Here is a 228,337-nt window from a genome sequence, read left to right as displayed (position 1 = left end):
GCGCACGGCTGGCCGCTACAAGGTACAGACGTTCTACAACGGCGCCCTGGGTGGCGAGCGCGAATCGATTGAAGCCGTGCAGCTGGGCACGCAAGAGCTGGCGTTCAGCTCCACAGGGCCCATCCCCAACTTTGTGCCTGAAACCAAAATTCTGGACGTGCCTTTCCTGTTCCGCGACAAGGCGCATGCCCGTGCGGTGCTGGACGGCCCCATCGGCCAGGAGATGCTGACCAAGTTCGACAGCAAGGGCTTCAAAGCCCTGGCCTGGGCCGAAAACGGCTTCCGCCACATGACCAACAGCAAGCGTTCGGTGAACACGCCCGAGGATCTCAAGGGCCTGAAGATGCGCACCATGGAGAACCCCGTGCACATCGCCGCGTACAAGGGCTTTGGCATCATCACCACGCCCATGGCCTTCCCCGAAGTGTTCACGGCCCTGCAACAAGGCACCGTGGACGGCCAAGAGAACCCACTGCCCGTGATCATCTCGGCCAAGTTTGACCAGGTGCAAAAGCACCTGACACTGACCGGCCACGTGTATTCGCCCGCCATCTTCGTGATGAACAAGGGCGCTTTCGAGAAGCTGTCGGCCGCGGACAAACAGGCCTTCATCGACGCCGCCAAGGAAGGCACCAAGGCCAACCGGGCCCGCGTGGATGAAGACGATGCCAAGGGTGTGGCCGACCTGCGCGCCAAGGGCATGACGGTGGTGGACAACCCCGACAAATCCAAGTTTGTGGCGGCGCTTGCCCCCGTAAATGCCGAGTTCGAAAAGCAGTTCGGCAAGGCCACGCTCGACAAGATCCGCGACTTCAAGTGATGCCCGCGCTACTATCGATGTAGTAGCAACCAACGCCCGTAGCGCAAGCGCTATCGGGCGTTTTTGCTCCCGCCCCGGGTTTCTTGCCTGATTGCTTACCGTGTTGTCCCCCCTGTTGTTTCAACTGCCCATGGCTGGCACTGCCCCATGAAAAATGCTTTTCTCACCTTTGAGCGATGGACCACGTTCATCGCCATGCTGGGGGCCTGCGCCATGCTGGCCCTGTCTGCCTCGCTGGGCATGTTCCAGATCCTCATGCGCTTTGTGCTGGAGCAGCCCGCCGAATGGACGGAAGTGCTGATCCGCTTCAGCCTGATCTGGATGGTGTTCCTGGCCATCCCCAGCGCGTTCCGCCAGGGCGCGATGGTCAGCGTGGATGTGCTTTACCGCTGGAGCCCTCCCGCCCTGCGGCGGGTGCTGGACTGGGTGGTCGCGTTGGCAGCCCTGGCGCTGATCGGCATCGTCATCTGGTACGGCTGGGACTACGCTCAACGTGGTGGCGTGCAGAGCATGGCGGGGCTGGAATCCGTCTCGATGTTCTGGGCCTACCTGGCCATGCCCGTCGGCGGCCTGTTCTGCACTGTCGGCATCATCGGCAATCTCATCGACCCCCTGCGCATGGAACTGGAGACCGCCCAATGAGCATGGTCATGATTTCAACGATGGTGATTTGCTTTGCACTCACCATTTCGGTGGCCGTGTCCATCGGCCTCGCTTCCATCCTGGGCATCCAGGCATCCAACGCCAACATGCTGATCTCGGTGAAGGAGATGTTCGCCTCGATCAACAAGTTTCCGCTGGCGGCCATCCCCTTCTTCATCCTCGCGGGCAACCTCATGGAGACCGGTGGCATCTCGCGCCGCCTGGTGGAGTTTGCCAAGAGCATCGTGGGCGGCGTGCAGGGCGGCCTGCCCATGACCTGCGTGCTCACCTGCATGATCTTCGCGGCCGTGTCGGGCTCGTCGGTGGCCACCACGTTTGCGATTGGTGCCATCCTAATCCCCGCGCTCATCAAGCATGGCTACCCCACCAGCTATGCGGCTGCGCTGCAGGCCACAAGTGCCGAGCTGGGCGTGATCATTCCGCCCTCCATCCCGATGATCCTGTACGGCGTGAGCGCCGAAGTGTCCATTGGCGAGCTGTTCATCGCGGGCTTTGGCCCAGGCCTGCTGATCAGCGGTGCGCTGATGCTCTTCGTATGGGCGTATTGCAAGTACAAGGGCTGGGGCAAGAACGACGGCGATGGCCGCATGCCGTTTGGCAAGGCCACGCTGCAGGCGGGCTGGGCGCTGCTGATGCCGGTGATCATCCTGGGCGGCATCTACGGCGGCGTGTTCACCCCCACCGAGGCATCGGCCGTGGCCGTGTTCTACGCGCTTATCGTGGGGGTGGTGATCTACCGCGAGATCCGCATCAAGGACCTGTTCGCCATCCTGCGCAAGTCGGCCATCTCGTCGGCGGTGATCATGTTCATCATCGCCAATGCCGGGCTGTTTGCGTTCCTCATCACACGTGCCGGGGTGCCCGATGCCATCGGCCGCTGGCTCGAAGCCGTGCTGCAGTCCCCTGCCCTGTTCCTGCTGGGGGTGAATGCGGCGCTGTTCGTGATCGGCATGTTCATCGAGACCAGCGCCGCCATCATCGTGCTGGCGCCCATCCTCGCGCCCGTGGCCATGCACTTTGGCATCGACCCGGTGCATTTCGGGCTGATCATGGTGGTGAACCTGGCGCTGGGCATGATCACCCCGCCTTTTGGAGTGAATCTGTTTGCGGCCTGCACGGTGGCCAGAATCTCGCTGGACCGCATCATCAAGCACTTACTGCCTTTTGTTTGTGTGATCCTGGTTTGCCTGATGATCATCACGTACATACCCTCGATCTCACTCGCTCTCCGAGATCTGGTCTACGCAAAGTAGTTAGAATCGTCAGGTCAGGAGAGAGTGCCAAGCCCCACAGGCCACCGCACCGCCGAAGGCGCAGGCAGCAGCCGAACGCTCAGGCAAAAGGACTGACAACCGCCCGCAGTGATGTGGGCGTTCCCTTGCTGGAGAGAGATGGCCCACCGCACCGCGTGTTGAGGCCATCCACCGAAGGAGCAAACCGCACGGCCAGCCAGGGCGCTGCGGTGAATCTCTCAGGTAAAGCGGACAGCAGGGCAAATCCCGTGGCCACCTTGTGGCTGCGGCCCTCATTTGCCCCGGAGTTCCGCCATGTCAGCCACCGCCCCCCTGCTTACCACGCCCCTGAACGCCCTGCACATCGAGCTGGGCGCCCGCATGGTGCCGTTCGCCGGCTACTCCATGCCCGTGCAATACCCCGCTGGCCTGATGGCCGAACACCAGCACACGCGCAGCGCGGCGGGCTTATTTGACGTCTCGCACATGGGCCAGCTCAAGCTGGTCGGCCCTGACGCCGCAGCGGCGTTTGAAACCCTGATGCCGGTGGACGTGATCGACCTGCCCGTGGGCAAACAGCGCTACGGGCTGCTGCTCACCGACGAAGGCACGGTCATCGACGACCTGATGTTTTTCAACCAAGGCGTGGTGGATGGCAAGCCCACGCTGTTCGTGATCGTGAACGGTGCCTGCAAGGTGGGCGACATTGCCCATATCCAGGCGCGCATCGGCCAGCGTTGCAATGTGATCCCCATGCCCAAACACGCGCTGCTGGCGCTGCAGGGCCCGCAGGCCGTCACAGCACTTGCGCGCCTGGCGCCCGGCGTGGAAAAGCTGGTTTTCATGACGGGCGGCGATTTTTCCATTGCAGGCTGCGACTGTTTTGTGACCCGCAGCGGCTACACCGGTGAAGACGGTTTTGAAATCTCGGTGCCCGCTGCGCAGGCCGACAGCCTGGCCCGCGCCCTGCTTGCTCAGCCCGAGGTCAAACCCATCGGCCTGGGCGCCCGCAACTCGCTGCGGCTCGAAGCGGGCCTGTGCCTGTATGGCAACGACATCGACACCACCACCACGCCGCCTGAAGCCGCGCTGAACTGGGCCATCCAGAAGGTGCGTCGCATGGGAGGCGCCCGCGCAGGGGGTTTCCCCGGATCAGACAAGGTGCTCGCGCAGATCGACAACCCCGCCAGCCTGCAGCGCAAGCGCGTTGGCCTCGTCGCGCTGGAGCGTGTGCCCGTGCGCGAACACACCGAATTGCAGAGCGAAGACGGCCAGAAGATTGGCGAAGTGACCAGCGGCCTGCTGGGCCCCACGGTGAACGAACCCGTGGCCATGGGCTATGTCACACCCGCCTTCGCCGCCATCGGCACGCGGGTGAACGCCATCGTGCGCGGCAAGGCCGTGCCCATGGAAGTGCGTGCCATGCCCTTTACCCCCGCGCGCTACTACCGCGGCTGACCGTCTGAAACTGCGCCAGCCCGGCTACAGTCTTGGCTGGCATCGGCACTTTTGTTTGTTTCCCCCCTTTTTTTCTGGAGCCCCCATGACCGTCAAGTTTTCCAAGGATCACGAGTGGATCGACATCTCCGACCACGAAGCCGCCACCGTGGGCATCACGGTACACGCCCAGGACGCGCTGGGCGATGTGGTGTTTGTGGACCTGCCCGAAGTCGGCAAGACCTTCACCCAGGGTGAAGTCGCCGGCGTGGTGGAGTCCGTCAAAGCCGCCGCCGACGTGTACATGCCCGTCAGCGGCGAAATCGTCGAGGTGAACGAAGCCCTGCGCGCCGACCCCTCGCTGGCCAACACCGACCCGCTGGGCGCTGGCTGGTTCTTCAAGGTCCACGTGACCGACATGATGCAATTCGACGCGCTCATGGACGAACCTGCGTACGCAGAGTTCGCCAAGAACGCCTGATCTCCGGATCTTTTGTTCCCCGAGGCCCGGCGCCCTGCCGGGCCAATGTGCCTCCTTGTTGTCCCACGCCGCCGCCGATGACCACCCTCGCCCCCCTGCCCACGCTCGCAGCGCTTGAAAACGCCACCGAATTCCTGCCACGCCACATCGGCATCGATGCGGCCGATGAAGCGCACATGCTGTCGGTGATTGGCGAGGCCTCGCGCCGCGCCCTCATCGACTCCATCGTCCCGCGCTCCATCGCACGCAGCAGCGCGATGGACCTGCCCCTGCCGATCACGGAAGCGGCGGCGCTGGCCGAACTCAAGGCGATGGCATCGAAGAACCAGGTCCTGAAGAGCTTCATCGGCCAGGGCTACTACGGCACGCACACACCGGGCGTCATCCTGCGCAACATCCTGGAGAACCCCGCCTGGTACACGGCCTACACGCCGTACCAGGCCGAAATCTCGCAAGGCCGCATGGAGGCGCTGGTCAATTTTCAGACCATGGTCTGCGATCTGACCGGCATGCCGATTGCCAATGCGTCGATGCTGGACGAAGCCACGGCCGCCGCTGAGGCGATGACGCTGGCCAAGCGCTCCGTCAAGAGCAAGAGCAATGTGTTTGTGGTGGCCGGTGATGCCCACCCGCAAACCATCGAAGTGATCCAGACCCGTGCCAAGCCCCTCAATATCGAAGTGGTGCTGGCCAACTCCGCCGCCGAATGGGATGCAGCGCTGAATGGCGAGTATTTCGCCGTGCTGGCCCAGTACCCTGCCACCAGCGGCCGCATTGACGACCTGCGCGCTGATGTGGAGAAGGCGCATGCCAAACAGGCGGCCTTCATCGCAGCGGCCGACCTCCTGGCCCTCACGCTGATCACCCCGCCCGGTGAATGGGGTGCCGACATCGTCGTGGGCACCACGCAGCGCTTCGGCATGCCCATGGGCGCGGGTGGCCCGCACGCTGCCTACATGGCCTGCCGCGACGAGTTCAAGCGCAGCCTGCCCGGCCGCCTGGTGGGCGTGAGCGTGGATACACATGGCAAGCCCGCCTACCGCCTGGCCCTGCAAACGCGCGAGCAGCACATCCGCCGCGAAAAGGCCACGTCCAACATCTGCACCGCGCAGGTGTTGCCCGCCGTGATCGCCAGCATGTACGCCGTGTACCATGGCCCCGATGGGCTCAAGCGCATTGCACAGCGTGTGGCCAGCTACACCGCCATTCTGGCCAAGGGGCTCACACAACTGGGCGCGCCGGTGCGCCCGCAGGCGTGTTTTGACACGCTGACGCTCAAAACCGATGGCGCTACTAAATCCATAGCTGCTCGCGCAGTACAGATGGGCGCCAACCTGCGAATTTATTTCGAAAACTACCTGTGCATCTCGTTGGACGAGACCACCACGCGCGCCGACATCGAGCTGCTGTGGAAAGTCTTTGCCCAGGACGGCCAGGCGTTGCCCACGTTCGATGCTTTTGAGAAAGGCGTGGAGTTGCTGATTCCGGCCGAGCTGCGCCGCACCAGCAGCTACCTCACGCACCCGGTGTTCAACACCCACCACTCCGAAACCGGCATGCTGCGCTACATCCGTCAGCTGTCTGACAAGGACCTGGCGTTGGACCGCAGCATGATCCCGCTGGGCAGCTGCACCATGAAGCTCAATGCCACGAGCGAGATGATCCCCATCACCTGGCCCGAATTCGCCAACGTGCACCCCTTCGCACCCGCTGACCAGTTGCAAGGCTACAAGGAGCTGGACGAACAACTGCGCGCCTGGCTGTGCCAGGCCACGGGCTACGCAGGCATCAGCCTGCAGCCCAACGCCGGATCGCAAGGCGAATACGCGGGCCTGCTGGCCATCAAGGCCTACCACGAGGCCCAGGGCGATAGCCACCGCAACATCTGCCTGATCCCCAGCAGCGCACACGGCACCAACCCCGCCAGCGCCCAGATGGTGGGCATGCAGGTGGTAGTGACCGCCTGCGATGCCAACGGCAACGTGGACATGGCCGACCTGCAGGCCAAGTGCGAACAGCACAGTGCCAACCTGGCCTGCATCATGATCACCTACCCCAGCACGCACGGCGTGTTCGAAACGCAGGTGAAGGAGCTGTGCGCCCTGGTGCACAGCCACGGCGGCCGGGTGTATGTGGACGGCGCCAACATGAACGCCCTGGTCGGCGTGGCCGCCCCTGGCGAGTTCGGCGGCGACGTGAGCCACCTGAATCTGCACAAGACCTTCTGCATTCCGCACGGCGGTGGCGGCCCCGGCGTGGGTCCCGTGTGTGTGGTGGCCGATCTGGTGCCCTACCTGCCTGGTCATGCCACGGCCGGTGTGGCCGGCGGCGTGGGTGCCGTGTCGGCAGCGCCTCTGGGCAATGCCGCCGTGCTGCCCATCAGCTGGATGTACTGCCGCATGATGGGCGCCGAAGGCCTGCAGGCCGCGACCGAAACCGCCATCCTCTCGGCCAACTACATCAGTGCACGCCTCAAGGATCACTACCCCACGCTGTACGCGAGTGCCAATGGCCACGTGGCGCACGAGTGCATCCTGGACCTGCGCGGCCTCAAGGACACCAGCGGCGTGATGGCTGAGGATGTCGCCAAGCGCCTGATCGACTACGGCTTCCACGCGCCCACGCTGAGCTTCCCCGTGCCCAACACGCTGATGGTGGAGCCCACCGAGAGCGAAACGCTTTTCGAGATCGACCGCTTCATCGACGCGATGATTGCCATCCGCGAAGAGATCCGCCAGATCGAATCCGGCGCCTGGCCGCAGGACAACAACCCGCTGAAGAACGCGCCGCACACGGCCGAGAGTCTGCTGGGCAGCGAATGGGCTCGCCCTTACGCCCGCGAAGCCGCCGCTTACCCGGTGGCCGCCCTGCGCCAAGCCAAGTACTGGTCGCCTGTTGGCCGCGTGGACAACGTATGGGGTGACCGCAATCTGAGCTGCAGCTGCATCCCGGTGTCTGACTACGCCTGAGACACCTGAATTGCCTGAACGCAGTGACCTCGACCACCAGCGCCTGCACTGTCTGCCAGCCGCCTGCGCTGGACGCGCTGGTCCGGTCTGAACCTGCCCTGGCCGCTCTGTGGCAGGCCCTGCCTCGCCGTCAGTTCGGCGCAGGCACGCTGCTGCAGCCCGCGGGCGAGACCAGCACGCGCTGCTGGCAGGTGCGCAGCGGTGTGGTTCGGCTGTTCTACCTGAACGAACAAGGTACCGAACGCAACCGGTCGTTTCACGGCACCGGCAGCTGGGTGGCTGGCAACCTGCCGCCTCTGGCGCTGCCCAGCCCTTATGCCATCGAGGCCCTGGCACCGGTAGAGGCTGTGGAGCTGACCTATGCCACCTTGCAGCAGTGGCAACGCAGCTTTGCCCACATCGGCCCCTTGCTGGAAGAGGCCCTGGGCTATGTGTTTCAGCAGCACGCACAGCGCGAAGCCGAGTTGTTGAGCCACCCTCCCGAGGTGCGCTACCAATCTTTTCTCGCTACACACGGTGATTTGACGCCCCACCTGCCGCAGCACCATGTGGCCAGCTACCTGGGCATCTCGCCGGTATCGCTATCACGCATCCGGGCACGGCTGGGCTTGGTGGAAGCGTCACGCGGCGTTTGAGAATTTTCAGCGTTCCTGTGGCCACGCACTGACCGTGCGATCCCGCCCTGGCATCACCACCTGGGGCAATTTTTCCTTGTCCATGAGGGCGTCACCTGCCACCAGCCCGTTCAGATGCAGCAGGTGCGCGGTGATGCCGTACACCTCGTCATCGGTCAGGCTCTTGGGCGCGTGCATCGGCATGCCCCGACGCACATAGTCGAACACCGTCGTGGCATAAGGCCACATCGCGCCCACCGACAACACCTGCAGCGGGTACTTGCGCACGCGCAGGGGGCGCAGCGGGTCGCTCCAGCCGATAAAACCATCTGTGCCCACCAGCCGGGCGGCAGGCCCTTCGATGCCCTGTGCGCCGTGGCAGGCGGCGCAGTGCATGGCATACAGCCGCGCGCCCTGCTCCACGCTGCCCCGGCCGGGTGGCAGATTGCGGCCGTTGGGGAAGACGGTGATGGCATAGCGATCGATGTCGGCAGGCGAGAGCGGCTGGCCTAAGCCGATGACAAGTGGCGGCGCAGCTGGTGCAGGAGCCGCAGCGGACGGCGCCTGGACCTCGCTGGCTCTGCCTGCACTCAGCAGTCCCACCACCATCGCCACGGCCACGCCCCGCCGCAGGGTGGCGCGTCCTGCGGGCAGCAACTGGCTGCACAGATCTTCACGCATAGACGTTCTCCACGCGGCCATCGGCCTGCACGCGCCAGGCCTGCACCGCGTTGTAGTGGTTGAACGAGTGCATGGCATAGCGCCGCTTCCATTCACTGCGCAGTGGCTGTGTACGACCATGCTCGTCCGTGGCGCGGCTCATCAGGTCGGCCTTGCGGCCGTTCCACTGCCAGGGCAGCGTGAAGCGCGTAAAGGCCCGGTCCAGTACCGGGCCGTGGAGCTGCGCCGCAGCCCAGGTGCGACCTCCGTCCACGGACATATCCACACGCGCTATGCGCCCCCGGCCCGACCAGGCCAGACCAGTGATTTCGCAAAACCCATGGGGCTCAGGCAAACGCTGCTGGCCGGAGGGGTGCGTGATCACCGACTTCACTTCCATGTGGAACGCGAAGCGCTCGATCCGTCCATCGGCCAGCACTTGCGTGTACAGACCCGACTCGTCCTTGGTGTAGGCGGGCGCGTCGGTCACTTCGAGCCGGTGCAGCCATTTCACGTTGACGTTGCCCTCCCAGCCCGGCATGAACAGGCGCATGGGGTAGCCCTGTGAAGGCCGCAGCCGCTCTCCGTTCTGGTACAGCGCCACCATGCCGTGCTCCAGCAAGGCCTTCAGGGGCAGGCTCCGGCTGTGCGATCCACCGTCAGCGCCTTCGGCCACCACCCATTGGGCACTGTCCTTCACCCCCGCTTCGTTCAGCAGATAGGCCAGCGGCACGCCCGTCCACTCCGAACACGACACCTCGCCCGCAATCTCGCCCAGCGTCTGGTCCAGAGCCGTGGGCGATAGCGCGTTGGCGGCTGAGTTGCCCGCGCATTCCAGAAAATGCACGCGGTTGACCATGGGGTAGCGCAGCAGGCGTTCCAAGTCAAAGCGCAGCGGTTTGTGCACCAGCCCATGCACCTTCAGTGTGTGGCGCTCCGGCGCAATGTCGGGCACGCCGTTGTGGTGCACGGCAAAGTGCAGGCCGCTGGAGGTGATGATGCCGCGCTGGTGCTGCAACGGCGTGCGCCACACCGGAAAGCCTGCCGCAGTGGACAAGGTCCGCTCCACCTGCGCCTCCTGTGCTGCGGGCAGGCCGTACGGCAGATCGGCCCCACCGGGGCGGGTCATCGCATCGGGCAAGCGGGCGGCCAGTGGCTGTGGCGGCGCTGCCTGCGCCGCCGCCATACCCACGCCCCCCGTCGCAAGCCCCCCCAAAAAAGTCCTCCGAGCCAGTCCGCTGTGGCCGTTGAATGAACGCATCCGTCATCTCCGCAAAAAACAAGCACTCGGCACCCATTGGCCGCAGCTGCAGTGTTGCCATCCGCATGCCGCTGCGCATTAACGTTGGTTAACGCGCCCACAGTGGATTGGCACCAGCCAAGGCGCCAAGCCCTTTACACTGGCGCGCCGCTCGCAGCCCAACCGTTGCTGACGAGCAAAATGGCGTTCTGACTTTTCCCCCTTTCTTTTTGTTTCAAGGACTCCCCGTGCGCATTTCTTCCGCCCTTGTGCTCATTGGCCTTCTGGCTGCCCCCTTTGCCTCTGCCCAGGCTGCAGGCCCCGTCACCACGGCCAGTGGCCTGGTTTATGAATCGCTCAAGGACGGCACCGGCGATTTGCCCAAGGCCACCGACACCGTCAAGGTGCACTACAAAGGCATGTTTCTGGACGGCAAGGAGTTCGACAGCTCCTACAAGCGCGGCGAGCCGACGTCGTTCCCGCTCAACGGCGTGATCCCGTGCTGGACCGAAGGCGTGCAACGCATGAAGCCGGGTGGCAAGGCCAAGCTGACCTGCCCACCCTCCATCGCTTACGGCGCCCGGGGAGCCGGTGGCGTGATCCCACCCAATGCCACGCTCAACTTCGAGATCGAACTCATCTCCATCGGCCGCTGACCCCATGCTGCTAAAGGTCGGTGATCTCGCGCGGCGCACCGGCCTGACGGTGCGCACGCTGCACCACTATGACGAGATCGGGCTGCTCAAGCCTTCAGGCCGGTCCGAGGCGGGCTACCGCCTCTACAGCCAGGCCGATGTGCAGCGACTGCACGGCATCCAGACCATGCGCCAGATGGGCCTGGCGCTCAGCGACATCGGGGCGCTGCTGGCGGGAGACGGCATGGCCCCCGAACGCATCATCGGGCAGCAGATCCGCTCGCTGGACCAGCAAATCGCGCAGGCCACCGAACTGCGCGGACGCCTGACCATGCTGAGGGACGGCCTGATGGCCGGTGCCGAGCCAGACATGGGCAACTGGCTGGAGGCCCTGGCGCTGATGACGACCTATGGCAAGTATTTCAGCTCGGCCGAACTCAAGCACATCTTTCAGAACTGGAACCTCATTGAGGCTGACTGGCTGATCGTCAAAGACCTGGTGCGCAGCGCCATGGACCGCCAACTGGCACCCGACACACCCGAGGTGCAGGCGCTGGCCTACCGCTGGATGGCGCTCATGCTGCACTGGATGAAGGGCGATCTGGACCTGCTGGAGCGCTGGGGCCATATGTTCCGCACCGAACCCAGCACCCAGGGGCGCAACCATGCACCGCCGGGTGAAATGATCGAGTACATCGAAACGGCCATCAAGCTGCGCATGGCGCTGCTGGAAAAGTACCTGACCCGCAACGATCTGCGCACACTGGGCCATGTGCCCCATACCGACTGGGCAGCGCTGGAGCAGGACGTTCAACAGCTTCTGGCCCGCGCCCTTCCTCCCCACCACCCCGATGCGGTGGCTGCCGCTTTGCGCTGGAACGCACTGTTCGACACACTCACGCGGCGCAGCCCCGAGTTGCGCCAAAAGCTGCTCATGGCCTCCGCCAATGAACCGCTGCTGCAGGCAGGCTCGCCCCTGAGTGCTCCCGTGCGCACCTATCTGCAGGCAGCACTGGCCCACGCCATGCCACCACCTGCGGCCGCTGTGGTATCCCCACACCGCTGACAACAGCACCGCCCCAAAAAGTCAGAAAAGTGCTTGACCCTCACGCAACGTGAGGCTTCACAGTCGGTCCCTATGAATGGACCGACTCACACCCCAGAATCCGCCGCCCCGGGCCGAAAGCTGCATGCCCTGGACAATCTGCGCGCCGCCATGATGTGGCTGGGCATCGTGCTGCATGTTTCGGTCATTTACATGAGCCGGCCGTCTCCCCTGCCCTGGCACGACGATTTGTCCACGTCGGTGGCCGACTTGCTGGTGGCGGTGATCCATGCGTTCCGCATGCCCCTGTTTTTTATCCTGGCCGGTTTTTTTGTGTCGGCACTGGTGCAGCACCGAGGGCTGGCGGGCATGGTGCGCAACCGGCTGCGCCGCCTGGGCCTGCCTTTTGTGGTGTTCTGGCCGCCCTTGTTGGTGGTTAGCGCCCTGCTGGGCCTGTTGTTCCTGCACCGCATGGCCCATGGCACCTGGGGCGTGGACCGCAGCCTGCTGCCCCACGGCCCCAACGTACCCAAAGGCCCGCCGACCATGCACCTGTGGTTTCTGTGGATGCTGCTGTGGCTGGCCGTGTTCACGCCTGTGGTGTGGGCTGCAGCACGTGCGCTGCCCGGTGGCGTGCAGAAAGCCCTGGGGCGCTTCACCGCCTGGCTGGGCGGTTCGGCCCTGGGCGTTGTGGCGCTCACCCTTCCACTCGCCTGGATCGGCGCCCACTACGACCACGGAATCGTCACGCCCAGCGGTTCCTTTCTGCCTCCCTTGGCGGAATGGCTCCACAACGGGCTTTTCTACGGATTCGGGCTGTGCCTGTACACGCAGCGCAGGGACTTGATGGTGCGCTACGCAAGGCACTGGCCCGTGCTGGCGGGCCTGGGGCTCGTGTGCTTCCTGATCACTGCATTCTTGTCGGAAGTGCTGGCCCAGCCTGAGGCTTCGGCCTTTGCTCTGGTCCTGGTCACCGGTGCCTTCACCGAGATCCTGGCCGAGCCCGTCTCTGCCACCCGGCACCTGCAGTTCTGGATGGCACTGGCTTACAACGCCGCGTCCTGGTTGTGGAGCTTTGCGCTGATCGGGCTCTTTCTGCGCCACGTCGGACAGCCCCGTGTCTGGCTCGCCTACCTGGCCGACAGCTCGTACTGGGTGTACCTCGTGCACCTGCCGCTGACGATTGGTTTTGGCGCGCTGCTGTATGGGGTGCCGATTCCCGTCCTGGCCAAGATGGCTCTCAACGTGCTGGCCACCACGGCCCTGTGCCTGGCCAGCTACCACCTGTGCGTGCGATTCACTGCCGTGAGCCAGTGGCTCAACGGGCGCCGGCACACCCGCAAATCTTTTGGAGACTCTGTTCATGCGATCTGAAATGCCCCATCACCCTTCGCCCCCCCACCCAAAGAGCGCCCCCCAGGACCCGCGCGCCGCGCTGTTCAAGGACCCCAACTTTCGCTGGATGACGAGCGGCTCCTTCCTGTCCATGCTGGGCGACCAGTTCACGCTGATTGCACTGCCCTGGCTGGTGCTGCAGATGACGGGCGACACCCTGGTGCTGGGCACCGTGCTGGCCCTCATCAGCGTGCCGCGCGCACTGTTCATCCTGATCGGCGGAGCACTGGTAGACCGCCACTCGCCCAAACAGGTGCTGATGATCACCAAATACATCAACCTGGTGCTGCTGGCCGTGCTGGCGGGGCTGGTGCTTGCAGGCACCCTGACGCTGTGGATGGTGTATGCGCTGTCGCTGGGCATTGGCCTGGCCACGGCCTTCAGCATTCCTGCTGGCACGGCCATGATGCCGCACGTGGTGGCGCGCTCGCAGTTGCAGGCCGCCAACGGCATCAGCCTGGGCCTGCGCCAGCTGACCATGTTCCTTGGGCCCCTGCTGGCAGGGCTGCTCATTGCGCTGTTTGGTGCGGGCGACGCAGTCAAAGAAGTCGCCAGTGCACCGGCCCAGGCCAACGCCACCGGCATCGGCCTGGCCTTCGCGCTGGATGCCCTGAGCTTTGCGGTGTCCGCCTGGACGCTGTCCAAGGTGCAGACCCATGCTGGCAACTCGGCCCCGGCTGCGGCACCCCAGGCGGTGCTGGCGTCGGTGGCGCAGGGCCTGGTTCACTTCTGGCGCGATGGAGAGCTGCGCACCTGCTTTCTCTACTGGAGCGCCATCGCCCTGTTCATCATGGGCCCCATCCACATCGCCATCCCCGTGCTGGCCAGCAGCACGCCAGCGCTGGGCGCGGCCGCGTTCGGCACCATGGTGGGCGCCCATGGCGCGGGCACGCTCCTGGGCATGGTGGTGTCGGGCATGTTGCCGAGACTGCGTTTTGGCAGCCTGGGCATGACCATCCTGGCGTTCGACGCCATCATCGGTGTACTGTTCATGCCTCTGGGGCTGATCACGGCCGTGTGGCAGGGCGCAACGCTGATGCTGGTCATCGGCCTGCTCGGCGGCTTCATGCAGGTGAGCGTGTTCACCTGGATCCAGCAACGTGTGCCACCGGCCCTGATTGGCCGGGCGATGAGCCTGTTCATGTTCATCTTCATGGGCCTGGCCCCCATCTCCGCAGCCGTCACGGGCTGGGTGATGAAAAGCATCACGCTGACCCAGCTGTTTGCGGCCAGCGGAGGTACGCTGGTGCTGCTGGCCGCGCTGGCTTTTGTACTGACGCCCATGCGCCGCGTGACGGATGCAGCACCCGCCACACGCTGAGACTCCCCACGCAAAAAAGGCTGGACCACCGTCCAGCCTTTTTTGTGCCTTAGGAGGAGATCCTCAGACTTCAGTCACGAACTGCTCGCGGGGGCGGCGCACCTTCTTCAGGTTCACCAGCCAGTCGCCTTCATCGGCGCGGTAACCCAGCGGCAGGATCGACACGCTGCGCAGGCCACGTGCCCGAAGGCCCAGGATCTCATCGAGCGCGTTGGGGTCAAAGCCTTCCATGGGGGTGGAGTCCACCTCTTCAAACGCAGCGGCGATCAGTGCGGCACTCATGCCAATGTAGGCTTGGCGGGCTGCGTGCTGGAAGTTCACCTCGGCATCGCGCTGGGGGTAGCTGTTCAGCAGCATCTGGCGGTAGTTTTCCCAGCCTTCGTTCTTGAAGCCACGCTGGTCATTGGTCAGATCGAACATCATGTTGATGCGGTCGGCCGTGTAGTTGTCCCATGCAGCAAACACCAGCAGGTGCGAGCCGTCGGTGATCTGGGCCTGGTTCCAGGCGATGGGCTGGATCTTGGCGCGCACAGCGGGATCGGTCACCACGATGATTTCAAAGGGCTGCAGGCCACTGGAGGTGGGCGCCAGGCGCGCGGCTTCGAGAATGCGCTCCACCTTCTCCTGCGGAACCGCCTTGGTGGGGTTCATCTTCTTGGCGGCATAGCGCCATTGCAGTTTGTTCAGCAGGGGTTGGGCAAGGGAGGTGTCGTCGATGGGGTTCATGGCAAAAATTCCTGACAGGCAGTAGCGATCGGGTTGGATCTAAAAATGCGGGATGGTGGAACTGTAGGGATCCGAATCTCCTTCGGTAAGCCCCGTGAGAGAAAAGGATTGTTCGCAATTGATCAACAATCGCCCCTTGAAAGACGCGCTGAAGCCGTTCACCCCGGTCTCTGCGTGTACGAGCCCCCGGGGCCTGCAGGATCCGCAGGCTTGCGGGCGTACACTCGTGGCCATGCTTTCTGGCCCACAGCATTGCGCAGCGCGCGCACTTTCCTCGCGCCAAAACCCCTGGCCGCGCCCCTCCCATGAGTGAACCCGACCTGTCGTTTCTGGACCCTGCGGGGCGGCAGCCCGCTCCCACAGGTCACGCGCCCGGGACACCCACCCCGCGTGCCACGCCCCCCAGCACAGGAGCCGAGGGCCTGGTGGCTGAGCTGCGCGCCTACCAGGCAGAGCTGGAGAGCCAGAACAAGGTCCTGCGCTACAGCCAGACCGTGGCGGAAAGCGCCTACGAACGCTTCGAGACCCTGTTTGCCAGTGTGCCGCTGGCCCTCATGGTGGTGGACGAACACGACATGGTGGTGCAGGCCAACTCGATGGCGCACCGCTCATTCCAGCCCACTGAACGCGACCGCCCGCTCACGGCACTGATGCCCTTTGTGCGCCCGCAGGACGCCCGGCGCGTGCGCGAGGCCTTCGCGCTGGCGCAGGACCTGGGCCGCAGCGAGGTCAAGGAGGTCGTTTTTTCCATCAATGCAGATACGCCCATCACGGGCGACCTGCACATCGCGCACATTGAGGCCCCGCAAAGCAGTGGTCCCCCCCTGTCGCAGTTTCTGTGTGCAGTGATCGACCAAGGCCCACTGCTGGCCGAGCGCCAGGCGCTGCAGCACAGCGCCATTACTCTGCAGCAGCGCAACGAACAGATCCGCGCCAGTGAGAAGCGGCTGGAGGCCATCATCAACTCCGCGCTGGACGCCATCATTTGCGTGGACCAGCACCAGCGCATCACCGTGTTCAACCCTACGGCGGCAGCGCTGTTCCAGTGCAGTGCCAGCGACGCGCTGGGCAGCACCCTTGACCGCTTTTTGCCCGATGCGGCGCAGGCGCTGGCGTTTGCCCAGCTCACCACCCAGGCCCTGCTGGGCGAGATGACGGCGTTGACCGCCAGCGGCAAGGAACTGGCCGTGGAAGTGAGCGTGTCGTTCGAGCGCCATGCCGAGGGCGAAACCACCACCGTGTTCGCCCGCGACCTGACCGGGCGCAAAAAGGCCGAGGCGCACCGCAGCGAGCTGGAAGCCCAGCTGCGCGAGTCGCACAAGATGCAGGCCGTGGGCACCATGGCGGGCGGCATTGCTCACGACTTCAACAACATCCTGGGCGCGATCCTGGGCAATGTCGAACTGGCCAAGGCCGACTGTGCAGCAGGTTCGCCCGTGCTGGAAAGCCTGATGGAGATCGACAAGGCCGGTCGGCGTGCGCGCGACCTGGTGCGCCAGATCCTCACCTTCAGCCGCAACGAGCCACCGCAGCGCTCCGCAGTGTCGTTGGCCGAAGTGGTGCACGACACCGAACGCCTGCTGCGCGTCACCCTGCCCCCCGCCATCGAGCTGCACATGCAGTTGCAAGCAGGCCTGCCCCCCGTGCTGGCCGATGCCACGCAGGTCGAGCAGGCCCTGCTCAACCTGTGCACCAATGCGGTCCATGCCATCCAGAGCCAAGGCACCGAGCGCGGCAGCATCCATGTGGAAGCCGCTGCCGTGCAGCCCGACCAGCGCCTGAGCGAACGGCTGGGCCTGGCCCCCGTGGACTATGTCGCACTGACCGTGCGCGACAGTGGCCCCGGCATGGACGCTGCCACGCTGGAACGCATCTTCGAGCCCTTCTTCACCACCAAGCCCGTGGGCCAGGGCACGGGCCTCGGCCTGGCGGTGGTGCACGGCGTGATGCGCACACATGAAGGCGGCGTGGACGTGCACAGTGCCCCCGGCCAGGGCAGCCGGTTCACGTTGTACTTTCCGGTCGCCCACAGCGCGGCGCAAAGCACCCTGGATGCGCAGCCCACTCAAGCGGTGCAGGCCGCACCAGCATCCTCCGCACCCTCGACGCCTCCCGCCACCGATACCCCCGGCAGCGCACCGCGCAAGAAGCACCACGTGATGTACGTGGACGATGACCAGGCCCTGGTGTTTCTGGTTCAGCGCCTGCTGCGCCGCCGGGGCTATGAGGTCAGCGGCTACACCGACCCGCACGAGGCCACTGCCGCGCTTCGCGCTGCCCCGCAGGCCTTTGACCTGCTGGTCACCGACTACAACATGCCCGGCTTCTGTGGAGTGGACCTCGTGCGCGAAGCCCGCCTGATCCGCCCCGACCTGCCCGTGGCCCTGGCCTCGGGCTACGTCACGGCCGAAATCGAACAGGCTGCGCTGGCCGAAGGCGCACAGGCATTGATTCACAAGCCCAACGACGTGGAAGAGCTTTGCGCCACCGTGCAGCGCCTGGTGGGCGGGGACAGCCATGCCGCAGGCTGAAACCAGCGCGCTTGCTGCGGACACTGCTGGCCTACCCGCCCCGGTGGCACTGCATGAGGATGCCGATCTGCTCGTGCTCTGCAAGCCCTCAGGCCTGCTGTGCGTACCAGGGCGCGGCCCCGACAAGCAAGACTGCCTGAGTGCCCGCGCTCAGCAGCACTGGCCCGGCGCACTCATCGTGCACCGGCTGGACCAGGCCACCTCAGGCCTGGTGCTCATGGCCCGGCATGCCGATGCACAACGGCGCCTGAGCCTGGCGTTCGAACAGCGGCAGATTCACAAGCGCTACGTCGCAATCGTGCAAGGCCTGGTGGCAGAACCGCCCGGCTCCTGGGCAGACATCCATCTGCCCATCGCTGCCGACTGGGAGCGACGCCCCCTGCGCGTGATTGATGCAGAGCACGGCAAGCCCAGCCACACCCGCTGGCGCCCCCTGGACCACAACACGGCGGCAGGAACCACGCGGGTCGAGCTCGAACCCGTCACTGGCCGCACGCACCAACTGCGCGTGCATCTGGCCGCCCTGGGCCACCCGATCCTGGGAGACGCGCTGTACGCCAATGCCGCCACCCAGGCCCAGGCGCCACGCCTGCTGCTGCATGCCGGGGAACTGGCCTTGGCCCACCCCACCACCGGGCAGGCCATGCGGTGGGAGCTTGCAGCTGATTTTTGAAGTTATTTGCCACCCAGCGCTTGAAGGGTGTCATTTATAGCTATATTTTTAATAGCAAGCCATGCTCAATGACTGGGCAGCAGGGCCGTCACCGAATGGCTCAATTGTTCCTGCCAGGGCAAAGCGTCCACCACCGTGGACAGCAGTTCCAGGTTCTTGTGCCACCCGGTGTCGTTGCCCGTGGAATACACCAGCATCACGTTGCTGCGGGGCTGGCCCAGCCGTGCCCAGGCAAAGGGCCGTTGCGCTGTCCAGAGACTGATGTGCCAGTCCCAGCCAATGGAAACCACGGGGCAGGACGCGCTCACCCATTCGGTATAGCCGCTGATGGTGGTTTCGCAGCCGCACACTGCGGTGCGTGGCACCACCAGGTCCAGGTCTACCGCTGACATCAGATGGTGGATGGGCAGGGACAGCAACTCGTCAATCGACAGGCGCAGCAGGCCATCCGGCGACACCTGCATGGCGTTCACGCCCGCTCCCCACAGGCCACCCAGGTTGCGGCCCATCCCAGCTTGGTGCGGTCTGGCTGTGCGCAAGGGCCTACAGCGCCCCCGGGCCGCTGCATCAGCCCAGCAACCCCAGCATGGCGGCACGCACGGTGGCAGCCGTCTTGTTGGTGGTTTGCAGTTTGGTCACGGCATTCTTGACGTGGAAGTTCACGGTGTTTTCCGACACATCCAGCAGCGAGGAGATGTCGGCAGAGGTCTTGCCGTCGGCGGTCCATTTGAGCACCTCGATTTCTCTGGCCGTCAGATGCGGCTGCATCTCTTCGGCCTGGCGTGTCGTAAAGATGCGCGACAGGATCAGGTGCGCAATGTGCGCCAGCCAGCGCATCTTCATCTCGCTGTGGGCAATCTCGTCGGGTGTCAGGGCATCGGACGAACGCGCCAGCGTCAGCATGCCGCGCACCCCGCCCCCATCAATGCACGATTGCGCCCATCCAAAGCGCAGGCCAAACGATCGCGCGTCCTCCCAGAAATCCTGGGCTGATGCAAACACGTCGTCCGACCAGACCAGCGGGGTCTGCTTGCGGCACCCATGCTGCACCGTGGGGTCCACCTGCACATAGCCCTGCTGCACATACCGCTCCTGCCAGGCCGGCGGGTAGTTGTTCAAGAAAATGGTCTTTGGGTTGGACAGGGGCATGGGTACCCGCAGGCCATAGGCGCAGTACTCAAACCCCAAGGCGTGCGCAGCAAGCTCGATTTTGCAAAAAACCTCTTGCTCAGACTGCGCGCGGTCCATCACCCCCAAAAGATCTTCTTGCCAGCTTGTCATAGGACTCCAACACCGAGCACCACCCCACAGAGACTGACCATCCGCATGCGAATTACGCACCATCAACCGCCGTTACGTTTTTCCACATTCTGGCGGCATTGAAGCCCTTTGGCGAGTTGATTTTGAGAGGGACGGGGTCAGGCAACACCTACCAGAGTTGGTAGTTACAAATATTTTCGGGTGATTTTCTAATGGGGAAAACTCATGAGGGAATCTCCGATGCGCATCACCTCTGGCTGCTCTGCGGAACTGCGTCCACCACTGATGACCCGCATGGCCCGGTACCGGCACCGCGTTTTTGTGGAAAAACTGGGCTGGCAGCTGCACTGCCGCGATGCCCTGGAGCTGGACCAGTTCGACCGGGACGACACCGTCTACGTCATCGCCCAGAACGAAGACGGCGAGGTCATCGGCACCGCCCGGCTTCTACCCACCACCCGCCCCTACCTGCTGGCCGAGGTGTTTCCGCAACTGCTCAACGGTGCCCAGGCCCCCGACGCGCCGGAGGTGTGGGAGCTGTCCCGCTTTGCATCCATGGATTTTTCAGGTCCCACGGGCTCTGCGCTCGACCAGTTCTCCTCGCCCATCACCACCGGCCTGCTGCAGGCGGCCAGCCGGTGCGCCATGGCACACGGGGCCCAGCGCATGGTCACTGTCTCGCCACTGGGGGTGGAGCGCCTGCTGCGCCGCACGGGTTTTGAATCGCATCGCCTGGGCCCGCCCACCGTGGTCCAGGGCCATCCGCTTTTTGCCTGCTCCATTCGGTGCAAGTGACAACACGAACCCGCCTGCTGACACGCTCGCCGCCCACAGCCCTTGCCTGACATGACCATGCCGCAGCCTTCCTCGCTCCAGCACCCGGCACAGGGCCCGACCCCTGCGGCTGCGGCTGCCTCTCCAGGCCTGACGCCCCACGGCCTGCGGGTGGTGATCCCGCATGCCGGACGGGTGACAGGTCCCCTGCGCGAGGACCTGCTGCAGCAGCGCCCCGTCACCCTCTGGCTCACCGGCCTGAGCGGCGCGGGCAAGTCCACCCTGGCCTATGCGCTGGAGGAAGAACTGCATGGGCTCGGGTTTGCGAGTTTTGTGCTGGACGGGGACAACCTGCGGCACCGGCTCAACCGCGACCTCGGTTTCAGCGCCGCCGAGCGCTCGGAAAACATTCGGCGCGTGGCCGAAGTCGCCGCCCTCATGAACGACGCCGGGCTGATGGTGTTCACCGCACTCATCTCCCCCCAGCGCAGCGACCGTGCCATGGCCCGTGCGCTCATCGGAGAACACCGCTTTCTGGAGGTGCATGTGAGCACCCCGCTCAACGTGTGCGAGGGCCGCGACCCCAAAGGCTTGTACACCCTGGCGCGAGCGGGGCACATCCCACAGTTCACAGGGGTTTCCGCCCCCTACGAGGCACCCGAATCGCCTGATTTCAGCATCGACACCGCCCACCTGAGCCTGCCCGATGCCTGCGCGCAGGTGCTCGCGCTCCTGCGCCAGCGCGGGTACATCCGCTAGGGCTGTCTTTTTTTGCACGTTTCTTTCCATGTCTACCGACCACGCCCCAGTCTCCGCCCCGGCGCCAGCCCCCACGGCCCATGGGGTGCACGCCTATGACCTCTTCAACGGTGATGCCGACGGGCTGTGTGCGCTGCACCAGCTGCGCCTGGTAGAGCCCCGCGACAGCTTTCTCATCAGCGGAGTGAAACGGGACATTGCCCTGTTCGACCAGCTGCCCTCGGGGCGGCCACTGCAGGTGACGGCGCTCGACATCTCGTGGGACCGCAACGCGCAGGGCGTGTGCCGGGTCCTCAATGGCGGCGGCAACGTGACTTATTTCGACCACCACAGCGCAAAAACCCTTTTTCGCCACCCGCAGCTCACCGCCCACATTGACACCGGCCTGGACGTCTGCACCAGCATCCTGGTAGACCGCCACCTGGGCGGCGTTTTGCGCCAGTGGGCCATCGTGGCGGCCTACGGTGACAACCTGGACGCCGTGGCCGACCGCATGGCGCGCGAGCATGGCTGCACGGCGGCCACACGCGGTGCGCTGGCGCAGCTGGGCTACCTGCTCAACTACAACGCCTATGGCGAAAGCCGCGAAGACCTGCACTTTTGCCCCGTGCAGCTGTACCGGTCACTCCATCGCTTTGAAAGCCCGCTCGACTTCATGGCCAAGGCCTACGAATTCCGCCGCCTGCAAGAAGGCCATGCCAGCGACCAGCAGGCCGTGCAGGACCTGGCCCCCTACACCGCCAACGACCGGGCCACCGTGTACGTGCTGCCCGACCGCGCATGGGCCCGGCGTCTGTGCGGCACCCTGGCCAACCAGCTGGTGGCGCGCAACAACGGGCGTTCGGTCGCCGTGCTCACGCCCCGTTCGGACGGCGACTTTCTGGTGAACCTGCGTATCGGCAGCGCCAGCGCCAGCCGTGCCGACATTTTCTGCAGCCGCTACCCGGCGGGTGGCGGTCGCCATGGCGCGGGCGGCATCGACCGGCTGCCCGACCAGGATATGGATCGCTTCATCAACGAGTTCTTCGCGCACCTGGAGGCAGACACACCATGAACCAGCCAACCCGCACCACACGCCCGCTTCCGCTGTTGATGATTCCGCTGCGGCGCTGCGGCAGCCATGCACTGCGCCTGCGCCTGAACGCCAGCCCACAGTTCCACTCCCCCTACCCCCTGCACATCGTGGACTTCATGCCCCTGGTGCCACTGTATGGCGACCTGCGCGACGACAGCGCGTACCGGCAGATGGTCAAGGACGTGGTGGGACTGCAGCAATCCAGCATGGTGAAGTGGCCGGGGGTGCATTTCGACGCCGAGGAGATCTTCAACGCGCTGGAGAACGAACCCCGCAGCGTGCACCGCATTGTGTGGGAGCTGCTGCTGCGCAGTGCGGAGCAGCACGGGGCCAGCGTGGCCATGGACAAGTCGCTCGACAGCGTCCACTACGCGCACGACCTGATGGCCCTGTTTCCGGATATGCGCTTTCTGAACGTGGTGCGCGACCCCCGGGCGCAGGTGGCTTCGATGAACCGGGCGATCATTCACGACTTCGACACCACACTCAACGCCCTGGCCTGGGTCAAGGCCCACGCCACCGGCCGCGCACTGGCATTGCGCTACCCGGACCGCGTGCTCACCATCCGCTACGAAGACTTCCTGGGCGACCAGGAACACACGCTGCGGCGCATCTGCCAGTTCATCGGCATCGAGTTTCTGCCACAGATGCTGGACATCGCGGCATCGCAAGAGGCGCAAGACCTGTCCCGCATGTCCGCCCTGTGGGAGTCCAACTGCTTTGCCCCCCTGCCAGCCAACAAGGACAAGTTCAAGACCCAGCTACAGCCCCACGAGATCGAGACCATCGAAAGCCTGGCGTGGGAAACCATGCACTACTACGGCTACGAATGCATGACCGAGGCCCAGGCCCTGCCCCCCACGCCCGTGGTGCTGGCGCAGTGCCACCAGCAGTCAGAAAAACGGCGCGTCGAGGCCTGGGAGCAGTTGCTGCGCAGTGCGCCGCGCGACTATGCGGCCCGCCGCGTGCGGGCCGACTACCTGGAGCGCGTGCGCCAGCGCCTGCAAAGCACCAGCTCCCTGGAAACCGGGGCAGCGGCCTTGTCCTGACCAGCGCGGCAAACCAACCTGGTCCACAGGCACCCGACCCCAGCCCCCTTCACACACCTTCGCCACTGCACCCTCAAGGAACCGCCATGCGCATCAAAGACCTGAAACTGGGCATTCGACTTGGAGTGGCATTCGGGCTGCTGCTACTGATCACCATGGTCATCGCTGTACTCGGCGTCATGAGCGTGACCGCCCTGCAGCACAGCAACGAGCACATTGCCACCTCGGAACTCAAGCGCCAGGGCATCGTGCACCAGTGGCAGACCGACATCCAGATGAACTGGTTGCGCACCGAGGCCTTCCTCAAAGCCAACGACGCCCAGTACGCCGGCAAGCTCAAGAAAGACATGTCTGCCGTGGTCGAGGTGCAAAGCAAGCGCATGCAGGAGGTGCGCAGCTACCTGTTGTCCGGCAAGGAAATGCAGCTTTACGACCAGGCTATTGCCGCGCGCGATGCCTACCGCGTCAAGCGCACCGAACTCGTCAAAGCCAAGGAGGCGGGACAGGACGTGGCCGCGCAGGCCGATACCGTGCTGGCGCCCGTCTTTCAGAGTTACGCGGCCGTGCTGCAAGAGCTGACCCACACGCTGGACGAAGGCGTGGCCAGCACCCTGAAGGACACCACGCGCAAGGCCGAGGCCAGCACCGCCTGGGTGAGCGGCAGCACCGTGCTGGCCATCCTGGTGGGGTTGTTCCTGGCGTGGTGGACCACCCGCTCCATCACCGCCCCTGTGCGGCAGGCCGTACAGGCCACCACGGCCATCGCGGCGGGTGACCTGGCCACTCCCATTCCCCAGGGGGCCAAGGACGAGCCGGGCCAGTTGCTCACCGAGCTGGCACACATGCGTGCCAAGCTGGCCGACATCGTGGCCAACGTGCGGCAAAGCGCCGAAAGCGTCTCCACCGCCAGTGCAGAAATCTCGCAGGGCAACCACGACCTCTCGGCCCGCACCGAACGCCAGGCCAGCGCGCTGCAGCAAACCGCTGCTTCCATGGAGGAGCTGGGCTCGACCGTGAAGCAGAACTCCGACAGCGCCCAGCAAGCCAACAAGCTCGCCCGCAATGCCAACGACGTGGCCGTGCAGGGTGGCGAAGTGGTGGCCCAGGTGGTGGAGACCATGAAGGGCATCAACGACAGCTCCAAGAAAATTGCCGACATCATCAGCGTGATCGATGGCATCGCCTTTCAGACCAACATCCTGGCACTCAACGCCGCCGTGGAAGCCGCGCGTGCGGGCGAGCAGGGCCGGGGCTTTGCCGTGGTGGCCACCGAAGTGCGGGGGCTGGCGGGCCGGTCGGCCGAAGCTGCCAAGGAGATCAAGGAACTCATCTCGGCCAGCGTCAGCCGTGTGGACCAGGGCACGGCCCTGGTCGACAAGGCCGGGCAGACGATGACGGATGTCGTCCAGTCGATCCGGCGTGTGACGGACATCATGAGCGAGATCAGTGCCGCCAGCGCCGAGCAGAGCGACGGCGTGGGCCAGGTGGGTGAAGCCGTGATGCAGATGGACCAGGCCACGCAACAGAACGCAGCCCTGGTCGAAGAAATGGCCGCCGCCGCCAGCAGCATGAAGAGCCAGGCCCTGGATCTCGTCCAGCTGGTCTCGGTGTTCCAGTTGGATGCAGCAGGCAGCAGCACCCCGCTGCCTGCCGCCAGCCGGGCGCCCACACCATCGGCCCACACGGCCCACCCAGCCCTGGCACCGGTTGCGCGTGTCGGCGCGCCCCGCGCCATCGCTGCAGCCTGAGGCGCCGCAAGCCAAGGCGATGGTTTAGGGCCTTTTGAGGCCCTGGCGCTTGATGGTTCTCATTGTTAGCTATAACTAATATAGCAAACAAGACCGCATCCAGGCGCGACCAACGAACCTACCCTTGCACCGGCCTCGACATCGCCCACTGCACCGCCAAAATGCTGGCCAGCACCACCAGCATGCCCCCCAGCGCCACCCCCGTCATGGCCTGCCCCAGCAACACCCAGCCCAGCAGCACGGCCGTGACCGGACTCAGCAGCCCTAGCGACGACACCGCCACCGACGGCAACCGCGCAATGCCACGAAACCACAGCGCGTAGGCCAACAGGGCACCAGCCAGACTCAGATAGACATAACCGCCTACCTGCGCAGCCGAGAGCGCGGGCAGCGGCGGGTCGACCACCCAGGCCACGGGCGCCAGCATGATGCCGCCCGCCAGCAGCTGCCAGCCCGTAAATGCCAGCACCGGCAGGTCCGACCGCCAGCGCCGCGACCAGAACGTGCCCGCTGCCATGCACACTGTGCCCACCAGCGCCGCAGCCACGCCCACCATGTCCCACCGCGCCCCCGGCGACAGCAGCAGCGCCGCCATGCCCAGCACGCCCAGGGCACCCGCCGCCAACGCCAGGCCGGGCGGGCGCCGATGGTCCAGCGCCCAGACCAGCCCCATCACCACCAGCGGGCCTATGGCGCCCACCACAGCCGCCACGCCCCCCGGCAACCGGTAGGCCGCCACAAACAGCAGCGCCTGGAAGACCCCGATGTTCAGCGCCGACAGCACCAGCAGGCGCCGCCACCCCACCCAATCGCCCCACGCCGGCCAACGGCGGCACCACAACACCAGCAGCAGGCCGGCAGGCAGCGTGCGCAGCAGCGCTGCCGTGAAGGGCCGGTCGGGCGGCAACAGCTCGGTGGTGACGATGTAGGTGGAGCCCCAAATGACCGGGCCCACGGCCGTGGTGAGCGCATCCAGCCAGGGAGAGGTACGATGGTTTTGCATGGCAATTTATCTTTAATTCAAGATAAATAATCCTACCACGCCCGTACCCTACAATCTTGAATTCAAGATAATTTCATCACCAACACCATGGCCACTCAACGCCAACCCGACGCCGTGGACGCCATCCTGGCCCAGTGGCACCGTGAGCGCCCCGACCTGGACGTGAGCCCCATGGGCCCCATCGGCCGCATCAAACGCTGCGCCGCGCTGTTGCAGCGCAGGCTCGACGAGACCTTTGCCGAATTCGGCCTGAGCTATTGGGAGTTCGACGTGCTGGCCACGCTGCGCCGCAGCGGCGCTCCACACTGCCTGGCACCGACCACGCTGTTTTCCACGCTCATGGTCACCTCGGGCACCATGACGCACCGCATGGGCAAGCTCGAAGCCCAGGGCTGGATCACCCGCCGGCCCAACCCCGACGACGCGCGCAGCTCGCTGGTACAGCTCACGCCCGAGGGGTTGGCACTGATCGACCGCGCAGTGGAAGCCCATGTGGCCAACGAGCACCGCATCCTGGCGCCACTGAAGGCCGCTGACCTTGCGGCACTTGACGCCCGGCTGGCACTGCTGCTGGCGGCGCTGGAGTCGCCCACAGGGCAGTAATTACCCCCGGCCATGGGTACTGCGCAGTAACATGGCGGGATGCCCCAAAACCACCTCACCATCCTCACCGGCGCATCGCGCGGCATGGGCCTGGCCATGGCCCAGCAGCTTTTGAAGAGCGGCAACACCCTGGTCTGCATCGCGCGCAGCACCAACGCCGACCTGGCCATTGAAGCGAAAGCGGCAGGCGTCACCATCGAACAGTGGCAGCAAGACCTGTCGCAGGGCGAACAGGCCGCCCACAAGCTGCAGGCCTGGCTGCAGGCGCAAGGCCCGCAGGCATTTGCCAGCGCCACGCTGATCAACAACGCGGGCATGATTCCGCAGATTGCACCGCTGTCACACAGCAATGTGGACGACCTGGCCACCGCCCTGCGTGTGGGGCTGGAAGCGCCCATGCAACTGACCGCCGCCTTCCTGGGTGCAACGGACAGCTGGACGGTGCCCCGCAAGGTACTCAACATCTCCTCGGGCCTGGGCCGCCGGGCCATGGCCTCACAGGCCGCCTACTGCGGGGCCAAGGCCGGCATGGACCACTTCACGCGCTGCGTGGCGCTGGACGAGGCCCTCAAGCCCCATGGTGCCAAGGTATGCTCGCTGGCGCCTGGAGTGATCGACACCGACATGCAGGTCCAGCTGCGCGGCGCCGACCCGGCCGCCTTCCCGGACCGCCAGAATTTCGCCAACCTCAAGACGGGTGGCCAACTCACATCGCCCACCGACGCCGCTATCCGCGTGCTCGCCTGGCTGGAGCGCGCAGACTTTGGCACCAACCCGGTGGCCGATGTCAGAGATGCCTAAAGCCCCGAAACTCCTGTTTTTATAGCTGCTCGCGCTTTCTGGATAAGCGCTAGCGGCCAATTTAGCCTCAAATTCATCTGAAAGGACCTCCCCATGACCCGTGAAGTCGTCGTCGTCAGCGCAGTGCGCACCGCCATTGGCACCTTTGGTGGCAGCCTGAAGGACGTGCCTCCTACCGAACTGGGCGCACTCGTGGTGCGCGAATCGCTTGCACGTGCCAACGTGGAAGGCAAGGACGTGGGCCACGTGGTGTTTGGCCATGTGGTCAACACCGAACCCAAGGACATGTACCTGTCGCGCGTGGCGGCCATCAACGGTGGCTGCGGCGAAGGCACGCCTGCTTTCAACGTGAACCGCCTGTGTGGCTCGGGCCTGCAGGCCATCGTCAACGCCAGCCAGTCCATCCTGCTGGGCGACACCGACGTGGCGATTGGCGCCGGCGCTGAAAACATGAGCCGCGTGCCCTTTGCCAGCCTGAACATGCGCTGGGGTGCCCGCATGGGCGACACCAAGATGGTGGACATGATGATCGGCGCTCTGCACGACCCCTTCCACAACATCCACATGGGTGTGACGGCCGAGAACATTGCCGCCAAATGGGGCATCACGCGTGAAGACCAGGACAAGCTGGCGGTGGAAAGCCACAACCGCGCCGAACGCGCCACGCAAAATGGGGTGTTCAAAGACCAGATCGTCCCCGTCACGCTCAAAAGCAAAAAGGGCGACGTGTTGTACGCCACCGACGAGCACTTCCGCCCAGGCGCCACGATGGACGACCTGGCCAAGCTCAAGCCCGTGTTCATCAAGGAAAACGGCACGGTGACGGCCGGCAACGCCTCGGGCATCAACGACGCTGCCGCCGCCGTGGTGCTGATGGAAGCCGGTGCCGCCAAGGCCCGCGGCGCCAAGCCCCTGGCACGCCTGGTGGCCTACGCCCACGCAGGTGTAGACCCCAAGTACATGGGCATCGGCCCCGTGCCTGCCACGCAGCTGGCGCTGAAAAAGGCGGGCCTCACCGTCAACGACCTGGACGTGATCGAAGCCAACGAAGCCTTTGCCGCCCAGGCCTGCGCAGTGACCAAGGACCTGGGCCTGGACCCTGCCAAGGTCAACCCCAATGGCTCGGGTATTTCGCTGGGCCACCCTATTGGCGCCACCGGCGCGCTCATCACCGTGAAAGCCATCCACGAGCTGCAACGCATCCAGGGCCGCTATGCGCTGGTGACCATGTGTATCGGCGGCGGCCAGGGCATTGCAGCGATTTTTGAACGCATCTGACCTCCCTGCGGGTGGGAACACTGCCATCGCCACCCGCGATGCTGCCACCCGCCATTGGCAAGGCGGGCGCCTCCGGTCATCAGCGATCATTGGCGCCCGCTGACCCAGATCAGCCAGGTGGCGTGTGCCCAGCCACCGCCTGCACATTCCATGAACCGACGGAGACAAACCACACCATGATTCGCACCCTGCTTTCCTTCACCGCGATCGCTTTTGCCGTGGGCACCACCGCGCACGCCCAGGCACCCGCACCGGCTGCGGCCTACCCCACCAAGCCCATCCGCCTGATCGTGCCCTTCCCGCCCGGCGGCGGCACCGACATCCTCTCGCGGCTGGTGGCCACCAAACTCACCGAAAGCGCCAAGTGGACCGTGGTGGCCGACAACAAGGCCGGCGCGGGCGGCACCATCGGCATTGGCGAAGCTGTCAAGGCCGCGCCCACGGGCTATGACCTGGTGATGGGCCAGAAGGACAACCTCGTGATCGGCCCCTGGTTGTACAAAAACCTGCCCTGGGACCCCACCAAGGACCTGACCGCCATCGCCCACGTGGCCTACACGCCCGTGGTCATCGCCACCAGCGTCAACTCCAAGTACAAAACGCTGGCCGACGTGGTGGCCGCCGCCAAGGCCTCGCCCGGCACCATCACCTATGGCTCGCCCGGCAACGGCACCTCCATCCACCTGGCAGGTGACCTGTTCGAGAAGGCCGCAGGCGTCAAGCTGAGCCACATCCCGTACAAAGGATCGAACCCCGCGTTGATGGATGCGCTGGCGGGCAACGTGGACCTGCTGGTCTCGTCCCTGCCCTCTGCCATGGGCCAGATCAAGGCAGGCAAGCTGCGTCCGCTGGCCGTCACGTCGGCCAAGCGCAGCTCGTCGCTGCCCGAAGTGCCCACCGTGGCCGAGTCGGGCTTCAAGGACTTTGATGTGAGCACCTGGTACGGCGTGTTTGCCCCAGCCGGTACACCCGCCGCCGTGGTGACCACCGTGAACGCTGAAATCAACAAGCTGCTGGCCACGCCCGACATGAAGGCCGCCATCCAGGCCCAGGGCGCCGAGCCCGAAGCCATGTCGCCCGCACAGTTTGGCACCCTGCTCAAGACCGACTACGCCAAGTGGAAGGGCATCGTGGAAGCCTCCGGCGCAAAGATTGAGTGACCCCCTGAGGCGCTTCGCGCCTTCCCCCTGAAGGGGGACGCACCCGGTGGCCTGGCGGAGCCAGATCCACGGGTGCACTGGTGGGAGGCGCGCCTGTTCCGCGAGCTGTGGGAAGCGGATGCGCAGCGTTGTCGAGAACTGCCATCAAAAACGGCCCCGTAAGGAGCCGTTTTTTTATGGAGCAACTCGCTCAGTCGCGCACCACCAGCACGGGGATATGCACCACACCCAGCACGCGCTGCGTGACGCTGCCCAGCACCAGCTTTTCAAGGCCGCGCCGACCGTGGGAACCCATCACGATGAGATCGGCGCCTGTGCTCTCCAGCGCGCGCAGGATGCCGTCGTGCACGGCATGGCCCTCGCCCACCACGGTGGTCACAGCCACACCGGCTTCGGCCATGGCTTTGCGCGTGGCTTCCAGGGCCGCGTTGGCTTCGGAGGTAGCGGCATTGATGTACTGCGCCTGGCCATACGCAAAATCGGCCCCCACGCCCGTGAAGGGATAGGGGTCTACCACATAGACCGCCGTCACGGCGCTGCCAAAGGTCTTGGCCAGCCCGGCCGCCTTGGACACGGCCAGCATCGAGGTGTTGGAACCATCGACTGGAACCAGAATGTGCTTGAACATGGTGCTTCTCCTTGGGTTGATGGGTGAGTCAAGCTTGTGGCCCGACTTCTTGAACCAGAGTGTGAACCGCCACCATACCCCGCATCTTGATTCGCATCAAATCGGCTGCACACATGCGCTGCTGCAGGCGCTTGTGTTCAGGCTGCCGGGGTCTGCCCCACCACGTCCGCCCCCTGAAAGTTGCCGCGGCGGCAGGTGACCACCAGGGTGTCGCGGTACCCGCCTTCGGCCAACGGCTGAATGGGGGTGGACTCGTGGATCATGCGGGCATCGTCCAGCAGCAGCAAAGACCACGGCTCGGTCAGCGTAAAGCGCTGGCCGCTCGGGCCTGCGGCCTCGAACACGCGCGTCTCGCCGCCCTTGACGCCCTCGCGCCCCACCAGGAAGACGGCCACCAGGTCCACGCCATCGCGGTGCGCCCCCTCGGGCGTGGGCCGGCCAATGCCGTCGGTGGTGTCGATGCGGAACTGGTGCGCCTCGATGAACCAGGGCACGGGCGCCTCGGACGGAGCAAACACGGCATCGGACACCCCAGCCAGCGCAGCCAGCAGCTGCTGCCACACCGGCTGGGCCACGGTGGCAGCCTCCATGGGCGCAAACCAGCGCTCCATGCCGCCATGCAGCGCGTTGTATTCCACAGGTTGCCAGTGCGCCCGGTGCGGTGCCTGCTGCAGTTGCCCGCCCTGCACCACAAAACACGCATGGCGGCGGCGCCGGTAGCGGCCACCGTCCTTCAGAAAATCATCGGGCGGCAACGCCGCCCAGTCGCCATTCAGGGCCATCAGCGACGAAAGATCGCAGCCCACCCAGCGGGCCACATCGGCAGGCGACAGAACGGCGTAGCCCGCCTGGCGAAGCTGGCTCGCCACATCGGAGGGAGCCGTGAACGGAGGAGAAAAAGTGACTTGGGCCATAGAAGCCCGAGCTTAACCGCTGGCGCCGCAGGTCTTCTGCGGTGGCTCAAGCAAGGTGCGGCAGGGCCTGCCACCTGCGTGGCATCCCGCAGCACTGCAATCGGCCTTCCCCCTCAGTCGTTAGCCGCTCGCCGCTCGCCGCTCGCCATTAGCCATTAGCCGTTAGCCGTTAGCCGTTAGCCGTTAGCCTATCAATCGCGGTTGCCGTGGCCCTTGCCGTTGCCATGGCCGCGCCCCCGGTCATGGTCACGGTCGTGCTTGCCACCGTGGCGGTGGTCATCGTCCCAGCGGCGGTCATCGCGGCCGTGGGCACGGGGTGGAGGGCCACGGCGTGGTGGTGGCTCCTGCACAAAATACACCGGTTGGTTGCAGGCGTTGTAGCGGCCACAGTGTTTGCCCCAGTTCTTGGCATGGCCGGGCGGCACATACAGGTAGATGGGTGCCCGTGGCACCACCACTGCCGGGCGGTGGATGATGACCGGCTCGGCGTAGATCAGCGGCGGTGGTGGCGCATTGCCGATGTTGATGCGGCCGTACACGCCGGGCGCCAGTTCGCCGCCCACGGTGGCGTTGACATAGGCCTGCGCGTGGGCGCCGCCAGCGGCTGCCAGCAGCAGCGCGGCCATCGCGCCAGACAGGAGAAGACGGAGTGAGTGCATCGTGGTCATGGTGGTGTTTTTCATGGGGGACTCCTTGTTTTTGCCACCCGGAGCCGCCACCCGTTGGGAGGCTGCGGTAGGCTGGCCCTGGTTTGTAACAAGGCCTGCCACACCCTACACCGCGCAGGGTGCACAGGATGTAAGGAAATGGCGACAGAACCCCTTGCCGGCCTCGCAGCGGTCAATTTTACAAGCAAAATTTGCTTCTAGCGCTTACCTATCAAGCGCCAGCAGCTATCAAAATAGAAGCACCCTCCAACAACAGACGGCCCTACACCACCGCCCCTGCCGGCGCCTCCCGCAGTGCGCTGGCAGGTCCGGGCCGCCCAAACAGGTAGCCCTGCCACATGTGGCAGCCCAGGCTGGCCAGCATGTCGCGCTGCTCGCAGGTTTCCACGCCTTCGGCAATCACGCCCAGGTCCAGGCTCTGGGCCAGGGTGACGATGGTGCGGGCAATGCTGGCATCGTTGGCGTCGGTGAGCAGGTCGCGCACAAAACTCTGGTCGATCTTGAGCTGGTCCAGCGGCAGGCGCTTGAGGTAGCTCAGGGACGAGTACCCGGTGCCGAAGTCGTCGAGCGAAAACCCCAGGCCCAGCGCCCGCAGCGTGGTCATGCGCTCGATCGTATCCTCCACGTCGTCGAGCAACAGGGTCTCGGTCAGCTCCAGCTTCAAGCGCTGCGGATTGGCGCCCGTCTCTTCAAGCACCCCCAGCACCTCGTCCACAAAGTGCGGGTGGCGGAACTGGCGCGCGCTCACGTTCACGGCCAGAGTCCAGTGCGCGGTTGCGGGGTCTTGGGCCCACTCCACCAGCTGCAGGCAGGCGGTGCGCAATATCCACGCCCCCAGCGGCACGATGAGGCCCGAGGCCTCGGCCACCGGAATGAACTCGGCCGGCGACACCAGCCCCCGCTGCGGGTGCTGCCAGCGCACCAGCGCCTCGGCCCCCACCATGCCGCGGGCTTGGCTGATCTGGGCCTGGTAGTGCAGCAGGAACTGGCCGTCGCGCAGAGCCTCGCGCATCCCGGACTCCAGGGCCGTGCGCGCCGTGACGGCGGCCTGTGTGCGCGGATCAAAGAACCGCATCGTGTTGCGCCCGGCACCCTTGGCCTGGTACATGGCCATGTCGCCCCGCTTGAGCAGTTCGTCCACTGAGCCCTGCGCATCGGCATACAGCGCCACGCCGATGCTGCACGAGCTGTGGTACGTGTGCCCCCCAAGCGGATAGCCTTGCGCCAATGCGAGCAGCACCGCGCGCCCCACGGTTTCTGCCTGGGCAGCGGCCTCGTGGGCCTGTGGGCTCAGCCCCTCGATCAGCAGCACAAATTCGTCGCCCCCCAGCCGCGCCACGGTGTCGCCGCTGCGCACACAGCCGCCAAGGCGGGCCGCCACCTGGCGCAAGAGCTGGTCGCCAAACTCGTGGCCCTGCGTATCGTTCAGATCCTTGAAGTTGTCCAGGTCCACAAACAGCAGCGCCCCGCCCGCACCGGAGCGCGCCGAGGTGGCCAGGCTGTGCTGCAGACGGTCGTTCATGAGGCGGCGGTTGGGCAGACCGGTGAGCGGGTCGTAGAACGCGAGCAGACGGATCTCCTCCTCGGCAGCCTTGCGGTGCGAGATGTCGGTCAGCGTGCCCACATAGTGCGTAACCTCGCCCTGTGCAGAACGCACAGCCGTCACCGTGATCCACGCGGGGTACACCTCGCCGTTCTTGCGCCGGTTCCACACTTCGCCCTGCCAGGCACCGGTGCTGCGCAGCGCACTGTGCAGGCCTTCGTAGAACTGCGCATCGTGGCGGCCAGACTGCAGCAATGCGGGGGTCTGGCCCACGAGCTCCTCCACCGTATACCCCGTGAGGCGTACATACGACTGGTTGGCCTTGAGGATGCGCTGGTCCGGCCCCGTAACCACCATGCCCTCGAAGGACTCGAACACGGACGCCGCGATCCGCAGCGACTCCTCGGCCCGGCTGCGCTCTGTGATGTCGGTGGAGATGCCGCACAGCGCGTGGATGCTGCCGTCGGGCAGGCGAAGGGGAATCTTGACCGACAGGTAGGCACGGGTCACGCCATCGGCCAGGTGGGTATTGACCTCTTCCACCTCCAGCCGCTCGCCGTGCTCCAGAACGCGCCGGTCGTTCTCCTGGATCTGTACGGCAGTGGCCTGGTCAAAAAAAGCCGTGTCGTCCTGCCCCACCACCTCGCTCGCGGGCCGCCCGAACAGCTCCAGGATATGGTGGTTCGCATACTGGTAGCGATAGTCCCGCCCCTTGATGTAGATGAAGGCACCCACGCTGTCGAGGATGGCCGCCAGCTTCTGCTCGCTGACCTGAAGGTGGCGTGTGCGCTCCTGCACCTTGCGCTGCAGCACCACGGCCGAGAGCGCGGCCAGCAGCCCGAACAACGCCAGCCCCGCCACACCCCACCACACCCAGGGGGGAATGCGCGCGCCCTGGTCTTGCCCGCCCCAGCGGCGCAGAACCTGGGTGTACTGCGCGTCGGCACCGCTGCGCCAGTCCTGCACTGATCGATCAATGGCATCCAGCACATCGGCGTTGCGTCCGAGGCCGGTGGCAAAGTACAAGGTGGCGGGCTGGAACACGATGCCCGAATCCGCCAGCCCATACTGGGCCGCATGGAAGTTGCCGAACAGGTGGTTGGCAATCACCGCATCCGCATCGCCGTTCTGTACAAATTCGAAAGCCTCGGTCAGTGTGGACGCGTCGATCAGCAGCACCGCGATGCCAAAACTGTCCATCATGCTCTGGAAGGTTGCGCGCTGCACCGAGCCCTTGAGCACCGCCACGCGCTTGCCCGCCAGGTCGAACATCGACTGGATGGAACTGCCCCGCGCGCGGTAGACCTGCGACCAGCTGTGCAGCACGGGCGAGGCATGAAAGTCGAACAACCGCTCGCGCTCGCGGGTGCGAGCGACGTCGGGCATCAGGTCAATCTGCCCGGCTGCCAGCGCATCCAGACAGTCCTGCCAATCGCAGGGGACATAGCGCAGCGTCCACTGCTCTCGGGTGGCCACCAGCTGAAGCAGGTCCACAAAGATGCCTGAGGGCTTGCCCTCCTGGTTCACAAACACCTTGGGTTCGTTGGAATACACCCCCACGCGCAGCTCGCGCGGAGCCGCCATCGCAACGCCACCTGCCCACAGCAACGCCAACAGCACTGCCCATCGCAGCCAGCCGACGCAATGGCTCCCGAACCGGTACACGCATGGACTCACAGCTTGGCCCTATCGAAATCAGGGAAATAAGACCCATGGTAACGAAAGCTTGCAAAAACATCCAAATGCAATCTGCCACCGCCGGCTTGGAGTAGCATGTGTCCACCCCCCGCTTCGCCCAGGAGACAGCGATGCCCCACGAACGCCGCCACTTTGTCCGCGTCGGCTTTGACGCACCGGCCCTGCTGACCACATCCACCGACGCATTCAGCGTGCATGTGCTGGACCTGTCCCTCAAAGGCGCGTTGATCATGGTGCCCGCGCAGGCCGACCTGGAGCCGGGCATGCTCTGCCAGCTGACCATTCCCCTGGCCGAAACCGGCAACCACATCGCCATGTCCACCGAAGTCGCGCATACCGAAGGCCTGCACACCGGCCTGCTGTGCCGGGGCATCGATCTGGACAGCGTGACCCACCTGCGCCGCCTGATCGAACTGCAATTGGGCGACCCCGCCTTGCTGGAGCGCGACCTGGGCGAGCTGACGCTGGCTACGCCATCCCACTGACCCGGCGCATGGGAAAAGGGCTGCCGATTGCAGCCCCTGATTCCGATTCCCGGCCTGGCCACACGCCAATGGGCCACAGCGGCTGCTGCCACTGCAACTGCTACTGCCACTTCCCCTACTGAGCCTCCTGCTCCTGCAGCGCCCGCCACATCACCTTGCCACTGCCACTCTTGGGCAACGCCGCCACAAATTGCACAATGCGCGGCACCTTGTAGACCGCCATGTTCTCGCGGCACCAGTCGATGATCTGCTGCTCGGTCGTGTCCTGGTGCGTGGCGCGCAGCACCACCACGGCCTTGACCGTCTCGCCCCGATAGCTGTCTTTGGCGGCGATGATGCAGGCCTCCTGGATGGCTGGGTGGCGGAACATCAACGCCTCCACCTCGGCAGGCCAGACCTTGAAGCCGCTCGCATTGATCATGCGCTTGAGCCGGTCGGTCAAAAAGAAATAGCCGTCCTCGTCCATGCGCCCCAAGTCCCCCGAACGGAAGAACCGCTTGCCCTCGAACTCGATGAAGGCCGAGGCCGTGGCATCCGGCCTCTTCCAGTAACCCTCGAACACCTCGGGGCCATGGATGATGATCTCGCCCTGCTCGCCCACGGGCAGCTCCTGCAGCGTGTCGGGGTCGATCACCCGCGCGTCGGTGCTCATGAACGGAATGCCCAGGCACTGCTGCTTGGGGTGGTCGGGCGGGTTGGCGTGCGACGGAGCGGCTGTCTCGGTCAGGCCATAGCCCTCGGAATACCGCAGGCCATACTGCTCCAGCAAGCGCTGCGCCACTGCCTGCGGCATGGCGGCCCCACCCCCACCGATATAGGCCAGGCTGGACAGGTCATAGCTGGCAAAGTTCGGGCTGCCCAGCAGGTCGATGACCATGGTGGGAATGTTGGTCCAGGTGGTGACCTGGTAGCACGATATCAGGCGCCCGGCCAGGTCGCGGTCCCACCGGGGCATGATGACCAGCGTGGCGCCGCAGTAGATCGACGTGTGCATCACGCTCACCATGCCGGTGATGTGGAACATGGGCACCACCGCCAGCGTCACATTGTCGGCTGACCCATTGCCCCACAGGCTGGCGGCCACCGTGTTGTGCATGATGCTTTTGTGCAGGTGCATACAGCCCTTGGGCAGACCGGTGGTGCCACTGGTGTAGGGCAGCAGCGCCAGGTCGGCTGGGCCAACCGACAGAGCGGGTGGCGCTTCCGCACAGGCCAAGGCGTCCGTCCAGGCGCGGGCCTGCCCGCCCTCCAGTGCAGGCAGCGGGTGGCGCGTGCCCAGCCAGTCCATCCATGCTTTAGGCGGCGCATCGATGCCGGTCACGTTCACGTCGAACGCATCCGAAAACTGCGTGACCACCAGATGCGCCAGGCGCTCACCAGGGGCCAACGCATTGCTGGCCTTGGCCATCTCGGGGGCCAGGTCACCGGTGGTGATCGCCACCTTGGTGTCGGGGTCGGTGATGTAGTGCTTGAGCTCCTCGGCCCGGTTCATGGGGTTGACGGGCACCACCACCGCGTTGGCCCGCAGGATGGCGAAATGCGCCATCACCAGCTGCGGGCAGTTCTGCATGCACAGCACCACACGGTCGCCGCGCTGCACGCCCAGCTGGGCCAGCCGCGCAGCCAGGCGCTCCGCGCCTTCCATCAATTGCCGATAGCTGACCGTGGTCCCAAAAAACACCAGCGCCGCCTTGTCGGGGTAGCGGCGTGCATTGGTCGCCAGGTTGTCCCACAGCGAGGTGGCAGGCAGGGTGATGGACTTGGGCAGCCGACGGGGCCAGAACTTGTAGTGAGCGCGCATGGAGCAGGGATTCCTTTGAAGAACACAGCCTAGTTCGCATGGTGCCCCACGGCATTGGGGATGGCACTGATGCTGCGTCGCGCATGTGACGCCGAGGTACCGGTCGCACGCGGCGCAGTGACCACAGGCTGGCGGCGCAGCGCCAGCGCTTCTGGGGCGGCTGTGATCGAGGTGCGTCGGCTACCATCGTCACCACGCCGCTTGTTCCTCCTACCTACCAAGACTCGACGACATGCTGACCCTCGTCTATTACGCCCTGATGCTCCTGGTCGGATACGTCTTTTACCGGTACGGACAGAAGTTGCTCAACCAGGGCTTGCGCGACGAGAACGATGAGTTCACCAAACCACCTGTCGGGCCCATCGGCTTCTTGCTCGTTGCCGGTTTGGGTTGCTACCTTTTGTTCGAAGCCCTGCGCGCAGCGGTGCTGCGCGAAATTCCCTGCGTTGGAAAGGGCTGCGCCGGGCAGGTCTACACCCTGGCAGAGCATTCCGGCCAGTACTGGGCCAACCTGTTTTTTGTGGTGTGGTTGGTGCTCGCCCTGGGCTACACGATGTACGTGACGATCAAGATCTGGACCAGGGGGTAAGGCGCAGGCCTCCACCCCGGCCATCAGCTATTGACCTGCGCCCACAGCTTGTCCAACCGCTTCACGCTCACCGGCTGGGGCGTGCGCAGCTCTTGCGCAAAGAAGCTCACGCGCAGTTCCTCCAGCAGCCAGCGCAGTTCTTGCATGCGCGCATCCACCTGCCCCTTGCGCTCGGCCACCAGGCGCCAGTAGCGCTGCTCTTGCGGGCGCAGCTCGGCCAGCTTGGCAGCGTCACGGGCGGGCTCGGCGCGGTATTTATCAAGCCGCAGCGTGATGGCTTTGAGGTAGCGGGCGTAGTGGGCCAGTTGCGTCCACGGGGCCACGGCAATGAAGTTCTTGGGCACCAGGCGCTGCAGCTGCTGCAGTGCGTCCGCTGTGGCTTCGGGGGCGTTTTTGGTGTCCTTGATCTTGCGGGCGGCGACTGCGTATTCAGTGAGGATGGTGGCGGCCAGGCGCGCCACCTCATTGGCGATCAACGTGAGGCGCCCCCTGCCCTCTTCTACGCGGCGTTTGAAGGCAACTTCGTCGGTCGGCAGCGGGTCGAGCAAAAAGGCCCGGTCCAGCGCCACGTCGATGATCTGGGTGCGCAGCTCTTCTTGCGTACCCAGGGGCATGTAGGCCACGGCCATCTTCTGCAGGTCGGGGATGTTTTTTTCCAGGTACTTGAGGGCGTCCTTGATCTGCAGCGCAAACAGGCGGCGCAGGCCCGCGCGGTGTTTGGCGGCGGCGACTTCGGGCTCGTCAAAAACCTCGATGGTCACAGCGTCGCCGCCGTCGATGAGCGCCGGAAAGCCGATCAGCGTCTGCCCGGCCTTTTTGATCTCCATCAGCTCGGGCAGCTCGCCAAACGTCCAGGTGGTGTAGCGCTGGCCTGCGGGGGCCGATGGGGTAACGCTCGCAGGTTTCGCGGTGGCGGGCGCTGCCCCCTTTACTCCTGATTTAGTAGCTGCTTGCGCTTTACCATCAAGCGCTGGAGGCATTTTTGACTCATTTTTTTCACTCTCTGCCGCCCCGCCACTGAGCTTGAGCCCTGCCAGCGCCTGGAACGCCCCGCGCGCCTTGGCACCCCACTCGGCCTTGAGCGCACCCAGGTTGCGGCCATGGCCCAACTGGCGGCCGTGCTCATCGACCACGCGGAAGTTCATGAACAGGTGCGGGCTGAGCATGTCGAGCTTGAAGTCGGCGCGCTTCACATCGAGCGAGGTTTCGTCACGCACCTGCTTGAGTAGCACGTCGGTGAGGCTGCCGGTGCCAAAGCGCTCGGGCGTGCCCAGCAGCTCGGCCAGCCGCTTGGCTGACTCGGGCAGCGGCACAAAGCGGCTGCGTGGGCGCTGCGGCAGGCTTTTGAGCAGCGCCTGGATCTTGTCCTTGAGCATGCCCGGCACCAGCCATTCACAGCGCTCGTCGCTCACCTGGTTGAGCACGAAGAGCGGAATGGTCACGGTGATGCCGTCGCGCGCATCGCCGGGCTCGTGCAGGTAGCTGGCGGCGCAGTCCACACCACCGAGGCGCACGGTGCGTGGGAAGGCATTGGTGGTGATGCCTGCGGCCTCGTGGCGCATCAGTTCTTCGCGGGTGAGCTTGAGCAGATCAGGCTGTTTTTTACTTTCTTCGCGGTACCAAGCCTCAAAGCTGTGGCCGCTGCATACCTCGGGCGGCAGCTGCTGATCGTAGAAGGCGTAGATGAGTTCGTCGTCCACCAGCACGTCCTGGCGGCGGGACTTGTGCTCCAGCTCTTCGACCTTGGCAATGAGCTTCTGGTTGGCGGCCAGGAAAGGCAGCTTGGTCTCCCAGTTGCTGCCCACCAGCGCCTCGCGGATGAACACCTCGCGCGCAGCGTGCGGGTCTACCTTGCCGAAGTTCACGCGGCGGTTGTTGTAGACCACGATGCCGTAGAGCGTGGCGCGCTCCAGCGCCACCACTTCGGCAGACTTTTTCTCCCAGTGCGGGTCGAGCAGCTGCTTGCGCAGCACATGCCCGCCAATCTGCTCCAGCCACTGCGGCTCAATGGCCGCAATGCCCCGGCCAAACAGACGCGTGGTTTCCACCAGTTCCGACGCCACGATCCAGCGGCCGGGCTTCTTGTTCAGGTGCGCGCCTGGGTGTTTGTAGAACTTGATGCCGCGCGCGCCCAGGTACCAATCTTCCTCGTCGCTCTTGGCGCCCACGTTACCCAGCAGCCCGGCCAGCATCGACAGGTGCAGCTGCTCGTAGCTGGCGGGCTGGGTGTTGATCTGCCACTTGTGCTCGGTGACCACCGTGAGCAGCTGGGTGTGGATGTCGCGCCACTCGCGCAGGCGCCGGATGCTGATGAAGTTCTGGCGCAGCAGCTGCTCGTACTGGCGGTTGCTGAGTTTGTGAGTCGCAGCGGGGACGGCGGCGGGTACAGCAGCAGGCGCTGCGGCAGGACTGCCCCCGCCACTGCGCTGCGCCACCGGCAAGTAGGCCTGCGAAGGCGCTTTCTGCGCGGCCATCGCCTTCTGGGCACGGGCCGATGGCAGGCTGGGTGCTCCGCCCCGCGCTTCGTTGATCCACTTCCACAGCTTGAGGTAGCCGCTGAACTCGCTCTTGTCGTCGTCGAACTTGGCGTGCGCCTGGTCGGCCTGCTGCTGCGCCTCCATCGGGCGGTCGCGCACGTCCTGAACGCTCAGGGCGCTGGCAATCACCAGGACTTCATCGAGCGCCTTGCGGTCGCGCGCCTCGATGATCATGCGGCCCACGCGCGGGTCCAGCGGCAGGCGCGACAGTTCCACGCCCATGGGGGTCAGCTCGTTGGCGTCATCCACCGCACCCAACTCGGCCAGCAGCTGGTAGCCGTCGGCAATCGCGCGGCCCGAAGGCGCCTCGATGAAGGGGAACTGCGTCACGTCGCCCAGGTGCAGCGACTTCATGCGCAGGATGACGCCTGCCAGCGATGACCGCAGGATTTCGGGGTCGGTAAAACGGGGGCGGCCATTGAAACCGGCCTCGTCATACAGGCGAATGCAGATGCCGTTGGCCACTCGGCCGCAGCGGCCAGCACGCTGGTTGGCGGCGGCCTGGCTGACGGGCTCGACCAGCAGCTGCTCGACTTTGCTACGGAAAGAATAGCGCTTCACGCGTGCTGTTCCTGCGTCAATGACGTACCGCACGCCTGGTACGGTGAGCGAAGTCTCGGCCACGTTGGTGGCCAGCACGATGCGGCGGCCCGTGTGGCCGTCAAAGATGCGGTCCTGCTCCGCCTGGGACAAACGCGCGAACAGCGGCAGCACCTCGGCATTGCGCATCACGGGCTGGTGCGACAGATGCTTGCGAAGGTGGTCGGCCGCTTCGCGGATCTCTCGCTCGCCGGGCAAAAACACCAGGATGTCACCGGCCGCATTGCCTTGCCACAGCTCGTCCACACCATCGGCAATGGCTTCGTTCAGGCCGTAGTCGCGGCTTTCTTCAAACGGGCGATAGCGCTGCTCCACCGGGAAGGTGCGGCCCGACACCATGATGACGGGGGCCGGGCCCTTGGCCGACTCAAAGTGCTTGGCAAACCGGTCCGCATCAATCGTGGCCGAGGTAACGATGACCTTCAGATCAGGCCTGCGCGGCAGGATCTGGCGGATGTAGCCCAGCAGGAAGTCGATGTTGAGGCTGCGTTCGTGCGCCTCGTCAATGATGATGGTGTCGTAGTTCTTGAGCAGCGGGTCGGTCTGCGTCTCGGCCAGCAAGATACCGTCGGTCATGAGCTTGACGGAGGCATCGCGCGACAGGCGGTCCTGGAACCGCACCTTGAAGCCCACCACATCACCCAGCGGCGTGTTCAGCTCTTCGGCAATGCGCTTGGCCACGCTGCTGGCCGCAATGCGGCGCGGCTGGGTGTGGCCGATGAGCTGGCCCTTGGTGCCTGGCTTGGCGTTGCACTTGCCCCGGCCCAGCGCCAGTGCAATCTTGGGCAACTGCGTGGTCTTGCCTGAGCCCGTTTCGCCGCACACGATGATGACCTGGTGCTTCTTGATGGCCTCCATGATCTCTTCGCGCTTGCCCGATACGGGCAGGGACTCAGGAAAGGTGATGCGCAGCGGCGCACTGCGCGGGGCGGTTGGCAAGGGGTGGGGAGGCGCGGATTCGGTCATGGAGGGCTGCATTATCCGAGCCGGGCGTTGGCCGCGTGCAACACGGGCCATGCGCGCGGTTGCCAGCCCGGGTGCGGGGCTTCCACAATCGCGCCTCGACTGGCGATGCCTCCGCGGCCAATGCCCCCAGGAATACCGAATGCCCCGACAGCCATCCGCCCAGAACCTTGTTGATCAGCCCCGCCTTTTTCCTGCATCGCGCCGTGGTTGGCTGACCTGGGCGGGCACCAGCGCGATGGCATCGCTGCTGCCCGGTTGTGGTGGCAGCAGCACTGCATCCCCCACCCTCACAACGACCATTGCCTGGGGGCGCAAGGAAATTCGCGAAGCCATGCAAAGCAGCAAGATGCGAGCGGCCTCCGTGGCACTGCTGCACAACGACCACATCGTCTGGCAAGAGGCCTTCGGGGCGCTGGATACAAACGCCACCACGCCCGCAACGCCCGACACACGCTTTAACGTCGGCTCCGTCAGCAAGGTGCTCGCGGCGCTGGCCATCATGGTGCTGGTAGACCGCAGGCTCGTGCAGTTGGATGCTCCGGTGGTGGCCTACCTGCCGCAGTTCGCGATGCTGTCGCCGGGCTACCGCGACATCACCGCCCGGCACCTGCTGAGCCATGCCTCGGGGTTGCCCGGCACCTACCTGCACAACATGTTTGCCTTTGCGCCGCTGCCGGGCTATGCCGCCGAGGTGGAGGCAGCGATGGCCAATGTGCACCTCAAGCACGCCCCCGGCACCATGGCGGTGTATTGCAACGACGGTTTCACGCTGATCGAGCGCATCGTGCTGGCCGTCACCGGGCAAACCTACCCGGCGTTTGTGCAGTCCGCCCTGCTCAACCCGCTGGGCATGGCCCGATCAGGCTATACGCTGCAGCCGTTGCCACCGGGCAGCTTTGCCCCCGGCAGCATCAGCGACGCGCCGCAGGGCCAGGAGTTCGTGATGGGCTACGCCACGGGCGGGCTGTGCACCACACCCGGCGACATGATGAAGCTGGCCGCGATGCTCATCCAGGGCGGCGAGCACGATGGCCAGCGCATCGTGTCGAAAACCAGCGTGGCCGAGATGGGCAGGATTCAGAACCAGGGCATGCACCCCGGCCTCACCCCCGACTGGCAGTCGGGCCTGGGCTGGGACAGTGCGCGGCACCCCGGCCTGGATGCCGCGGGCGTGCTCGCGTGGCAAAAGAGCGGCGGCACCATGTTTTATTCCAGCGACTTCTGCGTGCTGCCCCAGGCGGGCATGGCGGTCATGATCACCGGCAACGCCGCCAGCTTCAAGCCGGGCCCGATTGCCGAGGGCATTGCGCTGCGCGCCTTGCAGGAGACAGGGCAATTGCGTGTGCTGCCGCCCCGGGTCTCGACCGCCGCCCCCGCCATGGCCACCGCATCTTCCAGCGCGGTGGATGCCTTGCTCGGCATCTATGGCAACTATTCCGCGCCCATCAAAGCCGTCTCGCCCGATCGCCAACAGGTTGACCTGTGGTCGTGGAACCCAAAACTGCAGGACTGGAAAAACCTGAGCACCGGGCTTCGCCTGCGCAGCGATGGCTGGTGGTGGTCAGACGCCCAGCCTGGCACCCACTACCGCTGGGAGCAGTCCGAAGGCCGCCGCTACCTCCTTGCGCGCGAGGCCGCCACGGCGGGGCACTACTGGATCACCGTGCCCATCGGCCAACAGATGCCGCCCGCACCCGGCCCCCTTGCCGCCCCCTGGACTGCGCGGCTCGACTGCAACTGGCTGCTGACCAACGAAGCACCCACATCCATTCCGCTGGCCATTGGCGTGGGGGCCTCCAGACTTCGGGAGCTGCCCGAACTGCCCGGCTACCTGTTCTGGGACGAGAGCCAGTTCCTGCTGCCCTTGTCGGCGGACCGGGCCGGCATGACCGTACAGGTGCCGCTCAACGCGGGCCGTGATCTGGTGGAACTGGTCGTGCAGACGCGCGACAAGGAAGAATGGATACACGCGGCTGGTTGGATCTACCGGCGCCAAGCCTGAAAACTGCGCTGTTCATCCCCCACCGCACTGTTCTTTTCAAGCGACAAATTCAGCCGATTGCGGCGCCTTCGGCTTGCCAAGCACCGGGGGCATCGCCACAATTCGCGCTTCTTTCAGGCCGCGCCCGCCGCAACGGCAGCCCCTGAAAACACTGGAGGTCACCACCATGTTTGTTCCCTTGTTCGCTCCCGCCTGACCACAGTCCACCGCCCCGGCTGGACTGTGCATTCACAGCAATTCCAGCCACGGCAAGCGCGTTTCTGCACCTTTCATTGCAGCGCCCCACAAGCCCTGGCTCCATTGCCGGGGTTTTTTGTTTGTGGAGTGCACATGAGTGCCAAAAAACTGTCTCGGGCCTTCGCCCAGGGCGAGCTTAAGAAGCTGCGCCGCATGAAGGCGCCCCTGGTGTTGAAGCTCGAAGCCTCGGGCCCGCCCCGAAATCCTGTGGCCGTCGCGCTGGCCCAACGCAGCCTGTCCAGTGCGGCAGGCAAGCACATACGAACCCGTGGGGCCCAGCGCCGCGCGGACAACGTCGCCCTGCGCAAGGCGATCCAGACATCCCGCTTCACCGAAAGCGACTGATACAAAACGATTGAAAACCATGGACCTTTCTACCCTTCAAGAAACCACGCCGCGCGAGCGGCACACACCGGGCGCTGCCCACCGGGAGCTGCTGGCCGAGCGGCAGCAGGCGCTGGCAAATGCCGCAGCACAGCTCAAGGCCGAGCTGTTTGGCATCGACGACGTGATCGACCGCGTGATCGATGCCATCCGAGCCTGGTACGTTTTGCCCCAGCTCATCACCCGCCCCGTCATCGTCTGCCTGTGGGGCCTGACGGGCACGGGCAAGACGCAGCTCACGCGGCGCCTGGCGCAGCTGCTGGGCTTTTACGACCGTTTTGTCGAAGTGCAGATGGACGGCTTCAGCCACGGCGCGAGCTACCGCAGCTCTTCCATCTCGGGCATGCTGGGCGACTCCGGCATCCACGAGGGCGCACCGGGCATGCTGGTGCTGGACGAGTTCCAGCGCTTTCGCACAGTGAGCACCAAGGGCGAGGAGGTCAAGGTGGAGCGCTACCAGGATGTATGGACGCTGCTGTCCGACGGGCGCCTGCCGCCCGCTTTGAGTGCCCTGACCAACATCGAGCGCAAGCTGGCCGACGCGCACTACGAAGCCGAGCGCGCCGACGACAACGAGGAGGAGCGCGCCGGCAAGAAGCCCTACCGCTTTCAGCTCGACGCCTGGGACGCGCAGGAACTCAAGCGCATGCTCAAGCTGCAAGAGCCACTTGCCGAGATCATGCAGTGGCCTCCCGCACAGGTGCAGGCCCTGTTCACACGGTTCCAGCAGTCGCTTTCTTCCTGGGAGACCGACTACAGCAAGCTGCTGGTGTTCGTCTGCGGCAACCTCGACGAGATGTACCACGAGACCGCGCAGCGCGTGGAAGACTGCGACACCGACGCCGACATCTTCCACCGCCTCACGCGCAAGCTCTCCCTCATCGATGTGAAGAAGGCGCTCAGCGAACGCTTCAAGCCCGAGCAGATCGCCCGGCTGGGCAACGAGCATGTGATCTACCCCTCGTTCAACAAGGCCACCTACGAGCAGCTCATCCGCAACCTGTGTGCGCGGTATTGCGACGACATTGCCGCCCAGTGCGGCGTGCGCTTTGCCATCGGGCAGGACGTGCGCGATGAGCTGTATGCCAACGCGGTGTTCCCGGCCCAGGGCACGCGGCCGCTGTTCTCGTCGGTGCATGCCATCCTGAGCGCCAATTTGGTCAACGCCGCGCTCTGGGTGCTGGAGCAGCAGCTGCCCCTGGCGCAGGACTTTGGCATCACGCTGGCGGACGACAAGCGCCATCTGGTGGTGCGTGGCGCTGGCGCCCAAGGCAATGAGCAGCAGGCGCAGTTTGCGGTGACGCTGGAGCTCAACCGCCTCAAGCAGCGCGCCAATGCCGACTTCCGCGCCCTGCTGGCCGTGCACGAAGCAGGCCACGGGCTGGTCTACTGCCTGCTGTTCGGCCAGGCCCCGCAGGAGGTGAAGATCAACATCGCCTCGTTCGAGGGCGGCTACAACAGCTTTGCGGGTCTGAAGGTCACCACGCGGCAGAACGCGCTCGACATGATGTGCGTGGGTCTGGCGGGCCGCGTGGCCGAGGAGCTGGTGTTTGGTGAAATGGCCTGCACGACCGGCGCGGAGCAGGACTACAAGCAGGTCACGGCCGAGGCTGCGCGGTTCATTCGCCACCATGGGTTTGGCACGCGGCTGTCCCGCACCGACGTCACGGTGGAGCTGGACAACCACCTCAACACCGACGTGGAACCCAGCAACGCCGCCATCGAGGAACTGCTGCAGTCCCAATACCAGCGCGCCAGCGCCCTGCTGGGCCAGTACCGGGGTGCCCTCACCCGCCTGGTAGAGGCCCTGCTGGACCACGGCATGATCGCCCAGCCCGAGATGCAGGCGCTGATGGCCCAAAGTAGCGTGGCCATTGCGGTGGCAGCCCACACGGGGCCTGACGAAGCTCTGATCCTGGAGCCCTTTGCGGCCCGGCTGGCGGCGTTTCGGCAACAAACCGGGGGCCAGGCTGCAACTGCCCCAGACAGCGAAAGCCCTGCATGCTTATGATGCGCGACTTGGCGGCCCTGCTCAGCTGCCTTTCATTGCCAGTTTTTCCGTAGCTCCAAGGCCACCCACCGCTCTCCACTGCCATGTCCGCCGTTTTCAACTTCACCTTCGTACCCTGGTTCCGCTCGGTGGCGCCTTACATCCACAAGTTCCGCAACCAGACGTTTGTGATCGGGCTCACGGGTGAGGCCATTGCGGCCGGCAAGCTGCACAGCATTGCGCAAGACCTGGCACTGATCCAGGCCATGGGCGTAAAGATTGTTCTGGTACACGGTTTTCGTCCACAGGTGAACGAACAGCTGGCCGCCAAGGGCCATGCAGCCAAGTATTCGCATGGCATCCGCATCACTGACTCGGTGGCGCTCGATTGCGCGCAGGAGGCTGCGGGCCAGTTGCGTTATGAAATCGAGGCCGCCTTCAGCCAGGGGCTGCCCAACACGCCCATGGCGGGCGCCACCGTGCGGGTGATCTCGGGCAACTTCCTGACCGCGCGGCCCGTGGGCATCGTGGATGGGGTGGATTTTCAGCACTCGGGCCTGGTGCGCAAGGTGGATGTGGCAGGCATCCAGCGCACGCTGGACATGGGCGCACTGGTGCTGCTGTCGCCGTTTGGCTTCTCGCCCACGGGCGAGGCTTTCAACCTGAGCATGGAAGAAGTGGCCACCAGCGTGGCCATTGAGCTGCGGGCTGACAAGCTGATCTTCTTGACCGAGGTGCAGGGCATCCGCATGTCGCCCACCGAGCCCGAAAGCGACGACAACCCCATCGACACGGAGCTGCCCCTGGCCGCCGCGCAGGCCCTGCTGGCCCAGCTGCCGCCCGCACAACAGCCCACCGACACGGGCTTTTATCTGCAGCACTGCGTGAAGGCCTGCAAGGCGGGCGTGGAGCGCAGCCACATCCTGCCGTTTGCGGTGGATGGATCACTGTTGCTGGAGGTGTATGTGCACGATGGCATCGGCACCATGGTCATTGACGAAAAGCTGGAAGAGCTGCGCGAGGCCACGATTGACGACGTGGGCGGCATCCTTCAGCTCATCGAGCCGTTTGAGAAAGACGGCACGCTGGTCAAGCGCGACCGCACCGAGATCGAACGCGACATTGCCACCTACACCATCATCGAGCACGATGGAGTGATCTTTGGCTGCGCAGCGCTCTACCCCTACCCCGAGGCCAAGACGGCCGAGATGGCCGCCGTGACGGTGTCACCGCAAAGCCAGGGCACGGGCGATGGAGAAAAGCTGCTCAAGCGCATCGAGCAACGCGCGCGGCTGCAAGGGCTGGACAGTATCTTTGTGCTCACCACCCGCACCATGCACTGGTTCATCAAGCGCGGATTCCAGCCCGTGGACCCGGACTGGCTGCCCGATGCGCGCAAGCGCAAGTACAACTGGGACCGGCGCAGCCAGGTGCTGGTCAAGAAGCTCTGAACGTCTCGCGCGCCGCCGCCACGGCCCGCGCTACCTGCGCAATCGCCGCATCTCGCTGCTCGGGCTTGGCGGTAGACCGCGTGAGATAACACGTCACCAGCACCGGAGCGCCTCCAGCCGGAGGCCACATCACCGCCACATCATTGGCCGTGCCGCTGTCACTGGCAGTGCCCGTCTTGTCCCCCACCTTCCAGCCCGGCACACCCGCGCGCAGGCGCTTGTCGCCCGTGCTCGTCTCTACCAGCCAGCGCTGCAGCCAGGCGCGCGACGGGGGCGTGAGTACATCGCCCAGCACCAGCTTTTGCAGGGTCTGCAGCATGGCCTGCGGCGTGGTCGTGTCGCGCGGGTCGCCCACCTTGGCTTCGTTCAACGTGGGCTCGGTGCGGTCTAGCCGTGTGATGCTGTCGCCCAGTGATCGCACAAAGGCCGTGAACCCCGCCGGACCGCCGTGGCGCGCCAGCAGCACGTTGGCGGCGGTGTTGTCGCTCAGGCTCACGGCGGCAGAACACAGCTCGCCGACCGTCAACCCGCCCCCATCGCCCGCACGGGGGCCGCTAACCGGTGAATACGCCACCACATCGCCTGCAGCGTAGTGCACGCGGGCATCCAGCCACTCCTTGCCCTGGTCCACCAGCGCCAGCATCCAGCCCGCCAGCACCGCCTTGAAGGTGCTGGCCATTGCAAAGCGCTCGTCCTGCCGCCAGCCCAGCGCCAGGCCCGAGCCGGTGTCCAGCATGGCCACGCCCAAGCGGCCTTGGGCAGTGCGTTCGATGCTGGCGAGGGTCTCGTTCCATTCGCGGGTGGTCTTGTCGCGGTTCGCTGCGTTGCTGGCGGCCGCACAACCCCAAAGAGGCATGGTGGTAGCGGCCATCAAGCCCAAGGAAAACTGTCGTCTTTGCATAAAAATTGGAGGTGAGTGAAGACAAGGCCTGAACGATAAAGAGCTTGAGCCCAAAGCACCATCGACAATAATTGCCGCCAGCCCCCAGAAAAACTTATGCATCTCCCGCTCAATGCCTTGCGCGCGTTCGAAGCCTCGGCGCGCCACCTCAACCTGACGCGGGCGGCCCAGGAGTTGCACGTCACGCAGACAGCGGTCAGCCAGCACATCCGCAAGCTCGAAGAGCGCCTGGGCAAGCCACTGTTCCGCCGCCTGCCGCGTGGCCTGGCGTTGACGGACGAAGGCCAGGCGCTGCTGCCGGTGGTGACGGAATCGTTCTCCAACCTGGCGCGTGCCCTGGAAAAACTGGGCGACACCCGCCCGCGCGAAGTGCTGACCGTGGGCGCCGTGGGCACCTTTGCCGTGGGCTGGCTGCTGCCCCGACTGCGCGACTTTCAGCAGGCCTGCCCGTTTGTGGACCTGCGTCTGCTCACGCACAACAACCGGGTGGACATGGCGGGCGAAGGGCTGGACTATGCGATCCGCTTTGGGGACGGCGCCTGGCACGGCACACATGCCGAACGCATCATGGACGCGCCCATGTCTGTAATGTGCACCCCGGCCCTGGCCAACAGCCTGCGGGTGCCATCAGACCTGGCGCGCCAGCCCCTGCTGCGAAGCTACCGCACCGACGAATGGTCCGCCTGGTTCGAGGCGGCCGGCGTGCCCTGCCCCGTTGTGCGCGGCGCGGTGTTCGACTCGTCGCTCACCCTGGCCGAAGCGGCGGCCCAGGGCGCGGGCGCCGCGCTGCTCCCGGCGTGCATGTTCGAACGCGAACTGCGCCAGGGCCGCCTGGTGCGACCGTTCGCGCTGGAACTGCGCCGGGGCGCCTACTGGCTCACACGGCTGCAATCCCGGCCCGTGACGGCGGCCATGCACGCCTTTCACGGCTGGCTCGCCACAGCTCAGAAAACTAAACAAAAATAGGCTTCATCGCTTTACCCATAAGCGTTAACAGCTATTAATTGAGGAGCAATCAAGCCCTGCGCCGCTGCGCCACCATGCCCAGCGCCCCGGCCATCACTCCCAGCAGCAGCAGGGCCCAGGGGGACAGCGCGGGGATCGCTTGCAGGGCGGCGGCGGCCAGCGGCATCACCGGGTCGGCGATCACGCCGGGCGCAGCATCGTCGTCGCCAGGCTGGTTATCGGTCACGTCAAAGCCCACGGTGGTGCTGCCCAGGCCCACGCTCGCAGGCACGATGAACTGGCCGCTGCCGGTGCGCTTGACGAAGTCCGCCACCGGCTGCGGCCAGGTGGTGGTCACGCGCACCGTGGCACCCGCGTCGCAGCCGATCAGCCTGAAGCGGAACGCGCCCTGCGGCGCCACCCGGCCAGGAGGCGGCGTGGCGGCCTCGAAGGCCGTGGCGGCTGGATCGAACTGGCACAGCGCCCCGCCATCGTTGCCAATGCTGGCGCTGGCCGGGCCGCCCGCGCCGCTGGCGGGCAAGGTGGTGCCAGTGAACGTTTTGAGCAGTGCCACGATGGCAAACGCTTGCTGCTGCCGCGCGGCGGCAGCGTAGTGGGCGTTGCCTGCCTGGTCGGCGTAGATGGTGCAAGTACCCGCGCCGTTGAAGCTGACCACCTGGCCCGCCACCGTGCAAGCGCCCGCAGTGGTGAACACCACGGGGTTGCCGGACGCGCCGCCCGTGGCCGCCACGGTGTAGGTTCTGCCCGCCACTGCGGGGCTGGGCGGCGTGGTGGTGAAGGCGATCACCTGGCCGGCCTGCACCACCGCTGTGCTTTGCGACACGCGGGGCGCGGCGGGATAAACCGCATCGCCCGCCTGGTCGGCGTAGATGGTGCAGGTGCCTGCGCCGTTGAAGCTGACCACCTGGCCGGCCACCGTGCAAGGGCCCACCGTGCTGAACACCACCGCGTTGCCCGACGCGCCGCCCGTTGCCGCCACGGTGTAAGTGCTGCCCGCGACTGCGGGGCTCGGCGGCATGGTGGTGAAGCTAATGGCCTGCGACGTGTAGGTGAAGTCGTCTTCCGGCACGTCGGGGCTGGCGTTTGCCCCCACGGTGTAGCGCACGCGCACGGTGCTGCCCGCCGTGCCGGGCGGCGCGGCTGCGGTCAGGCTCATCGAACCGTCCGCATGGGTGATCGAGCCGGTGGCGCTGACTGGGGTCTCGTCAAAGTTCAGCGTGCCGCCCGACAGGTTGAAGCCTCTGACGGTGACCGCGTAGCCCCCAGCGGGCGGCCCCTTGGCGGGGTCCAGCTCGGTGATGGATGGCAGCGTCGTGCTGACCTGCACCGCCCCGGCGTCGACGGCCGCGCCCACTGTGGCGGGCCGGGCCACGCCGCGCTGGTCGGTTGCGGGCTCGCCTGCGGCATAGCGGGAGGCGGCCCAGGCTCTGCTGGCAGGGCCTCCCGGCGGCATGGTCTGCGTGGGGCCACCATAGTCGCCCAGCGGTTGCAGGTAGAGGCCACCCACGCCTGAGGCTGGGGCGCGGATCACGTTCCAGTGGTCGACGGCCAGGTCGTCATCCGCCACGTCGCTGCCATAGACGTCCGTCAGGTAACTCTGGATGGCGTTGCCGGACACGATGGAATTGAACAACTGCACGACCGGCACCGTGCTGCCCGAGGATGGGATGTGGATGCCGCCACCCAAGCCCCCTGCCACGTTGTTCACGATGGTGCTGTTGTCGATGCGTGCCACGCTCGCGCCGCCGATCCAGCCTACGCTGATGGCGCCGCCATCGCCATCGCTGGTGTTGCCGGTGAAGGTGCTGTTGCTGATGCTGAAGTCGTCCGACGAGCGGAATGCGCCGCCTTTGGCGCCGCTGCGGTTGCCCGCGAACGTGCAGTTGCGCACGGTGATCGTCCCGTTGAAGACGGCCAGAGCGATGCCCCCGCCGTCCCCGCCCACGGTGCTGTGGGCGCGGTTGCCCGAGATGGTGCTGTTGCTGATCGTCAGCGCCGATGCCGCGATGCCGCCGCCGCCGCACACGTTGCCATGGCATGCGGACGAGAACACCTGGTTGCCGGAGAGGGTGCTGCGGTCGATGGTGAGCGCACCATACGACGCCACACCACCCCCGCTGTGCCCAAATTCGCCTTCACGCACCGTGTTGTTGGCGATGGTGCTGCGGTCGATGGTGATCACGCCGTTGGGTGAGTTGTAGATACCGCCGCCGCGCCAGCCGGTGGAATTGCCGCTGACCTCGCTGCGCACGATCGTGAGCCTGCCCGCGGGCCCGTTGCCGATGCCCGCGCCTACGTTGCCCGCCCACATGCCCGTGACCTTCACGTCGTCCAGCGTGAGCGTGCCCCAATTGGCGATACCGCCCACCGAGCCGGAGTTTCCGTTCATGTTTACGCCACCGTCCACCGCCGTCGTGCCGTTGGCGAACGCCAGTCCGCTGATATGCACCGGTCCGCTCACTGGCACCCCCGCGCTGGCCGTGCCAGCATTCACCTCCAGCAGGTGCACCGCGTTCTGGCCGTCGAGGGTGAGCAGGCTGGCGCCGGGGCCGCGCAGCGTGATGGCGCGGGCAATGACCAGCGGCCTGCCCACCGCCAGCACCTGCGGCGCCGCAAACACCGCGCCGTCGAACGCTACGGTGTCGCCATGCTGCGCGGCCGCGATCGCATCGCGCAGGCTGCATGTTTGCGCATTGCCGGGCGCGCAGCGGGCCGCGCTGCCGCTGGCGGGGTCGTCCACCCGGTTTACCTGCCAAGTGGCCGCCCAGGCCAGCGGCGCTGCAGAGAGCATCAGCGATGCCATTCCCATTCGCATCCAACGAATCAAGACGTTTTTGCTCATTATTTGATAGCTTATTAATTAGACCAGATAAGCGCTGAAGCGCAATTTTCCTTAGAACCTGGCTTGGCGCCACGCCAGGGCGCCCACCAGCAAAGTGAGCAGCAACAGGGCCCATTCACTCAACGTGGGGATGTTGTGCGCGGCAGCCAGCGGCATCACCGGGTCCAAAATGACACCGTTCTCCGTCCAGTCGTCGTCGCCTAGCTGGCCGTCGGTCACGCTAAAGTGCACGGTGCTGCCGCTGATGACCAGATTGGACGGCGCAAAGAAACTGGCGCTGACAGCATTGCTCGCGGCCTTGCCGTACTTGGCGAACACGGTGACGGGCTGTGGCCAATGGGTGGTGATGGTCACGGTGGCCCCCGGCGTGCAGCCCACGAGCCGGAAGGCGAACATGCCTTGCGGTGCACCCTGCCCCGGCGGGGCAGCTGTGGCGGCAGTGAAGCGGGTGGCCGTCGTATCGAATTGGCAGGTTTCGCCGCCGCCCGACAGGCTGGCGCTGGCCGGCCCTGCGCTGCCCCCGCCGCTCGAGGGCACTGTCGGACCACTGAAGCTCGCGGAGCCGATCGTGAAGCTCTGCCGCGCCTGGGCGGCTGCGGCGTAGACAGCGTTGCCCGCCTGGTCGGCCTGGATGGAGCATGTACCGGCGCCGGTAAAGGCCACCGCGCCGTTTGCCGCCACCGTGCAGGCACCCGGTGTGGATGCGGCCGTGTCGAGGCTGAACGTGACCGGCAGACCCGATCCGCCGCCCGTGGCCGCCGCCAGATAGGTCCCGCCCACCTTGGCGAACGCTGCAGGTGTTGTGGTGAAGCTGATGGACTGGCCCAGTTGCGCGCCATGCAGCACGTTGACGGCGAACGTTGCGGTGATGCCGGCGTCGCCCCTGCTGGTGACGGTCAGCGTGCGCGGGCCCACACCCGAGAACGTGACGGCGAACGGCACACTGCCGTCGCTTTGCTGAATGGCGCCGGGTAGGGAGTCGGCGGGGTTGCTGCTGGTGATGATCCAGCGCGTGGTGTCGTCGATGTTCTGGCCCACCGGGTCGGCCACGGCCAGCACGAAGGGCTGCGGCGCACCGGCACCGACCGCCACCACGGTGGTGCCAGGCGCCGTCTCCACACGGGCCGGACCGCTCAGCGACGGCAAGGGCAGCGGCAGGTTCTCGAAGTCGATGGCGGTGCGCAGGTTGTGCCCCGCCATGCTCACGATGCCGCGGTACGTGCCCACCACGCGGTTGGCCCTGGCTTCGTGAATGCCGTAGCCAATGTAGCTGGCCATGTCGCCCGACAGGCTCTGGGGGCCCAGGTCGGCGGGCACTTGGGCGCTGGCGCCGCTTTGGGGCAGAGCAAGGTCGATGTCTGCCGCATAGGGTACATGGCCGCCGGCTGCGGTGTCGGCCCAGGGCCCGATGACAATGACACGGCCCGAGCTGGTGAACGGCTGCCCGAGGCGGGCGCGCAGCGACAGCGCGCTGTGGCACGTGCCCGCGCTGCCCGTGTACTGCAGGCACAGGCTCAATGCATGTGTGCTGTCGTCCTTGTCGAAGTCGAAGGGTGACCGCCACACGTCCTTCTCAGGTTTGATGACGGTGATGAAACGCGGCGCATGCCCGGTGCGGGTGTTGCGGCTGCTGTCCAGCGTTATCGGCGATTGCACGTTGGTGGTGACGGCCGCCGCAAAGTCCTGGTTGCGGTTGCCGTTGTACGCGCTGGCCAGCGTGTCGATATAGCGATCGGTGGTATCGGCGACCACAGTCTGGCGAGGCGCGCTGCGGTCCAGTGCCGCCGTGGCGATGAGGTCCGCGCCCGGCGGCTCCGCCCAGCCGTCGTTCCACGATCGCACCACCTGACCGCTCACGTTGAACCTGCGTCGCCCGTAGACCTGCACCTGCGGCTGCGGCGTGGTCTGGTCCAGCACCGGCCCGTTCACATGCATGACCAGCGACTGCTTGCCTGCCATCGAACCCGTACTGAACAGCACCTGGCGCAGCGGAAAGCCGACTTCGAGCGGCTGCGGCTGCAACAGTGCATAGGCGCGGTCCCCTGCCGCGCCGCCAAGCCACAGGTTTTCGTCCTGCCGGAAGTCCTGCGCGGCGACGGTCGGGTCGGTGGACGACTGGCGCACGCTGGTGGAGGCATAGGGTCTGCTGCTGATGCCCGCCAGACCCTCCAGCGTGATCAGCAATTGCGCCTGGTGCAGCACGCGCGCCTGGCCCACCGGCTGCTCGCGGCTGGCGAACTCGAAGCTGCCGTAGGAACCATCGGTGTCCTGCGCGGCTTCCACGCGCAGCATCGATTCCACACCCTGCGCCAGCCGGTGCTTGACGAGCTCGGTCACGTCGAAGCTGTAGAAGCCGCGCTCGGTAATGCGCAAAGGCTGCGTCGGCCGGTCCGCATCGGTGGCACGCCCACCGACGGCGCTGGCCAGTTGCAGGTCGCAGGCGGGAGCCGTGCCCTCGTGCGCAAAGCAGTCTGCGCCCCCGGCCTGGTAGGCACCGAAGATGGCGATGTAGCCCGGGGTGGTCACCTTGTCGACATACAGCACCAGCCGTGCGCGCACCACCTTGCCGGCGTCGAGCGTATAGCTGTCATGGCCTACGGTGGCAACCGTGTTGTCGGTGTCCACATTCAACTTGGTCAGCGCACCGTCTGGCAAGGTGGCATAAGAGAACTTCAACTGCGCGCTGGCCCCCTCGCTCACTGGCAGGCTGGTGCCGTGGGGCGCATAGCCCGCGCCGGTGGTGCTTCCGTCGGCCACCAGGGGCGCCTCGATCCACGACGGCTGGGCCACGCTGCAGGCCTGCAGCAGCAGCACCATGGCCAGCGCGCCCAGCGCCACCGCGCTGCGCGCGCGCAACCAGGCCCGGTGCATGAGCGGGGTGTGAAGGACATTTTTGAGCATATTTTTAGCCTCTAGCGCTTTCTGATCAAGCGCTGACAGCTATAACTTCAATAGCAAAAAATCCAGCAAAGCCAGCGCGTGACCCGGATGCTAGGGACAGGGGGCGGTTTCGTATGTCCCCCTTTTGGGCGACATGCCCGTGCCCAGCGGCTGTGGCAGCATCGGTGCATGCCACCGCCTTCTTCCATTGCCTCCACCCCCGTTCGCGTCGCCGTGGTCGAGGACGACGCCGCCTGCCGCACCGCCCTGGCCCACGCGCTGCAAGGCGCCAGCGACATGCGCCTGGCGTGGACGGCCTCCAGCCGCACCGAGGCCATGGCCGCGCTGGCGCAGGACGACGCCGCGCCGCTGGACGTGCTGCTGCTCGACCTGGGCCTGCCCGACGGCAGCGGGCTGGACGTGCTGGCCGCGCTGCGGGCACGCTGGCCGCAGGCGGCGGCCATGGTCAGCACCATCTTCGGCGACGAGGTGCACGTGCTGGATGCCATCGCCGCCGGTGCCATGGGCTATTTGCTCAAAGACTTGCCCGCCACCGCCGTGGTGGACGAAGTGCGCAGCCTGCACGCAGGCGGCAGCCCCATCAACCCCATGGTGGCGCGCAAGCTGTTGCTGCTGCGCCAGACGCAGCCCGCGCTGGCGGCGGCGCCGCCCCCGCCGCCGGGCGCAGGCCTGGGCGCAAGCGCACCCCCGTCCGCGCGCGAGGCCGAACTGCTGCGCCTGGTGGCGCGCGGCCATACGCTGGACGAGGTCGCCCGCGCAATGGGCGTCTCGCGCCACACCGTGCGCACCTTTGTGCGACGCGTATATGCCAAGCTGCAGGTCACCACGCAGGCCGAGGCCGTGAGCGCCGCAGCGCGCCAGGGCTGGATCCATGCGGCCGACTGAGGCGGCGCGCCGGGTGCTGCGGCGTTGGCGGCTGCTGGCAATGCCGTTGGTGCTGCTGCTGGTGATGATGCTGGTGCCGTGCACGCACGCCGCAGAGGCCGTGCACCTGTTGCAGGCCGAGACCTGGTCTTCGCCCAGCGGCGACTGGGCGCCACCGCCTTCGCTGCACGCATCCGGCGATGCGGTGCTGGACGCCGCGACGCCCTGGGCCGCCGTGGCCCTGCCCCATGCTCGCCCGCGCAGCACCGCGTCCAGCGCCGAGCAGGCCAGCGCGCCGCCCGAAGTGCAGTGGTACCGCCTGCGCGTGCCCGCCAACGCGCTGCCGCACGGCACTCCGCAGGGTATGCGCCTGTACATCCCGCGCTGGCAGACGGTGGGCACGGTGGCCGTGTATGCCAACGGACGCCTTGCATGGCAGACGCGCGGCAGCCGCGTGTGGAACGGCTTCAACCGCCCGGTATGGCTGGATCTGAAGGGCCTAGACCAAGCGGGTGCAGCGCCGCAGCTGCACGTGCGCATGGCCAGCCTGCCGGGCGTGGGCGGGGCGCTGTCCTCGGTGTGGGCCGGACCGGCTGAGGCGCTGCGGCCAGCCTGGCGGCTGCGCGAGCTGCTGCAGACCGGCCTGGTGACCTACCTGCGGGGCGCCTACCTGGTGCTGGGCGTGCTGGCGCTGATGGTGTGGCTGATGCGGCGGGCGCGGGGCCATGGCGAGGGGCGCGAGGAAGCAGGCTACTTGCTGTTCTTCCTGTTGTCGGTGGCGCACCTGCTGGCGACGCTGTTCTATCTGGTGGACGAGGAAGGCCTGGCCGTGCCCGACGCCTGGTTCTCCTGGCTCACGCTGGTGGGGTCACTGGGCTCCTCGGTGTGTTCCTTCTTGCTGCTGCGGCAGATGCAGGGCTGGCACAGGCCCCGGCTGGCACGGGCGCTGATGGCCTACTGCTGGCTGGTGGCGGCTGCAGCGCTGCCGTTGTGGGGGCTCAGGCACGAGGCGATGCTTCCGCTGCTGCGCCTGGCGCTGTTCCCGCCGGGGGTGGTGGTGCTGTATGTGGCGGCGCGCGGCGCGTGGACGCACCGCACGGGGGCCAACGTTCTACTGTGCGGCGCCGTGGCGCTGTCGTTTCCGATGGCGTTCCATGACCTGGCGATGCAGCGGTATCTCATCAGCATCGAGCACATTTACCTCACCCCCTATGCCTACATGGGCGTGCTCACCATGTTCCTGTGGGTGGCCTTCACGCGCTACCAGCGCGCGCTGGGCGCGGCCGAGCTGGCCAATGCCGTGCAGGCCGAGCGCCTGGCCGCGCAAGAACAGCAACTGCGCGAAACCCACGAGCGGCTGCGCGCCGCCGAGCGCGAACAGACGCTGCTCCAAGAGCGCCAGCGCCTGATGCGCGAGATGCACGACGGCGTGGGCTCGTCACTGATGAGCGCGCTGCGGCTGGTGGAGAACGAGCCCGCCGCGCGCCTGGACGTGGCGCCGGTGCTGCGCGAGTGCATCGACGACCTGAAGCTGTCCATCGACTCGCTGGAGCCTGTGGACGCCGACCTGCTGGCCCTGCTTGCGCGCCTGCGCTTCCGGCTGGGCCCCCGTCTAGAGGGCGCTGGCCTGGCGTTGCGCTGGCAGGTGGACGATGTGCCGCCCCTGCCCTGGCTCGATTCGCAGAGCGCGCTGCATGTGCTGCGCATCCTGCAGGAGGTGCTGACCAACATCCTCAAGCACAGCGGCGCGATGGAGATCACGCTCGGCACCGCTGAATCGGTGCGCGGAGGTGTGCCCGGCGTGCAGGTGTGCGTGCAGGACAACGGCACCCCCTTCACCGCGCCCCCACCCGATGCGCTACCGCCCGCGCGCAGGGGCCTGGCCAACGTGCGTAGCCGCGCACTGGCGCTGGGCGCGCAGTGTTCGTGGGACACCTGGGGGGCGCTGGGGAAGGGCTGCGGTTCGCGCTTCACGCTGTGGCTGCCGCTGCACAAGCCATGAGGCATCTCGACCCTGCGAACCCGGTCAGTGGCCAGTGCACTGGGCTTGGCAGCGATCCACTCAGTAGCATTTCAGTCAGGAGAAGCCGAGCGCCGCGATGTCCACCACGTCCATCTGCCCGGGCTCCAGAAAGTCGCGCGCGTAGCGCAGGTACACCCCCTCACGCACAAACACCTCGAACAGGTCCGGGTCGATGTGCCCGTTGTCGCGCATCCTGCACATGATGGCAATCGCCTCTGACAAGGTCATACCGTTCTTGTAGGGCCGATCAGCCGCTGTCAGCGCCTCGAAGATGTCGGCAATGCCCATCATGCGGGCCTGTAGCGACATCTGGTCACGTGTAAGGCCGCGCGGGTAGCCCTTGCCGTCCATGCGTTCGTGGTGGCCGCCCGCATACTCCGGCACGTTCTTGAGGTGCCGTGGCCAGGGCAGCGTCTCCAGCATCTTGATGGTGGCAACGATGTGGTAATTGATGGTGTCGCGCTCGGCCTGGTTCAGGGTGCCGGATCGGATGGTGAGGTTCTCCACCTCCTCGGCCGTAAGGAAGCTTGTCTGCACCCCCTGCGGGTTGCGCCAGTGCCGCATGGCGGCGATGTCACGTACGCGCTGCTGGTCCTCGGGGCGCATGGCCTCGGTGCCGGTATTACAGCGGCGCAGAAACTCGCGGTCTTCTTCCAGTGTGTGGATTTCGTGCTGCAGGGCTTGCAGCTCCTGCCCCTCGGCACGCGCATCCACCACCGGGCGCAGCGCCAGCTGGCGGCGCAGTGCGGCCAGCTCGGCATCGCGCTTCAAGACTTCAAACCGCGTGTCCACCAGCCCAATGCGGTCGTACAGGGTCTGCAGCTTGGTGGCCTTGTCCACCACGTGCACGGGCGTGGTGATCTTGCCGCAGTCGTGCAGCAGGCCGGCCATCTTGAGTTCGTAGCGGTCCCGGTCACTCATGCGAAAGCCCGCCAGTGGCCCCTGATTGGTGGCATTCACCGCCTCGGCCAGCATCATGGTAAGGGCGGGCACCCGCTGGCAATGGCCACCGGTGTAGGGCGACTTTTCGTCAATGGCCAGGTTGATCAGGTTCACGAACGACTCGAACAGGCGCTCCAGCTGTGTGATGAGCAAGCGGTTGGTGAGGGCAATGGCAGCCTGCGAGGCCAGCGACTCGGCCAGGCCCTGGTCGGCCTCGGAGAATGTGGTGACCTCGCCGGTCTCCCAGTGCCGCGCGTTGATGAGCTGCAGCACGCCGATCAGTTCATGGTCGTGATTCTTCATCGGCACGGTCAGAAACGACTGCGAGCGGTACCCCGTGCGCGCATCGAAACTGCGGGTGCCTGAAAAATCAAAGCCCTCGGCGCTGTACGCATCGGCAATGTTCACCGTGCGGTCGTGGATGGCGGCATACGCGGCCACCAGCGAATCGTTGGGGCTGCCATCTGTGTTGCGCAGCGGCAGGTGCGGAAAATCAATGGGCTTGCCCGTGGTGCCACCGAGGCGAATGTCCAGCGAGTCGGTGCGCAGTATCTCGAACTTGAGCGACTTCCCGTCCTCCGTCACGCTGTAGAGCGTTCCGCCGTCCGCGCCCGTGATGGCCTTGGCAGCCTCCAGAATGTTCTCCAGCAGGCGGTCGATGTTGCGCTCGCGGGAGAGCGCAGCCCCAATACCGTTGAGCTGCTCCAGGCGGCGAAACAGGTTGAGGGAGGGTTCCTGGGCCATAAAACACCTTGGGCGCATGTTGGAGACGCCTGCATCGTAACGAAAAGTGACCGCTATCATCACCCCTTCTTTTCCGCTCTCTCCCCCATTTCGTGGACTCGGTCACACCCCGCTTTCTCACTGTTGCGCTTTACCAGTTTGTCGATCTGCCCGACTGCGCCACACTGCGCGCGCCCCTGCAGACCGTGTGCGACGAGCGCGGCGTGCGCGGCATGCTGCTGCTGGCGCCCGAGGGCATCAACGGCACCATTGCGGGCGCACCCGCCGATGTGCTGGCGGTGCTCACCTGGCTGCGCAGCGATGCCCGCTTTGCGAACCTGCAGCACAAAGAAGCCCCCACCGACCGCCAACCGTTCTACCGCATGCGCGTGCGCCTCAAGCGCGAGATCGTGACCCTGGGCGTGCCAGGCCTGAACCCGGCTCGCAACGCGGGCACCTATGTGAAGCCCGAGAACTGGAACGCACTCATCGACGACCCCAGCGTGGTGGTGGTGGACACGCGCAACGACTACGAAGTGGGTATCGGCACGTTTGAACGCGCCATCAACCCCCACACCAAGAGCTTTGCCGAGTTCCCGGCCTGGGTGGCGCAGCAGTCGCAGCCCGGCGGCGTGCTGGCGGGTAACCCGCGCGTGGCCATGTTCTGCACGGGCGGCATACGGTGCGAGAAATCCACCGCCTACCTCAAATCGCAGGGCTTTGACGAGGTGTACCACTTGGAAGGCGGCATCCTCAAATACCTGGAAACCGTGCCCGAAGAAGACAGCCTGTGGCATGGCGACTGCTTCGTGTTTGACGAACGTGTGTCGGTGGGCCACGGCCTGGCTCCGGGGCACCACCAACTGTGCCGCTCTTGCCGCATGCCACTGGGCGAGGCCGAGCTGCAGTCGCAGCATTACGTGCGCGGCGTGAGCTGCCCGTATTGCCACGGCACGCGCACACCCGAGCAGGAACGCGCGCTGGCAGAGCGGCAACGCCAGATGGACCTGGCGGATCAGCGCGGGCAAGCGCATATCGGCGCGCGGCAACCGGGCAACCGAGCGCGATTCAGCTCCAGCGACGACAAAAATGATCGCGAGGACGACTCCGCGTGAGCGCTGCCCTGCCCGTCCTCTATTCCTTTCGTCGCTGCCCCTACGCCATGCGCGCCCGGCTGGCGCTGGCTGTCAGTGGCCAGGCCTGCGAACTGCGCGAGGTGGTGTTGCGCAACAAGCCACAGGGCCTGCTGCACGCCTCCCCCAAGGGCACTGTGCCCGTGCTGGTGCTGCCGAGTGGCCAGGTGCTGGAGCAGAGCCTGGAGATCATGCTGTGGGCGCTGGTGCAGCACGACCCCGAGGGCTGGCTCATCCCCAGCCACGGCAATCTGCAGGACATGCTGGCGCTAATTGCCGAATGCGATGGCCCGTTCAAGCAGGCGCTGGACCGGTGCAAATATCCCAGCCGCTACCCCGATGCCGACATCGGCGCAGAACGCGCCCGCGCCGTGGCCTGGCTGGGGGGGCTGGAGGCGCGTCTCTGGCCGGACCAGCCCTATCTGTTCGGCACCCATGCGGCCCTGGCCGATATGGCGATTGCGCCTTTTGTACGGCAGTTTGCAGGCATTGATGCCGATTGGTGGGCCGCACAGCCCTGGCCCCGCCTGCAAGCCTGGCTGGCGCAGTGGCAGGCCAGCGATCGTTTGGCCAGCGTGATGCACAAGCTACCCGCATGGGTGGATGGGACAGAGGGTGTGCTGTTTGCGCGTCCGGCAAAGAGGCTCGCGCCTGGGGCCGCCACCGCACGGCCAGACTCCGAAGGACGCTGACATGGTGGGGTCTGTTCTCGTCGGCATGCTGTGTGCTCACCTGCTGTGCTTCGCGGTGATGTTTTTGCTCATCAGCAAGCGCTTGCAGGGCAAGAAGATGGGCATGGATTTTTTTGCCATGGGCAACTTGCTGCTGGGGCTTGCCTATGTGCTGCAGTTGGTGGAAGGCGGCCCGGCCTGGAGCATGATGAGCGTGGTCAACCACACCCTCACCCTGGCGGCCCCGATCACCTATGGCCTCGGGGTCATGCGGTTCTTTGGATTTCCCGCGCCGCTGTGGCGGCCGCTGGCGGCATTTGTGCTCGCCTACTCCGCCGCACAGGCACTGATTCAGTGGAGCTTGGGGCCGGTCGCCCGCTACGCCATGCTGTCCGGGATGTCTGCGCTGCTGTTCCTGGTCATGACGCTCGCGGCACTCTATGGTGTTCGCACATTCGCCAAGCACCTGTACCGCGAAATGGCATTTTTCGCGCTCCTGATCAGTGGCATCTGCATTCTGAACGCAATCAAGTTCATAAGGCTACTCCAGGGCGGACTGGAAGTGCTGCACATGGACAGCAGCTTTCAGATGGTGTTCTACATCTATATGTCGTCCCTGGCGACGGTGGTGCCACCCTTCATGATTTGGCTGGTGTTCCGGCGCCTGACCGATGATCTGAGCCAGATGGCGGCGCGCGATCCCATGACGCAACTGCTCAATCGCCGGGGGCTTTCAGAAGCGCTGGAGCAACACTTCAACCTCCACAACGTCGCGCCCGCTTACTTGCTGCTGCTGGACGTGGACCACTTCAAACGCATCAACGACACCTACGGACACCAGGCTGGCGACACCGTGCTGCGCCATGTTGCAGATGTGCTGCGCACCACCGTGCGCCGAGGCGACCTGACGGGCCGCATAGGAGGAGAAGAGTTTGTGGCTGTCTGCCTCGACAGTGATGATGTCGGCGTCGTGCAGTTGGCAGAACGACTGCGCGCAGCGGTCGAAGAACAGGCCATTCACGTGAGCGGCCACGACAAACCGCTGCACTGCACCGTCACCATTGGTGTGTCACCCCGGTTCGCCAACGGCCACGCCTTGGAGAAGGCCCTGCGGGCTGCCGATGTCGCGCTTTACCAGGGCAAGGCAGCTGGGCGCAACCGGATCGAGAAGGCCCATGCATTCGCTGATATCGCACCATTGCCAGGTGCTGGCGCCTCTGCGACTACCTGATCGAATGCTCCCGAAACCTGGATTCTCAGCGTGAAGACCTGCCATGCCAACGCAAAAAAAATGACGCTCACAAGGAGCGCCTTTTTTTCTGATGCAAGTTACGGGCTACGACAAGCGAGCCGACCCCGGCGCATCAAGCCATCGAGTAACCGGAACCCCGACGATTGCCGCTGGTGAACCCGCGCACCAACAGCGCCAGCAGCACCACCGCAAACCCCACAAAACACACAAACGACCAGTTGGCTATCGAGCCACCCAGGAACGTCCAGTCAATCGCAGCGCAGTCACCGGAGCCCCGGAAGATCATGGGGATAGCGCGGCTGATGGGATAGTTTTCGATCATGCCGTAGAAGTCGCGGCCGCAGGTGGCGACTTCGGGTGGGTACCACTGCAGCCAGCTCTGGCGGGCCGCCACGAAGGCGCCGAAGCCGGATGCGATCAGGGCCAGCGCGCCCCAGCCCATCCACCAGCCTTTTGAGCCCCTAGCGCTTGCCAGACCTGTGAAGATTGCTACACCAATGAGAGCATAGCGCTGCACGATGCACATGGGACAAGGCTCCAGGCCCACCACATGCTGCAGGTACATGCCAAAAGCCAGCATCGCCACACAAGCCACGCTGATCAGTGCCAGCACGCGGCGCGGGGCCTGATCGATCCAGTTCAACACCATCATTCTTATCCCTCATCCAATAGCCATTGCAAACGGTGCCGCCTCCGAAACGGGCGCGGCCCATGCCAGTACACCCGTGGATCTGGCTCCGCCAGTCCACCGGGTGCGCCCCCTCAGGGGGAAGACGCGCAGCGGCTCAGGGGGAGTCAGATTCCAGCGGCGTGATCCAAGAACACGCGGGCGCGGCGCGGTGTCACCACCAGCGTTTCACCCTCCTTGAAACCCATTTCCTTGAACTGCTGCGCAGGGATCTGCGCTTCGATCAAGTGGTCTGGGGACGCATTGTCCGCTGGTTTGTGGTCGTCGGAGGGAATAAGTTCCAGCCGCGCAATCGGGCCCACCACAATGGCGCGGCTCAGTTGGGCCACGATGCCGCGCGGGCGACCTTGGGCGTCGAGCCCGGCGCCGGGCGAATAGCGCTCCACATCCAGGTCGTGCGGCCGCACATAGGCAAAGGCCTTGGCGTTTTGCGCCTGGCTGTGTTCGGGCGAGTCGATCTGCATGCCGTCGAGGTGCACCAGGCCTTCATGGGCGCGGCCGTGGAACAGGTTCACATCACCCAAAAAGCCATACACAAACGGGCTGGCTGGCTGGTCCCATACCTGCTGGGGCGAGCCGCTTTGCTCAATGCGGCCTTGGTTGATCACCACCACGCGGTCGGCCACTTCCAGCGCTTCTTCCTGGTCATGGGTCACGAAGATCGAGGTGACATGCAGTTCGTCGTGCAGGCGGCGCAGCCAGCGGCGCAGTTCCTTGCGCACCTTGGCGTCCAGGGCTCCGAAGGGCTCGTCGAGCAGCAGCACCTTGGGCTCCACCGCCAGGGCACGGGCCAGGGCGATGCGCTGGCGCTGGCCGCCGGACAGCTGCGAGGGATAGCGCTCGGCCAACCAGTCGAGCTGCACGAGCTTGAGCAGGTCAGTCACCTTTTGCTTGATCTGCGCCTCGCTCGGTCGCTCACTGCGGGGCTTGACGCGCAGGCCGAAGGCCACGTTCTCGAACACCGTCATGTGGCGAAACAGCGCGTAGTGCTGGAACACGAAGCCCACGTTGCGCTCGCGCACGTGCACATCGGTGGTGTCTTCGCCGCTGAAATGGATGGTGCCCACATCGGCCGTCTCCAGGCCCGCGATGATGCGCAGCAGCGTGGTCTTGCCGCAGCCCGAGGGGCCCAGCAGCGCGATGAGTTCGCCCGACGCGATATCGAGGCTCACATCGCGCAGCGCCTGGAAGTCGCCGAATTGCTTGCTGACGTTACGGATTTCAATGCTCATGGTCTTCTTCCTTCAGCGGGCGGTTGGCAAAGGCGCGGGCCGCTCGGGGGGCAATTCGGCAGCCGCCTTCAGCGCCTGCTCGTTGCGGTGCTCTGCAATGGTCTTGATCACCAGGGTGACGAGCGCCAGCAGCGCCAGCAGCGAGGCCGCCGCAAACGCAGCCACCGACTGGTATTCGTTGTAGAGAATCTCGACGTGCAGCGGGATGGTGTTGGTCTGCCCACGGATGTGGCCCGACACCACGGACACCGCGCCAAACTCGCCCATGGCCCGCGCATTGCACAGGATCACGCCGTACAGCAGGCCCCACTTGATGTTGGGCAGCGTCACGTACCAGAAGGTCTGCCAGCCGGTGGCGCCCAGCACGATGGCGGCCTGCTCCTCGTCGTTGCCCTGCGCCTGCATCAGCGGGATCAGCTCACGCGCGATGAACGGGAAGGTCACAAATACGGTGGCCAGCACGATGCCCGGCACGGCAAAGATGATCTTGATGTCGTGTGCCTGCAGCCAGGGGCCAAACCAGCCCTGTGCGCCGAACATCAGCACATAGATCAGGCCCGCCACCACGGGCGACACCGAGAACGGCAGGTCCACCAACGTGGTCAAGAACGCCTTGCCCTTGAACTCGTACTTGGCAATGCACCAGGCCGCTGCCACGCCAAACACCAGGTTCAGCGGCACCGCAATCAGCGCGGTGATGAGCGTGAGCTTGATGGCTGACCAGGCGTCGGGTTCACGCAGACCCTCCAGGTAAGCGCCAAAGCCTTTGCGCAGCGCCTCGGCGAACACGGCGGCCAGCGGCAACACCAGGAACAGCAGCATGAAGGCGAGCGCGACAGCAATCAGGGTGTAGCGCACCCACGGCGATTCGGTCGTGCCCGCTTGGGCGCGGCGTATGGTTCGGGAGTTGTTGCCGCTCATGCTGGAGCCCCCGCATGGCGACGCTGCCATGCCTGTAGTGCGTTGATGACCAAGAGCAGGATGAACGAGATCACGAGCATCACCACGGCCACGGCCGTGGCGCCTGCGTAGTCGTACTGCTCCAGCTTGCCGATGATGATCAGCGGCGTGATCTCCGACACCATGGGCATGTTGCCCGCGATGAAGATGACCGAACCGTACTCCCCCACCGCCCGCGCAAATGCCATGGCAAAGCCAGTGAGCAGTGCAGGGGTGATGGAGGGCAGGATGACCTTGGTGAAGGTTTGCAGGCGCGTGGCACCCAGGCAGGTGGCGGCTTCTTCCAGCTCCTTCTCGGCATCTTCGAGCACGGGCTGCACGGTGCGCACCACAAACGGCAGGCCGATGAAAATCAGCGCAATCACGATACCCGCAGGCTTGAACGCGAGCTGAATGCCCATGGGCTCCAGAATCTGCCCGACCCAGCCATTGCCCGCCAGCAAGGCGGTCAGCGAGATGCCGGCCACGGCGGTGGGCAGCGCAAACGGCAGGTCTACCAGCGCGTCCACAATCTTCTTACCCGGAAACTTGTAGCGCACCAGCACCCAGGCGATCAGCAGGCCGAACACCAGGTTGACCAGCGCCGCAAGGAATGAAGCCCCGAAGGTGAGCCGGTACGAAGCCATCACGCGGGGCGCACTGATGGCCGCCCAGAACTGCTCCCAGGTCAGCGTGAAGGTCTTGAAGATCAGTGCCGACAACGGGATCAGCACGATGATGCTCAGATAGAAAAGCGTGTAGCCCAGAGTCAGTCCGAAGCCGGGCAGCACGCGTTTGGGCGCGCGCCGTCCGGCCGGGGCTGCGGCCACTGCAGTCGCGGTGGTCATAAGTGAGGAGGTAGAAACGAAACGCGCTGGCTTACTTGGCGCCGGGCGTGTAGAGCTTGTCGAACTGGCCGCCATCATTGAAGTGCACCTTCTGCGCTTCGGTCAGCGAGCCGAAATACTTGGCCACCGTGAACTGCTTGAGCGGCTTGAACGTGTCGGCGTACTTCTTGAGCACGGTTTCCGAGCGGGGACGAATCGCATGCTTGGCCGCGATCTCCTGCGCTTCGTCAGAGTACAGGTAGTCCAGGTAGGCCTTGGCCAGCTGGGCGGTGCCTTTCTTGGCCACGGTGCGCTCCACCACGGCCACGGGGTTCTCGGCCACCACGCTCACCGACGGGTAGATCGCATCGACCTTGCCGGCGCCGAATTCGCGGTCGATGGAGACCACCTCGGATTCGAACGTGATCAGCACATCGCCCTGGTTGCGTTGCAGGAAGGTGGCCGTGGCGTCACGTCCACCCTTGGCCAGGATGGGCACGTTCTTGTAGAGCTTGCCCACGAACTCGGCAGCCTGCGCCTCGGTGCCACCCTTTTCACGCACGGCGCCCCAGGCAGCCAGATAGGCATAACGGCCGTTGCCGCCGGTCTTGGGGTTCACCACGATCACCTGCACGCCGGGCTTGATGAGGTCTTCCCAGTCCTTGATGCCTTTGGGGTTGCCGTTGCGCACCAGGAACAGCATGGTCGAGGTGGTGGGCGATGCGTCGTGCGGAAACTTCTTGGCCCAGTCCTTGGCCACCACGCCGCTGTCGGCCAGGAACTGCACGTCGGTGGTTGTGTTCATGGTCACCACGTCGGCGGCCAGGCCGTCGTTCACGGCACGCGCCTGGGCGCTGGAGCCGGCGTGCGACTGGTCGATCTTCACGTCCTGGCCAGTGGTCTTCTTGTAGTGCGCGGCAAAGGCGGCGTTGTAGTCCTTGTAGAACTCGCGGGCCACGTCATACGACACGTTCAACAGGGAATTCTGTGCGGCAGCCATGCCGCTGGCGGCCAGGGCCAGGGAGGCAAGAAGGGTCTTGAGTTTCAAAGAAGTCATGGTGGTGTCGCCCAAAAAATACTGGAGATGACGCATTGTGCGGAGGCGCCCTTAAAACTCAAAAGAATATATTCTTGTTAATTAATCGTATATTGGCATATGGATTTTTCATCGACCGCCGCAGGTCGATTGCATGCCTGCCCGGGTAGCCGCCCCGTACGCGGCGCTTCAAGCCAAATAAGCCGCTAGCGCTTTAATATCAAGCGCTAATAGCTATTAAAATTATAGCAATCAGGCCGCTGCAGACGTTACGTGTGTTGGGGCGGCAGGCTGCTGCGGCACGGCGTGGTCGCCTTCCAGCGATTGCAGCAATGCCCAGCCCAGGGGCCATTCGCCATGGCCCGAGTCGATGTTGATGTGCCCGGCGTTTTGCATGCGCACGAACTCGCTGCCCCAGGCCCGGGCATAGGCACCCGCCAGCCGGATGGGGCAAAAAGGGTCGTTGCTGCTGGCCACCACAATGCTGCGGTAGGGCAGCGCGGCGTAGGGCACGGGCGCAAAGTCGCTCAGGATGGCGCGGCGCTCCGGGTCTGCCGGGGCCACCAGCAGCGCGCCGCACACCCGGGCCGCTGCCTCGGGGCCCATATGAGAGGTAGCGATGCAGCCCAGGCTGTGCGCCACGATCACCACGGGGTTCGGCGCGGCCAACACGGTCTTTTCCAGTTGCCCCACCCAGGCCGTCCGGGTGGGCGTGATCCAGTCGTCCTGCACCACGCGGCGCGCATTGGGCAGGCGCTCGGCCCACAGGCTTTGCCAGTGTCCGGGGCCAGAGTCGCGCCAGCCGGGGACGATGATGATGGAGATGGTAGGGGTCACAGCACTTGCATTCTGCGAGCCGCACCTTAAAACCCAAACGACTTAATTCTTGTTATTTAATCGCCAAAACATCTAAAAAAGCCTCAACTCCTGCCCAGACAAACAAGCATTGACTATCGAGTAGATAAATTAAACCAAACGGTTTAATTTACAACCAATCAGTACAATGTAACTGAATGCAAACAACTTGCTGTGGTCTGCCCCTCCAACGGGGACGCCTGGCGGTTTGTATGGGCAACGTCGCCCCAAGACATCTTCAAGAGGCACCTTCAATGCACACATGGAAAATCAGCCAGCGCCTGATGGCGGGCTTCGGCCTGGTCATCGTGGCTTTGCTCGGCATGTCGGTCTACAGCGTGCTCATTGCACGGGGCATCGATGGCGCATGACCGCCAATGCCACGCAAAACGCTGTCATCCAGCGCGCTGCCATCAACTTCCGGGGTTCGGCCCACGACCGCTCCATCGCGGTGCGGGATGTGGTGCTGGCGCCCAACGACGAGGCGCGCAAAAAAGAGATTGAATCCATCGCGCGGCTGGCCGACTTTTATGCCCAGTCCGCCACGCAACTCGACAACGTGCTGAAAACCGCAAAAGAGGTCCCACCCGAAGTGGGCCCCATGGTGCAAGCGCTCAAGGACATCGAGGCACGCACGGTGGCCACCACCAGCAAGGTGGTTGCACTGATGCAGGCTGGCGACCGCGCGGGCGCCGAAGCCCTGCTCTGGGCCGAGGCCAAACCGCAGTACGAGCAATGGCTGACCGCAGCCAACAAGCTCATCGACTACGAGGAAGGCCGCATCATCAAGAACAGCCAGACGGCCAACCAGGACGCCAGCCAATTCACCGGCGTGATGCTGTCCATCACCCTGCTGGCCGTGCTGATCAGCGTGGCGGTGACAGTGCTGGTATCGCGCAGCATTGGCCGCGAGCTGGGGGCAGAGCCCAGCGAAGTGCGCGCCGTGGTGCAGGCCATCCAGCAAGGCAACCTGACGGCGCACGTGCAGGTCAAGGCGGGCGACACCGGCAGCGTGATGGTGGCCGTGCGCGACATGCAACAGCGCTTTCATGAACTGGTCTCGGCCGTGCGCGACAACATTGCGCAGCTGCGCACCACCAGCGATGACATCAGCAGTGGCAACCAGAACCTGGGCCACCGCACCGAACAAGCCGCCAGCAGCCTGGAGCAAACCGCCGCCAGCATGGAAGAGCTGACCGCCACCGTGCGCCAGAGCGCCGACTCGGCCCGCCAGGCCAACCAACTGGCCACCACCGCCGCCAGCACCGCCACCAAGGGCGGCGAGGTGATGCAGCAGGTGGTGAGCACCATGCAGGACATCCACCACAGCAGCCAGAAGATCGCCGACATCATCGGCGTGATCGACGGCATTGCGTTCCAGACCAACATCCTGGCGCTGAACGCTGCCGTGGAAGCAGCCCGCGCGGGCGAGCAGGGGCGGGGCTTTGCGGTGGTGGCCACCGAGGTGCGCAGCCTGGCGCAGCGCAGCGCCGAGGCCGCCAAGGAGATCAAGGCGCTGATCCAGTCCAGCGTCGAAAAAGTGGACTCGGGCACCCAGCTTGTGGCCAATGCCGGTGACACCATGAACGAGATCGTGCAAGGCGTGCAGCGCGTGAACGGCATCATCGGCGAGATCAGCACCGCCGCTGCCGAGCAGAGCGACGGCATCTCGCAGGTCAACGTGGCCGTGACCCAGCTGGACCAGATGACGCAGCAAAACGGCGCGCTGGTGGGTGAAAGCACCGCTGCCGCAGAGAACCTGCGCCAGCAGGCCCAGCGCCTGGCAGAGCTGGTGGCCGTGTTCCAGGTCAGCGGCAGCGCTGCAGCAGGCATGGGCACACGCGCCACAGCGAGTCACCGGGGCAATGCCCTGCCCACCACCAGCGTGCGACGCCTAGCTCACTGAGACCGCAGTGCGAACGGTAGGCCCGCAAGCTTGGGTGCGATGCAGTGCTGAAAACTATTTTTGATTTTTTTTGGGCACCTCTCAACCCCATTGACCCACCCCGTTCGTTTCATACAGCACCACCACATTTTTTTGATGGAGCTGCTATGAAACCCCGTTCGCTCACCCTGCCCGCCCTCGCCGCCCTGACGGCATTGCTGGGCCTGGCCCACCTTCCTGCCCAGGCCATTGGCCGCCTGGCTGATGTCACCATCGTGGACCGTGACACCGGCGCCACGCTGCCGGTGCACTACGCCCGGGGCGAATACTGGGTGGCAGGGCGGCCCGGGGCGCGGTATGCCATCACGGTGCGCAACCGGCTGGGAGAGCGGGTGCTGGCCGTTCCCTCGGTGGACGGAGTCAATGTGCTCAGCGGCGAAACCGCTGCATGGGACCAGCGCGGGTATGTGTTCTCGCCGTACGAGCGCTACCAGATCACCGGCTGGCGCAAGAGCGACAGCCAGGTAGCGGCCTTCGAGTTTTCCCACATTGCCAACTCGTATGCCGCCCGCACGGGCCGCCCGGCGCATGTGGGCGTGATTGGCGTGGCACTGTTCCGCGAACAGCCGCCGGTGCCCCAGCCTGCCCCCGCCATCACCCCCGAGCCCTACAGCCAGCGCCGTGACAACGGCCACGGCCTCGGGCGCCTGCGGGAGGAACCCACGTCACCCGCTGCCGCTGCACCGGCGGCCCCTGAGCCATCGGCCGAATCCTCTGCCCGCTCGCAATCTGCCGACAGAGTGGCCAAGGCCGCCCCCATGCCGTCGGCCAAGCTGGGCACGGCGCACGGCCAGCGCGAGACCTCGGTCGTCACCCACACCAGCTTCACGCGCCTGCAGGAGCAGCCCAATGAAATCATCAGCATCCGCTACGACAGCTGCGAGAACCTGGTGGCCAGCGGCATCATCCGCGAACGGCCGGCGCGCATGCCGGTGCCCCGGGCATTCCCGCAATCGGACAACCTGTCCTATGTGCCGGACCCGAATTGACTGGGCCCGGGATAGCGGACCGGCCATGCGCAGCCATCCCGCGCGCAGGTGAACGGGCGCCTCGCACAGTGCGCGGCGGCCGACTGCCCCTGATCCGACCCAGCCATTCCGCTCGTTTCACTCAGCACCAATAACATCGTCAAAGGGCCGCTATGAAAACCGGTTCCCCCACACTCCCTGCCCTCATCCATACCACCGTCACCGCGCTGGCCGTACTGCTCGCGCTGACCAGCTTGCACGCCCAGGCCATCGGCCGCCTGGCCCAAGTCACTATCGTCAACCCCAATACAGGCGCCAGGCTGCCGATGTACTACGCCAAGGGCCAATACTGGGTCGCTGGCCGACCTGGGGCCCAGTATGCGGTCACATTGCACAATCACAGCGGCGATAGGGTGAATGTCGTGCTAATGGTGGATGGCGTCGACGTACTCACCGGTCAGACCGATGAGTTCACCGGTCAGAACGACGGGTGGAGACGGAGCGGCTATGTGTTCTTGCCCCATGCGCGCGATCGAATTGCCGGCTGGTACAAATCCAGCGGCACGTTGCCTTACTTCGAGTTCGCAAACGTTGCAAACTCCCACGCTGACCTCACTGCTCGCTCAACCAAGGTGGGCCTGATCCAGATTGCATTGTTCCGCCAGCGGATCATCGACCCCGTTGCACAGGTGAGGCCTGAACCGTCCGGCCAACGCCGCAACAAAGTTAGCAACGAAGACCGTCTGAGCGAGGAAGCCCCGCACGGGCAGCGCCAGACCCCGGTTGTGTCGCACCTCCTCGAAGAGGTCATCAGCATCCGTTACGACAGCCGCAAAAACCTGATTGCAAAAGGCGTGATCCGGAAGCGGCGTGCGCACCCGCCGGTACCGCAAACCGTACCGCAAACCGTGCCGCAATCGGACAACGTGTCTTACGTACCAGACCCGAGGTAGGCCCTGAATGCAACCCCAGCGGATCTGCCCGCGAGCGCATGAGTCCCTCCCATAATGCGCGGGTGCCATCCACCCCATTCCCCGCCACCATGGAGGACTCCGACGAAGCGCTGATGTTGCGCTACGCCGCAGGAGACCTCGGCGCGTTCGATGTACTGTATGGGCGGCACGAACTGGCGGTGTGGCGGTTTGTGTTTCGCAGCGTCAAGGTGCAGGCCGTGGCCGATGACCTGCTGCAGGACGTGTGGTTTGCCGTGGCGCGCAATGCTGCCCGCTACGAGGTGAAAGCCAAGTTCCGCACCTGGCTGTTCACCCTGGCGCACCACCGGCTGGTGGACCACCTGCGCACCGCCAGGCACCACACCAGCCTGGATGCGAGCGACGACGATGCGCGCAGGCTGGCCGACACGCTGGTGGCCGACTCGGGCTTTGGGCCCGTGCGGCAACTACAGTCGCGCGAACAAGCGGCCGCGCTGATTGCGGCGGTGGAACAGTTGCCGCTGGAGCAGCGCGAGGCCTTCCTGCTGCAGGCCGAAGGCGACCTGGGCGTGCAGGAGATTGCCGAGGCCACCGGCGTGAATTTCGAAACCGCCAAGAGCCGCCTGCGCTACGCGCGGGCCAGCCTGCGCCAGCACCTCAAGGAGTTTGTATGAACCTGCAGGACGACGAGCTGGTCCGGCGCTACCACGAAGCCAGCGCGCAGGAAGGCGCCCGCCCCGGCGCGCATGTGCGCGAGGCCGTGCGCGCGCATGCACAGATGGTGGCGGCCGCCCACACTGGAGGCCCCGCTCCAACGCCTGAAGCCCCCGCCGCCAACCAGGCACGCTGGAAGATCTCGGCCCTGGCCACCGTGGCCGTGGTGGGCCTGACCGGTTTGCTGATGCTGCAGTTCGAACGCGGCACGCCCGAGGAGCGGGACACCGCATTCAGCCACCGCCGGGCCGAGGCGCCCGCACCTGCAGCCCAAACCGCCCCCGCACCCAAGCCCCTGCCAGAGGCCCTCTCCGCGCCTCCGTCGGCCACATTGCCAGCCCCCCCCGACAGCGCACAGGAGCAGGAGCGCGCCCGCAACACCACCAGCCCGGCCACGGGGGCCGTGGCTCCCAAGTCCACCACGGCACCTTCGCCTGCGCACGCACCGACCCCCGCGCAGCCCTTAGCCAAGACCGCGCCAGCACCAACCCCGGCACCAACTCCAGCACCTGCCACGGCTGTGGCCCCAGCCCCCGCGTCTGCCTCCACAGCAGCCGCAGAAACTGAAACCCTGCACGCCCCCCGCGCAGCCGGAGCCATGTCTGGGTTCCCCGCATCGCCCTCCCCGGTCGCCGCCCCCAACGCCGAGAGGCGCGAGCACGCGGCAACAGCTCCCACAAAACAGCCCCCACCACCAGCCGCGCCCGAGCCCCAGGCAGCGGCCGCTGCTGCAGCCCCGGCCGCCCGCAGCCCGCTGGCCGACTCTGCGGCCCGCGACAGCAACGGAGCAGCCAACGCCTCCATGCAAAAACGCCTCGGGGCATCGTTGCCAGGCAACGTGTGGGACGCTGCCCGTGCGGGCAACCCTCAGCAGATAGAAAGCCTCGTCCGCCAGGGCACGCCTGTGGACGCCCGCGACAACGAGGGCAGAACCGCCTTGATGCTGGCAGCGATGAACGGCCACACCACCACCGCCCAGAAGCTCCTGGCCCTGGGCGCCAACCCCCGGCTGGTGGACCGCGAGGGCCTGAATGCGGCGCAGTGGGCTGCGCAGCGGGGGCATACGCGCCTGGCCGAGTTGCTGGAGGCGGTGCGCTGAGGGCGGCGGAGATGGACTCAGCCCGAACGGTCTTCTGATTGATCAGCCGCGCATCGGCATCAGAACCGCACGGCCTCAAACGCAGGATGCAGCGCGTCGATCCAGTGGTCCAGCTCGTCCTGCGTTACGTGCAGGTGGTCCATGCAGGCCTGCCCATGCTGCTGCCATTTGCGCGTGGGCGGAAGGTTGTCATGCTGGTTGACCAGAAACTCGGCCAGCAGGCCCAGGGCCACCAAGTGGCGTACGGTAGGGTCAAACCGCTCGTCATCGAGGCAGGCAAAGTCGTGGTGCAGCCAGATGGCTTGCGCTACGTCGCCTGGCAGGTGCCAGGTGCGCGCGACGATGGCGCCCATCACGGCGTGGTCGGTGCGGTGGCTGGCGTTTTCGGTCTGGGTGAAGGTGCGGTCCTTGCGCGCCAGGGCCTCGGTCACGGTGCCAGCATAGCCGCGCACCGCCTTCACCAACACCGGCATGCCCACATGGCAGAACAGACCGAAGCTGTAGCCCAGGCCCGGGTCAAAGCTGTAGAGCTGGTGGCCGATGTGTTCGCAGGCGATGGCGCGGCGCTGCGAGCTTTCCCAGAAATGCTCCAGCAGCGGCGACCGCACCTGCAGCGCGTTGCGCGTGATGAAGGCCGCTAGCAACTGCACCGCTGGCTGCAGCCCCAACACCGTGAGCGCCATGCCCACGGTCTGCACCGGCTGGGCCAGGCCATACAGCGGGCTGTTGGCCAGCCGCATGACGGCAGCGGCCAGGGCCACGTCGGAGGACGCCAATTGTTCCAGGGCCGCCGAATCCAGCTCGGGCTCGGCCATGATCTGCTGCAGGCGCAGCAACGATTCGGGGCACGGCGGAACCACGATGGCCCGCACGGCGGGGTGCACACGGGCCTGCCGGATGTCTTGGTCGATGGGGTGTGGAGCAGTCACAAAAAATCCCCGGGCCGCCGCGTGTGCTGAACACAGGGACGGGGGCAGCCCGCACAGTTGCAATTCGTTGCATTGTGGGGCCAAAAAGCGTGCCGCCCATTGAACCCGTGTACAAGCGCAGTCTTTGCGCTCAGCAACTCAGATATTCGCGCCGTCGAGCCCCTGCAGGGCCTGCCGCGTGCTCAGGCTGCTGCGCCCGGGCATGGCCTCGCCCAGGTAGTCCAGAAACCGCCGCACGGCGGGCGACAGCCCACGGCGCGAGGGGAACACCGCATGCACGATGGCGGGCGCGGGCGCCCAGTCAGGCAGCACCCGCACCAGCTTGCGCTCGCGCATTTCTTCCTGGCACATGTAGTCGGGCATCCAGCACACGCCGGTGCCCGCCACGGCGGCGTATTTGAGTGTGAGCAGGTCATCGGCCACATAGCGCGGCGTGTGCTGCACCATCTGGTGCACGCCGCCAGGGCCGATGAGATTCCAGATGGACCGGCCCTCGGGTGCCGACATGGCAATGCTGTCAAGCTTGGCCAGATCGTCCAGCGTCTTTGGCGTGCCCTGGCGGATCAGCAGCTCGGGGCTGGCCACCAGGATCTGCGTGGTGTGGTCCAGCCGCTTGACGACCATGCTGCCGCTGTCGTCCACCGAGGGGCGCACGCGCAGCGCCACGTCGATGCCCTCCTCCACCAGGTTCACCGCACGGTTGCTCACCAGCATGTCGATACGCACCTCGGGGTACTGGGCGAGAAACCGGGGCATCAGCTCGGCCACCACGGTCTGCGCCAGCGTCACCGGGCAACTCACGCGGATGGTGCCGCGCGGTGTGGTCTGCACCTGGGCCACAGTGTCGGCCGCAGCCTGGGCCGACTCGCGCATGGCCTGGCAATGGCGCAAGTAGGCCTCGCCCACTTCGGTTAGCGACAGCTTGCGGGTGGTGCGTTGCAGCAGACGCACACCCAGCTGCGTCTCCAGGTCGGACACGCGCCGCGACAGGCGCGACTTGGGGATGCCGAGGGCGCGGCCGGCAGCGGCAAAGCCACCGCGCTCCACCACTTCGGCGAAATACAGCATGTCATTGAGGTCTTGCATGGTGGAAGTGCGGGTTGTAGCCGCGCGCGATTCATTCGATGGATGGAACAATCTATCTCAAATTAACCACCTTATCAACAAATGGATGAACAACCACAATTCATCCCATGGCCACACGCTGTGGCTCCATCCACAGAACCCCAAGGAGTTTTTCATGCAACTGCTTCACGTTGATTCCGCCATCACCGGTGCCAACTCCGTTTCGCGACAGCTCACGGCACAGATCGTGGCCGCCTACAAAGCCAGCCATCCAGCCACCGAGGTGACCTACCTCGATCTGGTAGCCAATACCCCCGCACACTTCACCATGGACGCAATGACTCCGCGCACTGGCCAGACCGAAGGCTTGAGCGAAGCGCAAAAGCGCGAGAACGCGGTGTCCGAGCAACTGGTCAGCCAGTTTCTGGCAGCCGACGTGGTGGTGATTGGCGCACCGCTGTACAACTTCAGCATTCCCACCCAGCTCAAGGCTTGGATCGACCGGCTTGCCCAACCCGGCCGCACGTTCCAGTACACCGCCAACGGGCCCGAAGGCCTGGCCAAAGGCAAGACTGTGATCGTGGCCTCCACCCGGGGTGGCGTGTATTCCACCAGCGAAGGCGGCCAGGCCATGGAGCACCAGGAAAGCTACTTGAAGGTGGTGTTCGGCTTCTTCGGCATCACCGACGTGCGGTTTGTGCGCGCTGAAGGCGTGGCCATGGGCCCTGATGCCAAGGCCGCAGCCCTGGCTTCCGCCGAAGTGGAAATCACCAACCACACCGGCGCCGCAGCCAACCAGGCCAGCGTAGCGCAAGCGGCCTGAACGGCAACTGCAGGGCCCTGGGGACCCTCTGCACGAATCACCGCACCGTGTGCATCTGCGGATTCGGGTGGTCTGCGGTGTTGCAAAACCTCGCAATAGCTACAGCTATTGCTGCGTTTTGCGCCTGGCAGCCCCTCCCGATCCGCAGCGCACACTTACCGCTCGATTCGTGCAGAGGATCCCTAGTGTCCTGAGTTGGAAATTCATTACATCAACGAACTTCCAACTCAGGACACCAGGCCCCGCCAACATTGACAAACCCGGCTCCCTGCCGGGTTTTGTTTTTATGTTGAAAAGTGACTCCATCGCTTATTAGATAAGCACTAATAGCTATAAATTAAATAGCAAATCCGCATTCAGACGATTGTGCGGCTTGTCGACTGCCGCTGCAGCCACTGCCGGGCCAGTTGCTCCGGCGGCAGCGCCGGGGCAAACAGCCAGCCCTGAAAACGCTCGCAGCCCATCTTGATCAAAAGCTGCAGCTGCTCCTCGGTCTCCACCCCTTCTGCCACCACCGAAAGGCCCAGCGTGCGAGCCAGCGCATTGATGGTGGCGCAGATCTCGCGGTCGTTCACATCCACCACGATGTCGCGCACAAACACCTTGTCGATCTTCAGCTCACCCACTGGCAGGCGCTTGAGCTTGATGAGCGACGAGTGCCCGGTGCCAAAGTCGTCGATCGACAGCGCAAAACCCGCGTTTTTCAGGTCGAGCGCAATGGCGTAGAGCGACTCGTCCAGCAACTGCGACTCGGTGATCTCCAGCACCAGGTCCGCAGGCGCCACCCCCGCGCGCTGGGTGACTCCCAGCAAGGTTTGGGTGAACCCTGGTTCGCGCAGCTGGATGGTGGAGACATTGACCGACACCACCGGCACCTGCCAGCCCTCGGCGCGCCACTGCGCCACCTGGCGGCAGGCGGTGTCGAACACCCACAGGCCCATCGGCACGATGAGCCCGCTCTCCTCGGCCAGCGGAATGAACTCGTCCGGCGGTACCGCCTTGCCGTCTAACGACCAGCGCAGCAGCGCCTCGGCGCCCACCGTATGGCGCTGCTGGTTGAGCTGGGGCTGGTACACCAGCGTGAACTCGCCACCCTGCAGCGCGCTGTGCAGGCGGCGGCGCAGCTCCAGCCGACTGCGCGTGATCTGCGTGAACTCCTCGATGTAGAAACGGTACGAGCCGCGCCCTGCGCTTTTGGTGGCGTGCAGCGCCGAATGCGCGTGGCGCACCAGCTCCACACTGTTGGCAGAGTCGTCCGGGTACAGGCTGATGCCCAGGCTGGCACCCATGTACTGCGCACCTACCTCCGACAGCTCCCAGGGTCTCCCCAGCCCTTCAACCAGCGATGCGGCCAGTTGCGCCAGCTCGGTGCGCGAGGCGGGGCGCAGCAGCATCACGGTGAACTGGTCATTGGCCAGCCGCGACACCAGGCCCTGCCCTGCCAGCAGCTGGGTGATGCGCTGGGCCACCTCACTCAGCAGCGCATCGCCCACGCGGTGGCCGTAGGTTTCGTTCACGCTCTTGAAGTGGTCCAGGTCAATCAGCAGCAGCGCCACACGGCGGTTGGTGCCCTGCGTGTCGCGCGCGGCCTCGGCCACGGCGCGCTCCAGCGCGTCTTCAAAGTAGCGGCGGTTGGGCAGGCCGGTGAGCGCGTCAAAGTGCGCCACCCGGTACAGCTGCTCTTCGTTGCGCAGCACGGCGGCCTCGGCCGTGCGCAGTCGGTTGAGCAGGCTGACCACAATGGTCTGGCGCAGTGCGGCCAGCAGCAGCACCAGCAGGCAGCACACCAAGATGAGCGCCTGCACACCGGCACGCCCGTCGGGCGCGACAAACAGCAGCACCAGGGTGATGGCCGCCAGCGTCATCGACACCAGCGGCACATAGTTCATGGCCCGGTCACACTGGCGGCGGTAGTCGGCATCCACCGACATCTCAAAGCGCAGCCAGCGCGCGCCCCAACCCAGGGCGAGCGCCGAGAGGCTGAAGCTGGCGTTGAACCAGACACCCGGCTCCACCGTGCTGCTGATCACCATCAGGTTCCACTGCATCCAGCTCAGGCCATAGCCCAGCAGGCCCATCAAGACCAGCAGGTGCGAGCGCGCCACCCGCACCCCCACGGTAGGAATGGCCAGCGCCGTGACTCCCGCCGCCGTGAGGAACCCTGCCGGGTACAGCACCAGTACCGTACCCACCGCCGCCGACCCCACCCCGCCCGAGGGCAGATAGATCACCAGGGTGAAGGCCAGCAGCGCCAGCACGGCACCGCCAAAGTCCAGCGCCGCCGGGTAGGCGCGGTCACGCGAGAGGCGGGCAAACGTGGCGCGGATGACGGTGGCCGCCCACAGCGGGCCCCCGGCCAGAAAGAACAGGTCGGCAGGCGCGGGGAACGGGTTCCAGTCCAGCGCCACCTGCACGTTCCACACCATCTGCCCCACAGCCACCAGCAGGGCAAAGGCCAGCAGACCGGCGTGCAGCGCGCGGTCGGTAGGCGGCGCCTGCACCCAGCCGCGCCAGGCCCAGAAGGCCGACAGCCCAAACGCCAGCGTCCACGAGGCGTTGTCCAGAAACACCCGCACGCTGACGTCCGGCACCCACAGCGACGCGGCGAACAACAGCGTGGCTGCGCTCAACCAGACCGCTGAGAGGATTCGTTCCGCGAAGGACATGGGTGGGGGGCCGTGGTGGAAGGGGTGTGCTGGGCGTAATTGCTACAGAACGTTAACCCTCCCATTGTGGACGCAAGCGTGGCCCGCCTGTTTCCCCTCAAAGCAGCCGGGGCACTGGGCCGGCCAATAGCTACCAAAAAAATAGCATCCAGCGCCTGCTGGACAAGCGCTGGATGCCAATGGAATCTGAATATTTGCCGTTCTTCGACAGCGCTTTTGGGCTCCCGCTCCCCTCGCGGGAGAAAGTCAAACCAGGGCACCGCAGCGCCCACCCATCACAGGGTGCGCTCAGCGTGAAGCCTTAAAACCCTGGCAGCACCGAGCCCTTGAACTCGGTCTGGATGAACTTCTTCACTTCTTCCGAGTGGTAGGCCTTCACCAGCTTGGCCACCCAGGGCTTGTCCTTGTCGGCTTCGCGCACGGCGATCAGGTTGACGTAGGGGCTCTTGGCGTTTTCTTGCGCAATCGCGTCCTTGCCAGGGTTCAGGCCAGCCGACAGCGCAAAGTTGGTGTTGATGGCCGAGGCGTCCAGGTCGTCCAGCGAGCGCGGCAGCTGGGCAGCGTCGAGTTCCACGAACTTGAGCTTCTTGGGGTTGCTCACCACGTCCAGCGGCGTGGCCTTCAGGCCCGCGCCGTCACGCAGCTTGATCAGGCCCTTGTCCTGCAGCACCAGCAGCACGCGGCCACCGTTGGTGGGATCGTTGGGGATGCCGAACTTGGCGCCTTCCTTCAGGTCTTCCAGCTTCTTGACCTTCTTGGAATACAGGCCGATGGGGAAGTTGACGGTGTAGCCCACCGACACCAGCTTGTAGCCACGGTCTGCCACCTGCGCATCGAGGTAAGGCTTGTGCTGGTAGCTGTTGGCATCCAGGTCGCCCGCCGACAGCGCGGCGTTGGGCTGCACGTAGTCGCTGAACTCGACGATCTGGATCTTCAGGCCGTCCTTCTCGGCAACCTTCTTCACCTGCTCGAAGATCTGGGCGTGGGGGCCGCCGGTCACGCCCACCTTGATGGGCTTGTCCTGGGCCATGGCGCCGGACGAGAAAGCGGCAGCAGCGGCCAGAGCCAGGGCGGATTGCAGGAGAAGGCGCTTGTTGTTGTTCACAGGGAAAACCTTTCGTTGAGAGATGGTTCGCATCCTAGGGTTTTCCCGATAAAACTGGAACAACTAAGTTTTCATTTCATTACAACCCAATCACATATAAAAAAACAGGCGCCCTGCACTTTGAAAAGGCGCGCGCGCCCTCAGCGCCACCGCGCAAGGGCCGCCCCGCCGCGCTGGTGGCGTCCCCCTTTGGGGGAAGGCGCGCAGCGCCTCAGGGGGTCACACTCTGAGCGCCACGTTGTTCAGCTTGTCCAGCCGCTCGGGCCAGGTGCCCTCCACCGTGGCACCCTGCAGCAGGATGCGCGTCCAGGCCACCCAGGCGTCCCACTGCACGCGCTTGTCCCATGCATTGCCCCAGGCGCTGAACAGGTGCAGCGCGCTTTCGGCGGCGGCCTTGGCGTCGTCCTTGCGGCCAGCGGACAGATACAGCTGGGCCAGCACCATCTGCGGCTCGCCCACCCAGGGGTTGTGGCGCACGGCGCTTTCCAGCACGCCGGTGGCCACGTCCAGGTCCACCAGCGGCTGGTCTTGCTGGATGACGGACCAGTACAGCGACGTGGCAGCCGCCTCGTTGGCGGCCGACAGGTACTGCGAGCAGTGCGCAAACACCGGCGGCATGGGAAGCACATCCTTCAGGCCCGGGTGCTGCAGTGCCTTCGCGAGCCCGTTGATCTGGTGCACCATGCGCCCCGACGGCCGCATGGGCCCGGGCCACAGCGATGCGGCCCAGTGCGCCTTCTGGCTGCGGTGCTGCACGTCCGGAAAGCGCGAGAAGATATCGTCCTGCCAGCTGAACCACTGCTCGATGGTGTCGGCCATGCTCACGATGATGAAGGCCGCCACCTCGTAGGGTGTGAGCACGTGGTCCTGCCCGTCTTTTTGTAGCACCAGGCTGCCGTCCGCCTCCAGTGCATGGGCCAGCACCTTTTGCACAAACTGTGTGCGCGACTGGGTACAGAACAAATACACCAGGTGCTCGGCCGACTCGCCCGCAATCTCGCGCACCCGGGCGCGCTCCTTGGCGGGGTCGAACTTCACCAGGTCCACAAAGGCATTGCCATACACGCTGTGCAGCAGCCCCAGCAGGCGCACATCGCGCGGCTGCTGCCACACCGTCAGCGTGCGCGTCACGCCCACCAGGTGGTGGCGAAACGTGCCCGCCTTGTGCCAGTCCTGCCCCACATTGCGCGCGAGCACCGTGGGCAGCACGGGCGCCAGCTCAGGGTCGCGGGTCAGCCACTCTTCGTCCAGCAGCGGCAATGCGCGGGCAAACAGGGCAGGGTCCAGAGGGTGAAGCGGCAAGGTCATGGTGTTGTGTCTCCGGCGTTGATCGTGCAGGTAATGCAATGTACACACAGTATCTGTCCACACGGCGGGTGTGCAAGCACCGGGGCGACCCGGCCCTCACACCCAGCACGCGCCTGCACGACGGCTCGGTCAGCCCCACTGCGTGCTGCGGGCTTTCAGGCTCAGAGGCTGAGAGTTTTTAAGCCGGGCCGAAAGGCGCGCAAATACGCCTCGGATCTAGGCGCAAAGCACAGCCATAGCTCAGGCTATGGCGAGCATTTGTAACGACGAGCCGGGGCGTATTGGCGTGCAAGGCGGGCATGGATGAAGGACTCTCAGCCTCTCAGACCAGCCTTACTTCAAAGTACGCGCCCTCGCCTTCCCCCAAATCCCGGAACCCGGCCTGCCGGGCTGCCACGCTGGCCTTGCCCCAGGCCTTGAGCAAAGTGAGATCGCCAGGGGACACCACCTCGGGGGGCGACTCCTCCAGGCTCTGCATGGTGTCCAGCGCAGCCGCTACCTGTTCAGGGCCGCCAAGCTGCTTTTCCAGGGCCCTGGCGTACCGGGTTTCTGCGGCAATGCGCTCTTTGGGCGGAAGCTCCTCGGGATAGTCGCGGAGGTTGACGACGAAAGTGGATTCGATGACTTGCATGGCACTGCTACTCCTGTGGTTTGATGCTGTATGAATATACAGTTTTTTCCAGCAGAATTCGAGCCCTGAAAGATCACCCGGGAGCGCGGGATGATGGAAGGATTGTTCTCAATACTGGAACAGTTAGTTCGCGACCAGGTAGTTTTTCCGTGAACACCATCGGCGTACAGTTCATCCCATCGATGAGCCGAACCCGCAAGGCGACTCACCGAACCCGGTTCAGGAATGGTTTTTGACCCGGCTTTTTGAGACGCTTTTTAACCTTCAAGGATTTTCATCATGAACAAGACCGCCCGTTTCCTCTCCGTCGCTGCTGTTGCCGCTTTCGCTTCTTTTGGCGCCCAGGCTGACGAAGCCGACAGCTCGCAATTCGCCCTGAAGTTCGAAACGAACCGCACCCGCGCTGAAGTGGCCGCTGAAGCCGCAACCGTCGCCCAGACCCGCAGCCAGGAACCTGCTGGTTCGCGTGTGGTGACCTACACCTCCACCGCTGACCGCGCTGCCGTGCGTGCCCAGGCTGCCGAAGCCCTGCGCACCGGCCAGATCCCCCACGGCGAATTCAGCGCCATGTAATTGGCAGACCAACTGCTTGAGATTGGTTGAAGCAGTTGCGGGACTTCCCATGGTGGTGGCACATTGCATTTGCGGGTGGCGCTGCCATGGGGAGTGTTAACTGAACCGCAGGGGCGGGCAGGCAGATCGGGCTCCCTTTGGGAGCCCTTTTTGTTGGCGCACGCGGCGCCGACTGGCTACATGGCACTTACCGAGCTTGCCTAGCGCCTGCCGTAATGGACCGTCCCTCAAGGCGCCGCAAGAGCCCCTGCAACGTCGCTTACAGCGACGGGTCGATCAATACCTTGGCCCCAGTATTGCGCGGGCCGTAGAACGCAATGGACTCGGCACTCAGCGCGCCTGCCAGCGACACGGTGCGCGCGTAGTGGCTGGCAAACGTGGTCTTCAGCTCGGCCGCCACGCGCTGGCGCAGCGCCTGGGTGGCCTCTTCGCCAATCTTCTGCAGAAACGGGAACAGCAGCCATCCCCCCATGCCCCAGGCCATGCCAAAGGTGCGGTGCACTTCGGTCGGGCGCGTGTCCAGGTGGCCGTACAAATAAACCTGCTTGTGCACGGCCGAGCCGTAGCGGCTGTATTCCTTGGCCTTGCGGTTGATGGCCGCCTCCATGCACTGCAGGATCTGCCCCGCCAGCGTGCCGCCGCCCGTGGCATCAAACGCAATGGTGGCGCCAGTGGCGGCCAGCGCGTCGGTCAGCTCGGCCATGAAATCGGGCGCACTGCTGTCGCACACGTACTGGGCACCCAGTTCGCGCAACAGTTCCGCTTGCTCGGGCTTGCGCACGATGTTGACCAGGCCGACACCATCCTTCTGGCAAATCTTGAGCAGCATCTGGCCCAGGTTGCTGGCCGCAGCGGTGTGCACCAGCGCGGTGTGGCCTTCGCGCTTCATGGTTTCGACCATGCTCAGCGCAGTCAGCGGGTTGACAAAACACGACGCGCCCTCAGCCGCCGTGGTGCCGGGCGGCAGCGGCAGACACTGCGCTGCAGGCATGGCGCGGTACTGCGAATACATGGCGCCACCAATCACTGCCACCGTGCGGCCCAGCAGCGCCTGCGCAGCGGGCGATGCACCCGCAGCCACCACCAGACCGGCGCCCTCGTTGCCCACGGGCATGCTCTGGCCCAGGCGTGCCGCCATGCCGGGCATGGCGCGCTCGGGGATGCGAGCCGTGGCCACCGGCCGCTCGGCCGTGCCCGCGACCTGCACGGTGGACAGATCAGCCGGGCCCAGCAGCAGGCCAATGTCCGATGGGTTGATGGGCGTGGCCTGTACCTGAATCAACACTTCGTCAGGCCCTGGCGTGGGCACGGGTGTCGGCTCCAGGCTGATCTGCAAGGTGCCATTGGCTTGTACAAGCGAGCGCAGCTGCAGCGCGGTGGTAGGGATGGATGGGTTCATGGAAGACTCGCAGTGGGATGATGGAAATGGAGCCGCGCACATGAAGCGGCGCGACGTGGGGGGAGGCTGGGGTGCCAGCAGGTCACAGCCTCTCCACCTGCCGCGCCATTTTTCACCAGGACGCCGGGTTTTGCTGTCCCCTGGGTTTTGCACCCCACATCGCCGTCAGTTTGCTGGCGCGCAATGCACGCGTTCACCCCATCTCCTTCAACCTTCAACCACCGGCAACAGCACAGCCCTCGGCCCTGCCAGAGCGCCAGGTCAGCAAGACCAGCAACGCGGCCACCAGCAACAAAACAGCGCTGACGACAAAGGTGCTCTGGTATCCGCTGCGGTCAAACAGCAGGCCCCCCACCGTGGAGCCCAGGCCGATAGCCAGTTGGACCACCGCCACCATGAGACCGCCTCCGGCTTCAGCGTCTTTCGGCATCGACCGGGCGACCCATGTCCACCAGCCCACCGGTGCTGCCGTGGCCGCCATGCCCCATACACCCAGCAAGGCCGTGACAGCGGTGAGCTGGTCTCCCAGACAGATCAGCGCGATGGCGATGAGCGCCATCAAGACGGGTGCCATGAACAGCGTTGGGTAAAAGCCTCTGGCCAGCGCCGCGCCGACGAGTGTGGTGCCCACAAAGCCCGCCACCCCGATCACCAGCAGGATGAACGACAAGGTGAACCCACCCACATGCGTGACGGTTTCCAGAAATGGACGCAGGTAGGTAAACAGCACAAACTGTCCCATGAAAAAGCAGCCTACTGCCAGCATGCCCACAGCAATCATCCGGCGCCGGAGCAGACTGAAAACAAGGCCAGAGGCCCCAGAGCGCCGAGGCCCGGCAGGCATTGGCGGCAGGCTCACCCACTGCCAGATGAAGGCCAGCAGCGCCACCGGCACCAGGCAGAAGAAAGCCCCACGCCAGCCAATCACGGCCCCCAGATAGCTGCCGAGCGGCGCCGCCACCACCGTGGCCAGCGCGTTGCCACCATTGAAGATGGCGAGGGCCCGTGGCACCTGCTGCGCGGGCACCAGCCGCATGGCCGTGGCGGCCGACATCGACCAGAAGCCTCCCACCACCACCCCAATGAGCGCGCGCCCCACCATGTACACCGCGTAGTTCGGCGCCAGTGCAATGACCGCGCCAGATAAGCACATCAGCGCCGTAAGGCCCAGAAGCAGGGTCTTTCGGTCCATCCTGCCTGCCAGCGCTGCAATGCTCAGGCTGGTGAGCACGGCCAAGGCGCCCGATACCGCAATGCCCTGCCCGGCCCAACCCTCACTGACACCCAGGTCTGCGGCCATGGGTGTGAGCAGGCTGACTGGCATGAACTCCGACGCGATCAGCGCAAACACGCAGAGCGTCATCGCAAAAACGCCGCTCCAGCGCGCGGGCTGCGCCGCCGCCCCGTCTTCACCGCCTGTGTGGTGCGGCGGGGCGTCGCAAACCTGGGTGGTCATTGCTTAAGCCAGGTGTTTGCCAAAGAACGCCGTCAACTTGCCCCATGGGATCAGGTTCACACGGTCATACAGATCCACATGGCCCGCACCGGGGACGATGTGCAGCTCCTTCGGCTCGGCAGCGCGCTTGAAGGCGTCTTCGCTGAACTCCTTGGAATGCGCCTGGTCACCCGTGATGAAGAGCATGGGGCGCGGAGAAATCGTCTCGATGTCATTGAACGGGTAGAAGTTCATGAACTTGACGTTGCTGGTCAGCGTGGGGTGGGTGGTGGTTTTGGCTGAGCCGCCCTTGGGCGTGACCTCGCCACGCGGGGTGCGGTAGAAGTCATAGAACTCCCGCTGAATGGGGTGTGTGTCTACCGTCAGCTCGTGCACCGTGCCACCGGTGTACTGGATAGCCCCGCCGGTGAATTCCACGTAGCGCTGCTCGGCAGCGGCGGCAATGATCTGCTTGCGCTGCTCCACAGTCTGCGAGTGGTTCAGCGCATCACGGTTGGCAGCACCCATGTCGTACATGCTGACGGTGGCGATGGCCTTCATGCGCGGGTCGATCTTGGCGGCGCTGATGACAAAGCTGCCGCTACCGCACACGCCAATGGCCCCAATGCGCTCGCGGTCCACCATCGCCTGCGTGCCCAGAAAATCCACCGCTGCGCTGAAAGCCTCGGCATAGATGTCTGGCGCCACCGCGTTGCGCGGCTGGCCCTCGCTCTCACCCCAGAAAGGCAGGTCCAGCGACAGCGCGACAAAACCCTGCTCTGCCATCTTGGTGGCATACAGGTTGGCGCTTTGTTCCTTGACTGCGCCCATGGGGTGGCCCACCAGAATGGCCGGATTTTTCTTGCTGCGGTCTAGGTTCTTGGGCACAAACAGGTTGCCAGCCACCGCCATGCGGTACTGGTTCTTGAAGGTCACCTTGCGCACGGCCACCTTGTCGCTTTGGTAGAAATTGTCGGCGCCGCTGAGCTTGCCGGGCGCTGGCTGCGGCCCTGCTGCCATCGCACTACCACCCGCGGCAGACAGCCCGCCCCATACCGCCGCACCGAAGCCCGCCCGGATGAGGAAGTCGCGCCGGTCCGAGGTGAGGGGGGCTGTGCCGGGTATTGGGTGCTGCGCGTGGATGGTGGAGAGTGTGTTGTGCATGTTCGTGCTCCTGGGGAGGTAGGAAATTGGGGAAGGACGAGAAATCAAGAAATGAAGGCGGGGGCCGAGGGCGCGCCTTCGTGGGACGCTCCAATGCTTTGTCTGCGCGTCAATCGCAGGCGCGTTCGATACGCACCTTCAAAGGCCCCTGGTGCTGCAACGCGGGCAGGCCCGTGTCCACTCTGCCCAGCCGCACCAGGCCGCGTGCATAGGCGTCATCGCCCACGAAAATCGCCAGATTGCCCCAGGGCGCGTAGTAGTTGAGGTCACCTGTTTTGGGGGTGATGCCCGCCGGTGCCCCATCCACCGACAGCTTGCGCGGCAGGGTGGCGATGCGTTCGATCTCCGCGTAGTTCTGCAACGTCAGCGACAGCGGCAGTTGGGCCACAAAATCGCGCGCTGCGGCGTTGTTGTCCAGGGTGGCGGTGGCAATGGCACCATCGATATGCAGATGAATTTCCATGGGGCCCTGCTGTGCAAAGGTGGTGGCGGGCATCACCCCGGCTGCCAGGGTGAATGCCAAGGCGACACCCACCAGGGCGCGGCGTTGGAAGGGGTGGGTGCTGATGCGTTGTGCCATGGCAAGAAGTTTGCCCAGCATTGCTTGCGCCGACTAGATAATGAATGGCGAATGGGTTTATAAGGCTGGCTAACTAATCAACCCAAAGGATCAGACATGGCGAGACGCAACCTGAACGATCTGCTGGCCTTTGTCACCGTGGCGCGCGAGGGCAGCTTCACCCGGGCCGCAGCCACTCTGGGCGTCACGCAGTCCGCGCTGAGCCAGACCATCCGTGGCCTTGAAGAGCGCCTGCAGATCCGGCTGCTCACACGCACCACGCGCAGCGTCTCGCCCACACCAGCGGGCGAACGCCTGATGCAAGCCATCGGTCACCGCTTTGACGAGATTGAGGCCGAGCTGGATGCGCTGACCGCACTGCGCGACAAACCCGCAGGCACTGTGCGCATCACCTGCGGCGACCACGTCATGCACACCACGCTGCTGCCCAAGCTCATGCCGCTGTTGCACGACAACCCCGACATCACGCTGGAGTTCGACATGAACTACGGCTTTCGCGACATCGTGGCCGACCGTTTTGACGCCGGGGTGCGCCTGGGCAACACCATCGACAAGGACATGATTGCCATGCCCATCGGCCCGCCGCTTCGCATGGCCGTGGTCGCATCGCCCAGCTACTTTGCCGCCCATCCCATTCCCAAAACCCCGCACGACCTGACGGCGCACCGCTGCATCAACCAGCGCATGCCTACCTCGGGCGGCCTGTACGTGTGGGACTTTGCGCGCAAGGGCAAACAGGTCAACGTGCGGGTAGATGGCCCGCTGATCTTCAACACCGCCCCGCCCCAGGTCGATGCAGCGTTGGCCGGGCTGGGCATTGCGCTGCTGCCCGAGGACGAACTGGCCACCCACATCGAAGACGGCCGCCTGGTGCGGGTGCTGGAAGACTGGTGCCCATCGTTCGCGGGCTACCACCTGTACTACCCCAGTCGGCGCCAGCCATCGCCTGCGTTTTCGCTGGTGCTGCAGGCGTTGCAGCTGCGGTGAAGAGACTGCTTGCAAGCACGCGGGTGGCTAGAGATCACGAGGCTGCGAATACGAACAAGGGTTAGACAGCGGCCTGTTGCGACCCCTTGTCACGTTGGAGCGATTCAGTGCTTGACTTAGAGTGCACTCCAACTTTCAGAATCGTTCCCATGGCATCCCTCCTCACCATTGCCGAAGTCGCCGAACGCACTGGCCTGACCGCGCACACGCTGCGCTACTACGAGCGCGCCGGGCTGATTGCGCCCGTGGCGCGCGCGCCGGGTGGCCAGCGCCGCTATGCGGCTTCGGACATGGAATGGATCGGATTCCTGCTGCGCCTGCGCGAGACCCAGATGCCCATCGGGCAGATGCAGGCCTTCGCGCGGCTGCGCAGCGAAGGGAACACCACCGCCCCCGAACGGCGCGAGCTGCTGGAGCATCACCTTGCTCAGGTGCTTGCAACCATCACCGCCATGCAGCAAGCCGCACAGGCGCTGCAAGCCAAGATCGCGCACTACCGGGATCTGGAGGCTTCCCTTCGCCACACACCCTCGTCACCCCGCCAAGGAAGCACCCATGTCCCCCGAAACCAATCCCCGTTATCTCCAGGGCCTCGCCAAGCTGCGCGAAATCGACGGCCACGCCGGTAAGCACGTCGTCGCCAGCCTGGCCGACATTGCCCCCGATTTCGCCCGCTACCTGATCGAGTTTCCGTTTGGCGATATCTATTCCCGACCCGGACTGGACCTGCGCAGCCGCGAAATTGCAGTGATCGCTGCTTTGACTGCGCTGGGCAACGCCACACCACAGCTCAAGGTGCACTTGCAGGCGGCGCTGAACGTGGGCGTCACCCGCGAGGAGATCGTGGAAGTCCTCATGCAGATGGCTGTTTACGCAGGCTTTCCCGCCGCGCTGAACGGACTGGCCGCTGCCCGCGAAGTGTTTGCGGCGGGCGATGCGGAAACGGTAGCAGCATGAGGTGCCTGAGCCGCTACCGGCTCCGCGCGACGTCTGCGGCTACTTCCCCGGCCCCACAGGCTGCGGCCGTACCAGCCGCACGGGCAGCTTGCTGGCCCGCGCCGCATCGCCCCGCGCCTCGCCGGTGGACAGGTTCACGGCCCAGCCGTTGATCATTGCGGCCTGGCGCCCCCCATCGCCCGCGCGGCCTTGCGCGATGTTGCCGTAGGTGTATGGGTTGACGCTGGGCGCACTCACGTTGCTGGTGGATGACCAGTGCCACTGGCCCGGCGCGGCCGGGAACAGGATGGGGTTGAGGCCCGGGGGAGACAGCGACTTGTCCACCAGCCTCTGCAGTTCCGCCGCGCGGGGAAGGCGCCAACCCACGCCCTCGGCCTTCCAGCGGTCGGTGGCAAGGGTGGTGGCTTCAGCACGGTCCAGCAGCAACGGCTTGCCGGTGCAGGTCTTGCCTGTCCACTGCATACCTTCCACACAACGCGGCCAGGCCAGGCCTGCGCGCACATCAAGTACATAGGCGCCGTCGGCCGACAGAGACCAGTCTTGGACTGCGGTGGAGTCGGTAGCCAGCACCGGCAGGGCTGTGAGGGCGCATGCCAGCGCGGCAAAAAGCTGCGAAAGTGGTTTCATGGGTAAAAGCCTGGTCTGGGCAGGGTAGCGGAAGAAGGCGGGCAAAACGGACTGGGATGGCGACACCCTACCCGCACAGCGACACCAGCGCCACCCCGCAGATCAGGAAACCTGCATTGCGCTTTTACCCAGCTTGCCCGGCTTGGCGGGCACAGCGGCCGGTGCCCCCGACGCTGCCAGCGCCTCGGCCAGAAACCCCACAAACGCCTGCACGCGGGTGGAGAACTGGTGCCGCTGCGGGTACACCGCATAGATGTCAGCCGCCGGGGTCTGGTAGTGCGGCAGCACGGGCTCCAGCAGACCCTGGGCCAGGTGGCGGTTCACGTCCCACTCGGCGCGCATCACGATGCCGTGGCCCTGCAAGGCCCACAACACGGCGATCTCGCCGTCGTTGGTGGTGAGATTGCCGGTGATCTTGATCGACTCGGTGTGCGCCTTGCTGCCGCGCCCGGTGGTCAGGCGCCACAGGCCATAGGCCTCGTCGCCCTGGCGGATGCCGATGCACTGGTGCTCCATCAGGTCGCGCGGCACGCGGGGCCTGCCATGGCGGTCCAGGTAGGCAGGCGCGGCGCACAGCACGCGCCGGTTGGGGGCGATGCGGCGGGCGATCACGCGGCCGTCGGGCGGCTCGCCGAAACGCACGCACACGTCGTAGGCATCGTCGGTGATCGGCGGCGGGTGCACCGACAGCTGCAGCTGCACATCCACCTCGAGGTACTGGCGCACAAAGTCCGAGATCACGGGGGCGATGTGCATGCGGCCAAAGCCCAGCGTGGCGTTCACGCGCAGCAGGCCCTTGGGGCTGGCCTTGGACTGCACGATGAGTTCATCGAGCGCATCGATCTCGCGCAGGATGCGGCGCGCGTGCTCCAGCAGCAGCTCGCCCTCGGGCGTGAGGCTCATGCGGCGCGTGGTGCGGTTGACCAGCACCACACCCAGGCGCTTTTCCATCTGCGTGAGGTGCTTGCTGACCGCCGCCGTGGAGACCCCCATTTCGCGCCCTGCGGCGCTTAGGCTGGGGCTGGCGGCCAGCGCAGAAAAGAAGCCCAGTTCTGCGGGCTGGATGGTGGAACTCATCGAATAGCTCTTAACTGCAGGTTAACGATGGATTCACTTTAGCGGCGTTCTTCAAAGGCGTCCAGGCCTACAGTCCCTCTACCGTTTGGTTTCTCCTGTGTCTCTCTTTCACGCCTGTGCCTTGCTGCACAGGCATTTCCAGACCCTTTTTCACCCAGGCATCTGCATGACCACCTATCAAATCGCCACCATCCCCGGAGACGGCATCGGCAAGGAAGTGATTCCCGCTGGCCAGCGTGTGCTCGAAGCCCTGGCCGCCCGCCACCCCGGCCTGCAATTCGAGTTTGAAAACTTTGGCTGGGGCGGCGACTGGTACCGCGCCCACGGTGTGATGATGCCGGCCGATGGGCTGGATGCCCTGCGCGGCAAAGACGCCATCCTGTTTGGCTCGGCCGGTGACCCGGACATCCCCGACCACATCACGCTGTGGGGCCTGCGCCTCAAGATCTGCCAGGGTTTCGACCAGTACGCCAACGTGCGGCCCACGCGCATCCTGCCGGGCATCGATGCGCCCCTGAAACGCTGCACGCCCAAGGACCTGGACTGGGTCATCGTGCGCGAAAACTCGGAGGGCGAATACTCGGGCGTGGGCGGCCGCGTGCACCAGGGACACCCCATCGAGGCGGCCACCGATGTCTCCATCATGACCCGCGTGGGCGTGGAGCGCATCCTGCGCTTTGCCTTCCGCCTGGCGCAATCGCGTCCCCGCAAGCAGCTCACCGTCATCACCAAGAGCAACGCGCAGCGCCACGCCATGGTGATGTGGGACGAGATTGCCGCGCAGGTGGCGGCCGAGTTCCCCGATGTGAAGTGGGACAAGGAGCTGGTGGACGCCGCCACGGCCCGCATGGTCAACCGCCCCGCCACGCTGGACACCATCGTCGCCACCAACCTGCATGCCGACATCTTGAGCGACCTGGCCGCCGCGCTGGCAGGCAGCCTGGGCATTGCGCCCACCGGCAACATCGACCCTGAGCGCCGCTACCCCAGCATGTTCGAGCCCATTCACGGCTCGGCGTTTGACATCATGGGCAAGGGCCTGGCCAACCCCATTGGCACGTTTTGGTCGGTGGTGATGCTGCTGGAGCACCTGGGCGAGGCCGACGCCGCCCGCGCCGTGATGCAGGCCATCGAACAGGTTACCGCCAACCCGGCCCTGCACACCCGCGACCTGGGCGGCACCGCCACCACGGCGCAGGTGACCGATGCGGTGTGCACGCTGATCAGCGACGCACCGGCCGCGCGCAAAGCCGCCTGATCGCCCCCCACGGCCCGCCAAGGCGGGCTTGTGAAAGCCCGGCGGGCAGACCCACAAGGCCGCACAGGCCACGCACCCGCCGCACCACCATCCTTCAGGAGACAAACCATGCACCGCCCCAACCCCGGCCCCACCCACATTGCGACCCCGCTGCGCCGTCAACACCTGATGGCACTGGCGGCGCTGGCCGCAACCGCCTGCCTGCTGCCTGGCAAAACTGTCCACGCACAGGCCTGGCCCAGCAAACCCGTCACCCTCGTCGTTCCGTTTGCAGCGGGCGGCACCACCGACGTGCTGGCACGGGCGCTGGGCGAAAAGCTCAGCACCGCGCTGGGCCAGCCCGTGATCGTGGAAAACCGGGGCGGCGCGGGCGCCACCATTGGCGCCGACTACGTGGCCAAGGCCGCGCCCGACGGCTACACGCTGCTGATGGGCGCGGTGCACCACACCATTGCCACCAGCGTCTACAAAAAGCTCAGCTACGACTTTCAAAAGAGCTTTTCACCCATCACCACCGTGGCCCTGGTGCCCAACGTGCTGGCCGTGAGCGCCACCACGCCCGCCAAGGATGTGAAGGAACTCGTGGCCCTGATCAAGACCGTGCCCGACAAGTTTTCGTATGGCTCCAACGGTGCGGGCACGGCGCAGCACCTGATCGGCACGCAGTTCTCCACAGCCATAGGCCAGCCTGTGCTGCATGTGCCCTACAAGGGCAGCGGCCCGCTGACCACCGACCTGCTGGGCGGGCAGGTGTCGATGTCGTTCGACACCATCACGCCCGTGCTGCCCCACATCAAGGCGGGCAAGCTGCGCGCGCTGGCGGTGACCACGGCCAAGCGGTCTTCATCGCTGCCGGATGTGCCCACACTGCAGGAGGCCGGTTTTGCGGGCTTTGACATCGGCACCTGGTTTGGCGTGCTGGCCCCGGCACGCACACCCGCCGATGTAGTGGCCCGGCTGAACGCCGAGATGGTCAAGGTGATCCAGTCGCCCGACTTCAAGAAGCGCATGCAGGACATTGGCGCCGAGCCCATTGGCAACACACCCGCGCAGATGGCCGAGCAGATAGCCAGCGACACCACACGCTTTGCCAAGCTGGTGGCCGACCACAAGATCACCACCGACTGAACCGACCGAAACGACTGACTGTGTGCCCGAGGGGCGGGTTGGTATAACCCCAGACATGACGCCCACCACCATCGAGCCCACCGTCCCCGCAGCCCTGATCCGCGCCCTCGAAGAACGCGCCTTCAACGCCTGGCCCGCGCGCCAGACGGTGTTCCACCGGGGCTGGGTGTTCCGGCTGTCGGGCGGTTACACCAAGCGTGCCAATTCGGTCAACGCGCTGCTGCCCGGCGCGCCGTTTGACGGGGTGCGCGAAGCGGCTGCAGTGCTGTACGCACGGCACGGGCTGCCCGCCGTGTTCCGCATCTCGCCCCTGGCCCCGGCCGAGGCCGACCAGGAGCTGGCCGAGGCGGGCTATCAGCATTTCGATCCGTCACTGGTGTTGCACCGGCCGCTGGCCCTGGGTTCGGTCGGCAAGCCCGATGGCAGCACCCATATCAGCACCACGCCCACTGCCGCCTGGCTGGAGGGCTTTGCCGCCGCCAACAGCGTGCCAACGCACCACCGCGCGCTGCACAACAGCATGCTGGACCACATCGCCCACCCTGCCGCATTTGCACTGCAGCACGACGCACAAGGCCAGCCCGTGGGCTTTGGGCTGGCAGTGCTGGAGCGCGGCGCCGTGGGCCTGTACGACCTGGCCGTGGCGCCTGAGCACCGGGGCGGCGGGCGCGGGCGCGCGCTGGTCACAGCCCTGCTGCACTGGGCCGCCGAGGCCGGGGCAGCCAGCGCCTACCTGCAAGTGCGCGCGCAGAACACGCCAGCGCTGGGGCTGTACCAGTCGATGGGGTTCAAGACGGCGTATGGCTACCACTACCGGGTGCCGGGTTAAAGGGGTTTTTCAGGCTCCCTCTCCCACAAGGGGGGAGGGAGTAAAGACCAGCGCCGCTGTTGGCTCAAAGCAAAGGGGCAAAAATATGTATTAAATTGGCCCTTGACGCTTAAATATCAAGCACCGGCAGCTATCTAATCAATAGCAAAAAAATGCAAATCAACGGTGGCTCAACCTGCGCACCGCCCAGTCCCCCAGGCTCTGCACGGCCTGCACAAAGAAGATCAGCACCAGCACCACGACCAGCATGATCTCGGGCAGAAAGCGCTGGTAGCCGTAGCGGATGCCCAGGTCACCCAAACCACCGCCGCCAATCGCGCCGGCCATGGCCGAGTAGCCGGTCAGGCTCACAAACGTGATGGTCAGGCCCGCCACGATGCCGGGCAGCGCCTCGGGCAGCAGCACCTTCCACACGATCTGGCTGGTGGTGGCGCCCATGGCCTGGGCGGCTTCGACCAGGCCGTGGTCCACCTCGCGCAAGGCGGCTTCGACCAGGCGGGCCACAAACGGTGCGGCAGCAATCGTCAAGGGGACCACCGCAGCAGCCGTGCCAATCGACGATCCCGTGATGAAGCGCGTGAAGGGGATGATGGCCACCAGCAGGATGATGAAAGGCGTGGAGCGCACGGCGTTCACCAGCCAGCCCACGAGCTTGTTGACGGGCCCGTTCTGCAGCACGCCGCCGTGGTCCGTGAGGCGCAGGAACACGCCCAGCGGCACGCCGATGAGGCCACCCACGATGCCGGAGATGCCCACCATGATGAGCGTCTCCCACAGCGAAGAGGCAAAGAGGTCCAGCATGGCCGGAGTGAAATGGTCGAACATGGCTTATGGCTCCCTCAGATTTCAATCGTGACTTCTTGCACCGCCACGCCGCCCGCGCGCAGGTGCTCCACCGCACCGCGCACCTGCATGGGCTCGCCGCTGGCGTACACGGCCAGCGAGCCGAAGGTCTCGTCCTGGATATCGTCCACCTGGCCATGCAGGATGCTCATGTCCACACCAAACTCGCGGATCAGCTGCGACAGAATGGGCTGGTAGGCGCTGTCGCCCGAGTACGACAGCCGCAGCAGCCGCCCCGCGTGGCCGGGCGCCGTGGTGGCCAGCTGGCGGGTGAGCTTGCGCACATGGTCAAGCACGCTCGCAGGCAGCTCTTGCGGCAGGATTTCGTCGATCAGGCTCTTGGTGATGGCCTGCTGCGGGCGCGTGAAGACATCGAGCACGCGGCCCTGCTCCACGATACGGCCCGCCTCGATCACGGCCACGCGGTCGGCCACCTGCTTGATGACCTGCATCTGGTGGGTGATGAGCACCACGGTGAGGCCCAGCTCGCGGTTGACCTGGCGCAGCAGGTCGAGGATGGAGCGGGTCGTCTCCGGGTCCAGCGCCGAGGTGGCTTCGTCGCTCAGCAATACCTTGGGGCGGCTCGCCAGCGCGCGCGCAATGCCCACGCGCTGCTTTTGCCCGCCGCTGATCTGCGCGGGGTAGCGGTCGGCCAGGTGGGCCAGGCCCACCAGCTCCAGCAGCGGGTTCACGCGCTCGCGGATCGCTGCCTTGTCCATGCCCGCAAGTTCCAGCGGCAATGCGGCGTTGTCGAACACGGTGCGCGACGACAGCAGGTTGAAGTGCTGGAAGACCATGCCGATCTCGCGCCGGGCCTCGCGCAGTTGCGCGTCGTTCAGCTGTGTCAGGTCACGGCCGCCCACGATGACCTGGCCCGTGGTGGGCCGGTTGAGCAGGTTGATGACGCGCACCAGCGAGCTTTTGCCCGCGCCGCTCTTGCCGATGATGCCGAACACTTCGCCCGGCTGGATGCTGAGGTCGATGCCACGCAGGGCTTCGACGGGGCCTTGTGGGCCCTGGTAGGTTTGGGTGACACCCCGTAAATCGATCATGGAAAGCAGTGCGCGGCAGCGGCCCCACAGTGAGTGGCCGCTGCCGCGCGGGTCTGGAAAAGGATGGGCGACTGTATCGGCGAATCGTAAGTTCACAAACGATTTAAAAATCGGGTGATTAGATCGCCGAGTTATGAAGACCGTGGTACACAGACTTCAGTAACTATGAAATTCATAGCTATCAGGGCAATACCATAGAGCGCAGACTGCCATTTTTCCTTGAATTTTCCTGACGACTCCAGAAACTTCTCCAGGCCATACTTCTATATTTCAACTTTTGTTGTATTATCGAACCATGCAAGAAACCGATGTCATCCGATCCCTCGCCGCCCTCGCCCAGGAAGTGCGCCTGCGGGTGTTCCGCGCCCTGGTGGTAGCGGGCCAGGAAGGGCTCACGCCCGGCGGGCTGTCCGAGCAGCTGGGCATTGCGCCCAACACGCTGTCGTTCCACCTCAAGGAGCTGACCCACGCGGGCCTGGTGAGCCAGGAGCGCCAGGGCCGCAACCTGATCTACCGCGCCTCGTTTGCCACCATGAACGACCTGCTGGCCTACCTGACCGAGAACTGCTGCCAGGGCGCTGCCTGCCTGACCGACGAGGCCACCGCCGCCTGCCAGTGCTGATCGCCCCCCAACAACTTCCACCCCACGACCCACAGCCGAAAGGAAACCACCATGAAGCGATTCCACGTCCACATGCATGTCGATGACCTTGCCAAGAGCATCGCGTTCTATTCCAGGCTGTTCGCGGCCGAGCCTGCACGTGTCGAGACCGACTACGCCAAGTGGATGCTCGAAGACCCGCGCGTGAACTTCGCCATCTCCACCCGGGGCGACAAGCCCGGCGTGGACCACCTGGGCTTCCAGGTCGATGAGGCCGACGAACTGGCCGAGCTCAAGGCCCGCGCCCAGGGCGCCGACATGGCCCTGCTGGACGAAGGCGCCACCACTTGCTGCTACGCCCGCAGTGACAAGCACTGGATCACCGACCCGCAGGGCGTAGCGTGGGAACACTTCCACACCTTGGGCAACATCCCCGTGTTCAACGAAGCCACTGCGCAGCAGCCAGCCCAGGCCGCGCAGGCAGCGTGCTGCCCCACAGGCGCACCGTCCGCCCCCGCGCCCGGCCAGGCCGCCTGCTGCGGCCCTACCGCCAACAACCCCAACAAGTGCTGCTGAGCCTGGAGCCACGATGAACGCCACCCCACAACGTCCTCCTTTGAACGTGCTGTTTCTGTGCACGCACAACTCCGCCCGCAGCATCCTGGCTGAGGCCTTGCTCAACGCCATGGGCCAGGGCCGCTTCAAGGCCTATTCAGCCGGCAGCAGCCCACGCGACAACCTGCAGCCCCACCCGCTGGGCCTGCAGGCGCTGGCCCACGCGGGCATCCCCACCGAAGGGCTGCGCAGCAAAAGCTGGGATGAGTTTGCCGCCCCCGGCGCGCCGCACATGGACCTGATCATCACCGTGTGCGACAACGCAGCGGGCGAGGTCTGCCCCTTCTGGCCCGGCCACCCGGCCACGGCGCACTGGGGCTATGCCGACCCGTCGGCGGGCGATGGCTCGGACGCCGACAAGGCTGAAGCCTTCCGCAAGACCCTGCACGCCATCAAGCAGCGCCTGGAACTGCTGGTGAACCTGCCCGACGACAAGCTGGCCGCCACCGCGCTGCAAGCCACGGCCCGCAACCTGCCCGCGCAATAAGATGAAACACTCCCTGAGTCGCTTATCGCCTTCGCCCCTCTCTCGCTGCGCGGGAGGGGGACGCACCCGGTGGCCTGGCAAAGCCAGTTCCACGGGTGCACGGGTTTGGGCCGTGCCAGTTTCATGCATCGCGGGTGGCGCGCAGCGCAATGGATCACTGAAGGGATCACTGAAATGACCCTGCCACCAAGCCATTCGCAACGCGCTGCTGCCAGCGCGTTGCCGCCCTCCCCCGCCGCTGGCATGGCGGTGTTCGAGCGCTACCTCACCGTCTGGGTACTGCTGTGCATCGTGGTGGGCATTGCGCTGGGCCAGTGGCTGCCCGGCGCGGCCCGCGCCGTGGGTGCGCTGGAGGTGGCTCGCGTCAACCTGCCGGTGGGCCTGCTCATCTGGGTGATGATCATCCCCATGCTGCTGAAGGTGGACTTTGGTGCGCTGGCCGAGGTGCGCCAGCATGTGCGCGGCATTGGCGTGACGCTGTTCGTCAACTGGCTGGTCAAGCCGTTTTCGATGGCGCTGCTGGGCTGGCTGTTCATCCGCCACTGGTTTGCGCCGTACCTGCCTGCCGACCAGATCGACAGCTACATAGCAGGGCTCATCCTGCTGGCCGCCGCGCCCTGCACGGCCATGGTGTTTGTGTGGAGCCGCCTCACCGGGGGCGACCCGCTGTTCACGCTGTCGCAGGTGGCCCTCAACGACAGCATCATGATCGTGGCGTTTGCGCCGCTGGTGGCCTTTTTGCTCGGCCTGTCGGCCATCACCGTGCCGTGGGACACGCTGCTCACCTCGGTGGTGCTGTACATCCTGATCCCGGTGGTGATTGCGCAATGGCTGCGCAAGCGGCTGCTGCGCAAGGGCCAGGCTGCGTTTGACGCCGCCGTGGCGCGCACCGGGCCCTGGTCCATCGCCGCGCTGCTGGCCACGCTGGTACTGCTGTTCGCCTTTCAGGGCGAAGCCATCCTGCAGCAGCCGCTGGTGATTGCCCTGCTGGCCGTGCCCATCCTCATCCAGGTGCTGTTCAACTCCGCCCTGGCCTATGGCCTGAACCGCGCCGTGGGCGAAAAGCACAGCATTGCCTGCCCCTCGGCCCTGATCGGCGCGTCCAACTTCTTCGAGCTGGCCGTGGCCACGGCGATCAGCCTGTTTGGCTTTCACTCCGGCGCGGCGCTGGCCACGGTGGTGGGCGTGCTGATCGAGGTGCCGGTGATGCTGCTGGTGGTGGCCGTGGTCAACCGCAGCAAGGGCTGGTACGAGGCGCGCGACTGACAAGCACGCCACCTGGGGCGGTCAGGTGCCTGCCGCCACCGCCCCCCGCGCCTGTACCCGGCGCGAGATCAGAAGCCCCAGCACAAACACCCCCACCGCCGCCGCCGTGAACACTGGCGGCAGCCATCCCCGGTCCACACTGAAGGCCACCAGCAGCACACCCGTGGACTGGCCCAGGAACAGCAGGCACGCAAACAGCGTCACTGCCGTGCCCCGCGCCTCGGGCGCCATCTGCGTGGCCTGCACCTGCAGCGTGTTGTGCAGCATGTAAAAGCCGATGCCCGCCAAGAAGCAGCCCAGCATGGCCCAACCCACCGCAGGCGCCCACGCCAGCGACAGCAGGCCGATGGCAATGAAGCTGGCTCCCAGCACGGCCAGCCCCCGCTCGCCCAGCGCCGCCAGCCAGCGCCGCGCAAACACGCTGTAGATCAGCCCGCCCACGCCATACAGCACCATCACCCCGCCAGCGGCCGAGGCCGACAGGCCAAAGCCATCGACCATGCGCGCGGGCACAAAGGCCAGCGTGCCAAACGCGAGCGCGCCTTCAATCGCCACCACCGTCAGCACCCAGCGCACACGCGGAATGCGCAGCAGCGCCAGGGTGCCCGCCAGGTAGTTGGCCAGCGAAAACGCCGGTGCGCCCGGCACCACCACCGGACGCAGCGCCCCGCTGGCGCGCGCATGGCGCAGCAGCAGCGTGGCCGCCGTGAAGAACAGCACGGCCAGCACACCCAGCGCCGCACGCCAGCCCAGCGTTTCGGTGGCAAAGCCGCCAAACCACTGGCCCGCCATCATCCCGGTCACCGTGGCCACCATCAGGCGCGCCAACGTTTCCTGCCGCTGCTCGTAAGCCACCTCATCGCCAATCCACGCCATCGACAGCGGAATGATCCCGGCCGCCGCCGCCCCCATGGCCGCACGCGCCACCACCAGCAGGCTGAAGCTGGGCGCCAGCGCCGTCATGGCGCTGAACACCGCACATGCCGCCGTGGCGCCAATGATCACGCGCACCTTGCCTACCCGGTCGCCCAGCGGGCCATACACCAGCTGCAGCACGCCGTAGGCCACGGCAAACGCCGCAATCACGGCCGATGCATCGCCCGTGGTGATCTTGTACTCAAGGGACAGTGCCACCAGCATCGGGTCGCACACGCGCATGGACGCCATGCTGCAAAAGGCCGCCAGGCTGATCAGCCGCAGCATCGTCGAAGAAGAAGTCATGGGCGCCGATTGTGGTGCGGCTCGCGTCTGCGCGCTGGCAGGGTGCGCCATGCACCCTGGGGGTTGAAGGCCACAGGACACGCATGCCACACGGCACACGCAGCACGCGCGGCACGTCCACACAGGTACTGACACTTTTTTGGGTGGCAAGCGCCAGTCCTGCGCTTACCATGCGCCCCGGATTGATGTGCCCCATCCATCGATCAATCAACCAAGCATCACACGAGGAGAAACCGAGCATGAACAAAAGAAACTTTGTGGCTGCCAGCGTCGGCCTGGCAGGCCTGTGGACCGCCACCACCAGCAGCCACGCCGCGCCACCCGCCAAAGCATCCACCAGCCCCGCCCTGCTCACCATCAGCGGCGCCATCACCCAGCCCAACCGGGGCGCGCTCGATGCCACCATCGACCAGATGATGGGCAAACACGGCATCCAGTTCGACAAAGCCCACGCGCTGGACGCCGCCGCCCTGCAGCGCATGCCCGCCGTCACCATCAAGCCCACGCTCGAATACGACAGCAAGCCCCACACGCTCAAAGGCCCCCTGCTCACCACCGTGCTGGCCGCTGCCGGTGTGGCCGCTGGCAGCCCCGTGCAGCTGGTGCTGCGCGCGGTGGACGGCTACAACGTGACCATCAGCATGGCCGACGTGCAGGCCTACCGCATGATCGTCGCCACCCACATCGACGGCCAGCCCATGGCCCTGGGCGGCCTGGGCCCGCAGTGGGCGGTGTACGACGCGGACGTGCTGCCCTCCTTCAAGGACAAGCCAGTGAAGGAACGCTTTGGCCTGTGCCCCTGGGGGCTGTATCACATTGAAGTGAAGAAGGTCTGAGGCCACCGGCAAGGTAGCCCAGCAAAAAAGAAAGAGCGGCTTCCTGGCCGCTCTTTTTTTGATAGCTGCTAGCGCTTTCCCATCAAGCGCTAGAGGCATTTTCCATTCAAATCACCGTGTCCGCCCCGCGATCCGCACCGCCAGTGCAGCCAGCGACCCCGCGGTAGCCAACGCCACAACGCCCAGCCAGCCCCACTGCGCCAGCACCAAGGCACCCAGCGCCGCACCGGCCGACATGCCGATGAACATGCCCGTGAACAGCAGCGCATTGAGCCGGCTGCGCGCCGCAGGGTCGATGCCGTAGACGATGGTCTGGTGCGCCACCAGCGTGGCCTGCACGCCAAAGTCAAAGCCGATGGCGCTGACCACAATCAAGCCCAGCTGGGCCTGCGCAGGCAGCAGCGGCGCCAGCGCCATCACCGCAAACGACACGGCGGCCAGCCCGGCGCCGTAGCGCGTCACCACCTCGGGCCCGCGCTTGTCGGCCAGGCGCCCGGCCAGCGGTGCAGCCAGTGCACCCGCCGCCCCGGCCAGGCCAAACGCGCCCGCCGCCGCCGTGCCCAGGTTGAACTGGCTGTGCAGCATCACCGCCAGCGTGGACCAGAACGCGCTGAAGCCGACGGCCAACAACCCCTGCGCCCAGGCCGCGCGGCGCAGCGCTGCGTGCTGGCGCCACAGCGCCACCATCGAGCCGATCAGCGCGCCGTAACCGAGCTGCGTGGTGGGCGCAAAGCGCGGCAGCCCGCGCCACACCGCCACCGTCAGCAGCGCAACGGCCACCGCCGCCGCCACATACACCGTGCGCCAGCCCCACTGCTGCGCCACAAAGCCGCTGACCACGCGCGACAGCAAGATGCCCAGCAGCAGCCCCGTCATCACCGTGCCCACCATGCGCCCGCGCTGTGCGGCCGGGGCCAGCGTGGCGGCAGCGGGCACCACGTCTTGCGCCACCGTAGCCGCCAGGCCCACGGCCAGGCTGGCCGCCAGCAGCGCGCCCATGCCGGGCGCCAGGCCGCTCAGCAGCAGCGCCAGCATCAGCGCGATGGACTTGATGACGATGATGCGGCGCCGGTCAAACCGGTCACCCAGCGGCGCCAGCAGCAAGATGCCCAGCGCATACCCCAGCTGCGTGAGCGTGGGCACCAGCCCCACCACGCGGCTGTCGGCCTGCATGTCGGGCCCCAGCACGCCCAGCATGGGCTGGCTGTAATACAGCGACGCCACGCTCAGCCCCGCTGTGGTCGCCAGCAGCAACAACAGCGGCGCGCTCACCGGGGCAGCGTCTGCCGCGCCGCTTGCATGCACACTTTGAATGGAAGACATCACACCACCATCGATTGAAAAGGAATGGTGCGATTGTTCTAGCGCGCCTCCGCTCTGGGTAGTAGGCTGAACTGCAGATTCGTTATACGCTTGGCGTATGACAAACACCCTCCCGACTCAGCCACCCGGTGCCGACCGCATCGAGCTGATGCAGACCTTTGTCCGCATCGTCGAGGCCGGCAGCCTGTCGGCCGCCGCCCAGCAACTGGGCACCAGCCAGCCCACCGTGAGCCGCCGCCTGCAAGCGCTGGAGCGCAGCCTGGGCATCAAGCTGCTGCAGCGATCCACCCATGTGATGAAGCTGACGGAAGACGGCGACCGCTGCTTTGCCCACGCCAAGGCCCTGCTGGAAGACTGGCGCGCCATGGAGGACGACCTGCGCGGCACGGCCGACACCCCGCGCGGCACCCTGCGCGTGCTGGCGCCCCACGCCTTCGGGCAAAACCAGCTCATCCCCCCGCTGATGGACTACCTGCGCCGCTACCCCGATGTTTCGGTGGAATGGATGCTGCACGACCGCCGCCCTGACTTCATCGCAGAAGGTATCGACTGCGCCATCCAGGTGGGTGCGGTGGAAGACCCCTCGGTGGTCGCCATTCGCCTTGCCGAAGTGCCGCGCATCGTACTGGCATCGCCCGCCCTCATGGCAAGTCGGCCCACACCGCAACACGCGCAGGATCTGAAGGATCTACCCTGGCTGGCGCTCAGCACCTTCTACCAGCGCGAAGTCACCTTGACCCACCAGCACAGCAGCGAGGCCAGCACCTTCGCCATCACCCCCCGACTGGCCACCGACAGCCTGTACGCCCTGCGCAGCGCCGCCCTGGCCGGGCTCGGCGCGTGTATTGCATCGGCGTGGATCGTAGATGCGGATCTGCGCGCAGGCGACTTGCTGCACTTGGTGCCCACCTGGCAGGCCCCCTCGCTGCCGGTGTATCTGGTGTATCCACATGCGCGGTTTTATCCGGCGCGGTTGCGGTTGTTTTTGGAGGGGATGCGAGGGGCGATGCCGGGGTTGGCGGGGATGCGGGGGGTGGGGTCTTGAGCGGACGACGACTGCCGGCCAGGAGCGGCCTTCCAGCGAGTGGAGCCGTTTGCCTGTGGCATCGATGCCATGCACAGCAAAGACATTCTTTGGCAGATCGATTCCGACGGTGACAATGGCAGTCATGGACAGCCCCTTCCAACAAACAAGTGAGTTGATGAGAGATCGACTTCCGATCGTGGCACCTGGATGCCTTCTCCCGCAACTGTGCGGTTCACTCGGGACGGGGAAGCCCCTTTCATTGGTTGGACGGCGGCATGCATAGCGTTTCGGCAAGTCTCGACCAATTGCAGGCGCGCCTCCGTCGACTGCACGCTTCATTGGCCTCGACCTCCACATTGGAGATCCCCGTGTTTCAGTCACCGCGTTTGAGCGGGGCTGGGACATTCACCGTGGAATTTACAGACGGAAGGTCCGCGGCGGAAATGGAGAATGTGCTGGCGACGCTGGTTGCTAACGTAGCTTCATTGAAGGATCACTTGAAGGAATGGTGCGTGACCCAAAATCTCGCCTTTCCTGGAGACGGGCTCATCGACAGTGACTTATCGGTCGGATTGATTCATGATCTCTGGAACAGAGACAAACACGGCGCGCTGAGTCGCCCCCGCTCCGGTCACAGACCTCTAATTCAAGATGTGCACCAATCTCTGGGCGTTGAACCAATCGACGGACCGGGCTCCTCAATTGAGGGCCGTTTTGACCCCGAGACGGGCGAAACGCGCGTTGTCGCCGGCCCGAATACTAAGCTTTCGCTCGTAATCGATGGCGAAATTGTTGACGAGTCGGGGACGAAACTGGGCGGTGTCTTGGAGACCTGCGCCAAGGCACTAGACAGTTGGGAGACCACTATGGCGGCGTGCGGAGTACCTCGTTGAAGCCAGCTAACTGATTGGCCCACACGGATGGGCCGCCAGATGATCCGTAGCTCAAAGCTGCACGCGCACGTGCACTCGGAGCCGACTGAGCGGCAGCTATGGGCCCAAAGGCGACGCTGACACGCCGCCAGGGGCGGGGCAGATCTTGCTACAGCTTTGCGGGGCAGCTTCTAGCGCATCGATTGGCTATCGACGAATCTGATCACCGAGTGCCGGGGCGTACGCGGTATCAAAACCCAGTCGTTCAGATAGGTAACCACCGCAGGGCAGACCGTCATCGCTCCGTAGGTTCGTCTCGCGTTCTCAGGGTCGGTGAAGTGCACATCAATTCGTTTTCCGCGTCGGATTACAAGTTTGATATTTAGGCTCGTACACCCATGGCTCTGCTTTCCGCGTGAAACGCCAACGAGAGTGAATTGACTGAAGTCGACCTTCGGTGCGCCTATGCTCTCAGCATCCCGCGGATTGGGTTCTAATTTGCCCATCGCCCAGATCTCATCCCACTGTTGCTGGGTTCGAACTACGTACTCGGCATTTGGCCATTCGCGTGGCGACAACTTGTCAGTTTGCAGCCGTAAAAATTCAACGTGCTCAAGTATCTCCTGTGCCAATGCGAACGCCCCAGATGCCGCAAGCAGCACTCCGAAAACGACACCTCTCTGCGCAAAGCTCCTGAAGGCTATAGGCGACATAAACAACTCCCGATTACGCCATCGTAGCGCTGACGTGGGGGATGCTAACGGGCCCAAAGCAGCAGGGCGTTGTCTCCCAAATCAGTCGTTCAGAATTGCGAAACGCCCTTGCTTCTCAAGGAAACTCATCGGCTGGACCCAGCGCAATGCCGTAGAACGTCGCACCAACAAAGTTCGTTCCGGCTAGCACAGCGCCATCTAAGCCTATCGACTCGATAGCCGCATTTGCGAAGGTCGCGTTGGTCAGATCGGCTCCATTGAACGTCGCGCACTTGACGTTGCAGTTGCTAAAGCTGGTCCCGCGAAGGCTTGCGCCAGTGAAGTCTGCACTGGAAAACCAGGAATGTGGCCCGAAGCTTGCTCCATCAAGGGTAACGCGAGAAAGATTGGCCTCAGACAAATCTACGTTCGGGAAATGCCGTTCACCCAGCGCGTATCGCTGCATCAGTTCTTGAAGCGTTGACGGAGGGGTGTAGTTGTCTGTAGTCATCACTGAAGGCAGCTTCTGGCCGATAGTAAGCGTTCAACGACGAAGCGCGGATGACAGCAATCGCTGCTGGGCGATCATCTGCCGGATCTCCTCCATGGGCCGTTTCGAGCCGAAAGCGCCCCACCTCTACCCTTCGTCAGAGAGCCCTTTTACCCCGCCACCACCCGATTCCGCCCCGTGTTCTTCGCTTCATACAGCGCCGCGTCCGCTCTCGCCAGCAGCTTGTCCATCGAGTCGTTCTGCGGCAGGCTCAGGGTGACGCCGATGCTGACGGTGCAGCCCACCTCGTTGCCCTGGGGCACGCAGGCGGCGCGGATGCGTTCGGCCACCTGCAGGGCGGCGTCCAGGGGGGTGTTGGGCAGCAGCAGGGCAAACTCTTCGCCACCAAAGCGGCCCAGCAGGTCTTTGCTGCGCAGGCAGCGCTGTACCTTGGCGGCAAACTCCACTAGCACGCGGTCGCCGGCCTGGTGGCCGTGGGTGTCGTTGATGGTTTTGAAATGGTCCAGGTCCAGCATCAACATGGCCAGGGGCTGGCCGGTGCGGTGGCTGCGCTCCAGCTCGATGGCGCAGGCTTCGTCCATGTAGCGCCGGGTCAGGGTGTTGGTGAGCGAGTCGCGGGTGGCCAGCAGCTCCAGCTCGGCCCGGAGGCGGTCGCCAGCCATCAGCACGGCGCCCACCGAAAACAGCAGGACGGACACGGAAAAACTGGCGATGAACAGCACGTGCTGCGGCGTGCCGCTCAAGATGGTGTCGCCCATGGGCAGGAAGAACGTGGTGGCAAGCCGCACCAGCTGAATCACGGCGATGTACACGATCACCCCCACCGTGAGCCAGCGCGAAAAGCTGCCCATGCCCTGCCGCACGATGAACCAGGCGTGTACGGCAAACATCACGGCCAAGAGTGCCGTCACAAGCCGCAGGCGGGCTGTGTAACTGGGGTCGCCCAGGGCGAACCAAAGGGTGCCCAGCGTGACGGCGACAGTCACCGCCAGCCAGCGCCAAGTGGCTGGGCGCACGCCGTAAAAACGCTGGGTGCCCGCATACAGGCCATACACGCCCCAGCACAGCAAGAAATTGGGCACGGCCGTGGTGAGGATTTCAGGCAGTTGCCCACGCGAGGCCGCCAGGATGCCGCCCACCACAATGATCAACAGCGCCTGCGCCCATTGGCCCAGACCCTGAATGCTGGGGGGGTAGCTGCGCTTGAGGGCCCACAGCACCAGCGCCATCAGCGCACTCATGGCGCTGATCAACACGATGGCGGTGCGCGGGTCTATCACGTTCATGGTGGTGCCAGTTTGCCGGAATCGTTCCAGTTTGGGGGATGGGCTGCACAGGCCAAGGCGACAGAGCATGAGGGGCGCCATGCACCACCACTTGCAGCCTACGCCCCGCTGCGGATGACGTTAAGGGTGTGGGCAGGCGCAATGGGCAGCAAGCGGGTAAACCACGGGCCGTTGCGGCCCGGCCGGTGTTCTGCATATGCCCAAGGTCGATTGCTCACTATTTGATAGCTTCTGGCGCTTGTCCATCAAGCGCCAGAGCATATTTCAACCAAATTTTCGGCGTTTTACGGCATGCGCCCCGGCCTTCAAGGCGTGAAGGCACGCACGCACCGCGTCTGCAGGTTTTGGGTCTTGGGGATGGTCACCGGATTGCCGATGGAAAAATCATTGATCCATGCGTCGGTCAGGGGCGAAGCCGAGCCCTCGGTGGAGCTCCAATAGAGGGCGTTGGCGAAGCCGCCTACCGCCACCCTGTTGGTATACAGCGCCGCGAGCTGGTTGCGGGCGGGCAGGAACCAGTCGTTGTAGCAGGTGTTGCCCGCCTGGCAGGGAGTATTGCCTTGCGAATCGACCTGGTAGGTGCTGCACAGTTGCGCGGCATAAACACCCGCACCCAGGGTCGCACCGACGGCGGCGGTGTTGCTGGCACCGTCGGTGTCGCTTTGCGCACCCGGCCCCACGGCCGTGCCAAAGCCACCCCACCCGATCCCGGTGCTGTTGTCTGCGGTGGCAGCAATCAGGTTGTTCAGCCCGCCGCCCAGCGCAGCAATCACGCCGCCGCCACTGGTTTGCCCCACAGCGGTGATCAGGTAGGTATAGCCATTTGCCAACTGAGCGGCCCCGGCCGGGGTGAAAACCGCCACATTGACGGCACCCGCTGCATGCGCTGGCGTGACCGCCGTGATGGTGGTGGCGTTGACCACGTTGACCGAGGTAGCGGGCACACCGTCAAACGTGACACTGGTGGCGCCGGTGAGCCCGGTGCCGGTCAGCGTGACGCCGACCCCACCCGAAGCAGTGCCAGAGGTGGGGCTGATGGCGGTCAGCGTGGCGCCCGAGACGTAGAGGCTGCGGCAGATGGCCTCGACATCCACCCGGCAGGTGGCACCATTGGCCAGCATGGCCCCTACGCCGCAGGCGGGATGGGGCGATGGCGTGGGAGGCCCGGGGGGCAGCAAGGTGTTGGCCGGGTTGGTGGCAAAACACTGGGCCAGGTCGGGCGGGTCGATGGCGGCAATTCGCAGCGCAGCGCCGGAGTTGTTGCTGAAGTCCGCAGGCTGAAAGCCTGTGAAGCCACCGGCTGTGATGGGGCTGACGGCAATGGGCAGTGTCTCGCCCGCAGGTTGGGTGAAGGCACTGACAACCTGCGCCATCAAACCTGACCCCTGCCCCGCCAGGCCCACCACTGCGGACACCAGCAGCAGCGAAGCCACACGCCGCACGCCGTGACTGCGGCGCAGCGACCACCACCCGGCCAGCGCAACAGCCACCAGCAAGGCGCCCAGCGCCAAGGGGCTGTCCACCGGCACGTTGGCCACGGCAGGGACGCCGCTGGAGATCGTTTGGGCCGACGCGGCAAAGGGCAGCGTGGACAGCAGCATCAGCATGGCCAGCGGTGCAAACGGACCAGCGCTTCCAGGTTGGGTGTTCTTCATCGGTTGATCGTCCCTGCGGGGTGGTTGGGGTGGCGGTCGGATAGTTGCAAATTATCACAACCTCAGCAGGGCGGACGGGGGCGCATGGGGGGGATCGAAAGCAGCAGCCCGAGCCGTCCTGAACCAGGCTTTTGCAGGGGCCGCTGCCCCGCCAGACTGGCATCATCATGACCCCATGAAGTTGTTGGAACCCTCCGAGTACCAGGCAGCCGCTGGTGCCGTATATCTGTCCGTAGTGCAAGAGATCGCCCGGCTCCTACCCCTTGCCCAGTTGGAGCACATTGGTGCCTCCGCCATTCCTGGAGCGGTGTCCAAAGGCGATCTGGACATTTGCGTGCTGGTGACTGCGCAAGAGCACGGGCGGGCCGTTCAGGTGCTGCAGGGCGCAGGCTACGTGGCCAAAAAGGACACCTTGCGCACGCCAGAGCTGTGCATGCTGCTGTCGCCACGCACAGACACGGACGTGGCATTGCAGGTAGTGGCCAAGGGATCGGAGTTTGAGTTCTTTCTGCACTTTCGCGATGCCTTGCGTGCAGACCCGCGCCTGGTGGAGCAGTACAACCTGCTCAAGCAGCGTTTTGCGCCCTTTGGCATGGAGCGCTACCGTGAGGAAAAATCACGCTTCATCACCACCGTTCTGACCCCTCAGGTGCTACCCGGCCGCTGCGCGGAATCTGCACCGGTTGCGAGCGGGGCTTGCAACCTTGACTGACCAGGAGACCTCATGAGCACTGCAAAAACCCCCGAAGGCCCGCCCGCATCGGTGCTGATCGACCAGCGCATCGCCGACCTGAACGATTGGCGCGGGCAAGCACTGGGCCGCATGCGGCAGCTGATCCATGAGGCGGCGCCCAAGGTGTTGGAGGAATGGAAGTGGAACGGCACGCCCGTGTGGTCGCTGGGCGGGATTCTGTGCACGGGCGAGTCGTACAAGTCAGCGGTAAAACTGACCTTTCTGAAGGGAGCATCGCTACCAGACCCGGCGAAGCTCTTCAACGCCAGTCTGGACGGCAACGCCCGGCGTGCCATAGACATCCACGAAGGGGACACCGTGGACGCGGAGGCCTTCAAGGCGCTGATCCGCGCAGCGGTGGCCCTGAATGCCGGGGGTGCGAAGGCCAAGGCGAAATCGGCACGGGGTGCACGCACGGCCAGTTAGGTGCAGACAGCCCGCGGAGTCAGTCGTGTCTGAAAACTATTATTTCGATAGCAAACAACCGATAACCATTAAGCGCTAGGGCCAATTTCAATCAAAATCTACTGCCCCACATCCACCTCAGTCACGCAGCTGCTGTAGCGCCACTGCACACGCAGCGCCATCGACTCCCCCTGCGCCAGCGTGCGCAGGCCGGGCTGCCCGGGCTGATGGAAGGCGTCGATGGTTTGTGTGATGGGCTCAAAGCAGAATGCTGGGCCCTGTGGCGGTCGGTAGATCAGGCAGTAGTGCTGGTCGGTACCGCCGTCTTGCGCAAAGTCCGGCATCTGGGCGGTCAAGCGCAGGCCCCGCTCGGGCCAGTCGATCTGGGCCGTGCCGCCCCAGCCGGTGTAGGCGTTGTCGATCAGGCCGCCATTGGCGGGAGCGCCGGTGTTCAAGTCCCAGCCGGGCGGGAAGTGCTGCGTGTGCTCTGTGGGCAAGGGGTCGTCGCCGCAAAGCCACAAGCCCTGCACCGGCGCCGTGATGCGCGTGCCGGGCGTGCGCGGAAACCAGGGGTGCAGGCCGAGGCCGTAGGGCAGCGGCTGCGCGCCCAGGTGCCGCACTTGCACCGACTGGTCCAGGCCGCCGTCCACCAGGCGGAAGGTCTGTACACATTCGTACTCGTAGGGGTTGTCGTCAAAGCGCTCGGAGCGAAGTTGCATCTGCAGCGTGTCGGGTGCGGGCTGGGTAAGTTGCCAGGGCTGCAGCCAGCCATCGCCGTGAATAGGGTACGACTCGCCCCCGCGGTTGGGACGCATGGGGTGGAACTGGCCAGCGTGCTCAAACCCGCCGCCGCTGATGCGGTTGGACCAGGGCACCATGGCAAACGACGCGAGCTGGTACAGGTCGGGCGTGGCGCCGTCCCACGGGCGCCACAGGTCGATGCGTGCGCCAGCCTCTTGCGGGTCGTCGATCTGCCAGGCCGCCACGCTGCCGCCCAGTGTGGGCACCAGGCCCAGGTGCTGCCCCGCGTGGTGCAGCCAGACGATGGGGTGGGAGGATGCGGCCTCGGTCATGGGCGGTGTGCTTTCTTTGGGGTGTTGACAGGGATTGCGGGTTGGCAGAGCGCGCGGGGCTGCGTTCGGTGCTTGGAGCGGATAACAAAACCCAGCGAAGCGGTTCTGGCCAGGCGCCGCATCGCAGGCAGTACGCGTAGTACGACAAGACGCGGCAACGACGCCAGGAGGGTTTTGTGAGCCGCTCTCAGCCGCCAAATGGATGGGCGGGCAGGCCCAGGCTGTCGGTGTCCACCGCAAACAGCGCCCCGGCCAGCGGCTCGGCCGCCAGTTGCTCGGGCGTGAGGCCTACCCGCGCGGAGCTGATGAACAGTGTGCGCAGGTCTGCGCCGCCAAACGCGCAAGTGGTGACCTGGCTGACTGGCAAGCGCACGCGGCCCAGTTCGGCGGCGGTGACCGGGTCGTGGCAGGTCACGCACCAGCCGCCCCAGTGCGCAATCCACAGGCGGCCCTGCGCGTCGGTGGTCATGCCATCGGGCAGGCCGTCTTCGGGTAGCCAATGCTTCCACAACGTTCTGTTGGACACGGTGCCTGCGGCCAGATTGCTGTCGTAGCGGTAGGTGTTGCCTTCGATGGTGGCGTTGAAAAACATGGCCGCGCCCTGCCCCGTGCCAGACCAGGTGGGGCCGTTGGTCACGGCAAAGCCGTCGTCGTGGCGGGTGCAACTGCCGTCGGGGTCATAGCGGTAGAGCGCGCCCGTGGGCGCCTCGCACGCAAAGTCCATGGAGCCCGCCCAGAAGCGCCCTTGTGCATCGCACTTGCCGTCATTGAAGCGGTTGCCCGCGCGGTCGGGTTCGGGCTGGTGCAGGTAGCGCGGGGCCATGTCGGTGGCCGGGTCGAACAGCGCAAAACCCCGGCGCAGTGTGACGATGAAGCCGGGGGCATGCGCGCGTTCGGCGATGGCGGAGATCTCTTCGTCAAACGCCCAGCGCTGGTGGGCGCCGGTGGCCGGGTCCCAGCGGTGCAGCTCGCGACCAAGGATGTCCACCCAGTACACGGCCTGCTCGCGCACCGACCACAACACGCCTTCGCCCAGCGCGTTGCCCAGTGCGATCACGCAGCGCACGGCGCCGGTGATGGGCGCGGAACAGGCAGCGCCCTCGGGCGGAGAGAAGGGGGTATCCAGCAAGGGGCGCATGCGTGTCTCCGGTCTTTTTTTGTATCGGCCTGCCGCCAGGCACTTGACGAGCGGCATCTTATCAACGCCAATTGATGCTTGAAATGAAATTTTTTTCAATTGATTGATTGCAATATTTATATGTCAAAGGTTTTTACCCCCTCCTCTTCCTCGACCGATGCCACCGGCGCCCCCCAGGGCCTGGCGAAGTTCCCCAGCCTGCAAGGCCGTGCCGTGTTTGTGACGGGCGGCGGCAGCGGCATTGGCGCGGCCATCGTGGCGGCGTTTGCCGAGCAAGGTGCCCGCGTGGCGTTTGTGGACGTGGCGCGCAACGCGAGCGAAGCCCTCGCCCAGCACATTGCCGACGCAGGCCTGCCCCGCCCCTGGTGGCGTGTGTGTGATGTGCGCGATGTGAACGCCCTGCAGGCCTGCGTGGCCGAAGCGGCGGCCGAGCTGGGCAGCGACTTTGCGGTGCTGGTGAACAACGTGGCCAGCGATGACCGGCACACGCTCGAATCCGTAACGCCCGAGTACTACGACGAGCGCATGGCCATCAACGAGCGCCCCGCCTTCTTCGCCATCCAGGCCGTGGTGCCTGGCATGCGCAGGCTGGGCGCGGGCTCGGTCATCAACCTGGGCTCCACCGGTTGGCAGGGCAAGGGCACGGGCTACCCCTGCTATGCCATTGCCAAGTCGTCGGTGAACGGCCTCACGCGCGGGCTCGCCAAGACGCTGGGGCAGGACCGGATCCGCATCAACACGGTGTCGCCCGGCTGGGTGATGACGGAGCGGCAGATCAAGCTGTGGCTGGACGCCGAGGGCGAGAAGGAGCTGGCGCGCAACCAGTGTTTGCCGGACAAGCTGCGGCCGCATGACATTGCGCGGATGGTGTTGTTTTTGGCGTCGGACGATGCGGCGATGTGTACGGCGCAGGAGTTCAAGGTGGATGCGGGATGGGTTTGATTTTTTGAAGTTTTTTGGGCTCTGGCGCTTATCCATCAAGCGCTGGCAGCTATTGTTTTGTAGTTTTTGAGTTTGGGCGCTGGTCTGGCGGTGTGCTCGGGTTGAGGGCGGAGGCCGGGAGTCGCCCGGCGTGCGAGTAACTTTCTTTCGCTTGCTCGACAAGAAAGTCACCAAAGAAAGGGCGACCCTACTGTCTGCGACCCCTGCGCTTCGCTACGGGGCAACCTGGGGTGCTCGGTCACGGGGTGCACCGCAGAACTCGCTGCGCGCCTGCGGCGCTCCGCTCGAACAACTGCGGTGAGTCAGTTCACGAAGCGCGTGTGTCCTTCGGCACCCGCGCCACCCCGCGCCCTGCGCGCCCCAGGCGCATACAGAAGGGAACCCGGGGAGCGGACATCCACACGGGCCATCGCTTCGCTCGGCTCCATCTCGCGGGCGCGAGCGCCACGCGCTGCGCAGCCTGGGCCGAGCGCAGCAATGGCCCGTGTGGATGTTTGGCTGTCCAACCCCCTGCTGGCTGCGCCTGCGGCGGGGCGGTTGCGGGGTGAGCATGGGCGTCGCAGCGCCCATGCCTCGTTAACTGACTCGCCGTGGTTGTCCGAGCGGCGCGCGCCAGCGCAAAGCGAGTTCCACGGCGCACCCCGCAACCGCCCCGCCGCAGGTTGCCCCGTAGCGCAGCGCAGGGGTCGCAGACTGGGGGTCGCCTTTCTTTTGCTTACTTTTCTTTGGCGAAGCAAAGAAAAGTGAGTCGCCTGCCGGGGCGACAACCCGGCCTCTGCCCTCAACCCCAGCATGCATTCCCAACCAGCACGCCCCAGCTTCGACAAGCTCAGCCCGAACGGATGGAATGGCACCCAGGCTTCGGCAGGCTCAGCCCGAACGAACAGGAGGGCAAAAACTACAAAACAATAGCTACCAGCGCTTACCCAACACGCGCTAGCAGCCAATTTCACCCAAAAAAATCAATCCCCCACCTCCAACCTCCGCCCATACTGCACCAGACTCGTCTGCTTCAACGCCTTCATCATCACCTTCGCCGCCGGCGACAACAGCCGGTCCGAACGCGTGATGATTCCGAACGCATCCATATGGCACGGCATCGCCAGCGGCAACACCGTCACGATCCCATGCGCCGCGTAATAGCGCGCCACATCCTCCGCCACCACCGCAATCATGTCGCTCTGCTGCAGCATGCGCGTGATGAACAACAGGGCCGATGTCTCCACCGTGTGCAGCGGCGGCGCCAGCCCGTCCTGCTGGAACATCAGGTCAAACCGGTGGCGCAACACGCTGCCAGCAGGCGGCACGATCCAGCTGGCCGACACCACATCGCGCAGCGTCAACCCGGTCATGCTCGACAGCGGGTGGCCCGGGCGCGTTATGGCGCAGACCAGCTCCTCCGTCAGCGACTCGTAGCGCAGGTTCTCCTTGTCGTGTTCCTCGTAGAGGCGGCCCACCACGATGTCGAGCTTGCCCTGCTCCAGCCGCTCCAGCAGCACGGGGCTGGTTTCGATGTCCAGCGAAATGCGCAGGCTGGGGTGCTCCTGCTTGACCTGTGCCACGGCTGCGGGCAACAGGCTCAGGCCCGGTGAGGTGATGGCGCCAATGCCCACCTGGCCGTAGTGCCCGCGCTTGAGCGCGCCGATCTCGTCGTGCGCCTGGTTCAGGTTGGCCAACGCCATGCGCGCGTGGCGGATCATCGTTTCGCCGTACCAGGTGGGTCGCATGCCACGCGGCAGGCGGTCAAACAGCGACACCTCCAGCACGTCCTCCAGATCCTTGAGCAGCTTGGAGGCGGCCGGCTGGGTCATGCTGAGCACCTGGGCGGCGCGGTGGATGTTGCCCTCTTCGGCCAGGGCCACCAGCAGCAGCAGTTGGCGCGTCTTGAGGCGGGCGCGGATGAACCAGTGGTTGTAGGTGCTCATGAATGGGAGGACGGAAAAAGGGAGGGGTTTTCCAGAATGCAAAGAACGATATGTATTTTGTCTAAAAAACGATTGGATTGATATCTAAACCTTCCATAGACTTCGCCGCAACTGCAACAAAGGCCTCTCTCCATGAAGCTCGGCGACCTCCAGCTCAGCCCCCGGCACCTGATCAACGGCCGGTGGGAAATCGGCACCACCACCGGCGTCAGCACCAATCCGTCGGACACCCGCGAGGTGGTGGCCGAGTACGCCCGCGCCGACCGCAACCAGACCGAGCTGGCCGTGCGCGCGGCGGCCGACGCCCTGCCCACCTGGAGCCAGAGCACCCCCCAACGCCGCGCCGACGTGCTGGACATGATTGGCAGCGAGCTGCTGGCACGCAAGGACGAGCTGGGCGCACTGCTGGCCCGCGAAGAAGGCAAGACCCTGCCCGAAGGCATCGCCGAAGTGGCGCGCGGCGGGCAGATCTTCAAGTTTTTTGCGGGCGAGGCGCTGCGCATCCAGGGCGAACTGCTGACCTCTGTACGCCAGGGCGTGCAGGTGGACGTAACCCGCGAGCCCGTGGGCGTGGTGGGCATCATTGCGCCGTGGAACTTCCCCTTCGCCATCCCGGCCTGGAAGATCGCCCCGGCCCTGGCCTACGGCAACACCGTGGTGTTCAAGCCCGCCGAGCTGGTGCCCGCCTGTGGCTGGGCGCTGGCCGAAATCATCAGCCGCAGCGGCCTGCCCGCCGGTGCCTTCAACCTCGTCATGGGCAGCGGCCGCGAGGTGGGCCAGACGCTGGTGGACCACCCGTTGGTCAACGCGCTGAGCTTTACCGGGTCGGTGGCCACGGGCGACCGCATCCTGCGCGCGGCCTCAGCACGGCGCGCCAAGGTGCAGCTGGAGATGGGCGGCAAGAACCCGCTCATCGTGCTGGCCGACGCCGACCTGGACCAGGCGGTGGACTGCGCGCTGCAGGGCTCGTATTTCTCCACCGGTCAACGCTGCACCGCATCGAGCCGCCTCATTGTCGAGGCCGAGGTGCACGACGCCTTTGTGGCGCGCCTGCGCAACCGGTTGGCCAGCCTGAAGGTGGGCCACGCGCTGGAGCGTGGCACCGAGATGGGCCCGGTGGTGGACGACAACCAGCTGGCACAGAACCTGGGCTACATCGACATTGCGAAGAGCGAGGGAGCGGAGCACGTCTGGGGTGGCGAGCGCCTGGAGCGCCCCACCCCAGGCCATTACATGAGCCCCGCCCTCTTCCTGGCCCGCCCCGAGCACCGCGTGGCGCGCGAGGAAATTTTTGGCCCCGTGGCCTGCGTGCTGCGGGCTGACGACTACGAGCACGCACTGGCCTTGGCCAACGACACGCCCTTTGGCCTGTGTGCGGGCATCTGCACCACGTCGCTCAAGCGCGCCATGCACTTCAAGCGCCACGCTGCCGTGGGCATGACCATGGTGAACCTGCCCACGGCGGGTGTGGACTTCCATGTGCCTTTTGGCGGCCGCAAGGAATCGAGCTACGGCGCCCGTGAGCAGGGGCGCTACGCCGCTGAGTTCTACACCACGGTCAAGACGGGCTACATGCTGGCTTGAGCCCTGCCCTTTTCGAGCGTTCCTTCTTTCCATCCCGCAACCATCGTCAACCAACCATTACAGACAGGAGACAAGATGATGAAAATGAACCGCCGCACCGTTGCTGCCGCCTTGGCCAGCGTGCCCGTGGCCGCCTTGCTGCCCGGCACTGCCTGGGCGCAAAAGCCCCTCGTGCTGGGCTTCAGCCAGGTGGGGGCCGAGAGCGAATGGCGCACCGCCAATACTGAGTCGATCAAGTCCGCCGCCAAGGAGGCCGGCATCGAGTTGAAGTTCTCGGACGCGCAGCAGAAGCAGGAGAACCAGATCAAGGCCATCCGCTCGTTCATCGCGCAGAAGGTGGACGTGATTGCGTTCTCGCCCGTGGTGGAGTCGGGCTGGGAGCCCGTGCTGCGCGAGGCCAAGGCCGCCAAGATCCCCGTGGTGCTGACCGACCGCGCAGTGAACACCAAGGACACGTCGCTCTACGTGACCTTCATGGGCTCGGACTTTGTGGAAGAAGGCCGCAAGGCCGGCCGCTGGCTGGTGGAGAAGATGAAGGACCAGAAGGGCGAGGTCAACATCGTCGAGCTGCAAGGCACCGTGGGCTCGGCCCCTGCCATCGACCGCAAGAAGGGCTTTGAAGAAGTCATCAAGGCCGACCCCAAGTTCAAGATCATCCGCAGCCAGACCGGCGACTTCACCCGCGCCAAGGGCAAGGAAGTGATGGAGGCCTTCCTGAAGGCCGAGGGCAAGAAGATCAATGTGCTGTACGCGCACAACGACGACATGGCGATTGGCGCCATCCAGGCCATCGAAGAGGCCGGCATGAAGCCCGCCAAGGACATCGTGATCATCTCCATCGACGCGGTGAAGGGTGCCTTCGAAGCCATGATCGCCGGCAAGCTCAACGTGAGCGTGGAATGCAGCCCCCTGCTGGGCCCGCAGCTCATGGCCGCAGTCAAAGACATCAAGGCTGGCAAAGCGGTACCCAAGCGCATCGTGACGGAAGAAGGGATCTTCCCGATGGAAGTGGCGGCCAAGGAATTCCCGAACAGGAAGTATTGATCCATTGCCCCCTGAGCCGCCTGCGGCGTCTTCCCCCAAGGGGGACGCCACCAGCGCGGCGGGGCGGCTCTTGGGCGGTGGCACTGGTACTAGATCGCGCCAGTTTCATACGGCCTCCAAGCTACCTAAATTTAGAACAACACCAGGAGACAGACTCAAATGAAGCGTGCAATTTTCAAGGCCGTGTTGGCCACCGTGGCCTTGGCTGCCATGGGCGCCACGTCCGTGGCATCGGCCCAGGACAAGGGCACCATCGGCATCTCGATGCCCACCAAGTCCTCGGCGCGCTGGATTGCCGACGGCGACAACATGGTCAAGGTCCTCAAGGACCGGGGCTACAAGACCGACCTGCAGTACGCCGAAGACGACATCCCCAACCAGTTGGCGCAGATCGAGAACATGATCACCAAGGGCGCCAAGGTGCTGGTGATCGCGTCGATTGACGGCACCACGCTGTCGCGCGTGCTGCAAAGTGCGGCCGACAAGGGCGTGAAGGTCATTGCGTACGACCGCCTCATCAAGGGATCGAAGAACGTGGACTACTACGCCACGTTCGACAACTTCCAGGTGGGCGTGCTGCAGGCCACGTCCATCGTGGACAAGCTGGGCCTCAAGCAAGGCAAGGGCCCGTTCAACATTGAACTGTTCGGCGGCTCGCCCGACGACAACAACGCCTTCTTCTTCTACGACGGCGCCATGAGCGTGCTGCAGCCCTACATCGACAGCGGCAAGCTGGTGGTGCGCAGCAAGCAGACCGGCATGAATAAGGTGGGCACGCTGCGCTGGGATGGCTCGGTGGCCCAGGCGCGCATGGACAACCTGCTGTCGGCCTACTACGGCAAGGACAAGGTGCATGCCGTGCTGTCGCCCTATGACGGCATCTCCATCGGCATCCTGTCCTCCCTCAAGGGCGTGGGCTACTGCACCGCCCAGCAGCCCTGCCCTGTGGTCAGCGGCCAGGACGCTGAGGTGCCTTCCATCAAGTCCATCCTGAAGGGCGAACAGTCTTCCACCGTGTTCAAGGACACCCGCGAGCTGGCCAAGGTCGCCGCCAACATGGTGGACGCCGTGCTGACGGGCAAGCAGCCCGAGATCAACGACACCAAGACCTACAACAACGGCGTGAAGGTGGTGCCCTCGTACCTGCTCAAGCCCGTGTCGGTGGACGTATCCAACTGGAACACGGTGTTGGTGGGCAGTGGCTACTACAAGGAGTCCCAAATCAAGTGAGCGCGAGCGGCTTCTGCATGTAGAGCCGCCGCCTGCGAATGCTGCTGGGGCAGCGCAGGCGGCGTGCAACCGGGATGGGGCCCAAGGCCCCGCCAACAGACTGAGAGACCATGCTTCTTGAAATGCGGAACATCCGCAAAACCTTCCCCGGCGTGGTGGCGCTGAACCAGGTCAACCTGCAGGTGCAGGCCGGGGAGATCCATGCCATCGTCGGCGAAAACGGGGCGGGCAAATCCACGCTGATGAAGGTGCTGTCGGGTGTGTACCCACACGGCAGCTACAGCGGCCAGATCCTGTTCGACGGGCAGGAGCGCGAATTTGCGGGCATCCGCGACAGCGAGCACCTGGGCATCATCATCATTCACCAGGAGCTGGCGCTGGTGCCGCTGCTGTCGATTGCCGAGAACATCTTTCTTGGCAACGAAACCGCGCGGCACGGCGTCATCGACTGGATGGCCGCACACAGCCGCGCACAGGCGCTGCTGCACAAGGTGGGCCTGCGCGAGTCGCCAGACACGCCGGTGGGCCAACTGGGCGTGGGCAAACAGCAGCTGGTGGAGATTGCCAAGGCGCTGTCGCGCAAAGTGCGCCTGCTGATCCTGGACGAGCCCACCGCCAGCCTCAACGAGAACGACAGCCAGGCCCTGCTGGACCTGCTGCTGGAGCTGAAAGCCCAGGGCATCACCTGCATCCTGATCTCGCACAAGCTCAACGAGATCTCGCGCGTGGCCGATGCCATCACCGTGCTGCGCGACGGCAGCACCGTGCAGATGCTGGACTGCCGCGAGGGCCCGGTGAGCGAAGACCGCGTGATCCAGGCCATGGTGGGCCGCGAGATGAGCGACCGCTATCCCCAGCGCCAGCCGCAAGTGGGCGACATTGTTTTTGAGGTGCGCAACTGGCGCGCCCACCACCCGCAGCGCAGCGACCGCGAGCACCTCAAAGGCATCGACCTGAACGTGCGGCGCGGCGAGATTGTGGGCATTGCGGGCCTGATGGGCGCAGGCCGCACCGAGCTGGCCATGAGCATCTTCGGCCGCTCGTGGGGCCAGCGCATCAGCGGCGAAGTGCGGCTGCACGGGCAGCCCATCGACGTGAGCACAGTGGAAAAGGCCGTGCGCCACGGCCTGGCCTATGTGACCGAAGACCGCAAGGGCAATGGCCTGGTGCTGAACGAAGACATCCAGTTCAACACCTCGCTGGCCAACCTGCCGGGCGTGTCGTTCGCCAGCGTGATCGACAGCGGTCAGGAACACCGCGTGGCACAGGATTACCGCGAGAAGCTGCGCATCCGCTGCTCGGGCGTGGACCAGAAGACGCTGAACCTCTCGGGCGGCAACCAGCAAAAAGTCGTGCTGAGCAAATGGCTGTTCACCAGCCCCGAAGTGCTCATCCTCGACGAGCCCACGCGCGGCATCGACGTCGGCGCCAAGTACGAGATCTACACCCTCATCGCCCAGCTGGCGGCCGAGGGCAAATGCGTGATCGTGATCTCCTCCGAAATGCCCGAGCTGCTGGGCATCACGGACCGCATCTATGTGATGAACGAAGGCCGCTTTGTGGCCGAGATGCCAACTTCAGATGCCTCGCAAGAAAAGATCATGCGAGCGATTGTGAAAGCCAGTTGATATGAGCCAGACCACCCATCCCCCCGCCAACACGCTGGCCGACGGCCGCACGACAGCAGCGGCGCGGCACGACAAGCCGCTGCTGCAGCACCTGCAGCACAACCTGCGCGAATACGGCATGTTGATCACGCTGGTGGCCATCATGGGCTTCTTCCAGTACATGACCGAGGGCACGCTGATGCAGCCCTTGAACCTGACCAACCTGGTGCTGCAGAACAGCTACATCGTCATCATGGCGCTGGGCATGCTGCTGGTCATCGTGGCCGGGCACATCGACCTGTCGGTGGGCTCGGTGTGTGGCTTCATCGGCGCACTGGCTGCGGTGCTGATGGTCGAATACAACTGGCACTTTGTGCCCGCCACGCTGGTGTGCCTGCTGTGCGGCGGACTCATTGGCGCCATTCAAGGCAGCTTTGTGGCCTTCTCGCGCATTCCGTCGTTCATCGTCACGCTGGCGGGCATGCTGGTGTTCAAGGGCCTGGCGCTGGCGCTGCTGGCGGGTCAGTCGGTGGGGCCGTTCCCTTCGGCATTCCAGATGCTCAGCTCGGGTTTTATCCCCGACCTGTTCAGCGTGGAAGGGCTGCGCATGACCTCGCTGCTGTTGGGTGCGGCCGTGGCTGCGGCCCTGGCCGTGGGCGGACTGCGCCAGCGCGCCAACCGCCTGCGCCATGGCGTGCAGACGGAGCCCGCAGGTTTGTTTATCGCCCGCACCGTGGTGTTTGGTGGGCTGCTGGTGTACTTCAGCTACCTGCTCGCTTCGTACAAGGGCCTGCCCAATGTGCTCATCGTGATGGCGCTGCTGATCGTGCTGTTCGACTTTGTCACCAGCCGCACCACCGTCGGCCGCCGCATCTATGCCATGGGTGGCAACGAGAAGGCGGCCAAGCTCTCGGGCATCAAGACCGAGCGGCTCACGCTGTATGCCTTCATCAACATGGGCGTGCTGGCGGCCCTGGCCGGGCTGGTGTTTGCGGCGCGCCTCAACACCGCCACGCCCAAGGCGGGCCTGGGTTTTGAGCTGGACGTGATTGCGGCCTGCTTCATCGGCGGCGCATCGGCATCGGGCGGCGTGGGCAAGGTGATGGGCGCGGTCATCGGCGCCTTTGTGATGGGCGTGATGAACAACGGCATGTCCATCCTGGGCATCGGCATTGACTACCAGCAGGTCATCAAGGGTGTGGTGCTGCTGGCCGCCGTGCTGGTGGACGTTTACAACAAGAACAAAGCGTGATGCCCCCCATGGACGCGTCCACCGCTCACGCCCCCGCTGCCGCGCCGGTGCTGCAGCTTTCGGGCATCCACAAGCAGTTTGCGGGCATCACCGTGCTGCGCGATGTGCAGCTCAACCTCTACCCCGGCGAGATCCATGCGCTGATGGGGCAAAACGGTGCGGGCAAGTCCACGCTGATCAAGGTGCTGACGGGCGTGCTGGAGGCCAGCGGCGGGCAGATGCGGCTGGGAGAGGAAGCCGTGTGGCCCGACTCGCCCCTGGCCGCGCAGCGCCTGGGCATCAGCACCGTGTACCAGGAGGTCAACCTCTGCCCCAACCTCTCGGTGGCCGAAAACATCTTTGCGGGCCGCTACCCGCGCTGCGGGATTGCGCAGGGCTTTCGCATCGACTGGGCCACGCTGCACCAGCGGGCCCGCGATCTGGTGGCGCGCATCGGCCTGCAGATCGACGTGACGCGCCTGCTGTCGGACTACCCCGTGGCCGTGCAACAGCTGGTGGCGATTGCGCGCGCACTCAGCATCGAATCGCGTGTGCTGATCCTGGACGAGCCCACCTCCAGCCTGGACGACGACGAAGTGCAAAAGCTCTTCGAGGTGCTGCGGCGCCTGCGCAGCGAGGGACTGTCCATCGTCTTTGTGACGCATTTCCTGAACCAGGTGTATGCCGTGTCCGACCGCATCACCGTGCTGCGCAACGGCAGCTGGGTGGGCGAGTGGAGCGCGCAAGACCTGGGTCCGCAGGCTTTGATCGCAGCCATGCTGGGGCGCGACCTGGCCGCCGTATCGACCGAGCCAGCGGTGTCGCCCGTGTTCGACACCAGCCAGACCACGCTGCTGCAAACCGAAGGCCTGGGGCAAGACACGCAACTGCAGCCACTGGACCTGCAGATCCGTGCGGGCGAGGTGGTGGGCCTGGCGGGACTGCTGGGCTCGGGCCGCACCGAGCTGGCGCGCCTGCTGTTTGGCCTGGAGCAGCCCGACCGGGGCGCGCTGCGCATCGACGGGCAGGTGGTGAAGTTTGCCAACCCCATGGATGCGATCCGCCATGGCCTCGCCCTGTGCCCTGAAGAGCGCAAGACCGACGGCATCGTGGCCGAACTGTCGGTGCGCGAGAACATTGCGCTGGCACTGCAGGCCCGAATGGGTGTGAGCAAGTTCCTCTCGCGTGCCGAGCAGACTGCGCTGGCCGAACGCTATGTGAAGCTGCTGGGCATCAAGACCGAGACGGTGGACAAGCCCATCGGCCTGCTCTCGGGTGGCAACCAGCAAAAGGCGATCCTTGCGCGCTGGATGGCCATCGAGCCGCGCCTGCTGATCCTGGACGAACCCACGCGCGGCATCGACGTGGCCGCCAAGCAGGAAATCATGGACCAGATCCTGCGCCTGGCCCAGGCGGGCATGGCCGTGCTGTTCATCTCTTCCGAAATGAGCGAGGTGGTGCGCGTGGCGCACCGCATCGTGGTGCTCCGCGACCGCCACAAGGTGGGCGAGCTGCCCGCTGGCAGCAGCGAAGACGCCGTTTACGACCTGATTGCTGCCGAACATGCTTGAACGTTCCCCTTCCCTTCTGGCGGCGTTGCTGCGACACCGCCTGGCCTGGCCGCTGATCACGCTGGCGCTGCTACTTATCGTGAACACGGTGTTCAACAGCAGCTTTCTGCACATCGAATGGCGCGACGGCCACCTGTACGGCAGCCTCATTGACATCCTGAACCGCGCCGCGCCCCTGGTGCTCGTGTCGCTGGGCATGACGCTGGTGATTGCCACACGCGGCATCGATATTTCGGTGGGCGCCGTGGTCGCGATTGCCGCGGCGGTGGCCGCGTGGCTGATTGGCGGCTCGGTGTCGGGCACTGAAAGCCGGTTCCCACTCCCAATCGCCATCCTGGGCGCCATCGGCATCGCACTGCTGTGCGGGCTGTGGAATGGCGTGCTGGTCGCCAAGGTGGGCATGCAGCCCATCATCGCCACGCTGATCCTTATGGTGGCGGGCCGGGGCATTGCCCAGCTCATCACCGACGGGCAGATCATCACCATCTACTACACGCCCTACTTCTTCATGGGCGGTGGGTACCTAGCAGGGCTGCCGTTCTCTGTGTTCGTAGTGGCCGCAGTCTTCGTGGTGCTGTACCTCGCCATCACGCGCACGGCGCTGGGCCTGTTCATCCAGGCAGTGGGCATCAACCCCACGGCGGCGCGGGTAGCGGGTGTGCAGGCGGGGCGGCTTATTGTGGCGGCCTATGTGTTCTGCGGAGTGTGCGCGGGCATTGCGGGGCTGCTGATCAGCTCCAACGTGAAGAGTGCGGATGGCAACAACGCGGGGCAGTTGCTGGAGCTGGACGCCATCCTGGCCGTCACGCTGGGCGGCACCGCGCTCACCGGTGGCCGCTTCAGCCTGGTGGGCAGCGTGATTGGTGCGCTCATCATCCAGACGCTGACCTACGCCATCTACTCGCTGGGCGTGCCGCCCGAGATCAACCTGGTGGTGAAGGCCGTGGTGGTGTTCATCGTGATGCTGCTGCAGTCGCCCGAGTTCCGGGCGCAAGTGGGCGCCCTGGCACGCCGCCCCGGCGCGGGAGCTTTGCCATGAGCGCCGTACCCAAGACCGCAGGCTTCGGCACCGTGAACCACCCTGCCCCACAGGCCACCGCCGAGCGCGCGCGGTTCAACCCCAAGTACCTGCCGCTGGCAGCCACCATCTCGCTGTTCGTGGCCATGGCCACGCTGGGCTCGGTGCTGTACACCGGGTTCTTCTCGGCCCAGGTGTTCCTCAACCTGCTGATCGACAACGCCTTCCTCATCATCGTGGCGGTGGGCATGACGTTCGTGATCCTGTCGGGCGGCATCGACCTCTCGGTGGGATCGGTGGTGGCGCTGACCACCATGGTGCTGGCCGCGCTGGTGGAACACCGGGGCTGGAACCCGATGGTCGCCATCCCGCTGGTGCTGCTGATGGGCACAGCATTTGGCGCGTTCATGGGTTTCCTCATCGAGCGCTTTCGGCTTCAGCCCTTCATCGTCACGCTGGCGGGCATGTTCCTGGCGCGCGGGCTGTGCTACCTCATCAGCATCGACTCCATCAGCATCACACACGAAGGCTATTCGGAGCTGGCGCAATGGCGACTGCCGCTGTGGGAAGGCGCATCCCTTTCGCTGGGGGCGCTCATCGCCATCGCCGTGCTGCTGGTGGCCCTGTTCGTGGCGCACTGCACGCCGTTTGGCCGCAGCGTGTATGCGGTGGGCGGCAGCGAGCACTCGGCTGTGCTCATGGGCCTGCCGGTGCGCCGCACGCTCATTGGCGTCTACACGCTCTCGGGCTTTTGCTCAGCGCTGGCGGGCGTGGTGTTCACGTTCTACATGCTGTCGGGCTATGGCCTGCACGCCGTGGGCATGGAGCTGGACGCGATTGCCGCCGTGGTCATTGGCGGCACGCTGCTCACGGGTGGCGTGGGCTATGTGGCGGGCACGCTGTTTGGCGTGCTCATGCTCGGAATCATCCAGACCCTGATTTCCTTCGACGGCACGCTCAGCTCCTGGTGGACACGCATCGTCGTTGGTGTGCTGCTGTTCGCTTTCTGTCTGCTGCAGCGGCTGCTTTCGCGCCGCTCGGGCAAGGCCCGTTGACTCTTCATTTCTCCTCTTTCTCTCGCACCCCACCATGACCACCCCCAAGCGCAAACTCCGCTCCGCCGAATGGTTCGGCACGGCCGACAAGAACGGCTTCATGTACCGCAGCTGGATGAAGAACCAGGGCATCCCCGACCACGCGTTCGACGGCCGCCCCGTGATCGGCATCTGCAACACCTGGTCCGAGCTGACGCCATGCAACGCCCACTTTCGCAAGATCGCCGAGCATGTGAAGCGCGGCATCTACGAGGCGGGTGGCTTCCCCGTCGAATTCCCGGTGTTCTCCAACGGCGAATCCAACCTGCGCCCCACGGCCATGCTCACGCGCAACCTGGCCAGCATGGACGTGGAAGAGGCCATTCGCGGCAACCCCATCGACGCGGTCGTGCTGCTGGTGGGCTGCGACAAGACCACGCCTGCGCTGCTGATGGGCGCAGCCAGTTGCGACGTGCCGGCCATCGTGGTCACGGGCGGCCCCATGCTCAACGGCAAGCTCGACGGCAAGGACATCGGCTCGGGCACGGCCGTGTGGCGCCTGCACGAGTCACTGAAAGCCGGCGAGATCAACGAGCACCAGTTCTTCGCGGCCGAGGCCGGCATGTCCCGCTCCGCCGGCACCTGCAACACCATGGGCACGGCCAGCACCATGGCCTGCATGGCCGAGTCGCTGGGCACTTCGCTGCCACACAACGCAGCCATCCCGGCGGTGGATGCGCGCCGCTATGTGCTGGCCCATATGTCGGGCAAGCGCATTGTGGAAATGGCACACGAAGGGCTCACGCTCTCCAAGATCCTGACCCGCGAAGCCTTCGAGAACGCCATCCGCACCAACGCCGCCATCGGCGGCTCCACCAATGCGGTCATCCACCTGAAGGCCATCGCGGGCCGCATCGGCGTGCAGCTGGACCTGGAGGACTGGACCCGCATCGGCCGTGGCACGCCCACGCTGGTGGACCTGCAGCCCTCGGGCCGCTTCCTGATGGAAGAGTTCTACTACGCAGGCGGCCTGCCCGCCGTGCTGCGCCGCCTGGGCGAGAACGGCCTGCTGCCGCACCCCAACGCCCTCACCGTCAACGGCAAGAGCCTGTGGGACAACGTGCGCGAAGCCCCGCAATACAACGACGAGGTGATCCGCCCGATCAGCAACCCGCTGATTGCCGACGGTGGCATGTGCATATTGCGCGGCAACCTGGCGCCGCGTGGCGCGGTGCTCAAGCCCTCCGCCGCCTCGCCCGAACTGCTCAAGCACCGGGGCCGCGCCGTGGTGTTCGAGAACCTGGAGCACTACAAGGAACGCATCGTCGATGAAAACCTGGACATCGACGCCAGCTGCGTGATGGTGCTCAAGAACTGCGGCCCCAAGGGCTACCCCGGCATGGCCGAGGTGGGCAACATGGGCCTGCCGCCCAAGCTGCTGCGCCAGGGCGTGAAGGACATGGTGCGCATCTCCGACGCGCGCATGAGCGGCACCGCCTACGGCACCGTGGTGCTGCACGTGGCGCCCGAGGCGGCAGCCGGTGGCCCGCTGGCTGCCGTGCGCGATGGCGACTTCATCGAGCTGGACTGCGAGAGCGGCCGCCTGCACCTGGACATCAGCGACGAGGAACTGGCAGCACGCCTGGCCGCATTGGCTGGCGCGGACAACGGCGGACGCGGCGGCTACCAGCGGCTGTATGTGGACCACGTACTGCAGGCCGACGATGGCTGCGACTTTGACTTCCTCGTCGGCTGCCGGGGGGCTGCTGTACCGCGCCATTCCCACTGATGCCGACGGCCCACCCGCCACGGAGAATGCTACATATTTCATAGCTTTTAGCGATTGATAGATAAGCGCTAGAGCCGTATTTCACTCAAATTTCTACCTTTCCTCCGCATGCCAGCCACTCACACCCTCCAGAACCCCCGCTATCGCGGCATCTTCCCCGTGGTGCCCACCACGTTCCATGAAGACGGCCGCCTCGACCTCGACAGCCAGAAGCGCTGCCTCGACTTCATGATCGACTCCGGTGTGGATGGCGTTTGCATCCTGGCCAACTTCTCCGAGCAGTTCTCGCTATCGGACGCCGAGCGCGAAGTCCTCACCCGCACATCGCTGGAGCATGTGGCGGGCCGCGTTCCGGTCATCGTCACCACCACCCACTACGGCACCCGCGTGTGCGCCGAGCGCAGCCGCGCCGCGCAGGACATGGGTGCGGCCATGGTGATGGTCATGCCGCCTTACCACGGTGCCACCTTCCGCGTGCCCGAGGCGCAGATTTACGAGTTCTATGCCCGTGTGTCGGATGCGATCCGCATCCCGATCATGGTGCAGGACGCGCCCGCCAGCGGCACCGTGCTGTCCGCCCCATTCCTCGCGCGCATGGCGCAGGAGATAGAGAACCTGGCCTACTTCAAGATCGAAGTGCCCGGCGCCGCCAGCAAGCTGCGCGAGCTGATTCGCCTGGGCGGCGATGCCATCGAAGGCCCGTGGGACGGCGAAGAGGCCATCACCCTTCTGGCCGACCTGGATGCGGGCGCCACGGGCGCGATGACGGGCGGCGCGTTCCCCGACGGCATTCGCCCCATCATCGAGGCGCACCGCCAGGGCGACATGGACCAGGCGTTTGCGCTCTACCAGCGCTGGTTGCCCCTCATCAACCACGAAAACCGCCAGGGCGGCATCCTCACGGCCAAGGCACTGATGAAGGAAGGCGGCGTGATCACCTGCGAGGCAGGCCGCCACCCCTTCCCGGCCATGCACCCCGAAGTGCGGCGCGGCCTGATCGACATCGCACGGCGGCTTGACCCGCTCGTTCTGCGCTGGGCACGTTAATCAGGACACCCATGGCGCCTGCACGTTATCTGGTGCCCGCCGAGGCGGGCCTTATCGCCCTGGACTGGGGCACCAGCGCATTGCGCGCCTTCCGCATGGGCGCGCATGGCGAGGTGCTGGAGACGCGGCACCGCCCCTGGGGCATCATGAACCTGCCCCCCGCCACTGCAAGCGTGGCAGACGGCGAACCCAGCGCCGCATTTGAACGCGCACTGCAAGACACCTGCGGCGACTGGCTGGCCGCCACACCTGGCCTGCCCCTGCTGGCCTGCGGCATGGTGGGCAGCGCCCAGGGCTGGCGCGAGGCCAAGTACCTGCCAACGCCCACCTCGCTCGATGCACTGGCGCGGGGCCTGACGCTGGTGGCACGGCGCGACGGCCCGCCGCTGCACATCGTGCCGGGCCTCTTGCAGAAGGGTGCACTGCCCAACGTGATGCGCGGCGAAGAAACCCAGGTGCTGGGCGTGCTGGCGGGCCTTGCGCTGCCTGCGGATGCGCCCGTGCTCATCGGCCTGCCCGGCACCCACAGCAAATGGGTGCTGGCACGGCAAGGCTGCATCGAACAGTTTCACACCTTCATGACCGGCGAGGTGTTTGCTGCGCTGCGCGGACACACCATTCTGGGCAAGACCATGCAGGCTGCAGCGGCCCCCGACGACGATGCCTTTGCGCGCGGGCTAGAGGTGGCGCGGGGCAGCGATGCCGCGCTGGGACTGCTCTCGCACATTTTCAGCACACGCACGCTGGGGCTGACCGGCGCGCTGGCGCCTACCGCGCAAGCGGACTACCTCTCGGGCCTGCTGATCGGGCACGAGGTGGCGAGCCTGAGCCGCGCACAGGATCAAACCCCAACAACACCACAAACGCTGGTGCTGTGCGGCGAGCCCGACCTGTGCCGCCGCTACGCCGTCGCGCTGCAGACCTACGGCTTTTCCGCCCCCACCATCGCCACGCAAGCCACAGCCACCGGGCTGTGGCAGATCGTGCTGGCGGCAGGGCTGGTCGTTGCGCCAGCACCCTCCTCCTCACACCCCTTCACCGCCGGGAGTCTGGCTGCATGAACCCCATCGACAAAACCCTGTTCCACATCCTGCAGCGCTGCGGGCTCATCGCCATCCTGCGCGGCGTGCAGCCGCACGAGGTGGTGGCCATCGGCCATGCGTTGTACGACGCAGGGTTTCGCATCATCGAAGTGCCGCTCAACTCCCCCGAGCCGCTGGCCAGCATCTGCGCGCTGCGCGATGCGCTGCCAGCCGACTGCCTGGTGGGCGCAGGCACCGTGCTCTCCATCGATGCCGTGGCCGATGTGGCCGCAGCTGGCGGGCAGATCATCGTCATGCCCCACAGCGACCCCGATGTGATCCGGGCCGCCCGCGCTGCCGGCATGGCCTGCGCGCCCGGCGTGGCCACGCTGACCGAGGCCTACGCCGCGCTGGCAGCGGGCGCCAACATGCTCAAGCTGTTCCCTGCCGAGGCGCTGCCGCCCCATGTGCTCAAGGCCTGGCGCGCCGTCATCACGCCGCCCATGGCGCTGGTGCCCGTGGGCGGCATCGTGCCCGAGAGCATTGCCCCTTATGCGGCAGCAGGCGCCAGCGGCTTTGGCCTGGGCTCGGCCCTGTACCGGCCCGGTGACCAGGCACCCGAAGTCGCGCACAAAGCCGCAGCGTTTGCGCGGGCGTGGCAGGCTTCCTTTGGCTCAGCGCCCGCCACGGCCTGAACCGCCCCCTACTCGCTCCAGACAACCCAGCATTTCTGAACCGACTGCCCAGCCCCCATGAAGATCACCCGACTCACCACGTTCATCGTCCCGCCGCGCTGGTGCTTCCTGAAAATCGAAACCGACGAAGGCATCACCGGCTGGGGTGAGCCCGTGCTGGAGGGCCGCGCGCACACCGTTGCGGCTGCGGTCGATGAACTGGCCGACTACCTCGTTGGCAAAGACCCGCGCCATATCGAAGACCACTGGACCGTGCTGTACCGGGGTGGCTTTTACCGGGGCGGCGGCGTGCACATGAGTGCACTGGCGGGCATCGACCAGGCGCTGTGGGACATCAAAGGCAAGGCGCTGGGCGTGCCCGTGTCCGAGCTTTTGGGTGGCAATGTGCGCAGCCACATCAAGGTCTACAGCTGGATCGGCGGCGACCGCCCCAGCGAAACGGCCGCTGCCGCCCAGGCCGCCGTGGCACGCGGCTTTACGGCCGTCAAGATGAACGGCACCGAAGAAGTGCAGTATGTGGACAGCTACGACAAGGTGGAGCGCTGCCTGCAAAACGTGGCCGCCGTGCGCGAGGCCGTGGGGCCCAATGTGGGCATTGGCGTGGACTTCCACGGCCGTGTGCACCGGCCCATGGCCAAGGTGCTGGTCAAGGAGCTGGAGCCCTACAAGCTCATGTTCATCGAAGAGCCTGTGCTGAGCGAACACGAAGAGGCGCTGAAGGAGATTGCCCGCATCTCCTCCACCCCCATCGCCCTGGGCGAGCGCCTGTACTCGCGCTGGGACTTCAAGCGCGTGCTGCAAGACGGCTATGCGGACATCATCCAACCCGACCCCTCGCATGCAGGCGGCATCACCGAAACCCGCAAGATCGCCAGCATGGCCGAGGCCTACGACGTGGCCCTGGCCCTGCACTGCCCGCTGGGCCCCATTGCCCTGGCCGCCAACCTGCAGCTGGACGCGGTTTGCTACAACGCCTTCATCCAGGAGCAGAGCATGGGCATCCACTACAACCAGGCCAACGACCTGATGGACTATGTGTCCAACCCCGGGGTGTTTGCGTACCAGGACGGCATGGTGGCGATCCCGAACGGGCCGGGGTTGGGGATTGAGGTGAACGAAGACTATGTGCGCGAGCGGGCGCAGGAGGGGCACCGGTGGAGGAACCCGGTGTGGCGGCATCGGGATGGGAGCTTTGCGGAGTGGTGAGGGGGTTGGGCGCCTTGTTATTGATACGGCGCGGTTTACTCCAGAGTATCGATGGCGCTGTACCTCAGCTTGCCCAGGGCTTCGGCAGCCTCGGCTCGAACGGGGCTCATGAATGGACTGCGCCAGATCAATAGGCTAGGAGCAGTCGCCCAGTTTCATCTTTCGAACGCTTGCTAGATGCTTGGAAGACTCATTCCAGCTCAGAGAAAGTCAGAGCGGTTTGGGCAAATCACAGGCTGCAAAAAGCGCCACACGAGCTTCATCAAGCACCTCGACAAGCTCATCTGCAACAAACTGTCTGCTTCCGATTTCAAGCAAACCTTCACCTTGCAACACATGTGCCAGCCGGTAAGCCCGCTCTAACAAGGCTGCAGCTTCAAGCAACTCCATTTGTCCGCTCATGCTGTGTCAGTGTGCCTGGATCAGGTTGGCTGCACCCAATCCGAGGAACACCATAAAAAGTGCCTTCTGGAAGACGGGGCCGACAAGGCGGCTACGTAACAGCTCACCAAGCTTGAGCCCGCTCAATGCGCCGATCAATGCTCCACCGACTGCAATAGCAACAGACGACGAGATCAACCCCAAAGGGGCGGACATCTGCACTTTTACGGCGAGCGACAGAGTGGCCACGGTGAATGAAAGGCCCAGCGCTTGCACCATCTCGTCCTTGCCCAGCCGCAGCGTCTGCAAGTAGGGAACCCAGGGCAATACGAAGACGGCCGTGAGTGCCGTCACGAACCCAGTGGCCGCGCCTGTCGGCAGGCTGAGCCATTTGCTGGTGAGTGAAAGATCGGGCAGCTGAGGTCGCCACAAGCCCCAAATGCCATAGGCCATGAGAATCCCGCCGAGCCAGCCCTTGGTCGTTTGTGCGGAAACGGCGTCCCCCAGACCGGGCGCGCTCAGAGTCACGATCGCGATTGCCAGCCAACCAGGCCACAGCCGGGATACCAGTGAGCGCAGGTGAGGGCCACGGCATTGCGCGATATTGGTTGCCAGCGAGGGTATGACCAACAGTGCGGCCGCTTGCACAGGAGGCATCCACAGCCCGAGCAAGCTCACGGCCACTGTAGGCAGTCCCATGCCGGTGACGCCCTTCACACCACCGGCCAGAACGAAAACAACGACCACCATCAAGAGCCGCAATATGTCCATGCCCTATGGTGTGTGCATGGCCCAAGTGCTGTCCATCGGATAGCAGTGAACAGATCCTTCGCGTATTCCGTAGGATGGCGGTCATGAGTACCCCTAAGCGCCGCACCACGGATTACCGCGTTGATCCGTTTGACCTGCACCTCTTTGCCGCCGTGATGGAGCATGGAACCATCACTGCCGCTGCTTCGTCCGTGAATCTGTCGTTGGCTGCGGCCAGCGCTCGCCTCAAGGGTCTTGAAGACGCGACCGGTTCGCGGTTGTTGGAGCGGTCCAAATCGGGCGCAATACCCACCGATGCGGGACGCGCTCTGCTGCGCCATGCCAACCGCGTGCTGGCTGAGCTCGAATCGCTGCATGTAGAGATGGCGAGCTTTGGTCATGGATTGCGCGGGACCGTTCGGCTGCTGTGCAACACAGCCGCCATGTCCGAGAGCCTTCCGCGCACGATTGGCCAATTCTTGGTGAAGACCCCTGATCTTGATGTGGACGTGCAAGAGCTTTCGAGCGAGGCAGTTGTAGAGGCATTGCGCCGTGGTACTGCCGATCTGGGCATCGTCGCCGATTACGTGGACACCTCTGGGCTGCTTGTGCAGCCATGGGTCGATGACCGTCTGGTGGCACTCCTGCCAAAGCGCTGGTCTTTGGGCCGCCGCCGTTCCGTGGCGTATGGCGAATTGCTAGAGCATCCCTTTGTGGGTTTGGCCCGGGAGAGTGGACTCAGCCGCTTTCTGGCAGCCCAGGCCAGTCGCAGTGGCCGGGTCCCGCGCCATCGGGTGCGTCTGGGCGGATTTGACGCTGTCGCGCAATTGGTTGCCGAAGGCGTGGGTGTGGCGGTGATGTCCGAAAGCGCGGCTGGGCGCTTTGCCAAGTCCGGCACCCAGATCCTAGGACTATCTGATGCTTGGTCTCGGAGAAAGCTGCTCGTTTGCATGACACCGGCAGGCAGTGAACTGCCCAGCGTGAGCGCGCTGGCCAATGCGTTGCTGACAGCGCGACCGCAGGTTGGGAGCCGGTGAGCAGAGGAAGTTGGCTGGGTATGGGATAAGGATTGCTGTTGCCCGGGAGCCTGCTATCAGCGTCAGAAAACTGACCGGCCGCAAACCCTGTGCTGCAGCCTCTCGCAACCACTTCCAATTTTCCTGCGGCATAGACGGCCACGCGACAACAACTTCCGGTTGTTAGCCCAATGGCGGGCAGGAGCGTCCTCATTCAGGCCCCTGGTGACTCATTGCTTCTCCCTCGGAATGTCACCGTGGGGATGCTCACATTTCAATAGCTTCTAGCGCCCACCCATATTGCGCCAGGTGCCGATCACACCCCCAACTCCTCTGCAACCCTGTTCTACCCTTGTTCAAAAAACAGTCCCCCCCAGACACTGTGATTAAAATCAGTGTGACGCCAGCCATCCCACCCTGCCATGACGGCGCTGCCCTCCCCCACTTCGGACTCCCCGCCCTCCACCCCCATCACCCGCTTTCACCGCACGCGCCTGATGCAGATCTGGCGCTCGGCAGGCTGGCCGTGCAAGGATGGTCTGGAGATTGACCTGCTGGCTGCGGGCCTCATCCACCTGCACATTACGGCCGATGGTTGCGAAACCCTGCGCCTCACCGACGAAGGCATCCGCACCCTGGCGCAGGCCCGCCAGCGTGGCGTGCGGGCGCTGAGCCTGCACGACCGGCTGGGGCAGAAGTTTGCAGCGCAGTTGCTGGCTTCGGGGCGCATCGTATGGACCGAACTGTCACTGCGCGCGGTGATCGACACCGTGCCGATGGGGGATGTGCTGCTGCCTGCGGCCACGGCCGATGCACCCACCAACACCGCGCCCGCCGTGGCGCCGCTGTGGGCCGAGGATGACCACGCCCCCGCTGCCCGCGCCGCCGCTAACGTGTGGCGCATGGCCCGGCCCGATCTGTTCTCGGTGCGCAATACCTCGGTGCCCGCCTACCTGCAGCCCATGGTGCACGAGGTGAAGGCGAGCCGGGCCGACCTGCTGTCGGACCTGCGGCACGACGCCAAGCGGCAGGCCTACCAGTGGCTGTGCGAGGAGTGCTACTACGTCTTCCCGGCAGGCATTGCCGAGCCCGAAGAGATCCCCGAGCACTTCGGCATCTGGGTATTGCACGGCAGCGTGGAGGACGGGCGCTTTGAGCTGCTGCGCCCCGCGCGGCACAACCGCTGCACGCTGCCCTTTGCGGTGTGGATGGCGCTTTGCAAGGCCACGCCGCTGCGCAGCGATGACGACATGGCCCAGACCCATTTGGGCGAGCCAGCCCCGCCTGCTACCGACTCCACCACCACCCCGCCATGACCTACACCGTGGCGGTGCGCGAGCTGTGCGAGTTCACCGCCAAGCAGGGCGACCTGGACCTGCGCTTTACGCCTGCACCCACCGCGCTGGAAGGTATGGCAGGCCATGCGGTGGCAGCGTCGCGCCGGGGCGCAGGCTACCGCGCCGAGGTGGCTCTGAGCGGCAGTTACCAAAGCCTGCGCGTGCGCGGCCGGGCCGATGGCTACGACCCCGCGCAGCAGCGCATCGACGAGGTCAAGACCTTCAAAGGGCGGCTGGACCGCCAACCCGCATCGCACCGCCACCTGCACTGGGCGCAGGCCAAGGTGTATGGCTGGCTGCTGTGCGAGCAGGAGCAGCTGGCGCACATCGACGTGGCCCTGGTGTACCTGGACGTGGGCACGCAGCAAGAGACAGTGTTCACCGAGCGTTGTAGCGCCGACGACCTGCGCCAGCACTTTGAGGCCCAGTGCCAGCGCTTCATTGCCTGGGCCGAACAGCAGGTGGCCCACCGTGCCGCGCGCGATGCTGCGCTGACCACATTGGCGTTTCCATTTGGCGGCTTTCGCACCGGCCAGCGCCCGCTGGCCGAGGCCGTGTACAAGGCGGCTGTGGCGGGCCGCTGCCTGCTGGCCCAGGCGCCTACGGGCATTGGCAAGACCATGGGCACGCTGTTTCCATTGCTCAAGGCTGCACCCGCGCAGCGCATCGACAAGGTGTTCTTTCTGGCCGCCAAAACCTCGGGGCGGCAGATGGCGCTGGATGCGCTGGCGCGCCTGGCCGACAGCGCACCGGCGCTGCCGCTGCGCGTGCTGGAGCTGGTGGCGCGCGATAAGGCGTGCGAACACCCCGACAAGGCCTGCCACGGCGAATCCTGCCCGCTGGCCCGGGGCTTTTACGACCGGCTGCCTGCCGCCCGCGCTGCCGCCGTGGCCCCCACCAGCGCAGGCAACCCCGCGCCTGTCCTGCTACAAGCCCGTGTGCGCGACGTGGCCCTGCAGCACGATGTCTGCCCCTACTACCTGAGCCAGGAACTGGCCCGCTGGGCCGATGTGGTGGTGGGCGACTACAACTACTACTTTGACCTGGGCGGGCTGCTGCACGGCCTGGCCCAGGCCAACCAGTGGCGCACGGCGCTGCTGGTGGACGAGGCCCACAACCTGGTGGAGCGCGGCCGCAAGATGTTCACCGCCGAGCTGCACCCCGCCGCCTTGGCCCAGGCCCGCAGCAGCCCCACCGCTGCGCAGCACGCGCCGGTGAAGAAGGCGCTGGACAAGGTGCGCCGCGCCTGGGTGGCGTTGGACAAGGCGCACCCGGCCCCATACACGGTGCTCGAAACCTTCCCCGACAAGCTGCTGGCCGCGCTGCAGCAGTGCACCACCACGCTCACCGAACACTTCACCGACCACCCCACGGAGCCAGACGGCGCGCTGCAAACGTTCTACTTCGACGCCCTGCACCTGCAGCGCATGGCCGACTTGCTGGACGCGCATTCGATGGTGGACATCAACCAGGCTTCTTCCTCCCACCACTTGCGGGCGTCCAAACCCGGCGACTCCGTGGTCTGCACACGCAACGTGGTGCCCGCGCCCTTTCTGCAACCCCGCCTCGCAGCTGCACACACCAGCACCTTGTTTTCGGCCACGCTGCAGCCCGCGCGCTACTACGCCGACCTGCTGGGCCTGCCCGAAGGTCACGCGTGGGTGGATGTGGAATCGCCCTTTGCCGCGCACCAGCTGCAGGTGCAGGTGGCGCGCCACATCTCCACGCGCTACCCGCACCGCGCGGCGTCGCTGGCACCGCTTGCGGCGCTGATGGCGCAGCAGTTCCGTGCGCGGCCCGGCAACTACCTGGCGTTTTTCAGCAGCTATGACTACCTGCAGCAAGCCGCCGCGCTGTTTGCGCAGCAGCACCCCGATGTGCCGCACTGGTGCCAGTCGCGCCGCATGCTGGAGGGCGAGCAGCGCGAGTTTCTGGCCCGCTTTACCGACACCAGCCAGGGCATTGCCTTTGCGGTGCTGGGCGGCGCGTTTGCCGAGGGCATCGACCTGCCCGGCCAGCGGCTGATAGGCGCCTTCGTCGCCACCCTCGGCCTGCCGCAGGTCAACCCCGTCAACGAGCAGATCCGCGAGCGCATGCAGGCGCTGTTTGGCGCGGGCTATGACTACACCTACCTCTACCCGGGCCTGCAAAAGGTGGTGCAGGCCGCTGGCCGCGTGATCCGAACGCCCAGCGACAAGGGCGTGGTGCACCTGATGGACGAGCGCTTTGCACAGGCCCAGGTGCGCAGCCTGCTGCCCGCGTGGTGGCAAACGCGCTAAGGTGCGGGGCACAGCCACCTTCCCCCCGCCAACCGCCCATGCTGACCGACGACGAGCGCTCCGCCTTCCTGCAATCCATCGCCCGCGTGCGGCAGCGGGCAGCGCAGGTGCTGCGGCAGTCACAAGGCGCGGATGACACCGTGGCCTTCATCGCGCAACTGCACCGGGGGCTGGACACTGTGGCCGAGCAGGCCCGCACCACCGGCCCCCAGCCGGCCTGCCAGGCGGGGTGCGCCCACTGCTGCCACCTGCGGGTCGAAGCGACCGAGCCCGAGGTCTTCCACATCGCCCAGCACCTGCGTGCCCAGCCCGCAGAGGCATTGGCCGATGCCCTCAGCGCTCTGCACCGGCATGTGACCACCGCCGCGCTCAACCCTACCAACCCAGCACGCCAGGCCTGCAGCTTTCTCGTGGATGAGCGCTGCAGCATCTACCCCGTGCGCCCCGCCGCCTGCCGCAAGGCGCACTCGTTGTCAGCCCAACACTGCGCAGAACAATCCGCCACCATCCCGCAAAACCTGCGCCTGCTGGCCGATGCCGAGGCCCTGATGGCAGGCACCGCCCTGGCCTACCGCGACCAGCCCCTGCCCGCCAGCGCCCACGAGCTGAACGCCGCCGTGCTGGCCGCCCTGAAAGACCCCACCGCCCAGGCGCGCTGGTACCAGGGCGATGCAGCCGCTTTGATGCCGAAGGACGCGCAGAATTGATTGGCGAATTGACTTCCATCAAGCCCCACCCTGCGCAGCGGCACACAATGCCCCACCGTCGATAGAGGAGGCTGGGAGCTTTCCCCCTTCACATCGCGTGCCCTCCACACCACCGCCCCATCGCCTTGATGAACATGCCATCGCCCCTGCGCTCTGCACTCCTCCTAATGGCCGCTACGCTGACCCTGCCCCTGCTGGGGTGCAAAAAGCCCGAAGCCAGCGGCCCCGCGCAGACAGGTTTTGACGCGCTGGCAGCAGCGTGCACCCAAGCCCTTGCTGCGCGCGAGCCCCATGTGCGCCCCGGGGGCAGCGGCGAATGGATCAAGACCGGATACAGCCCCGCCCTGGTACAGCCCGAGGTCACCCGCACCGAATCAGCCGTGACCCCCTACGTGGGCAAGATCGTCATCAAAGACAACGAGGCCCAGGCCACCGCCACCACCGAAGCCGCCGCCCAGGCCATCACCCTGACCCCGGCGCACCTGCTCTCCAACCGCACCCACACCTTCGTTTACAGTTTTGATGGCAAACAATGGCGCTGGCAGAACGGCCAGCGGCTGACCAAGATACCGGGGCAAAACGACCGGCTGGAAGCACTGACGCTGCCAGATGTGAATGCGGCGGGGCCGAAGGGGTTTGCGGGGTGTTTGCCGCGTTGAGCCGCTAAAACGCTCTCTTTTTGATAGCTTTTACCGCCTGACTGCCTAGCGCTGCAGGCTGTTTTGATGAAATTTTGCATCGACGCGCACCAGAGCCGCCGCCAGCAGTCTGGCGTCACACACAAGCCCTGGTGGGTAGTCGCGCGGCCCAGAAAGCTGTCAGATCATTTAAGATCTGCGTCCATGCGGGTAATCAAACCCTTGGCATCCACGGTGATATCGAGCGTGCCAATCTCTTGGCCGAAATCCCCCGTGAAATCGACCCTCACCACCGCCCGCTGGCGACCAAGCCGCTTCATCGAGAGGAACCGGCTCACTGTGTGATAGCCAACGAAATACTGTTCGATGTAGCGGCGTATTCCGGGATGGCCATCAAAGCGGTGGCCGGTGGATGGGTCGTCGATCACCGCATCGTGCGCGAACAGGCTTAACGCGCGCTCCACATCAAAAGCATTGGTGGCCGTGATCAAGACATCGGCCACCTGGCGAAGGTGTTCATGGGTTGGGCCCATCGCACCACGTCCCGTGTTTTCCATGCTGTCCATACCGGCTGACGAACTGGCGCTTTCAGCACGAAGCTTGCTCATGCAAGCACGCTCACCACCACCTTGCCACGGGCGCAGCCATCGGCTACCAGGGCATGTGCCTTGTCAGCCGTGTCGAGCGTGAAGGTGGTGGGATCGAGCAAGGGCTTCAACTGTCCGGCTTCCGCCAGCGCGGTGGCCTGTTCCATGATCTCGCCATGGTGCTCGCGGAACTGCCCCGTGAGGATGGGCAGCAGCGTAAACACGCCCGAGAAGGTGGCACCCCGGAACGACAGAGGCCCCAGCTTGTGGGTGCCCCAGCCCAAAGAGGTCACCACATGGCCGGAGTAACGGCGAACAGCCAGGAAGGACGCGTCCAGCACGGGGACCCCGACCGTGTCGTACACGATGTCGAAGCCCCTGCCCTCCGTAAACGCGTTGACATACGCCTCTATCGAGGTCGTTTCGTAGTCAATCGGCGTGGCGCCAATGGACCGTATGTAGCCGCCCTGCGCCGCTGTACCCGTGGCGAACACGTCGGCGCCACGGGCGCGGGCCAACTGCACTGCCACATGGCCCACGCCCCCGGCACCGCCGTGCACCAGCACCTTGCGCCCATTGCCGACGTTGGCGCGGTCCACCAAGCCCTCCCAGGCGGTGATGAAAACCAGCGGCAGGGCTGCTGCCTCGCGCATCGTCAAATTGGCGGGCTTGCGTGCAATCAGTCTGGCATCGACGGCGGCATATTGCGCCAGGCTACCTTGCAAGCCGCCAATGCCGCCCGTGAAGCCGTACACCTCGTCACCCACTTGGAAGCGTGAAACGCCATGCCCGACCTCCTCGACCACTCCGGCAAGGTCCATACCCAGAATGGCAGGAAGAGGTTGTTGGGCATGCTCGGCCGCGCCCGCACGGATCTTGGTGTCCAGCGGGTTTACGCCGCTGGCATGGATACGCACCAGCACTTGGCCCGCATCGGGCTGCGGCCGGGGCAACCAGGTGGGGGTCAGTGCACCATGATGGGATGCGAGTACCAGCGCCTGCATGGTGGGGGTGGGAGAGGTTGACATGGTGTTTACCTTCTTTGCAATGAACAGTGCCACCAGTGTCTGCCGTTCGCTTTTGAATGAAAATCCACATTATTGAAACTCGTTCATTCACTTTTGCATGATGCAGCCGATGAATTGGGATGACGTGCAGGTGTTCTTGGCCATTGCCCGGCACGGCACGCTGGGTGCGGCAGGCCGCGCGCTCCAACAAAGCCAGCCCACCATGGGCCGCAGGCTGAAGGCGTTGGAGCTTTCCCTGGGCCACACCCTGTTCCAGCGAACCTCCGAGGGCTTCGTGTTGACCGACGAGGGGGCCGCCGTGCTGAGCCATGCCGAGGGAATGGAGGCGCAGGCACTGTCGCTCTCCAGGCAACTGGATGGCGCAGATCAACAGCTGGAGGGCAGCCTGCGGTTATCGACCTCCGACTGGTTTGGTCTGCACGTGCTGGCGCCCCTTTGCGCAGCGTTTACCAACCACCACCCTCAGGTCACCATCGAACTTCTGACCGATGCGCGCCTGTTCAGCGTGGCACGCCGCGAGGCAGACCTGGTGGCGCGGATTGTTCCTTTTGACGAACCCGACGTCATACAGCGACGGCTGATGCATGTGCCCTACGCGCTGTACACCCAGCGCGGCGCAGATGTACACCAAGACGGGGTCCACGTTCGCCTCATCACGATGGACCTGGGCTTCAGCGAAATGCCGGACGCAGCGTGGCTGCGCGAGGCCTTTCCATCTGCGCGCATCACGTTTCGCAGCAACAATCGGCACGTGCAAGCGGTGGCCTGTGCATCGGGCGCGGGCCTGGCCGTGTTGCCGTGCCCGTTGGGTGATTCACACCCCGGCTTGCAAAGGCTGGAAGGCGCCAAGGCTCCGCCAGGGCGCGACGTTTGGCTGGGTTATCACCGGGATTTGCGCAGGCTGCCACGGCTGCGTGCTCTGGTGGATTTGTTCATGGAGCGGCTCAGCCCCAGCCGCCCCGATGAGACGGGAAACCGTTGATGCAGAAGCGCCACGCCAACATACCCGGAATGTGACGCAGCCCGTGCAATGGCTGCGCTGCCTCGTTCAGCGAGCCAGTGCCGCTTTGGCCGCGCCAGGGCCACCGTTATGGCGCTTTGCCAGCGCAATCAGGATGTGGATACCGACCGCCAGTGCCACCAGCAGCACGGCACCCAGACCCCACAGCACCCAGGCCAGGAAGATGACGCCCCCTGCAAGAGCAGGCACGGCCTCCAGCACAGCTTGCACCATGGGGCCCACAGATGATACGAAGGCCTGCCACTGGCCCATCAACTCTGGGGGCATCCAGGCCTTGAGCCAGCCTGGCACAAGGATGGTGTTTGCCACCGCGCTGCCGCCGGCCAATGCGCCCGCGCTGGACACCGCCCAGACCGTGACCGCATGCATTCCCCAGCATGCCAGAGACCACAGGGCCAGCAGCGCCAATGAAAGAAACCAGTTGAGTGCGTAGAACATGTGAAAGCTTCCTTTATTTTCAAATTGGCAAGCGGCGAGTATGGGCAAACCCGCGCGGCATAGACACCAGCCCCAGCCGCACCTAGCATTCGGCTTTCTCGAACCTGAGCCCGCCCATGCTGAACTACCGCCACCTGTACTACTTCTGGATGGTTGCCAAGGAAGGTGGCTTTGCCCGTGCGGCAGACCGGCTGAACATGGCTGTGCAAACCATCAGCGCCCAGGTGCGCGGTCTGGAAAAAGCGCTGGGCCACCAGCTTCTCAAGCCCTCGGGGCGCGGTGTGGCGCTGACCGAAGCCGGGCAAACCGCATTCACACGGGCTGAAGAGATTTTTCAACTGGGCCAGCACATCGAAGAAGAGGTGCGCGAAGCCGCAACCGCCCGTGTGGCCCGGTTGTCGGTGGGTCTGTCTGACGGCATCTCCAAACTGGCGGCGCACGCACTGCTGGAGCCCGTTCTGGCCACGCCCCATTTGCGGCTGGTGTGCCACGAGGGCGAGTCCGACGAGTTGCTATCCGAGCTGGCACTGCACCAGCTGGACATGGTTTTGGCCGGGCAAGCCGCGCCGCGCAACCCCCACCAGCGCCTGACAAGTCAACGCATTGCCCGCTCGGCCCTGCAGTGGTATGGCCCGACGTCGCTGGTAAAAAAGCAGGTGCGTGACCAGTTTCCCCAGTCGTTGCAAGACTTTCCCGTGCTGCTGCCTACGCACCATGCACCACTACGGGCCACTCTGGATGCCTGGTTTCAGGACGTCGGAGTGCAACCACGTGTGGTGGGTGAGTTTGAAGACAGCGCGTTGTTGGCCGTGTTTGCGGCCCGGGGGCTGGGGGTATTTCCGGTCAGCCGTCTGGGTGCGCAAGATGTGGGGCTGGTGCGTGGGCTGCGCCTGCTGGGTGAATGCCCCCAGCTTTTTGAGGAGGTCCACGCTATCTGGTCGCGCCGGGGGCAGCACCACCCGCTGGTGCGGCAGTTGGTGGATGCTTCCGCAGGGCTGGGTACAGCCTAGCGGGCTTCCCACACAACCACCATCCCCCTTGTTTATGGTTGCACTTGCACTTGCAGTTACAGCTGCATCAGGCAGCCTGCGCCAGCTCGTAGTGGCCGATCCCGGAGGGCATGAAGCCCATTTGCCAATACTGGCCTGCTGCATTCATCAGCCACCACTCACTCGGCGCCAGGTGACTGTCTGCCATGACTGCGGTGTACGCGAACTCCAGGGTCTTGCGCCGCAGCCCAGGGTCTGTCACTTCAGCGAACAGCAAGGTCAGCGTGGGGCCATCAATGCTGGCGGTCAAAACTCGCTGTTCATGCATGCCCATCCACAGGTCTTCGCACAGGCCATGCAGCACCTTGCCAAAGCCGCCTTGCGGCAGACTCAGTTCCTGCTCCATATAAAGGCCATGCAAGGCATCCAGCTCGGACCGGCTCACATGGCCATCCGATATCAACAGCAAGGCGACGATTCGGGCCACAGCTTCGGGGCTATTGCGGGGATAGCTACGCATCTCTGATCTCCTTGAAATGGGGTAAGTGCAATGACAAAGGTGACAAGCAAGCAATGGTTGACCAAGCGCGCCCTAGCGGCGATAGCGTGAACGCGGCTGCCAGCCGTCGCGGTACTGGGCTTGCACCCGCAGCGGCACCTTGACCGGAACGCGCCGCAGCACAGGTGCCCAAGCCACGGCGACACGGGAGAGCCAGCGCACAAGGCGATGACGCAGGGAAGCAATAAGTGAAGAGATTCCAGACCAGGGTTTCACGGACGGCTCCTTTGAGGCGGAAAGTTGCGAACAGGAAGAAGCCTTGAATGTGTGGCCACCGCCCGCTTACAAGAAGCAGGTTTTCTCTGATGTAGACATCCAAAAAGTCGAAGTGACTCATCCGCAGCGAAATCGCCGCCAATGCACAGGATTTTCAGAAATGCAACGAAGAAACTTCCTGCTGGTTTACCGCCAAGCTGCGGGCTACGGTGTTACCCTCAACTCAGGAGATCGCAAATGCAGATTCTTTTCAGAACACGCCACCCCGAAGCCGCACTTATGCGCGATGCCGTGGAGCGTCGCGTGCGTTTCGCCTTTCGCCGGCTGAACGCCCTGGTGCCGCGTGCAGAGATCAAGCTGGAGGACATCAACGGCCCCCGGGGCGGCCCTGACAAGCGCTGCCAGATAGCCCTGCGCACCGATGGTGCAGGCGCTGTGGTGGTGTCTTCTGTGGCCAAGGACTGGCGCTGCGCGCTGGACGAAGCCCTGGCAAGCGCCGCCCGCCACCTTCTGCGTACCTGGCGCCGCAGCACAGCGCAGCGCAAACAGCTCCGCCGCGACGGGAGGGCAAGCTCTGAATCCCACGGCACCGGCGAATACCCTGCATAGGGACCCAAGCGCAGCCGCTCAACCCGCCAACCGCTGCACAGGGTCCGTTCCCCTAGCAAGCGATGGCAAGGTCACTCGCATCAACTGTCATGTTGGGTGACATGCCCCATAGCCCGGGCGACGTACTCCTCCTTCTCGCCCACCGGGGCAAAGTAGTGGATGACTTCGCGGGCAGCCTCGGGCCCTTCCAGCCGCGCAATCAGCCAGGCAGCCAGGTACTGCGCCGACAGGCAACCGCCCGCCGTGGCCACATTGCCCCGAGCCACAAAGGGCTGGTTCAGCACAGTGATGCCAACCTCCTGGATCCAGGGTTTCGTGGTCAGGTCGGTGCAGGCCGGCACGCCGTCGAGCAGCCCCAGCTTGGCCAGGATCAAAGCCCCCGAACACTGGGCGCCCAGCAACTGTCGCGCCGGATCGAAGTCGAGCTCCGCCATCAGGGCGGCGTCCTGCACCACCTCACGCGTCTTCACGCCGCTGCCCACCAGCACGGCATCGGCTGACCGCGCATAGGGCAGCAGCGACTGGGCCTGCACCGTCACGCCGTTCATGGAACGCACCTGGTCTGTAGGGCAGCACAGCGACACCTCCCACCCCGGTTTCTTCACCCGGTTGAGCAGGCCCAGGGCAATCAGGGAGTCGAGTTCGTTGAAACCGTCGAAGGTCAGGATGGCGATGCGCATGGCGATGGAGTCCTGTTCTGTAGCGGAAAGGAGAGTGAATGAGGCACGGAATGTGCGAAGCGCATCCTATCGACGGCATTCAATACAATCAAAAAATTGTCATAGATACGTTTCAACGCAGGGGCACAACGCCATGGGCCAGGTTCGGTACAAACAGGTGGTGGACGCACTGGCGTCGGACATCCGCACGGGGCTGCTGCGGCCGGGCACACGCCTGCCCACCCACCGCGCACTGGCCCAGCGGCATGGCCTGGCGCTGGCCACGGCCAGCCGCGTGTATGCCGAGCTGGAGGCCATCGGCCTGGTGGTGGGCGAAACCGGGCGCGGCACCTTTGTGCGAGACCCCGCCTCCCCGCGCGGTGCCGACGCCGACCTCACCACGCCCGCGCCCAGCGCCGCAGACCTCTCGTTCAACAACCCCAGCGTGCCGGGCCAGGCAGACCTGCTGCGGGATGCCCTGCGCAAGCTGGCCGCCTCCGGCGACCTGGAATCGCTGCTGCACTACCACCCCTACGGCGGCCGGCCGCACGAACGCGCCATCGTGGCCGGGCACCTGAAGACGCGCCAGCTGCAAGTGGCGGGCGAGCAGGTGCTCATCGTCAACGGCGCGCAGCACGGCATGGCCGTGGCGGCCATGGGCCTGCTCAACCCCGGCGACGTGGTGGCGGTAGACGCCCTCACCTACCCCGGCTTTCGCGTGCTGGCAGAACGCCTGCGGCTGGACCTGGCCCCGGTACCCATGGGCCCCGCTGGCACCGACCTGGACGCCTTGCAGCGCCTGTGCGAGACCCGGCCCGTGCGCGCCATCTACACCATGCCCACCCTGCACAACCCGCTGGGCTGCGTGATGGGCGCCCGCGCCCGCAAGCGCCTGGTGGGCATGGCGCGCGCACACGACCTGCTGGTGATCGAGGACGCACCCTATGCCTACCTCGCGCCCGAGGCGCCGCCCCCCATCGCGGCGCTGGCCCCCGAGCGCACGGTGTACCTCTCCAGCCTGTCCAAGAACGTGGCCACGGGCTTGCGGTTTGGCTTTGTGGCCACATCGCGCGAACTGATCGGCCCCATCGAACGCGCCGTGCGTGCCACCGCCTGGAACACGGCCGGGGTCATCACCGCCATCGCCTGCGGCTGGATCGAAGACGGCACCGTGGCCCGGCTGGAGGCCGACAAACGCGCAGACACCGCGCAGCGCCAGGCCATTGCCACCCGGGCGCTGGCGGGGTTGAAATTGGTACGGCACCCGAACTCCTACTTCATCTGGCTGCCGCTGGGCGACGACCAGCGGGCCGACCGCATCGCCGCCGCCCTGGCAGAACGCGGGGTGTCCGTGTCGACCGCCGAAGGGTTTGCCACCACCACCCATGTGCCCCACGCGCTGCGCATCGCGCTGGGGTCGGTGGCGCTTGAAGACCTGGCCCGGGCGCTGGCCGTGGTCAAGGATGTGGTGGTGCAGGATTGTTCGTGAACGCGAACAGCTGCGGGGATTTCGGGTGTGCGCTGGGGTTGGGATGGCTCGATGGGCACGGGGCGCCAAGCCCCTGGGCAAGGCCGTTTGCACAGGCCTCTGGTATCCTGCCGCTCGCCAGGCAGTTGGCGGCAGGCGACTCATTTTTTGATAGCTGTTTTCGCTTATCCATCAAGCGCCAAGGCCATTTCCAATCACATTCTGAGGTGATAAGCCGCGCCCAGGAATCAAACCACTCCACCAAGTTACACGCTGCCCCAAAGCACACAAGTCACCAACACGGCCAGGCGCTATGCCTCGCCGTATTTGGCCCTCCAACTTGCCGCGGACAGCACATCCAGATCCCGCGCCAACGCCTCTTGCAGCGCCACCGGGTCCGGTGCTGGCCCGTCGCAGCTCATCGCAGCGTACAGATGCTCTGCCAGCACCGCCGCCACCGCATGGACAGCCTCGTGCCGCGACAAGCCCTCGCCACGCAGCCGCTGCATGGCGCGGACGGTGGGGTCGAACCCTTCTGCAAGCTGGTTCTCCACAACCACATGCAGGGCGGTGTGGGCCCGCAGGTTGCCGCGCGGCTCGTGGCTTAGTTGGTGGAAGGCGGCAACAGCCTTGATCCGCTGGGCCTCGGGCAGAGCGAGCCAGGTGCTCGCGTTGGGGGCGGATTGGGGGTTGTAGGTGAGGTGGGGTTTTGCCATGGTTCGCCACCGGGGGAAGTGGACGGGCTTGTTTGGAGGGCTCATCGTTTGACGTGAGGGGCAGCCGGAGCCGCAGGCGAAGGGAACCCAAAGCGCAGTTTTGGGCTGTCCCTCTCGACGGAATTGTTAGGCCTCAATGCACCAACTCTCCGCTTCTTGGGTTGATTGGCACAACTTTCTGCGTAGCTTTGTCAAATACAACCAAGAGTGTTTTCCCCATCGGCGTGACAGACTGAAATCTTCTTGTCGCCTCTTCGTCGAGAGAGCCAGTATTGATATCGCGAAGAAGATTTAGGAAGGCCTCAACGCTTTGCTCGTACTCAAGCTGCGAGATCGGCTTCTTCAATAGCAGCTTTACAGAGATGCCGTTCGGCACTTGACCGACAAGAGAGAAGTACAACGAGTATGGCTGGACGGGTTTGACCTTACCCGCACTACCAAGCAGCTTGACATCGGGTGCGTCCGGGCCAGCCACCTTTGCGTAGAGCTTCTTGAATTGCTCCTTGACCAAAAGGTAGTGATCCTTTCCCATCTCCTGAAAGAAGCCACCGAAGTAAGAGGAAGCCACAAACCCGATGACAAGCGTTGGCATCAGCCATTCGACTCCGGCCATCGGACCGGGTGGGTCGCGGTCAACAATCTGCACATCCAAGCCAGATACTGAAATGACTTGCCTGAATTCTTCGAATTCGTCGCTCGGGATCGTGTTGATGTGAAAAATTGCGATCTGTGGGGTCATAACCGCTCCTTGAGGCCTAACGTAAAGGTAACCGGCGCTGCGCGGCTTTATCGCGCAGCGTCCAGCGACCGAAGGGATCGAGGTTGAGCGCCATGTTAGGTTTCAATTTTCACCAATTGGGATAGGTAGTCCCGAAGATTGGATTGGCGAAATTGCCTTGGTTTCAAATCGATATCAATAACGGCACCGAGTTCAAAATCGCCCCCAATGGGAAAACGCTCAGGGTCTTTAGCAACGTTGAAATACCAGCGATAGAAGCCAGAAAGAATTGAACACCCCAAAATGACCTCTGAGGTTGTATGCAGTGTAAATACAAAGTTCTTATCGGGTTGACCGAGTACCGCGTCGAACCACGGAGGAAGCACGCTTGCTGTTTGTAGTGACTTAGGCCACGAAAGCGCCCAAAAGCTTTTTCCTCCATTGGAGCTCACCATGAACTTCAGGTCATCGATAGGCGTGGATGAGTTCATTAAGGACCGGAGCTCATTGTGATAACCGTGGTTCCGAAATGTGTCGCCAAAAAGAAACGTCGAAGTGCCAAGCGCTAACTTTGCGCCAAAGGACAAGATGAGGTTCTCATCGAAGTTGAAGTTCGATGTAAGACTGTCACTTGATTGTGGGGTCAGCGAGAGATTTAGACCGTGAGGATTCAAACTTCTGTACGTTATGAATTTGATTTCCTCATTGGTCAGATCCAGTGTTCCATTCATCCCTTTGTGATGTGCGGGCCAACGTACGATCGGATCGCGCTTCGTATGCCCCAAGAGCCCGTAATGTCGCCTGGCTGAGGCTACAAGTGGGTTCGAAGATATAGCGGCATCAAGTTTGTTTCCAAGCTCAGAGTTTCTTACTCGCTCGACCGGAATCGTAAATTGATTGTGACCACCCAAAGAAAGCGGAATTACATGTTCATCATTCATCTCGGCCAAGTCGAGATGTTGATCTGTGTATGGGCACCACTGAGTCTGCATGTTTTGAAACCTAACAAATTTGTTCAGCCGCGCCGTGAGGCGTCGGCTGGAACTGAAGGTTAGGCAGCAAAACCAGGAAGCACGAGATTGACACCGCATCTCACCCTATGGATGTCCATCCCGAGCCCGGGTGCTCTGCCATAACCCTATTGAGCATTTCCACCACATCGGTGCGACTCACAAGTTGCCCTTTGGTCACTGGCTCGTCGGTGAGGCGGCTGATGAAGTATTGACGTCCCTGTTCGCTTAAAGAGTATTGCCCGTCGCTATGGCGTTGAAGTCGACCGGACTCAAGGTGGGTCCTGAAGTTGCCCATGAATAAGGAGAGGTCGAAGCGCTCTCCGGCCATTAATCCAGTTGCTTCGAGAATTGCCTGCATATAAGCCCGCATGCTCCGCGAGTTTGCGGGAGGAGGAACTATTAACTTATTGAGCTGCAACACATCACTCTCCCTGTTTTGACTAACGTAATGTATCTCGCAGAACTTGCGGGATAAGCTGGGCCGCTCGGGATATTCTGGACACTGGTTCCTCCTGAAAGTGGCTTGCCGTCTGGGTTTTCGGTCAATGCACTGAGCAAATACTCAAGTATAAAAATTCCGACAAACCCGGCATGCATTTTTTGCCGCTGCTATAACTTTGGCATTCGGCAGGCTGAACTTCTGGTGCGCGCCGCTGCCAATGGTACGTCCTGCAAATTGCACGTCAAAAACCCTGTGGCGGGATGTTCAAAACCGCCTCTCGGTCAAGCGATCCAAACAAGACTCCCATTTTTATAGCTGCCAACGCTTATCCACAAAGCGCTGGAGCCCGATTTCATTTAAATTTTTCGCCCCTCGCTTGCCTCACAGCTTCGCAATCGACACCTCGGTGGACTTGACCAGCGCGACCACGTCGGAGCCGACGATGAGGCCTAGGTCGTCCACCGAGCGGGTGGTGATGACCGAGGTGACGACGCCCCATGGCGTCTCGACATCGACCTCGGAGACGACGTCGCCGCGAATGATTTCGCGGACCTTGCCCTTGAACTGGTTGCGTACGTTGATGGCTTGAATGGACATGGGGTTCTCCTTGAATAGTCCGTTGAAAAAGAGGTCAGAGAAAGAAAAACAAGCAAACGAAAAGAGAGAGAGAGAAATCAGACCGCCCAGCGCAAGCCATGCGCAGGCACGCCGGGCCAGGAAACCTCGTGCGCAGGCTCCCCCTCGGGCTTTTGCAGCACCCGGTCGAGGATGCGTTTCTCGATGGCGGCAAACGCGGCGTCGCCATGTGCACGCGGGCGTGGCAGGTCGATGCGCTGGTCCAGCGCGATCTGGCCGTCTTCGATCAGGATCACGCGGTCGGCCAGAGCCACGGCCTCTTGCACATCGTGGGTGACCAGCAGCGCGGTGAAGCCGCTGCTGCGCCACAGGCCTTCGATGAGGCGGTGCATCTCTATGCGGGTGAGCGCATCCAGCGCGCCCAATGGTTCATCGAGCAGCAGAAGGCGCGGGTTGTGCACCAGGGCACGCGCCAGGGCCACGCGTTGGCGCTGACCGCCGGACAGGCGCGCGGGCCATTCGCCGAGCCGATCCCCCAGGCCCACGCGGGCCAGCACATCGGCCGCTGCGCCACGCTGCGCGGGCGGCAGGCCCAGGGCCACGTTGTCCTGCACGCGTTTCCAGGGCAAGAGGCGCGAGTCCTGAAACATGATGCGGGTGTCGCCGCTCAGGCCTGCAACGTCCTGGCCATCGAGGCGGATCGCGCCGCCGGAGACAGGTTCAAGCCCCGCCACCAGGCGCAGCAGCGTGCTCTTGCCGCAGCCGCTGCGGCCCACAATGGCGACGAACTGGCCGGGCTCGATCACCAGCTCGGTCTTCTTGAGCACGTCGCGCGTGCCGTAGCGTTTGTCCACGCCGCGCACTTCCAGGCGCACGCCCTGGGGTTGTAAAGATAAATTAGTGGTCAAAATTGCCTCCTGCGCTTATCTATCAAGCGCCAGCAGCTATAAAAATGAGAGTAATTGGGCGCGGTGGCTGCACTGGGCGCGACCCAATGCGAGGGACGCCGCGCAAGGGCCGCCCCGCCGCGCTGGCGTCGTCCCCCTTCCCGAATCGCATAGCGATTCGAGAGAAGGGGGAAGCCGCGTAGCGGCTCAGGGGGATGCTCATGCCTGATACCCGGGATGCCACCTCAGCCAGTAGCGCTCCAACCCCTTGGCGAAGACGTCGGCCAGCTTGCCCAGCAGCGCATACAGCAGGATGCCCACGAGCACGATGTCGGTCTGCAGGAACTCCCGCGCGTTCATCGTGAGGTAGCCGATGCCCGCCTGCGCCGAGATGGTCTCGGCCACGATCAGGATCACCCACATCAAACCGAGCGAGAAGCGCAGCCCCACCAGGATGCTGGAGAGCGCCCCGGGCAGGATGATCTGCCGGTAGAGCTGCCAGCGGCCAAGGCCATAGGTGCGGCCCATCTCGATCAGCCCCGGATCCACATTGCGGATGCCGTGAAAGGTGTTGAGGTAGATGGGGAAGAACACCGACACGCTGATGAGGAACAGCTTGGCCGATTCGTCGATGCCGAACCACAGGATCACCAGCGGGATCAGCGCCAACGCAGGGATGTTGCGCACCATCTGGATGGTGGAGTCGAGCAGCGTTTCGAACAGCTTGACCGAGCCGGTGAGCAGGCCCAGCGCCAGGCCCAGGCCGCCGCCAACGGCAAGCCCGGCCAGCGCGCGGCCCGCGCTGACCTGGACGTGGGTCCACAGCTCGCCCGAAGCGGCCAGCGTCCACGCGGCCTTGACGACCTCGAGCGGTGCAGGCAACACGCGGGTAGACAACCAGCCCTGTGACGATGCGATTTGCCACAGCGCGATGAGGCCGATGGGCACGGCCCAGGGCAAGAGGCGCTGTGCGACGCTGGCGAGAAAGCGGGCCACGGGTGCGGGAAAAAACGGCCCTTCGATGGGCAGGTCCACGGCGTCGGCCACCGGGGATACCTGCAGTTCTCTTGCGGTGTGTGTCATGGAGAGTTCCGGTTCGGGGACAAGTCAGCTTTGCGACGCGCGCGGCACAAAGTCATTGGCCACGGTTTCGCCAAACGGGCCCAGCGGGTTGCCAAACAAGGGATTGCCGCTGGCCAGCTGGTTGCGCAGCGGCAGGGGCAGCAGCGGGAACACCAGCTCGGCAAAGCGGTAGGCCTCGTCCAGGTGCGGGTAGCCCGACAGCACGAAGGTGTCGAGCCCCAGCGCGGCGTATTCCTCGATGCGTGCAGCCACCGTTTGCGGGTCGCCCACCAGGGCCGTGCCCGCGCCACCACGCACCAGTCCCACGCCGGCCCACAGATTGGGGCTGATTTCCAGGTCCTTGCGGCTGCGCTTGGCACCACCAGCGTGCAAGGCGGCCATGCGGCGCTGGCCTTCGGAGTCCATGCGCGCAAACACGGCCTGGGCGCGCACCACGGTGTCGTCATCCACATGGCTGATGAGTTCCTCGGCTGCGGCCCAGGCCTGCTCATCGGTCTCGCGCACGATGACGTGCAGGCGGATGCCGAAGTTGACGGTGCGGCCATGTTTGGCGGCGCGCGCGCGCACGTCTGCCACTTTTTTGGCGACTTCAGCCGGTGGCTCGCCCCATGTCAGATAGGTTTCCACCTGCTCGGCCGCCAGGTCGTGTGCGGCGGGCGACGAGCCGCCAAAGTACACGGGCGGGTGGGGCTGCTGCAGCGGCGGAAAGAGCAGCTTGGCCCCTTTCACCGAGAGGTGCTGGCCTTCAAAGTCCAGGCTCTCGCCCCGGTGGCTGCGCGCCAGAATCTCGCGCCAGATGCGGATGAACTCGGCCGACTGTTCGTAGCGCGTGGCGTGGTCCAGGAACACGCCGTCGCCCTCCAGCTCGGCCTGGTCGCCGCCTGTGACCAGGTTGATGAGCAGGCGCCCGCCCGAAAGCCGGTCGAACGTGGCCGCCATGCGCGCAGCCAGCGCGGGCTGGTGCAGGCCGGGGCGCACGGCCACCAAAAACTTGAGGTTGCGCGTGACGGGCAGCAGGCTCGCAGCCACCACCCACGGGTCTTCGCACGAGCGGCCGGTGGGGATGAGCACGCCTTCGTAGCCCAGGCTGTCGGCCGCCACCGCGACCTGCTTGAGGTAGTCGTGGTTGAGCTGGCGTGCGCCTTTGGCGGTGCCCAGGTAGCGGCTGTCGCCGTGGGTGGGAATGAACCAGAAAATTTTCATGAATGCCTCGGGGTAGATATGGGTTGGATGCGGTGGATGTGGCGGATGTGACTCAGGGCTTGGCGGTGGCAGCGGCCAGTTGCGCAGCCGCAGGTCGCCACACGATGTCGGCCACGTTCACAGGCTTGGGAATCAGGCCGAGCTTGAAAAACGCATCGGCCACACGCTGCTGGTCAGCCACGGTGGCGGTGCTGAGCAGGCCCACGGGTGACGACGGACGGCGCTGGATGAACAGGCTCACCACGCCAGCGTCCAGGCCGCTGAAGTCGGCAATGAGCTTGATCGCGTCCTTGCGCGCCTCTTGCGCCAAGCGGTCGGCGCGGCTTAGTTCTTCAAACAGCACGCGCAGTACCTGGGGATGGGCCTGCACGAAGGGGCGGGCCGCCAGGTAGAAGGAGTTGTTGCTGCTGGCCAGGTCGCGCCCCGTGGCCAGCACGCGGGGCTGGATGGCCAGCTCGGTGGCAGCGTAGAACGGGTCCCAGATGGCCCAGGCGTCCACGCTTTTGCGCTCGAACGCGGCGCGCGCGTCGGCCGGAGCCAGGTACACGGGCTGGATGTCGGCCCACTGCAGCCCTGCCTTTTCGACTGCGCGCACCAGCAGGTAGTGGGCGCTGCTGCCCTTTTGCACGGCAATGCGGCGGCCCTTGAGGTCGGCCAGCTTGCGCAGGGGCGAATCGTTGAGTACCAGCAGCGCGGAGCTGTCGGGCTTGGGTGGCTCGGCGCCCACGTAGAGCAGGTCTTTGCCAGCGGCCTGGGCAAACACGGGGGGCGAGTCGCCGGTCAGGCCGAATTCGAGGCTGCCAACCGACAGCGCCTCCAGCAGCTGCGGCCCAGCCGGGAACTCCAGCCAGCTGATTCGCGTGCCCGGAAAGCGCTTTTCCAGCACGCCCTGCTGCTTCAGGATGACGAGGTTGACGGCCGACTTCTGATAACCAATGCGCAGTTGCTCAGGCCCTTGCACGGCTGCGCTTTGCGCGTGGGCATAGCGGCTGGCCAGCGCCCAGCAGAAAGCGGTAACGCCCAGCAGCTGCAGTGCGCGGCGGCGCTCTGCGTTGACGGTGAGGTGGGTCATGGCGATGTGTCCTTTCATGGCCCGGGTCACAGCAGATCAACCGGCGCGGCGTGCAGCAGGTTGAGCTTTTTGGGGATGAGCTTGAGGTCGAAGAAGGTGTCGGCAATCGCCTGCTGCTCAGCCAGGATCTCGCGCGTGACGGGCGCGGTGCCGAAGCGGGCGCGGCTCAGGTACAGGTCGGTGATGGACTTGTCCAGACCCAGCACGGCCGACAGCTCGGCCGCCGCGGCCTCCTTGTTTTTGGACGCCCAGGTGTCGATGGCGTTGACCTCTTCGATGGCAATGCGCAGCACGTCGGCGTTCCTGGTGGCGAAGTCGCGCGAGGTGAAGTAGTAGGCGCGGTTGTTGACCACGCCCGTGGCATCGACCAGCAGGCGCGCATCGAGTTGCTTTTGCGCGGCGGCGAGGAAGGGGTCCCAGATGATCCAGGCATCGATCGCACCGCGTTCAAACGCGGCCCGCGCGTCGGCCGGGGCCAGGAAGATGGATTGCACGTCGCCGTACTTCAGGCCGTTCTTCTCCAGCAGCTTGACCAGGAAGTACTGCACGTTGGAGCCCTTGTTGTAGGCCACGCGCTTGCCCTTGAGGTCGGCCACGCTGCGGATGGGCGAATCCTTGGGCACGATCACGGCCTCCAGTGCGGGGCGCGGCACGGTGGCACCGGCATAGACCAGCGGCGCGCCAGCGGCCTGGGCAAAGATGGGCGGGGCTTCGCCCACGTCGCCGAAGTCGATGGAGCCGACATTGAGGGCTTCGAGCTGCACGGGGCCCGCGTTGAACTCGGTCCAGGTCACCTTCACGCCCAGCGGGGCGAGGCGCTTTTCGAGCGTGCCACGGCCCTTGAGGATGGAGAGCCAGCCCTTTTGGTGGCCCACGCGCAACACGCGGCCAGCGTTTTGCGACCAGGCCTGGGGCGCTGCGACCGTTGCCGTAGTGGCGGCAACCGCAGCCAGCAGTTGGCGGCGTTGCAGGGAGAAGCGGTTCAGTTCGTTCATGGTGCGGATTCCAGATTCAAAACAGGTGATGGATGGGCGAGCGGGCTGGGTTGGCAGCAGGCGGCACACCGCCCTGCCCGCGCACCCGGCGCAGCAACAAAATCAAAAAAGGACGAAGGGGGAGGAAGGCAGGCGCTGGCACCACGGCAGGGCCGCAGCGCCAGGCCGGTGTCAGACGCTACATCGCACCTGCGAGAACGGCACCGGCGCAAACCGCGTGGCCTGAGCGGGCGATGGGCGCAGGGTTTCGGTCACGAGCACATTCACCGCGTCGTCCAGCCGCGTGGCAATGTCGGCCTGCACGTGGTAGCTGCCCTCGGGCGTCAGCGTGACCTGGGCGTCGGTGGCGTAGATGCCAGGCAGGATGCTTTTGGCACCCAGCGACTGCAGCACGGGCCGCAGCGCGTAGTCGAGCGCCAGCATGTGGTGCGGGCTGCCGCCCGTGGCCAGGGGCAGCACAGTCTTGCCCTTGAGGGCCGTTTGCGGCAGCAGGTCCAGAAACACCTTGAGCACGCCGCTGTAGGCCGCCTTATAGACCGGGGTGGCCACGACCAGCACGCTGGCATCCGCCACCTGGTCGATGGCATGCACCACCGTGGGGTGGCCAAAGTCGGCCAGCAGCAGCGCCTGGGGCGAGAGGTCGCGGATGTGGATGCGGTCCACCAGCGCACCACGCACCGAGAGGCGCTGGGCCACGGCATCCAGCAGGGCGGCGGAGCGGGAACGCTCGGAGGGGCTACCGGCGATGAGAAGAGCGGACATAAGAGAGGATTCCAGAGGGCGTGGTCAGACCAGCGCCACCCTGGATCCGGCTTCGCCGGTCCAGCGGTGGCGCCCCTTGAGGGGAGGCGGCCGCAGGCCGCTTCGGGGTGAGCCTATTTTTTGGTGTAGATCTGGTCAAAGCTCGCGTTGTCCGCAAAGTGGTCCTTGGCCGCCTTGTCCCAGCCACCGAACGCGTCGTTGATGGTGAACAGGTTCAACTTGGGGAACTGCTTGGCGTACTTGGCCTTGGCCTTTTCGGACACGGCGGGGCGGTAGAAGTGCTTGCCCGCAATGTCCTGGCCTTCTTCGGTGTAGAGGTACTGCAGATAGGCCTCGGCCACGGCACGGGTGCCCTTCTTGTCCACGTTCTTGTCTACCACCGACACGGCGGGTTCGGCCAGGATGGAGATCGACGGCGCGATCACGTCGAACTTGGTGCCGAACTCCTTTTCGAGCAGGTAGGCCTCGTTCTCCCAGGCGATCAGCACGTCACCCTGGTTGCGCTGCGCGAAGGTGATGGTGGAGCCGCGTGCGCCGGTGTCGAGCACGGGCACGTTACCGTACAGCTTGGCCACGAAGTCCTTGGCCTTGGCGTCACCGCCGTACTTCCGCTTGGCGAATTCCCACGCGGCCAGGTAGTTCCAGCGCGCGCCGCCCGAGGTCTTGGGGTTGGGCGTGATCACCTTCACATCGGCGCGCACCAGATCGTCCCAGTCCTTGATGCCCTTCGGGTTGCCCTGGCGCACCACCAGCACGATGGTGCTGGTGTAGGGCGAGCTGTTGTGCGGCAAGCGCTTTTGCCAGTCTTTCGGAATCCAGCCACCATTGGTGTGCAGCGCATCGGTGTCGCCCGCCAGGGCCAGCGTGGCCACGTCGGCGTCCAGCCCGTCGATGATGGAGCGCGCCTGCTTGCCCGAGCCGCCGTGGCTTTGCTTGATGGTCACGTCCTGGCCTGTCTTGGCCTTCCAGTGCTTGGCAAACGCCTGGTTGAACTCCACGTACAGCTCGCGCGTCGGGTCGTACGACACATTGAGCAGCGTCACAGACTGTGCAAACGACGGCAATGCCGTCAGGGCCAAACTGCCTACCAGGGCGGCGGCGAAGGGAAACTTGATAAAGTCGCGGCGAAAGTTCATGGAAGGGCCTCTTTTTAAGAATGTGTTGCGGTGCAAATCACCGATGGAACGCATTCTGGAAGGCCCCCTTCAAAACTGGAACTACTGAGATTTCAGTTCTTAATATCCAAATCATCTGAGCGAAGCCTTTTTCGCTCGCCCCACACCAAGGACATCCCATGGCACGCACCGTTCAATGCATCAAGCTCGGCAAGGAAGCCGAAGGCCTCGACTTCCCCCCCTACCCCGGCGAACTGGGCAAACGCATCTGGGAAAGCGTGAGCAAGGAAGCCTGGGCAGGCTGGCTCAAGCACCAGACCATGCTGGTCAATGAAAACCGCCTGAACCTGGCCGATGCGCGCGCCCGCCAGTACCTGGCGCGCCAGATGGAGAATCACTTTTTCGGCAGCGGTGCAGATGCCGCGGCGGGATACGTCCCGCCCAGTGCGTAATGGAGCAAAGCGCAGTGCAGCGCTGCAAAAAGTGGTTTCGCTAAAACCACTTTTTTGGCAGCGGTGCTGACGCTGCGGCGGGATATGTCCCGCCCGGCGCGTGACACAGCGCAACGCACCCTGGAGCGGTTCGCGGTAAAAACCGCCTTCTCTTTCCAACAGGCCGGCGCCACGCCGGCCTTCTGCCGTTCCCATGACTGAACCCATCGAGTGGCTGCCGGACGGCACCCCCTACAGCCCCCGCTTCGGCGACCGCTACCACAGCGAAAACGGCGGCCTCACCCAGGCCCTCCGGGTGTTTCTGCACGGCTGTGGCCTGCCCGAGGCCTGGGCGGGGCAGCCGCAATGGCGCATTCTGGAGACAGGGTTTGGCTTTGGCCTGAATTTCCTGGTGACCTGGGCCGCGTGGCGGGCCGACCCGCAGCGCCCCACGCTGCTGCATTTCGTATCGACAGAAGCCTGGCCCGTGAGTGCAGCCGATCTGCTGCGTGCCACCGCGGTCCACCCTGAGCTGGCGCCGCTGGCTGAGGCATTGCACCGCCAGTGGTGGGGCCTGCTGCCGGGCATGCACCGCCTGCGTTTTGACGAGGGCCGGGTGCTGCTCACCCTGTATGTGGGCGACACCCAGGCCATGCTGCGCCAGCAGAACCTGACGGTGGATTCCATCTACCTCGATGGCTTCAGCCCCCAGCGCAATCCCGAGATCTGGGACCCGCACACTCTGAAGGCCGTGGCGCGCTGTTGCCGGCGCGGTACACAGCTCGCCACGTGGACCATCGCACGCGCCGTGCGCGATGGCCTGGCGCAATTTGGCTTTGAAGTGAACCGCGTGCCCGGCGTGCCGCCCAAGCGCGACAACCTGCACGCCACCTACAACCCACGCTGGGAGCCGCGCACCACGCGCCAGCCTGTGGCCACGCCCGAACCCGCCCTGCCCGGCCCCTGCATCGTGATCGGCGGCGGCATTGCAGGCGCCGCCACCGCCGCCAGTCTGGCCCGGCGCGGCTGGCAGGTCACAGTGCTGGACCAGGCCCCCGAGCCCGCCGCAGGTGCATCGGCCCTGCCCGCCGGGGTGTTTGCGCCCCATGTGTCGCCCGACGACAGCGTGCTGTCGCGCCTGTCGCGCAGCGGCATCCGCACCACGCTGGAGCAGGCCCGCTGGCTGCTGAGCGAGGGCGTGGACTGGGACCCTTGCGGCGTGCTGGAGCATCGCACCGATGGCACGCCCGGCCTGTCGCCCGGTTGGTGGGATGGCCCAGGCGCCGCCTGGAGCGAGCCTGCGTCCCCCACCGCCCTGGCTGCCGCCCAGCTACCGCCCGATGCCACCGCCTGCTGGCACCACCAGGCAGGCTGGGTGCGCCCTGCCCGCCTGGCCACGGCCTTGCTGGCGCAGCCCGGCATACGCTGGCAAGGGAGGTGCCAGGTGGCACAGCTACGACGCGCAGAGCCCCCCGCCGCCGATGACCACCCGGCCACCACGGTCTGGCAGGCGCTGGATGCCCAGGGCCAGGTGCTGGCCGAGGCACCCACGGTGGTCATTGCGGCGGGCGCTGGCAGTCTGGAGCTGCTCAACCACCGCTGGCCTTTGCAGCCGGTTCGGGGGCAGGTGTCGTGGGGGGACCATGCAGACCCTGCGGCGCCGCTGCTGCCGTTTCCGGCCAACGGCAACGGCAACCTGGTGCCCCGCTTTCCGCTCGGCGGCGATGCGGGTGGCCGCCAGGGCTGGGGTTGGGTAATGGGCTCCACGTTTGAGCGGGATGTGCAGGCCCTGCCGCCCAGCGCCGCCGACGTTCAGGCAGCCCATGCCACCAACTGGGGCAAGTTGCAGGCACTGCTGCCCGCAATAGCACCGCAATTGGCGCCCGCGTTCCACCAAGCGTCGCTCGCTCCCCCCACCGCAGCGTCAGAACCCGAAGGGGGGCCAGCAGCGCCGCCTACCCTGAAAACCTGGGCAGCCGTGCGCTGCACCGCACCGGATCGCCTGCCCATCGTCGGCCCTGTGGACGCCACGGACCTTCCGGGCCTGTGGGTCAACACCGCCATGGGCGCGCGGGGGCTGACGCTGGCGCTGCTCTGTGGCGAGCTGCTGGCAGCCCGCCTGCAAGTCGAACCCCTGCCGCTAGACGCCAAGCTGGCCAGGGCGCTGGGTACCGAGCGCCTGTAAACGCCGAAAACGCGTAAAAAAACCGCGCCCAAACTTGCTTATAAGCAAATTGACATATCAGCAGAGCGAAACAATAGTTTGCTTCCATAAGCCTCTCCCCTACATTCGCACCCATGCATGAATTGGCGTTTGTTTTTGCGGGCTTTGCGGTCGGGCTGATTGTGGGCCTGACCGGCGTGGGCGGTGGCTCGCTGATGACGCCGATCCTGATTTTCTTCTTTGGCATCAAGCCCCACATGGCCGTGGGCACCGACCTGCTGTTCGCTGCCTTCACCAAGATGGGCGGCACCGTCAGCCTGGCCCGCCAGCGCCTGGTGCCCTGGAAAGTGGTGGGCCAGCTTTGCGCAGGCAGCATTCCGGCCGCGTTGCTGGCGCTGTGGGCGCTCAAGGTGATGGGCCCGGCCAGCAGCACCGCGCAGCGTGTGATGACCACCACCCTGGGTTTTGCCCTGCTGCTGACGGCAGCGGCCACGCTCTATAAGGTGGTGGCGTTTTCTGCCCAGCGCCAGGCGGCCGAAGCCGCAGCCCGCAAGAGCCACACGGGCGACCCCACACGCCCTCGCCACTGGAGCCTGCCCGTGCTGATGGGTGCCGTCATCGGTACGCTGGTCACCTTTACCTCGGTGGGCGCGGGCGCCATTGGCGTCACGGTGTTGCTGCTGGTCTACCCCATGCTGCCCCTGCCGCGCATCATTGGTGCCGACATTGCGTACGCCGTGCCCCTGACTCTGGTGGCGGGCCTCGGCCACGCCTCGCTGGGCTCGGTGGACTGGCCTTTGCTTGCACAATTGCTGGCTGGCTCACTGCCGGGCATCTGGCTGGGTTCGCGCCTGGTGACCCGCACGCCCGAGCGCCTGATTCGCTCCATCCTCTCGCTGTTGCTCGCCTGGGCGGGCTTCAAACTGATCTTGATTTGAGTTGCACGCACTGAACTGCACTGACCACGATGTACCAATACACAGAATTCGACCGACAATTTGTGCAACAGCGGGCACGGCAATTCCGTGACCAGCTCACGCGCTGGCAGACCGGCAAGCTGCCCGAAGACAACTTCCGCCCACTGCGCCTGCAAAACGGCTGGTATGTGCAGCGCTACGCCCCCATGCTGCGCGTGGCTGTGCCTTACGGTGAAATCGCCAGCCGCCAGTTGCGCGTGCTGGCCCAGATCGCCCGCGAATACGACGAGCCCGAAGCGGCCGTCTTCAAGGCCGCCATGGAAGGCCAGGGCAAGCTGGGCACCACCTTCCTGCCCAAGAACTGCGCCCACTTCACCACCCGCACCAATGTGCAGTTCAACTGGATTCCGCTGTCCAAAAGTGCGGATGTGATGGACCTGCTGGCCACTGTGGACATGCACGGCATCCAGACCAGCGGCAACTGCATCCGCAACACCACCACCGATGCCCTGGCCGGCATTGCCGTGGACGAGATCGTGGACCCGCGCCCCTATGCGGAAATCATCCGCCAGTGGACCACGCTGCACCCCGAATTCGCTTTTTTACCGCGCAAGTTCAAGATCGCCATCAGCGGTGCCAAGGACGACCGCGCCGCCACGGGCTGGCACGACGTGGGCCTGCACCTGCTCAAGAATGAGCAGGGCGAGATCGGCTTCAAGGTGTTTGTGGGCGGTGGCATGGGCCGCACGCCGGTGATTGGCACCGTAATCCGCGAGTTCCTGCCCTGGAACCAGATCATGAATTACATCGAGGCCATCGTGCGCGTGTACAACGAGCACGGCCGCCGCGACAACAAGTACAAGGCCCGCATCAAGATTTTGGTCAAGGCCGAAGGCCAGCAGTACATCGACGATGTGGAAGAAGAGTACCGCCAGATCGTCGAGATCGACGGTGGCCCCCACACCATTCCGCAGGCTGAGTTTGACCGCGTGGCGGCCTGCTTTGTGACGCCGAAGCTGGCCAACATTGCCGATGTGCCCCCCTCAGCACTGCAGGCATCGCTGGACGCACTGGCGGCAGAGCACGTGATGTTCGGCCGCTGGCTGCAGCGCAATGTGCACCCGCACCAAAACCCGCAACTGCGCGCCGTCACACTGTCGTTCAAGCGCCCCGGCCAGTCGCCGGGTGATGCCACCAGCGAACAACTGATCGCCCTGGCCGACCTGGTGGACAAATACTCCGCCGGAGAAGCCCGCGTGACGCACGACCAGAACGTGCTGCTGCCCTGGGTGCACGCCAGCCGCCTGTTTGACCTGTGGCAAGAGGCCAAGGCCCTGGGCCTGGCCAGTGCCAACGTGCAGTTGCTCACCGACATGATCGCCTGCCCCGGCGGCGACTTCTGCGCGCTGGCCAACGCCCGCTCGCTGCCGATTGCCGAGGCCATCACCCAGCGCTACCAGGACCTGGACGAGCTGGATGACATCGGCGAGATCGACCTGCACATCAGCGGCTGCATCAACAGCTGCGGCCACCACCACAGCGGCCATATCGGCATCCTGGGCGTCGATAAAGACGGCAAGGAGTGGTACCAGGTCACGCTGGGCGGCTCCGACGGCTCTGACCTGTCGGGCGCTGCCGTGGCCGGCAAAGTGATTGGCCCCTCGTTCTCGGCTGCCGAAGTGCCCGACGTGATCGAGGCTGTGCTCAGCACCTACCGCGACCTGCGCGAAAGTGGCGAGACCTTCCAGAACACCGTGCGCCGTACCGGCCTGGACCCGTTCAAGGAAGCCGCCAAGCTTGCCCGCCACAAAGACGAAACCCTGGCCACGGCCTAAGAGGCTGAGAGTCTTTTTCCTATGCCCGCCATGCACGCCAAAACACCGCTGCTCATCGTTGCAAATGCGCGCCATAGCCCGAGCTATGGCTGTGCTTTGCGCCTCGATCAGCAGCGTTTTGACACACCTTTCGGGCACTGGCAAAAAACTCCCAGCCTCTGAAGCCGCCCTGCCACCGAAATCCGAACGATGATGAACCTGACACTTCTTGCATCCCACGAACACCAGCCCCCGGCGGAAGGCGACGCCCGCGTGGTGGCGTTGGCCAACGATGCCGACGCCACAGCCCTGCCGCTGGAAGGCGTGGAACGCGTGGACCTGCACTTCCCCAACTTCACCGATGGCCGTGCGTTCAGCCAGGCCTTTTTGCTGCGCCGCCGCCGTGGCTTTGCTGGCGAAATCCGCGCCACGGGTGATGTGCTGATCGACCAACTCGTGCAAATGCAGCGCACGGGCTTTAGCAGCGCGGTGCTGGCCGAGGGGGTGGATGCCGCCGATGCCCAGCGCCAGTTTGAACTGTTCCCAGGCTTCTACCAGGGCGACGCCGTCAATCCCCAGCCGCTGTTTGCCCACCGCGCCGCCGCCTGAGAACCCAACCCACAAGCCCTGCACCATGAGCCAAATCGATCTCGCACGCATCAACGCCGACCTCGGCCGCAACGCACCAGACCTGGTGGCCTGGGCGCTGGGGCTGGGCCAGCCCGCCATCGTCACCACCAACTTCCGCCCCTTCGAGGCAGTGATCCTGCACATGGTCACGCAGGTCAACCCTGATGTGCCGGTGGTGTGGATGGACAACGGCTACAACACCGAAGCCACCTACCGCTTTGCCGACGAGGTGACCAAGCAGCTGGGCCTGAATCTCAAGATCTACCTGCCCCGGCGCTCTCGCGCGCACCGTGAAGCCGTGGAAGGCGCCACCCCCGCGCTGGATGACCCACGCCACGCAGCCTTTACCGAAGAAGTGAAGCTGGAGCCCTTTGCCCGCGCCCTGCGCGAAACGGCCCCCAAGGTGTGGTTTACCGCACTGCGCGCCACCGACACCGCTGTGCGCGCACAGATGGACCCGGTGAGCATCAACCCTGACGGCCTGATCAAGGTGGCGCCGCTGCTGCACTGGTCGTCCAAGGATCTGCACGAATACTGCGTCAAGCACGGCCTGCCCAACAACTTTGACTACGTGGACCCCACCAAGGGCGAAGACAACCGCGAGTGCGGTTTGCATCTGGCCCACTGACTCCACTGCAGCACCGACCATGAACACCCGGACCGATACCGCGCTGCTTGAGAAGAAAACCAACGATATGAGCCACCACCTCAACAATTCGCACCTCGACGCCCTGGAAGAAGAAACCATCTTCATCCTGCGCGAAGTGGCTGCCGCCTTTGAACGCCCTGCCTTGCTGTTTTCGGGCGGCAAGGATTCGCTGGTCATGCTCAAGTGCGCCGAAAAGGCCTTTGGCACCAAGGCCAGCGGCGGCGGCATTCCCTACCCGCTGCTCATGATCGACACAGGCCACAACTTCACCGAAGTGACAGATTTTCGCGACTTCCGCGCCAAGGAACTCGGTGCTGAACTCATCGTGCGCAATGTCGAAGACTCCATGGCACGCGGCACCGTGCGACTGGCCCACCCCGGCGAATCGCGCAACGTGCACCAGTCCGTCACGCTGCTCGAAGCGATCGAGGAATTCCGCTTTGACGCCCTGATCGGTGGCGCCCGCCGCGATGAAGAAAAGGCACGCGCCAAAGAGCGCATCTTCAGCCACCGCGACAGTTTTGGTCAATGGCAGCCCAAGGCCCAGCGGCCTGAGCTGTGGACCCTGTTCAACACCCGCCTGCAGCCCGGCGAACACTTCCGCGTGTTCCCCATCAGCAACTGGACCGAGCTGGACGTGTGGCAGTACATCGACCGCGAACAGATCGGCCTGCCCAGCATCTACTACACGCACAAGCGCCAGGTGGTGGACCGCAAGGGCCTGCTGATGCCGGTGACCGAGCTGACACCGCCGCGTGAAGGCGACGTGGTCGAGACACGCGACGTGCGCTTTCGCACCGTGGGCGACATCACCTGCACCGCACCGGTGGAGAGCACCGCCGCCACCCCGGCCGAGATCGTCATCGAGACCCTGGCCGCCGACGTGAGCGAGCGCGGCGCCACCCGCATGGACGACAAGACCAGCGATGCCTCGATGGAAAAGCGCAAGAAAGACGGGTACTTCTGATGACCACTATGAATTCGATAGCTTCCAGCGCAATCCCTACAAGCGCTACAGGCAAAAATGACCATATTTCCGCCCTCAAGTTCATCACTTGCGGCTCCGTCGATGACGGCAAGAGCACGCTGATCGGCCGCCTGCTGGTGGACAGCAAGGCTGTGCTGCAGGACCACCTGGCCGGGGTGCAGCGCCAGGGTGAGACCGACCTGGCCCTGCTGACCGACGGCCTCTCCGCCGAGCGCGAGCAAGGCATCACCATCGACGTCGCCTACCGCTACTTCGCCACGGAAGAGCGTAAGTTCATCATTGGCGACGCGCCCGGCCATGAGCAGTACACCCGCAACATGGTCACGGCCGCCAGCAGCGCCGACGCCGCCGTGGTGCTGGTCGATGCCACCAAGCTCGACTGGAAGAACCCCGGCCTGGCCCTGCTGCCCCAAACCCGCCGCCACAGCCTGCTGGCCCACCTGCTGCGCGTGCACTCGCTGGTGTTTGCCGTGAACAAGCTCGACGCGGTGGAAGACCCCGCTCTGGCGTGGCAGCACATCCAGGGTGCGTTGCAGTCCTTTGCCCAGGCGGCAGGCATCACCGTGCGCGCCATGGTGCCGGTGTCGGCCCTCAAGGGCTGGAACGTGGTGGACGCCCATGCGGGCTGGTGCGGCTATGACGGCCCCACGCTGCTGCAGGTGCTGGAAGCACTGCCCAACACCCCCGCAGACACAGCGCTGGCACCGGCCTTCCCGGTGCAGTGGGTCGAGAAGTTCTCGTCGTCCTCCGACACCTCGCAAGGCCGCCGTGTGTTCTGGGGCCGCGTGGCTGCGGGCAGTTTTGCGCCCGGCACCGCTGTACAGATCTTCCCCAGCGGCCAGCTGGCCACCGTGGCGCAAGTGCTGGACCATGCGCGTCGCCCCAAGGACGTGCCCGCAGGTACCAGCGCCGGCATCATCCTGGACCGCGAGGTGGATGTCTCGCGGGGCGACTGGATTCTGGCGGCGCCTGCCGTCGCCACCCCCGCCGAAGACGACTTCGACACGCCCGCCAGCGTGCCTGCATGGCCCGCCAGCCGCGAGCTGCGCACCACGGTGGCCTGGATGGACGACGAGCCCCTGGTCGCAGGCCGCGTGTACTGGGCGCTGCACGGCCACCGCTGGGTCAAGGCCAAGGTCAAGGCCGTGGTGCACAAGCTCAACATCCACACGCTGGCCGAAGAGGCCGCCACCCAGCTCGACCCCAATGCCATCGGCCATGTCGACCTGCTGCTGCAAGAGGCGATTCCGGCCGCCCCCTTTGGCAAAGCCCGGGTGCTCGGATCGCTGATCCTGGTGGACACCGCGAGCCACAAAACGGCCGGTGCCGTGCTGGTGAACTGATCTAGATCAGCGCCCGTAACCCCAGTCACCCCATCGGGGTGAGGGACCCTGTAACCAACGGTCGGTGAAAGCTTCTAAAATTGAGGGTTTTCACCGACCCACACAACTCCTGTCATGACCCACGTCGTCTCCGAAAACTGCATCAAGTGCAAGTACACCGATTGTGTGGACGTGTGCCCCGTGGACTGCTTCCGCGAAGGCCCGAACATGCTCGTCATCGATCCCGATGAGTGCATCGATTGCGCCGTCTGCATCCCCGAGTGCCCGGCCAACGCCATCTTTGCCGAAGAAGACCTGCCGGCCGACCAGATCGCTTTCATCAAGCTCAACGCCGACCTGGCCTTTGCCGACGGCTGGAAGAGCATCACCAAGCGCAAGCCCGCGCTGCCAGACGCCGACGAGTGGAATGGCAAACCGGGCAAGGTCAACGAACTAGTCAAGTGACCCCCCTGAGTCGCTTCGCGCCATCCCCCAAGGGGGACGCCACCAGTGGCCTGGCAAAGCCAGTTCCACGGTGGCACAGGTCTTTGGCAGCGCCAGTTTCGGGCGCTGTGCGCGTGGCTTGAGCATGATTCAAGAAACCGACGCTGTCGTCATCGGCGCGGGGCCCGTGGGCCTGTTCCAGGTCTTCCAGCTGGGCCTGCAAGGCATCACAGCCCACCTGATCGACGCCCTGCCCCATGCGGGCGGCCAGTGCGTCGAGCTGTACGGCGACAAACCCATCTACGACATCCCCGGCATCCCCGTGTGCACCGGGCGCGAGCTGGCTGACCTGCTGCTTGAGCAGATCGCGCCGTTCAAGACCCAGTGGCACCTGAACACGCTGGTGTCGGCGCTCACCGCGCAGGCCGATGGGCGCCTGCTGGTGCAAACCTCCCAGGGCGCACAACTGCTGGCCCGGACGGTGTTCATTGCTGCCGGTGTGGGCGCCTTTGTGCCACGCACGCTCAAGGTAGACGGCATCGAGCGCTTTGTGGGCACCCAGGTCCACTACCAGAACCTGCCCGCCAGCGTGGGTGTGGCTGGGCGCCATGTGGTCGTGCACGGCGGCGACGAGCCCGCCGTGGCCCGCGCCTTGGAACTGGCCGAGCAAGGCCAGGCCGCCCGCGTCAGCCTGCTGCACCGCCGCGACGTGTTCCAGGCGCCCGACGCCCTGCTGCAGCGTCTGCAGCAACTGCGCGACACAGGCCGCATCCATGTCGAGGCCGCGCAGATCACCGGCATCGACACCACAGGTGATCGGCTGACGGCCTTGCAGGTCGTGGACGCCGATGGCAGCACCCGCGCCCTGGCAATCGACCTGCTGGTGGCCGTGCTCGGCATCTCGCCCCGCCTCGGCCCCATCGCCGACTGGGGCCTAGCCATGGACCGCAAACAGCTGGTGGTGGACACCGAGGCCTTCCGCACCAGCGTGCCCGGCATCTACGCCGTGGGCGACATCAACACCTACCCCGGCAAACGCAAGCTCATTCTGTGCGGCTTCCACGAAGCCACGCTAGCCGCCTTTGGCGCCGCCGAGGCGCTCAAGGGCGACAAGGTGGCGCTGCAGTACACCACCACGAGCCCAAGGCTGCACCAGCTGCTGGGTGTGGCTCCGGCGTCTGTGCCTTCCGCCAGCACGTAGTCCAGGCGAGTCGGGGCACCGTCGTTTCGTACCCAAACGACGCGCCCACAAATAAGCACAAAATGTCAAAAAGGCGCACAAGCGCCCGGCACGATGGCGTCTCCATTCACCGCCCATCAGGAGCACACCATGAGCCAACAACCCCTTCAATCCATCTGGGACACCTACACCGCGTCGTGGAAAACCGACTCGGGTGCTGACAGGGAGGCCCTGTTTTCCCAGTCCCTCGACCCCGCCTGCACCTACAACGACCCGCTGGCCACCGCCCAGGGCTGGACCCAGCTCACCGCCTACATGGACGACTTCCATCGCCAGGTGCCCGGCGGCCATTTTGTAACCCACTACTTCGCCAGCCACAACCAGCAGAGCATCGCCAAATGGAACATGGTGGATGGCAGCGGGCAAGTGATCGGGGAAGGCGTGAGCTACGGCCGGTACAACGACCAGAATCGCCTGGTGGCCATGACCGGTTTCTTTGAAACCCCTTGAACGGACGCCACCGTGCTTTATCTCCGGCAAATCCAGGAGGGCATCGATTTCATCGAGGCCCATCTCGAATCCGATATCCAGCTTTCCGAGGTGGCGCGGGCTGCCGGGATGAGCCAGTGGCACTTCCAGCGGATGTTCAAGGCGCTGACCAACGAAACCCTCAAGACCTACATCCGCTCGCGCCGGTTCTCGCGGGCGCTGGAGCAGTTGACCAACACGCGGCTGAGCGTGCTCGACATTGCGCTGGCATCGGGGTACGAGACGCAGGAGAGTTTCACGCGAGCGTTCCGTGATTGCTTTCGGCTCACACCGTCGCAGTACCGCAAGATGGGCAACCGCTCGCTGTTCGTGCGCAAGATCCGGTTTGACCAAAGCTACCTCGCGCACATTCACCAGAACATCTCGCTGGAACCCGAAATCCAGCAGCAGCCTGCCATGCAGTTGGTCGGGCTGCCTACGGACTACTACGGCATCGACTCCGAAAAGAACAACCTGGGCCAGAAGCTGCCGCCCCTGTGGGCGAAGTTTCTGCCCCGGCTGGGCGAGATTGCGAACACCGTGCCCGGAGTCTGCTACGGCGTCGTGGCACCGGCGGGGCCGCACACGGAAGAGCTGCGCTACCTGGCCTGCATCGAAGTGAGGGACCCCGGTGCGCTGCCACCGGGCATGGTGGCCATGGAAATCCCCGTGTCCACCTATGCGCGCTTCACCCACAGGGGTCCTGCCCAGAACGTCGATGCGACGGTGAACTACATCTACTCCAGCTGGCTGCTGTCGGCCAGCCAGTCGCACAGCCTGGGACCGGATCTGGAAATCTACGGCTCGCAATACCACCCGACGTCCGCTGACTCCGTGATGCACTACGCCATCCCCATCATCCACGCCGGGCGCTGACCCACCCTCTACAATGGCAACCGCGCTCCTTCGGGGGCGCCATCGCTAGGGGTGTCGAGACCGGCCTGCCGGAACCGACTGAGAGAGTCCCTTTGAACCTGATTGAGATCATCCTCGCGCAGGGAAGCACGTCCGCTTTGGCCCAGCCCTGAATGAAATGACTTTGGGGCGCGCTGGCGGGCCGCCCCTGCTCTGTACTGCCACGGAGCCATCCATGTCCTCATCGCCCGCCGCGCCCTCCCACAACGAAGCGCTGGCCCCCGTCTCCCCCGACCGCCGCGTCTTCCAGTGGCATGACCACGCCTCGCTCTGGTTCAGCCTGGGCGTGGGCCTGCTGGTCATGCAGGTGGGGGCGTACCTGATGCCCGCGCTGGGCACCAAGGAGGCACTGATTGCCATCGTCGCCGGTTCCATCGTGGGCGCGGGCCTGCTGGGCTGGGTGGCCAAGCTGGGCTGCGACAGCGGCCTGGCCAGCGCCGGGCTGATGCACGCCGTGTATGGCCGCACCTTTGCCAGCCTGCCCATCATCCTGAACATCGTGCAGCTGGTGGGCTGGGGCACGTTCGAGCTGGTGGTGATGCGCGATGCCACCGTGGCCATCGGTCAGCAGTCGGGCAGCATGGCCGGTGCGCACTGGCCGGTGCTGGCCACGCTGCTGTGGGGCGGCGTGGTGATGCTGCTCATCAGCGGATCGATGGTGCAGCTGGTGCGCAAGGTGATTGCGCGCGTGGCGCTGCCGCTCGTGGTGTTGTCGCTGCTATGGCTGTCGTGGCAGTTTTTGTCGCTGGCGCAGGCCCAGGGGTTTGATGCGCTGTGGAACCGCCAGGGCGCGGGCGGCATGGGCGTGTTCCCTGCGCTGGATCTGGTGATCGCCATGCCCATTTCGTGGCTGCCACTGGTGGCCGACTATGCGCGCCACGGCAAGAGCGGTGGCTCGGCATTGCGTGGCACCTGGCTGGGTTACGCGCTGGCCAACATGTGGTGCTACTCGCTGGGTGTGCTGGTGGCGCTGACCTTGCCCAGCAAGGATCTGGTGCAGGCGCTGCTGCTGGCCCAGGGCGGGCTGATTGCGCTGTCACTGATCCTGATTGACGAGGTGGACAACGCCTATGGCGACACCTATTCGGGTGCGGTGTCGGCCCACAGCCTGCTGCCGCGCTGGGGCGTGCGCAAGTGGGGCCTCGCCATGGCTGCGGTATGCACTGGCCTTGCGCTGGTCTTGCCCATGCACAGCCTGGAGCCCTTCCTGCTGCTGCTCAGCTCCGTATTTGTGCCGCTGTTTGGGGTGATCCTGGGGCGGCTGGCGTTTGGCACCGATGCACCTGCATTGCTGGCAGCGGCGCGCAAGGTGAATGCGGTGCCCGTGGCGATCTGGCTGGTGGGGATTGCCGTCTACCACCTGGCTCCCAAGGTGCTGCCGGGTGCGGGCTCGGCGCTGCCGGCATTGGCGTTCAGCTTTTTGCTGGCCTGGGCCACACGGCCACGGGGCCGTTGAATAGCTATCGAATTGTGAGCTGCTAGCGCTTACCAGATAAGCGCTAGCGGCCAAAAAACTCTTAAATTTCTACAGCACCAACTGCGCCACAGGCGCATAGCCGTGGTTGAGCGGGCCGTGGCCGCGGCCGGTGGTCACATCAGCCCCTGCGGCGATGGCGCCCAGAATGTAGGCACGCGCGCGCTCCACCGCCTGCTGCAAGGGCAGGCCCTGCGCCAGGTGTGCCGCAATGGCCGACGACAGGGTGCAGCCGGTGCCGTGCCCGTTGGGCGTGGCAATGCGTGCAGACTCCAGCCGCTGCCGCACACCGCTGCGGGTGGCCAGAACGTCCACCACCCAGTCTCCAGGCAGGTGGCCGCCCTTGAGCAGTGCCGCACGTGCACCCAGAGCGCACAGTGCCTGCGCGGCTTCGTCCAGCGTTTCCACGCCCTTGATGCTGCGCCCCAGCAGCCAGCCGGCCTCGTCCAGGTTGGGGGTGATCACCTCGGCCAGCGGAAACAGCTCCTGCACCAGCACGCTCACGGTTTCTGAAGCGATGAGCCGGTCGCCACTGGTGGCCACCATCACGGGGTCGAGCACCACGTGCGGCAGCTGGTAGGTGCGGATGGCATCGGCCACCACACGCACCACCTCGGGCGAATGCAGCATGCCGATCTTGACCGCATCCACGCCAATGTCCTGCACCACGGCGTCGATCTGGGCCTTGAGCATCTCGGGCGGAATGCCGTGGATGCCCGTCACGCCGCAGGTGTTCTGCGCCGTGATGGCCGTGATGGCCGTCATACCGTAGCAGCCCAGGGCGCTGAGGGTCTTGAGGTCGGCCTGGATGCCCGCCCCGCCGCCGCTGTCAGAACCGGCAATGGAAAGCACGCGCACATAGCGGCGCGCTGCGGAGGTCGGTGGGGTCAATGAAGTCATGGCAAAAATTATGGCCTATGCGTTAGCGCAAAAAGAGCGGCCAAGGGTTGTGCTGTAATTGATTTTTTCCGGACGAAACAGGGGTGTCCCTCCGTTCAGAACCTGAACAGGTTCTTCGGTGTGCGACTGAGAAATACCCTGGGGCTCGCACGCAGCGCTGCATGGCACTGCCTGCAACGTGGCCCCGCTACCCGATCCAGGTCATGCTGGCGTGGGGAGTTTCCAAGAGCGGCGCTGCCCCCGTTTTGTCCATGGTTGCCAGCCAACACGGACACACCGACGGACCTATGCCACTTCAACCCTCTTCTTTTGCGATTCTGGGCGCGGGCCTCATGGGCCGCCTGCTTGCGGTGGAGCTGGCCCGCCAGGGTCACCGTGTGGACATCTACGACGCGGGCAGCCCGGCCGCCGAACATTCGGCCGCGACCGTGGCCGCGGCCATGCTGGCGCCGCTGGCCGAATCGGCCATCACCGAGCCCGGCGTGGTGCGCATGGGCCACCACGCCCTCACCCGCTGGCCGCAGCTGCTGGCGGCGCTGGCCGAGCCCGTGTTCTTCCAGCAGGCCGGCACGCTCATCGTGTGGCACCGGCAGGACGCGGCCGAAGCCCAGCGGCTCACGCGCCAGCTGGAGGCCAACCAGCACCAGGTGCCAGAGCTGCCCGCCCTGCAAAAGCTGGACGGCGCCGCGCTGGCCCAGGCGGAACCCACCCTCGCGCAGCGTTTTGCGCAGGGCCTGTACCTGCCCGGCGAAGGCCAGCTCGACAACCGGCAGCTGCTGGCCGCCCTGGTGGTGGAAATGCAGCGGCTGTCGGTGCGCACGCACTGGCACAGCCCCCAGTCGCCCGAGGCCTTCACCCCCGGCGCCCCTGGCCAACCCGACTGGGTGCTGGACTGCCGTGGCCTGGGCGCCAAGGGCCAGTGGAGTGCACTGCGCGGCGTGCGCGGCGAGGTGGTTCGCATCCACGCGCCGGATGTCACGCTGCAGCGCCCAACACGGCTGGTGCACCCGCGCTACCCCATCTACATTGCGCCCAAAGAAGACCATCTGTTCGTCATCGGCGCCACCGAAATCGAATCGGACGACCTCTCGCCCGCCAGTGTGCGCTCCACACTGGAGCTGCTCTCCGCCGCCTACGCCGTGCACCCCGGCTTTGCAGAGGGCCGCATCCTGGAATTGGCCACGCAGTGCCGCCCCACGCTGCCCGACAACCTGCCCGCCATCCGCCAGCCGCGCAAGGGCGTGCTGGAAATCAACGGCCTGTACCGCCACGGCTTCATGATCGCACCCGCGATGCTGGATGTGACGCTGGAAGTGCTGAACGCAGGACAATCGCAGCTTTCGCAACGATTTGACCTCGCGCTGGACCTGGAGCCCGCCCCCCTGCCCCCACCCAGCGCGGCCGCCGCTTTCGCATGAACATTTCCATCAACCAGATCCCGCACGAACTGCCCGAGGGCGCCACCGTGGCCGACGCCGTGGCCGCCATCGCGGCCCGCCCGCCTTTTGCCGTGGCCGTGAACACCACCTTTGTGCCCAACACCCGCTACGCCGCGCAGGCCCTGCAGCCCGGCGACCGTGTGGAAATCATCTCGCCCGTGACGGGGGGCTGATCCGCCGCCTGATACTTGAAGCCAAATTGGCACCTAGCGCCTGATGGACAAGCGCTAGCAGCTATCAAAAGCATAGTAAACACCATGACTATTTCAACGCCCCAAGACCCCCTGGTGCTCTACGGCCAGCAGTTCGCCAGCCGCCTGCTGCTGGGCACCTCGCGCTACCCATCCCCCGCAGTGCTCGAAGCCGCCGTATTGCGCGCCAAGCCTGCCATGGTCACCGCCTCGCTGCGCCGCCAGGGCAGCAACCCGGCCGAAAGCGGCAGCAGCTTCTGGGAGCTGCTGCGCAAGCTCAACGTGCCTGTGCTGCCCAACACGGCAGGCTGCCACAGTGCGCAAGAGGCCATCACCACGGCACAGATGGCGCGCGAGGTGTTCAACACCCCCTGGATCAAACTGGAGCTGATTGGCGACGACTACACGCTGCAGCCCGACACCCTGAACCTGGTGGGCGTGGCCGAACACCTCATCAAGGAAGGCTTTCAGGTGCTGCCCTACTGCACGGAAGACCTGGTGCTGTGCCAGCGCCTCGTGGATGTAGGCTGTCAGGCTGTGATGCCCTGGGCGGCACCCATCGGCACCGGGCGCGGCCCCGTCAACCCCTATGCCTTGCAAACGCTGCGTGAACGGCTGAACGTGCCGATGCTGGTGGATGCCGGGCTGGGCCTGCCATCCCACGCCTGCCAGGTGATGGAATGGGGCTTTGACGGCGTGCTGCTCAATACAGCGGTCGCACTGGCGCAAGACCCTGTGGCCATGGCCGGCGCCTTCGCCGACGCAGTGAATGCCGGGCGCGCCGCGCGCCAGGCAGGTGCCATGGCAGCGCAGGATGCGGCCCAGCCCAGTACGCCCGTGCTCGGCACCCCCTTCTGGCACCATGAACAACATGCGTGACGACACCAGCGCCATGGTGCAGGCCATTCTTGCGCACCACGCCGCCACCTTCGCGGGCTTTGGCGCCGAGCCCGCCCCGGAACCCACGCGGCAGGAAGCCGCCTACCTGGCAGCCCTGCAGGCCTGCAGCACGCTGGGCTTTATTGCCCACGACGCGGAGTGCCTGGCCCAGGCCTGGCTGGCACAGAGTCTGCGCACCGGCACCTTCCAGCCTGAGCAATGGCCCGACGCGCCAGAGGATTTTGGCCTGCAACCCGTGCCACATGCCCAAGCGTTCGCCCCATGCCCTGAGCACCTGGGCCTGTACGCCGTGTTGCCCGACGCCGACTGGGTAGGCCGCATGGCGCGTGCGGGCGTGCCCACCGTGCAGCTTCGCTTCAAGTCGGACAACGCTGCCGCCATTGAACGGGAAGTGCACGCCGCCGTACGGGCCGTGCAGGGCACGGGTGCGCTGCTGTTCATCAACGACCATTGGCGCACGGCCATCCAGGCGGGTGCCTATGGCATTCACCTGGGCCAGGAAGATCTGGATGCCCTGGCCCCCGACGAACTCCAAGCACTGCGCGCTTCGGGCCTGCGCCTGGGTGTCAGCACCCATGGCTACGCAGAAATGGTGCGTGCAGATGCAGTAGGCCCCAGCTACATCGCCATGGGCGCCGTATTCCCGACCACCCTCAAGAAGATGGCCACGGCCCCGCAGGGTGTGGGCCGGTTGGGTGTGTATGCGCGCCTGCTGCGCCACTACCCCCAGGTGGCCATTGGCGGCATCGGCGCCGAGCAGTTTGCGCCGGTGCAGGCCACAGGCGTGGGGTCGATTGCGGTGGTGCGGGCCCTTGTCAATGCCCCAGACCCTGAAGCCACCGCCACGCACTTGATGCGCCTGATGGAACAAAACAGCCAGCGTGCGAGCCGCTGAAGGGACGATCCATTGGCCTATCGGCCTATTTGCGGTCGCCTTTCTTCTGCTCCAGTTCCAGCCGCAGTTCGACCAGGTCGTTGTCCATGCCAAAACCGACGGCCTGACCCGCGGCCGGGGGCGCGGTCACCGGCACGGCCGGCAGATCGCTCAGGGTGAGATGGGGCGGCTCTGACAGATCAAGGTCGAGGTCGAGGTCGAGATCCAGCGGCGTACCGCGCGTGTCGCCATCCAGTGCGGAGGGCGCTGCAACACCCGATGCCTGAGCTGGCCGCCCTGTAGCGGGAGGCATCCCGTCAAAGTCGAACTCCAGGCTCGCCGCGCGCGAGTCCTGCGGTAATGCCGCCGTTGTCGCAGGCACCTTCGGGGCTGGCGCTTGCTGCACCTGGGTTTCGTCCCGAGGTGCGGCGAGCGGTGTGGTGCGCTTGCGGGGCGCAGGCTCCCCTCGGGCACTTGCGGGCGTGGTCTGCGCAATGGAGAGCAACAGCAGCAGGTCGTCGTAAGCCGCAAGGTCAAAGGGCTCGACCGAACCGACACCGTTCTGCCGGAACAGCAGCTTTTCGAGCAGCTGCAGCACGGACGGAGACGTCCATTCAGCCTCGATGTCAGCGAGCGCATCGGTGTAGTGATACAGCATGCGGCCCGTGCGGTGGAAGCTGGCAAATTCCGGCACCTGCGCGTTGAACGATTGCATGAACTGCGTACGCAGTTGCGTGAACTCCTCCACCCGGCTCAGCGTGTGGTACAGCCGCAAAAGCTCCAGATACGCCAGCGGCGAAGTGGCACCGCGCTCAGCGATGTGCGTTTTCAGCACTTCGATGGCCTGCTGGTGTTCCCCCACCGAGATAAAAAACTCGGCCTGTTGCTGGATGTCGAAAAGCTCTTCCGGGCTGACGATGTGCAGCGCGGGTTGCTGCGTGACTACAGCGGCAGGTGCTGGCGGGGGAACGGTCGCCTTCAGGGGGACCGGGGCACTGGGCAAAGGGGCCGTGGCCACAAAAGGAGGTACCAGCGGGGCAGCAGCTGAGCCCGGGGAAGGTTCCCGGGCTTCGGCGGACTCGTCGGACGGCAGCCAGTGGTCGCTGGGGTCGGGGGGCAGGCCCAGCGCAGCCCCATGCTCGACCACGGCATCTCGGCCACCCAGCGCAGCCACCGAATCGCGCCATGCGCGCACCGCCTTTTCGGAGGCGCTGCGCATCCGCCCCCAGGCCCACACAGCGAGCAACAGTGCTAGCAGCAGCAACCCGCCCAGCGCGTAGACCACCGTGGCAGGAAATCTCTCGCTCTCTGCCTGCTCCAGCTGTTGCTGCAATTGCGCTGCGCTGGCCCGGTCGCGGGCGGCCTGCGCCCGCAGGGCAGCAACGTCGGATTCCAGGGCCTTGAGCCGGTCAGCCTCCTGGTTGACATCCTCGGGCTGGGCATTCATCGCTTTCCAGAGCGCTGCCGCCTGGGCACGCTGGGCCGAGGGCTGGTCTGATGGCATCACCAACAGTTCAGGCGAGGTGCGCAGTGCCAGCGGACGGTCTACCCAGAGATCGAGTGGCTCGACGACCAAGCGAGCCCGGTCAGCAGGCTTGGGGGCTGTAGGCAGCTTGTTTTTTTCAGCGCTGGCCTGGGGGCGCGCCACCGGGCGCTCTGGGGGCCGTACCGGTGCCGTCCGCGCAGCGGGCTTGGCCACCGACGGGGTGCTGGGTACGGGCTCGGGCCGATTTTCGGAAGACAAGGGCACGGATGCCAACGGAGAAGGCGCCACAGGCGCAGTGGCAGCCCCTGCAGCGCGCTGCCCTGCTGCACCCTGGGCCGGACGGGGTGCTTCGACCCCACCGGCCGCAAGGGAAGGTAGCCGCGAGACGTCGACCGGCGATGCGGACCGTGCCACCGTGGATGGAAGCTCGGCAAAAAATGTGTAGGTGCGCGTGACCTTGCCTGTGCACCCTGCCGACAAGGTGACCATCAATACCGGTTCGTCCACCGCGATGGCGGCCTGCACCCGCACCGCCGGAGACCGCCCCCGCATGTCGGGCAAAGGCACTACCCGCACCTTGGCATCGCCAATCACCGTATCGCCGGCCACCAGCTTGGCCGTCACGCAGGAAGAGGCCAGATCGGTGCCTGGGTCGGGCTGGATATCGAAGGAAAGATCTACCGGGGCACCCAACACCACCACGCCCCTGCTGCCGCCCAAGGACAGTGCCGAGGCGCCTGCAGCGACCGCCCACAGACTGGTCCCCAAAATGGCGTTACGGATTTTCACAATATGTTCTGTTTTTGGTGCAACCCATTCTTGCACATAAGTCCCGCGCAACGCCAGAGCCATAATGGCGCTATGAAAATTCAGTTTCCCAACATCGCTATCGTGGGCACCGGCGCCATGGGTCGGGGCATTGCACAAATCGCCGCACAGGCTGGCAGCCAGGTTTTTCTGCTTGATGCCAACCCCGGCGCCGCCGATGCGGCCAAGGCGGCGCTCCAGGAGCAATGGAACAAACTGGTGGCCAAAGGCCGCATCGATGCCGCGCAGGCCGGTGACCTGACCGCGCGGCTGCACCCCGTCAAGGTCGTAGCCGACCTGGCAGGCTGCGACCTCGTGGTAGAAGCCATCGTGGAGCGGCTGGATGTGAAGAAGACGCTGTTCGCCGAACTGGAAGCTGTGGTGCGCCCGGATGCGGTGCTGGCCACCAATACCTCATCCCTCTCGGTCACCGCCATCGGCGCGGGCCTGCAGCGGCCCGAGCGCCTGGCAGGTTTCCACTTCTTCAACCCCGTGCCGCTCATGAAGGTGGTGGAAGTGATTGCCGGGCTAAAGACGGATGCAGCCGTGTGCAACGCCCTGGCCACGTATGCGAGGGAAATGGGACACACCCCCGTTCAGGCACAAGACACCCCCGGCTTCATCGTGAACCACGCCGGGCGCGGCTTTGGCACAGAGGCCCTGCGCATCGTGGGCGAAGGCGTGGCCGACTTCTCCACCATCGACCGCATCCTGCGCGACCAGGTCGGCTTCAAGCTCGGACCATTTGAATTGATGGACCTGACGGCGCTGGACGTCTCCCACCCGGTGATGGAATCCATCTACCGCCAGTACTACGACGAGCCGCGCTTTCGCCCCAGTGTGATCACCGCGCAGCGCCTGGCAGGCGGCGTGGTGGGCAAGAAGGTGGGCGAAGGCTTTTACCGCTACGTGGACGGCGTGGCGCAGATACCGGCAGAGGCGCCGCCGCCCGTGGTGGCAGAGATTCCCCCCGTGTGGGTCTCGCCCCGTGCCGCGCGGCGCGCGGAGCTGTACCAGCTGCTCAAGGACCTGGGCGCCACCATCGAAACCGGCCAGTCGCCCTCGCCCCAGGCCATCACGCTGGTCGCGCCGCTGGGGTTTGACATCACCACCGTGGCGGTCGTGGAGCGCCTGGACCCGGCGCGCACCATCGGCATCGACATGCTGATCGACGACGCCGCTACCAAGCGCCGCGTGTTGGCCACCAACCCCGCCACCCGCGTGGACATCCGCAACGCAGCGCATGCGCTGTTTGCCCGCGACGGCAAGGCCGTGAGCGTGATCCGCGACAGCGGCGGCTTTGTCACGCAGCGTGTGGTGGCCACCATCGTCAACATCGCCAGCGACATCTGCCAGCAAGGCATCTGCTCCCCCAAGGATCTGGAAACCGCTGTGACACTGGGCCTGGGTTACCCCCTGGGCCCCCTGGCCATGGGCGACCGCTGGGGGCCGACCAACATCCTCGAAGTGTTGTTCAACATGCAGACCGTGTACGGCGACACACGCTACCGCCCGAGCCCCTGGCTGCGCAGGCGCGGCGCCATCGGCCTGAGCCTGACCCACGTCGAAGAAGCCTGATCGCGCGAACAGAGCAAGAGCCGCTCCCCAACCAAGGCCACCATGCCCGCAGAACTCCAGAGCACCAGCCAGGGCCAGACCCTGATCCTGACCCTTCGCAACCCTGAGCGGCGCAACGCCATCGACCCGGTGATGTACGCAGCGGGCGTGGAGGCGCTGGGTGTGGCCGAAAGCAGCCCTGACATTCGCAGCGTGGTCATCACGGGGGCCGATGGCATGTTCTGCTCGGGCGGCAACCTGCAGCGCCTGCTGGCCAACCGCCAGGAAGCCCCCGAGGTACAGGCACAGAGCATTGAAGGCCTGCACAACTGGATCGAGACCATCCGCACCTACCCCAAGCCTGTGATTGCAGCCGTGGAAGGCGCAGCGGCCGGTGCGGGCTTTTCATTGGCATTGGCCTGCGACTTCATCGTGGCGGCCCGCAACGCGGTGTTTGTGATGGCCTACAGCAATGTGGCCCTGTCGCCCGATGGCGGCGCCAGCTGGAGCCTGTCGCACGCCCTGCCCCGCCAAGTGGCAACCGAGATCCTCATGTGTGGTGACCGCATCAGCGCAGAACGCCTGCACGCTCTCGGGGTGGTCAACCGCATTGCAGAAACCGGCAGCGCGCTGGAGACCGCCCTGGCACTGGCCGAGCAGCTCAACGCGCGTGCACCCAATGCCCTCGCGAGCATCAAGGAGCTGCTCAACGAAGCGCCCCATGCCCAGCTCACACACCACCTGGCCCATGAGCGCGACCATTTCGTGAAGAACCTGCACCATGCGAACGGCGGGGCCGGTATTTCTGCCTTCCTAGAGAAACGCGTGCCCCGCTACGAATAGCATTGGACCTGGGTGCCGTACCCACAGAGCACCCACCGCCACGCACCATCCCCCGGCCCGCTGCGCTGCAGCGTCCGGGGGTTTTCTTTTGGGCGCCCACAGCGCAGACACGCAGGTGACAACCCTGACGCAGCACGAAGGTCCCTGACGCGACAATGGGTCTGTTTCTAGTCACCCAAAAGACAGGCCATGGACGACCCGATTCTTACTATCGAAGAACGTGAAGCGATCAACTCAGGTCGCTGGTTTTCATCTCTCTCACCTTCTCTACGCCACGACATCCTCAGATGTGCATACGTCAAACGCTTCAAGGACGGCGGCCTCATTGCCGCACGCGGAGATCCGCCCGAGGAGTGGATTGCCTGCGCGCGCGGTGCGGTGCGGGTGAGCTCGACCTCCATCTCGGGCAAGCAGATCACGCTGACCTATGTGGAGCCGGGCATCTGGTTCGGCGACGTGGCGATCTTCGACGGGGACCGGCGCACACACGACGCCTACGCGCATGGCGACACCACGATCCTGTGTGTGGCCAAGGCCGATTTCCGCAAGATTCTGGCGGTGCACACCGAGCTGTACGAAGCCATGCTGCGACTGCATGCGCGGCGCATTCGCCAGCTGTTCGGGCTGGTGGAAGACCTCAACACCCTGCCCTTGCGCTCGCGCCTGGCCAAGCAGCTTGTGCACCTGGTGCGCAGCTACGGCGTGCCCAGCCTGTCGGACGGCAGCGAGATGCGCATCAGCCTGCAACTGGCGCAGGAAGAACTGGCGCAGCTCTTGGGCGCATCGCGCCAACGCGTGAACCAGGAACTCAAGGCCATGGAGCGCGAGGACGCCATTCGCATCGAGCCGGGCGGACTGGTGGTGCGTGACCGCGAAGCCCTGATGCGCATTGCTGAAACCGACAACTGACTCGTTGACTGACCGAACCTCTCCCCCATTCCTCCATGAGCAACTTTGACCATTTCGTCGGCACCCGTCCTGTTTCCGATCAGCACGCCTTTGATACCGAAGCGCTGACCGCGTGGCTTGCACGGAACATGGAAGGCTTCGTAGGCCCCCTGACCGTGGAAATGTTCAAAGGGGGGCAGTCCAACCCCACCTACAAGCTCATCACGCCCGGTGCCAGCTACGTGATGCGGGCCAAGCCTGGCCCCGTGGCCAAACTGCTGCCTTCTGCCCACGCCATCGAGCGAGAGTTTGCGGTGATGAGCGGCCTGTATGGCACCGACGTTCCCGTTCCCCGCATGTTTGTGCTGTGCGAGGACGAATCCGTCATCGGCCGCGCCTTCTACGTGATGGAGTGCATGCAGGGCCGCGTGCTGTGGGATCAATCTCTGCCCGACATGACGCCAGCCGAGCGCGGCGACATCTACAACGAGATGAACCGCGTGATTGCCGCACTGCACACGGTGAAATTTGCAGACCGGGGCCTGGCCAGCTATGGCAAGCCCGGCAACTACTTTGACCGCCAGATCGGCCGTTGGAGCAAGCAATACGTGGCGTCTATCACGCAGCCCATCGAAGAGATGGACCGCCTCATGGAGTGGTTGCCCGCCAACATGCCCGCCAGCGCGCGGGACGAGGGCCATGTGTCCATCGTGCACGGCGACTACCGCCTGGACAACCTGATGTTCCATCCCACCGAGCCGCGCGTGATTGCCGTGCTCGACTGGGAGTTGTCCACGCTGGGCCATCCGCTGGCGGACTTCAGCTACCACTGCATGAGCTGGCACATCCCCGCCTCGCTCGGGCGCGGCATCGCAGGGCTGGACCTGGCCGCGCTGGGCATCCCCGACGAAGACACCTATATCCGCCTGTACTGCGAGCGCACCGGCATCACAACGCCCGAGGCACTGCGTGCCGACTGGAACTTCTACCTCGCCTACAACATGTTCCGCATCGCGGCCATCCTGCAAGGCATTGCCAAGCGGGTGGAGGCCGGCACAGCCTCCAGCGCGCAGGCCAAGGCATCGGGCGACACCGCGCGGCCCATGGCACAACTGGCCTGGTCGTTTGCCCAGCGCGGCTAAACACACGACGCAAGTACAAGCGCCGCCCCTCGATTACCAACGGAGAAGAAACCCATGGACTTTGACTACTCGCCCAAAACCAAGGAACTGCAGGCCAAGCTGCTCCAGTTCATGGATGACTACATCTATCCGAACGAGTCTGCCTACAAAGACGAACTGGCCGCCAACACAGCCGCAGGCAAGCGCTGGAGCGCGCTGAACACCATCGAGAACCTCAAGCCCAAGGCGCAGGCTGCCGGGTTGTGGAACCTGTTTCTGCCGGTCGATAGCGCCGCCGCCTCGGGCTACGAAGGCGCGGGCCTGACCAACCAGGAATACGCACCGCTGGCCGAAATCATGGGCCGTGTGCCATGGGCCAGCGAGGTGTTCAACTGCTCGGCACCCGACACCGGCAATATGGAGACCATTGCCCGCTACGGCGACGAAGCCAACAAGGCCCGCTGGCTCAAGCCGCTGCTCGACGGCAAGATCCGCTCGGCCTTTGCGATGACCGAGCCCGACGTGGCATCGAGCGACGCCACCAACATCGAGACGCGCATCGAGCGCCAGGGCGACGAGTACGTGATCAATGGCCGCAAATGGTGGATCTCCGGCGCGGCCGACCCGCGCTGTGCAGTGTTCATCACCATGGGCAAGACAGACCCCGACGCACCCCGCCATTCGCAGCAGAGCATGGTGCTGGTACCCGCCGATGCCAAGGGCATCACCATCGTCCGCCCGCTGAACGTGCTGGGCTATGACGATGCGCCCCACGGCCACGTAGAGATGACGTTCGAGAACGTGCGCGTGCCCGTCTCCAACATCCTGCTGGGGGAAGGCCGTGGCTTCGAGATCGCTCAAGGCCGCCTCGGCCCCGGGCGTATCCACCACTGCATGCGCCTGATCGGCCTGGCCGAGCGCGCGCTGGAGCTGATGTGCAAGCGTGCTTCGTCGCGCGTGGCGTTTGGCAAAACCGTGGCCCAGCAGACCGTGACACAAGAGCGCATTGCCGAAGCCCGCTGCAAGATCGACATGGCGCGCCTGCTCACGCTCAAGGCCGCCTGGCTGATGGATGTGGCTGGTAACAAGGTCGCCAAGACCGAGATCGCCATGATCAAGGTCGTGGCACCCAGCATGGCCTGCCAGGTGATTGACTGGGCCATGCAGGTGCATGGCGGCGGCGGCATGTCTGACGACTTCCCGCTGGCCTATGCCTACGCCGGTGCACGCACGCTGCGCTTTGCAGACGGCCCGGACGAGGTGCATCGCAACGCCATTGCCAAGTGGGAGCTGGGCAAGTACGGTACCTACGGCCGTGATGCGGCCGTGCCCGTCACCCGGGGAAGCTGACTGGAAATCCCCCCAGAGGGCCCTTGGGCCTTTCCCCCTCCTCTCTCGCACTACGCGCGGGAGGGAACCGCACCCAACGCGGCTGGGCGACCCTTGCGCAGAGCATTGGCTTGCAGCGTGCCAGCGTCATAACCTGCGGGAACATATTGCAGAACACACAACGGGGCCACAGGCTCCGTTGTGCGTTTTCTTTGGCGCAGGCGCTGGCTGGAACGCTACCGGGTGATGTTCGGCACGTCGTCTGGCCCCGCCACCGACATGGGCGGCAGGTTCTGCAGGGCCGCCTGCCCGGCCACCAGCAGAAGTTGCTTGGCATGCGCGATCTCGGCGAGGCTGCGCTGCGTGTGCTCCATGCGCAGGTAGACCTTGCCACGCGCCAGCATCAGCACCATGGGCGATTTCGCCCGTTCAGAGCCCCCTTCCCCCTCCACGGCATTGAGCAGCTGCGAGACCACGGGCGCATGGATCCAGCGCTGGGCCAGCTCAATGCGCTCTGCCACCACCGCGAAGTGCTCGCGGAATGACACGGGCAGGCCGGGCCAGGCCATTTCCTCGTACATGGACAACCAGCGCATTTCTTCGGGCAGGCTGCTGCTCACCGCGGTCTGCAGCGTATCGGTGATGGCGGTGTAGGCCGTGCCTTCCAGAATTTCCTGCAAGGGACGGTTGATCACCATCACGGCGGCATCGGGGTCGGCGCCCACGTCGGCGCGCCCGCGCAGCTCCAGGCCCGTCACATAGTCGCGTGTGGGTGCGCCGCATTCCAGCCGCCACGGGTGGCCGTGGATGTCACCGCCCAGATCGAAATGCCCCTCGGTGGAATGTGCCACGATGGCCAGTTGCTGTTTCGCAGCCCAGCGGGCCACGTCCCGGTTGGTGGCAGGCCGGCCCAGGTCCGAACCCGGGGAGCCGGAAGTACCGAATGCTTTGCGGAGGCGGTCAAACATGAGAGGCCGAAGCGCAAGGCTTCGCAAGAGTCGCGGGTACAGGCATTATTGGGCGAAAATTGAAATTCCCCCTGAGTCGCCTGCGGCGCCTTCCCCTGAGGGGGACGCACCCGGTGGACTGGCAAAGCCAGATCCACGGGTGCACTGGCCTGGGGCGCGCCAGTTTCGGCAGGTGGGGGCCTGGTACGGCGCTTGGATGAACGACATGCCACTTTTGACTATGAACCGCCGTTTTGCCCTGACCGCCATGGCTGCTGCGGGTGTACTGGGGACCTTGCCTGCGGCCGCAGCGGAATTGCCCAGGGACACCTCGGCCACGGCCCGCCAGCTGGTGCGCTGGGCCACCGAAACCGGCGACCACCAGGGTCTGCCTTTTGCCGTGATCGACAAGCCCGCCGCCCGCATCCATGTGTTCTCGGCCCAGGGGCAGTGGCTGAGCAGTGCTCCGGTGCTGCTGGGCGCGGCGCTGGGCGACCGGTCTGCGCCGGACATTGGGCAGCGGCCACTGTCACAGATCCGCCCGGAGGAACGCACCACGCCCGCTGGCCGGTTCGTGACAGAACCCGGGCGAAACCTGCGCGGCGACGACATTGTGTGGATCGACTATGAATCCGCCGTCTCGCTGCACCGCGTGCGCAGCGTTCATGCCGCTGAGCGCCGCCAGCAACGCCTGGCAAGCCGGGGCGTGAGCGACAAGCGCATCAGCTACGGCTGCGTGAACGCACCCGAGGCGTTCTACAACCAGTTCATCGCGCCTGTGTTCGGCCAGGCACGCGGCGTGGTGTATGTGCTGCCGGACACAGAGCCATTTGCTACTTTTTTTATAGCTGCCAGCTCTTACCCATAAAGCGCTAGGGCCATTTTTTACTTGATTTTTCGAATCCGGCCTGCCGCCGCGCGGCGTCAGGCTTCCCGGTTCAGACAGGCCGTAGCTGGAACACGGCCCTGCGTCCGCCGACCTCCAGGCCCCGGGCATTGAGGATACGGCCCGACCGGCGCGGCGCCAGTGCCTCGCGCTGCCGGGCGTCGAGCCAGCCGAGCTGGTCCATGACCTCCACTGCGGCGGCCACCTGCGCCACCATGTTGCCGTCCATGACCTTGAGCGCGAAGGCCTCGCCCCGGCTACGGCTGCCCACCACCTGCACGCCGTCGGCGCCGGTCTTGGATACCCAGTCGCCCTCACCCACACGCATGAAGTCCAGGTCGTGCCGGCCGGTGCCCGAGCCCAGCTCGGGCCGGGCGACCATGGCATCGGCCAGTTCGGTAAGGCTCTGGTCCAGGTTCGTGTCCGGTGCGCCACCGGCCAGGCGAGCGTAGCCCCGGGCCAAGCTGGCCAGCGGCATGGCGTAGTTGGGCGCCGAGCAGCCGTCAATGCCCATGGCCAGCTGTTCTGGTGCCAGCCCCACCGCTTGCGCAACGTGGTCGCGAACGGCCACCTGCAGCGGATGCGCTGGGTCGAGGTGATCGTCCAGCGGCAAGCCTTGTTGCACGCAGTGCGCGACGAAGCCCGTGTGTTTGCCGCTGCAGTTGTTGTGGCGTTCGTCTGGCACAAAACCTTGTGGCAGCGAGGCGAGCCCCAGCTCGGCAAACAGCGGCCGGTGGCACCCGCAGCGCAGCGCGTGGTAGTCCTTGCCCACGCTGGCCAGCATACGCTCGGCCTGCGCCACATGCATGGGCTCGCCGTTGTGGCTGGCGCACAGCAGCGCCAGCTCGCCCTGCCCCCAGCCCAGTGCGCGGGCTCCGCCCGACTGCATGAAAGGCAGCGCCTGGAACGCCTTGATGGTGGAGCGGGTGAAAGTGACGGTGTACGGGTCACCCACCTGGGCGGATACCCTGCCGTCGCGGTCGGCCACGGCCACTGCGCCCCAGTGCTGGCATTCGACCAGTCCGCCGCGGTTGACTTCGATCAACGGTACAAAACCCATGGTGTGCTTTCTTGCAGCCTGCATCACTGCGCAGCAGCGGCCGTGCTGGCGGCAGTGGAAGGCGTGAGTGTGAGCTCGTGCATCCAGCGCGCGGGCTGTCGCTGCAGCGCGCGATAGCCGGTCTCGGCCCAGGTGGTGCTCATGTCGCGGTAGCGCGGCGAGAACACCAGCCCGCTCTGGCCGGTTTGGTAAATGAAGCGCGACTGTTCCAGATCGGCCAGGTCGTACACCGCGCGCAGCGAGGCGGCGTGGCGGTTCACGTACGGGCCAGAGGCTTCGCCCGCGTTGTACTGGCCCACGTTCACGGTGTACGAATCGCCGTGCGAGGGCACGCTCACATCGAAGAAACGCGCGAGTGCGGGCACGTTGCCGAAGGGCCGGTGCGCGCTGAGTGCCGGGTGCGCCGCGCCCCAGCGCCACTGGGCCGGGTCTGCGCCATACGCAGCCTGCAGGCGGTCGAGCGCGCGGCCGAGGGCAGCGGCAGATTGCTCGGCACACGATGCGGGCTGGCACCACCAGGTGTCATTGCGCTCCAGAATGCCTTCAATGGCCGCGCGGTAGTCGCGCTTGCCATACGTGGCGGTGAACCGGTCTTCGCCAATGCGCGGAATGATGAGGCCGCGTGCCAATTCGTCCGTCCAGGCCACAAAGATCAGCGGCGCGGCGCGGCTCGCGTCCATCACGCCGTCAAAGCCCTGCAGCTCTTTCTGCGCAGCGGCGGCCAGCGGGTGCGTGGACTGCGCCTGCTGCAGGTGCGGCAGCAGGCGCCGCGTGGCGAGCGAGGTCACGTCGCGGTGGATGGCCTGCATGCTGGCCGCGTCGTGCTTGGGCGTGGCCTCGATGAGCTGCGCAATGCGTTCGTAGCGGTAGGGCAAGGCCCAGTCCTGCGTCAGAAAGTGGGGGTAGCCTGGCGCCGTCACGCGCTGGTTGGCCGTGGCGATCCAGCCCCGGGCGCCCTGGACGCCCGCCCCTCCGCTGACACCGTCATCCTGCGGGGTTTGCTCATACGGCAGCCAGCCCTTCCAGTCGTAGCGCGCGTCCCAGCCCGGCGAAGGCGCCACGCCCCGAATGTCGTTGGCGGCATCGCGCAGCGGCACACGGCCTGCGGCCTTGAAACGGATGTTGCCCTGGTCGTCCGCAGCCACCACGCTTTGCATCGGCGAGTGGTAGTGCGCCAGCCCCGCAAAGAGCTCATCCACGCTCTTGGACTGGTTGGTCTTGAAGCCCGCCAGCACGGTCTGATTGTCATCGTCCAGCGCGCTCCAGCGCAGCGCGATCACATATTTGCCCAGGTCCAGCACCTCGGCGTGCGACTTCTGAACGTCGCTCAGCACGGGGCCGTGGCGCGTGCTGCGCAACTGCAGTTGCAGGTCGGCCTCGCCCTTGACGCGGATGGTTTCGTTGCGCACCGTGAACGGCGCCCAGCCGTCTGGGGTGCGGTACTGCGTGGCGTCCGCCGGGTTGATCTGCTCAAGATACAGGTCCTGCACATCGGGACCGGTGTTGGTAAAGCCCCAGGCCACTTTGTCGGTGCGGCCCAGCACCACGAAGGGCATGCCAGGCAAGGTGGCGCCTACGGCATCAATGGGGCCCAAGGGCGTACCGTCAGACGCCTTGCCCGCAGGGGCCTGCAGGCTAGCAAAGTACCAGATGGCGGGGGCCGACAGGCCCAGGTGCGGGTCGTTGGCCAGCAGCGGCTTGCCGCTCACGGTGCGGGTGCCCGCAATCACCCAGTTGTTGCTGCCCTTGCCCTCGTTGGTGCCTGCGTTGCGGGTCAGCTCGTCGGCCCAGGCCAGCATGCCGGCGCTGATCTGCCGGGACAACGGACCTTCGCCGTTGGCTGGCGCCACAGCAGCCGCTGCAGCACCGGCGGCAGGTGCACGATAAACCCCCAGCTGGCGATACAGCGCCGCCAGGTCTGCGGACGCAGCGGGCGGCTCCCCCGGATAGGGTGGTATCAGTTGCCACAGCCGGTCGGTGTCCAGCGTGCGCGCCACCGACAGGCGTGCGAACTCGGTGCCCCAATTGCCACCCAGGTCCAGCGCCATCATCAGCGCCCAGCCCACGCTGTCCTCGGGCTCCCACACCGCGCCTGCGGCGCCTCCGGGTTGCACGCCCAGCACCAGAAACTCCGGTGGCAAGGCCTGGGGACGTTTCTGGTGGAAGGCATGGATGCCCTTGCTGTAGGCCTGCAAGGCCTCCTGGGCATACAGCGGCAGCCCAGCGTACTGCCGCCGGGCCACACCCATGATGTCCAGGCTGCGCATGAGCTTGTCGGTCTCGACCGTGGCAGGGCCAAAAACCTCGGACAGCTGGCCGTGCATGACCCGGCGGTTGAATTCCAACTGCCAGGTGCGTTCCTGCGCATGTACATAGCCCATTGCAAACCAGGCATCCTGCGGGGTCTGAGCCTGGATGTGGGTGACATCGGCGCCATCGCGCCGCACCTGTACTGCTTCGCTGAGCCCCGCCACAGCCAGGGAACCATCGAGTTGTGCAAAGCTGCGCTGCACATACACCGCCGCGCCCGCGCCTGCCAGCAGCGCCACTGCCACCAGCCCGAGGGCTGTCCGCTTCATCCATGCCATGTTTCTTGTCTCCTGCCGTTGGTCTTGTTGTTGATGTTGTGCACGCAAAGCCATGGTGGCTCCGCGCCCGCGCTGCGGCCACACTGCAATGCAGAAGGAGCCGCCAGCTCTGCGCGTGTCAGCTCAAATGCACACTGCCGCCCGCCACATGAAAGCTCATGACCGGCGCACTGGGCTCGTTGAACGAAACGCCCAGCGCAATGTGCCCCGCGCCATGCAGGATGCAGGCATCGCGCCGCAAGCGCACGGGCGAGTCGCTGCCCTCGAACCGCACCCAGGTTCCAAAGCTGCTCATGTCGGTCAGCACGAACCCGCTGTTGCGCCAGTCGATTCGCGCATGCAGGCGCGACACGCGCGGGTCGTTGATGCGCAGCTGGGCATGCTCGGCCCGCCCCACCATGACCGGGGCATCCGACGAGGTGAAGGTGCGGTCCACCCCATGCCAGGAGAACTGGATCTGCCCCAGGATGGAATCGACCGGTGCAAAGTTGCTGACCAGTGCCGCCTGCATGGTGAGGGAATCGGGCGCTTCGTCCTCACGCCATTCGACGTGGTAGAGCATGAGCAACTCGGCCTTGCCCCGAATGTCCATCATGCCCAGCTTGCGGTACCAGACATCGGGCGCCGTGCCCGCAAGCAGCACGGTGGTTTCGGTAGCCCAGATTTCAGCGGGCCCGGCCCGTTCGCACAGCCGGGAAGCCACGTTGACGGCATCGCCATAACAATCGCCATCCACATCCACCACTTCGCCGCTGGCCACGCCCACGCGGATCTCCATGCGCAAGGGGTGGGGCCAGCGGTCCAGGCGGACCTTGTGCTGGCGCAGCATGGTGGCCATAGCAGACACCGCACTGGAGGCATCGCCAAAGACCCCCAGCACCCCATCCCCGAGCTTCTTGACCACCCGGCCGCCGTGGGCCTCGATGGTGTCACCAATCCACTGGGTGACCTGCGTCACGGCCTCGGTAGCGCGTTCGTTGCCCAGCGCTTCATACAAGGCAGTGCTGCCTGAGATGTCCGCAAAGACCATCGTCGACAACACACTCATGAACGCGGGCCCGTTGGTAACATCATGTGAATCAGTTTAGTGCAAGCGCCCTGGCTGCGCACCCTTCAAAGCGCCAACAAGTGTTGCCTGAGGCCGCAGCCGCAGCGAAAGGCGCGGTTGCAACGTTCACCACAACGACTCCGCACATCGTCAGCGTCGCGAAAGGGAGGAGCAACCCCGGTCGCCTGAAAATCCACCAACACGTAAAAATTCGCAACAAGCCGGGGCAAGTTGTTGTCTTTATGCAAAAACAGGAGCACGCCCCTTGCGCTGCACCTCGCTCCCGCTTACTTTGGCCGTCCCTGTTACAAAAAGCCCGCCCTCACCCCGCCATGCGCTGGAACAAGCCGACTCTCCGCAACAACCTTCACGACCTGCTGGGCCGTGACAAGCCGTCGTCCACGGCATGGGTGCGCAACCAGGGGCTGGAAGAAGTGCGCCGGGCCATGCTGCAGAGCCTGGTCGGCATGACCGGCTCCGACGTGGCGCGCATGAACATGCGGCTGCGTTATGCCGGCGACATCGAGGCCCTGTGGTACCTGCGCACCGACCTTTTCAGCACGCTGGTACCGCTGCGGGGCGAGCACGGTGCCCGGGGCGTGATCGATCAGGTCACCCAGCTGTTCCAGGGGCAGCTCCCACGCGCACTGCGCCCGGCGCAGGCCGCCCCTCACACCCCCTCCTGACGCGCACCACACGCGCGTGGCAAACCGCCGTTGTGGCGGTGTCATGCGGGTGAAGGCCTCACCGCGTCAGTGCTGGTGCCCCCAGTAGATCAGCGCATCGCGCTCTTCCACCGACAGTGACACCATGGCGCCCACGGGCAACAGCACCTTCGTTTCAACATGCCCAAACGGCAGGTTGGTCAGCACCGGCGCCTTGATCTGGGTGCGCAGCCAGTCCACCACCGACTGCAGCTTGTAGCCCTTGTCATGCGGTGCCAGCTTGAAGTTGGTGAACTGCCCCAGCACCACAGCCTTCTGCTGGGCCAGCACACCGGCGTGCAGCAGCTGGGTCAGCATGCGTTCGATGCGGTAGGGGTGCTCGTGCACGTCTTCGATGAACAGCACGCCGCCCTTGACCTGCGGGAAATACGGCGTGCCCACCAGCGATGCCAGCACCGCCAGGTTGCCACCCCACAGCGTGGCGCTTTTCACATAGACATTGGGTACAGCGGGCTTGCCCGTGGCGGCGTTGGGCTGCTCTTTGTTCATGCGCCAGCCTGTGCCTTCGCCGTGGCCAGTCAGCAGGTCGTCAAAGCAGGCTTCCATGATGTCGTCGGGCTCGCCCGCCACACCAAAGTCAGCCCCCAGCGATGGCCCCGCCCAGGTGGTGGCCCCCGTCTTGGCCAACACGGCCAGCTGGAAGGCGGTGAAATCGCTCACGCCCACAAAGTGCATGCCCTTTTCAATCGCCTTGGCCACCGCCTTGTAGCGGATGCCCGGCAGGATGCGCGACAGGCCGTAGCCCCCGCGCGAGATCAGCGCCACATCGGCGCCGCTGGCCGTAGCGCGGTGGATGGCTGCCAGCCGGGTGGCGTCGTCGCCCGCAAAGCGGGTGTGGGTGGCCAGCGCGTCCTCATCCACCTCGACCTCATGGCCTAGGGCCTTGAGCCGGGCAATGCCGCGCTTGAAGGCGGCCTTGTCGCGCACGGCGCTGGAGGGCGAATAGATATAGATGTGTTTGGGACCGTGGTCGTGGTCGCAATGGGAAGGGTCGTGATGGTGGTCGTGCAAAGCGCTCAGACCCGCCGAGGGGCCTGCTCCGTAAACAGGGGGAATGCCGGGCGCCACATGCAGTCAGGCGGCGCCAGCGGACAAGTCAGTGCGCGAAGTATTCCACAGCCTGTGCGGCAATGGCCTCGCCATGCTCCTGCACAAAGTGGCCGGCCTGGGGCAGCACGATGGGCTCGGGGCAGCCTTGGATGCACTGCTGCAGCGCCCGCATGGTGGGCAGGCCCAGCACCGGGTCCTGCGCACCCACCACCATCAGGCTGCGGCCCTGCCACTGGTGCTGCCAAAAATCGCGGGCCGCGCGCGACACGGCGGCGCCCGGGTCACCCGCATCAGCGGGCACGCGTTCTGGAAAGGCCCGCAACGCGGCGCGGTAGCCTTTGTCCGGGAACGGCGCATCGTAGGCAGCGCACTCCGCCGCCGTCAGATGCGGGTTGCCACGCGCCAGCAGGCGCCCTACTCCATACAGCGGCTTGTCGCGGCACATGGCACGCCAGTCGACAAATCCGGCAGGCAGTGGCGCATCACCCGTGGCCAGCAGGGTGTTCATCACCAGCAGGCCGTCAAAACGATCCGGCATGGCCATGGGCAGCGTCAGGCCCAGGATGCCGCCCCAGTCCTGCACCACCAGCACCACGTTGCACAGATCGAGCCGCTTCACCAGCTCCAGCAGCACCTGGCGGTGCCATTCGAACTGGTGGGCGCCCTCTTTCTTGGGCTTGTCGCTTTTCCCAAAGCCAATCAGGTCGGGCGCCACCACGCGGTCGCCTGCAGCCAGAAAGGTGGGCAGCATGCGCCGGTACAGGTAGCTCCAGGCCGGGTTGCCATGCAGGCACAGCCAAGTGCGGGGCGCATCGCGAGGACCTTCGTCGAGGGTGTGCAAACGCAGGCCCGCCAGGCTGGGCAGGTCGCTGATGTAGTGAGGCGCCCAGGGGTAGCCGGGCACGTTGGCAAACGCCGCATCGGGCGTGCGCAAAGCGTCGTCCCGCAACGGATGGCGGGCCAGTGCCTCGGTCCGTTGCTGATGGCGGCGCTGGCGGAAAAAGCCGCTGAGCAGACCGCCACATTCTTCGGGCAGCACCCCGCCTCGCACCTGGGTCTGGTGGTTGATCTCGGGATGCCCGAACAGGTTGAGCACCGAACCGGCCGCGCCTGTTTTGGGATCTGCCGCACCGTACACCACCCGCGCCAGCCGCGCATGCAGCATGGCGCCGCTGCACATGGCACAAGGCTCCAGCGTGACGTAGAGGCTGCAGCCGTCGAGCCGGTAGTTACCCAGCCGCTGCGCCGCCGCGCGCAGGGCCACGATCTCGGCGTGGGCCGTGGGGTCGTGGCCCTCCACGGGGGCATTGCGGCCCGTGGCGATGACCTGGCCGTCCTTGACCACGATGGCGCCCACAGGCACCTCACCCGCTTGCGCGGCTGCCTGCGCCTCGGCCAGGGCCAGGCGCATCCAGTGCAAATCTTGGTCAAGGGTCATTGCTATTTAAATGATAGCTACTAGCGCTTGATATACAGGCGCCAGGGGCCAATTTGGCTTATTTTTCTTCGTCGGGCATGGGCCGGGCTTGCTGCATCAGGCCTTCCACCTGCTGCTTGACCTGCTGCTGGATCTGCTGACTCTGGTCGCGCACGGTGACAGGCGGTGCCGACGCAGGGTCAGCCCTGGGCGCCGTCTGCAGCGCGGGCACCGGGGCGCGCGTGGCCGACAACTGCTTCTTGGCCAACAGGCCCACGATGGCCAGCACCACAACCAGCCCCACCAAACCAAACAATCCCCGCATGCCTGTGCTCCCTATGCTGTGCAGGACTGCACTGTAAACCGGGCAAGGCCTTCCCTGCCTTCAGTCAGTGCGTCATGGGCAGCGCCGCCCCCATCAGGCCGAACAACCCGCCGCAGGCACGGTTGAACTTGCGGCCCGTGCGCTGCAACCAGGGCCGGATGCGGTGCGCCAGGCTCGCCAGGCCGAATTCGACCAGGCATTCGACCGCCGCGAAGGTGCCCGCCATGATCACGAACTGCACCCACAGGTCGCGCCCCGGCGCGATGAACTGTGGCAGGAAGGCACCATAGAACAGCAGCACCTTGGGGTTAGAAATGGCTGCCAGCAGCCCTTGGCGAAACATCCTGCCGCCCGTCACCGATGCCGGTCCCGCAGCACGGGGCAAGGCCTGCACCTGCATGGCTGGCGCCCGCCACAGCTGGATGCCCAGCCACACCAGATACGCCCCGCCCACCCATTTCATCACCGTGAGCGCGTGGGCCGACGACTGCAGCAGCGCGCCGATGCCCAGCATGGACAGCCCGATCAGGCTCACAAAGCCCACCGCCCCGCCCGCAATGGTCCACAGCGTGCGCACGCGCCCATGCAGCGCGCCATGGGCCAGCACCAGCAGGCTGTTGGGCCCCGGGGTCAAGGACAGCCCGATGACCGCCAACAGGTAGACGAGCCATATTTTCAGTTCCATCGCAGCACCCTTCTTGGAAAAGCATGGTCTGGAGTCTAGGCGCCTCCTGTCCGTGGTATGCAATCCAATCTGGCTATTTTTGATACCAAAATGGATACCTTATGAGCACCGCCAACGACCGCCCTCTCCAGCGCCCCGACGTACGCCTGCTCTTGATGCCGCTACCCGACTTCGCGCTGCTGCCATTTGGCGCGTTTCTGGACAAGCTGCGCTTTTCGGCCGACGAAGCGGACCGCAGCCGCCAGCGCTACTGCGCCTGGACGCTGATGGGCGTCGACAGCGCGCCCGTGGTGTCCAGCAGCGGGGTGCAGGTGACGATGGAGGCCACGCCTGACTCCGTGGACCTGGCGGCATTCGACTATCTGGTGGTGTTTGGCAGCCGCACGGTGCAAGCGTCGCTGGGACATGTGCACACCCATGGGCCCGTGCTGCGACAGGCTGCAGCGCGGGGCCTGCCCCTCGTGGCGATCGACAACGCCAGCTTTTTGCTCGCCGAGGCGGGTCTGCTCAAAGGCCGCCGCGTGGCGCTGCATTGGCGCCATGTGACCGAGTTCCGCCATGCCTTCCCACGCATAGCGGTGGCCAGCGAGCAGATCTATTGCTTTGACCGCGACCGCATCACCTGCGCGGGCGGCACCGCGGCCATCGACATGGCGGTGGAGTTGCTGTCACGCCACTGCGGCCGGGAGCGCGCCTTCAAGGGCTTGGCCGACATGCTGGTGGACGAACCACGCCACCAGGGGCACCACCTGCAATCGATGGAAGGCGGCGGGCCGGACCTGGGCCGCCACCTGGTGCGTGCGGTCGCGCTGATGCGCACCTCCATGGCCGACGGCCTTACCGTGGCCAGCATCGCCGAGCGCATCGGCATTGGCCGCCGACAGCTGGATCGGTTGTTCACCGAGCGCTTCGGCCACAGCGCTCACAACCACTGGACAGCGATGCGCATGGAACACGCCCACTGGCGCGTAACCCATTCACACCACAGCCTCTCCGCCATCGCTGACGAGGTGGGTCTGGGCAACGCCAGCAGCCTGGCACGACTGTTCCGGCGGCACTACGGCACCAGCCCCGGAGCGGCCCGCGCGGGCGGTCCGAGGGACTGACTGAAGCTCCGCTTCCACTCTGCAGGCAGGGCCATCGGGTGCCCGAGTCCACCGGCACCGATCCATGCGCGGGCGACCCCTCAGTTCAGCGCCACGCGGCTGCCGTCCTTGAAGGTGTAGAGCGTCACGGCGGGCGTCGTCAGCTCGCCCTTGGCGGTGAAGGCGATGTTGGCGGTCACGCCCTTGTATTCGGTCTTGGCCAGGAAGGGGGTAAACACCTTCGGGTCCACCGAATTGGCGCGCTTCATGGCGTCGGCCAGCACCATGGCGGCGTCATAGGCATAGGGGCTGTAGATCTGGAACTGGCCAGGGAACTTGGCGTCGTAGCGCTTCTTCCAGTCGGCGCCGCCCTGCATCTTGTCCACCGATGCACCGCCTGTGGCGCAGGTCACGTTCTTCAGGGCGGGGGTCTTGCCCGACAGCTCGGGCAGCTTTTCGGTGCACAGCGCGTCGCCGCCAAAGAACTTCACATTGCCCAGGCCCAGCTGCTCCATCTGGCGCAGCATGGGGCCGGCCTGCGCGTCCAGGCCGCCGTAGAAGATCGCATCGGGCTTCTTGTTCTTGATGGCGGTGAGGATGGCCATGAAGTCGGTGGCCTTGTCGTTGGTGAACTCCTCAGCCACCACCTTCAGGCCCTTTTGTTGCGCCGTGGCCTTGAAGACCGAGGCCACGCCCTGGCCGTAGGCCGTGCGGTCGTCGATGATGGCCACACTCTTGAGCTTGAGATGGTCGGCACCAAACAGGGCCAGCGCCGCGCCCAGCGCGTTGTCGTTGGCGATCAGGCGGAAGGTGGTCTTGTGGCCGGGTTTGGTCAGGTCAGGATTGGAGGCCGATGCCGTGATGTGCGGCAGGTCGCACTTGGCATAGATGGCCGATGCGGGGATGGACGTGCCCGATTGCAGGTGGCCCACCACGCCCGCCACCTTCTGGTCGCACAGCTTCTGCGCCACGGCGGTGGCCTGGCGCGGGTCGCCCGCGTCGTCTTCGGCCGCAATTTCAAACTTGATCTTCTTGCCGCCGATCACGAGGTTTTGGGCATTCAGGTCGTCAATCGCCAGGCGCACGCCGTTTTCAGTGTCCTTGCCGATGTGGGCAATGCCGCCCGACACGGGGCCGGCGTGGGCGATCTTGACGGTTTGCACATCCTGTGCGGTGGCTGCAGTGGCGGCGGCAACACACACACCCACGGCAGCCAGCTGCACAACGGACAAGGGAAAAGACGACGGACGCAGGCGGGTGAAAGCTCGGAACACGGTAGAAATCTCCAAAAAATATAGTCGCAGCCTTTGCGCACCATTTCGGGGCAAAACGCACGGCATCCTAGCCACCATCCTCCCTTGCCGTCGCCAATTGCTATGCAAGCTTAGTAATTTGCTGGGCCATTAAAACGGCTAATGGCGCAAGATGATTCGCCGAAGTCACCCTATGAAGCTGCCCTTTGAGCGGCAGCGCGCCCGTTGGCAAGCGCTCAACCTTTCACCATCCGCAACTTGAAGTTGGTAAACGGCAGGATGGCGTTCGGTGCGTCGCGGGGTACGCGCTCTTCCACGCAGCCCGTGTCATTGGGGGTCACGAAGTGCGGACCAATACCGGCAATGGCCACTTTGTGCGACCCCGTCCAGTCCCAGCCCCACCCGGCCCCGGTCACCTCGCCTTCGAACAAAACCGGGCCATCGGCCGCGATGCCCTGGTGGATGGTGATGCGCATCCGGTCGGCAAACCCACCCATCCGATAGCCGGCCTGGACGCGAAGCGTGAATACGGGGTGCGTCGCCGGGTTGAAGATCGCCCCCGAGGTGTTGGTAACCGTCACCAGCCCCGGCATGGCCGTGCCGTTCCATCGCTCGGCCATCACCATGCCGTCCGCAAAGATGATGAAGCCCCGGGCCTCGGACCAAAGGTTCTGGCCATGGCGGTAGATCGGCCCGCAGTGAGGGTTGTAGCTGCCCTGCCCGCCGGTGCAGTCCAGTGCAAACACCATGTGGTTGGCACCTTCGGAAAAGAACCACGAACAGTCCACCGTGCAGACCAAGTCGTTGTGCCGCATGGGAGACAAGCTGAGCCGAGGCGGCAGGTAGCAAAAGTCGAGGTCATTGATCGCCAGTGTCAGCTGGGTGGGCTTCTTCACGCGGGAGGTGCTCATCAGAGTCCTTTCACTGGGTTTTACGGGGTGGCCGACGATGCCGACGGCCTTGCAAGAACGCGGTTCACAGAGACCATGGGGTGGCCGCCGAGGCTTGCACGCTGCGCCCGTTGTACCAGACCCCCACCGCACAATGCATCGTCACATGGTTACCAAAAGTGCAGTGCCCGATACCCGACGGAAGCTCCACGGCACCGCGAAACTGAAATAATCACGCCCCATGTCTCTCCTGCCCCACCAGCTCGAACTGCTTTCGCCCGCGCGCGACGCAGACATCGGCATCGAAGCCATCAACCACGGCGCCGATGCCGTCTACATCGGCGGCCCAGCCTTTGGCGCGCGGGCCAGTGCGGGCAACGACATCCGCGACATCGAACGCCTGGTGAAGCATGCGCACCGCTTCAACAGCCGCATCTTCATCACGCTCAACACCATCCTGCGCGACGACGAGCTGGAGGCCGCTCGCAAAATGGCGTGGCAGGTGTACGAGGCCGGTGCCGACGCCCTCATCATCCAGGACATGGGCCTGCTCGAAATCGACCTGCCCCCCATCCAGCTGCACGCGAGCACGCAAACGGACATCCGCACGCCCGAAAAAGCGCGCTTTCTGCAGGACGCAGGCCTCTCGCAGATCGTGCTGGCGCGTGAGCTCACGGTGCAGCAGATCGCCGCCGTGCACAAGGCCCTGGGGCCAGTGGACGCCCCCGGCCGGGCTAACATCGAGTTCTTCATCCACGGCGCACTGTGCGTGGCCTACAGCGGCCAGTGCAACATCAGCCATGCGCAGACCGGCCGCAGCGCCAACCGCGGTGACTGCAGCCAGGCCTGCCGCCTGCCCTACCAGGTGACGGATGCGCAGGGCCGCTTCATTGCGCACGACAAGCACGTGCTCTCCATGAAGGACAACAACCAGAGCGACAACCTGCGCGCGCTCATCGACGCCGGAGTGCGCAGCTTCAAGATCGAAGGGCGCTACAAGGACATGGGCTACGTGAAGAACATCACCGCCCACTACCGCACCTTGCTCGACGAGATCATCGAAGAGCGCGAGGCCCAAGGCCGACCGCTGTCGCGCTCGTCCAGCGGTCGTACCACCTTCACCTTCACGCCCGACCCGCTGCAGAACTTCAACCGCGAGTTCACCGACTACTTCGTGACGGGCCGCAAGGAAGACATCGGCGCATTCGACACCCCCAAGAACCCCGGCCAGGCCATCGGCTGGGTAACCAAGCTGGGCCCAGACTTTGTGGAGCTGGAACTGAGCGACCCCGCCACCGTGCTGCACAACGGCGACGGCCTGTGCTACTACGACCTGCACAAGGAGCTGGTGGGCATGGCCATCAACGTGGCCGAGCCCGTGTCGGCCCGCAGCGTCGGCCAGTGGCGGGTGTACCCCAAAGACCCGATGGAAGGATTCAAGGACCTGCGCAAGGGCACCGAGGTCAACCGCAACCGCGACATGGACTGGGTGCGCACGCTGGAGAAAAAATCCAGCGACCGCCGCATCGGCCTGTGGGCGCAACTGAGCGAAACGCCCACGGGTTTCAGCCTGCTGCTGACCGACGAGGACGGCAATGTGGGCTGCGCCGACGTGCTGCAACCCCACCAGAGTGCTACCGACGCCACCAAGGCCGAGGCCAGCCTGCGCGAGCAATTGGGCCGCTTTGGCGCCACGGTGTTTGCGGTGCATGACATTGCGCTGCAGCTCTCGCAGCCGTGGTTTGTGCCCGCCTCGGTGCTCAATGCCCTGCGCCGCGATGCCGTAGCCGACCTGGAAGCCAGCCGCGCCCGCAACTTCGCCCGCCTGCCACGCGCCACGCCCGTGGAACCCCCTGCGCTCTACCCTGAAGACACGCTCTCCTTTCTGGGCAACGTGTTCAACCACAAGGCCCACGACTTCTACGTGCGCCACGGCGTGAAGGTGATCGCCGCGGCCTACGAGGCGCACGAAGAGGAAGGCGAAGTCAGCCTCATGATCACCAAGCACTGCGTGCGCTTTTCGATGAGCCTGTGCCCCAAGCAGGCCAAGGGCGTGACGGGCGTGCAAGGCACCATCAAGGCCGAACCCTTGATGCTGATCAACGGCAAGGAGAAGCTGACCTTGCGCTTTGACTGCAAGCCCTGTGAAATGCATGTGGTGGGCAAGATCAAGCGCCAGGTGCTGAACCAGGCCAACGAGATCCCCCTGACCTTCTACAAAGCCCGGCCGCAGAACGCGCACTGACGCACTGGCGTGCGGCCTCTGTCCAGATTGCCGCATGCCCCCTCCTCAAGCCCCTCACCTGCACACCGCCGAGGCCGTCGCCCAGGCACATGGCGTCAACCCCGATGCGGGCCTGCACCCCGACGAAGCCCTGCGCCGCAGCGCCACCCACGGCGCCAATGAGCTGGCGGCGGGGCAAGACCGCCCCTGGTGGCATCTGCTGGCTGACCAGTTCAAGGACTTCATGGTGCTGGTGCTGCTGGGCGCCGCCGTCATCTCGGGCCTGGTGGGGGAGGTCACCGACACGCTGGTCATCCTGGTGATCGTGGTGCTCAATGCCGTCATCGGCTTTGTTCAGGCCTGGCGCGCCGACCAGGCCATGGCGGCGCTGCGCCAGCTGGCGGCGGCGCACGCCACGGTGCTGCGCAGCGGAGCCGTGCAGGTGTTGCCCGCCACGGCGCTGGTGCCGGGCGACATCGTGCTGCTGGAGGCGGGCAACCAGATTCCGGCCGACCTGCGGCTGATCGAGATTGCGCAGCTGCAGGTGGATGAATCGGCCCTCACGGGCGAGTCCGTCACCGTAGCCAAGCAGACGGAGGCCCTGGCCGCCGAGGATGTGGGCGCGCTGGGCGACCGCACCAACATGGCCTTCAAGGGCACCACGGCCACGCATGGCCGGGCACGCGGCCTGGTGGTGGCCACCGGCATGCACACCGAGCTGGGCAAGGTGGCCACGCTGCTCGACACCGGCGACCGCAGCACGCCGCTGCAACTGCGCCTGGCGGCCTTTGGCAAGCGCTTGGCGATCGCGGTGCTGGGCATCTGCGCGGTGATCTTTGTGGTGGGTGTGCTGCGCGGCGAGGCGCCGCTGCTCATGGCCCTCACCGCCATCAGTCTGGCCGTGGCCGCCATCCCCGAGGCACTGCCTGCGGTGGTCACCGTGCTCCTGGCCCTGGGCGCACGCCGCATGGTGGCCGTGCATGCGCTGGTGCGGCGCCTGCCGTCGGTCGAAACCCTGGGCTCGGTCACCACCATCTGCTCGGACAAGACCGGCACCCTCACGCAAAACCGCATGCATGCCGAGCTGCTGCTGGCCCACGGCGTGCGCTGGGTGCCCGGTGACCCCCTGCCCGGCCCCGCCCATGCCGAGGCCCTGCGCGCCGCCGCGCTGTGCAACGACGCCACGCTCCAGACAAAGAACGAAGAGGGTCATTCAGGCACCCAGTGGCTGGGCGACCCCACCGAAACCGCGCTAGTGCTCGCCGCCCACGCCGGCGGGCTGGACAAGGCCCAACTAGATGTGAGCAGCCCCCGCGTGCAAGAGCAGCCCTTTGACTCTGAACGCAAGCGCATGACCACCTTCCACCGCGCTGCCGATGGTTTTGTGGCCTACACCAAGGGCGCGCCGGAATCAGTCTTGCCCCGCTGCACCGCCCACTGGACGCCCGAAGGCGCTGCCGCACTGGACACGGCCCAGGTCCTCGCCACCGCCCAGCAGCTCGCCGCCCAGGGCCTGCGGGTGCTGGCCCTCGCCCGCCGCAGCCACGCCCGCCTGCCCGACACCAACGACATCGACGCGGTCGAAAACCAGCTGGAGCTGCTGGGCCTGATCGCCCTCATCGACCCACCCCGCGCCGAGGCCCAGGCCGCAGTGCGCGACTGCATCAGCGCGGGCATCACTCCGGTCATGATCACGGGCGACCACCCCGCCACCGCGCGCGCCATCGCGCACCGGCTGGGCATTGTGAAGAGTAGCGATGCCCCTATGCTCACCGGCGCAGACCTCGCAACACTGGACGATGCCGCCCTGCGCGCCCGCGTGGAACAAGTGCAGGTCTACGCCCGCGTGGACCCGGCGCAGAAGATCCGCATCGTCGAGGCGCTGCAGGCCCAGGGCCACTTCGTGGCCATGACAGGCGACGGCGTGAACGACGCCCCGGCCCTCAAACGCGCCGATATCGGCATTGCGATGGGCCAGGGCGGTACCGACGTGGCGCGCGAGGCGTCGAGCCTGGTGCTGCTGGACGACAACTTCGCCACCATCGTTGCGGCGGTGCGCGAGGGCCGCCGCATTTACGACAACATCCGCAAGTTTGTGCGCTACGCGATGACGGGCAACTCGGGCGAGATCTGGACCATCTTTCTCGCGCCGCTGTTGCTGTTGCCTATTCCGCTGCTGCCCATCCACATCCTGTGGGTCAACCTCGTCACAGACGGCCTGCCCGGCCTGGCGCTGGCCGCCGAACCGGCCGAACGCGGCATCATGCAGCGCCCGCCCCGAGCGCCGCGCGAAAGCCTGTTTGCCCACGGTATGTGGCAGCACATATTGGGCGTGGGCCTGCTCATTGGTGGGCTGTGCCTGGCGGTGCAGGCCTGGGCCCTGCACACCGGCCACGCGCACTGGCAGACCATGGTGTTCACCGTGCTCACGCTGGCGCAAATGGCGCACGTGATCGCCATCCGCTCCGAATCCGAACCCATCTGGCGCCTGGGCCTGCTGAGCAACCGCCCGCTGCTGGGCGCCGTGCTGCTCACCTTTGCGCTGCAGATGGCCACCATCTACGTGCCCTGGCTCAACCCCATATTCCGCACGGAGCCGCTGAGTATTGGCGAGCTAGCGCTGTGCATTGGCGCCGCGCTGGTGGTGCTCGTGGTCGTGGAAATCGAGAAGGCCTGGCGGCGCAGTCAGCAGAAGCGGCGCACCGCGCCAGAGCCCATCGACAGCGCCATGGACGAGCCTGCGGCGTGAGGTTGCCCAACCCGCACAAGAACGTCATAAGCACATAGCCAACGATTCGATGACGCCAGCGGCCAGCGGTGCCAGAATGGCCCGCGCCATCGGCGCACCGAGCTCCACCCAGCCACGGGTGGAGACCGGTGGTGCCACTCCCTTCCCTTCAACGAAAGAGACAAGCTTCATGAAAATCGAAACCCTGGCCGTCCACGCCGGCTACAGCCCCGACCCCACCACCAAGGCCGTGGCCGTGCCCATCTACCAGACGGTGGCCTACGCGTTTGACAGCGCCCAGCACGGCGCGGACCTGTTCGACCTGAAGGTGCCGGGCAACATCTACACCCGCATCATGAACCCCACCACCGACGTGCTCGAAAAGCGCGTCGCGGCACTGGAAGGCGGCATCGCCGCGCTGGCCGTGGCCTCGGGCATGGCGGCCATCACGTATGCCATCCAGACCATTGCCGAGGCGGGCGACAACATCGTGTCGGCCAGCACGCTCTACGGCGGCACCTACAACCTGTTTGCCCACACGCTGCCGCAGCAGGGCATCACCACGCGCTTTGCCGACCCGCGTGACCCGGCCAGCTTTGCGCAGCACATCGACGCGCGCACCAAAGCCATCTTCATCGAGTCCATCGGCAACCCGCTGGGCAACGTGACCGACATCGCCGCGCTGGCCAAGGTGGCGCACGACCACGGCGTGCCGCTGATCGTGGACAACACGGTACCCAGCCCCTACCTGCTGCGCCCCATCGAGCACGGCGCGGACATCGTGGTGCACTCGCTCACCAAGTACCTGGGCGGCCACGGCAACAGCGTGGGCGGCGCGATTGTGGACAGCGGCAAGTTCCCGTGGGCAGAGCACAAGGCCCGCTTCCCGCGCCTGAACGAGCCCGATGTGAGCTACCACGGCGTGGTCTACACCGAGGCCCTGGGCCCGGCTGCCTTCATCGGCCGTGCACGCGTGGTGCCACTGCGCAACACGGGTGCGGCGCTGGCGCCGCTCAACGCCTTCCTCATCCTGCAAGGCATCGAAACCCTGGCCCTGCGCATGGACCGCATCTGCGACAACACGCTGGCCATTGCCCAATACCTGCAAAGCCACCCCAAGGTGGAATGGGTGCGCTACGCTGGTCTGCCCGACCACCCGGACCACGCGCTGGTGCAGCGCCAGTCAGGCGGCAAGGCCTCGGGCATTTTGAGCTTTGGCGTGAAGAACAGCGACGCCGACCCACGTGCGGCCGGTGCACGTTTTCTGGATGCGCTGCAACTCTTCACACGCCTGGTCAACATCGGCGATGCGAAGTCCCTCGCCACGCACCCCGCATCGACCACCCACCGCCAGCTCAACCCCGAGGAGCTGGCCAAGGCCGGCGTGAGCGAGGGCATGGTGCGCTTGTCGGTGGGCATCGAGCACATCAACGACCTGCAGGCCGACCTGGCCCAGGCGCTCGACAAGGTGTGAACTGCGAGTGGCCATGCGCTGAAGGCGCGTGGCCACTCAAAATTTCAAGTGGTTTTAGCCTCCAGCACTTGACTGGCAAGCGCTATTAGCTATTATTTCAATAGCAAATCAACCCACAGTGGCACCGCTTGGCCCCCTGTTTCACCGGCCCACGCTGACCAGTGGTGCAGCACCGCCGCCCATCAGCACCGTGTTGCCCTGCTTGCTGGCAATGGCCAGGGCGGTGTCGCGCTGGATCTCGGCCAGCCGGATTTCCTTGAGCGCGGGCGTGAGCGATGCGCTGATGATCTGGTTGGCCCGTGCCTCGCCTTCGGCCTGCACGATCAGGCGCTCTGCCTCGGCCTTGGCCAGGTCGATCTCCTTGCGCTTTTTCTCGATCGCCTGGTCCGTCTCGGCGCGCTGGCGGATGGCGGATTCGATGGCCTTGTCGGTCAGCATGTTGCGAACATTCACGGCGGTGACAGTGAAGGCGCCTTTGTCCGTGGCGTCCAGCTCGGCCTGCAAGGTGGTGCGCACGCTTTCTGCCAGCTCGGCGCGCTTGGTGTGCATGGTGGTCGCATCCATCTGGGCAATGGCCTTGTAGATGGCTTCACGGGCTTCGCGCTGCACGCGGCTGTAGGCCACCAGCAGGTCCGCCGTGCCGTCTTTGACCACTTGTCTGTGCTGCACCGCATCGCCCTGGTATTTGACGAACAGCGTAGGGATGGAGGCCGGCGTGGTCTTGAAATAGATGTCGATGTCCACGTCCTGCATGGTCAGGTTGTCGCGGCTCTTGGGGGTGAGGTTCTCCAGCGAGAAGCTCACCTCCTTGGCGGTGAATTCGTCCACCGTTTTGAACAGCGTGAAGTACAGCCCTGGCGGCAGGGCCTCCTGCCCCACCTTGCCCAGTGTGCGTTCCACGCCCACATTGCCGGTATCGATCTGGCTGCAAGCGCCCAGCGCAGCACACAGGCACAACAAGGACAGGGTTCGCAAAGCGGTCATGGGAGTCTCACGGGTCAAAAGGGGTTGGTAGCACGGCGCGCCGTGGCTGCGCCGGCAGGGCGAGCGAGCGCGATTGTAGGAGAGCCCTACCCCACCAAAAACGTGTGGTTCGCCGCTGTCTACAGCAGCCTTCGGGACGGCAGAGCCCCGTATCAACCCAGGTCGCGCGCCAGCCGGATGCCCGTGAACTGCCAGCGCGCGGTGGCCGGGAAGAAGTTGCGGTAGGTCAGCCGCTCATGCCCCGGTGGCGTAGCGCAGGACGAGCCCCGCAGCACGTACTGATTCACCATGAACTTGCCGTTGTATTCGCCCACGGCACCTGCCGCCACCTGAAAGCCGGGGTACGGGGCGTAGCTCGACTGTGTCCATTGCCAGGCGACGCCAAAGAGCTGCGCCACGGGGTCGGCATCCCGCGCGGCCGCGTGCTCCCATTCGGCCTCGGTGGGCAGGCGGGCTCCCGCCCAGCGCGCGTAAGCATCAGCCTCGTAGTACGAGAGGTGCACCACAGGCTGCGATCCCTGCAATGGCTGCAACCCCGAGAGCGTGAAGTGATGCCACGCCCCCTCCACGCGGTGCCAGTACAGCGGGCGATTCAGACCCTGTGCTGCCCGCCAATCCCAACCTTCCGCCAGCCAGAGCATGGGGTTCTGGTAGCCCCCGCCCTCCACAAAGGCCGCAAATTCAGCCTGGGTAACAAGGCGCGAAGCCAGTGCGTAAGGGTGCAGGTACGTGCGATGGCGTGGGCCTTCGTTGTCAAACGCAAAGCCTTCGCCTTTATGGCCGATTTCGATGAGCCCTCCGTCGAAAGAATGCCACGTCAAAGTTGCAGCCACGGGCGGTGGCACCACATCGCAAGCCGCCGCATAGACAGGGAACAGCGGGTTGCACGACAGCAGGTGCTGTATGTCGGTGAGCATCAACTCCTGGTGCTGCTGCTCGTGCTGCAAGCCCAGTTCGATCAATGCGCACAAAGCGGCATCGTGCGCCACGGTCGACAACAGGCGCGCCATGCGGGCATCCACATCGGCCCGGTAGGCCAGCACTTCATGGAGCGCGGGGCGCGTCAGCAGCCCCCTCTGCGGGCGCGGGTGCTTGGCCCCCACACCGTTGTAGTAAGAGTTGAAAAGCACCCGGAACGCGGGCGCAAACGGCGCAAACCCGGGTTCGTGCGCTTCGAGCACGAAGGTTTCAAAAAACCAGCTGGTGTGCGCCAGGTGCCATTTGGTGGGGCTGGCGTCCGGCATGGACTGCGCGCTGCAGTCCTCGGGCGACAGGGGCGCCGCCAGTGCCACCGAGCGGCCGCGCACGGCGGTGTAGCGGGACTGCAGTGTGTTGGATGTCATGGTCATTGCAGCCACTGATCAGGGACGCGCGTGCACCACCGCAAACCAGCCGCGCTCGTCCGTCCACGCCTGGGCCTGTGCAAAACCAGCGCGGGCCAGCATGTCGGTGAACACGGGCAAGGGGTATTTGTAGCTGTTCTCGGTGTGAATGCGCTCGCCCTGCTCAAACCTGCGGCCGCCGCCGGGCCAGCACACCTCGGTATCGGACGTCGCCTCCAGGTGCATTTCAATGCGCGACGCCTCGGGGTTAAAGAACGCACGGTGCTGCCACTGCGCCACATCAAAGTCGCTGCCGATCAGGCGGTTCACGTGGCGCAGCACGTTGCGATTGAACTCGGCCGTCACGCCCGCCGCATCGTCGTAGGCCGCCTCCAGCACGGCCACGTCCTTGGGCAGATCGATGCCGATGAGCAGGCCGCCATCGTCATCCACAAGCTCGCGCATGTGGCCCAGCAGTTCCAGGGCATGCGGGGGATCGAAGTTGCCGATGGAAGAGCCCGGGTAGAACACCAGCCGGCCGGTGCGGGGAATGTCGTCCGGCAGTGCCACCCCCAGGGTCATGTCGCCCGCCAGTGCGCGGGCATCCAGCGCGGGGAAGTCGTCGCGCAGCCCCTGCACCGCCTGTTCAAGAAAATCCGCTGAAATGTCCACACCCACAAAACACGCTGGCTGCACCAGGCGGCACAGGGTGCGGGCCTTCTGGCAGTTGCCTGCGCCCAGTTCGATGAGGGTACGCCCCGGGCCCACCGTGCCTGCAATGCTGTCCGCATGCGTCTGCATCAGGGCCATCTCGGTGCGCGTGGGGTAGTACTCCGGCAGGCGCGTGATGGCCTCAAACAGCTGCGAGCCGTGCTGGTCGTAAAAATACTTGGGGGAGATGCGTGCGGGCCGCTGGGTCAGCCCGTGCGTAATGTCGGAGTAGCGAGGCAGAAGCATGGGTCAGTGAGACGTTGGGTGCGGCAGCGCCGCCGGGTGGTCAAAAAGCAGAGGCACCTGGGGCGCATACACGGCGGCACGCCCCACACGCTCCCTTCACGCCATTGTGCGTCGCCTCGCCTGCCGCTGTGTGTAAGCCATTTTCGCACCCACAAAAAAAAGGGCTGGCGCAGGCGCCAGCCCTTTTAACCTTGGAGAACTCTTGCTGCCAGGAATGCAGGGCCAGCCTTGACCTCAGACTCCCTCGTGTGGTGTTGCACGCTGTCCGGCACTTAAAACCGCGTCTTTTCGGCCAGGGCTGCGTTGCAAATCCTCGCGATACCTACCGGTATCGCTGTGGTTTGCGCCTTGCCCTGACCAAAAATCCATCGGTTTTCAATGTGCCGTCAAGCCTGCAACACGACACTAGAAGCGCCAGCCGAGACCCACGCCCACCAGAACGGGGTCCACCTTGAAGGTGCCCAGCTTGGCACCGCCTGCGCTCACGTCGGTCTTGATGTAGACCTTCTTCACGTCGAAATTCAGGTACAGGTTCTTGGACAGCGGAATGTCCACACCGGCTTGCAAGGCGGGGCCAAAGCTGTTGCGGTCAATGTCCACACCAGCGGGCAGGTGCACGCCGGAGAAGCGCGTGTAGTTCAGGCCCGCACCCACGTAGGGCTTAAAGCCGGCTACGTCAAAGTGGTATTGCACAGTGAGCGTGGGAGGCAGGTGCTTGAGCGTGCCAATGGCAGCGCCGCTCGCACGCAGGGTGTGCTTCTGGGGGACGGTGAGGATCAGCTCGGCGGCGATGTTCTTGTTGAAGAAGTAGGTGATGTCTACTTCAGGGATGGTCTTGTCGTTGACCGTCAGGCCCAGCGGCGTGCTGTCCTTGTTGGCGCTGTCAAGGTTGACAGCGCGCGCGCGGACCATCCAGGGGCCTTCTGCTTGTTGCGCCAGCGCAGCGCCAGAAGACAGAACACACAGAGCGGCTACAGCCAGCAGAGTTTTTTTCATGGTGATTTCGCATCGGTTGGACGGGGACGACCCCCGTGCATGTATTGAACCGCTGCATCCACCCGCCGACCTTGCCCTATCTCAAGACCCCCGTACTAACCCTTAGACCTAGATCAAGGCATACCCATTCTCACGCTGTGGACTTGCCGCGCAGGCGCTGCACCAGCGTGACACCGGCCAGCACCAGACCCCCGGCCACGATGCCCACGACCGCGTTGAGCAGATTCTCCACCACCACCTTCCACAACCCGCCCGTCGGCCATTGGCCTGCTGCGGCAGCTGCGCCCTCTACAGCATGGTGCAGCACCGGAACGCCATGCACTAGGATGCCGCCGCCCACCAGAAACATCGCCGCCGTGCCAGCAATGGACAGGCCCTTCATGAGCCAGGGAGCAGCGCGCAGGATGCCTGCCCCCACGGCACGGGCCACGCTGCTGGCCTTGTTGTTGAGCCACAGGCCCAGGTCATCGAGCTTGACGATGCCCGCCACCAGGCCATACACACCGATGGTCATGATGATGGCGATGCCCGACAGCACGGCCACCTGCTGCGTAAACGGTGCACTGGCCACGGTGCCCAGCGTGATCGCAATGATTTCGGCCGACAGGATGAAGTCGGTGCGCACCGCGCCCTTGATCTTGTCCTTTTCAAAGGCTACCAGGTCCACCGCCGGGTTCGCATTGGCCTTGGCATGGCTTTCGTGCTCGGCCTCATCCTGGTGCTGGGCATGCAGCAGCTTGTGAGCCACTTTTTCAAAGCCCTCAAAACACAAAAATGCGCCCCCCACCATCAACAAAGGCGTGACCGCCCAGGGCGCAAACGCGCTGATCAGCAGCGCGGCAGGCACCAGGATGACCTTGTTGATCATCGAGCCCTTGGCCACGGCCCAGACCACAGGGATTTCGCGCTCGGCCCGCACCCCGGTGACCTGCTGGGCATTGAGTGCCAGGTCATCCCCCAGCACACCCGCCGTCTTCTGCGCGGCCACCTTGGTCATGACCGACACGTCATCGGCCATGGCAGCGCTCTTCTTGGCCGCCACCTTGGTCATGAGGGCCACGTCGTCGAGGATGGTGGCGATATCGTCCAACAGGGCAAGCAGGCTGCCAGTGGCCATGGGGAATCCTTGAAATAAGTCTGTACAAAATCGGCGGGCATGCCGCCATGCGTGCGCCGGACTATAGCAACGCCCAGGCCAACGGCGCCGCGCGGCACAGACCCCTCGATCTGGGCGGCCCATGTGCGACCTGTTTCCCCCCGCGTGCCGCCCCTTGCTCCGCCCAGCGATGGATGGCGCGAATGCCGCCCCGCATAAAGCGCATACTCGCGCCCTCACCCATCACCTCTGGGGTCCTGGAGCATGTGCTCTCATTCGGGCTTCATGCCCAAGCCATGCCCGGCTACCTCACCAAACACGAAGACATCGCCATCAATGGCGCAGCCGACCTGATCATTCGATCATTGCTCGACAGGCAGCAGTTCTCTGATCCACTGGGAGCCGCCGAGGCGCTTGGCATATCGTCGGCCGCGTGGCCCCTGTTCGGCCTGCTTTGGCCATCGGGGGCACAGCTGGCACAACGCATGGCCAGCCGCCCTTTGCTGACCGGCGAGCGCGTGCTGGAGATTGGCTGCGGCCTGGGCCTGGCAAGCCTGGTGTGCCACCGGCGCGGCATGGATGTGACCGCCAGCGACTGCCACCCGCTGGCACCAACGTTTCTGCTGGAGAACCTCCGGCTGAACGGCCTGCCGCCCCTCAAGTACCGCACGGGCCAGTGGGGCGCGGACGCCGCCGCGGGAACAGGCGCGGTACAAGGTCAGTTCGACCTCATCATGGGCAGCGATGTGCTGTATGAACGCGACGCCCGCGCCTCGCTGGCCAGTTTTCTGGACCGCCACGCCGGCCAGGGCGCGCAGATCTGGATCGTGGACCCGAACCGGGGCAACCGCTCTACCTTCCACAAGCAGATGGCAGTGCACCGGTTTGAAGTGGTGGAGGAGCGCCTGGACCACCCGGCCCTGGAAGACCGCCCGGCCTACAAGGGCCGCCTGCTGATCTACCAACGCAAGATGGGATAAGCCCCTGAGCCGCCGGGAGCACCTCCCCCGAGGGGGGGCCAGGCCCTCGTTGCGGAGCAGCCCTTGGATTGCCGCATTTCACCCGCGCCGCACACATTTCTCAATGGTTGGCTCCACGAACAAAAGGCCGACCCCATGAGGGGCCAGCCTTTTGGCAACAACCGCCGCAGCGGTGCAGATGATCAGCGCCGGATCAGCCTACCCACTTGCGCGCGTTGCGCCAAATGCGCATCCAGCCGCTGTACTGCGCCTTGTCTTCACTCGTCCAGCTCATCTGCACGTTGCGGAACACGCGCTCGGGGTGCGGCATCATGGCCGTGAAGCGACCGTCGGCCGTGGTCACCGCCGTCAGGCCGCCTGCGCTGCCGTTGGGGTTGAAGGGGTACTGCTCCGTCGCGCGCCCGTGGTTGTCCACATAGCGCATGGCGGCAATGGCCTTGTCGGCGTTGCCCCGGTACTTGAAGTTGGCATAACCCTCGCCATGCGCCACCGCAATCGGCAGTCGGCTGCCGGCCATGCCCTGCAGGAACAGGCTGGGTGATTCGAGCACTTCCACCAGCGAAAGGCGGGCTTCGAAACGCTCGCTCTGGTTGGTGGTGAAGCGTGGCCAGTCCTGCGCGCCAGGGATGATGTCGGCCAGCTCGGCAAACATCTGACAGCCGTTGCAAACACCCAGGCCAAACGTATCGGGGCGGCCAAAGAAGCCCTGGAACTGCGCGGCCAGCACGGGGTTGAAAGTGATGGACCGCGCCCAGCCGATGCCCGCGCCCAAGGTGTCGCCGTAGCTGAAGCCGCCGCAGGCCACCACGCCCTTGAAGTCTTCGAGCTTGACGCGGCCAGTCTGCAGGTCGGTCATGTGCACGTCGTAGGCCTCAAAGCCTGCTTCCGTGAACGTGTAGGCCATCTCGATGTGCGAGTTCACACCCTGCTCGCGCAGGATGGCGACCTTGGGTTTGGCGAGGTTCAGGTATGGCGCCGCCACGTTATCAGTGGCGTCGAACGTGAGGTGCACGTGCATGCCGGGGTCGGTGGGCTCGCCCGCTGCGGCGTGTTCGGCATCGGCATTGGCGGGGTTGTCGCGCTGCTGGCAAATCTTCCAGCTCACCGCGTCCCACACCTGGTGCAGGTCGGCCAGCGGCGCACTGAATACAGCCTTGGCATCGCGCCAGACCTGCAGCTCGCCCTTGCCTGCGTCGATCTCGGACGATGCAGGACGCGTTTTGCCGACGAAGTGGCTGAACTTGGACAGGCCATGCTCGCGCAAGGTCTGCATCACGTCGTTGCGCTCGGCAGTACGCACCTGCAGCAACACACCCAGTTCCTCGTTGAACAGGGCTTTCAGCGTGAGCTCTTCGCGGCGAGCCCCCACCTGGCCTGCCCAGTTCTTGGCATCGCCCGTGTCCATGCGGCTGTCGCTGATGCCGTCGCCTTCAGTGACCAGCAAATCCACGTTCAGCGCCACGCCCACATGGCCCGCAAAGGCCATTTCGGCGGCAGCCGCCAGCAGGCCGCCGTCGCTGCGGTCGTGGTACGCCAGGATCTGGCCCTTGGCGCGCAGTGCGTTCACGGCGTTGACGAGGTTGACCAGGTCTTTCGGGTCGTCCACATCGGGCACCACATCGCCGCTTTGCTCCAGCGTCTGGCCCAGGATGCTGCCGCCCATGCGGCTCTGGCCCTTGCCCAGGTCGATCAGCACCAGGGTGGTGTCGGCCTCGGTGGCGTTGAGCTGGGGCGTGAGCGTGCCACGCACGTCGGACAGCGAAGCGAATGCGCTCACGATCAGGCTGACGGGCGAGGTAACTTTCTTCTTCTCAGAACCTTCGCTCCACTGCGTGCGCATGGACAGGCTGTCCTTGCCCACGGGGATGCTGATGCCCAGCGCAGGGCACAGCTCCATGCCCACGGCCTTCACGGTTTCGTACAGCGCGGCGTCTTCGCCGGGCTCGCCACACGCGGCCATCCAGTTGGCCGACAGCTTCACGCGCGGCAGCTCGATGGGGGCAGCCAGCAAGTTGGTGATGGCTTCGGCCACCGCCATGCGGCCCGAGGCGGGCGCGTTGATGGCGGCCAGCGGCGTGCGCTCGCCCATGCTCATGGCCTCGCCCGCAAAGCCCTTGTAGTCGGCCAGGGTCACGGCGCAATCGGCCACGGGCACCTGCCAGGGGCCGACCATCTGGTCGCGGTGGCTCAGGCCACCCACAGTGCGGTCTCCGATGGTGATGAGGAAGCGCTTGGAGGCGACCGTGGGGTGGGCCAGCACGTCGATCACGGCTTTTTGCAGCGGCACGCCGGTCAAGTCCATGGGCGCGAATTCACGCACCACGGTCTTCACGTCACGGTGCATCTTGGGCGGCTTGCCCAGCAGCACGTTCATGGGCATGTCCACGGGCAGCTTCTGGTCGTCGGCCGTAGCAGCAGGGTCGTGCAGCACCAGCTGGCGCTCTTCGGTGGCCGTGCCGATCACGGCAAACGGGCAGCGCTCGCGTTCACAGAAGGCTTTGAACTGTTCCAGCGACTCGGGCGCGATGGCCAGCACGTAGCGCTCTTGCGATTCGTTGCTCCAGATTTCCTTGGGCGCCATGCCCGACTCTTCGAGCTGCACCGCGCGCAGGTCAAAGCGTGCGCCACGGCCTGCGTCGTTGGTCAGCTCGGGAAAGGCATTCGAGAGGCCGCCTGCGCCCACGTCGTGGATGGCGAGGATCGGGTTGGCCGCGCCCTGCGCCCAGCAGTGGTTGATGACCTCTTGCGCGCGGCGCTCGATCTCGGGGTTGCCACGCTGCACCGAGTCAAAGTCCAGCTCGGCCGCGTTGGTGCCAGTGGCCATGGAGCTGGCGGCGCTGCCACCCATGCCGATGCGCATGCCGGGGCCGCCCAACTGGATCAGCAGCGAACCGGCGGGAAACTCAATCTTCTTCGTCAGCTCGGCATCGATCACGCCCACACCGCCCGCGATCATGATGGGCTTGTGGTAGCCGCGCTGCACGCCGCCGACTTCTTGCTCGTACTCACGGAAGTAGCCGTTCAGGTTAGGCCGGCCAAATTCGTTGTTGAACGCCGCGCCGCCCAGGGGGCCTTCGACCATAATCTGCAACGGGCTGGCAATGTGCTCGGGCTTGCCCACGGTGCTGCCCCAGAGCTTGGACACCGTGAAGCCCGTGAGGCCCGCCTTGGGCTTGGAGCCCCGGCCTGTGGCGCCTTCGTCGCGGATCTCGCCGCCTGCGCCGGTCGATGCGCCGGGGAAGGGCGAGATGGCCGTGGGGTGGTTGTGGGTTTCCACCTTCATCAGCACATGCTGGGTAACGCTACTCTTTTGATAGCTATTGGCGCTTGATGGATCAGCGCCAGATCCCATTTTTGCCACAAACCGCTCGACCTGGTGGCCTTCCATCACCGAAGCGTTGTCCGAATACGCGATCACCGTGTGCTGGGGCGCCGCCTGGTGCGTGTTGCGGATCATGCCGAACAGGCTCTTGTCCTGCGCCACGCCGTCGATGGTGAACTGCGCGTTGAAGATCTTGTGGCGGCAGTGTTCGCTGTTGGCCTGCGCGAACATCATCAGCTCCACGTCGGTGGGGTTGCGCGCGAGGCCCGTAAAGGCAGTCACGAGGTAGTCGATTTCATCATCGGCCAGGGCCAGGCCAAAGCGGGTGTTGGCGGCTTCCAGTGCAACGCGGCCGCCGGACAGCACGTCCACATGCTCCATGGGCGCGGGCTGCAGTTCGGTGAACAGGGCGGCAGCGGCACTGCGGTCGGCCACCACCGATTCGGTCATGCGGTCGTGCAGCAATGAGGCCACCTGGGCCAGCTGCTCGGCCGTCAGCTCGGGGGTCTTGCCCAGCAGACCGGATTTGAGGCTGATGCGGTACTCGGTGATGCGCTCGACCCGGCGGATGGCGATGCCGCAGTTGCGGGCAATGTCGGTGGCCTTGGAGGCCCAGGGCGAGAGCGTGCCCAGGCGGGGCGTGACGATGAGCACGGCGCCGTCTTCGGGGCCCGCATAAGGGTCGCCGTAGGTCAACAGCGCGGCCAAACGTTCTTGCTCAGTGGGTGTAGGGGCCGCGTCGGTAGCGACCAGGTGCACAAAACGCGCTGCAATGCCGCTGATCTTGGGGTGGATCGCCTCCAGGGCGGGTTGAAGTTGCTGGGCGCGGAAGGAGCTGAGGGCGTTGCCGCCCGCCAGCGTGGTCATGTGCAAGGTCACGGTAGCGGCCTGTTGGGGGGTGTCAGGGGTAGAGGGTGGCTCCGGGCGCCAGCGTGCAGCCAGGACCGGAGCGCACTATTTTACCGGGCATGGCCGCACCGCCTGCGTGGCGCGGGGGCCAATGGGATAATCCGGGGATGAGCATCACCATCAAAAGCGCTGAGGACATCGAGGGCATGCGCCTGGCCTGCCGTCTGGCCTCCGAAGTACTGGACTACATCGCCCCCCACATCAAGCCCGGCATCACCACCAAAGAGATCGACCGCCTGGGCGCCGAATGCATGGCCCAGCAGGGCACCATCTCGGCCACCGTGGGCTACCAGCCACCGGGTTATCCACCCTACCCGGCCTCGCTATGCACCTCGGTCAACCATGTGGTGTGCCACGGCATCCCCAACGACAAGCCTTTGAAGAAGGGTGACATCGTCAATGTGGACGTGACTGTGATCACCAAGGACGGCTGGTATGGCGACAACAGCCGCATGTACCTGATCGGCGAATGCTCGATCGCCGCCAAGCGGCTGTCGGCCATCACGTTTGATGCCATGTGGCACGGCATCGTGCAGGTCAAGCCCGGCGCACATCTGGGCGACATCGGCCACGCCATCCAGAAGTTTGCCGAAGGCCAGGGCTTTTCCATCGTGCGCGAGTTCTGCGGCCATGGCATTGGTAAAAAATTCCACGAAGAGCCCCAGGTGTTGCACTACGGCCGCCCCGGCACGCTCGAAGAACTGGTGCCCGGCATGGTGTTCACCATCGAGCCCATGATCAACGCAGGACGCCGCGAGGTAAAAGACTTTGGTAACGACGGTTGGACCATCGTGACCAAGGACCACAGCCTGTCAGCCCAGTGGGAGCACACGGTGCTGGTTACCGAAACAGGCTATGAAGTCATGACGCTGTCGGCAGGCTCGCCGCCGCTCCCGGCGTTTGTGACCGCGACCAAGAACTGACCCGCTCGCCGGCCCCTGCCAGCCGGCTCGCACAACTCTTGCATGGCTTTTTGCATGGCCCTTCTTCAGCGCGACCTTCGACGACCATGACCAAAATCCATGCCCTGCCTGAAGTGCACGTCCTGCGGGACGCCTACCGCAGCGACAAAGCGGCGCTGCTGGCCGCCATGAAAGCGACGGGGGCCTCCACACGCGGCATCCGGGTGCTGCTGCGCAAGCTGTCCACCCTGGCAGGCAACCTGCTGCAAACGCTGTGGCAGCGCGCCGAACTGCCTGCCGACATGGCCCTGGTGGCGGTGGGCGGTTTCGGGCGCGACCAGCTCTTTCCTTATTCGGATGTGGATGTACTGCTGCTGATGCCCGATGGTGCGGCGCCCGAGGCGGGCAGCGCACTGCGCACCCAGCTCGAAGGTTTCATCGGCAGCTGCTGGGATGCGGGGCTGGAGATTGGCTCCAGCGTGCGCACGGTGGCCGAATGCCTGGCCGAAAGTGCGGGCGATGTCACCGTGCAGACCTCCCTCCTTGAATCACGCCTCGTGTGCGGCAACGCAGCGCTGTTTGAAGACTTCCAGCGACAGTACCGCGCGCAGATGAATCCCCAGGCGTTTCTGGTGGCCAAGACACTGGAGATGCGCCAGCGCCACAACAAGTACGAGAACACGCCCTATTCGCTGGAGCCCAACTGCAAAGAGTCTCCTGGGGGGCTGCGCGACCTGCAGATGATCTTGTGGGTCTCCCAGGCCGCGGGGCTGGGCCGCAACTGGAAAGAGCTGGCCGCCAGCGGCATGGCCACCGCGTTCGAGGTGCGCCAGATCGAGCGCAACGAGGCGGTGCTGTGCCTCATCCGTGCGCGCCTGCATGCCGCCGCTGGGCGGCATGAAGACCGGTTGGTGTTTGACCTGCAGACCGCCGTGGCCGAGTCGTTTGGCTACCGCTCACAGGCGCCCGACGGATCGCGGCTGCCCATGCGCGCCAGCGAGAGCCTCATGCGACGCTACTACTGGGCGGCCAAGGCTGTATCGCAGCTCAGCCAGATCCTGCTGCTGAACATCGAAGAGCGCCTGAATCCCTCGACGCACGAGCCGCGCCCCATCAACGAGCGCTTCTTCGAGAAGGCCGGACTCATCGAGGTGGCCAGCGATGACCTTTACACGCGCGACCCACACGCCATCCTCGAAACCTTTTTGCTCTACCAGACCACGGTGGGCCTGAAAGATCTGTCAGCCCGCACCTTGCGCGCGCTGTACAACGCACGCGGCGTGATGGATGGCGCATTCCGCCGCGACCCGGTCAACCGCGACAACTTCATGCGCATCCTGCTGCAACCTTCGGGCATTACGCATGCCATGCGGCTGATGAACCAGACCTCGGTGCTGGGCCGCTACCTGTGGGCGTTTCGCGGCATCGTCGGTCAGATGCAGCATGACCTGTTCCACGTGTACACGGTGGACCAGCACATCCTGATGGTGTTGCGCAATGTGCGGCGCTTCTTCATGGCCGAGCACGCGCACGAGTACCCCTTTTGCTCGCAGCTGGCCGGCGGCTGGGACAAGCCGTGGATCCTGTACATTGCCGCACTTTTCCACGACATTGGCAAAGGCCGCGGGGGCGACCACTCGCAGATCGGCGCCGTGGAAGTCCGGCGCTTTTGCCGCCAACACGGCGTCGCCCGCGAGGACGCAAAACTCGTCGAATTCCTGGTCAGTGAACACCTGTCGATGAGCCGCATCGCCCAAAAGGAAGACCTGAGCGATCCCGACGTGATCGCCGCGTTCGCACAGCGCGTGGGCAACGAACGCTATCTCACCGCGCTGTATCTGCTCACCGTGGCCGACATCCGTGGCACCAGTCCCAAGGTGTGGAATGCGTGGAAGGGCAAACTGCTGGAAGACCTGTACCGCGCCACGCTGCGCACCCTGGGCGGCCGGGCGCCCGACGCTGCCGCCGAAATCGAGGCCCGCAAGCGCGAGGCGCTGGTGCTGCTGGCCCTGAGCGCCCTGCCCTTCGAGGCACACAAGGCCCTGTGGGCCACACTGGACGTGAGCTATTTCATGCGGCACGAGGCTGCCGACATCGCCTGGCACACGCGCCACCTGTCGCGCCATGTCGGCACGGCAAAGCCTGTGGTGCGCGCGCGCCAGTCGCTGGCAGGCGACGGGCTGCAGGTGATGGTGTATGCGGCCGACCAGGCCGATCTGTTTGCGCGCATCTGCGGATATTTCGACCGCGCGGGGTTTTCCATCCTGGATGCCCGCGTGCACACCGCGAACAACGGCTATGCCCTCGACACCTTCCAGGTGGTGGCTTCATCGCAGCCGGGGCACTACCGGGAGCTGACGCACATGGTCGAAAGCGATCTGGTGCGTGTGATCGAGGCCGGTGGCCCGCTGCCCGAGCCCGCCCGCAAGCGGGTCTCGCGCCGGGTCAAGAGTTTTCCGGTGGCACCGCGCGTCACCCTGCGACCCGACGAAAAGGCCCAGCGCTGGCTGCTGGCCATCTCGGCCAGCGACCGGGCGGGCCTGCTCTACCTGGTGGCCCGTATCCTGGCGCAGCACCACCTGAGCGTGCAACTGGCCAAGGTCAGCACCTTGGGGGAGCGGGTGGAAGACACCTTCCTGATCCAGGGCCCCGAGCTGCAGAACAACGCCCGCCAGATCGAGATCGAGACCGAGCTGCTGCGCGAACTGTCCGCGTGAGCCATGCTCGAAAAAATGCTCTCTTTTTAATAGCTACCAGCGTTTTACCAGAAAGCGCTAGCGGCCTTTTTTGACATCTTTCACCCTGAGCAGCTTCAGCAACCAGGCGCACGAATCCATCACCCACAGCAAGATCTATCCCGGTGCGGGTACACCGGTGACGGATGTGCGCCTGTCAGGCGGAGGCATCAGTCGTCCTCGTTGGCACTGATGTCCGGGAACAGCACTTCGGTAAAGCCGAACTGCGTGAAATCGCGCACCCGCATGGGGTAGAGCTTGCCGATGAGGTGGTCGCATTCGTGCTGCACCACCCGGGCATGAAACCCTTCCACCGTGCGGTCGATGGGGTCGCCATACGGATCAAACCCGGTATAGCGAATGCGCGACCAGCGGGGCACCTTGCCGCGCAACCCTGGCACCGAGAGGCAACCTTCCCAGTCCTCATCCTCCTCATCACCAAGGGGCATGATGACCGGGTTGAGCAAGACGGTGGGAGGGACCACGGGCCGGTCCGGGTAGCGTGGATTGCGCTCGCCAGACCCAAAAATCACGAGCTGCAGATCCACGCCGATCTGCGGCGCCGCAAGCCCCGCTCCGTTGACAGACTGCATGGTCTCGAACATGTCGCGCACCAGAAGGTGAAGCGCATCGGTATCGAATTCAGTGACAGGCTGGGCAACACGCAGCAGGCGCGGATCGCCCATCTTCAGGATGGTGTGGATGGTCATCGAAGGTGCATTCAGGTCAAGAGAAAAGCGGCGCATGCGCTGCTGCGGCAGCATAGCGCGTGCGCACGCCCCGGTGCTGCCGCCGGGGCATTCACAATAACGGACATGCCCCAGCCCCCCACCGAGTCCCACGAAGACGCCGCGCCGCCACTGCGCACCCTGCCCTGGCCCGTGCGCTGGCTGCTGCTCGCATTTGCCGTGCTGTGCCTGGTCATGGGCATCATCGGTGTGATCGTTCCCGGACTGCCGACCACGGTGTTCATCCTCATGGCGGCCTGGGCCGCAGCCCGCAGCTCGCCACGGCTCTACCGCTGGCTGTGGAACCATCGCTTGTTCGGCCCCCTGCTTCGCAACTGGGCCCAGGGCGGCAAGGTCAGCCGGCGGGCCAAGTGGAGTGCCACACTGCTGATGGCGCTGAGCGGCATCGTGCTGTTCGCCACGGGCACTCGGCCGTGGGTGGTGGGTATCGCCATCACCTCCATGGTTTGCGTGGCAGCCTGGCTGTGGCACCGCCCCGAGCCCTGAAGCCCGCCCTTCCCCTCACCGGAGTAGTGAAAGTTGGCCGTCATTCGCACACCTCGGCACGCGACCGCAACACCACGCAAGAACCCGCCGTCAAATCTTCGGAGCCCCAATTTTTATGTATATAATCTAAGTCTTGTTCCTCGATAGCTCAGTCGGTAGAGCGCCGGACTGTTAATCCGTAGGTCCCTGGTTCGAGCCCAGGTCGAGGAGCCAAGAATTTTGCAGGCCCTGCATGTGTACGCGGGGCCTTTTACATACCGATCATTCCTCGATAGCTCAGTCGGTAGAGCGCCGGACTGTTAATCCGTAGGTCCCTGGTTCGAGCCCAGGTCGAGGAGCCAGCCAAGAAGCCCGCCATGTTCACGCATGGTGGGCTTTTTCATTCATACGCCTCAAGAAAATCCACCACCCCTGTGCCTGCCTGACAATACAGTTCTTTGTCATGACTTGCGCAAAACAGGCCCAGGCAATCGGCCCATCCCAAGGCGAGGCGGCCGTTGCACCCCGATTTGCGCAAGTCCTATTTGTATTGCAACCCCATGCCCCCGCAACTGCCTTGGCTGGAGCTTGAAGATCCGCTACCCGACCCTGCGAAAGCATGGGGACCCGACGACCCCGCCCCCGGACTCCTGGCTGCCGGTGGCACGCTGGATGCAGCGCATCTGCGAGCGGCGTATGCCCAGGGCACGTTCCCCTGGTACGGCCCCGGGCAACCCATCCTGTGGTGGGCTCCCGATCCACGAATGGTCTTGCCCGTGGCGAACTTCCGACTCCATCGCTCGCTTCGCAGGACCCTGCAGGCATTCCGAGCGAATACAGCCTGCGAGATCCGCATAGACCACAACTTCCTGGAAGTGATCACGGCCTGCGCTACCAAGGAGCGCGACGGGCAGGCTGGCACCTGGATCGTGCCCGAGATGGTTGAAGCCTACACCCGCCTCCATGCAGCGGGCAGTGCTCATAGCGTTGAAACCTGGATCGATGGAAAACTGGCAGGCGGCCTGTATTGCGTCGCACTGGGGCAGGCAGTGTTCGGTGAATCGATGTTCGCCCACGCTACCGATGCATCGAAAATCGCGCTTGCAGCCCTGGTGGCCTTGTGCCGCCGCCAGGGTGTGGCAATGATTGATTGCCAACAGAACACCCGGCACCTGGCCTCATTGGGAGCCCACGAAATCTCGCGAGCCCAGTTCCTGTCTCACATCCAAAACGCACTGGACCAGCCCGCCCTCTCCTGGTCGTTTGAACCCGTATACTGGAACGAGCTGCTGCCCTCCACGGCGCCCACGGCATGACGCAACTCAATGACCTACCACTGCAGACCCTGCAGTTCTACGCGACAGCCCCTTACCCCTGCAGTTATCTGCCGGACAGGCAGGCACGGTCGCAGGTCGCCACGCCCAGCCACCTGATCCAGAGCGATGTGTATTCCGATCTCGTGGCCAAGGGGTTTCGCCGCAGTGGCATGTTCACTTACCGCCCCTATTGCGATGGCTGCCAGGCCTGCACCCCCTTGCGCGTGCTGGTGAACGAGTTTCAGCCGGATCGGAGCCAGCGGCGCGCTACCGTGCGGCACGGCAACCTGCAGGCGCGGGTATTGCGCCTGTGTTTTGTACCCGAGCACTATCAGCTGTACCTGCGCTACCAGAACGGCCGCCATGCGGGCGGCGGTATGGACCATGACAGCATCGACCAATACACGCAGTTTCTGCTGCAAAGCCGGGTGAATTCACGTCTGGTGGAGTTCCGCGAAACAGATGGCATAACAGGAGAGCCCGGCGCGCTCAAGATGGTGTCCATCCTGGACGTGCTCGACGACGGGCTTTCGGCGGTCTACACCTTCTACGAACCCGAGCCACATTGCAGCTACGGCACCTACAACGTGATGTGGCAGATTGCCCAGGCACGCTCCCTGGAGTTGCCCCATGTGTACCTGGGCTACTGGATCGAGGCCAGCCCCAAGATGAACTACAAGGCGCGCTTTCACCCCCACGAGATCCGGACCGATGGCCAGTGGCATCGCTCCAGCCCGGGCGCGAATCAGAGCGCGTGAATGCAGGCTTGCATTTCACAAGATAAAATGCTGCGGCCGTCACTGCATCGCCGTCCATGAAAAAAAACGATCCCAGCATCCCCGTCAAACCCAGCGTTCAGGTGCTTGAACGCATGTTTACGCTGATCGATGTTCTGGCGTCACGCGAAGAGGCAATATCTCTCAAGGAAATCAGCGAGAAAACAGGGCTGCACCCGTCCACCACGCACCGCATCCTGAACGACCTCACGATTGGCCGTTTCGTGGATCGGCCAGAATCGGGCAGCTACCGACTGGGCATGCGCCTGCTGGAACTGGGCAACCTCGTAAAAGCGCGCCTGAGCGTGCGCGATGCAGCCCTGACCCCGATGCGCAATCTTCACAAGCTGATCCAGCAGCCCGTCAATCTGAGCATGCGCCAGGGCGACGAGATTGTGTATGTCGAACGTGCCTACAGTGAACGCTCCGGCATGCAGGTGGTGCGCGCCATTGGCGGACGGGCCCCTCTGCACCTTACCTCCACAGGCAAGCTCTTTCTGGCCCTGGACGACCCCCAGCGCGTGCGGGCCTACGCCACCCGAACCGGTCTGGCCGGACACACCCGCAACAGCATCACCCAATTGCCCATCCTGGAGCGTGAACTCGCCAAAGCGCGCCAGTACGGTATTGCCCGCGACAACGAAGAGCTGGAACTGGGCGTGCGCTGCATGGCCGCTGGCGTCTACGATGACCAAGGCAAGTTGGTAGCCGGACTGTCCATATCAGCACCCGCTGATCGACTGGACGAAGGATGGCTTCCCAAGCTCCAAGCCACGGCCAACGAAATTTCTCTGGCTCTGGGTCACACACCCAGCATGGAAGCGTCGGCATCCGGTGATGCGGGTTTGCGTCCGGGACTTCGCTGAGCCTCGGGACACAACAGCTACCGCAGCCGCAGCCGGGCCTGATCCTTGAAAAAAAACCGACGCGGGCAGTGATGCCCGGTCGGCCGGTGGATCCATCAAATCAGCGCACAAGGCAGTCGGCACGAAATCCCGCCGACGCTACCAGCGCCAAATGCTTGGCGCACGAGGGAAGGACGTACAAGCTACAGGATTAACTAACTGCCTCACCCATTGGACCCTGCACGGGCCTGCAAAGGCGCCGTCAATGACGGCATCGACTCCACCCAATGGCGCACACGCTCAGCATCACCCAGGCGGCTGAATTTGCCCGCCGAATCCAGAAACACCATGATGAGCTTGCGCCCGGCGATCTGGGTTTGCATCACCAAGCAGCGCCCTGCTTCCGAGATGTAGCCGGTTTTCTGGAGGCCAATGTCCCAGGTGGGGTTTTTTACCAGCCCATTGGTGTTGTTGTACTGCAATGTTTTGGGGCCCACTGCCACCTCATATCCCGGAGAGGTGGACAGTTCGCGCAGCAGGGGATCACCATGCGCCACATTCACCAGGGTAGCCAGGTCACGTGCGCTGGACTGGTTGCGGCTGGAAAGGCCAGTTGGCTCTACATAACGGGTATCGGTCATGCCGAGCAGGCGGGCCTTGACATTCATCTGCACGACAAACGCTTCGAGGCCACCAGGGTACGTACGACCCAGCGCATGCGCTGCGCGGTTCTCGCTGGACATGAGCGCCAGGTGCAGCATCTCGCCCCGGGTCAACGTAGAGCCCACGGTCAGGCGCGAGCGGCTGCCTTTTTCGGTGTCAACGTCATCCTGGGTGATCGTAATGGGCTCATCCATCGGCAGCTTGGCCTGGGAAATCAGCAAGCCCGTCATGAGCTTGGTCAGGGACGCAATGGGAAGCACGGCCTGATCATTCTTGCTGAGCAGGACTTCATGCGTGTCCTGGTCGATGACGAGTGCGACGCTGGACTTCAGGTCCAGCGGATCACTCACCTCATGCAGCCCCGCCATTTGCCCGAACGACTGCTTGGCAGGCACAAAGGCCACACGGGTCGGCGCCTTGGCGGTCTTGGCCGTGACACGCACGGCCCGGGTATTGGTAGCGACCTTGCGGGCCGGAGCAGCGCGCTTGGCATTGGCCGAACTGACTTGCTGCTTTTTGGCTGGCGCCTTGGAGCGCTCACCTGAGTGCGCAATCGGCACAACCAGCGCCGTACTGACGACGACAAAGCCCAAAAGCTGGAAAAAACGGGTCACTGCGGCGCGGTGGCGATGGTGCATCAAAGTGCTCCAAACGGTAATAAGTGTTGAGCAGTGTACAGAATCAAAAAAAGTCGCGCAAGATCAATACCTTGCGCGACTTTCCAAGAAAGTGAATGAAATTATAAATTGATCATTCAACCCTGTGCAGCCACCCGGTCAGCTTTACTTTGTAACTTGTTCAGCGCACTCAGATAGGCCTTGGCCGAAGCGACCACGATATCGGGGTCTGCTCCCACGCCGTTGACCACGCGGCCACTGTTCTGCAGGCGCACGGTGACCTCGCCTTGACTCTCTGTCGAGCCGCTGATGGCGTTCACCGAGTACAGCACCATCTCCGCACCACTCTTCACATGCGATTCGATGGCCTTGAGCGAGGCATCCACAGGGCCGTTTCCTTCGGACTCGCCCCGCACCTCCTGGCCATCTACCGTAAAGACGATGCGTGCTCGGGGGTGCTCACCCGTTTCGCTCTGCTGGAACAGAGAGACAAAGCCATATTGTTCCCTTTCGCTGGTCACGCTCTCATCACTCACCAGCGCCAGGATGTCCTCGTCAAAAATCTCGCTTTTGCGATCGGCAAGTTCCTTGAAACGCGTGAAAGCGGTGTTGACTTCGGTTTCACTGTCCAGGCTCACACCCAGTTCCTGCAGGCGCTGCTTGAAGGCGTTGCGGCCGCTGAGCTTGCCCAGCACGATCTTGTTGGCGCTCCAGCCCACATCCTCGGCACGCATGATTTCGTAGGTATCGCGCGCCTTGAGTACGCCATCCTGGTGGATACCACTGGCGTGCGCAAAGGCATTGGCCCCCACCACGGCCTTGTTCGGCTGCACCACGAACCCCGTGGTCTGACTGACCATTCGGCTGGCCGCAACGATGTGCTGGGTATCAATGTTGAGATCGAGGTTGAAATAGTCGCGGCGGGTCTTGACCGCCATCACCACCTCTTCGAGAGAACAGTTGCCAGCGCGCTCACCCAGACCATTGATCGTGCATTCCACCTGGCGCGCGCCGCCAATCTTCACACCAGCCAGCGAGTTGGCCACGGCCATGCCGAGGTCGTTGTGGCAGTGCACCGACCAGATTGCCTTGTCGCTGTTGGGGATGCGCTCGCGCAGGGTCTTGATGAAGTTGCCGTACAGCTCGGGGATGGCATAGCCCACGGTGTCGGGCACATTGATGGTCGTGGCACCTTCGGCGATCACAGCTTCGAGCACGCGGCACAGGAAGTCTGGGTCGCTGCGGTAGCCATCTTCGGGGCTGAACTCAATATCTCCCACCAGGTTGCGCGCAAAACGCACCGACTGCTTGGCCTGCTCCAGCACTTGCTCTGGCGTCATGCGCAGCTTCTTTTCCATGTGCAGCGGGCTGGTGGCAATGAACGTATGGATGCGCGCGCTGTTCGCCCCTGCAAGCGCTTCTGCTGCGCGGGAAATGTCGCGGTCATTGGCGCGCGACAGCGAGCAGATGGTGGACTCCCTGATGGCATTGGCAATCGCCTGTACCGCCTCGAAATCGCCGTTCGAACTGGCCGCAAAACCGGCTTCGATCACGTCCACCTTCAGGCGCTCCAGCTGGCGGGCAATGCGCAGCTTCTCATCCTTGGTCATCGAGGCGCCGGGGGACTGCTCGCCATCGCGCAAGGTGGTGTCGAAAATGATGAGTTTGTCAGCCATGTTGTTTCTCCTGATACTGGTGGGGTGGAATTGGCCCGCAACACTAAAAATCTGGCGCCCAAAACAAAAGGCCCGTTGCGGGTGCATACGGGCCTTTGTGGAAAAAGTGTGCGCGTGCGCCTACTGTCTCCGCCCGTAGGGAGGTAGCAGTAGAGCCAGTGCAAACGCATTCATGCGGTGCAATGTAGCACAACTGGCCAGACATCATTCCAATCACTTGTGCAATCCACGTTCGTCCGGTTCGTCCGTCGAGGTGCTGATCACGCTGCTGTGCTGCCCTTTGGCCTTGCGCCAAGCGTACACGCCGTAACCGCTCAGGCCGTAGAACACGAACACGCCAAATAGCACGATGGGCGGGTGGATGTTGATGATGGCAATGCCCAGCGCGATCAGCACAATAGCTGCAAAAGGCACGCTCTTCTTCATCTGCACATCCTTGAAGCTGTAGAACGGCACATTGGTCACCATGGTGAGCCCCGCGTACAGCGTGAATGCGAACATGATCCAGGTCGTCTGACTCCAGGTCAGCCAGTGGTCTTCACCAGGATGCACGCCCAGCTCGGTCATCAGCCAGATGAACCCCGCCACCAAAGCTGCAGCGGCTGGCGAAGGCAGCCCCTGAAAATAGCGCTTGTCCACCACGCCGGTATTCACATTGAAGCGCGCCAGGCGAAGCGCGGCACAGGCACAGTACACAAATGCGGCAATCCAGCCCCAGCGGCCCAGCCCCTGGAGGGACCATTCATAGGCGATCAGGGCAGGCGCCGCTCCAAAGGACACCATGTCGGAGAGCGAATCCATCTGCTCGCCAAACGCGCTCTGGGTATTGGTCATGCGCGCTACCCGGCCATCAAGACTGTCGAGCACCATCGCACAAAAAACGCCCACGGCCGCCATGTCGAAACGGCCATTCATGGCCATCACGATCGAATAGAAGCCCCCAAACAATGCCGCCAGCGTGAACAGGTTGGGCAGGATGTAGATGCCCTTGCGCCGTTTGCGCACCATCACACCGGGGTTGTCGGTGGATTCATTGCCGTCATGCATTAAATTGACCTCCAGCGCTTGCCCATATTGCGTGAGCAGCTATTAAATTTATAGTATCCGGCAATTCCCGCTGCACAGACAGATCGCCGCGCGCCATCAAGGCGAAGGTCGCAGTGTAGCGCCTGCCAACAGGACCGACCGCCAACGAAAAAGGCCACCGAAGTGGCCTCGTAATGCTCCAGCGATGGAGAATCAGTTGCGGGTCTGATCGACCAGCTTGTTCTTGGCGATCCAAGGCATCATGGCGCGCAGTTGGCCGCCTACCTTTTCGATGCTGTGGTCGGCCGTGTTGCGGCGGCGAGCCGTCATCGATGGGTAGTTCAGGCGGCCTTCCTGGATGAACATCTTGGCGTAGTCGCCGTTCTGGATGCGCTTCAAGGCATTGCGCATGGCGGCGCGCGACTGCTCGTTGATCACTTCGGGGCCGGTCACATACTCGCCGTACTCGGCGTTGTTCGAGATCGAGTAGTTCATGTTGGCAATGCCACCTTCGTAGATCAGGTCCACGATGAGCTTGAGCTCGTGCAGGCATTCGAAGTAGGCCATTTCAGGGGCGTAGCCGGCTTCAACCAGGGTTTCGTAACCCATCTTGATCAGCTCGACGGCACCGCCGCACAACACGGCTTGTTCGCCGAACAGGTCGGTCTCGGTTTCTTCCTTGAAGTTGGTCTCGATGATGCCGGCCTTGCCGCCGCCGTTGGCAGCTGCGTAGCTCAGGGCCAAGTCACGGGCCTTGCCGGACTTGTCTTGGTGCACGGCCACCAGGTGGGGCACGCCGCCGCCTTGGGTGTAGGTGTTGCGCACGGTGTGGCCAGGGGCCTTGGGCGCCACCATCCACACGTCCAGGTCAGCACGGGGCACGACTTGGTTGTAGTGCACGTTGAAGCCGTGGGCAAAGGCCAGCGAGGCGCCTTGCTTGATGTTGGGTTCGACGTTGTTCTTGTAGACGGCTGCGATGTCTTCGTCGGGCAGCAGGATCATGACCACGTCAGCGGATTTGACGGCGTCGTTGACTTCCAGAACCGTCAGGCCAGCCTTGCCGACCTTGTCCCACGATGCACCGCCCTTGCGCAAGCCGACCACGACCTTCACGCCACTGTCGTTCAGGTTTTGTGCGTGGGCATGGCCCTGCGAGCCGTAGCCGATGATGGCCACGGTCTTGCCTTTGATCAGGCTCAGGTCGGTGTCTTTGTCGTAGAAAACTTTCATGGGTCGCTCCGGTTGAAATGCGTTGTTGGGGGTTGAAATGGGAAAAACGGGGTGAATTGTCTTACACGCGCAAGATGCGCTCGCCGCGGCCGATCCCGCTGGCACCCGTACGTACGGTTTCCAAGATGGCGGTGCGGTCAATGGCCTGCAGAAAAGCGTCGTTCTTCGACTGGTCGCCGGTCAGCTCAATCGTGTAGCTCTTCTCGGTCACGTCGATGATGCGGCCACGGAAGATGTCGGCCATGCGCTTCATCTCCTCGCGCTCCTTGCCCACCGCGCGCACCTTCACCATCATGAGCTCGCGCTCGGTGTAGGCACCTTCGGTGAGATCCACCACCTTCACGACCTCAATGAGGCGGTTCAGGTGCTTGGTGATCTGTTCGATCACATCGTCGGAGCCCGTGGTCTGGATCGTCATGCGCGAGAGCGATGGATCCTCAGTGGGCGCCACGGTGAGCGATTCGATGTTGTAACCACGGGCAGAAAACAGGCCCACAACACGCGACAGCGCACCGGGTTCGTTTTCCAGCAGAACGGCAATGATGTGTTTCATAGGTGCAGATTCCTCTTTTCGCTGCCCTCCCCCGTGCACGGTAATGCACGGGCTTGGCAGGCAATAGATTCGTCAAAAAAGTGAATGCCATCTATTCGATAGCTGGTAGCGCTTGATGGACAAGCGCTGAAGGCCAATTTGATGCTAAATTAAAGGTCTTCCGACCCCAGCAGCATCTCGGTAATGCCCTTGCCGGCCTGGACCATCGGGAACACGTTCTCGGTGGGGTCTGTTCGGAAGTCCATGAACACGGTGCGGTCCTTGAGCTTGCGGGCTTCGCGCAGAGCGGGCTCTACGTCCTTGGGACTCTCGATCAACATGCCCACATGGCCGTACGCCTCTGCCAGCTTCACGAAGTTGGGCAGCGCGTCCATGTAGCTGTGGCTGTAGCGGCCGGAGTATTCGATCTCTTGCCACTGCCGCACCATGCCCAGGTAGCGGTTGTTCAGCGAGCAGATCTTGATCGGCGTGTTGTACTGCAGGCAGGTGGACAGCTCCTGGATGTTCATCTGCACAGAGCCTTCGCCAGTGATACAGAACACCTCGGACTGCGGCTTTGCCAACTTGATGCCCATGGCGTACGGGATGCCCACGCCCATGGTGCCCAGGCCGCCAGAGTTGATCCAGCGGCGTGGCTCGTCAAAGCGGTAGTACTGCGCGGCCCACATCTGGTGCTGGCCCACGTCGGACGTGATGTAGGTGTCCGCGTCCTTGGTCATGTTCCACAGCGTTTCGACCACGTACTGGGGCTTGATGAC

Annotated in this window: 205 protein-coding genes, 2 tRNA genes and 3 riboswitches (2 of these 210 running past the window's edge); of the genes, 118 read left to right on the top strand and 89 right to left on the bottom strand. The window is 65.0% G+C overall.

The window, feature by feature from the left end; translation table 11 throughout:
- The 7 genes from LPA35_RS03465 to LPA35_RS03435 form a co-directional block, all read left to right on the top strand.
- Positions 1-820: the 3' portion of a TRAP transporter substrate-binding protein gene (locus tag LPA35_RS03465; RefSeq protein ID WP_228895069.1), read on the top strand. Its footprint begins 152 nt before the window's first position; only the last 820 of its 972 coding nucleotides appear in the window; its start codon lies off the left edge, out of view; its stop codon occupies positions 818-820.
- A gap of 147 nt (positions 821-967) precedes the next feature.
- Positions 968-1,462 (top strand): TRAP transporter small permease, encoded by a 495-nt coding sequence (locus tag LPA35_RS03460; protein ID WP_121506571.1) that lies wholly within the window; start codon positions 968-970, stop codon positions 1,460-1,462.
- Positions 1,459-2,736 (top strand): TRAP transporter large permease, encoded by a 1,278-nt coding sequence (locus LPA35_RS03455; RefSeq protein WP_121506572.1) that lies wholly within the window; start codon positions 1,459-1,461, stop codon positions 2,734-2,736. Before LPA35_RS03460 ends, LPA35_RS03455 begins: the two co-directional genes overlap by 4 nt.
- A 5-nt stretch (positions 2,737-2,741) precedes the next feature.
- A riboswitch (glycine riboswitch) is annotated at positions 2,742-2,841 on the top strand.
- A 13-nt stretch (positions 2,842-2,854) separates the two neighbouring features.
- A riboswitch (glycine riboswitch) is annotated at positions 2,855-2,981 on the top strand.
- Positions 2,982-3,030: 49 nt separating this feature from the next.
- Positions 3,031-4,173, top strand: coding sequence for a glycine cleavage system aminomethyltransferase GcvT (gcvT, locus tag LPA35_RS03450; RefSeq protein ID WP_228895067.1), 1,143 nt, complete (start codon positions 3,031-3,033; stop codon positions 4,171-4,173).
- 85 nt (positions 4,174-4,258) lie between these two features.
- Positions 4,259-4,633, top strand: coding sequence for a glycine cleavage system protein GcvH (gene gcvH / locus LPA35_RS03445; RefSeq protein ID WP_055397402.1), 375 nt, complete (start codon positions 4,259-4,261; stop codon positions 4,631-4,633).
- Positions 4,634-4,710: 77 nt separating this feature from the next.
- A complete protein-coding gene (gene gcvP / locus LPA35_RS03440) occupies positions 4,711-7,602 on the top strand; it encodes an aminomethyl-transferring glycine dehydrogenase (RefSeq protein WP_228895065.1) in 2,892 nt (963 codons plus the stop codon).
- A 23-nt stretch (positions 7,603-7,625) separates the two neighbouring features.
- Positions 7,626-8,237: a Crp/Fnr family transcriptional regulator gene (locus LPA35_RS03435; RefSeq protein ID WP_228895063.1), complete on the top strand. Its 612-nt coding sequence runs from the start codon at positions 7,626-7,628 to the stop codon at positions 8,235-8,237.
- Between the two features lie 6 nt (positions 8,238-8,243).
- Here the strand turns inward: LPA35_RS03435 and LPA35_RS03430 are convergent, their stop codons facing one another.
- Positions 8,244-8,897 (bottom strand): c-type cytochrome, encoded by a 654-nt coding sequence (locus LPA35_RS03430; protein ID WP_055397408.1) that lies wholly within the window; start codon positions 8,895-8,897, stop codon positions 8,244-8,246.
- Positions 8,890-10,137 carry a sulfite dehydrogenase gene (gene soxC, locus LPA35_RS03425; protein ID WP_228895061.1) on the bottom strand — a complete coding sequence of 416 codons (1,248 nt, stop codon included), beginning with the start codon at positions 10,135-10,137 and terminating at the stop codon, positions 8,890-8,892. Before soxC ends, LPA35_RS03430 begins: the two co-directional genes overlap by 8 nt.
- A 233-nt stretch (positions 10,138-10,370) precedes the next feature.
- Between soxC and LPA35_RS03420 the strand changes: the two genes are divergently transcribed.
- From LPA35_RS03420 to LPA35_RS03405, 4 genes are all read left to right on the top strand, one after another.
- On the top strand, positions 10,371-10,772 hold the full coding sequence (locus LPA35_RS03420) for an FKBP-type peptidyl-prolyl cis-trans isomerase (RefSeq protein WP_370641364.1): 402 nt from the start codon (positions 10,371-10,373) through the stop codon (positions 10,770-10,772).
- Positions 10,773-10,776: 4 nt separating this feature from the next.
- Positions 10,777-11,817, top strand: coding sequence for a MerR family transcriptional regulator (locus LPA35_RS03415; protein WP_228895058.1), 1,041 nt, complete (start codon positions 10,777-10,779; stop codon positions 11,815-11,817).
- 72 nt (positions 11,818-11,889) lie between these two features.
- Complete coding sequence (locus tag LPA35_RS03410; RefSeq protein ID WP_228895056.1) at positions 11,890-13,170, top strand: acyltransferase family protein; 1,281 nt, start codon at positions 11,890-11,892, stop codon at positions 13,168-13,170.
- Positions 13,160-14,512, top strand: a complete 1,353-nt coding sequence (locus LPA35_RS03405; RefSeq protein ID WP_370641341.1) for an MFS transporter — start codon at positions 13,160-13,162, stop codon at positions 14,510-14,512. Before LPA35_RS03410 ends, LPA35_RS03405 begins: the two co-directional genes overlap by 11 nt.
- Positions 14,513-14,575: 63 nt before the next feature.
- On the opposite strand, the gene LPA35_RS03400 is transcribed toward LPA35_RS03405, so the two are convergent.
- The gene (locus tag LPA35_RS03400; RefSeq protein WP_055397419.1) at positions 14,576-15,238 is read right to left on the bottom strand and encodes an NAD(P)H-dependent oxidoreductase; all 663 of its coding nucleotides are present in this window, start codon (positions 15,236-15,238) and stop codon (positions 14,576-14,578) included.
- Between the two features lie 305 nt (positions 15,239-15,543).
- Here LPA35_RS03400 and LPA35_RS03395 point away from each other — a divergent pair, with 305 nt between their 5' ends.
- Both LPA35_RS03395 and LPA35_RS03390 read left to right on the top strand, forming a co-directional pair.
- On the top strand, positions 15,544-17,769 hold the full coding sequence (locus tag LPA35_RS03395; protein ID WP_121506583.1) for an ATP-binding protein: 2,226 nt from the start codon (positions 15,544-15,546) through the stop codon (positions 17,767-17,769).
- A complete protein-coding gene (locus LPA35_RS03390; RefSeq protein ID WP_199731197.1) occupies positions 17,756-18,442 on the top strand; it encodes an RluA family pseudouridine synthase in 687 nt (228 codons plus the stop codon). The genes LPA35_RS03395 and LPA35_RS03390 overlap by 14 nt, the downstream gene beginning before the upstream one ends.
- Before the next feature lie 65 nt (positions 18,443-18,507).
- Here LPA35_RS03390 and LPA35_RS03385 read toward each other — a convergent pair whose 3' ends face one another.
- Complete coding sequence (locus LPA35_RS03385; RefSeq protein ID WP_055397425.1) at positions 18,508-18,951, bottom strand: DUF4902 domain-containing protein; 444 nt, start codon at positions 18,949-18,951, stop codon at positions 18,508-18,510.
- 58 nt (positions 18,952-19,009) lie between these two features.
- A complete protein-coding gene (locus LPA35_RS03380) occupies positions 19,010-19,723 on the bottom strand; it encodes an autoinducer binding domain-containing protein (protein ID WP_055397427.1) in 714 nt (237 codons plus the stop codon).
- Between the two features lie 219 nt (positions 19,724-19,942).
- On the opposite strand from LPA35_RS03380, the gene LPA35_RS03375 reads away from it, so the two are divergent.
- The 5 genes from LPA35_RS03375 to LPA35_RS03355 all read left to right on the top strand — a co-directional run bounded on the left by LPA35_RS03375 (position 19,943) and on the right by LPA35_RS03355 (position 25,107).
- Positions 19,943-20,497: an acyl-homoserine-lactone synthase gene (locus tag LPA35_RS03375; RefSeq protein ID WP_228895053.1), complete on the top strand. Its 555-nt coding sequence runs from the start codon at positions 19,943-19,945 to the stop codon at positions 20,495-20,497.
- 57 nt (positions 20,498-20,554) lie between these two features.
- Positions 20,555-21,235: an adenylyl-sulfate kinase gene (cysC, locus tag LPA35_RS03370; protein WP_055397584.1), complete on the top strand. Its 681-nt coding sequence runs from the start codon at positions 20,555-20,557 to the stop codon at positions 21,233-21,235.
- A 28-nt stretch (positions 21,236-21,263) separates the two neighbouring features.
- Positions 21,264-22,289: a hypothetical protein gene (locus LPA35_RS03365; RefSeq protein WP_228895052.1), complete on the top strand. Its 1,026-nt coding sequence runs from the start codon at positions 21,264-21,266 to the stop codon at positions 22,287-22,289.
- On the top strand, positions 22,286-23,359 hold the full coding sequence (locus LPA35_RS03360; protein ID WP_228895050.1) for a sulfotransferase: 1,074 nt from the start codon (positions 22,286-22,288) through the stop codon (positions 23,357-23,359). The genes LPA35_RS03365 and LPA35_RS03360 overlap by 4 nt, the downstream gene beginning before the upstream one ends.
- Positions 23,360-23,445: 86 nt before the next feature.
- A complete protein-coding gene (locus LPA35_RS03355; RefSeq protein ID WP_121419936.1) occupies positions 23,446-25,107 on the top strand; it encodes a methyl-accepting chemotaxis protein in 1,662 nt (553 codons plus the stop codon).
- Positions 25,108-25,225: 118 nt separating this feature from the next.
- Here the strand turns inward: LPA35_RS03355 and LPA35_RS03350 are convergent, their stop codons facing one another.
- The gene (locus LPA35_RS03350) at positions 25,226-26,110 is read right to left on the bottom strand and encodes an EamA family transporter (protein ID WP_228895047.1); all 885 of its coding nucleotides are present in this window, start codon (positions 26,108-26,110) and stop codon (positions 25,226-25,228) included.
- An 87-nt stretch (positions 26,111-26,197) separates the two neighbouring features.
- Here LPA35_RS03350 and LPA35_RS03345 point away from each other — a divergent pair, with 87 nt between their 5' ends.
- The 4 genes from LPA35_RS03345 (at position 26,198) to LPA35_RS03330 (ending at position 29,952) form a co-directional block, all read left to right on the top strand.
- Positions 26,198-26,713: a MarR family winged helix-turn-helix transcriptional regulator gene (locus LPA35_RS03345; RefSeq protein ID WP_121419934.1), complete on the top strand. Its 516-nt coding sequence runs from the start codon at positions 26,198-26,200 to the stop codon at positions 26,711-26,713.
- 39 nt (positions 26,714-26,752) lie between these two features.
- Complete coding sequence (locus LPA35_RS03340; protein ID WP_228895045.1) at positions 26,753-27,514, top strand: SDR family NAD(P)-dependent oxidoreductase; 762 nt, start codon at positions 26,753-26,755, stop codon at positions 27,512-27,514.
- A gap of 93 nt (positions 27,515-27,607) precedes the next feature.
- Positions 27,608-28,792: a beta-ketothiolase BktB gene (gene bktB, locus LPA35_RS03335; protein ID WP_055397440.1), complete on the top strand. Its 1,185-nt coding sequence runs from the start codon at positions 27,608-27,610 to the stop codon at positions 28,790-28,792.
- A gap of 176 nt (positions 28,793-28,968) precedes the next feature.
- A complete protein-coding gene (locus tag LPA35_RS03330; RefSeq protein WP_055397442.1) occupies positions 28,969-29,952 on the top strand; it encodes a tripartite tricarboxylate transporter substrate binding protein in 984 nt (327 codons plus the stop codon).
- A gap of 190 nt (positions 29,953-30,142) precedes the next feature.
- On the opposite strand, the gene LPA35_RS03325 is transcribed toward LPA35_RS03330, so the two are convergent.
- The 4 genes from LPA35_RS03325 to LPA35_RS03310 all read right to left on the bottom strand — a co-directional run bounded on the left by LPA35_RS03325 (position 30,143) and on the right by LPA35_RS03310 (position 35,289).
- Positions 30,143-30,580: a universal stress protein gene (locus LPA35_RS03325; RefSeq protein ID WP_055397444.1), complete on the bottom strand. Its 438-nt coding sequence runs from the start codon at positions 30,578-30,580 to the stop codon at positions 30,143-30,145.
- Between the two features lie 137 nt (positions 30,581-30,717).
- Positions 30,718-31,494 (bottom strand): 2OG-Fe dioxygenase family protein, encoded by a 777-nt coding sequence (locus LPA35_RS03320; RefSeq protein ID WP_228895043.1) that lies wholly within the window; start codon positions 31,492-31,494, stop codon positions 30,718-30,720.
- A 191-nt stretch (positions 31,495-31,685) separates the two neighbouring features.
- Positions 31,686-32,177, bottom strand: a complete 492-nt coding sequence (locus LPA35_RS03315; RefSeq protein ID WP_228895041.1) for a hypothetical protein — start codon at positions 32,175-32,177, stop codon at positions 31,686-31,688.
- A gap of 247 nt (positions 32,178-32,424) precedes the next feature.
- Entirely contained in the window at positions 32,425-35,289 is a 2,865-nt protein-coding gene (locus tag LPA35_RS03310) for an EAL domain-containing protein (RefSeq protein WP_228895038.1), read from the bottom strand.
- 224 nt (positions 35,290-35,513) lie between these two features.
- Between LPA35_RS03310 and LPA35_RS03305 the strand changes: the two genes are divergently transcribed.
- Positions 35,514-35,888: a PilZ domain-containing protein gene (locus tag LPA35_RS03305; RefSeq protein WP_055397452.1), complete on the top strand. Its 375-nt coding sequence runs from the start codon at positions 35,514-35,516 to the stop codon at positions 35,886-35,888.
- Positions 35,889-36,003: 115 nt separating this feature from the next.
- Here the strand turns inward: LPA35_RS03305 and LPA35_RS03300 are convergent, their stop codons facing one another.
- Positions 36,004-37,689, bottom strand: a complete 1,686-nt coding sequence (locus LPA35_RS03300; RefSeq protein ID WP_228895037.1) for a long-chain fatty acid--CoA ligase — start codon at positions 37,687-37,689, stop codon at positions 36,004-36,006.
- A gap of 232 nt (positions 37,690-37,921) precedes the next feature.
- On the opposite strand from LPA35_RS03300, the gene LPA35_RS03295 reads away from it, so the two are divergent.
- A complete protein-coding gene (locus tag LPA35_RS03295; RefSeq protein ID WP_228895035.1) occupies positions 37,922-38,278 on the top strand; it encodes a hypothetical protein in 357 nt (118 codons plus the stop codon).
- 23 nt (positions 38,279-38,301) lie between these two features.
- Here LPA35_RS03295 and hrpA read toward each other — a convergent pair whose 3' ends face one another.
- Entirely contained in the window at positions 38,302-42,381 is a 4,080-nt protein-coding gene (gene hrpA / locus LPA35_RS03290; protein WP_228895033.1) for an ATP-dependent RNA helicase HrpA, read from the bottom strand.
- Between the two features lie 139 nt (positions 42,382-42,520).
- Between hrpA and LPA35_RS03285 the strand changes: the two genes are divergently transcribed.
- Positions 42,521-44,383, top strand: a complete 1,863-nt coding sequence (locus LPA35_RS03285) for a serine hydrolase (protein WP_228895031.1) — start codon at positions 42,521-42,523, stop codon at positions 44,381-44,383.
- Positions 44,384-44,419: 36 nt separating this feature from the next.
- Here the strand turns inward: LPA35_RS03285 and LPA35_RS26065 are convergent, their stop codons facing one another.
- Positions 44,420-44,551: a hypothetical protein gene (locus LPA35_RS26065; RefSeq protein WP_255424281.1), complete on the bottom strand. Its 132-nt coding sequence runs from the start codon at positions 44,549-44,551 to the stop codon at positions 44,420-44,422.
- A 162-nt stretch (positions 44,552-44,713) separates the two neighbouring features.
- Here LPA35_RS26065 and LPA35_RS03280 point away from each other — a divergent pair, with 162 nt between their 5' ends.
- The 3 genes from LPA35_RS03280 to argA all read left to right on the top strand — a co-directional run bounded on the left by LPA35_RS03280 (position 44,714) and on the right by argA (position 48,445).
- Entirely contained in the window at positions 44,714-44,965 is a 252-nt protein-coding gene (locus LPA35_RS03280; protein WP_055397472.1) for a hypothetical protein, read from the top strand.
- A gap of 19 nt (positions 44,966-44,984) precedes the next feature.
- On the top strand, positions 44,985-47,015 hold the full coding sequence (locus LPA35_RS03275; protein WP_228895029.1) for an AAA family ATPase: 2,031 nt from the start codon (positions 44,985-44,987) through the stop codon (positions 47,013-47,015).
- A gap of 83 nt (positions 47,016-47,098) precedes the next feature.
- Positions 47,099-48,445 (top strand): amino-acid N-acetyltransferase, encoded by a 1,347-nt coding sequence (gene argA / locus LPA35_RS03270; protein ID WP_055397476.1) that lies wholly within the window; start codon positions 47,099-47,101, stop codon positions 48,443-48,445.
- Here argA and bla read toward each other — a convergent pair.
- Positions 48,432-49,346: a class A beta-lactamase gene (gene bla / locus LPA35_RS03265; protein WP_370641337.1), complete on the bottom strand. Its 915-nt coding sequence runs from the start codon at positions 49,344-49,346 to the stop codon at positions 48,432-48,434. The genes argA and bla overlap by 14 nt on opposite strands.
- Before the next feature lie 96 nt (positions 49,347-49,442).
- On the opposite strand from bla, the gene LPA35_RS03260 reads away from it, so the two are divergent.
- Positions 49,443-50,312, top strand: a complete 870-nt coding sequence (locus tag LPA35_RS03260) for a LysR family transcriptional regulator (RefSeq protein ID WP_055397480.1) — start codon at positions 49,443-49,445, stop codon at positions 50,310-50,312.
- 49 nt (positions 50,313-50,361) lie between these two features.
- Here LPA35_RS03260 and LPA35_RS03255 read toward each other — a convergent pair whose 3' ends face one another.
- Complete coding sequence (locus tag LPA35_RS03255; protein ID WP_228895024.1) at positions 50,362-53,115, bottom strand: IPTL-CTERM sorting domain-containing protein; 2,754 nt, start codon at positions 53,113-53,115, stop codon at positions 50,362-50,364.
- Between the two features lie 90 nt (positions 53,116-53,205).
- The gene (locus LPA35_RS03250; RefSeq protein WP_228895022.1) at positions 53,206-56,055 is read right to left on the bottom strand and encodes an IPTL-CTERM sorting domain-containing protein; all 2,850 of its coding nucleotides are present in this window, start codon (positions 56,053-56,055) and stop codon (positions 53,206-53,208) included.
- Between the two features lie 168 nt (positions 56,056-56,223).
- Between LPA35_RS03250 and LPA35_RS03245 the strand changes: the two genes are divergently transcribed.
- A complete protein-coding gene (locus LPA35_RS03245; protein ID WP_228895020.1) occupies positions 56,224-56,940 on the top strand; it encodes a DNA-binding response regulator in 717 nt (238 codons plus the stop codon).
- The gene (locus LPA35_RS03240) at positions 56,927-58,921 is read left to right on the top strand and encodes a histidine kinase (RefSeq protein ID WP_228895018.1); all 1,995 of its coding nucleotides are present in this window, start codon (positions 56,927-56,929) and stop codon (positions 58,919-58,921) included. The genes LPA35_RS03245 and LPA35_RS03240 overlap by 14 nt, the downstream gene beginning before the upstream one ends.
- 75 nt (positions 58,922-58,996) lie before the next feature.
- Here the strand turns inward: LPA35_RS03240 and LPA35_RS03235 are convergent, their stop codons facing one another.
- Positions 58,997-60,628 carry an HD family phosphohydrolase gene (locus LPA35_RS03235; protein ID WP_228895014.1) on the bottom strand — a complete coding sequence of 544 codons (1,632 nt, stop codon included), beginning with the start codon at positions 60,626-60,628 and terminating at the stop codon, positions 58,997-58,999.
- Positions 60,629-60,720: 92 nt separating this feature from the next.
- On the opposite strand from LPA35_RS03235, the gene LPA35_RS03230 reads away from it, so the two are divergent.
- The 3 genes from LPA35_RS03230 to LPA35_RS03220 are packed head-to-tail and all read left to right on the top strand — an operon-like array spanning position 60,721 to position 63,642.
- Entirely contained in the window at positions 60,721-61,722 is a 1,002-nt protein-coding gene (locus LPA35_RS03230) for a rhodanese-related sulfurtransferase (RefSeq protein WP_228895012.1), read from the top strand.
- 47 nt (positions 61,723-61,769) lie between these two features.
- Entirely contained in the window at positions 61,770-62,432 is a 663-nt protein-coding gene (locus LPA35_RS03225; RefSeq protein ID WP_228895950.1) for a glutathione S-transferase, read from the top strand.
- 1 nt (position 62,433) lies between these two features.
- Positions 62,434-63,642, top strand: coding sequence for a GGDEF domain-containing protein (locus LPA35_RS03220; protein ID WP_228895948.1), 1,209 nt, complete (start codon positions 62,434-62,436; stop codon positions 63,640-63,642).
- 133 nt (positions 63,643-63,775) lie between these two features.
- Here the strand turns inward: LPA35_RS03220 and LPA35_RS03215 are convergent, their stop codons facing one another.
- The 6 genes from LPA35_RS03215 to LPA35_RS03190 all read right to left on the bottom strand — a co-directional run bounded on the left by LPA35_RS03215 (position 63,776) and on the right by LPA35_RS03190 (position 69,222).
- Positions 63,776-64,312, bottom strand: a complete 537-nt coding sequence (locus LPA35_RS03215; RefSeq protein ID WP_199731376.1) for a disulfide bond formation protein B — start codon at positions 64,310-64,312, stop codon at positions 63,776-63,778.
- A 146-nt stretch (positions 64,313-64,458) separates the two neighbouring features.
- A complete protein-coding gene (locus LPA35_RS03210) occupies positions 64,459-65,583 on the bottom strand; it encodes a sulfate/molybdate ABC transporter ATP-binding protein (protein ID WP_228895010.1) in 1,125 nt (374 codons plus the stop codon).
- A gap of 12 nt (positions 65,584-65,595) precedes the next feature.
- Entirely contained in the window at positions 65,596-66,504 is a 909-nt protein-coding gene (gene cysW / locus LPA35_RS03205) for a sulfate ABC transporter permease subunit CysW (RefSeq protein ID WP_176885775.1), read from the bottom strand.
- The gene (gene cysT / locus LPA35_RS03200) at positions 66,501-67,370 is read right to left on the bottom strand and encodes a sulfate ABC transporter permease subunit CysT (protein ID WP_029413812.1); all 870 of its coding nucleotides are present in this window, start codon (positions 67,368-67,370) and stop codon (positions 66,501-66,503) included. Before cysT ends, cysW begins: the two co-directional genes overlap by 4 nt.
- Positions 67,371-67,401: 31 nt before the next feature.
- On the bottom strand, positions 67,402-68,406 hold the full coding sequence (locus LPA35_RS03195) for a sulfate ABC transporter substrate-binding protein (RefSeq protein WP_029413810.1): 1,005 nt from the start codon (positions 68,404-68,406) through the stop codon (positions 67,402-67,404).
- Positions 68,407-68,637: 231 nt separating this feature from the next.
- Entirely contained in the window at positions 68,638-69,222 is a 585-nt protein-coding gene (locus LPA35_RS03190) for an alpha/beta hydrolase (protein ID WP_228895008.1), read from the bottom strand.
- Between the two features lie 385 nt (positions 69,223-69,607).
- Between LPA35_RS03190 and LPA35_RS26105 the strand changes: the two genes are divergently transcribed.
- From LPA35_RS26105 to LPA35_RS26100, 5 genes are all read left to right on the top strand, one after another.
- Entirely contained in the window at positions 69,608-71,146 is a 1,539-nt protein-coding gene (locus tag LPA35_RS26105; protein ID WP_304505247.1) for a methyl-accepting chemotaxis protein, read from the top strand.
- A gap of 146 nt (positions 71,147-71,292) precedes the next feature.
- Complete coding sequence (locus tag LPA35_RS03180) at positions 71,293-72,174, top strand: hypothetical protein (RefSeq protein WP_228895007.1); 882 nt, start codon at positions 71,293-71,295, stop codon at positions 72,172-72,174.
- A gap of 152 nt (positions 72,175-72,326) precedes the next feature.
- A complete protein-coding gene (locus LPA35_RS03175) occupies positions 72,327-73,106 on the top strand; it encodes a hypothetical protein (RefSeq protein WP_228895004.1) in 780 nt (259 codons plus the stop codon).
- A 38-nt stretch (positions 73,107-73,144) separates the two neighbouring features.
- Positions 73,145-73,759, top strand: a complete 615-nt coding sequence (locus tag LPA35_RS03170; protein WP_228895002.1) for a sigma-70 family RNA polymerase sigma factor — start codon at positions 73,145-73,147, stop codon at positions 73,757-73,759.
- Positions 73,756-74,898, top strand: coding sequence for an ankyrin repeat domain-containing protein (locus LPA35_RS26100; protein WP_304505246.1), 1,143 nt, complete (start codon positions 73,756-73,758; stop codon positions 74,896-74,898). Before LPA35_RS03170 ends, LPA35_RS26100 begins: the two co-directional genes overlap by 4 nt.
- A 59-nt stretch (positions 74,899-74,957) precedes the next feature.
- Here the strand turns inward: LPA35_RS26100 and LPA35_RS03160 are convergent, their stop codons facing one another.
- Positions 74,958-75,827: an HDOD domain-containing protein gene (locus LPA35_RS03160; protein WP_228894999.1), complete on the bottom strand. Its 870-nt coding sequence runs from the start codon at positions 75,825-75,827 to the stop codon at positions 74,958-74,960.
- Between the two features lie 138 nt (positions 75,828-75,965).
- Positions 75,966-76,913, bottom strand: coding sequence for a LysR family transcriptional regulator (locus tag LPA35_RS03155; RefSeq protein WP_228894997.1), 948 nt, complete (start codon positions 76,911-76,913; stop codon positions 75,966-75,968).
- A gap of 154 nt (positions 76,914-77,067) precedes the next feature.
- Here LPA35_RS03155 and LPA35_RS03150 point away from each other — a divergent pair, with 154 nt between their 5' ends.
- On the top strand, positions 77,068-77,715 hold the full coding sequence (locus LPA35_RS03150) for an FMN-dependent NADH-azoreductase (protein WP_121419901.1): 648 nt from the start codon (positions 77,068-77,070) through the stop codon (positions 77,713-77,715).
- A 356-nt stretch (positions 77,716-78,071) separates the two neighbouring features.
- On the opposite strand, the gene LPA35_RS03145 is transcribed toward LPA35_RS03150, so the two are convergent.
- From LPA35_RS03145 to LPA35_RS03130, 4 genes are all read right to left on the bottom strand, one after another.
- On the bottom strand, positions 78,072-80,381 hold the full coding sequence (locus LPA35_RS03145) for a bifunctional diguanylate cyclase/phosphodiesterase (protein ID WP_228894996.1): 2,310 nt from the start codon (positions 80,379-80,381) through the stop codon (positions 78,072-78,074).
- Positions 80,382-80,682: 301 nt separating this feature from the next.
- The gene (locus LPA35_RS03140) at positions 80,683-81,519 is read right to left on the bottom strand and encodes a MetQ/NlpA family ABC transporter substrate-binding protein (protein ID WP_228894994.1); all 837 of its coding nucleotides are present in this window, start codon (positions 81,517-81,519) and stop codon (positions 80,683-80,685) included.
- Positions 81,520-81,705: 186 nt separating this feature from the next.
- Entirely contained in the window at positions 81,706-82,794 is a 1,089-nt protein-coding gene (locus LPA35_RS03135) for a DUF6817 domain-containing protein (protein WP_228894992.1), read from the bottom strand.
- 322 nt (positions 82,795-83,116) lie between these two features.
- Positions 83,117-83,425: a hypothetical protein gene (locus LPA35_RS03130; RefSeq protein WP_055397526.1), complete on the bottom strand. Its 309-nt coding sequence runs from the start codon at positions 83,423-83,425 to the stop codon at positions 83,117-83,119.
- A 279-nt stretch (positions 83,426-83,704) separates the two neighbouring features.
- Here LPA35_RS03130 and LPA35_RS03125 point away from each other — a divergent pair, with 279 nt between their 5' ends.
- Positions 83,705-83,998 (top strand): hypothetical protein, encoded by a 294-nt coding sequence (locus tag LPA35_RS03125; RefSeq protein ID WP_055397528.1) that lies wholly within the window; start codon positions 83,705-83,707, stop codon positions 83,996-83,998.
- A 259-nt stretch (positions 83,999-84,257) separates the two neighbouring features.
- Here the strand turns inward: LPA35_RS03125 and LPA35_RS03120 are convergent, their stop codons facing one another.
- From LPA35_RS03120 to LPA35_RS03105, 4 genes are all read right to left on the bottom strand, one after another.
- Positions 84,258-85,397 carry a zinc-binding dehydrogenase gene (locus LPA35_RS03120; RefSeq protein ID WP_121506619.1) on the bottom strand — a complete coding sequence of 380 codons (1,140 nt, stop codon included), beginning with the start codon at positions 85,395-85,397 and terminating at the stop codon, positions 84,258-84,260.
- A 214-nt stretch (positions 85,398-85,611) separates the two neighbouring features.
- Positions 85,612-86,853, bottom strand: a complete 1,242-nt coding sequence (locus tag LPA35_RS03115) for an MFS transporter (protein ID WP_370641336.1) — start codon at positions 86,851-86,853, stop codon at positions 85,612-85,614.
- Positions 86,854-86,856: 3 nt separating this feature from the next.
- Positions 86,857-87,852: an alpha/beta hydrolase gene (locus LPA35_RS03110; protein ID WP_228895942.1), complete on the bottom strand. Its 996-nt coding sequence runs from the start codon at positions 87,850-87,852 to the stop codon at positions 86,857-86,859.
- Positions 87,853-88,105: 253 nt separating this feature from the next.
- Positions 88,106-88,576: a cyclophilin-like fold protein gene (locus LPA35_RS03105; RefSeq protein ID WP_228894991.1), complete on the bottom strand. Its 471-nt coding sequence runs from the start codon at positions 88,574-88,576 to the stop codon at positions 88,106-88,108.
- A gap of 96 nt (positions 88,577-88,672) precedes the next feature.
- Between LPA35_RS03105 and LPA35_RS03100 the strand changes: the two genes are divergently transcribed.
- From LPA35_RS03100 to LPA35_RS03090, 3 genes are all read left to right on the top strand, one after another.
- Positions 88,673-89,563: a LysR family transcriptional regulator gene (locus LPA35_RS03100; RefSeq protein WP_228894988.1), complete on the top strand. Its 891-nt coding sequence runs from the start codon at positions 88,673-88,675 to the stop codon at positions 89,561-89,563.
- A gap of 149 nt (positions 89,564-89,712) precedes the next feature.
- Positions 89,713-90,192, top strand: a complete 480-nt coding sequence (locus LPA35_RS03095; RefSeq protein WP_055397539.1) for a MerR family transcriptional regulator — start codon at positions 89,713-89,715, stop codon at positions 90,190-90,192.
- The gene (locus LPA35_RS03090; protein WP_228894987.1) at positions 90,119-90,520 is read left to right on the top strand and encodes a carboxymuconolactone decarboxylase family protein; all 402 of its coding nucleotides are present in this window, start codon (positions 90,119-90,121) and stop codon (positions 90,518-90,520) included. The genes LPA35_RS03095 and LPA35_RS03090 overlap by 74 nt, the downstream gene beginning before the upstream one ends.
- Before the next feature lie 39 nt (positions 90,521-90,559).
- On the opposite strand, the gene LPA35_RS03085 is transcribed toward LPA35_RS03090, so the two are convergent.
- Both LPA35_RS03085 and LPA35_RS03080 read right to left on the bottom strand, forming a co-directional pair.
- Positions 90,560-91,147 carry a DUF1566 domain-containing protein gene (locus LPA35_RS03085; protein ID WP_228894985.1) on the bottom strand — a complete coding sequence of 196 codons (588 nt, stop codon included), beginning with the start codon at positions 91,145-91,147 and terminating at the stop codon, positions 90,560-90,562.
- Between the two features lie 102 nt (positions 91,148-91,249).
- A complete protein-coding gene (locus tag LPA35_RS03080; protein ID WP_228894983.1) occupies positions 91,250-92,224 on the bottom strand; it encodes a LysR substrate-binding domain-containing protein in 975 nt (324 codons plus the stop codon).
- A 166-nt stretch (positions 92,225-92,390) separates the two neighbouring features.
- Here LPA35_RS03080 and LPA35_RS03075 point away from each other — a divergent pair, with 166 nt between their 5' ends.
- The 3 genes from LPA35_RS03075 (at position 92,391) to LPA35_RS03065 (ending at position 95,439) form a co-directional block, all read left to right on the top strand.
- Positions 92,391-93,482, top strand: a complete 1,092-nt coding sequence (locus LPA35_RS03075; protein ID WP_228894981.1) for a tartrate dehydrogenase — start codon at positions 92,391-92,393, stop codon at positions 93,480-93,482.
- Positions 93,483-93,590: 108 nt separating this feature from the next.
- Entirely contained in the window at positions 93,591-94,610 is a 1,020-nt protein-coding gene (locus LPA35_RS03070) for a Bug family tripartite tricarboxylate transporter substrate binding protein (RefSeq protein ID WP_370641335.1), read from the top strand.
- Positions 94,611-94,665: 55 nt separating this feature from the next.
- Entirely contained in the window at positions 94,666-95,439 is a 774-nt protein-coding gene (locus tag LPA35_RS03065) for an N-acetyltransferase (protein ID WP_228894979.1), read from the top strand.
- 159 nt (positions 95,440-95,598) lie between these two features.
- Here the strand turns inward: LPA35_RS03065 and LPA35_RS03060 are convergent, their stop codons facing one another.
- Together LPA35_RS03060 and LPA35_RS03055 are read right to left on the bottom strand one after the other, a co-directional pair.
- Positions 95,599-96,264 carry a methionine ABC transporter permease gene (locus LPA35_RS03060; RefSeq protein WP_228894977.1) on the bottom strand — a complete coding sequence of 222 codons (666 nt, stop codon included), beginning with the start codon at positions 96,262-96,264 and terminating at the stop codon, positions 95,599-95,601.
- Between the two features lie 14 nt (positions 96,265-96,278).
- Positions 96,279-97,334, bottom strand: a complete 1,056-nt coding sequence (locus tag LPA35_RS03055; protein WP_142145513.1) for a methionine ABC transporter ATP-binding protein — start codon at positions 97,332-97,334, stop codon at positions 96,279-96,281.
- Positions 97,335-97,629: 295 nt separating this feature from the next.
- Here LPA35_RS03055 and LPA35_RS03050 point away from each other — a divergent pair, with 295 nt between their 5' ends.
- From LPA35_RS03050 to arsB, 4 genes are all read left to right on the top strand, one after another.
- Positions 97,630-97,956, top strand: coding sequence for a helix-turn-helix transcriptional regulator (locus tag LPA35_RS03050; RefSeq protein ID WP_055397556.1), 327 nt, complete (start codon positions 97,630-97,632; stop codon positions 97,954-97,956).
- A gap of 51 nt (positions 97,957-98,007) precedes the next feature.
- Positions 98,008-98,511, top strand: coding sequence for an ArsI/CadI family heavy metal resistance metalloenzyme (locus LPA35_RS03045; protein WP_228894975.1), 504 nt, complete (start codon positions 98,008-98,010; stop codon positions 98,509-98,511).
- Positions 98,512-98,524: 13 nt separating this feature from the next.
- Complete coding sequence (locus LPA35_RS03040; protein ID WP_228894973.1) at positions 98,525-99,037, top strand: arsenate reductase ArsC; 513 nt, start codon at positions 98,525-98,527, stop codon at positions 99,035-99,037.
- 243 nt (positions 99,038-99,280) lie between these two features.
- Entirely contained in the window at positions 99,281-100,303 is a 1,023-nt protein-coding gene (gene arsB / locus LPA35_RS03035; RefSeq protein WP_228895938.1) for an ACR3 family arsenite efflux transporter, read from the top strand.
- A 21-nt stretch (positions 100,304-100,324) separates the two neighbouring features.
- On the opposite strand, the gene LPA35_RS03030 is transcribed toward arsB, so the two are convergent.
- Positions 100,325-101,524, bottom strand: a complete 1,200-nt coding sequence (locus tag LPA35_RS03030; protein WP_228894972.1) for an MFS transporter — start codon at positions 101,522-101,524, stop codon at positions 100,325-100,327.
- A gap of 239 nt (positions 101,525-101,763) precedes the next feature.
- On the opposite strand from LPA35_RS03030, the gene LPA35_RS03025 reads away from it, so the two are divergent.
- Positions 101,764-102,360 (top strand): molybdopterin-dependent oxidoreductase, encoded by a 597-nt coding sequence (locus tag LPA35_RS03025; RefSeq protein ID WP_228894970.1) that lies wholly within the window; start codon positions 101,764-101,766, stop codon positions 102,358-102,360.
- Positions 102,361-102,471: 111 nt separating this feature from the next.
- Here the strand turns inward: LPA35_RS03025 and LPA35_RS03020 are convergent, their stop codons facing one another.
- Positions 102,472-103,683, bottom strand: coding sequence for an MFS transporter (locus tag LPA35_RS03020; RefSeq protein WP_228894968.1), 1,212 nt, complete (start codon positions 103,681-103,683; stop codon positions 102,472-102,474).
- 97 nt (positions 103,684-103,780) lie between these two features.
- On the opposite strand from LPA35_RS03020, the gene LPA35_RS03015 reads away from it, so the two are divergent.
- Both LPA35_RS03015 and LPA35_RS03010 read left to right on the top strand, forming a co-directional pair.
- A complete protein-coding gene (locus LPA35_RS03015) occupies positions 103,781-104,728 on the top strand; it encodes a LysR family transcriptional regulator (RefSeq protein ID WP_228894966.1) in 948 nt (315 codons plus the stop codon).
- Positions 104,729-105,120: 392 nt separating this feature from the next.
- The gene (locus LPA35_RS03010; RefSeq protein WP_228894965.1) at positions 105,121-105,603 is read left to right on the top strand and encodes a hypothetical protein; all 483 of its coding nucleotides are present in this window, start codon (positions 105,121-105,123) and stop codon (positions 105,601-105,603) included.
- A gap of 807 nt (positions 105,604-106,410) precedes the next feature.
- On the opposite strand, the gene LPA35_RS03005 is transcribed toward LPA35_RS03010, so the two are convergent.
- The 3 genes from LPA35_RS03005 to LPA35_RS02995 form a co-directional block, all read right to left on the bottom strand.
- Positions 106,411-106,785, bottom strand: coding sequence for a pentapeptide repeat-containing protein (locus LPA35_RS03005; protein WP_228894963.1), 375 nt, complete (start codon positions 106,783-106,785; stop codon positions 106,411-106,413).
- A 149-nt stretch (positions 106,786-106,934) separates the two neighbouring features.
- Positions 106,935-108,071, bottom strand: a complete 1,137-nt coding sequence (locus LPA35_RS03000; protein WP_055401779.1) for a diguanylate cyclase — start codon at positions 108,069-108,071, stop codon at positions 106,935-106,937.
- 305 nt (positions 108,072-108,376) lie between these two features.
- Positions 108,377-109,726 carry a midcut-by-XrtH protein gene (locus LPA35_RS02995; protein WP_228894962.1) on the bottom strand — a complete coding sequence of 450 codons (1,350 nt, stop codon included), beginning with the start codon at positions 109,724-109,726 and terminating at the stop codon, positions 108,377-108,379.
- Between the two features lie 175 nt (positions 109,727-109,901).
- On the opposite strand from LPA35_RS02995, the gene LPA35_RS02990 reads away from it, so the two are divergent.
- Positions 109,902-110,438 carry a GrpB family protein gene (locus LPA35_RS02990; protein ID WP_228894960.1) on the top strand — a complete coding sequence of 179 codons (537 nt, stop codon included), beginning with the start codon at positions 109,902-109,904 and terminating at the stop codon, positions 110,436-110,438.
- A 12-nt stretch (positions 110,439-110,450) separates the two neighbouring features.
- Positions 110,451-110,885 carry a DUF1801 domain-containing protein gene (locus tag LPA35_RS02985; protein ID WP_228894958.1) on the top strand — a complete coding sequence of 145 codons (435 nt, stop codon included), beginning with the start codon at positions 110,451-110,453 and terminating at the stop codon, positions 110,883-110,885.
- Between the two features lie 98 nt (positions 110,886-110,983).
- Here LPA35_RS02985 and LPA35_RS02980 read toward each other — a convergent pair whose 3' ends face one another.
- Both LPA35_RS02980 and LPA35_RS02975 read right to left on the bottom strand, forming a co-directional pair.
- Entirely contained in the window at positions 110,984-111,937 is a 954-nt protein-coding gene (locus tag LPA35_RS02980) for an aldose 1-epimerase (protein ID WP_228894957.1), read from the bottom strand.
- 187 nt (positions 111,938-112,124) lie between these two features.
- A complete protein-coding gene (locus LPA35_RS02975; RefSeq protein ID WP_228894955.1) occupies positions 112,125-113,075 on the bottom strand; it encodes an SMP-30/gluconolactonase/LRE family protein in 951 nt (316 codons plus the stop codon).
- 120 nt (positions 113,076-113,195) lie between these two features.
- On the opposite strand from LPA35_RS02975, the gene LPA35_RS02970 reads away from it, so the two are divergent.
- Positions 113,196-114,017: an SDR family NAD(P)-dependent oxidoreductase gene (locus LPA35_RS02970; RefSeq protein ID WP_218299652.1), complete on the top strand. Its 822-nt coding sequence runs from the start codon at positions 113,196-113,198 to the stop codon at positions 114,015-114,017.
- 962 nt (positions 114,018-114,979) lie between these two features.
- Here LPA35_RS02970 and LPA35_RS02965 read toward each other — a convergent pair.
- Positions 114,980-115,942, bottom strand: a complete 963-nt coding sequence (locus LPA35_RS02965; protein WP_228894953.1) for a LysR substrate-binding domain-containing protein — start codon at positions 115,940-115,942, stop codon at positions 114,980-114,982.
- Between the two features lie 132 nt (positions 115,943-116,074).
- Here LPA35_RS02965 and LPA35_RS02960 point away from each other — a divergent pair, with 132 nt between their 5' ends.
- The 13 genes from LPA35_RS02960 (at position 116,075) to dgoD (ending at position 132,020) form a co-directional block, all read left to right on the top strand.
- Positions 116,075-117,526, top strand: a complete 1,452-nt coding sequence (locus LPA35_RS02960; RefSeq protein ID WP_228894951.1) for an aldehyde dehydrogenase family protein — start codon at positions 116,075-116,077, stop codon at positions 117,524-117,526.
- Positions 117,527-117,604: 78 nt separating this feature from the next.
- A complete protein-coding gene (locus LPA35_RS02955) occupies positions 117,605-118,570 on the top strand; it encodes an ABC transporter substrate-binding protein (RefSeq protein ID WP_228894950.1) in 966 nt (321 codons plus the stop codon).
- Positions 118,571-118,729: 159 nt separating this feature from the next.
- Positions 118,730-119,800, top strand: a complete 1,071-nt coding sequence (gene chvE / locus LPA35_RS02950) for a multiple monosaccharide ABC transporter substrate-binding protein (protein WP_142145499.1) — start codon at positions 118,730-118,732, stop codon at positions 119,798-119,800.
- Positions 119,801-119,910: 110 nt separating this feature from the next.
- Positions 119,911-121,428: a multiple monosaccharide ABC transporter ATP-binding protein gene (mmsA, locus tag LPA35_RS02945; protein WP_015013816.1), complete on the top strand. Its 1,518-nt coding sequence runs from the start codon at positions 119,911-119,913 to the stop codon at positions 121,426-121,428.
- A 1-nt stretch (position 121,429) separates the two neighbouring features.
- Positions 121,430-122,659, top strand: a complete 1,230-nt coding sequence (gene mmsB, locus LPA35_RS02940) for a multiple monosaccharide ABC transporter permease (protein ID WP_228894949.1) — start codon at positions 121,430-121,432, stop codon at positions 122,657-122,659.
- Entirely contained in the window at positions 122,659-124,209 is a 1,551-nt protein-coding gene (locus LPA35_RS02935) for a sugar ABC transporter ATP-binding protein (RefSeq protein WP_228894948.1), read from the top strand. The genes mmsB and LPA35_RS02935 overlap by 1 nt, the downstream gene beginning before the upstream one ends.
- Positions 124,202-125,248 carry an ABC transporter permease gene (locus LPA35_RS02930; protein WP_228894947.1) on the top strand — a complete coding sequence of 349 codons (1,047 nt, stop codon included), beginning with the start codon at positions 124,202-124,204 and terminating at the stop codon, positions 125,246-125,248. Before LPA35_RS02935 ends, LPA35_RS02930 begins: the two co-directional genes overlap by 8 nt.
- Positions 125,245-126,282, top strand: coding sequence for a galactofuranose ABC transporter, permease protein YjfF (gene yjfF, locus LPA35_RS02925; RefSeq protein ID WP_228894946.1), 1,038 nt, complete (start codon positions 125,245-125,247; stop codon positions 126,280-126,282). Before LPA35_RS02930 ends, yjfF begins: the two co-directional genes overlap by 4 nt.
- Before the next feature lie 34 nt (positions 126,283-126,316).
- On the top strand, positions 126,317-128,050 hold the full coding sequence (locus LPA35_RS02920) for an IlvD/Edd family dehydratase (RefSeq protein ID WP_228894945.1): 1,734 nt from the start codon (positions 126,317-126,319) through the stop codon (positions 128,048-128,050).
- Positions 128,051-128,158: 108 nt separating this feature from the next.
- Complete coding sequence (locus LPA35_RS02915) at positions 128,159-129,097, top strand: dihydrodipicolinate synthase family protein (RefSeq protein WP_228894944.1); 939 nt, start codon at positions 128,159-128,161, stop codon at positions 129,095-129,097.
- A gap of 11 nt (positions 129,098-129,108) precedes the next feature.
- Positions 129,109-130,158: a 2-dehydro-3-deoxygalactonokinase gene (locus LPA35_RS02910; RefSeq protein ID WP_228894943.1), complete on the top strand. Its 1,050-nt coding sequence runs from the start codon at positions 129,109-129,111 to the stop codon at positions 130,156-130,158.
- Positions 130,155-130,814 (top strand): 2-dehydro-3-deoxy-6-phosphogalactonate aldolase, encoded by a 660-nt coding sequence (locus LPA35_RS02905; RefSeq protein WP_228894941.1) that lies wholly within the window; start codon positions 130,155-130,157, stop codon positions 130,812-130,814. The genes LPA35_RS02910 and LPA35_RS02905 overlap by 4 nt, the downstream gene beginning before the upstream one ends.
- Before the next feature lie 57 nt (positions 130,815-130,871).
- A complete protein-coding gene (gene dgoD, locus LPA35_RS02900; protein WP_228894939.1) occupies positions 130,872-132,020 on the top strand; it encodes a galactonate dehydratase in 1,149 nt (382 codons plus the stop codon).
- A gap of 210 nt (positions 132,021-132,230) precedes the next feature.
- On the opposite strand, the gene LPA35_RS02895 is transcribed toward dgoD, so the two are convergent.
- Together LPA35_RS02895 and LPA35_RS02890 are read right to left on the bottom strand one after the other, a co-directional pair.
- The gene (locus LPA35_RS02895; protein WP_228894937.1) at positions 132,231-132,410 is read right to left on the bottom strand and encodes a hypothetical protein; all 180 of its coding nucleotides are present in this window, start codon (positions 132,408-132,410) and stop codon (positions 132,231-132,233) included.
- A gap of 18 nt (positions 132,411-132,428) precedes the next feature.
- The gene (locus LPA35_RS02890) at positions 132,429-133,172 is read right to left on the bottom strand and encodes a sulfite exporter TauE/SafE family protein (RefSeq protein WP_228894936.1); all 744 of its coding nucleotides are present in this window, start codon (positions 133,170-133,172) and stop codon (positions 132,429-132,431) included.
- Between the two features lie 83 nt (positions 133,173-133,255).
- On the opposite strand from LPA35_RS02890, the gene LPA35_RS02885 reads away from it, so the two are divergent.
- The 5 genes from LPA35_RS02885 (at position 133,256) to LPA35_RS02865 (ending at position 139,149) form a co-directional block, all read left to right on the top strand.
- Entirely contained in the window at positions 133,256-134,188 is a 933-nt protein-coding gene (locus tag LPA35_RS02885; protein WP_228894934.1) for a LysR family transcriptional regulator, read from the top strand.
- 401 nt (positions 134,189-134,589) lie between these two features.
- Positions 134,590-135,483 (top strand): hypothetical protein, encoded by an 894-nt coding sequence (locus LPA35_RS02880; protein ID WP_228894932.1) that lies wholly within the window; start codon positions 134,590-134,592, stop codon positions 135,481-135,483.
- Entirely contained in the window at positions 135,480-137,783 is a 2,304-nt protein-coding gene (locus LPA35_RS02875) for an ATP-dependent DNA helicase (protein ID WP_228894930.1), read from the top strand. The genes LPA35_RS02880 and LPA35_RS02875 overlap by 4 nt, the downstream gene beginning before the upstream one ends.
- Positions 137,784-137,821: 38 nt before the next feature.
- Entirely contained in the window at positions 137,822-138,490 is a 669-nt protein-coding gene (locus tag LPA35_RS02870) for a YkgJ family cysteine cluster protein (RefSeq protein ID WP_228894929.1), read from the top strand.
- Positions 138,491-138,624: 134 nt separating this feature from the next.
- Complete coding sequence (locus tag LPA35_RS02865; RefSeq protein WP_228894927.1) at positions 138,625-139,149, top strand: hypothetical protein; 525 nt, start codon at positions 138,625-138,627, stop codon at positions 139,147-139,149.
- Positions 139,150-139,313: 164 nt separating this feature from the next.
- Here LPA35_RS02865 and LPA35_RS02860 read toward each other — a convergent pair whose 3' ends face one another.
- Both LPA35_RS02860 and LPA35_RS02855 read right to left on the bottom strand, forming a co-directional pair.
- A complete protein-coding gene (locus LPA35_RS02860) occupies positions 139,314-139,736 on the bottom strand; it encodes a nuclear transport factor 2 family protein (protein WP_228894926.1) in 423 nt (140 codons plus the stop codon).
- Entirely contained in the window at positions 139,733-140,743 is a 1,011-nt protein-coding gene (locus LPA35_RS02855) for a zinc-dependent alcohol dehydrogenase family protein (RefSeq protein WP_228894924.1), read from the bottom strand. Before LPA35_RS02855 ends, LPA35_RS02860 begins: the two co-directional genes overlap by 4 nt.
- A 109-nt stretch (positions 140,744-140,852) precedes the next feature.
- Here LPA35_RS02855 and LPA35_RS02850 point away from each other — a divergent pair, with 109 nt between their 5' ends.
- A complete protein-coding gene (locus tag LPA35_RS02850) occupies positions 140,853-141,725 on the top strand; it encodes a LysR family transcriptional regulator (protein ID WP_228894922.1) in 873 nt (290 codons plus the stop codon).
- 66 nt (positions 141,726-141,791) lie between these two features.
- Here the strand turns inward: LPA35_RS02850 and LPA35_RS02845 are convergent, their stop codons facing one another.
- Positions 141,792-142,202, bottom strand: coding sequence for a hypothetical protein (locus LPA35_RS02845; RefSeq protein WP_228894920.1), 411 nt, complete (start codon positions 142,200-142,202; stop codon positions 141,792-141,794).
- Positions 142,203-142,318: 116 nt separating this feature from the next.
- On the opposite strand from LPA35_RS02845, the gene LPA35_RS02840 reads away from it, so the two are divergent.
- On the top strand, positions 142,319-143,212 hold the full coding sequence (locus tag LPA35_RS02840) for a LysR substrate-binding domain-containing protein (RefSeq protein ID WP_228894919.1): 894 nt from the start codon (positions 142,319-142,321) through the stop codon (positions 143,210-143,212).
- Between the two features lie 67 nt (positions 143,213-143,279).
- On the opposite strand, the gene LPA35_RS02835 is transcribed toward LPA35_RS02840, so the two are convergent.
- On the bottom strand, positions 143,280-143,711 hold the full coding sequence (locus tag LPA35_RS02835; protein WP_228894913.1) for a TerB family tellurite resistance protein: 432 nt from the start codon (positions 143,709-143,711) through the stop codon (positions 143,280-143,282).
- 492 nt (positions 143,712-144,203) lie between these two features.
- Between LPA35_RS02835 and LPA35_RS02830 the strand changes: the two genes are divergently transcribed.
- Entirely contained in the window at positions 144,204-144,575 is a 372-nt protein-coding gene (locus LPA35_RS02830) for an HPF/RaiA family ribosome-associated protein (RefSeq protein ID WP_228894912.1), read from the top strand.
- An 80-nt stretch (positions 144,576-144,655) separates the two neighbouring features.
- On the opposite strand, the gene LPA35_RS02825 is transcribed toward LPA35_RS02830, so the two are convergent.
- Positions 144,656-145,255, bottom strand: a complete 600-nt coding sequence (locus LPA35_RS02825; RefSeq protein WP_228894911.1) for a DJ-1/PfpI family protein — start codon at positions 145,253-145,255, stop codon at positions 144,656-144,658.
- Between the two features lie 133 nt (positions 145,256-145,388).
- On the opposite strand from LPA35_RS02825, the gene LPA35_RS02820 reads away from it, so the two are divergent.
- Complete coding sequence (locus LPA35_RS02820; protein WP_228894910.1) at positions 145,389-146,723, top strand: PLP-dependent aminotransferase family protein; 1,335 nt, start codon at positions 145,389-145,391, stop codon at positions 146,721-146,723.
- A gap of 290 nt (positions 146,724-147,013) precedes the next feature.
- On the opposite strand, the gene LPA35_RS02815 is transcribed toward LPA35_RS02820, so the two are convergent.
- From LPA35_RS02815 to LPA35_RS02760, 12 genes are all read right to left on the bottom strand, one after another.
- Positions 147,014-147,418 (bottom strand): hypothetical protein, encoded by a 405-nt coding sequence (locus tag LPA35_RS02815; RefSeq protein WP_228894909.1) that lies wholly within the window; start codon positions 147,416-147,418, stop codon positions 147,014-147,016.
- Positions 147,419-147,551: 133 nt separating this feature from the next.
- Positions 147,552-148,157 carry a hypothetical protein gene (locus LPA35_RS02810; RefSeq protein WP_228894908.1) on the bottom strand — a complete coding sequence of 202 codons (606 nt, stop codon included), beginning with the start codon at positions 148,155-148,157 and terminating at the stop codon, positions 147,552-147,554.
- A gap of 95 nt (positions 148,158-148,252) precedes the next feature.
- The gene (locus LPA35_RS02805) at positions 148,253-149,077 is read right to left on the bottom strand and encodes an HNH endonuclease (RefSeq protein ID WP_228894907.1); all 825 of its coding nucleotides are present in this window, start codon (positions 149,075-149,077) and stop codon (positions 148,253-148,255) included.
- A gap of 151 nt (positions 149,078-149,228) precedes the next feature.
- Positions 149,229-149,507, bottom strand: coding sequence for a hypothetical protein (locus tag LPA35_RS02800; protein ID WP_228894906.1), 279 nt, complete (start codon positions 149,505-149,507; stop codon positions 149,229-149,231).
- Between the two features lie 465 nt (positions 149,508-149,972).
- On the bottom strand, positions 149,973-150,188 hold the full coding sequence (locus tag LPA35_RS02795) for a molybdopterin-binding protein (RefSeq protein WP_055393898.1): 216 nt from the start codon (positions 150,186-150,188) through the stop codon (positions 149,973-149,975).
- A 77-nt stretch (positions 150,189-150,265) separates the two neighbouring features.
- Positions 150,266-151,075 (bottom strand): ATP-binding cassette domain-containing protein, encoded by an 810-nt coding sequence (locus tag LPA35_RS02790; RefSeq protein ID WP_228894905.1) that lies wholly within the window; start codon positions 151,073-151,075, stop codon positions 150,266-150,268.
- Positions 151,076-151,273: 198 nt separating this feature from the next.
- Complete coding sequence (ssuC, locus tag LPA35_RS02785; RefSeq protein WP_228894904.1) at positions 151,274-152,137, bottom strand: aliphatic sulfonate ABC transporter permease SsuC; 864 nt, start codon at positions 152,135-152,137, stop codon at positions 151,274-151,276.
- Between the two features lie 24 nt (positions 152,138-152,161).
- Positions 152,162-153,340, bottom strand: coding sequence for an FMNH2-dependent alkanesulfonate monooxygenase (gene ssuD, locus LPA35_RS02780; protein ID WP_121506674.1), 1,179 nt, complete (start codon positions 153,338-153,340; stop codon positions 152,162-152,164).
- A gap of 52 nt (positions 153,341-153,392) precedes the next feature.
- Complete coding sequence (locus LPA35_RS02775; RefSeq protein WP_228894903.1) at positions 153,393-154,412, bottom strand: sulfonate ABC transporter substrate-binding protein; 1,020 nt, start codon at positions 154,410-154,412, stop codon at positions 153,393-153,395.
- A 26-nt stretch (positions 154,413-154,438) separates the two neighbouring features.
- Complete coding sequence (locus LPA35_RS02770) at positions 154,439-155,407, bottom strand: sulfonate ABC transporter substrate-binding protein (RefSeq protein WP_228894902.1); 969 nt, start codon at positions 155,405-155,407, stop codon at positions 154,439-154,441.
- A gap of 171 nt (positions 155,408-155,578) precedes the next feature.
- Positions 155,579-156,169: an NADPH-dependent FMN reductase gene (ssuE, locus tag LPA35_RS02765; protein ID WP_228894900.1), complete on the bottom strand. Its 591-nt coding sequence runs from the start codon at positions 156,167-156,169 to the stop codon at positions 155,579-155,581.
- 113 nt (positions 156,170-156,282) lie between these two features.
- On the bottom strand, positions 156,283-157,305 hold the full coding sequence (locus LPA35_RS02760) for a sulfate ABC transporter substrate-binding protein (protein WP_228894899.1): 1,023 nt from the start codon (positions 157,303-157,305) through the stop codon (positions 156,283-156,285).
- A gap of 158 nt (positions 157,306-157,463) precedes the next feature.
- Between LPA35_RS02760 and LPA35_RS02755 the strand changes: the two genes are divergently transcribed.
- The 14 genes from LPA35_RS02755 (at position 157,464) to LPA35_RS02695 (ending at position 170,722) form a co-directional block, all read left to right on the top strand.
- On the top strand, positions 157,464-157,736 hold the full coding sequence (locus LPA35_RS02755) for an oxidative damage protection protein (protein ID WP_015013765.1): 273 nt from the start codon (positions 157,464-157,466) through the stop codon (positions 157,734-157,736).
- 193 nt (positions 157,737-157,929) lie between these two features.
- Entirely contained in the window at positions 157,930-159,900 is a 1,971-nt protein-coding gene (gene mnmC, locus LPA35_RS02750) for an FAD-dependent 5-carboxymethylaminomethyl-2-thiouridine(34) oxidoreductase MnmC (RefSeq protein ID WP_228894898.1), read from the top strand.
- Between the two features lie 113 nt (positions 159,901-160,013).
- Positions 160,014-160,817, top strand: a complete 804-nt coding sequence (locus LPA35_RS02745) for a sulfite exporter TauE/SafE family protein (protein ID WP_055393880.1) — start codon at positions 160,014-160,016, stop codon at positions 160,815-160,817.
- Between the two features lie 29 nt (positions 160,818-160,846).
- Positions 160,847-162,631, top strand: a complete 1,785-nt coding sequence (locus LPA35_RS02740) for a nitrite/sulfite reductase (protein ID WP_176885708.1) — start codon at positions 160,847-160,849, stop codon at positions 162,629-162,631.
- 30 nt (positions 162,632-162,661) lie between these two features.
- Positions 162,662-162,793 carry a hypothetical protein gene (locus tag LPA35_RS26060; RefSeq protein ID WP_255669566.1) on the top strand — a complete coding sequence of 44 codons (132 nt, stop codon included), beginning with the start codon at positions 162,662-162,664 and terminating at the stop codon, positions 162,791-162,793.
- 30 nt (positions 162,794-162,823) lie between these two features.
- Entirely contained in the window at positions 162,824-163,219 is a 396-nt protein-coding gene (locus tag LPA35_RS02735; RefSeq protein WP_370460173.1) for a DUF934 domain-containing protein, read from the top strand.
- A gap of 25 nt (positions 163,220-163,244) precedes the next feature.
- A complete protein-coding gene (locus tag LPA35_RS02730) occupies positions 163,245-163,868 on the top strand; it encodes a phosphoadenosine phosphosulfate reductase family protein (RefSeq protein ID WP_228894897.1) in 624 nt (207 codons plus the stop codon).
- 19 nt (positions 163,869-163,887) lie between these two features.
- Positions 163,888-164,856, top strand: coding sequence for a sulfate adenylyltransferase subunit CysD (cysD, locus tag LPA35_RS02725; protein ID WP_228894896.1), 969 nt, complete (start codon positions 163,888-163,890; stop codon positions 164,854-164,856).
- On the top strand, positions 164,856-166,220 hold the full coding sequence (locus LPA35_RS02720; RefSeq protein ID WP_228894895.1) for a sulfate adenylyltransferase subunit 1: 1,365 nt from the start codon (positions 164,856-164,858) through the stop codon (positions 166,218-166,220). The genes cysD and LPA35_RS02720 overlap by 1 nt, the downstream gene beginning before the upstream one ends.
- Positions 166,221-166,334: 114 nt before the next feature.
- Complete coding sequence (gene fdxA / locus LPA35_RS02715) at positions 166,335-166,664, top strand: ferredoxin FdxA (RefSeq protein WP_055393870.1); 330 nt, start codon at positions 166,335-166,337, stop codon at positions 166,662-166,664.
- A 124-nt stretch (positions 166,665-166,788) separates the two neighbouring features.
- Positions 166,789-167,844: an NAD(P)/FAD-dependent oxidoreductase gene (locus tag LPA35_RS02710; protein WP_228894894.1), complete on the top strand. Its 1,056-nt coding sequence runs from the start codon at positions 166,789-166,791 to the stop codon at positions 167,842-167,844.
- A 129-nt stretch (positions 167,845-167,973) separates the two neighbouring features.
- On the top strand, positions 167,974-168,333 hold the full coding sequence (locus LPA35_RS02705) for a nuclear transport factor 2 family protein (protein ID WP_228894893.1): 360 nt from the start codon (positions 167,974-167,976) through the stop codon (positions 168,331-168,333).
- A 12-nt stretch (positions 168,334-168,345) separates the two neighbouring features.
- Entirely contained in the window at positions 168,346-169,227 is an 882-nt protein-coding gene (locus tag LPA35_RS02700; protein WP_228894892.1) for a helix-turn-helix domain-containing protein, read from the top strand.
- Between the two features lie 37 nt (positions 169,228-169,264).
- Positions 169,265-169,369, top strand: a riboswitch (TPP riboswitch).
- 72 nt (positions 169,370-169,441) lie between these two features.
- Positions 169,442-170,722 carry a cytosine permease gene (locus tag LPA35_RS02695; RefSeq protein ID WP_228894891.1) on the top strand — a complete coding sequence of 427 codons (1,281 nt, stop codon included), beginning with the start codon at positions 169,442-169,444 and terminating at the stop codon, positions 170,720-170,722.
- A gap of 69 nt (positions 170,723-170,791) precedes the next feature.
- Here LPA35_RS02695 and thiD read toward each other — a convergent pair whose 3' ends face one another.
- Positions 170,792-171,640, bottom strand: coding sequence for a bifunctional hydroxymethylpyrimidine kinase/phosphomethylpyrimidine kinase (gene thiD, locus LPA35_RS02690; RefSeq protein WP_228894889.1), 849 nt, complete (start codon positions 171,638-171,640; stop codon positions 170,792-170,794).
- A 287-nt stretch (positions 171,641-171,927) separates the two neighbouring features.
- Between thiD and thiO the strand changes: the two genes are divergently transcribed.
- The 4 genes from thiO to LPA35_RS02670 all read left to right on the top strand — a co-directional run bounded on the left by thiO (position 171,928) and on the right by LPA35_RS02670 (position 175,065).
- On the top strand, positions 171,928-173,058 hold the full coding sequence (thiO, locus tag LPA35_RS02685) for a glycine oxidase ThiO (RefSeq protein ID WP_228894888.1): 1,131 nt from the start codon (positions 171,928-171,930) through the stop codon (positions 173,056-173,058).
- Complete coding sequence (gene thiS, locus LPA35_RS02680) at positions 173,055-173,252, top strand: sulfur carrier protein ThiS (RefSeq protein WP_055393858.1); 198 nt, start codon at positions 173,055-173,057, stop codon at positions 173,250-173,252. Before thiO ends, thiS begins: the two co-directional genes overlap by 4 nt.
- Before the next feature lie 84 nt (positions 173,253-173,336).
- Positions 173,337-174,149, top strand: coding sequence for a thiazole synthase (locus LPA35_RS02675; protein ID WP_228894887.1), 813 nt, complete (start codon positions 173,337-173,339; stop codon positions 174,147-174,149).
- Positions 174,142-175,065 (top strand): thiamine phosphate synthase, encoded by a 924-nt coding sequence (locus LPA35_RS02670; protein WP_228895936.1) that lies wholly within the window; start codon positions 174,142-174,144, stop codon positions 175,063-175,065. Before LPA35_RS02675 ends, LPA35_RS02670 begins: the two co-directional genes overlap by 8 nt.
- Before the next feature lie 25 nt (positions 175,066-175,090).
- Here LPA35_RS02670 and LPA35_RS02665 read toward each other — a convergent pair whose 3' ends face one another.
- Positions 175,091-177,319 carry a hypothetical protein gene (locus LPA35_RS02665; RefSeq protein WP_228894886.1) on the bottom strand — a complete coding sequence of 743 codons (2,229 nt, stop codon included), beginning with the start codon at positions 177,317-177,319 and terminating at the stop codon, positions 175,091-175,093.
- Between the two features lie 72 nt (positions 177,320-177,391).
- Here LPA35_RS02665 and LPA35_RS02660 point away from each other — a divergent pair, with 72 nt between their 5' ends.
- The 5 genes from LPA35_RS02660 (at position 177,392) to LPA35_RS02640 (ending at position 183,096) form a co-directional block, all read left to right on the top strand.
- Positions 177,392-178,915, top strand: coding sequence for a 3-hydroxyacyl-CoA dehydrogenase (locus tag LPA35_RS02660; protein WP_228894885.1), 1,524 nt, complete (start codon positions 177,392-177,394; stop codon positions 178,913-178,915).
- A gap of 42 nt (positions 178,916-178,957) precedes the next feature.
- The gene (locus tag LPA35_RS02655; protein WP_055393851.1) at positions 178,958-179,737 is read left to right on the top strand and encodes an oxepin-CoA hydrolase, alternative type; all 780 of its coding nucleotides are present in this window, start codon (positions 178,958-178,960) and stop codon (positions 179,735-179,737) included.
- Positions 179,738-179,926: 189 nt separating this feature from the next.
- Positions 179,927-180,646: a Crp/Fnr family transcriptional regulator gene (locus tag LPA35_RS02650; protein WP_055393849.1), complete on the top strand. Its 720-nt coding sequence runs from the start codon at positions 179,927-179,929 to the stop codon at positions 180,644-180,646.
- 35 nt (positions 180,647-180,681) lie between these two features.
- Positions 180,682-181,767, top strand: coding sequence for a phosphotransferase (locus tag LPA35_RS02645; protein ID WP_121506693.1), 1,086 nt, complete (start codon positions 180,682-180,684; stop codon positions 181,765-181,767).
- 54 nt (positions 181,768-181,821) lie between these two features.
- A complete protein-coding gene (locus tag LPA35_RS02640) occupies positions 181,822-183,096 on the top strand; it encodes an acyl-CoA dehydrogenase family protein (protein ID WP_228894884.1) in 1,275 nt (424 codons plus the stop codon).
- Between the two features lie 215 nt (positions 183,097-183,311).
- On the opposite strand, the gene LPA35_RS02635 is transcribed toward LPA35_RS02640, so the two are convergent.
- On the bottom strand, positions 183,312-184,043 hold the full coding sequence (locus LPA35_RS02635) for a hypothetical protein (protein WP_055393843.1): 732 nt from the start codon (positions 184,041-184,043) through the stop codon (positions 183,312-183,314).
- A 220-nt stretch (positions 184,044-184,263) separates the two neighbouring features.
- Here LPA35_RS02635 and LPA35_RS02630 point away from each other — a divergent pair, with 220 nt between their 5' ends.
- Positions 184,264-184,890 carry a hypothetical protein gene (locus LPA35_RS02630; RefSeq protein ID WP_370641363.1) on the top strand — a complete coding sequence of 209 codons (627 nt, stop codon included), beginning with the start codon at positions 184,264-184,266 and terminating at the stop codon, positions 184,888-184,890.
- Positions 184,891-184,960: 70 nt separating this feature from the next.
- Here LPA35_RS02630 and LPA35_RS02625 read toward each other — a convergent pair whose 3' ends face one another.
- The 3 genes from LPA35_RS02625 to LPA35_RS02615 form a co-directional block, all read right to left on the bottom strand.
- Positions 184,961-185,968: an asparaginase gene (locus LPA35_RS02625; RefSeq protein WP_228894882.1), complete on the bottom strand. Its 1,008-nt coding sequence runs from the start codon at positions 185,966-185,968 to the stop codon at positions 184,961-184,963.
- Between the two features lie 23 nt (positions 185,969-185,991).
- Positions 185,992-188,556, bottom strand: coding sequence for a penicillin acylase family protein (locus LPA35_RS02620; RefSeq protein ID WP_228894881.1), 2,565 nt, complete (start codon positions 188,554-188,556; stop codon positions 185,992-185,994).
- Positions 188,557-188,674: 118 nt separating this feature from the next.
- Complete coding sequence (locus tag LPA35_RS02615) at positions 188,675-189,604, bottom strand: adenylate/guanylate cyclase domain-containing protein (protein ID WP_199727006.1); 930 nt, start codon at positions 189,602-189,604, stop codon at positions 188,675-188,677.
- Between the two features lie 332 nt (positions 189,605-189,936).
- On the opposite strand from LPA35_RS02615, the gene LPA35_RS02610 reads away from it, so the two are divergent.
- Positions 189,937-190,290: a hypothetical protein gene (locus LPA35_RS02610; protein WP_228894880.1), complete on the top strand. Its 354-nt coding sequence runs from the start codon at positions 189,937-189,939 to the stop codon at positions 190,288-190,290.
- A 66-nt stretch (positions 190,291-190,356) separates the two neighbouring features.
- Here LPA35_RS02610 and LPA35_RS02605 read toward each other — a convergent pair whose 3' ends face one another.
- The 4 genes from LPA35_RS02605 to LPA35_RS02590 form a co-directional block, all read right to left on the bottom strand.
- The gene (locus tag LPA35_RS02605; protein WP_228894879.1) at positions 190,357-191,340 is read right to left on the bottom strand and encodes an LD-carboxypeptidase; all 984 of its coding nucleotides are present in this window, start codon (positions 191,338-191,340) and stop codon (positions 190,357-190,359) included.
- 85 nt (positions 191,341-191,425) lie between these two features.
- Positions 191,426-192,817, bottom strand: coding sequence for a tRNA adenosine(34) deaminase TadA (gene tadA / locus LPA35_RS02600; protein ID WP_228894878.1), 1,392 nt, complete (start codon positions 192,815-192,817; stop codon positions 191,426-191,428).
- Positions 192,818-192,875: 58 nt separating this feature from the next.
- Positions 192,876-193,121 carry a hypothetical protein gene (locus LPA35_RS02595; RefSeq protein ID WP_228894877.1) on the bottom strand — a complete coding sequence of 82 codons (246 nt, stop codon included), beginning with the start codon at positions 193,119-193,121 and terminating at the stop codon, positions 192,876-192,878.
- Between the two features lie 64 nt (positions 193,122-193,185).
- Positions 193,186-193,806: a LysE family translocator gene (locus LPA35_RS02590; protein WP_121506701.1), complete on the bottom strand. Its 621-nt coding sequence runs from the start codon at positions 193,804-193,806 to the stop codon at positions 193,186-193,188.
- Between the two features lie 101 nt (positions 193,807-193,907).
- Here LPA35_RS02590 and LPA35_RS02585 point away from each other — a divergent pair, with 101 nt between their 5' ends.
- The gene (locus LPA35_RS02585; RefSeq protein WP_228894875.1) at positions 193,908-194,912 is read left to right on the top strand and encodes a GlxA family transcriptional regulator; all 1,005 of its coding nucleotides are present in this window, start codon (positions 193,908-193,910) and stop codon (positions 194,910-194,912) included.
- 80 nt (positions 194,913-194,992) lie between these two features.
- On the opposite strand, the gene LPA35_RS02580 is transcribed toward LPA35_RS02585, so the two are convergent.
- Together LPA35_RS02580 and LPA35_RS02575 are read right to left on the bottom strand one after the other, a co-directional pair.
- Positions 194,993-196,123 carry a branched-chain amino acid ABC transporter substrate-binding protein gene (locus LPA35_RS02580; RefSeq protein ID WP_176888919.1) on the bottom strand — a complete coding sequence of 377 codons (1,131 nt, stop codon included), beginning with the start codon at positions 196,121-196,123 and terminating at the stop codon, positions 194,993-194,995.
- Between the two features lie 257 nt (positions 196,124-196,380).
- Complete coding sequence (locus tag LPA35_RS02575; RefSeq protein WP_228894873.1) at positions 196,381-197,055, bottom strand: hypothetical protein; 675 nt, start codon at positions 197,053-197,055, stop codon at positions 196,381-196,383.
- A gap of 220 nt (positions 197,056-197,275) precedes the next feature.
- Here LPA35_RS02575 and LPA35_RS02570 point away from each other — a divergent pair, with 220 nt between their 5' ends.
- The 3 genes from LPA35_RS02570 to LPA35_RS02560 all read left to right on the top strand — a co-directional run bounded on the left by LPA35_RS02570 (position 197,276) and on the right by LPA35_RS02560 (position 203,460).
- Entirely contained in the window at positions 197,276-199,279 is a 2,004-nt protein-coding gene (locus tag LPA35_RS02570) for a U32 family peptidase (RefSeq protein ID WP_228894871.1), read from the top strand.
- A gap of 34 nt (positions 199,280-199,313) precedes the next feature.
- Positions 199,314-202,007 carry a cation-translocating P-type ATPase gene (locus LPA35_RS02565; protein ID WP_228894868.1) on the top strand — a complete coding sequence of 898 codons (2,694 nt, stop codon included), beginning with the start codon at positions 199,314-199,316 and terminating at the stop codon, positions 202,005-202,007.
- A 169-nt stretch (positions 202,008-202,176) separates the two neighbouring features.
- Positions 202,177-203,460 carry an O-acetylhomoserine aminocarboxypropyltransferase/cysteine synthase family protein gene (locus tag LPA35_RS02560; RefSeq protein WP_228894867.1) on the top strand — a complete coding sequence of 428 codons (1,284 nt, stop codon included), beginning with the start codon at positions 202,177-202,179 and terminating at the stop codon, positions 203,458-203,460.
- A 141-nt stretch (positions 203,461-203,601) separates the two neighbouring features.
- On the opposite strand, the gene LPA35_RS02555 is transcribed toward LPA35_RS02560, so the two are convergent.
- The 5 genes from LPA35_RS02555 to LPA35_RS02535 form a co-directional block, all read right to left on the bottom strand.
- Positions 203,602-204,444, bottom strand: coding sequence for an SPFH domain-containing protein (locus LPA35_RS02555; protein ID WP_228894866.1), 843 nt, complete (start codon positions 204,442-204,444; stop codon positions 203,602-203,604).
- Positions 204,445-204,596: 152 nt separating this feature from the next.
- Complete coding sequence (egtB, locus tag LPA35_RS02550; RefSeq protein ID WP_370641333.1) at positions 204,597-205,787, bottom strand: ergothioneine biosynthesis protein EgtB; 1,191 nt, start codon at positions 205,785-205,787, stop codon at positions 204,597-204,599.
- Positions 205,788-205,805: 18 nt separating this feature from the next.
- Complete coding sequence (gene egtD / locus LPA35_RS02545) at positions 205,806-206,723, bottom strand: L-histidine N(alpha)-methyltransferase (protein WP_228894863.1); 918 nt, start codon at positions 206,721-206,723, stop codon at positions 205,806-205,808.
- Between the two features lie 405 nt (positions 206,724-207,128).
- Positions 207,129-207,719 (bottom strand): OmpW family protein, encoded by a 591-nt coding sequence (locus LPA35_RS02540; RefSeq protein ID WP_228894862.1) that lies wholly within the window; start codon positions 207,717-207,719, stop codon positions 207,129-207,131.
- A gap of 130 nt (positions 207,720-207,849) precedes the next feature.
- Entirely contained in the window at positions 207,850-208,836 is a 987-nt protein-coding gene (locus tag LPA35_RS02535; protein WP_218299543.1) for a DUF808 domain-containing protein, read from the bottom strand.
- Positions 208,837-209,111: 275 nt separating this feature from the next.
- Here LPA35_RS02535 and LPA35_RS02530 point away from each other — a divergent pair, with 275 nt between their 5' ends.
- Positions 209,112-209,795 (top strand): methyltransferase, encoded by a 684-nt coding sequence (locus LPA35_RS02530; RefSeq protein WP_228894860.1) that lies wholly within the window; start codon positions 209,112-209,114, stop codon positions 209,793-209,795.
- Positions 209,796-209,988: 193 nt separating this feature from the next.
- On the opposite strand, the gene purL is transcribed toward LPA35_RS02530, so the two are convergent.
- Positions 209,989-213,996 (bottom strand): phosphoribosylformylglycinamidine synthase, encoded by a 4,008-nt coding sequence (gene purL / locus LPA35_RS02525; protein WP_228894857.1) that lies wholly within the window; start codon positions 213,994-213,996, stop codon positions 209,989-209,991.
- Positions 213,997-214,133: 137 nt separating this feature from the next.
- Here purL and map point away from each other — a divergent pair, with 137 nt between their 5' ends.
- The 3 genes from map (at position 214,134) to LPA35_RS02510 (ending at position 217,856) form a co-directional block, all read left to right on the top strand.
- Positions 214,134-214,949 carry a type I methionyl aminopeptidase gene (gene map, locus LPA35_RS02520; RefSeq protein WP_228894856.1) on the top strand — a complete coding sequence of 272 codons (816 nt, stop codon included), beginning with the start codon at positions 214,134-214,136 and terminating at the stop codon, positions 214,947-214,949.
- An 86-nt stretch (positions 214,950-215,035) separates the two neighbouring features.
- A complete protein-coding gene (locus LPA35_RS02515) occupies positions 215,036-217,645 on the top strand; it encodes a [protein-PII] uridylyltransferase (RefSeq protein WP_228894855.1) in 2,610 nt (869 codons plus the stop codon).
- A gap of 70 nt (positions 217,646-217,715) precedes the next feature.
- Positions 217,716-217,856: a hypothetical protein gene (locus LPA35_RS02510; RefSeq protein ID WP_228894854.1), complete on the top strand. Its 141-nt coding sequence runs from the start codon at positions 217,716-217,718 to the stop codon at positions 217,854-217,856.
- Here the strand turns inward: LPA35_RS02510 and def are convergent.
- On the bottom strand, positions 217,834-218,373 hold the full coding sequence (def, locus tag LPA35_RS02505) for a peptide deformylase (RefSeq protein WP_228895933.1): 540 nt from the start codon (positions 218,371-218,373) through the stop codon (positions 217,834-217,836). The two genes, LPA35_RS02510 and def, sit on opposite strands and share 23 nt — an antisense overlap.
- 105 nt (positions 218,374-218,478) lie before the next feature.
- Here def and LPA35_RS02500 point away from each other — a divergent pair, with 105 nt between their 5' ends.
- The 6 genes from LPA35_RS02500 (at position 218,479) to LPA35_RS02475 (ending at position 221,835) form a co-directional block, all read left to right on the top strand.
- Complete coding sequence (locus tag LPA35_RS02500) at positions 218,479-218,898, top strand: YbaN family protein (protein ID WP_055393793.1); 420 nt, start codon at positions 218,479-218,481, stop codon at positions 218,896-218,898.
- A 137-nt stretch (positions 218,899-219,035) separates the two neighbouring features.
- A tRNA-Asn gene (locus LPA35_RS02495) sits at positions 219,036-219,111 on the top strand.
- A gap of 52 nt (positions 219,112-219,163) precedes the next feature.
- Positions 219,164-219,239, top strand: a tRNA-Asn gene (locus tag LPA35_RS02490).
- Positions 219,240-219,437: 198 nt separating this feature from the next.
- Positions 219,438-220,193: a leucyl/phenylalanyl-tRNA--protein transferase gene (gene aat / locus LPA35_RS02485; RefSeq protein ID WP_228894853.1), complete on the top strand. Its 756-nt coding sequence runs from the start codon at positions 219,438-219,440 to the stop codon at positions 220,191-220,193.
- Entirely contained in the window at positions 220,190-220,951 is a 762-nt protein-coding gene (locus LPA35_RS02480; RefSeq protein WP_121419810.1) for an arginyltransferase, read from the top strand. The genes aat and LPA35_RS02480 overlap by 4 nt, the downstream gene beginning before the upstream one ends.
- A gap of 56 nt (positions 220,952-221,007) precedes the next feature.
- Entirely contained in the window at positions 221,008-221,835 is an 828-nt protein-coding gene (locus tag LPA35_RS02475; RefSeq protein ID WP_055393786.1) for an IclR family transcriptional regulator, read from the top strand.
- A 203-nt stretch (positions 221,836-222,038) separates the two neighbouring features.
- Here the strand turns inward: LPA35_RS02475 and pbpG are convergent, their stop codons facing one another.
- The 6 genes from pbpG to LPA35_RS02445 form a co-directional block, all read right to left on the bottom strand.
- Positions 222,039-223,115: a D-alanyl-D-alanine endopeptidase gene (pbpG, locus tag LPA35_RS02470; RefSeq protein ID WP_121506717.1), complete on the bottom strand. Its 1,077-nt coding sequence runs from the start codon at positions 223,113-223,115 to the stop codon at positions 222,039-222,041.
- A gap of 116 nt (positions 223,116-223,231) precedes the next feature.
- On the bottom strand, positions 223,232-224,770 hold the full coding sequence (locus LPA35_RS02465; protein WP_121419808.1) for a 2-isopropylmalate synthase: 1,539 nt from the start codon (positions 224,768-224,770) through the stop codon (positions 223,232-223,234).
- Between the two features lie 213 nt (positions 224,771-224,983).
- On the bottom strand, positions 224,984-225,817 hold the full coding sequence (gene pssA / locus LPA35_RS02460) for a CDP-diacylglycerol--serine O-phosphatidyltransferase (RefSeq protein WP_055393781.1): 834 nt from the start codon (positions 225,815-225,817) through the stop codon (positions 224,984-224,986).
- Between the two features lie 192 nt (positions 225,818-226,009).
- Entirely contained in the window at positions 226,010-227,026 is a 1,017-nt protein-coding gene (ilvC, locus tag LPA35_RS02455; RefSeq protein ID WP_055393779.1) for a ketol-acid reductoisomerase, read from the bottom strand.
- Positions 227,027-227,087: 61 nt separating this feature from the next.
- The gene (gene ilvN / locus LPA35_RS02450; RefSeq protein WP_007857867.1) at positions 227,088-227,579 is read right to left on the bottom strand and encodes an acetolactate synthase small subunit; all 492 of its coding nucleotides are present in this window, start codon (positions 227,577-227,579) and stop codon (positions 227,088-227,090) included.
- A gap of 149 nt (positions 227,580-227,728) precedes the next feature.
- Positions 227,729-228,337 carry the final stretch of an acetolactate synthase 3 catalytic subunit gene (locus LPA35_RS02445; RefSeq protein WP_121506718.1) on the bottom strand. It continues 1,185 nt past the right edge of the window, so the window shows 609 of its 1,794 coding nt (coding positions 1,186-1,794); its start codon lies beyond the right edge, outside the window — the gene reads right to left on this strand; its stop codon occupies positions 227,729-227,731.

The organism is Acidovorax sp. Leaf73 (assembly GCF_916855635.1).
GTDB lineage: Bacteria > Pseudomonadota > Gammaproteobacteria > Burkholderiales > Burkholderiaceae_C > Acidovorax > Acidovorax facilis.
This window is presented reverse-complemented; position numbering and strand designations above follow the sequence as displayed.

Bases quoted from the DNA above. Each gene is read 5' to 3' on its own strand.
- LPA35_RS03460 (WP_121506571.1), top strand. From the start codon at position 968: ATGAAAAATGCTTTTCTCACCTTTGAGCGATGGACCACGTTCATCGCC.
- LPA35_RS03455 (WP_121506572.1), top strand. From the start codon at position 1,459: ATGAGCATGGTCATGATTTCAACGATGGTGATTTGCTTTGCACTCACC.
- gcvT (WP_228895067.1), top strand. From the start codon at position 3,031: ATGTCAGCCACCGCCCCCCTGCTTACCACGCCCCTGAACGCCCTGCAC.
- gcvH (WP_055397402.1), top strand. From the start codon at position 4,259: ATGACCGTCAAGTTTTCCAAGGATCACGAGTGGATCGACATCTCCGAC.
- gcvP (WP_228895065.1), top strand. From the start codon at position 4,711: ATGACCACCCTCGCCCCCCTGCCCACGCTCGCAGCGCTTGAAAACGCC.
- LPA35_RS03430 (WP_055397408.1), bottom strand. From the start codon at position 8,897: ATGCGTGAAGATCTGTGCAGCCAGTTGCTGCCCGCAGGACGCGCCACC.
- soxC (WP_228895061.1), bottom strand. From the start codon at position 10,137: ATGCGTTCATTCAACGGCCACAGCGGACTGGCTCGGAGGACTTTTTTG.
- LPA35_RS03415 (WP_228895058.1), top strand. From the start codon at position 10,777: ATGCTGCTAAAGGTCGGTGATCTCGCGCGGCGCACCGGCCTGACGGTG.
- LPA35_RS03410 (WP_228895056.1), top strand. From the start codon at position 11,890: ATGAATGGACCGACTCACACCCCAGAATCCGCCGCCCCGGGCCGAAAG.
- LPA35_RS03405 (WP_370641341.1), top strand. From the start codon at position 13,160: ATGCGATCTGAAATGCCCCATCACCCTTCGCCCCCCCACCCAAAGAGC.
- LPA35_RS03400 (WP_055397419.1), bottom strand. From the start codon at position 15,238: ATGAACCCCATCGACGACACCTCCCTTGCCCAACCCCTGCTGAACAAA.
- LPA35_RS03395 (WP_121506583.1), top strand. From the start codon at position 15,544: ATGAGTGAACCCGACCTGTCGTTTCTGGACCCTGCGGGGCGGCAGCCC.
- LPA35_RS03390 (WP_199731197.1), top strand. From the start codon at position 17,756: ATGCCGCAGGCTGAAACCAGCGCGCTTGCTGCGGACACTGCTGGCCTA.
- LPA35_RS03385 (WP_055397425.1), bottom strand. From the start codon at position 18,951: ATGGGCCGCAACCTGGGTGGCCTGTGGGGAGCGGGCGTGAACGCCATG.
- LPA35_RS03380 (WP_055397427.1), bottom strand. From the start codon at position 19,723: ATGACAAGCTGGCAAGAAGATCTTTTGGGGGTGATGGACCGCGCGCAG.
- LPA35_RS03375 (WP_228895053.1), top strand. From the start codon at position 19,943: ATGCGCATCACCTCTGGCTGCTCTGCGGAACTGCGTCCACCACTGATG.
- cysC (WP_055397584.1), top strand. From the start codon at position 20,555: ATGCCGCAGCCTTCCTCGCTCCAGCACCCGGCACAGGGCCCGACCCCT.
- LPA35_RS03365 (WP_228895052.1), top strand. From the start codon at position 21,264: ATGTCTACCGACCACGCCCCAGTCTCCGCCCCGGCGCCAGCCCCCACG.
- LPA35_RS03360 (WP_228895050.1), top strand. From the start codon at position 22,286: ATGAACCAGCCAACCCGCACCACACGCCCGCTTCCGCTGTTGATGATT.
- LPA35_RS03355 (WP_121419936.1), top strand. From the start codon at position 23,446: ATGCGCATCAAAGACCTGAAACTGGGCATTCGACTTGGAGTGGCATTC.
- LPA35_RS03350 (WP_228895047.1), bottom strand. From the start codon at position 26,110: ATGCAAAACCATCGTACCTCTCCCTGGCTGGATGCGCTCACCACGGCC.
- LPA35_RS03345 (WP_121419934.1), top strand. From the start codon at position 26,198: ATGGCCACTCAACGCCAACCCGACGCCGTGGACGCCATCCTGGCCCAG.
- LPA35_RS03340 (WP_228895045.1), top strand. From the start codon at position 26,753: ATGCCCCAAAACCACCTCACCATCCTCACCGGCGCATCGCGCGGCATG.
- bktB (WP_055397440.1), top strand. From the start codon at position 27,608: ATGACCCGTGAAGTCGTCGTCGTCAGCGCAGTGCGCACCGCCATTGGC.
- LPA35_RS03330 (WP_055397442.1), top strand. From the start codon at position 28,969: ATGATTCGCACCCTGCTTTCCTTCACCGCGATCGCTTTTGCCGTGGGC.
- LPA35_RS03325 (WP_055397444.1), bottom strand. From the start codon at position 30,580: ATGTTCAAGCACATTCTGGTTCCAGTCGATGGTTCCAACACCTCGATG.
- LPA35_RS03320 (WP_228895043.1), bottom strand. From the start codon at position 31,494: ATGGCCCAAGTCACTTTTTCTCCTCCGTTCACGGCTCCCTCCGATGTG.
- LPA35_RS03315 (WP_228895041.1), bottom strand. From the start codon at position 32,177: ATGAAAAACACCACCATGACCACGATGCACTCACTCCGTCTTCTCCTG.
- LPA35_RS03310 (WP_228895038.1), bottom strand. From the start codon at position 35,289: ATGGCGGCTCCGCGCGAGCTGCGCGTGGGGGTGTATTCCAACGAACCC.
- LPA35_RS03305 (WP_055397452.1), top strand. From the start codon at position 35,514: ATGCCCCACGAACGCCGCCACTTTGTCCGCGTCGGCTTTGACGCACCG.
- LPA35_RS03300 (WP_228895037.1), bottom strand. From the start codon at position 37,689: ATGCGCGCTCACTACAAGTTCTGGCCCCGTCGGCTGCCCAAGTCCATC.
- LPA35_RS03295 (WP_228895035.1), top strand. From the start codon at position 37,922: ATGCTGACCCTCGTCTATTACGCCCTGATGCTCCTGGTCGGATACGTC.
- hrpA (WP_228895033.1), bottom strand. From the start codon at position 42,381: ATGACCGAATCCGCGCCTCCCCACCCCTTGCCAACCGCCCCGCGCAGT.
- LPA35_RS03285 (WP_228895031.1), top strand. From the start codon at position 42,521: ATGCCCCGACAGCCATCCGCCCAGAACCTTGTTGATCAGCCCCGCCTT.
- LPA35_RS26065 (WP_255424281.1), bottom strand. From the start codon at position 44,551: ATGGTGGTGACCTCCAGTGTTTTCAGGGGCTGCCGTTGCGGCGGGCGC.
- LPA35_RS03280 (WP_055397472.1), top strand. From the start codon at position 44,714: ATGAGTGCCAAAAAACTGTCTCGGGCCTTCGCCCAGGGCGAGCTTAAG.
- LPA35_RS03275 (WP_228895029.1), top strand. From the start codon at position 44,985: ATGGACCTTTCTACCCTTCAAGAAACCACGCCGCGCGAGCGGCACACA.
- argA (WP_055397476.1), top strand. From the start codon at position 47,099: ATGTCCGCCGTTTTCAACTTCACCTTCGTACCCTGGTTCCGCTCGGTG.
- bla (WP_370641337.1), bottom strand. From the start codon at position 49,346: ATGCAAAGACGACAGTTTTCCTTGGGCTTGATGGCCGCTACCACCATG.
- LPA35_RS03260 (WP_055397480.1), top strand. From the start codon at position 49,443: ATGCATCTCCCGCTCAATGCCTTGCGCGCGTTCGAAGCCTCGGCGCGC.
- LPA35_RS03255 (WP_228895024.1), bottom strand. From the start codon at position 53,115: ATGGCATCGCTGATGCTCTCTGCAGCGCCGCTGGCCTGGGCGGCCACT.
- LPA35_RS03250 (WP_228895022.1), bottom strand. From the start codon at position 56,055: ATGCTCAAAAATGTCCTTCACACCCCGCTCATGCACCGGGCCTGGTTG.
- LPA35_RS03245 (WP_228895020.1), top strand. From the start codon at position 56,224: ATGCCACCGCCTTCTTCCATTGCCTCCACCCCCGTTCGCGTCGCCGTG.
- LPA35_RS03240 (WP_228895018.1), top strand. From the start codon at position 56,927: ATGCGGCCGACTGAGGCGGCGCGCCGGGTGCTGCGGCGTTGGCGGCTG.
- LPA35_RS03235 (WP_228895014.1), bottom strand. From the start codon at position 60,628: ATGGCCCAGGAACCCTCCCTCAACCTGTTTCGCCGCCTGGAGCAGCTC.
- LPA35_RS03225 (WP_228895950.1), top strand. From the start codon at position 61,770: ATGCGCGCCCGGCTGGCGCTGGCTGTCAGTGGCCAGGCCTGCGAACTG.
- LPA35_RS03220 (WP_228895948.1), top strand. From the start codon at position 62,434: ATGGTGGGGTCTGTTCTCGTCGGCATGCTGTGTGCTCACCTGCTGTGC.
- LPA35_RS03215 (WP_199731376.1), bottom strand. From the start codon at position 64,312: ATGGTGTTGAACTGGATCGATCAGGCCCCGCGCCGCGTGCTGGCACTG.
- LPA35_RS03210 (WP_228895010.1), bottom strand. From the start codon at position 65,583: ATGAGCATTGAAATCCGTAACGTCAGCAAGCAATTCGGCGACTTCCAG.
- cysW (WP_176885775.1), bottom strand. From the start codon at position 66,504: ATGAGCGGCAACAACTCCCGAACCATACGCCGCGCCCAAGCGGGCACG.
- cysT (WP_029413812.1), bottom strand. From the start codon at position 67,370: ATGACCACCGCGACTGCAGTGGCCGCAGCCCCGGCCGGACGGCGCGCG.
- LPA35_RS03195 (WP_029413810.1), bottom strand. From the start codon at position 68,406: ATGACTTCTTTGAAACTCAAGACCCTTCTTGCCTCCCTGGCCCTGGCC.
- LPA35_RS26105 (WP_304505247.1), top strand. From the start codon at position 69,608: ATGACCGCCAATGCCACGCAAAACGCTGTCATCCAGCGCGCTGCCATC.
- LPA35_RS03180 (WP_228895007.1), top strand. From the start codon at position 71,293: ATGAAACCCCGTTCGCTCACCCTGCCCGCCCTCGCCGCCCTGACGGCA.
- LPA35_RS03175 (WP_228895004.1), top strand. From the start codon at position 72,327: ATGAAAACCGGTTCCCCCACACTCCCTGCCCTCATCCATACCACCGTC.
- LPA35_RS03170 (WP_228895002.1), top strand. From the start codon at position 73,145: ATGAGTCCCTCCCATAATGCGCGGGTGCCATCCACCCCATTCCCCGCC.
- LPA35_RS26100 (WP_304505246.1), top strand. From the start codon at position 73,756: ATGAACCTGCAGGACGACGAGCTGGTCCGGCGCTACCACGAAGCCAGC.
- LPA35_RS03155 (WP_228894997.1), bottom strand. From the start codon at position 76,913: ATGCAAGACCTCAATGACATGCTGTATTTCGCCGAAGTGGTGGAGCGC.
- LPA35_RS03150 (WP_121419901.1), top strand. From the start codon at position 77,068: ATGCAACTGCTTCACGTTGATTCCGCCATCACCGGTGCCAACTCCGTT.
- LPA35_RS03145 (WP_228894996.1), bottom strand. From the start codon at position 80,381: ATGTCCTTCGCGGAACGAATCCTCTCAGCGGTCTGGTTGAGCGCAGCC.
- LPA35_RS03140 (WP_228894994.1), bottom strand. From the start codon at position 81,519: ATGCGAACCATCTCTCAACGAAAGGTTTTCCCTGTGAACAACAACAAG.
- LPA35_RS03135 (WP_228894992.1), bottom strand. From the start codon at position 82,794: ATGACCTTGCCGCTTCACCCTCTGGACCCTGCCCTGTTTGCCCGCGCA.
- LPA35_RS03130 (WP_055397526.1), bottom strand. From the start codon at position 83,425: ATGCAAGTCATCGAATCCACTTTCGTCGTCAACCTCCGCGACTATCCC.
- LPA35_RS03125 (WP_055397528.1), top strand. From the start codon at position 83,705: ATGAACAAGACCGCCCGTTTCCTCTCCGTCGCTGCTGTTGCCGCTTTC.
- LPA35_RS03120 (WP_121506619.1), bottom strand. From the start codon at position 85,397: ATGAACCCATCCATCCCTACCACCGCGCTGCAGCTGCGCTCGCTTGTA.
- LPA35_RS03115 (WP_370641336.1), bottom strand. From the start codon at position 86,853: ATGACCACCCAGGTTTGCGACGCCCCGCCGCACCACACAGGCGGTGAA.
- LPA35_RS03110 (WP_228895942.1), bottom strand. From the start codon at position 87,852: ATGGCAGCAGGGCCGCAGCCAGCGCCCGGCAAGCTCAGCGGCGCCGAC.
- LPA35_RS03105 (WP_228894991.1), bottom strand. From the start codon at position 88,576: ATGGCACAACGCATCAGCACCCACCCCTTCCAACGCCGCGCCCTGGTG.
- LPA35_RS03100 (WP_228894988.1), top strand. From the start codon at position 88,673: ATGGCGAGACGCAACCTGAACGATCTGCTGGCCTTTGTCACCGTGGCG.
- LPA35_RS03095 (WP_055397539.1), top strand. From the start codon at position 89,713: ATGGCATCCCTCCTCACCATTGCCGAAGTCGCCGAACGCACTGGCCTG.
- LPA35_RS03090 (WP_228894987.1), top strand. From the start codon at position 90,119: ATGTCCCCCGAAACCAATCCCCGTTATCTCCAGGGCCTCGCCAAGCTG.
- LPA35_RS03085 (WP_228894985.1), bottom strand. From the start codon at position 91,147: ATGAAACCACTTTCGCAGCTTTTTGCCGCGCTGGCATGCGCCCTCACA.
- LPA35_RS03080 (WP_228894983.1), bottom strand. From the start codon at position 92,224: ATGAGTTCCACCATCCAGCCCGCAGAACTGGGCTTCTTTTCTGCGCTG.
- LPA35_RS03075 (WP_228894981.1), top strand. From the start codon at position 92,391: ATGACCACCTATCAAATCGCCACCATCCCCGGAGACGGCATCGGCAAG.
- LPA35_RS03070 (WP_370641335.1), top strand. From the start codon at position 93,591: ATGCACCGCCCCAACCCCGGCCCCACCCACATTGCGACCCCGCTGCGC.
- LPA35_RS03065 (WP_228894979.1), top strand. From the start codon at position 94,666: ATGACGCCCACCACCATCGAGCCCACCGTCCCCGCAGCCCTGATCCGC.
- LPA35_RS03060 (WP_228894977.1), bottom strand. From the start codon at position 96,264: ATGTTCGACCATTTCACTCCGGCCATGCTGGACCTCTTTGCCTCTTCG.
- LPA35_RS03055 (WP_142145513.1), bottom strand. From the start codon at position 97,334: ATGATCGATTTACGGGGTGTCACCCAAACCTACCAGGGCCCACAAGGC.
- LPA35_RS03050 (WP_055397556.1), top strand. From the start codon at position 97,630: ATGCAAGAAACCGATGTCATCCGATCCCTCGCCGCCCTCGCCCAGGAA.
- LPA35_RS03045 (WP_228894975.1), top strand. From the start codon at position 98,008: ATGAAGCGATTCCACGTCCACATGCATGTCGATGACCTTGCCAAGAGC.
- LPA35_RS03040 (WP_228894973.1), top strand. From the start codon at position 98,525: ATGAACGCCACCCCACAACGTCCTCCTTTGAACGTGCTGTTTCTGTGC.
- arsB (WP_228895938.1), top strand. From the start codon at position 99,281: ATGGCGGTGTTCGAGCGCTACCTCACCGTCTGGGTACTGCTGTGCATC.
- LPA35_RS03030 (WP_228894972.1), bottom strand. From the start codon at position 101,524: ATGACTTCTTCTTCGACGATGCTGCGGCTGATCAGCCTGGCGGCCTTT.
- LPA35_RS03025 (WP_228894970.1), top strand. From the start codon at position 101,764: ATGAACAAAAGAAACTTTGTGGCTGCCAGCGTCGGCCTGGCAGGCCTG.
- LPA35_RS03020 (WP_228894968.1), bottom strand. From the start codon at position 103,683: ATGTCTTCCATTCAAAGTGTGCATGCAAGCGGCGCGGCAGACGCTGCC.
- LPA35_RS03015 (WP_228894966.1), top strand. From the start codon at position 103,781: ATGACAAACACCCTCCCGACTCAGCCACCCGGTGCCGACCGCATCGAG.
- LPA35_RS03005 (WP_228894963.1), bottom strand. From the start codon at position 106,785: ATGACTACAGACAACTACACCCCTCCGTCAACGCTTCAAGAACTGATG.
- LPA35_RS03000 (WP_055401779.1), bottom strand. From the start codon at position 108,071: ATGAACGTGATAGACCCGCGCACCGCCATCGTGTTGATCAGCGCCATG.
- LPA35_RS02995 (WP_228894962.1), bottom strand. From the start codon at position 109,726: ATGAAGAACACCCAACCTGGAAGCGCTGGTCCGTTTGCACCGCTGGCC.
- LPA35_RS02990 (WP_228894960.1), top strand. From the start codon at position 109,902: ATGAAGTTGTTGGAACCCTCCGAGTACCAGGCAGCCGCTGGTGCCGTA.
- LPA35_RS02985 (WP_228894958.1), top strand. From the start codon at position 110,451: ATGAGCACTGCAAAAACCCCCGAAGGCCCGCCCGCATCGGTGCTGATC.
- LPA35_RS02980 (WP_228894957.1), bottom strand. From the start codon at position 111,937: ATGACCGAGGCCGCATCCTCCCACCCCATCGTCTGGCTGCACCACGCG.
- LPA35_RS02975 (WP_228894955.1), bottom strand. From the start codon at position 113,075: ATGCGCCCCTTGCTGGATACCCCCTTCTCTCCGCCCGAGGGCGCTGCC.
- LPA35_RS02970 (WP_218299652.1), top strand. From the start codon at position 113,196: ATGTCAAAGGTTTTTACCCCCTCCTCTTCCTCGACCGATGCCACCGGC.
- LPA35_RS02965 (WP_228894953.1), bottom strand. From the start codon at position 115,942: ATGAGCACCTACAACCACTGGTTCATCCGCGCCCGCCTCAAGACGCGC.
- LPA35_RS02960 (WP_228894951.1), top strand. From the start codon at position 116,075: ATGAAGCTCGGCGACCTCCAGCTCAGCCCCCGGCACCTGATCAACGGC.
- LPA35_RS02955 (WP_228894950.1), top strand. From the start codon at position 117,605: ATGAAAATGAACCGCCGCACCGTTGCTGCCGCCTTGGCCAGCGTGCCC.
- chvE (WP_142145499.1), top strand. From the start codon at position 118,730: ATGAAGCGTGCAATTTTCAAGGCCGTGTTGGCCACCGTGGCCTTGGCT.
- mmsA (WP_015013816.1), top strand. From the start codon at position 119,911: ATGCTTCTTGAAATGCGGAACATCCGCAAAACCTTCCCCGGCGTGGTG.
- mmsB (WP_228894949.1), top strand. From the start codon at position 121,430: ATGAGCCAGACCACCCATCCCCCCGCCAACACGCTGGCCGACGGCCGC.
- LPA35_RS02935 (WP_228894948.1), top strand. From the start codon at position 122,659: ATGCCCCCCATGGACGCGTCCACCGCTCACGCCCCCGCTGCCGCGCCG.
- LPA35_RS02930 (WP_228894947.1), top strand. From the start codon at position 124,202: ATGCTTGAACGTTCCCCTTCCCTTCTGGCGGCGTTGCTGCGACACCGC.
- yjfF (WP_228894946.1), top strand. From the start codon at position 125,245: ATGAGCGCCGTACCCAAGACCGCAGGCTTCGGCACCGTGAACCACCCT.
- LPA35_RS02920 (WP_228894945.1), top strand. From the start codon at position 126,317: ATGACCACCCCCAAGCGCAAACTCCGCTCCGCCGAATGGTTCGGCACG.
- LPA35_RS02915 (WP_228894944.1), top strand. From the start codon at position 128,159: ATGCCAGCCACTCACACCCTCCAGAACCCCCGCTATCGCGGCATCTTC.
- LPA35_RS02910 (WP_228894943.1), top strand. From the start codon at position 129,109: ATGGCGCCTGCACGTTATCTGGTGCCCGCCGAGGCGGGCCTTATCGCC.
- LPA35_RS02905 (WP_228894941.1), top strand. From the start codon at position 130,155: ATGAACCCCATCGACAAAACCCTGTTCCACATCCTGCAGCGCTGCGGG.
- dgoD (WP_228894939.1), top strand. From the start codon at position 130,872: ATGAAGATCACCCGACTCACCACGTTCATCGTCCCGCCGCGCTGGTGC.
- LPA35_RS02895 (WP_228894937.1), bottom strand. From the start codon at position 132,410: ATGGAGTTGCTTGAAGCTGCAGCCTTGTTAGAGCGGGCTTACCGGCTG.
- LPA35_RS02890 (WP_228894936.1), bottom strand. From the start codon at position 133,172: ATGGACATATTGCGGCTCTTGATGGTGGTCGTTGTTTTCGTTCTGGCC.
- LPA35_RS02885 (WP_228894934.1), top strand. From the start codon at position 133,256: ATGAGTACCCCTAAGCGCCGCACCACGGATTACCGCGTTGATCCGTTT.
- LPA35_RS02880 (WP_228894932.1), top strand. From the start codon at position 134,590: ATGACGGCGCTGCCCTCCCCCACTTCGGACTCCCCGCCCTCCACCCCC.
- LPA35_RS02875 (WP_228894930.1), top strand. From the start codon at position 135,480: ATGACCTACACCGTGGCGGTGCGCGAGCTGTGCGAGTTCACCGCCAAG.
- LPA35_RS02870 (WP_228894929.1), top strand. From the start codon at position 137,822: ATGCTGACCGACGACGAGCGCTCCGCCTTCCTGCAATCCATCGCCCGC.
- LPA35_RS02865 (WP_228894927.1), top strand. From the start codon at position 138,625: ATGCCATCGCCCCTGCGCTCTGCACTCCTCCTAATGGCCGCTACGCTG.
- LPA35_RS02860 (WP_228894926.1), bottom strand. From the start codon at position 139,736: ATGAGCAAGCTTCGTGCTGAAAGCGCCAGTTCGTCAGCCGGTATGGAC.
- LPA35_RS02855 (WP_228894924.1), bottom strand. From the start codon at position 140,743: ATGTCAACCTCTCCCACCCCCACCATGCAGGCGCTGGTACTCGCATCC.
- LPA35_RS02850 (WP_228894922.1), top strand. From the start codon at position 140,853: ATGAATTGGGATGACGTGCAGGTGTTCTTGGCCATTGCCCGGCACGGC.
- LPA35_RS02845 (WP_228894920.1), bottom strand. From the start codon at position 142,202: ATGTTCTACGCACTCAACTGGTTTCTTTCATTGGCGCTGCTGGCCCTG.
- LPA35_RS02840 (WP_228894919.1), top strand. From the start codon at position 142,319: ATGCTGAACTACCGCCACCTGTACTACTTCTGGATGGTTGCCAAGGAA.
- LPA35_RS02835 (WP_228894913.1), bottom strand. From the start codon at position 143,711: ATGCGTAGCTATCCCCGCAATAGCCCCGAAGCTGTGGCCCGAATCGTC.
- LPA35_RS02830 (WP_228894912.1), top strand. From the start codon at position 144,204: ATGCAGATTCTTTTCAGAACACGCCACCCCGAAGCCGCACTTATGCGC.
- LPA35_RS02825 (WP_228894911.1), bottom strand. From the start codon at position 145,255: ATGCGCATCGCCATCCTGACCTTCGACGGTTTCAACGAACTCGACTCC.
- LPA35_RS02820 (WP_228894910.1), top strand. From the start codon at position 145,389: ATGGGCCAGGTTCGGTACAAACAGGTGGTGGACGCACTGGCGTCGGAC.
- LPA35_RS02815 (WP_228894909.1), bottom strand. From the start codon at position 147,418: ATGGCAAAACCCCACCTCACCTACAACCCCCAATCCGCCCCCAACGCG.
- LPA35_RS02810 (WP_228894908.1), bottom strand. From the start codon at position 148,157: ATGACCCCACAGATCGCAATTTTTCACATCAACACGATCCCGAGCGAC.
- LPA35_RS02805 (WP_228894907.1), bottom strand. From the start codon at position 149,077: ATGAATGATGAACATGTAATTCCGCTTTCTTTGGGTGGTCACAATCAA.
- LPA35_RS02800 (WP_228894906.1), bottom strand. From the start codon at position 149,507: ATGCAGGCAATTCTCGAAGCAACTGGATTAATGGCCGGAGAGCGCTTC.
- LPA35_RS02795 (WP_055393898.1), bottom strand. From the start codon at position 150,188: ATGTCCATTCAAGCCATCAACGTACGCAACCAGTTCAAGGGCAAGGTC.
- ssuC (WP_228894904.1), bottom strand. From the start codon at position 152,137: ATGACACACACCGCAAGAGAACTGCAGGTATCCCCGGTGGCCGACGCC.
- ssuD (WP_121506674.1), bottom strand. From the start codon at position 153,340: ATGAAAATTTTCTGGTTCATTCCCACCCACGGCGACAGCCGCTACCTG.
- LPA35_RS02775 (WP_228894903.1), bottom strand. From the start codon at position 154,412: ATGACCCACCTCACCGTCAACGCAGAGCGCCGCCGCGCACTGCAGCTG.
- LPA35_RS02770 (WP_228894902.1), bottom strand. From the start codon at position 155,407: ATGAACGAACTGAACCGCTTCTCCCTGCAACGCCGCCAACTGCTGGCT.
- ssuE (WP_228894900.1), bottom strand. From the start codon at position 156,169: ATGTCCGCTCTTCTCATCGCCGGTAGCCCCTCCGAGCGTTCCCGCTCC.
- LPA35_RS02760 (WP_228894899.1), bottom strand. From the start codon at position 157,305: ATGAACTTTCGCCGCGACTTTATCAAGTTTCCCTTCGCCGCCGCCCTG.
- LPA35_RS02755 (WP_015013765.1), top strand. From the start codon at position 157,464: ATGGCACGCACCGTTCAATGCATCAAGCTCGGCAAGGAAGCCGAAGGC.
- mnmC (WP_228894898.1), top strand. From the start codon at position 157,930: ATGACTGAACCCATCGAGTGGCTGCCGGACGGCACCCCCTACAGCCCC.
- LPA35_RS02745 (WP_055393880.1), top strand. From the start codon at position 160,014: ATGCATGAATTGGCGTTTGTTTTTGCGGGCTTTGCGGTCGGGCTGATT.
- LPA35_RS02740 (WP_176885708.1), top strand. From the start codon at position 160,847: ATGTACCAATACACAGAATTCGACCGACAATTTGTGCAACAGCGGGCA.
- LPA35_RS26060 (WP_255669566.1), top strand. From the start codon at position 162,662: ATGCACGCCAAAACACCGCTGCTCATCGTTGCAAATGCGCGCCATAGC.
- LPA35_RS02735 (WP_370460173.1), top strand. From the start codon at position 162,824: ATGAACCTGACACTTCTTGCATCCCACGAACACCAGCCCCCGGCGGAA.
- LPA35_RS02730 (WP_228894897.1), top strand. From the start codon at position 163,245: ATGAGCCAAATCGATCTCGCACGCATCAACGCCGACCTCGGCCGCAAC.
- cysD (WP_228894896.1), top strand. From the start codon at position 163,888: ATGAACACCCGGACCGATACCGCGCTGCTTGAGAAGAAAACCAACGAT.
- LPA35_RS02720 (WP_228894895.1), top strand. From the start codon at position 164,856: ATGACCACTATGAATTCGATAGCTTCCAGCGCAATCCCTACAAGCGCT.
- fdxA (WP_055393870.1), top strand. From the start codon at position 166,335: ATGACCCACGTCGTCTCCGAAAACTGCATCAAGTGCAAGTACACCGAT.
- LPA35_RS02710 (WP_228894894.1), top strand. From the start codon at position 166,789: ATGATTCAAGAAACCGACGCTGTCGTCATCGGCGCGGGGCCCGTGGGC.
- LPA35_RS02705 (WP_228894893.1), top strand. From the start codon at position 167,974: ATGAGCCAACAACCCCTTCAATCCATCTGGGACACCTACACCGCGTCG.
- LPA35_RS02695 (WP_228894891.1), top strand. From the start codon at position 169,442: ATGTCCTCATCGCCCGCCGCGCCCTCCCACAACGAAGCGCTGGCCCCC.
- thiD (WP_228894889.1), bottom strand. From the start codon at position 171,640: ATGACTTCATTGACCCCACCGACCTCCGCAGCGCGCCGCTATGTGCGC.
- thiO (WP_228894888.1), top strand. From the start codon at position 171,928: ATGCCACTTCAACCCTCTTCTTTTGCGATTCTGGGCGCGGGCCTCATG.
- thiS (WP_055393858.1), top strand. From the start codon at position 173,055: ATGAACATTTCCATCAACCAGATCCCGCACGAACTGCCCGAGGGCGCC.
- LPA35_RS02675 (WP_228894887.1), top strand. From the start codon at position 173,337: ATGACTATTTCAACGCCCCAAGACCCCCTGGTGCTCTACGGCCAGCAG.
- LPA35_RS02670 (WP_228895936.1), top strand. From the start codon at position 174,142: ATGCGTGACGACACCAGCGCCATGGTGCAGGCCATTCTTGCGCACCAC.
- LPA35_RS02660 (WP_228894885.1), top strand. From the start codon at position 177,392: ATGAAAATTCAGTTTCCCAACATCGCTATCGTGGGCACCGGCGCCATG.
- LPA35_RS02655 (WP_055393851.1), top strand. From the start codon at position 178,958: ATGCCCGCAGAACTCCAGAGCACCAGCCAGGGCCAGACCCTGATCCTG.
- LPA35_RS02650 (WP_055393849.1), top strand. From the start codon at position 179,927: ATGGACGACCCGATTCTTACTATCGAAGAACGTGAAGCGATCAACTCA.
- LPA35_RS02645 (WP_121506693.1), top strand. From the start codon at position 180,682: ATGAGCAACTTTGACCATTTCGTCGGCACCCGTCCTGTTTCCGATCAG.
- LPA35_RS02640 (WP_228894884.1), top strand. From the start codon at position 181,822: ATGGACTTTGACTACTCGCCCAAAACCAAGGAACTGCAGGCCAAGCTG.
- LPA35_RS02635 (WP_055393843.1), bottom strand. From the start codon at position 184,043: ATGTTTGACCGCCTCCGCAAAGCATTCGGTACTTCCGGCTCCCCGGGT.
- LPA35_RS02630 (WP_370641363.1), top strand. From the start codon at position 184,264: ATGAACCGCCGTTTTGCCCTGACCGCCATGGCTGCTGCGGGTGTACTG.
- LPA35_RS02625 (WP_228894882.1), bottom strand. From the start codon at position 185,968: ATGGGTTTTGTACCGTTGATCGAAGTCAACCGCGGCGGACTGGTCGAA.
- LPA35_RS02620 (WP_228894881.1), bottom strand. From the start codon at position 188,556: ATGGCATGGATGAAGCGGACAGCCCTCGGGCTGGTGGCAGTGGCGCTG.
- LPA35_RS02615 (WP_199727006.1), bottom strand. From the start codon at position 189,604: ATGAGTGTGTTGTCGACGATGGTCTTTGCGGACATCTCAGGCAGCACT.
- LPA35_RS02610 (WP_228894880.1), top strand. From the start codon at position 189,937: ATGCGCTGGAACAAGCCGACTCTCCGCAACAACCTTCACGACCTGCTG.
- tadA (WP_228894878.1), bottom strand. From the start codon at position 192,817: ATGACCCTTGACCAAGATTTGCACTGGATGCGCCTGGCCCTGGCCGAG.
- LPA35_RS02595 (WP_228894877.1), bottom strand. From the start codon at position 193,121: ATGCGGGGATTGTTTGGTTTGGTGGGGCTGGTTGTGGTGCTGGCCATC.
- LPA35_RS02590 (WP_121506701.1), bottom strand. From the start codon at position 193,806: ATGGAACTGAAAATATGGCTCGTCTACCTGTTGGCGGTCATCGGGCTG.
- LPA35_RS02585 (WP_228894875.1), top strand. From the start codon at position 193,908: ATGAGCACCGCCAACGACCGCCCTCTCCAGCGCCCCGACGTACGCCTG.
- LPA35_RS02575 (WP_228894873.1), bottom strand. From the start codon at position 197,055: ATGAGCACCTCCCGCGTGAAGAAGCCCACCCAGCTGACACTGGCGATC.
- LPA35_RS02570 (WP_228894871.1), top strand. From the start codon at position 197,276: ATGTCTCTCCTGCCCCACCAGCTCGAACTGCTTTCGCCCGCGCGCGAC.
- LPA35_RS02565 (WP_228894868.1), top strand. From the start codon at position 199,314: ATGCCCCCTCCTCAAGCCCCTCACCTGCACACCGCCGAGGCCGTCGCC.
- LPA35_RS02560 (WP_228894867.1), top strand. From the start codon at position 202,177: ATGAAAATCGAAACCCTGGCCGTCCACGCCGGCTACAGCCCCGACCCC.
- LPA35_RS02555 (WP_228894866.1), bottom strand. From the start codon at position 204,444: ATGACCGCTTTGCGAACCCTGTCCTTGTTGTGCCTGTGTGCTGCGCTG.
- egtB (WP_370641333.1), bottom strand. From the start codon at position 205,787: ATGACATCCAACACACTGCAGTCCCGCTACACCGCCGTGCGCGGCCGC.
- egtD (WP_228894863.1), bottom strand. From the start codon at position 206,723: ATGCTTCTGCCTCGCTACTCCGACATTACGCACGGGCTGACCCAGCGG.
- LPA35_RS02540 (WP_228894862.1), bottom strand. From the start codon at position 207,719: ATGAAAAAAACTCTGCTGGCTGTAGCCGCTCTGTGTGTTCTGTCTTCT.
- LPA35_RS02535 (WP_218299543.1), bottom strand. From the start codon at position 208,836: ATGGCCACTGGCAGCCTGCTTGCCCTGTTGGACGATATCGCCACCATC.
- LPA35_RS02530 (WP_228894860.1), top strand. From the start codon at position 209,112: ATGCCCGGCTACCTCACCAAACACGAAGACATCGCCATCAATGGCGCA.
- map (WP_228894856.1), top strand. From the start codon at position 214,134: ATGAGCATCACCATCAAAAGCGCTGAGGACATCGAGGGCATGCGCCTG.
- LPA35_RS02515 (WP_228894855.1), top strand. From the start codon at position 215,036: ATGACCAAAATCCATGCCCTGCCTGAAGTGCACGTCCTGCGGGACGCC.
- def (WP_228895933.1), bottom strand. From the start codon at position 218,373: ATGACCATCCACACCATCCTGAAGATGGGCGATCCGCGCCTGCTGCGT.
- LPA35_RS02500 (WP_055393793.1), top strand. From the start codon at position 218,479: ATGCCCCAGCCCCCCACCGAGTCCCACGAAGACGCCGCGCCGCCACTG.
- aat (WP_228894853.1), top strand. From the start codon at position 219,438: ATGCCCCCGCAACTGCCTTGGCTGGAGCTTGAAGATCCGCTACCCGAC.
- LPA35_RS02480 (WP_121419810.1), top strand. From the start codon at position 220,190: ATGACGCAACTCAATGACCTACCACTGCAGACCCTGCAGTTCTACGCG.
- LPA35_RS02475 (WP_055393786.1), top strand. From the start codon at position 221,008: ATGAAAAAAAACGATCCCAGCATCCCCGTCAAACCCAGCGTTCAGGTG.
- pbpG (WP_121506717.1), bottom strand. From the start codon at position 223,115: ATGCACCATCGCCACCGCGCCGCAGTGACCCGTTTTTTCCAGCTTTTG.
- LPA35_RS02465 (WP_121419808.1), bottom strand. From the start codon at position 224,770: ATGGCTGACAAACTCATCATTTTCGACACCACCTTGCGCGATGGCGAG.
- pssA (WP_055393781.1), bottom strand. From the start codon at position 225,817: ATGCATGACGGCAATGAATCCACCGACAACCCCGGTGTGATGGTGCGC.
- ilvC (WP_055393779.1), bottom strand. From the start codon at position 227,026: ATGAAAGTTTTCTACGACAAAGACACCGACCTGAGCCTGATCAAAGGC.
- ilvN (WP_007857867.1), bottom strand. From the start codon at position 227,579: ATGAAACACATCATTGCCGTTCTGCTGGAAAACGAACCCGGTGCGCTG.